Annotated in this window: 119 protein-coding genes and 3 pseudogenes; 68 read left to right on the forward strand and 54 right to left on the reverse strand. The window is 72.9% G+C overall.

What is annotated here, in order from left to right; genetic code table 11:
• Positions 1-114: 114 nt before the first annotated feature.
• Positions 115-807, forward strand: coding sequence for a GntR family transcriptional regulator (locus ACF09K_RS24150; RefSeq protein WP_392246583.1), 693 nt, complete (start codon positions 115-117; stop codon positions 805-807).
• A 334-nt stretch (positions 808-1,141) separates the two neighbouring features.
• Here ACF09K_RS24150 and ACF09K_RS24155 read toward each other — a convergent pair whose 3' ends face one another.
• Entirely contained in the window at positions 1,142-1,423 is a 282-nt protein-coding gene (locus ACF09K_RS24155) for an HPr family phosphocarrier protein (RefSeq protein ID WP_079659035.1), read from the reverse strand.
• Between the two features lie 179 nt (positions 1,424-1,602).
• On the opposite strand from ACF09K_RS24155, the gene ACF09K_RS24160 reads away from it, so the two are divergent.
• Genes ACF09K_RS24160 through ACF09K_RS24175 form a run of 4 tightly spaced genes read left to right on the forward strand, consistent with a single transcriptional unit; the run spans position 1,603 to position 7,093 of the window.
• On the forward strand, positions 1,603-4,560 hold the full coding sequence (locus ACF09K_RS24160) for a GNAT family N-acetyltransferase (protein ID WP_392246586.1): 2,958 nt from the start codon (positions 1,603-1,605) through the stop codon (positions 4,558-4,560).
• 52 nt (positions 4,561-4,612) lie between these two features.
• Entirely contained in the window at positions 4,613-5,200 is a 588-nt protein-coding gene (locus ACF09K_RS24165; protein ID WP_392246588.1) for a DUF5998 family protein, read from the forward strand.
• Positions 5,200-6,390 carry an alkaline phosphatase family protein gene (locus ACF09K_RS24170; RefSeq protein WP_392246590.1) on the forward strand — a complete coding sequence of 397 codons (1,191 nt, stop codon included), beginning with the start codon at positions 5,200-5,202 and terminating at the stop codon, positions 6,388-6,390. Before ACF09K_RS24165 ends, ACF09K_RS24170 begins: the two co-directional genes overlap by 1 nt.
• A gap of 55 nt (positions 6,391-6,445) precedes the next feature.
• The gene (locus ACF09K_RS24175) at positions 6,446-7,093 is read left to right on the forward strand and encodes a thymidine kinase (protein WP_392246592.1); all 648 of its coding nucleotides are present in this window, start codon (positions 6,446-6,448) and stop codon (positions 7,091-7,093) included.
• 44 nt (positions 7,094-7,137) lie between these two features.
• Here ACF09K_RS24175 and ACF09K_RS24180 read toward each other — a convergent pair whose 3' ends face one another.
• Both ACF09K_RS24180 and ACF09K_RS24185 read right to left on the reverse strand, forming a co-directional pair.
• Entirely contained in the window at positions 7,138-7,956 is an 819-nt protein-coding gene (locus ACF09K_RS24180; protein WP_392246594.1) for an SAM-dependent methyltransferase, read from the reverse strand.
• 129 nt (positions 7,957-8,085) lie between these two features.
• Positions 8,086-8,889, reverse strand: a complete 804-nt coding sequence (locus ACF09K_RS24185) for a VOC family protein (RefSeq protein WP_392246596.1) — start codon at positions 8,887-8,889, stop codon at positions 8,086-8,088.
• Positions 8,890-9,179: 290 nt separating this feature from the next.
• Here ACF09K_RS24185 and ACF09K_RS24190 point away from each other — a divergent pair, with 290 nt between their 5' ends.
• The gene (locus ACF09K_RS24190; protein WP_392246597.1) at positions 9,180-10,031 is read left to right on the forward strand and encodes a sulfurtransferase; all 852 of its coding nucleotides are present in this window, start codon (positions 9,180-9,182) and stop codon (positions 10,029-10,031) included.
• Positions 10,032-10,178: 147 nt separating this feature from the next.
• Here ACF09K_RS24190 and sepH read toward each other — a convergent pair whose 3' ends face one another.
• The 3 genes from sepH to ACF09K_RS24205 all read right to left on the reverse strand — a co-directional run bounded on the left by sepH (position 10,179) and on the right by ACF09K_RS24205 (position 14,236).
• Entirely contained in the window at positions 10,179-11,210 is a 1,032-nt protein-coding gene (gene sepH, locus ACF09K_RS24195; RefSeq protein ID WP_392246599.1) for a septation protein SepH, read from the reverse strand.
• Positions 11,211-11,718: 508 nt separating this feature from the next.
• On the reverse strand, positions 11,719-13,038 hold the full coding sequence (locus ACF09K_RS24200; RefSeq protein WP_392246601.1) for a D-arabinono-1,4-lactone oxidase: 1,320 nt from the start codon (positions 13,036-13,038) through the stop codon (positions 11,719-11,721).
• A complete protein-coding gene (locus ACF09K_RS24205) occupies positions 12,998-14,236 on the reverse strand; it encodes an MFS transporter (RefSeq protein ID WP_392246603.1) in 1,239 nt (412 codons plus the stop codon). The genes ACF09K_RS24200 and ACF09K_RS24205 overlap by 41 nt, the downstream gene beginning before the upstream one ends.
• 246 nt (positions 14,237-14,482) lie before the next feature.
• Here ACF09K_RS24205 and ACF09K_RS24210 point away from each other — a divergent pair, with 246 nt between their 5' ends.
• Positions 14,483-15,610, forward strand: coding sequence for a ferrochelatase (locus ACF09K_RS24210; RefSeq protein WP_392246604.1), 1,128 nt, complete (start codon positions 14,483-14,485; stop codon positions 15,608-15,610).
• An 8-nt stretch (positions 15,611-15,618) separates the two neighbouring features.
• The gene (locus ACF09K_RS24215; RefSeq protein ID WP_392246606.1) at positions 15,619-16,434 is read left to right on the forward strand and encodes an inositol monophosphatase family protein; all 816 of its coding nucleotides are present in this window, start codon (positions 15,619-15,621) and stop codon (positions 16,432-16,434) included.
• A 135-nt stretch (positions 16,435-16,569) separates the two neighbouring features.
• Here the strand turns inward: ACF09K_RS24215 and ACF09K_RS24220 are convergent, their stop codons facing one another.
• Positions 16,570-16,743, reverse strand: a complete 174-nt coding sequence (locus tag ACF09K_RS24220; RefSeq protein ID WP_392246608.1) for a hypothetical protein — start codon at positions 16,741-16,743, stop codon at positions 16,570-16,572.
• Between the two features lie 415 nt (positions 16,744-17,158).
• On the opposite strand from ACF09K_RS24220, the gene ACF09K_RS24225 reads away from it, so the two are divergent.
• The 4 genes from ACF09K_RS24225 to ACF09K_RS24240 all read left to right on the forward strand — a co-directional run bounded on the left by ACF09K_RS24225 (position 17,159) and on the right by ACF09K_RS24240 (position 20,692).
• Entirely contained in the window at positions 17,159-17,812 is a 654-nt protein-coding gene (locus ACF09K_RS24225) for a response regulator transcription factor (RefSeq protein WP_086734600.1), read from the forward strand.
• A gap of 4 nt (positions 17,813-17,816) precedes the next feature.
• Positions 17,817-19,049 (forward strand): sensor histidine kinase, encoded by a 1,233-nt coding sequence (locus ACF09K_RS24230; protein WP_392246610.1) that lies wholly within the window; start codon positions 17,817-17,819, stop codon positions 19,047-19,049.
• 394 nt (positions 19,050-19,443) lie between these two features.
• The gene (locus tag ACF09K_RS24235) at positions 19,444-19,740 is read left to right on the forward strand and encodes a DUF4193 domain-containing protein (RefSeq protein ID WP_003993510.1); all 297 of its coding nucleotides are present in this window, start codon (positions 19,444-19,446) and stop codon (positions 19,738-19,740) included.
• A gap of 13 nt (positions 19,741-19,753) precedes the next feature.
• Positions 19,754-20,692 (forward strand): hypothetical protein, encoded by a 939-nt coding sequence (locus ACF09K_RS24240; RefSeq protein ID WP_392246611.1) that lies wholly within the window; start codon positions 19,754-19,756, stop codon positions 20,690-20,692.
• A 78-nt stretch (positions 20,693-20,770) separates the two neighbouring features.
• Here ACF09K_RS24240 and ACF09K_RS24245 read toward each other — a convergent pair whose 3' ends face one another.
• Positions 20,771-21,235 carry a DUF3093 domain-containing protein gene (locus ACF09K_RS24245; protein ID WP_392246613.1) on the reverse strand — a complete coding sequence of 155 codons (465 nt, stop codon included), beginning with the start codon at positions 21,233-21,235 and terminating at the stop codon, positions 20,771-20,773.
• A gap of 192 nt (positions 21,236-21,427) precedes the next feature.
• On the opposite strand from ACF09K_RS24245, the gene ACF09K_RS24250 reads away from it, so the two are divergent.
• The 7 genes from ACF09K_RS24250 to ACF09K_RS24280 all read left to right on the forward strand — a co-directional run bounded on the left by ACF09K_RS24250 (position 21,428) and on the right by ACF09K_RS24280 (position 28,300).
• Positions 21,428-22,012, forward strand: coding sequence for a PaaI family thioesterase (locus tag ACF09K_RS24250; RefSeq protein ID WP_392246615.1), 585 nt, complete (start codon positions 21,428-21,430; stop codon positions 22,010-22,012).
• Positions 22,009-22,560, forward strand: coding sequence for a dUTP diphosphatase (dut, locus tag ACF09K_RS24255; protein ID WP_392246616.1), 552 nt, complete (start codon positions 22,009-22,011; stop codon positions 22,558-22,560). Before ACF09K_RS24250 ends, dut begins: the two co-directional genes overlap by 4 nt.
• Before the next feature lies 1 nt (position 22,561).
• A complete protein-coding gene (locus ACF09K_RS24260) occupies positions 22,562-23,326 on the forward strand; it encodes a DUF3710 domain-containing protein (RefSeq protein ID WP_392246618.1) in 765 nt (254 codons plus the stop codon).
• A 388-nt stretch (positions 23,327-23,714) separates the two neighbouring features.
• Positions 23,715-26,309, forward strand: coding sequence for an ATP-binding protein (locus tag ACF09K_RS24265; RefSeq protein WP_392246620.1), 2,595 nt, complete (start codon positions 23,715-23,717; stop codon positions 26,307-26,309).
• A complete protein-coding gene (locus ACF09K_RS24270) occupies positions 26,306-27,019 on the forward strand; it encodes a response regulator (protein WP_392246622.1) in 714 nt (237 codons plus the stop codon). Before ACF09K_RS24265 ends, ACF09K_RS24270 begins: the two co-directional genes overlap by 4 nt.
• Before the next feature lie 108 nt (positions 27,020-27,127).
• Positions 27,128-27,526 (forward strand): OB-fold nucleic acid binding domain-containing protein, encoded by a 399-nt coding sequence (locus tag ACF09K_RS24275; protein WP_392246624.1) that lies wholly within the window; start codon positions 27,128-27,130, stop codon positions 27,524-27,526.
• 3 nt (positions 27,527-27,529) lie between these two features.
• Positions 27,530-28,300: a DUF3159 domain-containing protein gene (locus ACF09K_RS24280; protein ID WP_392246626.1), complete on the forward strand. Its 771-nt coding sequence runs from the start codon at positions 27,530-27,532 to the stop codon at positions 28,298-28,300.
• Between the two features lie 143 nt (positions 28,301-28,443).
• Here the strand turns inward: ACF09K_RS24280 and ACF09K_RS24285 are convergent, their stop codons facing one another.
• Positions 28,444-29,121: a potassium channel family protein gene (locus tag ACF09K_RS24285; protein ID WP_392246628.1), complete on the reverse strand. Its 678-nt coding sequence runs from the start codon at positions 29,119-29,121 to the stop codon at positions 28,444-28,446.
• Positions 29,121-29,789 carry a potassium channel family protein gene (locus tag ACF09K_RS24290; protein WP_392246629.1) on the reverse strand — a complete coding sequence of 223 codons (669 nt, stop codon included), beginning with the start codon at positions 29,787-29,789 and terminating at the stop codon, positions 29,121-29,123. Before ACF09K_RS24290 ends, ACF09K_RS24285 begins: the two co-directional genes overlap by 1 nt.
• 415 nt (positions 29,790-30,204) lie before the next feature.
• Between ACF09K_RS24290 and ACF09K_RS24295 the strand changes: the two genes are divergently transcribed.
• Positions 30,205-32,307 carry an APC family permease gene (locus ACF09K_RS24295; protein ID WP_392246631.1) on the forward strand — a complete coding sequence of 701 codons (2,103 nt, stop codon included), beginning with the start codon at positions 30,205-30,207 and terminating at the stop codon, positions 32,305-32,307.
• A gap of 92 nt (positions 32,308-32,399) precedes the next feature.
• A complete protein-coding gene (locus ACF09K_RS24300; protein WP_392246634.1) occupies positions 32,400-33,764 on the forward strand; it encodes a class I SAM-dependent RNA methyltransferase in 1,365 nt (454 codons plus the stop codon).
• 650 nt (positions 33,765-34,414) lie between these two features.
• On the opposite strand, the gene ACF09K_RS24305 is transcribed toward ACF09K_RS24300, so the two are convergent.
• Together ACF09K_RS24305 and ACF09K_RS24310 are read right to left on the reverse strand one after the other, a co-directional pair.
• Positions 34,415-34,831: a type II toxin-antitoxin system VapC family toxin gene (locus tag ACF09K_RS24305; RefSeq protein WP_392246635.1), complete on the reverse strand. Its 417-nt coding sequence runs from the start codon at positions 34,829-34,831 to the stop codon at positions 34,415-34,417.
• Positions 34,828-35,091, reverse strand: a complete 264-nt coding sequence (locus ACF09K_RS24310) for a CopG family transcriptional regulator (protein ID WP_360988118.1) — start codon at positions 35,089-35,091, stop codon at positions 34,828-34,830. The genes ACF09K_RS24305 and ACF09K_RS24310 overlap by 4 nt, the downstream gene beginning before the upstream one ends.
• A gap of 107 nt (positions 35,092-35,198) precedes the next feature.
• Here ACF09K_RS24310 and ACF09K_RS24315 point away from each other — a divergent pair.
• Positions 35,199-35,593 (forward strand): annotated as a pseudogene (locus ACF09K_RS24315) (transposase); the annotation flags it as partial.
• A gap of 261 nt (positions 35,594-35,854) precedes the next feature.
• Here the strand turns inward: ACF09K_RS24315 and ACF09K_RS24320 are convergent.
• Positions 35,855-37,045: a helix-turn-helix domain-containing protein gene (locus ACF09K_RS24320; protein WP_392246637.1), complete on the reverse strand. Its 1,191-nt coding sequence runs from the start codon at positions 37,043-37,045 to the stop codon at positions 35,855-35,857.
• Between the two features lie 121 nt (positions 37,046-37,166).
• Here ACF09K_RS24320 and ACF09K_RS24325 point away from each other — a divergent pair, with 121 nt between their 5' ends.
• The 4 genes from ACF09K_RS24325 to ACF09K_RS24340 all read left to right on the forward strand — a co-directional run bounded on the left by ACF09K_RS24325 (position 37,167) and on the right by ACF09K_RS24340 (position 44,346).
• The gene (locus tag ACF09K_RS24325; RefSeq protein ID WP_392246638.1) at positions 37,167-37,775 is read left to right on the forward strand and encodes a toll/interleukin-1 receptor domain-containing protein; all 609 of its coding nucleotides are present in this window, start codon (positions 37,167-37,169) and stop codon (positions 37,773-37,775) included.
• A 241-nt stretch (positions 37,776-38,016) separates the two neighbouring features.
• Positions 38,017-39,999 carry a PQQ-binding-like beta-propeller repeat protein gene (locus ACF09K_RS24330; RefSeq protein ID WP_392246640.1) on the forward strand — a complete coding sequence of 661 codons (1,983 nt, stop codon included), beginning with the start codon at positions 38,017-38,019 and terminating at the stop codon, positions 39,997-39,999.
• Positions 40,000-40,015: 16 nt separating this feature from the next.
• Complete coding sequence (locus tag ACF09K_RS24335) at positions 40,016-40,456, forward strand: hypothetical protein (RefSeq protein WP_360988110.1); 441 nt, start codon at positions 40,016-40,018, stop codon at positions 40,454-40,456.
• A complete protein-coding gene (locus ACF09K_RS24340) occupies positions 40,453-44,346 on the forward strand; it encodes a hypothetical protein (protein WP_392246642.1) in 3,894 nt (1,297 codons plus the stop codon). Before ACF09K_RS24335 ends, ACF09K_RS24340 begins: the two co-directional genes overlap by 4 nt.
• A 478-nt stretch (positions 44,347-44,824) precedes the next feature.
• Here the strand turns inward: ACF09K_RS24340 and ACF09K_RS24345 are convergent, their stop codons facing one another.
• The 3 genes from ACF09K_RS24345 to ACF09K_RS24355 all read right to left on the reverse strand — a co-directional run bounded on the left by ACF09K_RS24345 (position 44,825) and on the right by ACF09K_RS24355 (position 47,162).
• Positions 44,825-46,036 carry an MAB_1171c family putative transporter gene (locus ACF09K_RS24345; RefSeq protein WP_392246643.1) on the reverse strand — a complete coding sequence of 404 codons (1,212 nt, stop codon included), beginning with the start codon at positions 46,034-46,036 and terminating at the stop codon, positions 44,825-44,827.
• Positions 46,033-46,557, reverse strand: coding sequence for a ParH-like protein (locus tag ACF09K_RS24350; RefSeq protein ID WP_392246645.1), 525 nt, complete (start codon positions 46,555-46,557; stop codon positions 46,033-46,035). The genes ACF09K_RS24345 and ACF09K_RS24350 overlap by 4 nt, the downstream gene beginning before the upstream one ends.
• Positions 46,558-46,670: 113 nt before the next feature.
• Positions 46,671-47,162 carry a response regulator transcription factor gene (locus tag ACF09K_RS24355; RefSeq protein WP_392246646.1) on the reverse strand — a complete coding sequence of 164 codons (492 nt, stop codon included), beginning with the start codon at positions 47,160-47,162 and terminating at the stop codon, positions 46,671-46,673.
• 371 nt (positions 47,163-47,533) lie between these two features.
• Between ACF09K_RS24355 and ACF09K_RS24360 the strand changes: the two genes are divergently transcribed.
• Entirely contained in the window at positions 47,534-47,983 is a 450-nt protein-coding gene (locus ACF09K_RS24360; protein WP_392246647.1) for a helix-turn-helix domain-containing protein, read from the forward strand.
• 168 nt (positions 47,984-48,151) lie between these two features.
• Here the strand turns inward: ACF09K_RS24360 and ACF09K_RS24365 are convergent, their stop codons facing one another.
• Complete coding sequence (locus tag ACF09K_RS24365; RefSeq protein ID WP_392246648.1) at positions 48,152-49,153, reverse strand: beta-ketoacyl-ACP synthase 3; 1,002 nt, start codon at positions 49,151-49,153, stop codon at positions 48,152-48,154.
• Positions 49,154-49,378: 225 nt separating this feature from the next.
• Here ACF09K_RS24365 and ACF09K_RS24370 point away from each other — a divergent pair, with 225 nt between their 5' ends.
• The gene (locus ACF09K_RS24370) at positions 49,379-49,969 is read left to right on the forward strand and encodes a PaaI family thioesterase (protein ID WP_392246649.1); all 591 of its coding nucleotides are present in this window, start codon (positions 49,379-49,381) and stop codon (positions 49,967-49,969) included.
• On the forward strand, positions 49,966-50,379 hold the full coding sequence (locus tag ACF09K_RS24375) for a hypothetical protein (RefSeq protein ID WP_392246650.1): 414 nt from the start codon (positions 49,966-49,968) through the stop codon (positions 50,377-50,379). Before ACF09K_RS24370 ends, ACF09K_RS24375 begins: the two co-directional genes overlap by 4 nt.
• Positions 50,380-50,751: 372 nt before the next feature.
• On the opposite strand, the pseudogene ACF09K_RS24380 reads toward ACF09K_RS24375, so the two are convergent.
• From ACF09K_RS24380 to ACF09K_RS24420, 9 genes and pseudogenes are all read right to left on the reverse strand, one after another.
• A pseudogene (locus ACF09K_RS24380) lies at positions 50,752-51,021 on the reverse strand (nicotinate-nucleotide diphosphorylase (carboxylating)); the annotation flags it as partial.
• Positions 51,022-51,344: 323 nt separating this feature from the next.
• On the reverse strand, positions 51,345-52,049 hold the full coding sequence (locus ACF09K_RS24385; RefSeq protein ID WP_392246651.1) for a 4'-phosphopantetheinyl transferase family protein: 705 nt from the start codon (positions 52,047-52,049) through the stop codon (positions 51,345-51,347).
• Positions 52,046-52,921, reverse strand: a complete 876-nt coding sequence (locus ACF09K_RS24390) for an acyl-ACP desaturase (RefSeq protein WP_392246652.1) — start codon at positions 52,919-52,921, stop codon at positions 52,046-52,048. Before ACF09K_RS24390 ends, ACF09K_RS24385 begins: the two co-directional genes overlap by 4 nt.
• Positions 52,918-53,841, reverse strand: a complete 924-nt coding sequence (locus tag ACF09K_RS24395) for an SAM-dependent methyltransferase (RefSeq protein WP_392246654.1) — start codon at positions 53,839-53,841, stop codon at positions 52,918-52,920. The genes ACF09K_RS24390 and ACF09K_RS24395 overlap by 4 nt, the downstream gene beginning before the upstream one ends.
• A 1-nt stretch (position 53,842) precedes the next feature.
• A complete protein-coding gene (locus ACF09K_RS24400; protein ID WP_392246656.1) occupies positions 53,843-54,133 on the reverse strand; it encodes an acyl carrier protein in 291 nt (96 codons plus the stop codon).
• Positions 54,130-54,642, reverse strand: coding sequence for a PaaI family thioesterase (locus ACF09K_RS24405; protein ID WP_392246657.1), 513 nt, complete (start codon positions 54,640-54,642; stop codon positions 54,130-54,132). The genes ACF09K_RS24400 and ACF09K_RS24405 overlap by 4 nt, the downstream gene beginning before the upstream one ends.
• The gene (locus ACF09K_RS24410) at positions 54,642-55,499 is read right to left on the reverse strand and encodes a ferritin-like domain-containing protein (protein WP_392246659.1); all 858 of its coding nucleotides are present in this window, start codon (positions 55,497-55,499) and stop codon (positions 54,642-54,644) included. Before ACF09K_RS24410 ends, ACF09K_RS24405 begins: the two co-directional genes overlap by 1 nt.
• Positions 55,500-55,530: 31 nt before the next feature.
• The gene (locus tag ACF09K_RS24415; protein WP_392246660.1) at positions 55,531-57,210 is read right to left on the reverse strand and encodes an AMP-binding protein; all 1,680 of its coding nucleotides are present in this window, start codon (positions 57,208-57,210) and stop codon (positions 55,531-55,533) included.
• A gap of 38 nt (positions 57,211-57,248) precedes the next feature.
• The gene (locus ACF09K_RS24420; protein ID WP_392246662.1) at positions 57,249-58,421 is read right to left on the reverse strand and encodes a cytochrome P450; all 1,173 of its coding nucleotides are present in this window, start codon (positions 58,419-58,421) and stop codon (positions 57,249-57,251) included.
• Positions 58,422-58,687: 266 nt separating this feature from the next.
• On the opposite strand from ACF09K_RS24420, the gene ACF09K_RS24425 reads away from it, so the two are divergent.
• From ACF09K_RS24425 to solA, 4 genes are all read left to right on the forward strand, one after another.
• Positions 58,688-59,191, forward strand: coding sequence for a GNAT family N-acetyltransferase (locus ACF09K_RS24425; protein WP_392246664.1), 504 nt, complete (start codon positions 58,688-58,690; stop codon positions 59,189-59,191).
• Positions 59,192-59,842: 651 nt separating this feature from the next.
• Entirely contained in the window at positions 59,843-61,177 is a 1,335-nt protein-coding gene (locus ACF09K_RS24430; protein WP_392246775.1) for a lysine N(6)-hydroxylase/L-ornithine N(5)-oxygenase family protein, read from the forward strand.
• A gap of 44 nt (positions 61,178-61,221) precedes the next feature.
• A complete protein-coding gene (locus tag ACF09K_RS24435) occupies positions 61,222-61,908 on the forward strand; it encodes an FMN-binding negative transcriptional regulator (protein ID WP_392246666.1) in 687 nt (228 codons plus the stop codon).
• Positions 61,905-63,050 carry an N-methyl-L-tryptophan oxidase gene (solA, locus tag ACF09K_RS24440; protein WP_392246667.1) on the forward strand — a complete coding sequence of 382 codons (1,146 nt, stop codon included), beginning with the start codon at positions 61,905-61,907 and terminating at the stop codon, positions 63,048-63,050. Before ACF09K_RS24435 ends, solA begins: the two co-directional genes overlap by 4 nt.
• Positions 63,051-63,468: 418 nt before the next feature.
• On the opposite strand, the gene ACF09K_RS24445 is transcribed toward solA, so the two are convergent.
• Both ACF09K_RS24445 and ACF09K_RS24450 read right to left on the reverse strand, forming a co-directional pair.
• Positions 63,469-64,404, reverse strand: coding sequence for an MBL fold metallo-hydrolase (locus ACF09K_RS24445; protein ID WP_392246669.1), 936 nt, complete (start codon positions 64,402-64,404; stop codon positions 63,469-63,471).
• An 11-nt stretch (positions 64,405-64,415) separates the two neighbouring features.
• Entirely contained in the window at positions 64,416-65,741 is a 1,326-nt protein-coding gene (locus ACF09K_RS24450; RefSeq protein ID WP_392246671.1) for an MFS transporter, read from the reverse strand.
• 148 nt (positions 65,742-65,889) lie between these two features.
• Here ACF09K_RS24450 and ACF09K_RS24455 point away from each other — a divergent pair, with 148 nt between their 5' ends.
• The 3 genes from ACF09K_RS24455 to ACF09K_RS24465 all read left to right on the forward strand — a co-directional run bounded on the left by ACF09K_RS24455 (position 65,890) and on the right by ACF09K_RS24465 (position 68,243).
• Positions 65,890-66,096 carry a hypothetical protein gene (locus ACF09K_RS24455; protein ID WP_392246673.1) on the forward strand — a complete coding sequence of 69 codons (207 nt, stop codon included), beginning with the start codon at positions 65,890-65,892 and terminating at the stop codon, positions 66,094-66,096.
• Positions 66,083-67,474, forward strand: coding sequence for an amidase (locus tag ACF09K_RS24460; protein ID WP_392246674.1), 1,392 nt, complete (start codon positions 66,083-66,085; stop codon positions 67,472-67,474). Before ACF09K_RS24455 ends, ACF09K_RS24460 begins: the two co-directional genes overlap by 14 nt.
• A 142-nt stretch (positions 67,475-67,616) precedes the next feature.
• A complete protein-coding gene (locus ACF09K_RS24465; RefSeq protein ID WP_392246676.1) occupies positions 67,617-68,243 on the forward strand; it encodes a TetR/AcrR family transcriptional regulator in 627 nt (208 codons plus the stop codon).
• Positions 68,244-68,762: 519 nt separating this feature from the next.
• Here ACF09K_RS24465 and ACF09K_RS24470 read toward each other — a convergent pair.
• Both ACF09K_RS24470 and ACF09K_RS24475 read right to left on the reverse strand, forming a co-directional pair.
• Positions 68,763-70,853, reverse strand: coding sequence for a M4 family metallopeptidase (locus ACF09K_RS24470; protein WP_392246678.1), 2,091 nt, complete (start codon positions 70,851-70,853; stop codon positions 68,763-68,765).
• A gap of 786 nt (positions 70,854-71,639) precedes the next feature.
• Entirely contained in the window at positions 71,640-72,644 is a 1,005-nt protein-coding gene (locus ACF09K_RS24475; RefSeq protein WP_392246680.1) for a helix-turn-helix domain-containing protein, read from the reverse strand.
• Between the two features lie 766 nt (positions 72,645-73,410).
• Between ACF09K_RS24475 and ACF09K_RS24480 the strand changes: the two genes are divergently transcribed.
• Positions 73,411-74,136, forward strand: a complete 726-nt coding sequence (locus ACF09K_RS24480) for a glycoside hydrolase family 11 protein (protein WP_392246682.1) — start codon at positions 73,411-73,413, stop codon at positions 74,134-74,136.
• A 419-nt stretch (positions 74,137-74,555) separates the two neighbouring features.
• Here ACF09K_RS24480 and ACF09K_RS24485 read toward each other — a convergent pair whose 3' ends face one another.
• The 3 genes from ACF09K_RS24485 to ACF09K_RS24495 are packed head-to-tail and all read right to left on the reverse strand — an operon-like array spanning position 74,556 to position 77,071.
• Entirely contained in the window at positions 74,556-75,170 is a 615-nt protein-coding gene (locus ACF09K_RS24485; protein ID WP_392246684.1) for a TetR/AcrR family transcriptional regulator, read from the reverse strand.
• Positions 75,171-75,230: 60 nt separating this feature from the next.
• Positions 75,231-75,947, reverse strand: coding sequence for an ABC transporter ATP-binding protein (locus ACF09K_RS24490; RefSeq protein ID WP_392246685.1), 717 nt, complete (start codon positions 75,945-75,947; stop codon positions 75,231-75,233).
• Positions 75,944-77,071, reverse strand: coding sequence for an ABC transporter permease (locus ACF09K_RS24495; RefSeq protein WP_392246687.1), 1,128 nt, complete (start codon positions 77,069-77,071; stop codon positions 75,944-75,946). The genes ACF09K_RS24490 and ACF09K_RS24495 overlap by 4 nt, the downstream gene beginning before the upstream one ends.
• Positions 77,072-77,641: 570 nt before the next feature.
• On the opposite strand from ACF09K_RS24495, the gene ACF09K_RS24500 reads away from it, so the two are divergent.
• Together ACF09K_RS24500 and ACF09K_RS24505 are read left to right on the forward strand one after the other, a co-directional pair.
• A complete protein-coding gene (locus ACF09K_RS24500; RefSeq protein ID WP_392246777.1) occupies positions 77,642-79,144 on the forward strand; it encodes an FAD-dependent monooxygenase in 1,503 nt (500 codons plus the stop codon).
• Positions 79,145-79,720: 576 nt separating this feature from the next.
• The gene (locus ACF09K_RS24505) at positions 79,721-80,905 is read left to right on the forward strand and encodes a serine hydrolase domain-containing protein (protein ID WP_392246689.1); all 1,185 of its coding nucleotides are present in this window, start codon (positions 79,721-79,723) and stop codon (positions 80,903-80,905) included.
• Positions 80,906-81,013: 108 nt separating this feature from the next.
• Here ACF09K_RS24505 and ACF09K_RS24510 read toward each other — a convergent pair whose 3' ends face one another.
• From ACF09K_RS24510 to ACF09K_RS24535, 6 genes are all read right to left on the reverse strand, one after another.
• Positions 81,014-82,147 carry a zinc-binding alcohol dehydrogenase family protein gene (locus tag ACF09K_RS24510; protein ID WP_392246691.1) on the reverse strand — a complete coding sequence of 378 codons (1,134 nt, stop codon included), beginning with the start codon at positions 82,145-82,147 and terminating at the stop codon, positions 81,014-81,016.
• 131 nt (positions 82,148-82,278) lie between these two features.
• Positions 82,279-83,217: a 3-oxoacyl-ACP synthase III family protein gene (locus ACF09K_RS24515; RefSeq protein ID WP_392246693.1), complete on the reverse strand. Its 939-nt coding sequence runs from the start codon at positions 83,215-83,217 to the stop codon at positions 82,279-82,281.
• A complete protein-coding gene (locus ACF09K_RS24520) occupies positions 83,214-83,462 on the reverse strand; it encodes a phosphopantetheine-binding protein (RefSeq protein WP_392246694.1) in 249 nt (82 codons plus the stop codon). Before ACF09K_RS24520 ends, ACF09K_RS24515 begins: the two co-directional genes overlap by 4 nt.
• A gap of 55 nt (positions 83,463-83,517) precedes the next feature.
• On the reverse strand, positions 83,518-83,766 hold the full coding sequence (locus tag ACF09K_RS24525) for a biotin/lipoyl-containing protein (RefSeq protein WP_392246696.1): 249 nt from the start codon (positions 83,764-83,766) through the stop codon (positions 83,518-83,520).
• Positions 83,763-84,746, reverse strand: coding sequence for an alpha-ketoacid dehydrogenase subunit beta (locus ACF09K_RS24530; RefSeq protein ID WP_392246698.1), 984 nt, complete (start codon positions 84,744-84,746; stop codon positions 83,763-83,765). Before ACF09K_RS24530 ends, ACF09K_RS24525 begins: the two co-directional genes overlap by 4 nt.
• Complete coding sequence (locus ACF09K_RS24535; protein ID WP_392246699.1) at positions 84,743-85,654, reverse strand: thiamine pyrophosphate-dependent dehydrogenase E1 component subunit alpha; 912 nt, start codon at positions 85,652-85,654, stop codon at positions 84,743-84,745. The genes ACF09K_RS24530 and ACF09K_RS24535 overlap by 4 nt, the downstream gene beginning before the upstream one ends.
• An 849-nt stretch (positions 85,655-86,503) precedes the next feature.
• Here ACF09K_RS24535 and ACF09K_RS24540 point away from each other — a divergent pair.
• From ACF09K_RS24540 to ACF09K_RS24600, 13 genes are all read left to right on the forward strand, one after another.
• Positions 86,504-86,719, forward strand: a complete 216-nt coding sequence (locus tag ACF09K_RS24540; protein WP_392246701.1) for an MbtH family protein — start codon at positions 86,504-86,506, stop codon at positions 86,717-86,719.
• Between the two features lie 143 nt (positions 86,720-86,862).
• Positions 86,863-87,573: an LmbU family transcriptional regulator gene (locus tag ACF09K_RS24545; RefSeq protein ID WP_392246702.1), complete on the forward strand. Its 711-nt coding sequence runs from the start codon at positions 86,863-86,865 to the stop codon at positions 87,571-87,573.
• Between the two features lie 287 nt (positions 87,574-87,860).
• Positions 87,861-89,447, forward strand: a complete 1,587-nt coding sequence (locus ACF09K_RS24550; RefSeq protein WP_392246703.1) for an amino acid adenylation domain-containing protein — start codon at positions 87,861-87,863, stop codon at positions 89,445-89,447.
• Between the two features lie 34 nt (positions 89,448-89,481).
• Entirely contained in the window at positions 89,482-89,712 is a 231-nt protein-coding gene (locus tag ACF09K_RS24555) for a phosphopantetheine-binding protein (protein WP_392246704.1), read from the forward strand.
• A 142-nt stretch (positions 89,713-89,854) separates the two neighbouring features.
• Positions 89,855-91,042 carry an NAD(P)/FAD-dependent oxidoreductase gene (locus ACF09K_RS24560; RefSeq protein WP_392246705.1) on the forward strand — a complete coding sequence of 396 codons (1,188 nt, stop codon included), beginning with the start codon at positions 89,855-89,857 and terminating at the stop codon, positions 91,040-91,042.
• A gap of 40 nt (positions 91,043-91,082) precedes the next feature.
• A complete protein-coding gene (locus ACF09K_RS24565) occupies positions 91,083-98,873 on the forward strand; it encodes an amino acid adenylation domain-containing protein (protein WP_392246707.1) in 7,791 nt (2,596 codons plus the stop codon).
• On the forward strand, positions 98,870-107,782 hold the full coding sequence (locus ACF09K_RS24570; RefSeq protein WP_392246708.1) for an amino acid adenylation domain-containing protein: 8,913 nt from the start codon (positions 98,870-98,872) through the stop codon (positions 107,780-107,782). The genes ACF09K_RS24565 and ACF09K_RS24570 overlap by 4 nt, the downstream gene beginning before the upstream one ends.
• Before the next feature lie 5 nt (positions 107,783-107,787).
• Positions 107,788-111,591, forward strand: coding sequence for an amino acid adenylation domain-containing protein (locus ACF09K_RS24575; protein WP_392246709.1), 3,804 nt, complete (start codon positions 107,788-107,790; stop codon positions 111,589-111,591).
• 78 nt (positions 111,592-111,669) lie between these two features.
• Positions 111,670-112,389, forward strand: coding sequence for a thioesterase II family protein (locus ACF09K_RS24580; RefSeq protein ID WP_392246710.1), 720 nt, complete (start codon positions 111,670-111,672; stop codon positions 112,387-112,389).
• Between the two features lie 398 nt (positions 112,390-112,787).
• Positions 112,788-113,798, forward strand: coding sequence for a threonine/serine dehydratase (locus tag ACF09K_RS24585; protein ID WP_392246712.1), 1,011 nt, complete (start codon positions 112,788-112,790; stop codon positions 113,796-113,798).
• Positions 113,799-113,942: 144 nt separating this feature from the next.
• Entirely contained in the window at positions 113,943-114,716 is a 774-nt protein-coding gene (locus ACF09K_RS24590; protein ID WP_392246714.1) for a thioesterase II family protein, read from the forward strand.
• 154 nt (positions 114,717-114,870) lie between these two features.
• Positions 114,871-115,809 (forward strand): ATP-binding cassette domain-containing protein, encoded by a 939-nt coding sequence (locus ACF09K_RS24595; protein WP_392246716.1) that lies wholly within the window; start codon positions 114,871-114,873, stop codon positions 115,807-115,809.
• Positions 115,806-116,567 (forward strand): ABC transporter permease, encoded by a 762-nt coding sequence (locus ACF09K_RS24600; protein ID WP_392246718.1) that lies wholly within the window; start codon positions 115,806-115,808, stop codon positions 116,565-116,567. Before ACF09K_RS24595 ends, ACF09K_RS24600 begins: the two co-directional genes overlap by 4 nt.
• Here the strand turns inward: ACF09K_RS24600 and ACF09K_RS24605 are convergent.
• The 3 genes from ACF09K_RS24605 to ddaH form a co-directional block, all read right to left on the reverse strand.
• Positions 116,551-119,715 (reverse strand): BTAD domain-containing putative transcriptional regulator, encoded by a 3,165-nt coding sequence (locus tag ACF09K_RS24605; protein WP_392246720.1) that lies wholly within the window; start codon positions 119,713-119,715, stop codon positions 116,551-116,553. The genes ACF09K_RS24600 and ACF09K_RS24605 overlap by 17 nt on opposite strands.
• Positions 119,716-119,973: 258 nt before the next feature.
• Complete coding sequence (locus ACF09K_RS24610) at positions 119,974-120,843, reverse strand: thioesterase II family protein (protein ID WP_392246722.1); 870 nt, start codon at positions 120,841-120,843, stop codon at positions 119,974-119,976.
• Between the two features lie 80 nt (positions 120,844-120,923).
• A complete protein-coding gene (ddaH, locus tag ACF09K_RS24615; RefSeq protein ID WP_392246724.1) occupies positions 120,924-121,766 on the reverse strand; it encodes a dimethylargininase in 843 nt (280 codons plus the stop codon).
• A gap of 941 nt (positions 121,767-122,707) precedes the next feature.
• On the opposite strand from ddaH, the gene ACF09K_RS24620 reads away from it, so the two are divergent.
• From ACF09K_RS24620 to ACF09K_RS24670, 11 genes are all read left to right on the forward strand, one after another.
• Positions 122,708-122,929, forward strand: coding sequence for a phosphopantetheine-binding protein (locus ACF09K_RS24620; protein ID WP_392246725.1), 222 nt, complete (start codon positions 122,708-122,710; stop codon positions 122,927-122,929).
• Positions 122,926-124,182 (forward strand): cytochrome P450, encoded by a 1,257-nt coding sequence (locus ACF09K_RS24625; protein WP_392246726.1) that lies wholly within the window; start codon positions 122,926-122,928, stop codon positions 124,180-124,182. Before ACF09K_RS24620 ends, ACF09K_RS24625 begins: the two co-directional genes overlap by 4 nt.
• Entirely contained in the window at positions 124,179-124,916 is a 738-nt protein-coding gene (locus tag ACF09K_RS24630) for a thioesterase II family protein (protein WP_392246728.1), read from the forward strand. The genes ACF09K_RS24625 and ACF09K_RS24630 overlap by 4 nt, the downstream gene beginning before the upstream one ends.
• 52 nt (positions 124,917-124,968) lie before the next feature.
• Positions 124,969-128,127, forward strand: coding sequence for a type I polyketide synthase (locus ACF09K_RS24635; RefSeq protein ID WP_392246730.1), 3,159 nt, complete (start codon positions 124,969-124,971; stop codon positions 128,125-128,127).
• A 28-nt stretch (positions 128,128-128,155) separates the two neighbouring features.
• Positions 128,156-133,099 (forward strand): SDR family NAD(P)-dependent oxidoreductase, encoded by a 4,944-nt coding sequence (locus ACF09K_RS24640; protein ID WP_392246732.1) that lies wholly within the window; start codon positions 128,156-128,158, stop codon positions 133,097-133,099.
• A 10-nt stretch (positions 133,100-133,109) separates the two neighbouring features.
• Positions 133,110-139,703: a type I polyketide synthase gene (locus ACF09K_RS24645; protein WP_392246733.1), complete on the forward strand. Its 6,594-nt coding sequence runs from the start codon at positions 133,110-133,112 to the stop codon at positions 139,701-139,703.
• A gap of 1 nt (position 139,704) precedes the next feature.
• The gene (locus ACF09K_RS24650) at positions 139,705-142,821 is read left to right on the forward strand and encodes a type I polyketide synthase (protein WP_392246734.1); all 3,117 of its coding nucleotides are present in this window, start codon (positions 139,705-139,707) and stop codon (positions 142,819-142,821) included.
• 187 nt (positions 142,822-143,008) lie between these two features.
• Entirely contained in the window at positions 143,009-146,350 is a 3,342-nt protein-coding gene (locus tag ACF09K_RS24655; RefSeq protein ID WP_392246736.1) for an AMP-binding protein, read from the forward strand.
• A gap of 486 nt (positions 146,351-146,836) precedes the next feature.
• Positions 146,837-148,183, forward strand: a complete 1,347-nt coding sequence (locus tag ACF09K_RS24660) for a lysine N(6)-hydroxylase/L-ornithine N(5)-oxygenase family protein (RefSeq protein ID WP_392246737.1) — start codon at positions 146,837-146,839, stop codon at positions 148,181-148,183.
• Between the two features lie 156 nt (positions 148,184-148,339).
• Complete coding sequence (locus ACF09K_RS24665; RefSeq protein WP_392246738.1) at positions 148,340-149,110, forward strand: thioesterase II family protein; 771 nt, start codon at positions 148,340-148,342, stop codon at positions 149,108-149,110.
• A gap of 783 nt (positions 149,111-149,893) precedes the next feature.
• Positions 149,894-150,733: a DUF4097 domain-containing protein gene (locus tag ACF09K_RS24670; protein WP_392246740.1), complete on the forward strand. Its 840-nt coding sequence runs from the start codon at positions 149,894-149,896 to the stop codon at positions 150,731-150,733.
• A 133-nt stretch (positions 150,734-150,866) separates the two neighbouring features.
• Here the strand turns inward: ACF09K_RS24670 and ACF09K_RS24675 are convergent, their stop codons facing one another.
• The 3 genes from ACF09K_RS24675 to ACF09K_RS24685 form a co-directional block, all read right to left on the reverse strand.
• On the reverse strand, positions 150,867-151,379 hold the full coding sequence (locus ACF09K_RS24675; protein WP_392246742.1) for a hypothetical protein: 513 nt from the start codon (positions 151,377-151,379) through the stop codon (positions 150,867-150,869).
• Positions 151,380-151,642: 263 nt separating this feature from the next.
• Complete coding sequence (locus ACF09K_RS24680) at positions 151,643-152,485, reverse strand: DUF4097 domain-containing protein (RefSeq protein ID WP_392246743.1); 843 nt, start codon at positions 152,483-152,485, stop codon at positions 151,643-151,645.
• Positions 152,486-154,088: 1,603 nt separating this feature from the next.
• Positions 154,089-155,282 carry an IS701 family transposase gene (locus ACF09K_RS24685; protein WP_392246744.1) on the reverse strand — a complete coding sequence of 398 codons (1,194 nt, stop codon included), beginning with the start codon at positions 155,280-155,282 and terminating at the stop codon, positions 154,089-154,091.
• 570 nt (positions 155,283-155,852) lie between these two features.
• On the opposite strand from ACF09K_RS24685, the gene ACF09K_RS24690 reads away from it, so the two are divergent.
• On the forward strand, positions 155,853-156,539 hold the full coding sequence (locus ACF09K_RS24690) for an LmbU family transcriptional regulator (RefSeq protein ID WP_392246745.1): 687 nt from the start codon (positions 155,853-155,855) through the stop codon (positions 156,537-156,539).
• 114 nt (positions 156,540-156,653) lie between these two features.
• On the opposite strand, the gene ACF09K_RS24695 is transcribed toward ACF09K_RS24690, so the two are convergent.
• Positions 156,654-157,298 (reverse strand): FMN-binding negative transcriptional regulator, encoded by a 645-nt coding sequence (locus ACF09K_RS24695; protein WP_392246746.1) that lies wholly within the window; start codon positions 157,296-157,298, stop codon positions 156,654-156,656.
• A gap of 517 nt (positions 157,299-157,815) precedes the next feature.
• Here ACF09K_RS24695 and ACF09K_RS24700 point away from each other — a divergent pair.
• Positions 157,816-158,196: a hypothetical protein gene (locus ACF09K_RS24700; protein WP_392246748.1), complete on the forward strand. Its 381-nt coding sequence runs from the start codon at positions 157,816-157,818 to the stop codon at positions 158,194-158,196.
• Positions 158,197-158,283: 87 nt separating this feature from the next.
• Positions 158,284-158,361, forward strand: a pseudogene (locus ACF09K_RS24705) (pentapeptide repeat-containing protein); the annotation flags it as partial.
• A 144-nt stretch (positions 158,362-158,505) separates the two neighbouring features.
• Here ACF09K_RS24705 and ACF09K_RS24710 read toward each other — a convergent pair.
• Entirely contained in the window at positions 158,506-160,527 is a 2,022-nt protein-coding gene (locus tag ACF09K_RS24710; protein WP_392246749.1) for a BTAD domain-containing putative transcriptional regulator, read from the reverse strand.
• Positions 160,528-160,569: 42 nt separating this feature from the next.
• On the reverse strand, positions 160,570-161,595 hold the full coding sequence (locus tag ACF09K_RS24715; protein ID WP_392246751.1) for a polyprenyl synthetase family protein: 1,026 nt from the start codon (positions 161,593-161,595) through the stop codon (positions 160,570-160,572).
• A gap of 466 nt (positions 161,596-162,061) precedes the next feature.
• Here ACF09K_RS24715 and ACF09K_RS24720 point away from each other — a divergent pair, with 466 nt between their 5' ends.
• Entirely contained in the window at positions 162,062-164,212 is a 2,151-nt protein-coding gene (locus tag ACF09K_RS24720) for an MMPL family transporter (protein WP_392246753.1), read from the forward strand.
• Between the two features lie 10 nt (positions 164,213-164,222).
• Positions 164,223-166,220 carry an ABC1 kinase family protein gene (locus ACF09K_RS24725; protein WP_392246754.1) on the forward strand — a complete coding sequence of 666 codons (1,998 nt, stop codon included), beginning with the start codon at positions 164,223-164,225 and terminating at the stop codon, positions 166,218-166,220.
• Positions 166,221-166,999: 779 nt separating this feature from the next.
• Here the strand turns inward: ACF09K_RS24725 and ACF09K_RS24730 are convergent.
• From ACF09K_RS24730 to ACF09K_RS24755, 6 genes are all read right to left on the reverse strand, one after another.
• Entirely contained in the window at positions 167,000-167,788 is a 789-nt protein-coding gene (locus ACF09K_RS24730) for an ABC transporter permease (protein WP_392246755.1), read from the reverse strand.
• Positions 167,785-168,741, reverse strand: a complete 957-nt coding sequence (locus tag ACF09K_RS24735; protein ID WP_392246756.1) for an ATP-binding cassette domain-containing protein — start codon at positions 168,739-168,741, stop codon at positions 167,785-167,787. Before ACF09K_RS24735 ends, ACF09K_RS24730 begins: the two co-directional genes overlap by 4 nt.
• Complete coding sequence (locus tag ACF09K_RS24740) at positions 168,738-169,319, reverse strand: DUF3995 domain-containing protein (RefSeq protein ID WP_392246757.1); 582 nt, start codon at positions 169,317-169,319, stop codon at positions 168,738-168,740. Before ACF09K_RS24740 ends, ACF09K_RS24735 begins: the two co-directional genes overlap by 4 nt.
• A 49-nt stretch (positions 169,320-169,368) precedes the next feature.
• Positions 169,369-170,637, reverse strand: coding sequence for a cytochrome P450 (locus ACF09K_RS24745; RefSeq protein ID WP_392246759.1), 1,269 nt, complete (start codon positions 170,635-170,637; stop codon positions 169,369-169,371).
• A gap of 61 nt (positions 170,638-170,698) precedes the next feature.
• Positions 170,699-174,670 (reverse strand): amino acid adenylation domain-containing protein, encoded by a 3,972-nt coding sequence (locus tag ACF09K_RS24750; protein WP_392246761.1) that lies wholly within the window; start codon positions 174,668-174,670, stop codon positions 170,699-170,701.
• The coding region (locus ACF09K_RS24755; protein ID WP_392246763.1) for an amino acid adenylation domain-containing protein at positions 174,667-180,002 on the reverse strand (5,336 nt) is incomplete at its 5' end. The genes ACF09K_RS24755 and ACF09K_RS24750, both read right to left, overlap by 4 nt.

Genomic DNA, 180,002 nt, shown 5'->3' on the forward strand with positions numbered 1-180,002 from the left:
CAAAAAATATCCCTGGATTCCGGCCCGCCATCGGAAATTCCCGCCGGTTGCAATAGAGTCACGGAACACACGTCAATCGTCGACGTTTCACGGGGATTAAGGCGGAGGTCGGTCATGCGTATTCCGGCGCACTCGGTGTGCACGGCCATCCGGGACGACATCGTCGCGGGTGTCTACGAGCGCGGCGGCCGCCTCACCGAGGAACTCCTCGCGCGTCGCTACGGCGTCTCGCGCGTCCCCGTCCGGGAGGCGCTGCGCACGCTGGAGGCGGAGGGCTTCGTCGTGACGCGGCGGCACGCGGGCGCGTGCGTCGCCGAACCGACCGAGCAGGAGGCCGCCGACCTGCTGGAGATGCGCGTGCTCCTCGAGCCGCTCGGCGCCGCCCGGGCCGCCCAGCGGCGCACCGAGGCCCACCTCAAGGTGCTGCGCGGCCTCGTCCGGCTGGGCCAGGAGCGTGCCAGGCGCGGCGGCAGCGACGATCTGCGCTCCCTGGGGGGCTGGTTCCACGAGACCCTCGCCCAGGCCTCCGGCAGTCACGCCCTCACCTCGACGCTCACCCAGCTGCGCCACAAGATCTCCTGGATGTACACGGTGGACGCGTCGGCCGCCCCGGCGGAGTCCTGGGCGGAACACGGCGCGATCGTGGACGCGGTGGCGCGCGGCGACGGGGAACGCGCGCGGGCGGTGACGGCGCTGCACGTCGAGCGCGCGCTCCCCGCGCACCGGCCGCGCTTCCCGGGCGGCGACCGCCAGGACCGTGTGAGGACTTCGCAACACGTCGTCAACATGTCCGGCCTCCGGAATTAACACGAGAGCCGTATACAAAGAAGGTAATTCGGCGGAGAGGTATTTCCTCCGCTCTTTTTCGCCGCGCCTCCGTGTTTACGGTGGTGCTCTCTTCGTGCGCCTTTCGCGCGCCCGTCGCACAGCTTTCGTGCGTCCTGCGCGCACCCGTCGCACGTTTTTCCGTCCGCCTTTTCGCCCGTTCTTCGTGAGGCCTTCGCGGGCCCTGCGGAACATCCGCGGCGCGCCTCCAACGGTTTCCGCCCGGCCCGCCGTGCCCCGGAAACGGCGGAGCCGCGCCGCCCGGACGGGGCGACGCGGCTCCGGTCCGCCCGCGCGTGTGCGCGTGGCGGCCGGCTCAGACGGTCTCGGGAAGCTCCTCGAGCCCCTCGGCGACCAGCTTCGCCAGGCGGTCGAGGGCGACGTCCGCGCCCTCGGCCTCCGAGGCGAGGACGATCTCCTCGCCGCCCTGGGCGCCCAGACCGAGGACGGCCAGCATGGAGGCCGCGTTGACGGGGTTGCCGTCGGCCTTGGCGATCGTCACCGGGATGCCTGCGGCCGTGGCGGCCCGGACGAAGATGGAAGCGGGACGGGCGTGAAGGCCCTCGGCCCAGCCGACGTTGACGCGGCGCTCAGCCATGTGATGCTGCCCTTCGGTGTTCAGGTTGTCTAGACCAGTGTTCCACACGTGAAGCGTGCGGAGGAGGGGGCCGTGCGGCCCCCTCCCGGCGTGGGCGTCGGATCGCGGCCTCGATCCGACATCCGTCCCCCACAGACTGCCTCGCGCCGTTGCCGTACGCGAGCCGTAGTCTGGGGCCCATGCAGAGCGCGTCGGACCGCCACGAGTACCCCGCCCACTGGGAAGCCGACGTGGTGCTGCGCGACGGCGGCACCGCACGCATCCGCCCCATCACCGTCGATGACGCCGAGCGCCTGGTCAGCTTCTACGAGCAGGTGTCGGACGAGTCGAAGTACTACCGCTTCTTCGCGCCCTACCCGCGACTGTCCGCCAAGGACGTCCACCGCTTCACGCACCACGACTTCGTGGACCGGGTGGGACTCGCGGCCACGGTCGGCGGCGAGTTCATCGCCACCGTACGCTACGACCGCATCGGTGCCGACGGGGCGGCCGCCCCGGCGCCGGCCGACGAGGCCGAGGTCGCGTTCCTCGTGCAGGACGCCCACCAGGGCCGCGGTGTCGCCTCCGCGCTCCTCGAACACATCGCGGCCGTCGCGCGCGAGCGCGGCATCCGGCGGTTCGCCGCCGAGGTGCTCCCGGCCAACACCAAGATGATCAAGGTGTTCACGGACGCCGGCTACACCCAGAAGCGCAGCTTCGAGGACGGCGTCGTGCACCTGGAGTTCGGCCTCGAACCCACCGAGCGCTCCCTCGCGGTGCAGCGCGCGCGGGAGCAGCGCGCCGAGGCCCGCTCCGTACGGCGGTTGCTGGCGCCCGGCTCGGTCGCCGTCATCGGCACCGGCCGCACCCCCGGCGGCATCGGCCGCAGCGTCCTCGGCAACCTCCGCGAGGCCGGCTTCACCGGTGACCTGTACGCCGTGAACAAGGCCTTCCCCGAGGACCTCGAGGAACTCGACGGCGTGCCCGCCCACCGCTCGGTCCGCGACATCGACGGGCACGTCGACCTCGCGGTCGTGGCCGTCCCCGCCGACCGCGTCCCCGAGGTCGTCGCCGAGTGCGGCGAGCACGGCGTGCAGGGACTCGTCGTCCTGACCGCCGGGTACGCCGAGAGCGGCCCCGAGGGGCTGGAGCGCCAGCGCGAACTCGTGCGGCACGCGCGCGCGTACGGGATGCGCCTCATCGGCCCCAACGCCTTCGGGATCATCAACACCTCCCCGGGGGTACGGCTGAACGCGTCACTGGCCCCGCAGATGCCGCGTCCCGGCCGGATCGGCCTGTTCGCCCAGTCCGGCGCGATCGGCGTCGCCCTGCTCTCCCGGCTGCACCGGCGCGGCGGGGGCGTCACCGGGATCACCGGGGTGTCGACGTTCGTCTCCTCCGGCAACCGCGCGGACGTGTCCGGCAACGACGTCCTCCAGTACTGGTACGACGACCCCGACACCGACGTCGCCCTGATGTACCTGGAGTCCATCGGCAACCCGCGCAAGTTCACCCGACTCGCGCGGCGCACGGCCGCGGCCAAGCCGCTGGTGGTGGTCCAGGGCGCGGGAACGGCCCCCCAGGGCCACGCCGTACGGGCCACGCGCCTGCCCCGCGCCACGGTGTCGGCCCTGCTCCGCCAGGCCGGGGTCATCCGCGTGGACACCATCACCGAACTGGTCGACGCGGGCCTGCTGCTGGCACGCCAGCCGCTGCCCCGGGGACCGCGCGTGGCCATCCTCGGCAACTCGGAGTCCCTGGGGCTGCTCACGTACGACGCGTGCCTCTCCGAGGGCCTGCGCCCCCAGCCGCCGCTGGACCTCACCACGGAGGCGTCGGCGGAGGACTTCCACGCGGCGCTGGCGCACGCCCTGGCCGACGAGACGTGCGACGCGGTCGTGGTGACCGCGATCCCCGCCATCGGCGAGGCATCCCCCGACGACGGGGAACTGGCGCAGGCCCTGCGCTCGGCCGCGGCCACCGGTCCCGCCAAGCCGGTGCTCGTGGTGCACGTGGAGCTGGGCGGCCTCGCGGAGGCACTGTCCGCCGCGACGAGCACCGCCCCCCGCGCGCGCACGGCACCCCCGGCCCCGGCGGCGGCCGAGGCCGAGGCGACGGGAACCGGGACGACCGGGGCGGTGACGGCACCGGCCGGAACGACGCCCGGGGCGTCGGGAACCGGGCCGACCGGCTCCGCCCCGGCGGCGACCGCGCCGACGACCCCGACCGGCACACCCCCCGCTCCCGCCGCCGCGCCCGGCGAACCCGCCGAGCGCTCCCGGACCTCCGGGGACGCCCACCTCATCCCCGCCTACCCCGCCGCGGAACGCGCGGTCCGCGCCCTCGCCGAGGCCGTGAAGTACGCGCAGTGGCGGCGCGAGGCCGCCGACCCCGGCAAGGTGCCCGAGCACGAGGACATCGACGAGAAGGGTGCCGCCGCGCTGATCGGCGGGCTCCTCGCGCGCGGACAGGGCCTCACCCTCGGCACCGAGGAGACCAGCGAACTGCTCGGCCGGTACGGCATCCCGGTCCGCCGGGCCGTCCCCGCGCCCACCCCCGACGAGGCCGTGCGGGCCGCCGGCGTCCTCGGCTACCCCGTCGCCCTCAAAGCCACCGCACCCCACCTGCGCCACCGCGCCGACCTGGGCGGCGTCCGCCTCGACCTCGCCGACGAGGAGCAACTGCGCCGGGCGTACGCCGAGTTGGCCGAGCTGTTCGGCGCTCCGCAGCAGCTGCGCCCGGTGGTCCAGGCGATGGCCCCGCGCGGGGTGGACACCGTCGTCCGGGCGGTCATCGACCCGGCGGCCGGAGCCGTGCTGTCGTTCGGGCTCGCCGGGGCCGCCTCGCAGCTGCTCGGCGACATGGCGCACCGTCTGATCCCGGTCACCGACCGGGACGCCACCTCCCTGGTCCGGTCGATCCGGACGGCACCCCTCCTGTTCGGCTGGCGCGGTTCGGCGCCCGTCGACACCCCCGCCCTGGAGGAGCTGCTGCTGAGGGTGTCCCGCCTGGTCGACGACCACCCGGAGGTCGTCGCGGTGACCCTGGAGCCGGTCGTCGTCGCCCCGCACGGCCTGAGCGTCCTCGGCGCCTCCGTCCGCCTCGCGCCCCCGCCCGCCCGCGACGATCTCGGCCCGCGGACGCTCCCCCTCTACTGAGACGGCCGTGACCGGTCCCTCGCAGTCAGTGGGTCCCCGTAGGATGGAGGACATGGCCAAGACCAGTACGACGACCCAGGGGCTGCGTGCGGCGATCGAGCGCAGCGGCTACTACCCGGCCCTCGTGGCCGAGGCGGTGGAGGCCGCCGTGGGCGGCGAGCCCATCCGGTCGTACCTGGTCCACCAGGAGACCACGTTCGACCAGAACGAAGTGCGCCGCCACGTGACGGTGCTGGTCCTCACCGGCAACCGTTTCATCGTCAGCCACACCGACGAGCAGGCCGCCGACTCCACCTCCCCGGCGCCGTACGCCACCACGTCCACCGAGTCCGTGAAGCTCGGCCGGATCTCGTCGGTCGTACTGAGCCGTGTGGTCGCCAACCCGGAGTCGTACACGCCGGGCAGCCTGCCGCGCGAGGTCGTGCTGACGATCGGCTGGGGCGCGGTCTCCCGCATCGACCTCGAGCCCGCCGCCTGCGGCGACCCGAACTGCGACGCCGATCACGGCTACACCGGAAGCTCGACGGCGGACGACCTCAGCCTGCGCGTCAGCGAGGCCGGGGACGGCCCGGAGACGGTGCGCCAGACCCTCGTCTTCGCGCAGTCCCTCTCCGAGGCGACCGCGGACCAGACCGCGTAATGGCCCAGCCCGCCGTCTGGGACGACCCGGAACCCCTCGCCGTCTCCTCCGCACCCGTCCCCCAGTACGGCTCCGGCTCCCTCGCCGACCTGCTGCCCACGCTGGCCGCCGGCATGGGCGTCCCGGGCACGACCGCGGCCATCGCCGAACTCACACCGGCCGACCGCAACTGCGTCTTCCTGATCGACGGCCTCGGCTGGGAGCAGCTCAAGGCCCACCGTGACGAGGCGCCCTACCTGCACGGCCTCCTCGCCGGCTCGCGCGGCGGCACCGGGCGTCCGCTCACCGCCGGCTACCCGGCGACCACCGCGACGTCGCTCGCCTCCGTCGGCACCGGCCTCCCGCCGGGCGCGCACGGCCTGCCCGGCTACACCGTCCGCGACCCCGCCACCGGCCAGCTGATGAACCAGCTCCGCTGGCAGCCGTGGACCGCGCCGCACGCCTGGCAGCCGTACCCCACGGTCTTCCAGCTGGCCGACGCGGCCGGCGTGCACGCCGCGCAGGTGTCCTCGCCCCACTTCCAGAACACCCCGCTCACCAAGGTCGCCCTCAGCGGCGGCACGTTCCACGGGCGCCTCACCGGCGAGGAGCGCATGGACCTCGCGGCCGAGCAGCTCGCGGCCGGAGACCGCTCCCTGGTCTACACGTACTACGCCGAACTCGACGGCGCGGGTCACCGCTACGGCGTCGCCTCCGACACCTGGCGCGGCCAGCTCATGTACGTCGACCGGCTCGTGCAGCGCCTCGCCGAGCAGCTCCCGCCCCGCAGCGCCCTCTACGTCACCGCGGACCACGGCATGATCGACGTGCCCTTCGACGAGGACCACCGCATCGACTTCGACGCGGACTGGGAACTGCGCGCCGGGGTCGCCCTGCTGGGCGGCGAGGGCCGCGCCCGCCACGTCTACGCCGTGCCGGGCGCCGAGGACGACGTCCTGGCCTGCTGGCGCGAGGTGCTCGGCGAGCAGTTCTGGGTGGCCTCGCGGGACGAGGCGATCGCCGCGGGCTGGTTCGGCCCGCACATCGACGAGCGGGTGTACGCCCGCCTCGGCGACGTGATCGCGGCCGCCCGGGACGACGTCCTGCTCATCGCCTCGGAGCGCGAACCGAAGGAGTCGGCCATGGTCGGCAACCACGGCTCCATGACTCCGGCCGAGCAGTTCGTCCCCCTGCTCGAAGTACGCTCCTGACGTCCCTCCCCCCTGCCACGCCACCGACATCCCACCGAAAGGTGCTCGACTTCCCATGCCCGAGCTGGTGTTCTTCTCCGGAACCATGGACTGCGGGAAGTCCACGCTGGCTCTCCAGATAGAGCACAACCGCTCCGCGCGCGGCCTCCAGGGCATCATCTTCACCCGCGACGACCGCGCGGGCGAGGGCAAACTGTCCTCCCGCCTCGGCCTGGTCACCGACGCGGTGGAGGTCGAGGACGGCCAGGACCTGTACGGCTACCTCGTCGACCACCTCTCGCAGGGCGGCCGCGCCGACTACGTGATCGCGGACGAGGCGCAGTTCCTCGCGGAGGAGCAGATAGACCAGCTCGCGCGCGTGGTCGACGACCTGGAGATCGACGTCTACGCCTTCGGCATCACGACCGACTTCCGGTCCAAGCTGTTCCCCGGCTCCCAGCGCCTCGTCGAGCTGGCCGACCGCGTGGAGGTCCTCCAGGTCGAGGCCCTGTGCTGGTGCGGCGCCCGCGCCACGCACAACGCCCGCACGGTCGGCGGCGTGATGGTCGTCGAGGGCGCGCAGGTCGTGATCGGCGACGTGGACCAGGAGGACACCGTCGGCTACGAGGTCCTGTGCCGGCGCCACCACCGCCGCCGCATGACGGCCGCGTCGGCCCGTGCGGCGGTCCTGTCCCCGGACGTGCTGCCGGTCAACTCCGGCTGACCGCGCGCCCCCGGCCCCGTGGCCGGACGGCGGGTGCCGCCGCCCTACGGCTTGCGGGCCAGCCCGGCGGCGATGAGCCGTTCCCAGACGGTGAGGTCCCGTTCGCCGTCGCTGCTCCAGGGACCGTCCACCACCTCGGGCCGCCAGCGGGACGCGGGCACTATGCCGGGGGCGAGGACCTCCAGGCCGTCCAGGAGGGATTCGATCTCCTCGTCGGTGCGCCACCGGCCGCGTCCGAACGTCTGCTGGAGGACCCGCTCGGCCTCCGCCGTCTCCGGGTTGTTGCCGGAACGGAAGTGGCTGACGAAGAAGTAGCTGCCGGAGGGCACCTGGTCGCGCCAGTAGCGGACGATCCCGGCCGGGTCCTCCTCGTCGTTGACGTGGTGGAGGATGGCGCTGAACATCACGGCGACGGGCCGGTCGAAGTCGATCAGTCCCACGGTCTCCGGGTGCGTGCGTATGGCCTCGGGGTCGCGCACGTCGGCCGGCACCACCCGGGTCCGCTCGTTCTCCTCCAGCAGGGCGCGCCCGTGGACCAGCACCTGGGGATCGATGTCGACGTACACGACCCGTGACTCCGGAGCGTGCCGCTGCGCGACCTGGTGGACGTTGTCCGCGGTCGGAAGGCCGCTCCCGAGATCGATGAACTGCCGTACGCCGGTGGTCGTCGCGATCTCCCGGACCGCCCGGGTCAGGGCCGCGCGGTTGGCGAAGGCGATCGCCAGCGAACCGGGGAGATCACGCTTGAACACGTCGCCGACCTGCCGGTCCACGGCGTAGTTGTCCTTGCCGCCGAGCAGGTAGTCGTAGACGCGCGCGATGCTCGGCCTGCTGGGGTCGATCGGGGAGCCCTCATCCTTCATACGGGCCATCTTCTCCCGTGACCCCGGCCGCCGACCACGGTTTCGGGAGCGTCGCCCCGGCGAACCGCACGGCTCGTCAAGCAGCTTGCCCGCCAGTCGCGTTGACCCCGGCCGGGTGGTGCGCCGGCCTCAGCGAGGCTCCCGGATCAGGGCGAAGCGGGCCCCCTCGGGGTCGGCGACCGTCGCCACGCGCCCGCGCGTGCCGTCCCGGGCCGGCGCGAGGGGCCGGCCGCCGAGGGAGACGACCCGGGCGACCGCCTCGTCCACGTCGTCCACCTGGAAGTACGTCATCCAGTGCGGTCCGCGGTCCCGGGGCAGGGCGTTGCCCAGGCCGTGGATTCCGGCGACCGGACGGTTCGCGACGTACAGGGTGACGTAGTCGAAGTCGTCGGCCCCCACGGCTTCCCGGCGGTAGCCGAACAGCGTCTCGTAGAACTTGGCGACGCTCGCCGACTCGACGGTCAGCAGTTCGTTCCAGACGGGGGTGCCGTGCACGCCCGTGATGCCGGTGCCGAGGTGGGCCGTCGCCTGCCAGATGCCGAAGACCGCGCCGGCCGGGTCGGAGCCGATGGCCAGGCGTCCGGCGTCGGCGGCGTCCAGCGGACCGACCCCGATCGTGCCGCCGCTCAGGCGTACCGTTTCGGCGGTGGTGTCCACGTCGTCGGAAGCCAGGTAGGGCGTCCAGGCCACGGGGAGGTGGCGGTCCGGGGGGAGCTGGCCGAGGCCGGCCACCTCACGGCCGTCGAGCAGGGCACGTACGTACGGGCCCAGCTGATGCGGTCCGGGTCGGAACGTCCAGCCGAACAGTTCGCCGTAGAACTCCTGCGTGGCCGTCAACCCGTGCACCATCAGGCTCACCCAGCAGGGTGTGCCGGGTGCGTACCGCGCGTGCGCTTCGCCGTTCGGGCCGGCCGGCCCACGTGCCTCGGGCATCGTCACTCTCTCCCCGGCCACTCGTGGTGGCCGCGTCGCTTCCGCACCCCGGGCCGATGTTCGCACCCCTCACCGTGCCGAGCGCTCCGGGCGCGCCGCCGTGGTGGGGCGGGCGTGTCGGGAGGGCGCCCGGCGTGCGGTTCCTCATCCGTCCTCGTGCGGTCGCCGAAGGACGTCGATCGGCTGTACGGCGTGTGCCCGATCCCGTACGCCGGGTGATCGGACCCGTCCGGCCGAGCAGAGTAGCCGGACCTGCACGGCGGGGCCACCCCGTGCGCGAGGATGGGGCCATGAACGCCATCATCTCCGCATCCGAACTCGCGAGCGCCCTGACGGGGGAGCACCCGCCGGTCGTGCTGGACGTCCGCTGGCAGCTCAGTGTGGCGAAGGCGGCCGGAGAGCCGCCGTTCGACGGCCGTGCCGCCTACGCGTCCGGGCACGTGCCGGGCGCCGTCTACGTCGACCTCGACCGGGAGTTGGCCGGGGCGTCCGGCGCGGGCGGCCGCCATCCGCTGCCGGACCTGGCGGAGTTCGGCGCCGCCATGCGCCGAGCGGGCGTGTCGGCGGCCCGGCCGGTGGTCGTGTACGACGGCGGGCAGGGCTGGGCGGCGGCCCGCGCGTGGTGGCTGCTGCGCTGGACGGGTCACCCGGACGTGCGAGTCCTCGACGGCGGGTTGACGGCGTGGCGGGGGGAGCTGTCGGTCGACGTCCCGGCGCCCGCCGGGGGCGACTTCGAGCCGCGGCCGGCCGCCGCGGGACTGCTCGACGCGGACGCGGCGGCGAAACTGGCCCGCTCCGGCGTGCTGTTCGACGCGCGCGCGGGTGAGCGGTACCGGGGCGAGGTGGAGCCGATCGACCGGGTCGGCGGACACATTCCGGGCGCCGTCTCCGCGCCGACCACGGACAACGTCGGCCCGGACGGCCGCTTCCTGCCCGCCGAGGACCTCAGGGCCCGCTTCACGTCGCTCGGGGCGGCCGACGGCGGCGAGGTGGGCGTGTACTGCGGCTCCGGCGTCTCCGGTGCCCACGAGGTGCTGGCGCTCGCGGTCGCGGGGATTCCGGCGGCGCTGTACGTCGGTTCCTGGTCGGAGTGGTCCTCGGACCCGTCCCGCCCGGTCGCCGTCGGACCCGACCCCCGGTAGATCCGTCGCACGCCACACACGACGGAGGGGCCGCATCGAACAGATGCGGCCCCTCCGTACGTATGAACCCGTGTGCGAACACGCTCCGGTGAAGCTCCGGACCTCCCCGCCGGGCCGCCGGACGACGGCCCGCTCCGGCACTCCCGCTTATTCCTGCTTCTTGCGCCGGGTGCCGAACACGATCTCGTCCCAGCTGGGCACCGCCGCGCGGCGGCCGGGGCGGACGCCGTCCGCCTCGGCCTGACGGTCCGTGGAACCGACGAGACGATCGCGGTGACTGCCCACGGAGCGGGGCATGAGGACGTCCGCGTAGGCGGAACCGGCGGACGCGGCGGGCGCCGGGGGCTCCTCGACGTCCGGTTCGTCCGCGGGCTCCTCCGGTTCCTCGGAGGGGATCTCCGGGACGACCATGTCGCCCCGGAAACTCGGTACCGCTTCCAACAGGCTGGTCAGCGAGTCCCGCTCGCGCTCGCCGGTGCTCTCCTCGGAGGGCTCGGAGGGCTGTGCGGGCAGGCTCGCCCGGTCGAGGGCGCGGTCCATCGTGCGGTCGCGGGGCAGCCGGGCGATGCGCGGGACGAACGGGAAGCTGGGCTCCGGCGCGGCGAGGTCGTCGGACTCGCCGATCAGCGAGCGCGCCTCGTCGTCGACGGCCTGGACGAGCCGCCTCGGCGGGTCGTACGTCCAGCTCGCCGAGTGCGGTTCGCCCGCGACCAGGTAGACGAGCAGGACCTCCCAGGTGCCGTCGTCGCGGCGCCAGGAGTCCCACTGGACGGTGTCCTTGTCGGCGCCGCGCAGCGTCAGCCGCTCCTGGACGGACTCGCCGAGCTGCGGTCCGGCGTTCTCGCCGGGCCGGCGGACCGGGGTCTTGCGGGCGCGTTCGGCCATGAACGCGCGCTCGGCCAGCACGGGGCCCTCGAAGCGGCGTACGCGGTCGACGGGGATCCCCGCCATCTGCGCGACTTCTTCCGCGGTCGCGCCGGCACGTATACGCGCCTGGATGTCACGGGGGCGGAGATGGCTCTCCACCTCGATCTCGATCTGGCCGAGGCGGGGACGGTCGCCGCGGACGGCGGCGCGCAGACGCTCGTCGATCGGAAGCGTGTACTCCGTGCTGTCCGCAGCCTTCAGCACCAGCCGTGTGCCGTCATTCGAGACGGCCACGACACGCAGTTCGGGCATGGGGACCTCCCGGGTGGTGCCTGCCGACGTCACGTGCGTCGCTGCTTCCGCTAGTCGAGTGTGGCCTGCCCGGGTGCAGCCTGCCACAACCTTGCCGAGTTGCCCGGCGTGTCGCGCGCGGACCCTTGACCGCCGTTATGGCACGGTGATCGATTCGCCACGCTGAGTGATCAACTCCGTAACCCTGTGCGACCTGCCCCCTCCTGGCTGTCCGTCAAGGCTCCGGACATCCTGGTGGGAGACCGGACCCAGGGCTCGCAACAGTACTCCATTCGGGCCACGCGCGTGGATCGGCGCGCCGCCCGAGTTCCGGCAGGAAACGCGACTCGTCGATTCGGCAAGCGCTTCCCGCGATCTTGTGCGTGGCGTACGTCACGTGGTCACCGGGGGCGAGAAGGCGGGAAGTGGCGTCCCGGACCGACCTGAACACCCCTCAGACCGCGGGCGCGGGGGCGGAACCGACGTCACCGCCCCGCGCCCGGCGGGTCCGCTGCCGCCCCTGCCGCCCCTACTGCCCCAGAACCCTCCGCAGGTGGTCGTTCTGGAAGCGACGGTCGGGATCCAGCCGGTCCCGCAGCGCCGTGAACTCGCCGAACCGCGGATAGACCCCGGCGAAGTACTCCGCGTCCCGCGTGTGGATCTTCCCCCAGTGCGGCCGGCCCTCGTGCGCGGTGAAGATGCGCTCGGCCGCGGTGAAGTACCCCCGGTACGGCGCGCCCTTGGCCGTGTGGACGGCGATGTACGCGCTGTCGCGGCCGGAGGCGGTGGACAGGGTGATGTCGTCGGCCGGCGCGGTGCGCACCTCCACGGGGAAGCCGATCCGCAGCGGAGAGCGCTCGATCATGGCCCGCAGCTCGCGCAGCACCCCGGTCACCGCCTCACGCGGCACGGCGTACTCCATCTCCACGAACCGGACCCGGCGCGGCGAGGTGAAGACCTTGTACGGGATGTCGGTGTAGCTGCGCGCGGAGAGCGCCCTGCTGGACACCCCGGCGATGGCCGGGAGGGCGGCCGGGACCGCCCGGCCCACCCACTGGGCCGCCTGGAAGACGCCGTTGGAGAGGAACTCGTCCTCGAACCAGCCGGCCAGTCGCCCCACCGGTCTGCGCGGGCCCGCGCTGCGGTTGTTGCGCTTGGTGTTGGTGTTGCCGGTGTGCGGGAACCAGTAGAACTCGAAGTGCTCGTTCTCGGCCCACAGTTCGTCGAAGTCGGCGAGGACCCTGTCGAGCGGCATCGGCTCCTCGCGCGCGGTGAGCAGGAAGACCGGCTCCACGGCGAAGGTGATCGCGGTGACGACGCCGAGGGCGCCGAGACCGATCCGGGCCGCCGCGAAGACGTCCGGGTTCTCCTTCTCCGAACAGGTCAGCACCGAGCCGTCGGCCGTGACCAGCTCCAGGCCCCTGATCTGCGCGGCGATGGACGCCGACTCGCGGCCCGTGCCGTGGGTGCCCGTGCTGGTGGCCCCCGAGACGGTCTGCTCCATGATGTCGCCCATGTTGGTGAGCGACAGCCCCTCGCGCGCCAGCGCCAGATTGAGTCTCCTGAGCGGGGTGCCCGCCTCGACCGTGACGGTCATCGCCTCGCGGTCGATGCCGCGGATGCCGGTCAACAGCTGAGGGCGGATCAGCACACCGTCCGTCGCGGCGATCGACGTGAAGGAATGGCCCGTGCCGACCGCCTTGACCGTCAGCCCGTCCTCGGCCGCCCGGCGCACGGCCGCGGCCAGCTCGTCGACGGAGGCGGGCGTGACCTCCCGCGCGGGGCGGGAGACGACGTTGCCGCCCCAGTTACGCCACGTGCCGTTCTTCCCGTTCGCTGTGCTGCTCAACGGTGCCTCCACGACCCGGCGCCGGCCTGCCGAGCCGACGGTACCCGAGGAAACCGACCGCGACCGCGACGGCCCCGGACACCGCCGGAACCCCGTACCCGGCCCGCGCGCCCGCGGTGTCGATGACCCAGCCGGCGATCGAGGAGCCGACCGCGACCCCGACCGCGAGCCCGGTGCTCACCCAGGTCATGCCCTCGGTCAGCTGCGCGCGTGGTACGTGCTCTTCGATGAGGGACATCGTCGTGATCATCGTGGGAGCGATGGCGAGGCCCGCGACGAAGAGCGCCACGGCCAGAAACGGCAGGTTCCCGACCAGTAGGAGGGGGATCATACTCACGCCCATCATGAACACGCCCAGCAACCAGCGCCGCTCCGGGGCTCCCTGGGGGCGCAGCAGGCCGAAGACCAGGCCCGCCACGCAGGAACCGGCCGCGTACAGCGCCAGGACCACGCTCGCGGCGGCCTTGTGCCCCTGCTCGTCGGCGAACGCGACGGTGACCACGTCGACCGCCCCGAAGATCGTCCCCGTCGCCACGAACGTCGTCACCAGCACCTGCAGGCCGGGCGAACGCATCGCCGTACCGCCGCCCTTGTGCTCGCGCGGGTGGGGCTCGGGCTCGGTGGCCCGTTGCGCGGTCAGCCAGAAGACGCCGACGGCGAGGAAGCAGGCCGCCAGCAGCGGGCCGGCCTCCGGGAACCAGGCCGTGGACAGACCGATGGAGATGATCGGGCCGAAGATGAAGCAGATCTCGTCCACCACGGACTCGAAGGAGTACGCGGTGTGCAGCTGCGGGGTGCCCCGGTACAGGGCCGCCCAGCGGGCCCGGATCATCGCGCCGAGCGAGGGCACCGCACCGATCGCGGCGGCGCACGCGAACAGCACCCAGTCCGGCCACGCGAAGTGCGCCGCCAGCAGCAGCCCCGCCGCCGCGGCGAGCGCGACCAGCGTGGCGGGCCGCAGCACCCTGCGCTGCCCGTGCCGGTCCACCAGGCGGGAGATCTGCGGACCGATCGCCGCCGCCGACAGCGCGATGGTCGCCGAGAGGGCGCCCGCGAGGCCGTAGCGCCCGGTGAGCTGGGAGACCATCGTGACCACGCCGATGCCCATCATCGACAGCGGCATCCGGCCGAGGAACCCCGCGGCGGAGAAACCCCTCGAGCCCGGGGCGGCGAACAGGGCGCGGTAGGAGCTGGGCACGGAGGTCTCCGTCGGGTCCGGTCACGCGTGCGTGGCGGCTCGGCACGGCGCGAGGAAGGTGGTGCTGCGTGGCTCGGCAGGACATGCGGAAGTGCGCTGCCGACCCGGTAAGGCGCGTACGCAGCTGATACAGCTTACGAGTTAGGCAACCCTAACGCACCCCCGCGGTCGTTCCCCGCCCGGGAGCCGCCCCGCCACGGCACCCGGGGTTTCCGGGCTGTCGGCGCCGGGTGGCAGGATCGAGACATGCCAGACGCGCTCGATGCCACCCCCTACGACGCCCTGCTCCTGCTCTCCTTCGGCGGACCTGAAGGCCCGGACGACGTGGTCCCGTTCCTGGAGAACGTGACACGCGGGCGCGGCATCCCCAAGGAACGCCTCAAGGAAGTCGGGCAGCACTACTTCCTGTTCGGCGGGGTCAGCCCCATCAACGACCAGAACCGCACGCTGCTGGACGCCCTGCGCCGGGACTTCGCGGACCACGGGCTCGACCTGCCGGTCTACTGGGGCAACCGCAACTGGGCCCCGTACCTCACGGACACCCTGCGTGAGATGGCCGCCGACGGCCGCCGCCGCGTCCTCGTCCTCGCCACCAGCGCCTACGCCTCGTACTCGGGCTGCCGCCAGTACCGCGAGAACCTCGCCGACTCGCTGGCCACGCTGGCGGCCGAGGGCCTGGAGCTCCCGAAGATCGACAAGCTGCGGCACTACTTCAACCACCCGGGCTTCGTGGAGCCCATGGTCGACGGCGTGCTCCGCTCCCTCGCCGACCTCCCCGAGGACGTCCGCGACGACGCCCACATCGCCTTCACGACCCACTCCATCCCGACGGCCGCCGCCGACACCTCCGGCCCCGAGGAGGGCCACGGCGACGGCGGGGCGTACGTCGCGCAGCACCTGGACGTGGCCCGGCTCGTCGCCGACGCCGTCCGCGAGCGCACCGGCGTCGACCACCCCTGGCAGCTCGTCTACCAGTCCCGGTCCGGCGCCCCCCACATCCCGTGGCTGGAGCCCGACATCTGCGACCACCTGGAGGAGCGGCACGCCGCCGGGGCGCCGGCCGTCGTGATGGCCCCCATCGGCTTCGTCTCCGACCACATGGAGGTCCTCTACGACCTCGACACGGAGGCCACGGCCAAGGCCGCGGAACTGGGCCTGCCGGTGCGCCGTTCGGCCACCGTCGGCGCGGACCCGCGGTTCGCCGCCGCCGTCCGCGACCTCGTCCTGGAGCGCGCCGCGGCCGAGAGCGGCCGGGACGTCACCCCGTGCGCCCTGGGCACCCTCGGCGCGAGCCACGACGTCTGCCCCGTCGGCTGCTGCCCGTCCCGCGCCCCCAAGCCCGCCGCGGCGGGCGCCGACAGCCCGTACGCGTGAGGAGCTCCGTGACCGACCCCCTGCACCGGGAACTGCTCGCACTCGCGGAGGAGGCCGCCCGCCGGGCCGGCGAGCTGCTGAGGGACGGCCGGCCGGCCGACCTCACGGTCGCCGCCACCAAGTCGAGCCCCATCGACGTCGTCACCGAGATGGACATCGCGGCCGAGAAGCTGATCACCGGCCTGATCTCCGACCACCGCCCCGACGACGGCTTCCTCGGCGAGGAGGGCGCCTCCAGGGAGGGCGGCAGCGGCATCCGCTGGGTGATCGACCCCCTCGACGGCACCGTGAACTACCTGTACGGCCTGCCCACCTGGGCCGTCTCCATCGCCGCCGAACAGGACGGCGAGACCGTCGCCGGCGTCGTGGCGATCCCGATGCGCGGCGAGACCTACCGTGCGGTGCGCGGAGGCGGCGCGTGGGCGACCGGCGCCTGGGAGGGCGAACGCCGCCTCACCTGCCGACCCCCGGCCCCGCTCGAACAGGCGCTGGTCTCCACCGGCTTCAACTACGTCACCGGGGTCCGCACCCACCAGGCCGACGTCGCCCGGCGGATGATCCCGCTGCTGCGCGACATCCGGCGCGGCGGCTCCGCGGCCGTCGACCTGTGCGACGTGGCCGCCGGCCGCCTCGACGGGTACTACGAGCGCGGTCTGCACCCGTGGGACCTCGCGGCGGGCGACCTGATCGCCCGGGAGGCGGGCGCCCTGACCGGTGGACGCCCCGGAGAGCGCCCCTCGCGGGAGTTGGCGATCGCCGCGACGCCGGGCGTCTTCGAGCCCCTCCAGCGGCTCCTGGAGGATTTCGGCGCCTGGCACGACTGAACGCACGACTGAACGCACGACGACGCGCCCGCGGGGCGCGCGGCCGACGTCCGGCCGCACGCCCCGCGGGCGCACGAAGGGGCCCCGGCGCTGGATTCGCCGGGGCCCCTCCGTCGTGCGCGCGAACTGCTCAGATCAGACGCTGGTCGCGCCGACCTGCACACCGTGCTCGGCGGCGAGCCGGCGCAGGTCGTCGAGCTCGCCCTGCTCGACCTCCACGAGGAAGTCGTCGCCCTCGCTCCGAGCCCGCGTCAGGTCGGACTCGGTCGCCTTTATGCGCTGCAGAAGTCCTGCGGTGAATGCGTCCATGCTGCGCCCCCTCGTCCTTGGTCGTGGGTCTGTGGCACGGGGGTGTGCCGATTGGGAAGGGGCGATCACGTCTCCCGTGGGTGCCCGGCGCTGCCCGGCCGGGCGGCGACGGTGCCGGACACCCACGCCCGCTCTGCGGAAAGCGGATCGCGGAGTGCCGCATGGTGCTGCGGCACATGCAGAGCGTGATCGCGGGGTGTAAAGCCGTCCTCCCCCCGCTCCCTCCCGCAGAAACCTCGATCCGGCGAGAAAATCCGGCATTCCCGGGGCTTCACACCCGCCTCTCGTGGCCCGCACCCGCCTTACCGCCGACTTATGGCCGAAAAGGGCAGGATGGAGGCCCACACCCACCGAACCCCCCGCCCGCGTGCGCCCACAGCGCGCTACGCGGGTGGACACAGGAAGGACAAGCGACGTGCGCGTACTCGTCGTCGAGGACGAGCAGCTGCTCGCCGATGCGGTGGCCACCGGACTGCGCCGGGAGGCCATGGCCGTCGACGTCGTGTACGACGGTGCGGCCGCCCTGGAGCGCATCGGCGTCAACGACTACGACGTGGTCGTCCTCGACCGCGACCTCCCGCTCGTGCACGGCGACGACGTCTGCCGCAAGATCGTCGAGCTGGGCATGCCCACCCGCGTGCTCATGCTCACGGCCTCCGGTGACGTCAGCGATCGCGTCGAGGGCCTGGAGATCGGCGCCGACGACTACCTCCCGAAGCCCTTCGCCTTCAGCGAGCTGATCGCACGCGTGCGGGCCCTGGGCCGGCGCACCAGCCTGCCGCTGCCGCCCGTGCTGGAGCGCGCCGGCATCAAGCTCGACCCGAACCGCCGCGAGGTCTTCCGGGAAGGCAAGGAGGTGCAGCTCGCCCCCAAGGAGTTCGCCGTCCTGGAGGTCCTGATGCGCAGCGAGGGCGCCGTCGTCTCCGCGGAACAGCTCCTGGAGAAGGCCTGGGACGAGAACACCGATCCCTTCACCAACGTCGTGCGCGTGACCGTCATGACCTTGCGTCGCAAGCTCGGTGAACCGCCGGTGATCGTCACCGTCCCCGGCTCCGGCTACCGGATCTGATCCCGTGGCCACGAGCCCGGCGCCTCCTCAGGCGCCCCCGAAGCCCACCTGGGACCCCAGGAGGCCGCAGGCCCCCTTCCCCTGGCTGCGCCCCACCATCCGGATACGGCTCACGCTGCTCTACGGCGGGATGTTCCTGATCGCCGGCATCCTGCTGCTGTCGATCATCTACCTGCTGGCGGCGCACGCGCTGAACGTGGGCAGTGAGCTGCCCTTCAAGATCCTCATCGGGCAGGTCGCCAGCGACATCTGCAACTTTCCCAACGAGCCGACCGCCAGCGAACTCAACCGCGCGATGAACGAGTGCGTCAACCAGCAGCGTCAGCACGCCCTGGACGACCTGCTCAGCCGCTCGCTGCTGGCCCTGCTCGGACTCGCCGTGATCGCCTTCGCGTTCGGCTACGCCATGGCCGGCCGGGTGCTGGCCCCGCTCGGCCGGATCCTGCGCACCGCGCGCTCCGTGGCGGGCTCGGACCTGTCCCGCCGCATCGAGCTGGACGGGCCGGACGACGAGCTGAAGGAGCTGGCCGACACCTTCGACGACATGCTGGAGCGGCTCCAGCGGGCCTTCACCGCCCAGCAGCGCTTCGTGGGCAACGCCTCGCACGAGCTGAGAACGCCGCTGGCCATCAACCGCACGCTCCTCGAGGTCCACCTCTCCGACCCGGACGCGCCGGTGGAACTCCAGCAGCTCGGCAAGACGCTGCTGGCCACCAACGAGCGCAGCGAGCAGCTCGTGGAGGGCCTGCTGCTGCTCGCCCGCAGCGACAACCAGATCGTCGAGCGCAAGCCGGTCGACCTCGCCGAGGTCGCCGGGCAGGCCATCGACCAGGTGCACGGCGAGGCGGAGACGAAGGGCGTACGGATCCGCGGGAAGCGGGATTCCGCGGTCGTCCAGGGCAATGGCGTACTGCTGGAGCGGATCGCGCTTAACCTGGTGCAGAACGCCGTGCGCTACAACGTCCCCGAGGACGGCTGGGTCGAGGTGACCACCGAGGTCCTGCACGGCCAGGCGGTGCTCGTCGTGTCCAACACGGGCCCGGTGGTCCCCGCCTACGAGATCGACAATCTTTTCGAGCCCTTCCGACGACTGAGAACGGAGCGGACGGGCAGTGACAAGGGTGTCGGGCTCGGCCTGTCGATCGCGCGTTCCGTGGCGCGGGCGCACGGCGGCCACATCGCGGCCCAGCCGCGCGAGGGAGGAGGACTCGTGATGCGAGTCAGCCTGCCGCTGTGAGACCGGCCGCGACACACATGGGCTTGTTCGCTTTGCGCGGAATTTTTGAGGCCTGGATCGGGCTTTCCCGTGTGTGATCGATCACAAGGACGATTTTCCGGTCATCTACTCTCCGTGATCATGGATGCTGTCGGAAAGCCCGGAAACTCCGGGTTTTCGGGGGTCCTCATCACGGGAAGTACACGGTGAGGCGCCTTTGTCGTGCGGCATTCGGACCGTGTACGGTCCCGATCGCCATCCCAGCCGATCACTCGTGAGGAGTCCGGTTGGGTGTCGATTGAGTAACAGACCTTGATGTGAGGCAAAATCTCCGCCTCGAGGCGGGCACAAGTCCGGCCTCTCACGCGTTACGTGCGCTGGAGACACCGCAGATACCCAGAGGGGGAGAGGCGAAATGGCAACCGATTACGACACCCCACGCAAGACCGACGACGACGTTGACTCCGACAGCCTTGAAGAACTGAAGGCCCGGCGGAACGACAAGTCCGCCTCCGCGGTCGACGTCGACGAGTTCGAGGCCGCGGAAGGCCTCGAACTGCCCGGTGCAGACCTCTCCAACGAGGAGCTGGCTGTCCGGGTTCTGCCCAAGCAGCAGGACGAGTTCACTTGTATGAGCTGCTTCCTGGTGCACCACCGCAGCCAGCTGGCCCGCGAGAAGAACGGCCAGCCGATCTGCCGCGACTGCGACTGAGGGCGGGTCGGCCGTGACTGGCTCGACCCCTCCCCGGAAGCGCCGCTTCCCCCTGTCGGGAGCGGACAAGGGGCCGTCCGACGGCCCTCACGGCGTGCGTGACGACGAGCGAGGCCCATCCGGCAAGGGAGTTTCCCCTGCGGGATCGGCCTCGCTCGATGCGACGGGCGACCGGGACGGTCTCCCGGCGCCGGTCCACGGCGTCGCGCCCGTCGCCCGACGGCGGGCCGCGGCGATCCGGCACAAGGCGGTGGACCTGGCCAGGGAGGGCGCCCGCAGGGGCGGCGACCGCGCCAGGGCGGGCATCGCCCACCTCGCCGACCGGATCATCGACATGGCTCCGCGGATCCCCGTACGGGATCTTCGGACGCTGCGCCGGCAGTTCCCCGGACTCGGGCCGGAGCAGATCGCCGACAAGCTCGTGGCGGGCGCGGCGAAGGCCTCGTCCACCGTGGGCGCGGGCGTCGGTGCGGCGGCCATGCTGCCCGTACCGCCGGCGATGCCGGCCGAGATCGCCGCGGAGATCAGCGGCGTGGCGGCGATCGAGCTGAAGCTGATCGCCGAACTGCACGAGGTCTACGGGGTCCGCCCCGCCGGGAACCTCGTGGAGCGCAGCACCGCGTATCTGCGCTCGTGGTCGGGGGAACGCGGCGTGGACGTACTGAAACCCGCCTCGTTCAACTCGGCGCTCGGCGGCCCCATGAAGCGCGAGCTGCGACAGCAGATCATGAAGCGCACGGTCCGCAACCTGCCGAACCTCATGCCCTTCCTGGTGGGTGCCGCGGTGGGCGCGCTCATGAACCGCCGGGACACCAGGAAACTCGCCGTCAAGGTCCGGGCCGACCTGCGCCGGATGCAGGTGCCGTGGGACGCGCTGCCCGACCTGCCGCCTCTCGAACAGCCGGAGAACCCGCTCCCGCTCGGGGACGGACCCGGAGGAACCGGCGGCTGAGCGAAGTCTTTGCGCCACGGAGGCGAAACCTTTGCCCGCGCCGCGTTCTCGCGCTTCCGCCGGGTCCGGGGCCTCTTTCTAGGCCGCCGGCTGCCGTGCCGCTCGCAGCGCCTCGGCCAGCCGCTGCGGGTCACGGGTCGACAGGTACAGGTAGGGGGTCGGGTCGGCCGGGTCGGTGACCTCCACGCGCAGGGCGGTGGGGATGTAGGCGCGCAGCAGCAGGAACGCCCGGGTGTCCGCCTTGTACGTGCGCCAGGCCCGCGCTTCCTCCGCGTCCAGCACCTCCGCCTCGCCCAGCGCCGCGACCGGGATCTTCGCCTCTCCCGCGATCAGGGAGTCGCCCACCACGCGGATGCGGAGCGAGCCGTACGAACTGGCGGCGACCGCGGCGACCGCGGTGCCGCCGACCAGGCCGCCGAGCAGTGGCAGCGTGCCGAAGGGCAGCAGGATCAGGGCGAGGGCGACGCCCACGAGGAACGAGACGGCCCACCAGGAGCGGGGGGCGGTGAGGCGTTCGTCGTACGGGGTGGCGGAGAGCTGCATGAAACAAGCTTGGCACGGTGTCCGGACCGGGCCCGGCCCAGGGTGGCGGCGGGTGACGGGGGGATGGAGGGGTCGGTGCGCAGCGCCGTCCGGCAGGGTGGTGGTGGGTGACGGGGGGATGGCGGGGTCGGTGCGCAGCGCCGTCCGGCAGGGTGGTGGTGGGTGACGGGAGGGCGGGTAAGGTCTGCGGCTGTGAGTGGTACTTCCGCAGCTCTTGAGCCTCCGGCCGACGCCGTGAAACCGGTCCGGCACCCCGACGCGCCCGCACCCGGCGAGCTTCTCGGCGCGCACTACGAACAGTGTTTCGGGTGCGGCGGCGGGCAGCCGCACGGGCTGCACCTGGAGGCGCGGGCCGGTGAGGGAGTGACCGTCACCGCGGAGTTCACCGTGCAGCCCGCTCATCAGGGGGCGCCGGGTCTGGCGCACGGCGGGGTGCTGGCCACCGCGCTCGACGAGACGCTCGGTTCGTTGAACTGGCTGCTGCGGACGATCGCCGTGACCGGACGGCTGGAGACCGACTTCGCGCGGCCCGTGCCCGTCGGTACGACGCTGTACCTGGAGGCCGAGGTGACGGCCGTCGCCGGACGGAAGATCTACTCCACGGCCACCGGTCGCATCGGCGGCCCCGAGGGGCCCGTCGCCGTCCGTGCCGACGCGCTCTTCGTCGAGGTCCAGGTGAAGCACTTCGTCGAGCACGGCCGCCGGGAGGAGATCGACGCGGCCATGAGCGACCCGGACCAGGTCCGGCGCGGCCGCGCCTTCGAGGTGAACCCGTGAGCCGTGAACCGGTGCCCGTGCTGATCCGGCGCGTCGATCCCGACGTACCGCTTCCGGCGTACGCGCACCCCGGTGACGCGGGGGCCGATCTGCGGACCACCGAGAGCCGTGAACTGGCGCCGGGGGAGCGGGTCGTACTGCCCACGGGGGTGTCCATCGCGCTGCCCGAGGGGTACGCGGCCTTCGTGCACCCCCGGTCGGGGCTGGCCGCCCGATGCGGCGTCGCTCTCGTGAATGCCCCGGGGACGGTTGATGCCGGGTACCGTGGGGAGATCAAGGTGATCGTGGTGAATCTCGACCCGCGCGAGTCCGTGCGGTTCGAGCGCTTCGACCGGATTGCCCAACTGGTTGTCCAGCAGGTCGAGAGGGTCCGCTTCCAGGAGGTCGCGGAACTTCCCGACTCGGCGCGGGCCGAGGGGGGCTTCGGGTCCACCGGCGGCCACGCCGCCGTGGACGGCGGAAGCGGCACGGACGGTCAAGCCGCCGCGGGCGGCGCGACGGGTGGGAATCGATACGCTTCGGTCGTATCCGACCGGGAAGGACAGTGACGTGTTCGGACGTCGCAAGAAGAAGGGTGCCGCCGAGGACGCGGCCGGCGAGGCCGAGCAGGTCGTCGACAGTGTCGACACTGAGGCGGACGAGGCGGAGGGCGGGCGCGAGCGCGTGAGGCTGGAGCCGGAGCCGAGGCCCGACGGTCCCTGGGACAGCTCGGAGGTGCGCGAGCCCGCCGAGGGTCGTGTGGACCTGGGCGGCCTCTTCGTGCCCGGAGTCGACGGCATGGAGCTGCGGGTGGAGGTCGCGGGCGACGCGATCGTCGCGGCGACCGTCGTCCTGCGTGACAGCGCCATCCAGCTCCAGGCCTTCGCCGCTCCCAAGCGCGAGGGCATCTGGGGCGAGGTGCGCGAGGAGATCGCCTCCGGCATCACCCAGCAGGGCGGCATCATCGACGAGGTCGAGGGCCCGCTGGGCTGGGAGCTGCGGGCGCAGGTGCCGGTGCAGCTGCCGGACGGCACGAGCGGTTTCCACGTCGTGCGGTTCGTCGGCGTGGACGGTCCCCGCTGGTTCCTGCGCGGTGTGATCTCCGGTCAGGGCGCGGTGCAGCCGCAGGCCGCCGGTCTGCTGGAGCAGATCTTCCGGGACACGGTCGTGGTCCGCGGCGAGGGCCCGATGGCGCCCCGCGACCCGATCGTCCTGAAGCTGCCCAACGACGCCCAGATGGTTCCGGAGAGCGTCCAGCAGGAGGACGCGGGGTCCCGCTTCTCCGGCGGCATGGGCCAGTTGCAGCGGGGGCCGGAGATCACCGAAGTCCGCTAGCAGACGCACCGCGTCACCGGCCGTATCGAACAGGGCCGCATCCTTCCCGGGGTGCGGCCCTGTTCCGTGTGCGCGCACCTTCGACGGCGCATCGGTCCGTACCGGCAGCTCGGCGCCCATGCCGGCCGTGGGAGGGCGCCCACGGCCGGTGCGGAGACCGGGGCCGTCGGCCGTGAACCGATCGGGGGGTCTCGTCCGATGTAGCGGTGAGGGGGGAACGACGAGGGAGCGAGAGGGAGGGCGTGTGGCCGGGTCGACCTGCGGAGAGTCCACCGCGTCAGGGTTGCGTCAAAGCGATCCCGCGCGCTCCTCCTCGCCCCCTTCGTCCGTTTCGCTGGCCGTAAGGTCGACGCTGCGCACGCAGGAGACAGCGGAAGACAATGAGGCCATGGCACGCGGGAAGCTTCGGATCTACCTGGGCGCGGCACCCGGCGTGGGCAAGACCTACGCGATGCTGTCCGAGGCCCATCGACGTGTGGAGCGGGGCACGGACTGCGTGGTGGCTTTCGTCGAGCACCACGGCAGGCCGCGCACCGAGGTGATGCTGCACGGCCTGGAGGAGGTCACCCGGCGGCGGCTGGAGTACCGGGGCGGCGCCTTCACCGAGATGGACGTGGACGCGGTGCTCGCCCGCGGCCCCCGGGTCGCCCTGGTGGACGAGCTGGCCCACACCAACGTCCCGGGTTCGCGCAACGCCAAGCGCTGGCAGGACGTGGAGGAACTGCTGGCCGCGGGCGTCGACGTGATCTCCACGGTCAACATCCAGCACCTGGAGTCCCTCGGCGACGTCGTGGAGTCGATCACGGGGGTGCGGCAGCAGGAGACGGTCCCGGACGAGTTCGTGCGCCGCGCCGACCAGATCGAGCTGGTCGACATGTCGCCGCAGGCCCTCCGCCGTCGCATGGCGCACGGCAACGTCTACTCACCGGACAAGGTCGACGCGGCCCTGTCGAACTACTTCCGGCCGGGTAATCTCACCGCCCTGCGCGAGTTGGCCCTGTTGTGGGTCGCCGACCGGGTCGACGAGTACCTGAAGCAGTACCGCAGCGAGCACCGGGTGTCGGCGATCTGGGGTTCGCGGGAGCGGATCGTGGTCGGGCTGACCGGCGGCCCGGAGGGGCGGACGCTGATCCGGCGCGCGGCCCGGCTCGCGGAGAAGGGCGCCGGCGGAGAGGTGCTGGCCGTCTACATCGCCGGCGGCGACGGCCTGACCTCCGCCTCGCCCAAGGAGTTGGCGGTCCAGCGCACGCTCGTGGAGGACCTCGGCGGCACCTTCCACCACGTCGTCGGCGACGACGTCCCGGCCGCGCTGCTCGACTTCGCCCGGGGTGCCAACGCCACCCAGGTCGTCCTGGGCTCCTCCCGCCGCAAGGCCTGGCAGTACGTGTTCGGACCAGGCGTCGGTGCCACCGTCGCCCGCGAGTCGGGACCGGACCTCGACGTGCACATCGTCACCCACGAGGAGGCGGCCAAGGGGCGAGGACTGCCGGTGGCCCGGGGCGCCCGGCTCGGGCGGGCCCGGGTCGGCTGGGGCTGGGCGGTCGGGCTCGCCGGTCCGCCGCTGACGACGGTGCTGCTCAGCGCGGTCCACCTCGGCCTCGCCAACGACATGCTGCTGTTCCTGACGGTGACGGTGGCGGCGGCGCTGCTCGGCGGCCTGCTGCCGGCCCTGGCCTCGGCGGCCCTGGGATCCCTGCTGCTGAACTACTTCTACACACCGCCCCTGCACCGCTGGACCATCGCCGACCCGAAGAACATCGTCGCCATAGTGATCTTCGTCGGGGTCGCGGTGTCCGTGGCCTCGGTGGTCGACCTGGCCGCCCGGCGCACCCACCAGGCGGCCCGGCTGCGGGCGGAGTCGGAGATCCTCTCCTATCTGGCGGGCAACGTGCTGCGGGGCGAGACGAGTCTGGAGGCGCTGCTCGAACGGGTCCGGGAGACCTTCGGCATGGAGTCGGCGGCCCTGCTGGAGCGCGGGGACGACACGGCGCCCTGGACCTGCGCGGGCCGGGCCGGTACGGGGCGGCCCGTGGGGCGGCCCGAGGACGCCGATGTGGACGTGCCCGTCGGGGACCGTCTGGCGCTGGCGCTCACCGGTCGGCTGCTGCCCGCGGAGGACCGGCGGGTGCTGGCCGCCTTCGCCGCGCAGGCGGTCGTCGTACTGGACCGGCGGCGCCTCCAGGAGGAGGCCGACCGGGCCCGCACGCTCGCCGAGGGCAACCGGATCCGTACGGCGCTGCTGGCCGCCGTCAGCCATGACCTGCGCACCCCGCTGGCCGGGATCAAGGCGTCGGTGTCCAGCCTCAGATCCGAGGACGTGGACTGGTCCGAGGAGGACCGGGCGGAACTGCTCGAGGGCATCGAGGACGGTGCCGACCGGCTCGACCACCTGGTCGGCAACCTCCTGGACATGTCCCGCCTCCAGACCGGCACGGTCACGCCGATCATCCGGGAGACCGACCTGGACGAAGTGGTGCCGATGGCGCTCGGCGGCGTTCCGGAGGACAGCGTGGCGCTGGACGTCCCGGAGACGCTGCCGATGGTCGCCGTGGACGCCGGGCTGCTGGAGCGGTCGGTCGCCAACCTTGTCGAGAACGCGGTGAAGTACAGCGCGGACGGGGCCCCCGTGCTGGTCGCCGCCAGCGCGCTCGCCGACCGGGTCGAGGTGCGGGTCGTGGACCGTGGGCCGGGTGTTCCGGACGAGGCCAAGGAGCGGATCTTCGAGCCCTTCCAGCGGTACGGTGACGCTCCGCGCGGAGCAGGGGTGGGCCTGGGCCTCGCGGTCGCGCGCGGCTTCGCCGAGGCGATGGGCGGGACACTCCACGCCGAGGACACACCAGGCGGGGGACTGACCATGGTGCTCACCGTGCGGGCGGCCGAGGACCGGAACAGGGCCGGGCCCGAGCGGTCCGCGAACCCCGCACTCCCCACCGTCGGCCCCTCCCCGGGCCGCCCCGCACCCACCGAGAGGCAGACGTCATGAGCTCGACCGGGGTCACCGCCCAGAGCCCCACGAGGGTGCTCGTGATCGATGACGAACCCCAGATCGTGCGCGCCCTCGTGATCAACCTCAAGGCCCGCGAGTACGAGGTCGACGCGGCTCACGACGGGGCCACCGCGCTCCGGCTCGCCGCCGCCCGTCACCCGGACGTGATCGTGCTCGACCTGGGGCTGCCCGACATGGACGGCGTCGAGGTGATCAGGGGCCTGCGCGGCTGGACCCGGGTGCCGATCCTCGTGCTGTCCGCCCGGCACTCCTCGGACGAGAAGGTCGAGGCGCTCGACGCGGGCGCCGACGACTACGTCACCAAGCCCTTCGGCATGGACGAGCTGCTGGCTCGGCTGCGGGCCGCCGTCCGCCGTGCCGAGCCCGCGGGCGCCGCGGAGTCGGAGGTCCTGGTCGAGACCGACGGGTTCACGGTCGACCTGGGGGCCAAGAAGGTCCACCGGGACGGCAGGGACGTACGGCTCACGCCCACGGAGTGGCATCTGCTGGAGGTGCTGGTGCGCAACACCGGCCGCCTGGTCGGCCAGAAGCAGCTGCTCCAGGAGGTGTGGGGCCCCTCGTACGGGACGGAGACGAACTACCTGCGGGTCTACATGGCGCAACTGCGCAGGAAGCTGGAGGCCGATCCGTCGCACCCCCGGCACTTCATCACGGAACCGGGGATGGGATACCGGTTCGAGAAGTGAGCCGCGGCGGGTCCGGGACGGGACGGGGGCGGGGCGGGGTGCGGGGGCGAAGGCGGGCGCCGGAACGCGGGTACGGGCCCGGTGGTGCCTCCCGGTACCCTTCAAGATATGAGTGCTGTTCCTCGTTCCGAGAAGCCGGTGGGCCGGTTCCGGCGCATGATCGATCGGCTCTCCTCCTCGCAGGAGGACCTGGAGTCCGAGGAGTTGCGGGAGGACGCCGAGACCGCCGGCTGCACGCGGATCGGAGACTGCCAGGACCGCCAGATAGTCACGGTTACTGGTACCTTGCGCACGGTCACCCTGCGACCGCGGGCCGGAGTCCCGGCCCTGGAGGCCGAGCTGTTCGACGGTTCCGCCGCGCTGGACGTGGTGTGGCTGGGCAGACGCTCCATCGTGGGCATAGAGCCGGGGCGCAGGCTCATAGCATCGGGCCGGATCTCGATGAGCCGGGGCCGCCGGGTGCTGTTCAACCCCAAGTACGAACTGAGACCCCTTGGTAGGGAGTAGCCGGTGACGTCGCTCGACAAGCCGACCGAAGACACTCAGCAGGACGACGCCCGGGCGGTGACGGAGGCCGCGCTGTTCGAGGCGTTCGGCGGGGTGCGGGGCATGGTCGAGACGGTGGTGCCCGGCCTGCTGTTCGTCACGATCTACACGATCAACAAAGACCTGCACATGTCGGCGATCGCCGCGCTGGCGGTCTCGTTGGTCCTGGTCGTGGTCCGCCTGGCCATGAAGGACACCGTGAAGCACGCCTTCAGCGGTGTCTTCGGCGTCGCCTTCGGTGTCGTGTTCGCGATGATGACGGGCAACGCGAAGGACTTCTACCTGCCCGGCATGCTCTACACGCTGGGGCTGTCGCTGGCGTACATCGTCTCGACCCTGTGCGGGATGCCGCTGCTCGGGCTGATCCTCGGACCGGTGTTCAAGGAGAACCTCTCCTGGCGCACCCGCAATCCCGGCCGCAAGAAGGCGTACGCGAAGGCCAGTTACGCCTGGGGGCTGATTCTTCTCGCCAAGTGCGCGATTCTCTTCCCGCTGTACTGGTGGGCCGACACCACGCAGCTGGGCTGGGTGCTGATCGCGCTGAAGATCCCGCCGTTCCTGCTGGCCGTCTGGCTGACGTGGGTCTTCCTGGCGAAGGCGCCCGCGCCGATCGATGTCTTCGCCGAGATGGAGGCGGAGGAGAAGGCGGCGGAGGAGAAGGCGGCCGGGGCGAGGGCGGCCGGTACGGCGCACGAGTCGGCGGAGGCCGGTCCCCGGCACCGGCGGGACGGGTAGTTCCGGCGGGGACCTCCTCGGCCCCGCAGCCCCTTCCCGTCCCCTTTCCGGGGGCTGGTGCCCCCGGACCCCGTCCCGCCCCCTGCGCTCGGGCGGGCCCGTGGGAGCGGTACCGCCTCCTCCCGGCCCGGGCCGGGAGGAGGTCAGCCGTTGACGTCCTCGCGGCGGACCGACAGCAGGTCTTCGAGCTGTTCCTCCCGTGCCTGGGCCGCGACGAACAGGAGTTCGTCGCCCGCTTCCAGGGAGTCCTCGCGGGACGGGGTGAGGACACGGGTGCCGCGGATGATCGTGACCAGGGAGGTGTCCTCGGGCCACTCCACGTCGCCGACCTGGGTGCCGGCCAGGGCCGACTCCTCGGGAAGGGTCAGTTCGACCAGGTTGGCGTCGCCGTGGCTGAAGCGGAGCAGGCGGACCAGGTCGCCGACGCTGACCGCCTCCTCCACCAGGGCGGACATCAGGCGCGGGGTGGAGACGGCGACGTCCACCCCCCAGGACTCGTTGAAGAGCCACTCGTTCTTCGGGTTGTTCACGCGGGCGACGACGCGCGGGACGCCGTACTCCGTCTTCGCGAGCAGGGAGACGACCAGGTTGACCTTGTCGTCGCCCGTCGCGGCGATCACGACGTTGCAGCGCTGGAGGGCCGCCTCGTCGAGGGAGGTGATCTCGCAGGCGTCGGCCAGCAGCCACTCCGCCTGCGGCACGCGCTCGACCGAGATGGCGGTCGGCGCCTTGTCGACCAGCAGGACCTCGTGGCCGTTCTCCAGCAGCTCGGCCGCGATCGAGCGGCCGACTGCGCCGGCTCCGGCAATGGCGACCCTCATCAGTGACCGTCCTCCTTCGGGCCCTCGGCGAACGCGGCTTCGACCTTCTCCACGTCGTCGGCGCGCATCATCACGTGCACCAGATCGCCCTCCTGCAGAACCGTCTGCGAGGTGGGCAGGATCGCTTCGCCGAGGCGGGTGAGGAACGCCACGCGCACGCCCGTCTCCTCCTGAAGCTTGCTGATCTTGTGTCCGACCCAGGCGGCGGAGGCGTGCACCTCGGCCAGCTGGACGCCGCCGGTGGGGTCGCGCCACAGCGGCTCGGAACCCGAGGGAAGCAGCCGTCGCAGCATCTGGTCGGCCGTCCAGCGGACCGTGGCCACCGTCGGGATGCCCAGGCGCTGGTAGACCTCGGCGCGGCGGGGGTCGTAGATGCGGGCGGCGACGTTCTCGATGCCGAACATCTCGCGGGCCACGCGGGCGGCGATGATGTTGGAGTTGTCGCCGCTGGACACGGCGGCGAAGGCCCCGGCCTCCTCGATGCCCGCTTCGCGCAGGGTGTCCTGGTCGAAGCCGACCCCGGTGACCCGGCGGCCGCCGAACGAGGAGCCAAGACGTCGGAAGGCGGTGGGGTCCTGGTCGATCACGGCGACCGTGTGCCCCTGCTGCTCCAGGGTCTGGGCGAGAGCGGAACCCACTCTGCCGCAGCCCATGATGACGATGTGCACGACCGTCCTTCCGAGGTCAAGTGTTGCCGACTTGGCTGTAACAGGGTCTCAGACCGCCGACCAAGCTACACACGTGCGGTCCGCGGAGGGCACCCCCGTGCACGGTTCCCGGCGTCAGCGACGGCTGATGCTCCAGAGGCTGAGCAGGGTGAGGATTCCGAGGCCGACGAGGGTGCCGACGGCGCCGATCAGCTCCGCGGTCGTGTGCATGGAACCTCCAGAGGGCGACAGGGAAAGGGAATTGTCATATAGGCATGGGGGTCGGCGCGGCCGCGGAATCCGCAGCCGCGCCGTGGCCGATTTCACCCGTGAGGCAGACGGAGGGTGTCCGTGAGGTGACCGGGACGAGGTATCACCCGGGTGCCCCCGGGGGAGGGTGGGCGGTCCCCTGTTCGAAGGCCTACGATGCTCAGTTGTGTCCAAACTGACCGACGTGCCCAAACGGATCCTGATCGGGCGCGCACTGCGCAGTGATCGGCTCGGAGAAACGCTCCTGCCGAAGCGCATCGCGCTGCCCGTCTTCGCTTCCGACCCGCTGTCCTCCGTGGCCTACGCGCCCGGGGAGGTCCTGCTGGTCCTGTCCATCGCGGGCGTGTCGGCGTACCACTTCAGCCCGTGGATCGCCGTCGCGGTCGTCGTGCTGATGTTCACGGTGGTCGCCTCCTACCGGCAGAACGTCCACGCCTACCCGAGCGGCGGCGGCGACTACGAGGTGGCCAACACCAACCTCGGCCCCAAGGCCGGTCTGACCGTCGCGAGCGCCCTGCTCGTCGACTACGTCCTGACCGTCGCCGTGTCCATCGCCTCGGGCATCGAGAACCTCGGCTCCGCGATCCCGTTCGTCGTCGAGCACAAGGTGGCCTGCGCGGTCGCCGTCGTCGTGCTGCTGACACTGATGAACCTGCGCGGCGTCAAGGAGTCCGGCAAGCTCTTCGCCATTCCGACGTACGTGTTCGTCGCGGGCGTCTTCATCATGATCGCGTGGGGCGCCTTCCGGGGACTGGTCCTGGACGACACCATGCGCGCGCCCACCGCCGACTACACGATCAAGCCCGAGCACCAGGGCCTGGCCGGCTTCGCCCTGTTCTTCCTCATGCTGCGGGCGTTCTCCTCCGGGTGCGCGGCGCTCACCGGCGTGGAGGCGATCTCCAACGGCGTGCCCGCCTTCCGCAAGCCCAAGTCGAGGAACGCGGCGACCACCCTCGCCGCGATGGGCCTGCTGGCCGTCACCATGTTCTGCGGGATCATCGTGCTGGCCCTGGTCACCGACGTCCGCATGGCCGAGCACCCGGCCGCCGACCTGCTGAACAACGGCGTCGCGGTCGGAGCCGACTACGTCCAGAACCCGGTGATCACCCAGGTCGCCGAGGCCGTCTTCGGCAAGGGCAGCTTCCTCTTCCTCGTGCTCGCCGCGGCGACCGCGCTGGTGCTCTTCCTCGCGGCCAACACCGCCTACAACGGCTTCCCGGTGCTCGGCTCGATCCTCGCCCAGGACCGCTACCTGCCCCGCCAGCTGCACACGCGCGGCGACCGCCTGGCGTTCTCCAACGGCATCGTGCTCCTCGCGAGCGCGGCGACCTTCCTGATCATCCTGTACGGCGCCGACTCCACGCGGCTGATCCAGCTGTACATCGTCGGTGTGTTCGTGTCCTTCACGCTCAGCCAGACCGGCATGGTCCGGCACTGGAACCGCCACCTGGCCACCGAGACGGACCCGGCCAAGCGCCGCCACATGGTCCGCTCCCGGGCGATCAACGCCTTCGGCGCGTTCTTCACCGGCCTCGTCCTGGTGGTCGTCCTCGTCACGAAGTTCTCGCACGGCGCCTGGGTCGCCCTGCTCGGCATGGTGATCTTCTACGGCACGATGACCGCGATCCGCCGCCACTACGACCGCGTGTCCGACGAACTCGCCGCACCCGAGGGACCCAGCGACGACAGCGTCCGCCCCTCGCGCGTGCACTCGGTGCTGCTGATCTCCAAGATCCACCGGCCGGCGCTGCGCGCCCTGGCCTACGCCAAGCTGATGCGCTCCGACACCCTGGAGGCGCTCACCGTCAACGTCGACCCGGCCGAGACGAAGGCGCTGCGCGCGGAGTGGGAACGGCGCGGCATCGACGTGCCGCTGAAGGTCCTCGACTCGCCCTACCGCGAGATCACGCGGCCGGTCATCGAGTACGTCAAGAGCCTGCGCCGGGAGTCTCCGCGGGACGCCGTGTCGGTGATCATCCCCGAGTACGTGGTCGGTCACTGGTACGAGCACCTGCTGCACAACCAGAGCGCGCTCCGGCTCAAGGGCCGGCTGCTGTTCACGCCCGGCGTGATGGTGACCTCGGTGCCCTACCAGCTCCAGTCCTCCGAGGTGGCCAAGAAGCGGGCCCGCAGGCGGCAGGAGTGGAACGCCCCCGGTTCCGTGCGGCGCGGTCCGGTCCAGGTGGGACGTGCGAAGGAGGCGTCGGGCACGGGTTCCGCCGGCTCCCGGGAGAAGCCGGGCGAAAGCTCCGCGGGTCCGCAGGCCTGACCTGCTCATGGTGAGCGGCCGGACGACAGCCACGTAGACTGGTGGGCTGTTGTCCGGCCGTACCTCGTTCGACGTAGTGGAGTCACCCCGCCATGCAGGCAGAAACGAAGAAGTCGCAGGCGGACGCCCCGGTGGACCCGCAGGCGAGGTCACTGGTCGGCGAGGAGTACGAGGTCGAGGTCGGCCCCGTCGCGCACGGCGGCCACTGCATCGCCCGTACCGACGGGGGACAGGTGCTGTTCGTCCGGCACACGCTCCCCGGCGAGCGGGTCGTGGCCCGGGTGACCGACGGCGAGGAGGGGGCCCGGTTCCTGCGTGCGGACGCGGTGCGGGTGCTGGAGGCGTCCAAGGACCGCGTCGAGGCGCCCTGCCCGTACGCCGGCCCCGGCCGCTGCGGCGGCTGCGACTGGCAGCACGCCAAGCCGGGCGCCCAGCGCCGCCTCAAGGGCGAGGTGATCGCCGAGCAGCTGAAGCGGCTCGCCGGCCTCACGCCCGAGGAGGCAGGCTGGGACGGCACCGTGATGCCGGCCGAGGGCGACAAGCTGCCCGCCGGCCAGGTGCCGCAGTGGCGCACGCGCGTGCAGTACGCGGTCGACGCCGACGGCAACGCCGGACTGCGGCGCCACCGCTCCCACGAGGTCGAGCCCGTCGAGCACTGCATGATCGCGGCGCCCGGCGTCAGCGAGCTGGGCATCGAGAGCCGCGACTGGTCCGGGATGGCGTCCGTCGAAGCCATCGCCGCGACCGGCTCCCAGGACCGCATGGTGATCCTCGAACCCCGGCCCGGCGCCCGCCTCCCCCTCGTCGAGCTCGACAGGCCCGTCTCCGTCATGCGCGTCGACGAGCACGACGGCGGCATCCACCGCGTCCACGGCCGCGCGTTCGTGCGCGAGCGCGCCGACGGCCGGACCCATCGCGTCGGCAGCGGCGGCTTCTGGCAGGTCCACCCGCAGGCCGCCGACACCCTCGTCAAGGCGGTCATGCAGGGTCTGCTGCCGCGCAAGGGCGACATGGCGCTCGACCTGTACTGCGGCGTCGGCCTCTTCGCGGGCGCCCTCGCCGACCGCATCGGCGACAAGGGCGCGGTCCTCGGCATCGAGTCCGGCAAGCGCGCCGTCGAGGACGCCCGGCACAACCTCGCCGACTTCGACCGCGTGCGGATCGAGCAGGGCAAGGTGGAGAGCGTGCTCCCGCGCACGGGCATCAGCGAGGTCGACCTCATCGTCCTCGACCCGCCGCGGGCGGGCGCCGGACGCAAGACGGTCCAGCACCTCTCCGCCCTGGGCGCACGGAAGATCGCCTACGTGGCCTGCGACCCGGCCGCACTGGCACGCGACCTGGCGTACTTCCGGGACGGGGGGTACCGGGTGCGGACCCTGCGGGCGTTCGACCTGTTCCCGATGACGCACCACGTGGAGTGCGTGGCGATTCTGGAGCCTGTAGCAAAGGGGAGCTGACCTGCGGCTTTCCTAGGCTGCTCCGGTGCGGTCGGGTGTGCTCGACCTGTTTTCCGAAGTGCAGGGCGTGGAGCGTGTCGTAGGTGAACGTCATGTGCCTCACCTGCGGTTTCGCGTAGCGGGCCGCGGGTGGGAGGTACTTCGCCACTGTTTCGCGGAGGCGGTTGAGAGACGTCTTGACACTCATCCGACGCTGGTTCTGGCGGAGAGTCATGACGTTTGCTCGGTCAACTGTCGAGCTCAAGGCGAAGAACCCTGCACCGCGAAGACGTCGGCGAGCGCCGGGAAGGGATTGAGTCAGCTCGTGATCACACGGAAAGTCGTTATCCGTCGCTCGTCGCTCGTCGCTCGTCGCTCGTCGCTCGTCGCCCGGCCAACCGGTCCAGGCGGCGCGACCTCCGGCGCGTCAGCTGAGGGCTGCCGGACGGTTGCAGATCGCCAGGTAGGTCCGGGCCCTCGCCACATTCGATGTGAGGTCAGCGACCGAATCGAGCACCAGTCGGTGATCGGTCCAGGGTTTGTATTCGCTCCTCCGCTGCTGGCTTGCCGCAGCCGGCGTCACCCTCGATCGGTAACTGGTCGCTTCCGTGCCAGTTGCGCTATTGGATTCGCGATGGCCGCGTTCCAGGAGGCAAGTGGAGCGGTTCCCGTCAGATCTTGATCACGGTGACCTGCGTCCCGCAGAGGGGGGTGAGGTCCTCCGGGTCGGAGGTGAGCACGGTGGTGGGGCCGGGGGCGGAGAGTGCGGTCGCGGCGAGTATGGCGTCGATGGCGTATTTGTGGCCATGAAGCGCGGCGTCGGCGAGGAGCGTGGCGGCGTGCCGGGCGAGCGGGTCGGTGACCGGTTCCACGACCAGCCGGGAGAGGGTCCACTCCAGGGCGGGACGGTTGATCCGGGGGTGGATGACCTCGACCAGGGTGGCTGCGGAGGTGATGACCCGGAGATCATCGGCGCGGGCGAGGGCGAGCCAGGCGGTGACTGTGCGGTCGCGCAGGACGGCCTTCGCCAGTCCTTCGCTGTCCAGGACGAGGGTGCCGCCCGGGACCGCGGGGGAGGTGCGGGTCACGCGGCGTCCGCCCGGCCCGAGCCCTGCTGCTGCCGGGCCCGGTGGAGCTCGTCGCGCAGGGCCTGGATCTCCTCGTCGGTGATGGGGCTGTGTTCCGCCTCCGCGACGGCGATGAGCTCGTTGAGATTGTCGCGCTCGACCTGACGGGCGACCGCTGCGGCGACGTAGGCGGAGAGGCCGGAGGGTCCGCTGCGGTCGCGGGCGGCCTCGGCGATGTCCTGCGGCATGGTGATGGAGTACTTGCGGGTGGCTTCACTCATGCTACCTATCCTACCGCTGGTGTTCTTCCTGGTTTCGGTGCCGTTCGGACTGCGCGATCAGGCAAGTCCCCGTGAGCTCTGGACGCCCTCGTCGTCCGGGCAGCCGGCAGTCCTTCCTGTGCAGACTCGACCTGGAACACACCTCCAGGATGTTCAAGCAGACGCTGGGCCGGACGACTCCCCAACTCCGCGAGCCGGCCGCCGCCGACCGCTGGACCTGGCTGGTCATCGCCGCCCACACCCGGCTCCGCTTGGCCTGGCCCCTTGCCGAGGACCTGCGCAGACCCTGGGGGCGGACCGCACGCCAAGGACGCCTCACCCCTGCAAGGGTCCGCCGAGGATTTCGCTGACTCCACGGCAAGGCCCCCCACCAGCCGGTGCACCGAAACCCAGCACAGCAGGCCCGGGCCGGCCAATCGGCATGAAGAACAAGCACCGTGCACGCGAACGCACCGTCGGGAAACAGGGCCAACCACACCGCACAAGCAGCAGAGCCGGATAAACGTCAAGCTTGGTTGCGTGCGCGACCGCCGCCCCGGGACGTCCACACCAACATCGCCACCGTCCCGCGTCAGGCAGCCCGCGACCGCCTGCGACCCCTGGCCGCCCTCGGCCTCATCGGATGAACCCGGGACAAGATCGCTTCACGCAAAGACGCTGGGGTGTGAGGTCGGACGTGTTTCGTTCGTCAGGATCGCGCGTTCCACGGTGACGCACCACGCGTCGAGCAAAGCCCGACTCCGGCAGGCGCCGTCGCCGGCTGTCAGCCGGTCGCGAGGGCGGCCGACGTGTTGATGAGGGAGAGTTGGCCCGGGTCGGCTTTCCGGGTCCGGGCCTGTGCCACGAAGCGGCTCAGCTCCGCCCGGGCGGTGGCCGAATCGATGCGCTTGAGCACGGGCAGCGTGGTCTCAATGATCTGACAGGCCTCGTCGAGGTGGCTGGCGCCGGCCAGGGATGTCGCCTGCCGGACCGCGAAGCGTGCCTGGGAGTTGCTGTCCGCCGGAACGGCCGACCGGTGCTCGGCGGCGAAGAGGTCGGCGGCCCGCTCGAAATGACGGAGGCTGAGCATGCAGGACGCCTCCAGGAGCCGATGGCCGCCGTTCTCGATGCGCGGGCCCCAGTGAGGGGCCCGGTCGCCGGTGACTTCGGCAGCGTGGCTCTTGAACCGCTGCAACGCGTCCCAACAGGCCGAAGCATCGCCACGGCTCGCGTGCCCCTGGGCCGCGCGTCGTGCGGCGTGCGCGCGGATCACCGAGTTGGCCGCCGGATGCCCGGCCGCCTGGTCGGCGAATCGGATCGCCGCGCAGGTGTCACCGCGGTGCTGGGCGATGAACGCTTTGCGGACCAAGGCGTACGCGGCCATCGTTTCGTCCCCGCCATGGGCGCCCCAGCGAACGGCGAGGTTCGTCCAGCGCAACGCCTCCGCGGGATTGCCCGCCTCCTGCGCCATCCACCCCGTGTACTCGGCGAACCTCGAGGCGAGCAGCCAGATTTCGGCACGTTGCTCGCCGACGGCGCGCGGAGCGGCGTCCGTCAGGATCCGCGTGATGGTTTTCATCGAAGAGGTGACGAACCCGGGTCCGGTGGACCTGCCGATGTCCTTCAGCTCCCCGAGGACCCGCTCGTACCCGGCGACCATCGGGCCGGCTTCGACGACGCTCCCGGCCCACGCGGCGCGCCGACGACCGGCCCCGGACAGGGCGACGAGTTCCCCCTCGGCGCCGAAGGCCGCGTCGAACGCCGCTGCCACCGTGGACGTCGGGTTGCGCAACCCGCTCTCCAGATTGCAGATCTGCCCCTCGGACACGTTCGCACGCCGGGAGAGCTCACGCACGCTCCACCCTCTGCGCGCCCGGAGCGTGGCCAGTACGACGCCGAAGTCGCCCGGCGGCAGACGTGCTCCGGTCGATCCCTCCGTCAAGGCCGTGCCCGCGCCGCTGTCCGCCGCATCCATGACCGTCAGCGTACGGAGCTCCGCGACCGCTATTCAATCTTTTGCGAATAACTACCGGGCGCGTACTCCGCCCCTAGGGTGAGCATCCCTGACGTCAAGACTTGCCAGAAAGGGGGCACTTGTGCCGCGCGTCTTCCTCAGCTTTCGTAAACCGGACTCCCGGTGGATGCGAGACCGTGTCCACCGTGCGCTGTCCGACCGCTTGGGCGCCCACGAGATCTTCAAGTCGGGCCAGTCGATCCCGCCCGGGGCCGACTTCGCCGAGATCCTGCGGCGGCAGGCCGCTCAGTGCGAGCTCATGTGCGTGCTGATCGGGCCAGGGTGGACCGACGCGCGGGACGAGGACGGCGTCCGGCTCCTGGACCGGGCCCACGACTGGGTCCGGATGGAGATCGCGACAGCGCTTCGGGCCGGAAACCGCGTCGTCCCGGTCCTCCTGGGCGACGCGACGATGCTGCCCGACGCTTCGGCGCTGCCGACCGAGATCGCGGAGCTGGCACGCCTGCAGTTCATCCGCGTTCCGGAGACCCATCTGCCGGAGGCGCTGCAGCACCTCGGGGACGCCGTGACCGCTCTCCTGCCTGATATCGCCACGGGGCCCGTTGCCGAACCCGGGGACCGCACGGCGTCGGCGGCCGATCCGGAGCCGTCAATGACCATGACGGCCCATGTGTCCGGCGGCGGCAGCGCCTATCAGGCGGCCCGTGATCAGACGATCAGGCTGGCGTGAGGGACTGACCATGAATCATCCCGGAGCAGACGGTGCCCGTCGAATCGGTCCGTACACGCTGCTCGGCAAACGCAGCAAGGTCGGCGATAGCGAAGTCTTCGCGGCACGGACGGACGAGGGGTTACTCGTCACGGTCACGGTCGTGGAGCCCGGACTCGCGGCACAGCCGGGGTTCCGGGACCGGTTCCGAGCGACCGTCGCGGAGGCTCGGACGCTGTCCGGTGCATTCCTCATCCCGGTCGTGGACGCAGACCCCGACGCGTCGGTTCCCTGGCTCGCGACCGAGTTCATCGCGGGACTCACGCTCCGGCAGGCGGTGGACCGGCACGGGCCGCTCGCCGAACCCGCCCTGCGGGTGCTCGCCGACGGCTTGGCCCGGGCGCTGGCCGCACTCCACGCAGCTGGAACGGTCCATGGTGAGGTGAGCCCGGACTCGGTGCTGCTGACCATGGACGGGCTCCGCATCACCGCCCTGGGGTTCGTGGGAGCAACCGGCAGGCCGGCCCCCTCACCGACGGACGACATGTTCGAGCTCGGGGCCGCCGTACTGTTCGCAGCCGGCGACGAGCCGGACGCGGGCACCCTCCCCGTGTCGCTGCGCGACGTGATCGGCGGCTGCTTGTACCCGGAATCGTCGGACCGCCCCACCGCGGAGCAACTCGTCGACTACCTGAGGCGACAGGACCTGCCCGTCCCGGAGGGCAGTTGGCTGCCGCCGGCGGTGACCGCCGACATGGCCGCCGCGGCCGCGGCGGTGGGACCGGTGACCTCCGGGGGCGGCGTCCAGGGTCCGCCACCTCCCGCGGAGGTGATCCCCGCCGGTACGGGGATCAGCCGCAGGAAGCTGATCACCGGTCTGGCCGGGGGCGCGGCCTTACTCGGGGGAACCGCGGCGGCACTCGCCCTCACCCGCGACGCGTCACCGGGACCCGGGGGCCGGGCCGGCGGGCCGGGATCCACTGCGCGGTCCGGCTCTCCGTCGGGCGGTCGGGCGAGCTCCTCCGCGTCGCCGTCCTCGTCGGACGGACCGGAGCGGATCGTCCTGGCCGGACCCGCCGCCACGAAGGCGTGGTCGGGCGCCGGGAAGCACGCCCCCACCTGTCTGGAAGCCTCCGACGACATGGTCATGGTGGTCACGAACACGGCCACGTCCTTCCTGGACGCCGCGAACGGAAAATCCGTGTTCCCCCAGCTGAACACGGTCAACGAACTTGGCACGTCCAGCCAGACGTACCCGACGGCGTACGCGGACGGAGTGTTCTACCTGCTCTGCGACACCCCCAGCCGGTCGGGCCTGCTGGCGGCGTTCGACGCCACCAGCGGGAAGGCGAAGTGGGCGACCGAGACGGCCGACGGCGAACGCGGCGGCGAGCACCTGGAGATGTATACGGACAACTACGTGGCAGTCGCGGGGAACACGGTCTACGTGTGCGGACACGTGCTCGTGGTGGACGGGGAGTTCTCGGCCGAGGATCCGACCACCGGCTACATCCGTGCGTTCAACGCCGAGACCGGCAAGAGGCTGTGGCAGGTCAGGGGCACGGACATCAACAACGTGCTCGTCCCGCCCTCCGGTTCCCACCTGCTGACCACCTCCGCCGTTCCGGGCGGCAAGCCCGGCCGTATCCAGATGATCGACGCGGGCAGGAAGGGCGCCCGTGGCTGGCACGTGTCCGTCCCGAACGCCGCGTTCTACTTCACCACCGGCTGGCCCTTGACGTGCCACGCCGCCGGGCTGTTCCTGTTCGCGGGCGGCAGGGGCGACACGTTGTTCGCCGTCGACGCGGCCACGGGCGACGAGAAGTGGCGTCAGAGCTTCCAGGCGAAGAACGGGGACCAGGTCCGCATCGGCGACCCGTTCTCCAGCCCCGACGGCGCGAACGTCTACGTACCGGTCGGCAGCGACCTGGCCTCTCTGGCCACCGCCGACGGCACGCTCCAGTGGGTCGCCACGCTGGACGGAGCCGGTGCCATGGGCATCTCCAACCTGTTCAACGCCGGCCTCAGGGGCTCCGGCAAGAACGCGCAGTGCTCGGCCGACACGGTCTTCGCCACCGACAGCGCGAAGACGCTGTGGGCCATCGACGCGGCCACCGGCAGGGCCCGTTGGAGATACAGCGACCCCGGGCAACCGGACGTGGGATTCCTGTGGACGGTGGGTGGCGACCGCGTGTTCGTCGCCTCTCACCTGACGTTGACCGCGATCGCGGTCCACGGACGGTAAGGCACAAGGAGGAGACATGGAGACGAGTGTGGAACTCGCCGGCCTGGCGTCGGTGGCCGCGGCGCGACTGATCGACTTGCTGGCGACGGACGGCTGGGCCGCGGCCAAGGCCTCGGTTCTGTCGCTGTGGCGGTCCGCACAACCGGAGCGCCTGGAAGAAGAACTCGACGATACACGCGGGGAGTTGTTGCAAGCACAGCAGACGAACGACGGCGAAGAACTCCAAAGACTCCTGGTCGCCGAGTGGCAGGCCCGCATGATTCGGCTGATGGCCGCGCGGCCGGACGCGGTCGACGAGCTGCGCGCGCTGTGGGGGGAGGAAGCGGGAGCTTCCTCAGCCCCGGCAGCCTCGGCACAGCAGATCAAGGGCTCGATGACGCTGGAGGCACACGTCTCCGGCGGCGACGCGTTCCTGGCCGGCCGGGACATGACCGTCACCCGGGGCGGACAGGCGTGACGGAACGCAACACCGGTGCTCCGGCCCCGGACGGGCCGCCCCTCTGGCAGCCGAAATGGCAGGAGGCGAGCGCGACCGGGGGCGGCAGCGTCTTCCAGGCCGGCCGCGACATCCACGTGCGGGTCGGCGACGAGGGACGCAGGACCCTGCCGGGCCCGGGCGCCGACCGCATGCTGTGCCCGTACCCGGGACTGGCGCCCTTCGACGCACGGCACAAGCAGTGGTTCCACGGTCGTGAGCGCATGGTCCATCTCGTCTGCGAGCGGATGGACGCCCGCATGAGCGAGGGCGGCCCGCTGGTACTCATCGGCCCCTCGGGGGCCGGGAAGTCGTCCCTGCTCGCGGCCGGGGTGCTGCCGGCCCTGGACGACGGCCGGCTCCCCGTGGCGGGATCGAGCACCTGGCCGCGGCTGCTGCTGACCCCGACGGCATCCCCGGCGCTGGCACTGGCCGCCGCCGCCGGGCTCGACGCCGAAGCCACCGAGCGTGCGGTACCGCGGTGGCGGGAAGACCCGGAACGGTGCCTCGCCGAGCTGCGCGACACCACCCGGGTCGCCGACCCGGCGTCCGCAGGGGAGCCTCCCGCCGGGGGCCTGGTCGTCGTGGTCGACCAGTTCGAGGAGATCTTCACGGCCTGCGGCGACGAGACCGAACGGGAGTGGTTCATCGACGTGCTCGACCGTCTGGCCCGCCCCGCGACCGGAGCGCTCGTGGTGCTGGGAGTACGCGCGGACTTCTATGCCGCGTGCGCGGCCCATCCGCAGCTCCGGGCCGCTCTCCGGGCCGGGCCGGTCCTGCTGGAGCCGATGACGGAGGACGAACTCAAGGACGCGATCCGTCGGCCGGCCCACCAGGTGGGGCTCGACGTCGAGGACGGCCTGGTCGAGGTGCTGCTGGCGGACCTGGGCGCGGTCGGAGGGCCGGCCGGCGCGAGCACCACGGGCCGGCTGCCGCTGCTCGCCCACGCGCTGCGGGCCACCTGGCAGCAGCGCCACGGCCACACGCTCACGGTGGACGGATACCGTGTCACCGGCGGCATCCAGGGCGCCATCGCCACCACGGCGAACCGCCTCTTCGACGCCCTGCCACAGCCCTACCACGAGGCCGCGCGGCTGGTCTTCCTGAGGCTCGTCATCGTGGGACGCGACGCCGACGACACCCGCCGGCGCGTCGGTCACGACGAGCTGCTGCGCTGCACGCCGGACCAAGAGGCGGCCCGCAGGGTCCTGGACGACTTCACCCGTGGCCGACTGCTGACCCGGGACCAGGACACGGTGGTGATGACGCACGAGGTGCTCATCCGCGCCTGGCCCCGACTGCGGGACTGGATCGAGCACGACCGCAACGGGAACCTCGTACGGCAGGATCTGGAGGAGGCGGCCGAGCTCTGGGAACGGGCCGGCCGGGAAGCGGCCGCCCTGTACCGCGGCAACCGCCTGGAGACCGCCCTCACCTGGGCCGAAACGCACAGGCCGGAACTCAGCGGCGCCGCCACGGCGTTTCTGGCGGCCGCCAGACACCACCAGCGGCGCGGGCAACGGCTCCGGCGTGCTGCGGTCGCCACCATCACCGCCCTGGCCGTGGTCGCCTCGACGGCCGCGGTCGTCGCCTTCCGGCAGGGGGACCACGCCCGGGAGTCCGCCGCCGAGGCCCTGCGCGCCCGCGACCGGGCCGTCAACGCCGCGGTCACGTCCGCCTCCGTGCAACTGGCGTCGACCGATCCCTCACTGTCCGCCCAACTCGCCCTGACCTCCTACCGCATGGACCCCACTCCGGAGGCGGCGTCCCGGCTCATCACGACCGAGAACACGTCGCTGGCCACCCGGCTTCCCGGCCCGCGCGACCCGGTGTCCACCGTGGCCTACAGCCCCGACGGGCACACGCTGGCGGCCGGCCACCTCCAGGAGAACCTCGTGCGGCTCTGGGACGTCTCCGATCCCAGCCGCCCGGTGGAGCTGGGCCGGCCCGTGCCCGTGGACGACTCCGTCAACTCGATCCAGTCGCTCGCCTTCAGCCCGGACGGCCGGGTCCTGGCCGTCGGCGGCCACACCATCGACAACAACGAGGGTGCTTCCGGTGGATTCGCCGAGCTGTGGAGCCTGACCAGCCCCAGCCGGCCGGTGCTGCTCGGGCGGCTGCGGAGCCCCACCGTCCAGGGATTCGACGCCGCATCCACCATCGAATCGCTGGCCTTCAGCCCCGACGGCCGTACCTTGGCCGCCGTGTGGTACGCCGGACTCGTCAGCCTGTGGGACGTCGCCCGCCCCGACGACGTCCCACGCGCGAAAGCGCCCCTGGTCCTCGACTGTCCCGGCGTCTTCTCCCACCGCATCGTGTTCAGCCCAGACGGGGACACACTGGCCACCGGCTGCGACGACGACGCCGGCACCGTCCGCCTGTGGAACACCGCCGACCCGGCCCGTCCGGCCCGAGGCCGGGCACTGAAGGCTGGGAGTTCCGTCCAGTCCCTGGCCTTCAGTCCTGACAGCCGCACGCTGGCCGCCGGGACCGAGAACGGCACGGTCCATTTGTGGAAGGGCGCCGACACCGGCCGGCCTACACCCCTGGGCGAACCGCTGGCCGGCCCCGCGAACCCCGTGATGTCGGTGGCGTTCAGCCCCGACGGCCACACTCTGGCGGCGGGCAGCGCCGACCGCGCGATCCATCTGTGGAACGTCACCCACCCCAAGACCATCGGCTCCCTGGGCCGTCCGCTGACCGGCCCCGGCGACGCGGTGACCGCCGTGGTGTTCAGCCCCGACAGCCGGACCCTTGCCGCCGGGAACACCGACGGCGGCGTCGATCTGTGGAGTCTGCCACCGACCCGGGTCGTCGGCGCCGGCGGCAATGTGGCGTCCGTGGCCTTCAGCCCCGACGGCCGCACGCTGGCCGCCGGGAACCAGAACAACACCGTCTCGCTGTCGAACACCGCCGACCCCGGCCATCCCGTTCCCCGGGGTGAGCCGCTCACCGGCCCGAAGGACCCGGTCAACGCGGTGGCGTTCAGCCCGGACGGGCGCACCCTGGCCGCAGGCGACAGCGGCGGCACCGTCACGCTGTGGAACACCGCCGACCCCGGCCGTCCCGTTCGCCTCGGTGAGCCCCTCACCGGTGCGGACGGACTCGTCCTCTCCGTGGCGTTCAGCCCCGACGGCCGCACACTTGCGGCGGCGGGAGACGACGACTACGGCAAGATCGTCCTGTGGGACGTCAGCGACCCCGCAGATCCCGTCTCCCGGCTCACCATCTCCAACTCGGACACGTCGTCCGTCCGGTCCCTGGCGTTCAGCCGCGACGGCGCGGTGCTGGCGGCCGGCGGCGACGGCAGCAACGGCACGGTGGGGCTGTGGAGTACGACGGAGGCCGGGGTCCGCGTCGGGGAGCAGATCGACCAGCCGACCGCCACCAGCGTCTGGGTGGCGTTCAGCCCGGACGGCCGTACTCTCGCCACCGGGAACAGCCGCGGCACCGTCACCCTGTGGGACGCCACCGACCCCCACCACCTTACGCGCAGGGGCAGTGACCTGACCGTACCCGGCGGCAGCCTGTGGTCGGTGGCGTTCAGCCCGGACGGTGACACCCTCGCGGCGGCCGGCGACACCGACGACGGCACCATCAGCCTGTGGGACGTCACCGATCCCGACCACCCCAGCCCCATCGGCGTGCCGCTGACCGTGGAGACCGGATTCGTCGCCGTGCTGGCGTTCAGCCCGGACGGTCACACCCTGGCCGCCACCACCGACGACGGAGTGGCGACGCTCTGGGATCTGAACGTCGAGTCCGCCATCAGCCGTATCTGCGAAGGGAGTTCCGGCGCCCTGAGCCGGCAGCAGTGGAAGCGGTATGTTCCCCAACTGCCGTACGACCCACCCTGCGGGACCGCCGGGTAGGGCCTCCTGCTCGAAATCGAGGCGCTCGTACAGCGCGATCGTGCCAGTGTTCGTCTCGGCCACATGCAGGAAGGGGCGTTCGCCGGCTCCGGACACCCAGGTAGGTGCCGAGTCCGCGGGTGCGCGGTCAGAAGCGTCCCGGCTCGGTCCGCCAGGGACACGTCCACCCGGGGCCCGGTCCGGTACCGGCCGACCGCCCGCCTCCGGGGTGGCGGCTAGTACCGGCACCGCCGCGTACCGCTGCGGCGCACGGGCGAATCCGGTGGATGGATGTTGGCCTCGACTGTCGGCCATGACGCTCGTTTGACGCTCTGGGCGCCCGCACGCGGGACAGTGAGCCGATAAACAAGCTCTGACCTGGGAGTTTCCGAGAATCGGTCAGCACGACACCTTTCCGATGACGCACCACGTGGAGTGCGTGGCGATTCTGGAAGCGGTCGCGAAGGGCGTTTGACCTGTGGACAAGGGAGATCGACCGTCATCTCCGGCCGACGTAAGGATCCGAATCGTTGTGAAGGCGCTGGAACTCCTCCGCCACGTCTTCCAACCACGTCAACTCGTCCCAGAAGTTCTCCCCTGTCTGCGCTGTACTGAGTTTGCTGCTGCCGGTGGTGCCCGCGCCGCGTCTTTTGCCGCGTATGGCCAATGCGAGGGCCGAGGCCTCGCGCAGGACCTCGGGGCGCGCCTCTCGCGCCGGCCCCGCGCGCAGTATCCTCTCCAAGGCGTCGACGCAGGGCACGCGCGTGTAGGGCTGCAAGGCCCGCTGCCCGTCCCGGATCTCGATGACGATTCGGTAGAGCCGGGTCTGGAGATCCCGGGTCCACACCCGAGGTCTGGTCGGCCTGGTCTCGAAGAGCACGATGCCCGGGTTGGCCTGGCAGAGCGCGAGCCACAAGGGATGCAGTCGGCGGCAGGAGCGGAATCGGCGCATTCTGTTGTCGACCCCCTTGCCCCAGCGCGGCAGGGTGTAGCCCACCCCGAGGGCCAGGGAGCCGACGCTCGCCATGAGCGGGCTCCAGAGGACGGCGGCCTGGTCGAACGCGGTCGTGCCGCACCAGCGGCCCACGAGGCCGAGCAGTTTGCCGATGATGAATCCCATGACGAACCAGCTGCCGACTGCCGTGATGCGGAGCACTTCGGACAGCCAGGGCCGGCTGATGACTTTCGACGAAGGCCATGCATGTCGAGCGGTGTTGACGAGGCTGAGGCCATAAGTGGTCAGGAACACGAGGGAGTATGCGCTCGCGGAGGCGACAGGCGCGAAGTGGATCTCGAAATCGAGGGGGTGCGGCTCGGGCAGCGGGGTGGCGAAGAACAGGGTGATCATCGCGAGAACGGCGAGCAGGTAGAAACAGACGATGAGCGACGCGCTGGACCTCACTGCACGCGGGTGCTTGAACCAGCCGTAGACCATGACATGTGTGAACAGCGCTGCCAGAATGATGCATATATAGGCGATCAAGGTGGCCAGATTGGGAATTCCGGAAAGCTTCCCGATGGCGATGTAACTGACCGGCGCAAGCATCAAGTAGGCGCTGCCATTCAGTAGGCGGCCTGCGCACAGCGCGATGAGCGACAGGTTTCTTCGGTCTCTTCTCAAGTCGTGCCATTTGTATCCGAAGGCAGTGAAGCAGACGGCTGCGGACAGCAAGTGCGTCACGCTGAACACGCGGAGAAGGACTTCGGTCATGCATGTTCCTCGGGCCCTGGGCGCAGTGAGCGTTCCAGGCGTTCCACCAGTTCTCGTTCATCTTCCGGAACGGATGATGCCTCGATGGTCCACTCACTGGTCCGACGCAGGACCTGGGTGGCGAAATATTCGGCCGCGAACTCTTCGGGATGGCTGTAGAGCGTGCGCCCGAGCATGTGTTTTATCAGGGTCGGATTGATGCTTTCCGGAACAGTCGGGGTCACTGCGTCGGTACTGGCGGCGGATGAGTGCCCCCACAATAGGTGCCCCAGTTCATGGGCGATTATATGAGTTTGGTGAGGAACTGAAGTATGCGTTTCGTAGAAGATGTAGTCGACCGACGCCGTGGAGACCAGAAGGCCGACGGGGCCGCCGTGCGGAAAAGCCAGTGGAGCCAGACGGATAGGGCGGTTGCGGCGTTCCGCTACTTGTCGGCACAGCTCTTCGGCCCGCAGGGGCGCTTTCAGGTCGAGACTTCTTATCAGTTCGGCACACCGTTTTCGCATTAAGCGCCGCATCATGGCCCACCCCTTCACCTCTGCTGCACACCGACCCTCCCATGATGTGACATGAAGTCACGCAGCGAAAGATCCGAGCGGAAGGCCAGGGGGTTGTGATTCAGCCAGTTATCGACTCAGGAAAGTCCGGTTCTCCGTGCGTAGAGCAGGGCTTGGGCGCGGTCGGTCACGTGGATCTTGGCATAGATGCCGCTGAGGTGGTTCTTCACCGTCTTCTCTGATATGTCCAGAGTCCGGGCAATGCGCCTGTTGCTCAGGCCGCGCGACAGTAACGCCAGCACCCCCTTCTCCCGGGGCGTCAGCGGCGTCGGACGGACCGTCGCGTCCCCGCAGCCGGCCTGGAGCGGGGTGCCGGGCACCGGGCGTGGATCGGCCACGCCTGTCCGGAGCGCGTAGAGCAGGGCTTGGGTGCGGTCGGTCACGTGGATCTTGGCGTAGATGCCGCTGAGGTGGTTCTTCACCGTCTTCTCTGATATGTCCAGAGTCCGGGCGATGCGCCTGTTGCTCAGGCCGCGCGATAACAGGCGTAGGACGATCACTTCGCGTTCGGTCAGGTCGGTAAGCCAGGCTTCGCGCCTGGCTATCTCCGCAATGCTCGACTCGCCCATCTGCTTTCCTCGTCTCCTCTGAGTGCCCGTGAAGCGGAACGTGCAGCGGGGAGAAGGGGGTTTTAAAGGGCTCACCCACTTCGGCGCACGTGCGTCTGGCAAAGGCAGTGCGAGTTACTGGGGGATCGACGGAAGTCGCCGCCCCGGAAAAAGTGGGAGGCGGGTGTAGAGGCATCCAGTGATATGCGGTAGCCTCTGCTGAACAGCTTGGAAAGTGTTTGGTCGACCTCTTATCGAGCGTACGGCGACTCATTGAAGGCGTCAACTCCCATGGTCGGGTGCCGACTTGATCTTTCTCCGAGTTGTCACATGGGAAGCCTTGAAAGGTGGGGCATATGGGGGCAAGTAGGCCCAATACGCTGGCGGAGAGATTGAATCACCTGTTCGAGACGGTCCATCCTCGCGGTCGTGGCCCCTATAGCAACGAGGAGGTGGCGCGCGCCGTCCGGGAGCAGGGTGGTGACATCTCGAAGCAGTACATCGCCTATCTCCGGAAGGGTGAGAGGGAGAACCCGCGAGTGCACCATTTGGAGGCACTTGCCCGATTCTTCGGTGTTCAGGTCTCCTACTTCATCGACAGTGAATCAGCGGAACGCACCAAAGAAATGCTCGCGGAGCTCGCGGTCTGGCGCGATACCGGACTCACCGGTGAAGATCTGCGCAAAATCGAGAAGGCGGGCATCACGCGAGTGGCCATGCGTGCGGTGGGATTGTCTCCGAAGGGGCTGGAATTCGCGGAAATCATGCTGGACCAACTGCGGGAAATGGAAGGGTTGCGTTCGCAGGAAATTTCCGAGAACGACTCGAACGATGAGGTGTGATGGGGCCGCGCATCACGGGGCCCACGACCTCCGCCCGGCACGGCCGGACGCGGACGTGCGGCGCGGCCTGCGCCGAGGGCGGGACGAGGTGTGCGACGTTCGTTCCTTGTTCCGACGCGCTCGGCCTGCCGGGCGGTGGCCGGACCGGGCGGCGGAGCTCCGGGTGGTTCAGGGGACCGTGATCACCTGGGCCGAGTAGCCGAGCCCCGAGCCGAACCCCACGGTCAGGGCGAGGCCACCGCGCCGGACCTGGCCGGTTGACACCAGATGATCCATCGCGAGCGGTACGGACGCGGCCGAGGTGTTGCCGTCCTCCCGGACCGTGCGCGCCACCGCCACCGAGGCGGGCAGCTTCATGTTCTTGACCACGGCGTCGATGATGCGGCCATTGGCCTGGTGGGGCACGAACGCCTCGATGTCTCCGCTGTCCACTCCTGCCGATTCCATGGCACGTGAGCACACCTCGCCGACGGCGTCTATCGCCCACCGGAAGACTTCGGGGCCGGCCATTTCCAGGTAGGGCCACGGCGTGGATGCTCCGCCTTTCAGGTCCGCGAACGACGCGGGCTGTTGAATGGCCCGTACATGGCCTGTCGCCGTGCCCCACGCGACCTGGCCGATGCCCGGTTCGGCGGAGCGTCCCACGAGCATGGCGCCCGCGCCGTCGCCGAAGATGAAGGCGGTCGACCGGTCCCGTGGATCGACGATGTCACTCATGCGCTCTGCGCCGATCACCATCACGTGCTCCGCCTGGCCCGTCACCACGAGGCTGCCGGCCAGGGCCAGTCCATGGGAGAAGCCGGCGCATGCCGCGCCGAGGTCGAAAGCTGCCGCACCGTCCGCGCCCAGCTCGGCGACACAGGCCGCGGCTGCGGGGGGAGCCTGATGGAGGTAGGACATCGTCGCGAGGATCACGCAGTCCACGTCGGCGGGGGGCAGGCCCGCCGCGCTGAGTGCTTTCTCCGCGGCCCTGGCTCCCATGAAGGGAATCGATTCCTCGGGAGTTGCGAAACGGCGAGCGGTAATTCCTGACCGTGTCTCGATCCAATCGGTGTCCGAATCGATGAGCCGACAGATTTCTGCGTTGTCCACGACGCGACCGGGCCGGTAGGCGCCCAATCCGAGAGGGCTGGCGAAGAATCGGTTTGCGGATTGCAGCCGTGCTGTCATCGGTCACATCATCCCCATCGCTGGATAGTTCGACCCTCAGCGCCTCTCGTGAGACATGTCGAGGATACCGACTGCATTGCATTCGACCACTGGGACGTTTGACCCATGTGCTGGTGCTGATTCTCCACAAGCGGAAGCGCCCGGGGGGCCGTCCGGGGTGTCCGTCGTGTGCAAAGCCTCCTGTGTGCGAAGGTCCATTGCGGCCCGGGCGAGGGTGCGGTAGGAATGGATCTGCATCGCCGTCCCGACCGAGGAGCCAAGGTGACAGAGGCCGTTACCCCTAAAATTCACACAGTCGAGCTCCAGTGGAAGGATCAAGGTGAATTATTTGCCGCCCAGTCCGGTGCGTCGGGACTCGATTATCTTCGCGGATTGATCACGGGCGAAGTCGTTGCCCCTCCCGTCGCCCAGGTGCTCGGCATCTCCGTCACCAAAGTGGATCCCGGTGCGGTGCAGTTCACCATGCCGGTCAAGAACTTCTTCACCAACCATCTGGGGTTTCTTGCCGGCGGTATCCTGTCCACTGTCATTGACTCCGCCCTGGGCTGCGCGATTCTCTCCGCGATTCCGGACGACAAAGACATCGTCACGCTCGACCTGAGCGTCGACTTCCTGAGGCCGGTCTCCGAAGCCTCCGGCCTGATCACCGTGGACGCCGAGGTCGTCCACCTGGGACGCTCGCGCGGTCTGGCCGCCTGCCGTGCCGTGGACTCGGCCGGCAAACTGTGTGCCGTCGGCAAGAGCAGCTGCATGGTGCGGGACAAGCCGAAGGCGCCGGCCAATGGCCACGCGCCTGCGGCGGGGGTCTCCCGGTGAGCCCGGAAGGGACCGGCGACCGCCCGGTCACCGCGGCGGCCGGCCTCACGGTCGGCCAGACCTTCCATGCCGAACGCGCCATCACGAAGGAGGACATCGCCGCCTTCGCCGAACTCGCCGGAGACCGGGGCCGTCACCATCTGCCGGCGGAGGGCGCGGCGATGGCCCACGGGCTGCTGACCGCCTCGCTGGCCACCAAGATCGGTGGTGAACTCGACTTCATCGCACGGCGCATGGGTTGGGAATTCCTCAAACCGGTGTGGGCGGGAGACACCATCTCCGCCACCGTGACCATCAGGGCACTGAGCGAGGTTCGCTCCGGCACGGGGGTGGAGTTCGACATCGAGATCGCCAACCAGAGCGGCGTGGTCGTACTGCGCGGCGACAGCTCCGGCGTGATCCGCGCCTGATCCTGGGGCCGGTGTCACCCCGCCTCCAGCTGCATGCTGAGGTCCAGCGCCGGGGCGCTGTGTGTCAGCCGCCCCGGCCGAAGCCGCATCGATTCCGGTCCCCGCGAGCTCCCCCGGTCGTCGGGGTGGGGGAGTGCCAGAGGCCTCAAGGCCGGTCTCCCGGGCCCCCGGGAGGGAGTCGCGCAGCCGGACGGCCGCCTCGGTCCCGTCGAGCGGCATGTCGTCGAGCATGATCCAGTCGACCCGGGCCCGCAGCCGTACCGGGAACTCCGCGACGGCCCGCGCGTACCGTGTCCTGGGCGTGGCGATTCCGGACATCCGCTGAAGGAAGTTCAGCGCGGCGCGCTCCCCGGTGACGATGCTCCTGGTGGGCCCTTCCACCGTGAGCAGCACGTCCCCCGTACCGACGCGCGTCCCGTCGCTGACCTGGGGCGTCGTCTCCACCTTGGGGCCGAGCGCGGTGAAGACCCCCAGGGCGACGGACAGCCCCGCGACGACTCCCGGTTTCCCGGTGAAGACGGTGGCTGTCGCACGGCCCTCCTCGGGCACGCTCCAGCGGGTGGTGACGTCGTCGGCCGCGGCCCGCTCGGTGAGCGCGGCCTCGACCGCGCGCCTCACCACGGCCGGATCGAGCATCGTCATGGCTTCCTCTCCGTGGCGTCAGACGGGTCAGCCGATGTCAGCACGGCCCGGAATCAGCCCCGGAAGGCCCGTCAGCGCCGTCCCTCCCGGTGCGGCACCCAGGCACGCGCTGCTGAACGCCATCACCGCGGACGACCAGGGCCGACCGCGCCGCTCACACGGATGACAGCGGACGGACACATCACGAACGCGGTGACCCCGAGGAACGTCGCTTCCGCGTCCAGTCCGGTGGTCCCCGCCGCGAGCCCGGCCGGCAGGAGCGGAATCCGACCGCGCCCAGCTGGTCCCCGGCCCGGCGAACTCCTCGTCCCACACGGTCTGTTTCACCGAACGGGGGCGCCCGGCCGCAGTTCCGCGAGCACCTCCCCGGGGGTGACACGCAGATATGCCGGAGTCCGGGGTCCGGACTGGCACAGCGCCGTCACCAGGCCCGCCCCGTACGACAGGAACATGCGCAGGTCGGGTGCTCCCGGGACGGCCGGGCGAACCCAGAGCCGTCCGTCCGGACAGCGCCACAACCGATGGTCGCGCAGCGAACGGGACGCCCCCCGGCAGGCCTTGAACGCGGCTTCCTTGCAGCTCACCAGCACGGTGGCCCGGACGCCCGGGGACAGACCGCCGACGACGTGCGGCTCTTCGTCGTGGCCCAGAAGCCGGGGCAGCAAGATCTCGTTGCGCGGATCGAAGGGTTCGACGTCGACGCCGAGCGTTCCGGCGTGGTCCCCCCGGGAGACCGCGCACACGGCGAGCGACCCGGTGTGCGCGAGGGAGACCGTCACCGAGGCGGGCCCCGCCACCAGGCACGGGGCTCCGTGCCGGTCCGGCAGGATCTCGCCACCGGACTCTCCCGACACTCGCCGCACCGCCAGTTTGGCGGTGAGCCGGGTGCGGACCCATTCCGTACGTCTCGGCCCGTGCAGCAAGGCGGCGTGCGCCCGCTCCCGGTCGCCGAGCAGATCCTCGGGCCCGGACAGCGCACCCCAGTCGCAGCTCACCACCAGGGACGCCGGCGGAACCGCTGGGGTCATCGCACGCGCCGGATGGCCTGCACGAACTCGCCGAGCTCGGCCACGGTGGGCTCGCCCGGTGTGTCGACGAAGCCCTTGACCAGCCGGACCACGGACTCGTACGCCTCCGTGTGGTCGTAGGCGGTGGAGTCCGCGACCCGCAGGGACCACCGCCAGTAGCCCTTCATGGTGTCCGCGAGCGGCATCCGGAACGTGGCGATGACATCCTTGAGACCGGGCACCGACGCAGCTCCGTCACGCGCCACGTAGGCACCGACGAGGTTGGTGTAGAAGGCGAAATGACGTGCCTCGTCCCGTGCCAGCCTGCCCAGCAGGTCCTTCAGGAACGGTTCGCTGACCGTTTCCCTGAACCGCTGGTAGAAGAGCTGTGTCGCCTTCTCCTGGATCAGCGTGTACGTGAAGGACTGCACCGGGTGCTGATAGGGCAGGGTGAACGTCTTGCGTCCCTCCTCGGCCAGGTCGGCCAGCAGTTCCTCGCGCGTGGCCATGCCCGTGTCGACCTGGTAGCGCGCGAGCGCCGAGGCGTGCCGTTCCTCGTCACCGGCCCAGGCGACCAGGAAGCGGAAGTATTCGCGGTTGAAGCCGAACCGTTCCAGCTCCTGCTCGGCGGCGGCCACCGGGAAGGCTTCGAGGAAGTGCGAGAGGTAACCGGGAATGTGGTCCTCGACGAAGGTGATGAAACGGACCGCGGACCGGTCGGCCTCGGTGAGCCGCTCGGGTCGCAGCGCGGACCAGTCCAGATCGTTGAGGGTCCAGGCGCGCTCGCCCGCCCGCGTCACCGCCTGGTCCACCAGCTCGAACATCTGGGTGACGGGCAGGAGGTCCGCGGACGTCGACGCGTCCGCCGTCCCGGTGTGCGCGGGGGCGCTCACCGGACGGTCCTGAGCCCGAGCCGGGACTTGACGGCGGTGAGGGCGTAGTGCTTCGAGGTGTACCCCCAGCCGGCGTTCGCCGTGCGCAGGTACTCCACCAGGGGAGCCGTCATGCCCGGGGCCGCCGCCTCGATGCGGTCGCTGTTGGCCAGTGCCCGCCGCTCCCACTCCTCGATGGTGCGGTGGTAGTGGGCGGTGAGGTCGTCCAGCGTCTCCAGGCTGAAGCCCGCGGACTCGGTGGCTCCGATCAGCTGGGAGAAGGGCACCATGTCGGCGAACCCGAAGATGCGCTCCGTGACGTGCTTGGTGCCGGGCCGATTGGCGAATTCCTGGTAGACCTCCTCGTTTCGGAAGCAGCTCTCGGAGAGGTAGAGCCGCCCTCCCCGGCGCAGCGCCTGGTAGGTCTTGCGCAGCGCGTCGATACGGTCGGGCATGTGGATGATGGAGCCCAGCATCGTCGCCGCGTCGTACCGGCCCTCTATCTCCATGTCCGAATAGGACCCGATCCGCACCATGACGCGGCCGGTCAGCCCGGCACGGGCCGCCTGCTCCCGGACGTACTCCGCCTGGGGGGCGGAGGGGGTGACGGCCGTCACCTCGCACCCGTACTCCTGGGCCATGAACAGGGTCAGGCTGCCCCAGCCGCAGCCGATGTCGAGGAGGCATTCGCCGCCCCGCAGGCCGAGCCGTTCGGCGACGAAGTGCAGCTTGGCGGTCTGTGCTTCTTCCAGGGTGTGGTGCGGGTCGCGGTACAGCGCGGAGCTGTACTTGACGCGTGCGTCGAGGAAGGCCGTGAAGACCTCGGGGGGCAGTTCGTAGTGCTGGTTGGTCGCGCGCCTGGCCTCCTCCGGCGGGACGGCGAGGTCTCCGTCCCGGCCGGTGTGCAGCAGGGCGGGCTCCGTGTGGACCCCGGTCGTCATCTCAGGCCACGTCCCGGTGCTGGGCGAGGATCAGGTCGGCGAGGTCCTGGGCGGTGCGCACCGCGAAGATGTCCTCGTCCTCCAGTTCGACGTCGTAGATGCGCTCGATCTGGGCGACGACCCGCAGCAGCCGTACGGAGTCGGAACCGGGCAGTTGCTTGAGGACGGTGTCCGGCTCGATCTCGCCGACGGCGATGCCGAGTTCCTTACTGGTCTGTCCTCGCACCTCGTCAAGCACCGCGGTGGCGTCGAGAGCGGAGAGCTGGTGGTCGGCCGACTGAGTCATGGTCATCCAATCGAGTGGTCGAAGTAGTGGGCGAGCCGGTCCCGGTCGGCGCCGGCCAGGCCCATGTGCCCCGTCGCCTGTTCCGAGCTGATCGGCTGGTAGGCGGAGCTCGCCATGACGTGGTGTTCGCCGTCCAATGAGAGGACGTCGGCCTCCGCGTGAACGACCCCGGCGCCCTCGCGCACGACACGGGCGACGGCCCGGTAGGGCGTGCCTGTGCGCAGGGGACGCAGGAATTTGGTGCGCAAGGTCACGGAGAACGCCAGCAGGCCGCGGTCCAGGGCGATCAGGTCACCCATCAGCTCGTCGACCAGCACGCTGACTATCCCGCCGTGCACCACTCCGGGATAGGACGCGTAGTCGTCGGCGAAGGTGACGTCGGTGGCGAGGCCGCCTTCGTCGGTCCGGTACATCTTCAGGGCGAGACCGATCTTGTTCCGCGGCGAGCAGCCGAAGCACTGGAAGCGGGGCTCGTCGATCCAGGGCAGCTCGACCGGGGTGGCCTCGGTCGTCATCAGGCGCCGGCCGGGGTGGGCGGCAGCGACGCCAGGGTCCTGCGGATGTCACGCAGCCTGGTGATCGACTCGCCGGTGAGTTCGGTGAGCGTGCTGAAGAGCTGACGGTGGATGCGGTCCCACTCGGTGCCGTCGTCGACCTCGCCGAAGTACCGGAACACCTCGTCGATGGTGACGTGGCCGTCGAGCTCGGGGAGGTTGTTCTTGAACTTGCTCACCGGGTGCTGGTAGCGCCCGTCGGGGTCGGCCATGTAGACGTAGAACGTCTCCAGTACCGAGGCCAGTTCGTGCGGGTGGGTGACCAGCCGCCGGGCCGTGTAGTGGATGAACTCCCGTGCGTGGCGGGCCTCGTCGCCGCTCGCCCGCTTCATCAGCTTGGCGATCACCGGTTCCTCGGCCACCCGGCTCACGCATTTGTACATGTGGTTGGTGGCTATCTCGGAGATGATGTTCGTGGCGAGGGTCGCCGAGGGCGTGATGCCCGGCGGGTAGGGCGCCCGCATCGCGTTGATCTGTTCGTATCCGACGTCCTCACCGGCCAGCCGCAGCCACTTCTTGAAGGCCAGGTGGTGCTGGAGCTCCTGGTAGCCCCACAGGCATACGAAGGCCGAGAAGTCGTAGTCGTCCTCGAACTCGTTGAAGAAGCCGTGCTGGGCCGCGATGGAATTGGACTCGCCCATGACGGCACCCATCGCGAAGGCGATGTACTCGGGGCGTACGAGGTCGGGCCTGAACTCGTCCCAGGGGATGTCCTTCAATTCCCAGGAGGCGTTCTGGTAGACGGGGAACACGTCGTAGCTGTGCAGCGGTTCCGTCCCGAGGTCTCGGGCCGCCTGGAGCTTGTGCGGAGTGGTCATGGGGGTGCCCTCTGTTCCTGTTCGGTCGGCTTCAGTCAGCGGACGGGGACGGTCCGGGGGAGGCCAGCCCGGAGAGCCGCTCGCGGGTCAGGGACCGCTGCCACTTGCCGCTGGTGGTACGGGTGATCCAGCGCGGTTTGACAAGATGCACGCGTACGTCCGAGAAGTCCATCTCTTGTTCGACGCGGGCGGCGATGTTCTCGGCCAGGTCGGTGGCGGCGTTCCTGGGGTCGGCCTCGACCACCACGCGCACCACTTCGCTGCCGTTCGGCTCCGTGTCGGAGAACGCCACGCAGCGCTTTCGGTAGACACCCGGCATCTCGCGGGCGATGGCCTCGATGTCGTCGGGGAAGAAGTTCTGGCCCCGGACGATGACCATCTCCTTGCGCCGGCCGGTGACGAACAGATTTTCCTCGTACTGGAAGCCGATGTCCCCGGTGCGCAGCCAGCGGCCGTCGAAGGCAGCCGCGGTGGCCTGCGGGTCGTTGTAGTACCCGGAGGTCACCGGGGGCCCGGCGATCTGGATCTCGCCCAGCTCACCCGGCACGCACACACGGCCGTCCTCGCCGACGAGCCGGATCTCGATGCCGTGCACGGCGCGGCCGAGGCCCACCACGTCCTTGGCGCCTCCGGTGCCGCGCGGTACGACCACCGCCTTGCGTCCCGAGGCCAGTTCGGCCCGGTCGACCGACAGGATGCGCACGGGGCTGCCCGGCTCGGGGAAGGTGATCCCCAAGGTGGCTTCCGCCATGCCGTAGACCGGGTACATCACGGTGTCGCGGAGTCCGGCGGGCGCCAGCGCGGTGGTGAACCGCTCCGTGCTCGCGGCGCTCACCGGTTCCGCGCCGTTGAAGGCCAGCCGCCAGGCGGAGAGGTCGAGTTCCCTGACGAACTCGGGTGGAGCCGCGTCGAGGATCTGGTCGTACGAGAAGTTCGGCCCCGTGATGACCGTGCCGCGGTGCTCGGCGAAGTACTTGAGCAGCGCGGCCGGTCTGCGCAGGAAAGCCGTGGGAGTGAAGACGTGGACGTCGGCGCCGTTGAGCAGGTGGGAGAAGAGGCCCACGAGCCCCATGTCGTGGAAGGTGGGCACCCACTGCATGAAGACGTCGTCGGGACTGAAGGCGCCGGACACCACGCAGGCGCGCAGACCGGCGGCCATGGACCGCTGGCTGAGCTGTACGCCCTTGGGAGCGCTGGTGCTGCCCGAGGTGAACTGCACGACGGACAGGGCGTCCGGGTCCACCGGGGGCAGGGCACGGGCGCTACCGGAACGGGACGTGCCCGGGTCGATCAGCATCAGTCCCGGGTTCTGCTCCATGAGGAGGGAACCCAGGTCGGCGTAGGCCGGGCCGAGCACCAGGTGGCGGATCCCCGCGACCTGGAGAATCCTGCTCAGCCTCCGTGCGGTGGCCCGCTCGTCGCCGAATCCCGCGGGCAGCGGGAGGACGCTGCACGCGGCTCCGGTGCGCTGCACGCCGAAGAAGAGGGTCAGGAACCTCGCGTCGGTGGGCACCAGGAGACCGACGATCGAGCCGGGGCCCACGCCGTGTTCCTGGAGCCCCAGTGCGCAGCTCAGAGTGGCCTCGGCCAGTTCGCCGGCGGTGATCCGCTCGTCGCTGCCGGGGAAAACCGCTGCCGCAGCCGGCGACGCCTGTGTGTGGTGCAGGAAGTTCTCGGTGAGCGTGTCACCGTACAACAGGGGACTGCGCACGGGAGATCTCCTTTCCTGGTTCACTCGTCGGCCTGTGCTCAGCTCCTGTGGACGAGATCCACCCGCAGTTCGCTCAGACCGCGGAAGTTGACGTGTGGCCGCCAGACGACGTCCTCGGTGGTGAGCGAGATCTGGCTGTACCGGTCGAGCAACTCGCGGAAGACCAGGCGCCCTTCGACCTTGCCGAGCATGGTGCCGATGCAGAAGTGCGGTCCGCCGCCGAACGACAGCGGCTTGATGTCCTCCCGGCGCACGTCCAGCCGGTCGGCGTGCGCGTACCGCCTCGGATCGCGGTTGGCGGCGCCGAGCAGGAGCATGAGCTTGGAACCCGCGGGGATGGTCCTGCCACCCACTTCCAGGTCGGCGGTGGCGATACGCGCGACCAGCTGCACGGGGGCGTCGTACCGGACGAACTCCTCGATGCCGTTGTCGATCAGTTGGGGGTGGTCCCGCAGGATCTGTAGCTGGTCGGGGTTCCTGAGCAGCGCCAGCATGCCGTTGCCGATCAGGTTGACCGTGGTCTCGTGCCCCGCGTTGAACAGGAGCAGGACGTTGGCGACGATCTCGTCGTCGGAGAGGCGTTCGCCGTCCACCTCGGCGAAGGCCAACCGGGACAGGATGTCGTCCCGGGGGTCGCCGCGCCGCTCGGCCAGGTGCTCGGTGATGTACGCGCGGAACTCCACCAGAGCGGTGTTCATGCGCTGCTGGGTCTCCTCGCTCAGCACGGGGTCGACCACGTGGCCTATCGCCTCGGTCCACCGGCGGCACTGGTCGCGGTCCTCGACCGGCAGTCCCACGAGGCCGCAGATGACGGTCACCGGGAGTGGCAGTGCGAGCGAGTCGATGAGGTCGATCCCCTCGCCCGAACCGAGGTCGGCCAGGATGCGTTCGAGGATCTCCTCGATCTTCGGGACCATCTGCTGGATCGACCGGGCACTGAATACCGGGTTGACGATTCCGCGAATACGGCGATGAGCGGCACCGTCCAGCATGAGCATCCACATTCGGGTGTCGTTGACCACCGGACTTTCCCAGCCACCACGGTGCTCGGCCCATTTCGGGTCGCGATGGAACTCGCTGGTCAGCCGGTTGTCACGGAGAAGAGCTGCGGTCTCCTTGTAGCCGGAAACTGCCCAGAAGCCGTACGGCGTCAGGTGCACCGGCTCGGTTTCCCTCAGCCGGGCGTAGAAAGGATAGGGGTCACTGCGCATCCCAGGATCACGGGGATTGTAGAGAATCTCCTGCTGCACTGCGTCCATGGCGGGCCAGCCTGACAGGATTCCCAGTTGCCGATCAATAGGACCAACGTCCCATGCGGCGAGAGGTGTTGCTCAGGAGATTCTGGGTTGTACTTGCAGTGGAGAATTGCTGGCCACAGGCACAGGGCTCGGTGCCGGCACGGGCACAGCCATGGGCGCCGTCTCGCAGGAGTGCGTCGCATGTGATCCGCTCGATCGAGAGAAACGGAGTCCGTGGCATGGCGGAGAGCCGGTTGGCCTTCCGGGCCGTGGTGCCGGGCGACAGGACAGCACTGGAACGCATGCACCGCAGATGCAGCGAGGCGACGCGGTACCACCGTTTCCAGACCAGGGGTCCCGGCCTGCCCGAGAGCTATCTGGACACCGTGTTGAGCGAATCCGCAGGCGCGACCAGCATCCTGGCGACCGACGGCCCGCCGGACCACCGCCGGGTCGTCGCGCTGGCCAGCATGGCCCCCGTCTCGCCCGGTGTGGCGGAGCTGGGCGTGCTCGTGGAGGACGGCTGGCAGCGCCGGGGTATCGGCCGGCTGCTCGTACGCCAACTGGTCGGTGTCGGCCGGGGCCAGGCTCTGCACGCGCTCACCGCGCAGACGCTCACCACTCGCCGATGGATTCTCGGTCTGCTCCGCGACGAGGTGGGAGGAGCCGTGTCGTACGGCCCCATGTCCGACACCGTCAGGATCACGGCGTTCCTGGAACCGGTCGGTGAGAGGTGCGGGTGAGCCACGGAAACAGCGCTTCCGGACGGCGATCGATGAGCCGTGACCGGCGGCTCCCCTGAAACCGAACAGCCTGCCGCCCGGAACCCTCGACGGTTTCGACGGGGCGACGGCAGCGGCAGGACCACCATTCGGCTCACCTTCCTCAGGGGCCCGGGAAGGACGGTGCGCGGCTTCAAGCGGCCCTCGCGCGAGCTGCGGAACAGTTCGTGGTCCAGGAAGTCCCCACGCAGTCCCGACGGCGCGGTTCACCCCGGTTCGGTCGGCCCGCTGCCGGCTCACTGCCCCCGGCCGGACCTCTCCGTCGTCACCAGGCCGGCGCCGTCGCGGGCCGGTACCCGCAGCCGGTCCGCCGAGAGTGACGACCCCTCCTGGCCCTGGACGTCCGCACCCGGTGGAACGACGCGCCCGGGGCTCGGCGGCAGAAAACGACGGACCGCTGCTCAACACCTCGCTGGGGCCGCACCGCGCCATCGGCCGACTGGCACCTCGTCCCGGAAGGACACCGTTCACACCGTCCCGGAACTGAATGCCGGCGGGTCTCCCGGGCCGTGGCGCAGGTGCGCACGGTCCGGGCCACCGGTCCTGTCCGAAAACAATACCTGTCACCGCAGTTCCCGAGGCCGACCACTGGAGTCCCCTTTGAACACAGGGATCGATGACCACCGTCCGACCTCATGGACAACCGCAGGATCAACCTGCGACGACACTGTATTCGACGTCATAGGCGTGGGTTTCGGCCCCTCCAACGTCGCCCTGGCGATAGCGCTCGGAGAGGGTTCCGGACGGGCACTCACCGCGCATTTCTTCGAGAAGCAGCCGCGATTCTCGTGGCACCCCGGGATGCTCCTGCCGGAGGCCACCATGCAGGTCCACTTCCTCAAGGACCTGGTCACTTTGCGTGATCCGTCCAGTAAGTTTTCGTTCCTCAATTATCTGCGTGAACAGGGCCGTCTCGTCGACTTCGTCAATCACAAGATGATCTTCCCGAGCAGGATGGAGTTCCACGACTATTTCCGATGGTGCGCCAGCGCATGCGCGGACAAGGTCACCTACGGGTGCGAAGTGCTGTCGGTCGAACCGGTCGGCGGGGTGGAGGGCGGCCGGCTCCTGGACGTGCACCTGCGCCAGACCGACGAGCTGGGCACCCGTACCCTGCGGCGTCGCACCCGGAACGTGGTGATCGCCCCCGGACTGCGCAGGCGGCTGCCGGACGGCGTGGCCGAATCCAGCAGGGTGTGGCACAGCAGCGGGCTGCTCCAGCGCCTCGACGGACTGCCGCCGGGGGGCGAGGGCCTGCGGTTCGTCGTGGTCGGAGCGGGCCAGAGCGCCGCCGAGGTGACCGCCCATCTGCACGGCCGCTTCGACGGCGCACGAGTGCGCGCGGTGTTCACACCCTACGGATACGCTCCGGCGGACGACTCGCCCTTTGCCAACCGCATCTTCGACCCGGCCGCCGTCGACGACTTCTTCGGGGCCCCGCCCGCAGCCCGCAAGATGCTCCTCGAGCGCCACAAGAACACCAACTACGCGGTTGTCGACCAGGAGTTGATCGAGGACCTGTACGCCACCTGGTACCAGGAGAAGGTCCGGGGCGAGCAACGGCTGCTCATCGACAACGCCACTCGGTTCCTGGAATGCGACGAGTCGCAGGGCACCGTGCGCCTCACGCTGGAATCCCTGATCACCGGTGAGAAGACGGAAGTGGAGTGCGACTACCTCGTCTGTGCCACGGGATACCACCCGGCCGCCCCGGACGAACTGCTCGGACCGGATCTGCGTCGGCTGTGCCGCAAGGGCTCCCTGGGGCAGCCACGGGTGGGACGCGACTACCGGCTGGAGATGCTCGACGGCGTCGAGTGCGGCATCTACGTCCAGGGCTCCACCGAGCACACGCACGGGCTCACCTCGACCCTGCTGTCCATGACCGCCGTCCGGGCGGGCGAGATCGCCGACGCGCTGCGCGACCGCCTGCATCGCGCCTCCTGACCTCGCGGGCGAACTGACTCTGTGCCAGGCAAGGAGGACCCACCGTGTACGTTCCACCGCAGTACCAAGGAAACCCGGAGTCGGCTCTGGCGGTGGTGCGGGCCCACCCGCTCGCCACACTGACCACGAACTCGGCCCCGGTGCCGCACGCCACGCACCTACCCCTCGTGATACCGCCCGACACCGACCTGCTGCTCTCGGACGGGCCACAGGACCTGCGAGGACACCGGCTGATCGGGCACCTGAACCGAGCGAATCCCCACTGGGCGGCCCTCGCCGAAGCCACGGACGGGACTCCCGCGTTGGCGATCTTCAGCGGGTCCGGCAGCTACCTGTCACCGACGGTCTACCGGCGTGTCCCGGCCGCACCCACCTGGAACTTCGTGTCCGTGCACGTACGAGGCACCCTGCGCGTGTTGCCGCAGGGACAGGAAACCCTTGACGTGGTTCGGCGGACCGTCGAGGAGCTCGAAGGGCGGTTCGGCCTCGGGTGGGACATGACGGACTCGCTCGACTACTTCCGGCGGATCGTGCCCGGTGTGGGGGCCTTCGAGCTGCACGTGGAACAGATGGACGGCATGTTCAAACTCAGCCAGGAACAGCCCGAAGAGGTGAGGGACAGAGTGGTCCAGCACCTCGCCCCCGGTTCGAAGGGCGCCCACCCGGAACTGTCCTGCTGGATGGCACGAGCCGCGGCAGGACACCTGCGCACACACGGAGGAGAGCGATGAGGACCGAGTCCTACGACGTCGTGGTGGTCGGCCTGGGAGGCGTCGGCAGCGCTGCCGCACGGTCGCTCGCCGTCTCGGGCAAGCGGGTTCTGGGACTCGAACGCTTCGGCCCCGTGCACAACCTCGGTGCCAGCCACGGGGAGTCCCGCGGGGTGTGGCAGGCGTACTTCATGGGGCCCGGGTACGTACCCCTGCTGCGCCGCGCGCGCACGCTGTGGAGCGAGCTGGAGGAGGAGAGCGGCGAACGGCTGTTCCACCAGACGGGCGGCATGTGCCTGGGCCCCGCCGAAGGCGAACTGATCCCGGCCGCGCGGGCCAGCGCCGAGCAGTGCGGACTGCCCCACGAGTACTGGACGGCGGACCAGGTCCACGCCCACTACCCGCAGTTCACCCCCGCCGACGACTGCGTGGCCGTCTACGACCCGCAGTCCGGATACGTCCAGCCGGAACAGACCGTACGGGTACAGCTGGACCTCGCCGGGAAACACGGTGCCGAGCTGCACTTCGACGAGCGGGTTCTGGAGATCACCGAGACCTCCGGCGGGGTCAGGATACGGACCGACCGGACGGCCTACCACGCCGAGCGCGTGGTGGTGTCGGCAGGCTGCTGGGCTCCCGGCCTGCTTCCTGGAAGGGCGATCCCCATCAGCGTATTGCGCAAGGTGATGCTCTGGTTCGAACCCGAGGGAGACATGGCGGACTTCCTGCCCGGCCGCTTCCCGTACTGGATCTGGGAGGGGGACGGAATGATCGGATACGGGCACCCGGCTGCCAACGGAACGCACGGCGGGGTGAAGGCGGGAGTGCACAGCGGCGGCACCCCGGCCGACCCCGACTCCGTCGAGCGGTTCGTCGACCAGCAGGAGGTTCAGGAGATCCAGTCCTTCCTGCGCGACCGCATCCCCGGACTCGGCAGGGGCCGCTACCGCCAGAGCGCCGTGTGCCTCTACGACAACACCCCGGACCAGGCCTTCCTGATCGGCCCGGCGTCCGACGAGAGCCGGATCCTGCTCGCGGCCGGCACGTCGGGACATGCGTTCAAGTTCCTGCCGGCCATCGGCGAGGCCCTCGCTGAGCTCGTCACGGACGGCAGGGCCCAGCAGGACCTGTCACTCTTCGCCCCCGGGCGATTCACCCCCTGAGGCCGGGACGGTGATGATCAGGCGTGCGACGTGTTCGCCCGGGGGCGCACCCATGCCGCGTACTTCCCGGTGAAGAGGTGCTGCTTCGGGTGACGCCCGGTTCGTGAGACGGGAGCAGGGTCGCGTTGCTCGGCCGGCGAGGGGCGAGTGGGGCCGGCAGGTTGCCCTCGTCCGTGACGCGTCGGCGTGACTGTCGCCCACGGGGGACAGCCGACAGCCGGCTTGCGCGAAGGGCGCAAGCCGATGCTCGGTCATCACGTCGTCCGGCCCCATCGGTGACGGCGGAGCGCATGCCCGAGGAGCCTCGTAGCCGCTCCCGGGCCGTCCGGTCGCGGACGGCCCGGGACGTCACCCGCACGGACTCGGTGCGACTCGGTGCGACTCGGTGCGCGGCACGTCCCGGGTGCTCCGATCCGCTTCAGCCCTCGATGGGCGTGACCCCCGAGGGCGCCGGGACCAGTCGGTACCCGCCGTCCTCGCGCAATACGTGTCCGGCGGTCGGCGGCGGGAAGTGGCTCCCGAGCAGGAGAGTCGACGTGCCGGCCAGTGAGGCGAGCACCCGGTTCCGGGTCCTGGCCGCGAGTTCGGGAGCGACGTCCACACAGCTGCAGAGCTCCGGATGCGCCATCTGGACCGGGTGGTGGATGCTGTCGCCGGTGACCAACGCGGTCTCGCCACGGCTGCTCAGTTCCACCGCCACCTGCCCCGGTGTGTGGCCGGGGGTGGGCAGCAGACGGACGCCCGGCGCGACCTCCGTGCCCTCGTCCGCGACATCGACGAGGTCGAGCAGACCTGCCTCCCGGACGGGATGGACCGAGTCCCGGAACATCTGCCGACGCGCCTCCTCCATGTCGACACTCGCCCAGTGGTCCCACTCGGTGCGTGAGGTGAGATAGCGCGCGTTCGGGAAGGTGGGCACCCAGTCGTCGCCCTCGGCACGCGTGTTCCACCCCACGTGGTCGGCGTGGAGGTGGGTCAGGACCACGACGTCGACGCTCTCCGGCGCGAAGCCCGCCGCCCGTAGCCGTGCCTCGTAGTCGCTGTTCAGTCTGTGCCAGGCGGGGTTGGCGCGCGGCTTCCCGTTTCCGATGCCGGTGTCCACCAGCACCCGCATGCCGTCCGCCTCGACGGCGAAGCTGTGACTCGCCAGGCGCAGGACGCCTTCTTCGTCGGCGAATTCGGGGCTCAGCCAGGGAGTCCGGCTCACGAGGCCGGGGGTTGCCCCGGGCAGCAGCCACGGACCGGTCCGGGCGGGCAGGGCCACTTCGTCGACGCGTCGTACGGTGTGGTCGCCCACCGTCCAGGAAGAGGCGGGGGGAGTGGTGGACTCGGGCGTTTGCGATGAGGTGAACACGGCGACTTTCCCTACCTGTCATGGGGCGCGAGGACGGAGATGTCCGGAGCGGGTGTGTCGGGTGAGGCGGATGTGTGGTTGCTCGTTGCCGGGCGGGAGCGGGCGTCCGGGGACGGTGTCCGGCGCCGGCTGCGCGGCGTCGCGGTCAGCGTCGCGACGGCGACGGTCGCCAGTACGGCCACGCAGCCGGCATGGGCCAGTGCTGCCGCACGCAGCCCGAAGCCGGCGGTGAGGGCGCCGGCGCCGATGGCGGGCAGACTCATCGCCAGGTAGCTGAGTACGTGATAGGAGGCGAGCGTGCCGCTCTTCTCCCGGGCCGGGACCGAGTCGACGACCGCGCGCAGCGCACCCTGGGAGACGGCTCCGAAGCCGAACCCGGCCAGCGCCGCCCCGGCGAAGAGAAGTACCGGGCAGGCGAGACGGAGGGCACCCAGGGTCAGGACGGCCGCCGGAATCACCGCGCAGCTCCCGAGGAGAGCGGAGACGTCGGCACGCATCCTGCGCGTGAAGTACACCGTCGGGGCGGCGACGGCCGTCAGCGTGAAGAAGACCATGCCGCCGGCGTATTCGGGTCCGCCGGGGGAGACGAGCCGTGTGAAGCCCGGTCCCAGGGACGAGTAGAAGCCGCCGAGTGCCCAGACGGCGACGACGCCGGCGCCGTTGAGCAGGAGAGCGTGGGCGGCCGCCGACGGCAGCGCCGGGCGGGGCCGCGTCGAGCGCAGGGCTCCGGGACGGCGGCGGACGGTCTCGGACGTCGGGACGAGGGCGATGGCCTGCGCGGCGAACACGGCGATCAGGGCCGCGTACACCGTGATCGTCGGAACGGGGGCGAAGCGCACCATGAGGGTGGCTGCCAGGACGCCGGCCGCCATGCCCGTCACCGGCGCGATGCTGTTGGCCAGAGCGGGGCGGCCCGGCCGGGCGGGATCTTCCAGGTCGAGGAGAGCCGCACCCGCCGCGCTGGTCGCCGCGCCGGTCGCGATGCCCTGCAGCACGCGGGCGCCGATCAGGGTGGTCAGGCCGCCGGCCGTCGCGAACAGTGCCATGGAGGCGACCTGGACCGCGAGCGCGCCCAGGAGCACGGGGCGGCGTCCGACATGGTCGGAAAGGGTTCCGGTCGTCAGCAGTGCGATCAGGAGCGCCAGAGCGTAGGCGCTGAAGACCACGGTGATGTCGAGGGACGACAACTGCCACTGAGCCTGGTAGCGGGGGTACAGCGGGGTCGGCGCGCTGGATGCGGCGAGCAGCGCGATCAGGATCGAGGCGTACAGCGCGAACGGCAGGCGTCCGGAGGGGGAGGTGCGGGGAGGCGCCAGGCCCGCGGGGACACTCTGCATGAGGGTCCTTCCCGTACTAAAAGCGATTGGTTTGCTTTAAGGCACCGTAGGTCCTACGCTCGACTAAAGCAAACGATTCGCTTTTGCGGTGGCCGGAGGTCCTGTACCAGCCCCGGCCCCTCGCGCCGCACGGATGCGGAAGGAAGCCATGAGCAGCGAACTCACTCCCCAAGAGGCAGCCCGAGGGGCGTTGCGGGCGGGTCTCCCCCTCGGGGACGGCCGACACGAAGCAGTGGCCATGACGGCCAACCACATCCACTCCGTGATCAGCACGTTGCGCGAGCTCGATTTCGGCGAGACCCCTCCCGCGTCCTCCTACCGAGCCGGACGGGGGAGCGCCGATGCAACCGTTTGAGCTGTCGCTGACCGAAGCCTCCCGTGCGGTGCGCGCACGGGAGCTGTCCCCCGTCGAACTCACCGAATCGGTGCTCGCCCGTATCGCCGCCGTCGAAGGACGGCTGGGCGCCTACGTCACCGTCACCGCCGACGCGGCCCTGGCCGCGGCGGTCCGTGCCGAACGGGAGATCTCCGGCAGCGGACCGCGCGGGCCGCTGCACGGGATCCCCATGGCGCTCAAGGACCTGATCGACGCGGAGGGGATACCCACCACGGCGAGCTCGCGCGTCCGGGCGGGGCACGTGGCGGAACGCGACAGCCGGGTGGCCGAACGGCTCGGCGCCGCCGGGGCCGTCCTCCTGGGCAAGACGCACACGCACGAGTTCGCCTACGGCCTGACCACTCCGCAGACGAACAACGCCTGGGACCACGGCCGGGTCGCGGGCGGGTCGAGCGGCGGCTCGGCGGTGGCCGTCGCCGCCGGCGGGGCGACGTTCGCCATGGGCACGGACACGGGCGGTTCCATCCGGGTCCCCGCGGCCCTGAACGGCGTGGTGGGCCTCAAGCCGACCTACGGCCTGGTCCCCCGCACGGGCGTGACCTCGCTGTCCTGGTCCCTGGACCACGTGGGCCCTCTCGCCCGCACCGTCCAGGACGTCGCGCTGGTGCTGTCGGCGACCGCCGGCCACGACCCGCGCGACCCGGCGAGCGTGTCCGGCCCGGTGCCGGACCGCTTCCCGGGAGGCGACCTGCGAGGACTGAAGGTCGGCGTACCGCGGAACCACTACTTCGACCGGGTCACGCCCGAGGTCGAGGAGTCCGTACGCGGCGCGATCGAGCGGCTGGCGGAGCTGGGGGCGGAACTCGTCGACGTCGAGATCCCGATGGCGCGTCACCTCCAGGCCGTTCAGTGGGGGCTGATGGTTCCCGAGGCCACCGCCTACCACGAGCGGTCGCTGCGGGCCACCCCCGACCTGTACGCGGCGGACGTTCGCATCCTGCTGGAGGCCGGCGAACTCATCTCCGCGGGCGACTACCTCCGCGCCCAGCGGGCCCGCACCATGATGCGAGACGCCTGGGCTCGCATGTTCGACGGAATCGACGTCCTCGCCGCGCCGACGGTGCCGACGACCGCCGCCGAGGCGGGGCAGGAAGCCGTCGAGTGGGCCGACGGCACGACCGAGGCCGTGTCGGACAGCTACGTCCGCCTCTGTGCCCCGGCCAACATCACCGGCGTCCCGGCCCTCACCCTGCCGGTCGGCCACGACCGCGCCGGACTGCCGATCGGCATGCAGTTGATGGCGCGCCCCTTCCGCGACGCGACGGTGCTCCGTGTGGGCCGGGTCTACGAGGAGTCGGTGGCCGGCGCGGGGCGGCTTGCTCCCCTCGCTGCCTGAGGGAAGGCGGACGTTCCGGCCGGCATGCGGTCGCGTCGCCGCAGGGGCGTCCGCCGTGCTCGGGCGCCCGGGCGCGCGGCCCCGCGGGTCGCCGACGCCGGCCACCGCCTAGAAGCAACAAAATCGCATTAAGGTGGACCGCATGAGTCCCAGGCCCATGGTTCGCCCCGGCGGGCGCAGCGCACGCGTACAGGAGTCCGTCCATGCGGCGGTACGTGAACTCGTAGGGGAGGTGGGCCGCGACGCGCTCACGGTCCCGATGGTGGCCGCTCGGGCGGGCGTGACCCCCTCCACGATCTACCGTCGCTGGGGCGACCTGCAGGAACTCCTGTCCGACGTGGCCGTCGAACGACTGCGCCCGGAAACGGATCCGGCCGATCTCGGAAGCCTGCGGGCCGATCTCGACGCGTGGGCGGAACAGTTCCTCGACGAGATGGCCTCGCCGCCCGGGCGCGCCTACATCCGGGACGCCCTGCTCGGCGACCCCGACGGAACCCACGCCGGCCGGTGTTCGGCGTATGCCGCAGAGCAGATCGACGTCGTGTTGGCCCGTGCGGTGCGGCGGGGGGAGGCGGTGCCCGAGACGGAACTGCTGATCGACCGTGTCGTGGCGCCGATCATGTACCGCATCCTCTTCCGCCCCGGCCGGCTGGACGCCGCGTACGCGCGCGAGCTCGTGACGAACGCCGTGTGCGCCCAGCAGACCGAGGCCGGCGCCCGCCCCACCCGGGCCGCCACCCCCTGGCACTCGAAGAAGCCCGACAACTGACCACTTCGCTCATCGGGCGGTCCGGCCACTGGACCGTGGAGGCCAAGCGGCCGGCCGCACTGGCAGGGGTCCTGGAATCCCCGCAGTCATCGACCAGGACGCAGCTCTTGGGCACGACGCCCGTTTGCTCCCCGTGCGCGCGAGGGGCCCTGCGGCGCGCGGTCAGCCGTCCCGGGCTCGTTCGGGTCGGGCCCCGGTGTGAGCGAGGCGGTGGGACGCGATGCCGCTCCGGAGGACGGCGCTCAGGGCCGGCCGGTCGGCGACGACCGGGCAGAACAGGTCCGGCAGTGCTTCGTCAGGGGCGTCCACGTGACCCGTTGCATGCGAAAGAAGGGGAACGGCTCCGGTCACGCGGACGTACCTGGCACCGGTCGTCCGCCCTGACCGCAGGAGAGGGACGCGGGCGCCCCCTGCTCGCGGACCGAGCGGGGGCGCCCGTCGGGCGGAGACGCGTGGCAGGCCCGGCCGGTTCTCGCCGGCCGAGCCCACCGGACGCGTCCGCGGAGCCTGTGAGGGGGCTCAGCCGGTGGTGACCGCGGTGTCGTCGATCAGGAACCCGGTGGCGAGGGAGGAGTCCTCGGTACCGGTGAACCTGATCGTGACCGTCTTGCCCGTGAACGCCGACAGATCGAGGGTCCGCTGGGTGTAGCCGCCGGGCGTGGCGTTGGAGTACGTCGCCAGGGTGGTGGTGCTCGTGCCGGAGACGACCTGGGCCTTCAGGGTGTCGTACGGAGTGGTGCCCGACTCCTTGGTGTCGATCGCCAGGAAGAAGCTGAGCTTGGGCGCCGTGGCGGTGGCCGGGATGGTCACCGACTGGGACAGGGTGTCGGTGTGCGTGGTGCCGTATCCGTCCAGCCAGGCGTAGTACGAGCCGGAGTGCGGGGCGGCGCCGGCGTCGTTGGTGATCACGCCGGAGCTGGCGGTCCAGTTGACCGCACCGGACTCGAAGCCCGGGTTGGAGAGCAGGTTGGAGCCGCTCGGCGGCGGGGTGGTGCCGCCGCCGCACGTGGTGGAGGTCGGGACGACGGCCACGCCGCTCCACGCCTTCTCGACGGCGGCGCACTGGCTGCTGCTCGCGCCGTACAGGTCGATCGCGGCCTTGATGCTCGCGGTACGGGCCTGGGGGTAGGTGGTGCCCGAGGTCATGTACGTGCTGAGCGCGCGGTACCAGATCCTGCCCGCGGCGTCGTTGCCGATGCCGGTGACGGTGCCGCCGTCACAGGTCGGGCTGTTGCCCCAGCTGGACGAGCCGGAACCGACCGCCAGCAGGTAGAAGAAGTGGTTGCCCACTCCGGAGGAGTAGTGCGGGTCGAGGTTCTTGGTGCCGGTGGTCCAGCAGCTCTGCGAGACGCCGTCCTTTTTCGGATCGTCCATGTACCGCAGCGGCGTGGAGCTGATCTTCTCGCCGATGAGGTAGTCGGGGGTGTCCGCCGGGCTCTTGGCGTTGAACTCCACCAGGGTGCCGAAGACGTCGCTGGTCGCCTCGTTCAGGCCGCCCGCGTCACCGAAGTAGTTCAGGCCGGCGGTGGCGGAGGTGACACCGTGGCTCATCTCGTGGCCCGCGACGTCCAGTTCGGTGAACGGCTTGTCGCCGGGCGCACCGTCACCGTAGATCATGCTGAAGCTGGTGTCGTCCCAGCCGGCGTTGGCGTAGTTGTTGCCGTAGTGCACGAACGAGCGGGCGCCGACGCCGTCGTTCTTGATGCCGTTGCGGCCGTGCACGTTCTTGTAGTAGTCCCAGGTCGCCTGGATGCCGAAGTGGGCGTCGGCGGCGACGGTGGCGCGGTCGCTGAGCGTGCCGTCGCCCCACACGTTGTCGGTGTCGGTGAACGCCTTGCCCCAGCCTGCCGGCGGGCTGTCGTTGGTGGCGGTCAGGTTCTGGGCGTCGCGGGTCTCGCCGTTGCCGCGGGTGGGATCCTTGAGCTGGTAGCCGCCGGAAACCGCCGTGGTGGTGAGCGGGACGTCACCCACCTGGTAGCCGTGGCCGGTGCCCTCGGCGGTGTGGAAGTCGTTCCACGTCTGCCCCACCTGGCCGGTCAGGGCGTCCACCAGCACGTTGAAGTGGCTCGGCGACTGGTCGGGGGCTGTGCCGTCGACAGTCACCTGCCACGCCAGCCGCGGTCTGCCGGACAGGGCGTTCACCACCAGCTTGCTGGCCGTCCCGGCGCGCTTGCCCTGGAACTTCTTCTGCGCCAAGGCCTCCGCGTGCTGGGCGGTGACCTTGGGGGTCACCGGCAGGGAGAGGCTGGACTCGAGGGTCAGGGTGCTCTCGCGGAACGCCCCGGTGGGCGAGGAGTGCACGATGACGTCACCGCCCAGCACGGGCAGGTCGCGGTAGGTGCGTGTCATGTGCACATGCCGGGTGCCGTCCTTGTCGATCAGCACCGAACCGGGCTCGAACGTGTCGTCCGAGCCGGCGCGAACCGCTGCGGGGTGTGCGGCGATCGAGAGGCGGGCGTCCTGGACGGCCTGGCTCTCGCCGGCCTTGGGCGGGTGGGGCCGGGCGGTACCGGCGGTGGGGGATCCCGCGGCGGCAGGGGATCCCGCGGCGGCTATGAGCAGTCCGCTGACGGCCATCGAGATCGATGCGGCGAGGAGGCTTCTCTTCATGAGCCGGGATCGTGGCCGTCGTTCGAAGGCAGGGTCAACGAACGTCAACTCTGTTTAATTGCGGACGCTGTGAAGAGGGCGGTGACCGGCTCCTCTCCCGCTTACGGCTCTGCCGCACCCCGTGCTTGGCCAAAACTGTTCACAGGGTGTCCAGCGTCTCGTCGATACGCGGCCGGGCCGCGGTCGGCTCGCGCGGCTGTCGGGGCCGAGAGCCGTGCGGCCGTCGCGGGTACTGTCCCCGGACTTTTTTGACGCACTCCGCAACGGTCCGTTCGAGACCGTCTTGGACTCCGCCCTGCGTGCCGGCGGGCTCTGTCCCGCTCCCGGCGATGCGTCACCGGCGCCTGAAGGCGTGGGTGAGGAGACGAGGAGAGCGATCGCCTCGCGGTCGCTCGGCGGCCGGGTGCGCGGCGTTCCTGCCTTACGGCCCCTCACCGCCTCTCCGGGGAGCGGGGGTTGCGGAGGGGCGCCCATCCGGACCGGTGAGGCGGTGCCCCGGGCGCGTCGGCGTCGTCACCGGCTCCCACGACCGCCGACCGCCGACCGCCGAAACATGCCCTGCCGGACACCCTCCCGCACGCCACCGTGACGGTGCTCGCCCGCGTCGGGCACCACTCCACCAACTGGCACACCCACCAGGCGTCTTCAGGCCGTCGCCGAGCGGATCGCCCCTCTCGGTCCGCGGGGCGACCATGGCGTCAGGACGGTGGGTGGCACTCGCGGGGACGCCGCGACGCGCGACCTGCGATCAGGGGACGTGCTGGTCGCGTGAGACGGAGATGCTGGTCAGTGCCATTCCCAGTGGAGCGACTGGAAGCCGGGGCCGGGGTTTTCGAAGACGGTGTGTGCCCGGCCGGCGGCGCTTATCCACACCGGTTCCGCGGACACCGACCGCCAGACGGCCGCGGCTCTGTGGGACCGCCAACAGCGCACGGGCACGGCGTCCGGGTGAAAGGCGACTTCCAGGGTGTAGAGGAGGGCGGGGGAGAGGAACCCCCGCCCGCACTCCTCCGCGCGGCGTCCGGTCTCCGGGAACCGCAGGGTGTACTCGATCAGCGTGGTACCGCCCTCGGACAGCGTGCGGTCCAAGAACAGTTCGGCGACCGTCAACGGCACGCTGTTGTCCGAACGCAGCCGCCCCAGGCGGGCGTTGCGCACGTCGGCGAACTCCGGGAGCGCCGTGTCCGGGTCCTCGCCGTGAAGCACCACCACACAGCGGTCCACCCCGTCCCGGGCGGCCTTCAGCGTCAGACGGGTGGTCAGCCGTGCCCCGGCTCCCCGTGCGTCGAGCTCGTAATGGTCGTGGGCGGCGACCCTGAGCAGGCCGTCGTCCGTACTGTCCAGCTCGGCCAGCAGGTCGGGAAGGCTTTCGAACTCCCGCCACAGCCGCTCGGTCTTCAGCACGGCGGCATCCCGGTTGACCCAGCGGCCACGGGGACGACGTGGACCGAGCAGCGAGACCAGCCCGTCGGTGGGGACGCCCAGCAGTTCCTCCAGAAGCCGGACCGCCTGCCGGGAGTGGGGCCGTTCGGGACGGCTGCGGCCGCGCCTCCAGTAGCTGAGCGTGGTGACGCTGATCTGGACGCCTCGCTCGGCGAGCCGGTGCCGGATCCGCTCGAGACTGAGCCCGCTGGCACGCAGGGCGGAGTCCAGGGCGGTCTCGAACGGGCCGTTGCGGAGTGCGTCGAGGAGGTCCGGGGGCAGTACCCGCGACGGCCGCACGGTCCTCGGCTCCGACAGCCGTGCTCCCTGGAGCGCCTGCCCCAACCGTGACGCGCCACTGACGTCCACCAGGTTCTCGCCTCCTGCACCGCACTCGCGCGCCGGGGCACGGGCGCTGCCTGTGACGGTGTTCTCGTGTGGGGGTAAGGAACGGGTCACAGGCTAGTGAGGATCAGGACAGTTTTAGACGGGACCTTAAACACTCTGTGAACAATCTTGACCAACGCCAAGGGGCGCGGAGACGTCCCCGGAGGCCTCACGCCCCGTGCTCGGCGGCGGCTTCGAGCTGTTCTCCGGTGCGGTCGTAGGTGGGCTGGGAGTCCTCGCCGCAGATGCCGCAGATGCTGCCGCCACCGCACCGCACCGCACCTCGACGCAGACGACGGTCGCGGATTCCGCCGCGTCGTACGCGGTGACCGGGGCGGGCCGTTCGCGTCCAGTCGTTCCCGGTGGGGCCGCGACGGGCACCTTCACTCGCGTTCGAAACTTTCGAGCATCGCGTCCGTTGTTGCGTTACGCCCCTTCTCCCTCTCCTTCCCTTCCTCGTGACGGTTCGTATGGGGGAGGGTCTTGAACAGCGAAGACGTACCCGCCAAGGCCTTTTCCGGTGACGGGGATGTTTCCGAAAGGCTGCCGAAAGTGTTGACAGGTTCATCGCGCTCTACGAAAACTGTGGCCACCGAACGACAGGAGGCCGTCGTTCCCCTCGTGTCAGGTGACCGGGGGCGGCGGTCGGTCGTTGCGGCACGACGACGGGCGACCCCCGCCGTGTTCCATGCAAGGCCGCGGGCGGCGGAAGCCGCCTGCCCCCCACCAGCCTTCATCGGGAGGACGCATGCAACAGGACGGCACGCAGCAGGACCAGATCCAGCAGAACCCCGCCCCCTTCAGCGGCTTGAGCCGACGAGGCTTCCTCGGCGGCGCCGGCACCGTCGCGCTCGCCACCGCGTCCGGACTGCTGCTGCCCGGCACCGCCCACGCCGCCACCACCATCACCACCAACCAGACCGGCTACGACGGCATGTACTACTCGTTCTGGACCGACGGCGGCGGCTCCGTCTCCATGACGCTCAACGGGGGCGGCAGCTACAGCACCCGGTGGACCAACTGCGGCAACTTCGTCGCCGGCAAGGGCTGGAACACCGGTGGGCGCAGGACGGTCCGCTACACCGGCTACTTCAACCCCTCGGGCAACGGCTACGGCTGCCTCTACGGCTGGACGTCGAACCCGCTGGTGGAGTACTACATCGTCGACAACTGGGGCAACTATCGGCCCACCGGCGAGTACAGGGGCACCGTCTACAGCGACGGCGGCACGTACGACATCTACAAGACGACGCGGTACAACGCCCCCTCCGTCGAGGGCACCCGCACCTTCGACCAGTACTGGAGCGTCCGGCAGTCGAAGGTCACCAGCGGCTCCGGCACCATCACCACCGGCAACCACTTCGACGCCTGGGCGCGCGCGGGCATGAACATGGGCCAGTTCAAGTACTACATGATCATGGCCACCGAGGGTTACCAGAGCAGCGGAAGCTCGAACATCACGGTCAGCGGCTGACCTCTGTCCGGCGAACGACCGGCTGCGGGCTCCGCCCTCGTGGCGGAGCCCGCAGCCGTGGCGAACTCGCCACCGCGGTGGGGCACCCCCGGCCGGGCGAGCCCGCGGGAACCACCACGTCGGCCGGCCGCCCGGGACGCTCCCCGGCCGTCGCCCCGGAAGGGGCCGCCTCCCCGGGTGCGCCCGGCGCTCGTGAACATCCGGTTGCCGAACCGTCCGCACCCGCGCGCCGAGGTCGTCGGCGGGATCCACGGCATCGGCGGCGGGTCCGTCCTCGCTCCGGTGCCCGCGCCGTGCCGTGTCGTCGCCGGTCGCCGTGGCTCCGTCCTGGCGCCCTCCTCCGCCCCGCGACGCACGGCACCGGCCTCCGCTGCCCGAACCGGCCCGCTCCACACGAGGGGCCCCGGGGCACGGCGTGCTCAGGCCGGTCCCGCGTCGTCCGCGTGGACCGTGCCGCCGGCCGGGGACAGGCAGCGGCGCACCAGTTCGAGGGTGCGTTCCGTGACGGTGTCGAGCGGGGTGCCGTGGTCGACGGCGGTCAGGGCGGTGTGCAGCATTCCGGCGATCAGGTCCGCCGTGAGCTCGGGAGCGGGGACGCCGGCGTCCCGTACGGCGGCACGGAACGGGGCGACCTGCTCCAGGTGGAGCGCCGTCAGCCATTCCTTGCACGCGGGATGGAGGTCGGCGGTCATCAGGGCGGCGGCGGGCCGGTGCGCCCCCTCGGCTCCCAGGCGCAGGCTCTCCGTGAAGAACGCCTCGACGCGTTCGACGGGGCCGTCGGCCGCGGCCATGGCCGCGGCGAGCGCCTCGTTCGACCGCCGGTACGCCTCCTGCATGATGACGACCAGCAGGTCGGCCGTGGAGTCGAAGTACTGGTAGACGCTGGAACGGGCCAGGCCCGCCCGGGCGCCGACCGCCGCCGGGGTGACGGCGGCGGCGCCCTCGTTCACCAGGATGTCGATCGCCGCCCCGACCAGCGCCTCACGCTGCCGGGCGCGGTGTTCGGCGACGGTGGAGGCGTTGATCTTCGGCATGCGGGGCGGGCTCCGGGTCGTGAAGGGGGCCGGGAGCGACGCCTCGGCCCGCGGCCCCGGTCAGGACAGGCGGCCGTCGACCATCTCGTGCACCCGGTCGGCAGCGTCCATTATCGCCGTGTCGTGGGTGACCATGACCGTGGCCGTCCCGTGCCGGTGGGTCTGCTCGGCGATCAGCCGTACGGCCTCGGCCGAACGCACCCGGTCCAGCGCCGAGGTGGGTTCGTCCACCAGCAGCACGGCGGGGGAGGTCATCAGCGCGCGGGCCAGGCCCGCGCGCTGGCGTTCGCCCCCCGACAACTGGTGCGGCCGGGAACCGGCGCGGTGCGAGAGCCCGACCGCCTCGACGAGTTCGTCCGCCCGGGTCCGGGCCGCCGCGTCGAGGCGCCCGTCGATGTGCAGGGGCAGGAGGAGCTGTTCCCTGACGGTCAGGGAGGCCAGCAGGTTGGACTGCTGGAAGACGAAGCCGATGTGGCGCCGACGGGCCGCGGTGCGTCCCCTGTCCGACAGTGCCGTCAGCTCGGTGCCGGCGATCCGGACCGTGCCCGAGGTGGGCTGCTGGAGGCCGCCGGCGACGGCGAGGAGGCTGGACTTGCCGGAACCCGAAGGGCCGACGACGGCGACGAACTCCCCGGGGGCGACGGTCAGACCGACGTGGTCGAGGGCGGTCACCGCGGTGTCACCGTCGCCCAGGGTGAGGGTGACGTCCAGCAGGCGCAGTCCCCCGGGGCCCGCGGCGTCCGGAGCGGCTCGGTGGTCGGTGGCGGACGTGGTCATCGGGTGGCTCCCAGAGCGGTCAGGGGGTCGACGGCGGTGATGCGGCGGACGGCGACGACGGCGCCCACGGCTCCGAACCCGACGAGGAGGCCGGAGGAGGTGGCGACGGCGGGGGCGGAGAGGGAGAACGGCGCCTTGCCGGTCATCGCGCTCCCCAGGGCCAGGCCGACGGCGGTGCCGACGGCCGTGGCGCCGACGAGTACGGCGACGACCTGGGCGAGCGCGTCGCGCAGGACGTACCCGGTGGGCGCGCCGAGCGCCTTCAGCAGGGCGATCTCGGGCTTGCGCTGCACGGTCCAGACGGTGAAGAAGGCACCCACGACGAGTGCGGAGATGGCGTACAGGAAGCCCTTGATCAGGGCCATGGTGCTCGACTCGGCCGTGTAGCCCGGGGACGCGCCGAAGGCCGCCTCCCTGGTGTCGGCGCGGGTGGCGGTCGCCCTCTCCACGGCGGAGACGTCGGCGCCGTCCTCCAGGGTCAGGGCGACGGCCGTGGCCTGCCGGCGGGCGGCCTCGGGGAGCTCGCCCGGCAGGCCGTACCGCAGGTGGCGCCACGTGTCGAGGTCGGTGTAGACGACGCCGATGTGGCCGTAGGAGACGGTGTCGTCGACCTCGCCGACGACCTTCAGGCGCACCTCGCTCTTGTCCGCGGTGAGGATGTCGCCGACCTCCACGCCCAGGTCGGCGATCTCCCGGGTGATGACGATGCCCGCGCCGCCGTCCTCCAGGCCCTCGCCCTCGGTGGGCTCGGGGGCCAGGGCGGAGTCCGGCGCCATGCCGAAGACGGCGAGGTCGACCTGCTCGCCCTCCTCGGCGCCCCGGGTCACCCGGGCGTTGGCCAGGGTGTTCCCGAACGGTTCCGCCCGCTCCACCCCCGGGGCCTCGGACCAGGCCCGCCAGTCCGCCTCCTCGACGGTCGAGCGGGAGAACTGCTCACCGGTGGCCTTCTCGTCGAAGGCCAGGTGGGTGACGGGCAGCGCGCGCAGGCCGGATATGCCGGCGTCGGCCAGGCCGGAGGCGAGTCCGGACAGGAGCACGCCGAGCACGGCCATGAGCGCGACCACCGCACCCATCAGGGCGAAGCGACCACGGGCGAAACGCAGATCGCGTAGGGCGAGGAACACAGGATCTCCGGGCGACGAGGGAGTGGGCACGGGGCGGGGCGCGCATGCGGCGCCCCTTTGCCGAAACTTGACGACTGTCGTGTCGGTATCCTAGGGGATGTTGCCGACACCCGTGTCGGCACCCTGTGTTTTCGCGCCCCGCGCCCGCGCTCCGGTCGGAGCCGGAGGAGGGCGAGGCGGCGACGGCGCGTCGGAGGGCTCGCCGGGGGCGGGTCCGGCGCGACAGCGGCCCTCCGGGCCACACGGGCCACACGGGCGGCACGGGCCGCACGGGCCGCACGGGCCGCACGGGCGGCACGGGCCGCACGGGAGCGGGACGCGCGGGCGTCCGGTTCCGGCCGGGGGCGCCCGGCGGTTCTCCCACGGCGTCGAGGACCCGCCCCGGCCCGTGGAACCGTCCCGCCGGCGGGACAGGGAGAGCTCGGCAACGGCTCATCCGTCCCGGCACCCGCGGCGCCCAGGTTGTCTTGACCGGCTGATCCGCATTCCGTGAATGTGGAGGCGATTCGGCGATTCGGCGATGCCAGAGGCGCAGGGGAACGAGGGGGAAACGGCGTGGGACACACCGGCATGGACGCGGACGTGGTCGTCGCTGGCGCCGGGCCGACGGGCCTGATGCTCGCCTGCGAGCTGCGGCTGGCGGGCGTCGACGTGGTGGTGGCCGAGCAACTCGCCGAGCGGACGGGTGAGTCGAGGGCCGGCGGGATGCACTCCCGCACCCTGGAGGTGCTGGACCAGCGCGGAGTCCTGGACCGCTTCCTCGCGGTCGGCGAACCGCAGCCGGTGGGCCACTTCTCCGGCCTCTACCTGGACTTCGACGAGTCCGAGTCCCGGCACCCCTACCCGCTGATGATCCTGCAGTCCGCCATCGAGCGGCTGCTGGAGGAGTGGGCCACCGAGCTCGGCGTGCGGGTGCGCAGGTCCTCCGAGGTCAGCGGGGTCCGCCAGGACGAGGCCGGCGTGACGGTCGAGCTGGGCGGTACGGCGCGGACGGCCCCCGCGACGCTGCGCGCCCGCTACCTCGTGGGCTGCGACGGCGGGCGCAGCACGGTGCGCAAGCTGGCGGGCATCGACTTCCCCGGCACCCCGGCGACGATGACCGCGATGATCGGCGACGTCGAACTCCCCGATCTGCCCGAGGACTACGTCTGGGTGCGGCGCTCCGCGGGCGGCGACTTCTCGGCGATCGCCTTCGAACCGGGCTGGTACCGGGTGATCACGTCCGAGTACGACCGCGTCGTGGACCGCGACGAACCCCCGACGTTCGAGCAGCTCCGGGAGTCCCTGGTCAGGCTCGCGGGCACGGACTACGGCATGCGCGGCCCGCGGTGGGTCTCCCGGTTCGGCGACGCCGCGCGGCAGGCCGCCCGGTACCGCGAGGGCCGGGTGCTGCTCGCGGGCGACGCGGCGCACATCCACTTCCCGGCCGGCGGGCAGGGGCTCAACATGGGGGTGCAGGACGCGGTCAACCTCGGCTGGAAGCTCGCCTCGGTGGTGCGCGGCCGGGCGCCGGAGAGCCTGCTGGACAGCTATCACGCCGAGCGCCACCCCGTCGCGGAACGCGTCCTCCACAACACCCGGGCGCAGGCGGCCCTGGCCCGCCCCGGCGCCCAGACGGACGCGCTGCGCGACGTGTTCGGCTCGCTGATCGTGTTCGACGACGTCAACCGGTACCTGCGCGGCATGCTCACCGGACTGGACATCCGGTACCCGGTCGGGGGCCGCCACCCGCTGGCGGGCCGCCGCGTCCCCGACGCCGACCTCAAGACGCCCGACGGTGCCACCCGCGTCCACGAACTGCTGCACGCCGCCCGCCCCGTGCTGCTCGACCTGCGCGGCAGTGCCGAGGTGGCGGCGGCCGCCGGGGACTGGGCCGATCGCGTCGACCTCGTCGAGGCGCGGAGCGAGGACGACCACTGGTCCGTCCCGGCCGTCGGCGAGATCCCCGCCCCCGCGGCGCTCCTCGTCCGCCCCGACGGCCATGTCGCCTGGGTGGCCGCCGGCGCCGCACCCGACACCACCGCGCTCCGGGCCGCCCTCGCCACCTGGTTCGGCCCGGCCCCGCGGGGGTGAGACACCGCCCGGGACGCCCCGCGGCCGACACCGGCGGGCCCGCGTCGGAGGATCGGTGCCGGCCACGCCACCACCCACGCCCCCGCCCCGCCTACGCCCCGCCCACGCCCCCGCCCCGCCTACGCCCCGCCCACGTCACCGCCCCCGCCCGCAGACCCTGCTGCCGGACGCCCCCGCGAAGCGGTGAGTGACGCTCTCCCCGCCGGGTCCGGTGTGTCGGGCTGAGACCGGGAAGCCCGTCCCGGACCCCGGACCCCGGACCCCGCCGCCACACCCCGGGGCCGCGGTCCGGGATGACACCCGGTTCGGTCCGGCCACTCCGGTCCGCACTCCCGGGCCGGCCCCTCCGGTCCGAGCACCCCGCGGCGCGTCGGCGTCGGCGCCCCGGTCCCGCACGCCCGGGCGCACCGCTCGACCACTCCCGTCGTCGTCCGCGGCCCGCCGCACGAGCGCCCCGCGCGCGGACACGGCGGACACGGCGGGCACGGGGGCCCACGCCACCGCCGACGGACCGCACGACGCACGAGCACGGCACGCAGCCGATCCCACATCCCACACGAATCCCAGGAGTACGCGATGACGGTGACGACGGTACGGAAGAGTTCGAGGACCGGAGTGGTCGTCCTGGCGGCGGCCGCGATGGCGGCCACCGCCTTCACGGCTCCCGCCCGGACGCCGCAGGACACGGCTCCCGCGGCGGCCGGCCACCGGGCGACGCAGCGCGCGATGGACGCGGCCGTGCGGGCCGGCGTCCCCGGCGTCACCGCCCAGGCGCGGGACGCCGACGGCGTCTGGAAGGCGGCGTCGGGCGTGGGCGACCGGGCGACGGGAGCACCGCGCGGCAAGAACGACCGGTTCCGCGTCGGCGGCATCACCAACACGTTCGTGGCGGTCGTCCTCCTCCAGATGGAGGCGGAGAGGAGACTCAGCCTCGACGACACCGTGGAGCGCCATCTGCCCGGCCTGGTGCGGGGCAACGGCAACGACGGCCGCGGGATCACCGTACGGCAGCTCCTCAACCACACCAGCGGCCTGTTCGACTACTACGCCGACCAGGACTACGCCGGGACGTACCTGACGGGCGACGGCTACCTCCGGCACCGGTACGACACCCTGACGCCCGAGAAGCGCGTGGCGGCGGCCCTGTCCCACGAGCCGCTGTTCGCGCCCGGTGCCCGGCACGCGTTCTCCGGCACCAACGACGTCCTGGCCGCGCTGATCGTCGAGAGGGCCGGCGGCAGGTCGTACGAGGACGAGGTGCGCGACCGCATCATCGAACCCCTGGGGCTCGGGGCGACGTCCCACCCCGGCACCGGCGTCCGGCTGCCCCGGCCGAGCAGCCGCGGCTACTCCCGGCTGTTCCCGTCGGCACCGGACCGGATCGACGACGTGACCGAGGTGAACGGGTCACAGGGCTGGGGCAACGCCGACATCATCTCCGGCGCGGGCGACCTGAACCGGTTCTACGGGGCCCTGATGCGCGGGAGGCTGCTGCCGCCGCGGCAGCTGAAGGCGATGAAGACCACCGTCGACAATCCCGACTTCCCGGGCTCGTCCTACGGGCTCGGCATCGAGCGGTACACGCTGGGCTGCGGCACCACCCTGTGGTACCACGACGGGGGCACGGTGGGGTGGATCTCCTTCGCCGCCACCACCGAGGACGGCCGCCACCAGCTCGCGTTCAACTACAACGGCGACTGGGGGGCGGAGACGATCCTCCCCGTCCTGAACGCCGAGTACTGCGACACGCCCTCCCGCTGAGGCCGGGGCGGGCCGCCCGCTCCCGGACCGGCCCGCCCCTCCCCGAACCGTTCGGCCCCGGTGTCCGCCTGGACACCGGGGCCGGTCCCGCCCGCCCGTGCGGGCCGGTCAGAGCGGGTTCACGCGGTACATCGGGAAGTACGACCCGATCCTGCCGTTCGCGTAGTCGTCGGCCAGCTCGGGCACCCGGTCGAAGTCGTAGACCACGTCCGACCCCTTCGGCGCCATCCAGCCCTCGGCCTCCTGGAAGTCCCGGATGCCCGGGGAGTCCTGCAGCCGCCACACGTGCGTGTTCACGTGGATGTGCCGGCTGATGCACTCGGCCCCCCGCAGGTGCGACAGGCGCATCCCCGCCTTCCAGCCGCACGTGGTGACGACGCCCTCGCGGGCCAGGGCCCTCAGGGTGACGTCGTACAGGGGCTCGCCGATGTTGTCCACGAAGACCGCGACCCCGTGGCCGTCGCTGAGTTCACCGACGACGTCCAGGAAGTCCCCGACCGACGTCCGGCGCCGCCGGTGCCGGTCCCGGTCCGTCCGTTCCTCCCGGGTGGGCAGCGAGAGGGCGGGGAACCGGCGGCGGTCCACCGCGGTGATGCCGTTCTCCCGCAGGAAGGCGACACGCTCGTCCGAGCCCGCCGTCATCGCCACCCGGAAGCCGGCCCGCTTGGCGAGCATCAGCTCGGCGAAGGCCACACCGCCGCCCCAGCCGAACACCAGGTGGTTCGCCGGATCGTCGTCGGGGACCTGGGACCGCCAGCACCCGTACGCCTTCTGCCAGTTGTCCCAGGCGGTGAAGTACCGGCCGTACGTGGCCCACTGGGGCAGCGAGTACGCCGTGCCGTCCGGGATCGGCAGCAGCAGCCGTGCGTCCATCTTCGACCGCTCGGTCAGCAGGCCGATGGTGTGGGGGGCGTCGTAGGCGTAGGCGAGTTCGGCGTAACCGAAGCGGTCGAGCCTGCCGAACGGCAGGAGCAGGCACAGGTCCCCCTCCCGGACCCGGACGTCCCGGCTCCCCGCGTTCACCCGGAGCACGCGCACCACGCCGAGGTTGCCGAGGACCACCGCGTCCTCGCCGCGGCTGCTGCACACGTCGATCGGCGAACGGGCCAGCGCGTGGTCGACGTTGGCCTCCCAGGAGCCGAGGATCGGCTCCACCAGCGCCTCACCCTCCTCCAGCGGGCCGAAGGTGAACCGGCCGCGTCGCAGCGCGCCGCCGGGTCCGCCGTCGTGTGGGCCGGCCACCGCACCGGAGTGCAGGACCCAGGCCTCTGGTGAGTAGATGACAACCTCCTGTGATCGAGTGTGTTCCCGGGGTCCCGGGAGCCCGGGGTCCCGGGAGCCCGGGGTCCCGGGAGCCCGGGGTCCCGGCGCGGTCAGGGGGCCGTGACGGCCGGCACCCGGTAGTCCACCGAGACACCGCCCCACGCCTCGCCGGCGCCGTAGGCCACGGCCCCGAGCCGGCCCGCGGCGGGCAGGGAACCGGCGTCCAGTTCCTCGGCGAACGCCAGCGGGATCGAGGCGGACGACGTGTTGCCGGAGTTCTCGATCCGGTTCACGAAGGGCACGCCGAGATGGGCGGTGAAGCCGCGGACCTGTTCCAGGATGCGGCCGTTCGCCTGGTGGCCGACCAGGACGGTCGGCGCGGGGCCGTGGTCGAAGAGGTACTGCGCCGACTCCGACATCCGGCGCACGGCGCGATCGTACACCTGCGTCCCGTCGAGGTGGATGCCGCCGGAGCCGGTCTCCCGCATGAGCGCCTCCCGGGACCCGTCGCAGCCGGCGACCTGGCGGAAGCCCGCGAACTCCGGGCGGTCCTCCAGCAGGACGGCCGCGGAGCCGTCGGCGAAGATGCAGGCCGTCTGCCGGTCCTCGCGGTCGACCAGCCGGGACATGGCCTCCACCGAGCACACCAGGACCGACCGCGCCTGTCCCGCGTCGCAGAGCGAGAGCCCGGTGACCAGTCCGTAGACGAAGCCGCAGCAGGCCGCGTTCATGTCGAAGGCCAGCACCGAGGGCCCCAGCCCGAGGAGGTGCGCCACCTTCTGCGCGACACCCGGCACGCGCTGCCGCACCGAGGTGCTGACGACGACCAGGGCACCGATCGAGGAGGGGGCGGCCAGCCTGGTCACGACCGGCGCGCAGGCCTCCGCCGCCACCTCGGCCAGCGGGGTCCCCTCCGGCAGCCAGGAGCGGGCCGCGATGCCGCTGCGGCGCCGGATCCACTCGTCCGTGAGACCGATCGACGCGAAGTGGTCGTTGCCGATCGTCCGGCCCGGCTTCGCGGTGGAGACGTCGACGATGCCCGCGCTCATCCCCGGCTCGCCAGCTTCACGAAATAGGTGCCGAAGTCGTCCAGGAAGGCGAAGCCCGCCGTCTCCCTCAGGTCGCCCTTGACCTGGAGCTCGGCCTCCAGCCGCTGGTGCAGCTCGACCAGGTCGAGGGAGTCGAGGTCGAGGTCGGCGACCGGCCGGGCGAGGTCGCCGGGACCCGACGACGGGTCGCGCTCGCGCAGTTTGGCCAGCATGACGTCCGCGATACGGCTTTCGATGTCGCTCATGTTCCTTCTCCGTCTCCGTCCAAGTGACTGGATCTGTGGGTCTCGGGACAGCCCGTCAGTCGACGGCCAGCCGGTACAGCGCCTCACCGGACCTGAGGATCGCGCCGGTCGCCGCGGAGTGGGCCGTGACCCGTCCGCCGCGCTCCGCCACGATCTCCGTGCTGGCCTTGTCGGTCTCGACGACCGCGATGACGTCGCCCCGCTCGACCCGGTCGCCGACACCGGCGACCCACTCGATCAGCAGGGCCTCACCGAGGCCGTGTCCGAAGGCGGGAACGCGCATGTCCACGGAGGAATCGCTCACTTCGTCATCACCAGCACCTCGTCCTTGATCTCCCGCACACCGATCAGGTAGTCCTTCTCGGAGTCCGCCGGGGGGTAGGCGCGGCGGTCGGGCGCCAGCCGGCGGACCGGGGCCCGGAGCGCGCCGAAGCCGTGCTCGGCCACCGACGCGGCGATCTCGGCACCGATGCCGACGTCCCTCGACCCCTCGTGCACGATCAGCAGCCGCCCGGTGCGGGCGACGGACTCCAGCACCGTGTCCATGTCGAGCGGAGCCACCCAGCGCAGGTCCACCACCTCGGCGTCGACCTCGGGGGCGAGCGCGTGCGCCGCCTCCAGCACCTCGTGGGTCACCGCGCCGAACGTGGCGATCGTCAGGTCCGTGCCGCGCCGCACGACCCGGGCCGCGGTCGGCGACCCCGCCGGCTCGGGGTCCCGGGCGGGCGTGCCGCGCCGCCAGTACAGGCGGATCGGCTCGTACACCACCACGGGCGAACCGAGCGTCACCGCGTACCGCAGGATCTGGTCGGCGTCCTCGCCCGTGGAGGGACACGCCACCGAGATCCCCGGGACGCGGGCGAAGAGCGCCTCGTTGGACTCGCTGTGGTGCTCGACGCCCCGCACGCCGCCGCCGGTGGGGATCCGCACCACCAGGCTCGGGCTCACCTGCCCGTTCCACCGGTCGCCGATCCGGGCCGCCTGGGTCACCAGCTGGTTCACCGCGGGATAGGTGAACCCGTCGAACTGGATCTCGCAGACCGGCACCAGTCCGCTCATCGTCATGCCGACGGCCTGGCCGACGATGGTGGACTCGGCCAGCAGCGAGTCGCGCACCCGGTCCGCGCCGAAGCGTTCCCGCAGGCCCCGGGTCACCCGGAACACGCCTCCCAGGCGTCCGATGTCCTCGCCGAGCAGCAGCAGCTTCTCGTTCTGTTCGAGCAGCTCGGCGAGGGTCGCGTTGATCGACTCCGCCAGGGCGGGGGACCGCACGGTGCTCGTCACGCGTACTCCTTCATCAGCCGCTCGCGCAGTTCGCGCACTTCGGCGTCGACGGCTTCGAACCACGCGGTGTCCACCAGGCCCAGGCCGCTCAGCCCGGCCGCGTAGGCGGTCACGGGGTCCGCGGCCCTGGCCCGCGCGATGTCGTCCTGGTCGCGGTACACCTCCTGGGCGTCGGAGGTCGAGTGGCCGTGGATGCGACTCACCTGGATCTCGACGAGACGGGGCGCGCGCTTCCCGCGGACGTCGGCGGCGGCCCGGGAACAGGCCGAGAAGACGGTCTCCGGGTCCTGCCCCGGGATCCGGACGGACTCGATCCCGAAACCCCGGGCGCGCTCGGCCAGCGAGGTGCGCATCTGCTCCCCGGCCGGTTTCGAGATGGCCCAGCCGTTGTTCTGGCAGACGAACAGCACGGACGCGGACTCGACGGCGGCGAGGTTCATCGCCTCCGACATGTCGCCCTCGCTGGTGGCGCCGTCGCCCACGTACACGACGACGAAGTCCTCGAGCCCCTGCAGCCGCTGCCCGATCGAGTAGCCGACGCCGTGCAGCGTCTGCGCGGCCAGGACCAGGGTGTAGGGGAAGAAGCGCAGCCGTCGCGGGTCCCATCCGCAGAACGTGCGGCCGGCCCACTGCGCGACCAGCTCCTCCGGCTCCACCCCCCGCAGCAGGGCGACCGCGTGCTCGCGGTAACTGGGGAAGACGGTCGGGGCCGGACCCACGGCGAGCGCGGAGCCCACCTGCGCGGCCTCCTGCCCCTGGCAGGACAGCCAGAGGTCGAGCGCACCCTGCTTCTGGAGCTGACGGGCCTCCTCGTCGACGCCTCTCGCCACCAGCATGTGGCGCAACAGCGACCGTCGTGTGTCGTCGTCGGGATCCGTCGCGTACTCAGGTTCTGACTTCGAGTCCATTGATCACCAGTCGTGGGTTCGTCGATGAGCTTTCTGTCGTCGTGCCGCACGGGGCACCCGGGTCCCTCCGCCGGAAGGGGAGCCGCACGCCGGCGGCCGGACGGGGGACACGGGCGGGAGGAAGGGGCCGGTGTTCACGCGCGCGGGGCCGCGGACCGCCGGCCGGCGGGCGGTGTCGCCGCACGCCCGTCCGGCACGTCCGCCCGTGCCCGCTCGCCGGGTGGAGCACCCGCGAGCACGGCTTCGGCCCATGCGTCGGTCACCTCGGGAATTCCTTTGCCCTCGTCGTGTCGTGAGCGCGGTCGCGCAGGTCCGCATTCGGCTGCGCGTTCTCGATCGCCCCGGCGGGAGGAGACGGGCTGAGCCCGAATTCGAGCAGGCCCGGCTACGGGCCACTGCCCGGTCATCGTGGCACAGGACCCCGGTGGGGTACAGGTACGGCCGGACTGCCGGCCGGTGACGACGGCCGGTGGAACTGCCGCCCTTGTGGCGTCAGTTGCCGGGTCTTAGCGTGGCGTCATCGTTCCGGGGCGGCCGCGGACGACGGGTGTCCCGTCGACGGGACGGCGCCGGACCCGTGACCGGCCCCGGCGAGGTGCGGTTCCGGGGGCGACGCGCAATTCCGGGTCGCCCCGTGAGGGGCGGGGACCGACCGGGCCCCGGTGAATCGCCGTCCCGAGTCGCCCCGTGACGGACAGGGGCCGTCCGGCCCTCGTGTTCTTCCCTCCGAGTGATTCCGATTCATCGCAAGCGTTCCGAGCCATTCCCATTCATTCGGAGTCCTTCCGATTCTTTCCGAGTGATTCCGAGTGATTCCGATTCATGTCGTGACGATTAAGGACGGTGCCCGTGAGCACGAACCCCTTCGACGATCAGGACGGCCGTTTCCTCGTCGTGGTCAACGACGAGGAGCAGCACTCCCTGTGGCCGGTGTTCGCCGAGGTGCCCGCGGGCTGGCGGGTGGTCTTCGGCGAGGCGGCCAGGGCCGAGTGCCTGGAGTACGTCGAGCGGAACTGGACCGACATGCGTCCCAGGAGCCTGCGGGAGGCCATGGCGGCGGACTGAACGCCGCCCGGACCCGCCGGGGGAGGGGAACACGATGTCCGTACCACGCACGTGCCGGGAGCCCCGCGCGCGGCGGATCGCCGGCTGCTCGGTGTACGCCCGGGCGAATGCTCCGGCGCGCGGATGAACGGGGGGAACGTCCTGTGAGAACCGCGAGCGGTCGCCGGGTGCGGCCGGGGGACACCGCTGGTGAGCCCGCGCAGCGCGAGGTGGTCCTGCCCCTCGTCGGCGACCAGGCGAGGATGCAGAAGTCGGGGATGACCTTCCCGCGGAACCTGTCGGAACGGTCCTGGGAGCGGATCGGGACCGGCCTGCGCGAGCTCACGAACTCCTCGGCGTGGTGGCTCGCCGACTGGCTGATCTTCGGGGAGGCCGCCTACGGGCTGCGGCGCTACCGGGAGGCGATCGAGCGGACCGGGCTCGACTACCAGACCCTGCGCAACTACGCCTGGGTGGCCCGGCGGTTCGAGCACCACCGCAGGTGGGACAGCCTCAGCTTCGCCCACCACGCCGAGGTGACCCGCCTGTCGCCGCCGGAGCAGGACCACTGGCTGCGCAGGGCCGAACAGCAGATGTGGTCGCGCAACGAACTCCGCCGGGCCCTCCGCGCCGGCCTGGCCGAGCAGTGCCACCGCGGCGACGTCCTCCCGGCCGGCGGGGACGGGAGGCAGGAGGCGCCTCGGCCGGCCGGGCCGGCGGGCGCCGACGGGCGCCGGCGGAAGGTCGCCACGCTCACCATCGAACTGCCCGTCGGCCAGCTGGACCGCTACGCGGAGGTGGCCGCCGCGCACGGGCTGCCCGTCGACAAGTGGGTGGCCCAGGTACTCGAAGCGGCCGACCGGCGCGGCGCCTAGAGGCGTACGGCCTGGAGGCGTACGGCCTGGAGGCGTACCACCTGACCGTGCGCCACCTGCCGGTGCACCGACCGACCGTGCGCCACCCGACGGTGCGCCAACCGACCGCGCACCACCTGACCGTGCACCGACCGACCGCGCACCACCTGACCGCGCACCGACCGACCGCGCACCACCTGACCGTGCACCGACCGACCGCGCGCCGCCCGAGCCGCCGGACGGGCCGCCTTCCCCGCGGTGCGCCGACGGCTCGCCCGACCGGACACCCGTCACATCGGAGTCAATTGATGATCCTTCAGGGAAAGCGGGTCGCCCTGCCCTCGGCACCCGTCGTCCACCGGCGGTTCGAGGAACACGCGAGGGCCACCCCCGACGCCGTCGCCGTCTTCTGCGCCGGACAGCAGGTGACGTACACCGAACTGGACGCGCGGGCCAACCGGTTCGCGCACCTCCTCCTCGCGCGCGGACACGGCCGGGGCGCCAAGGTCGGCATCTGCCTCGACTACTCGGTCGACATGGTCGTCGCCGTCCTCGGCACCCTGAAGGCCGGTGCGGCCTACGTGCCGTTCGACCCGTCCTACCCGGCGGCGCGACTCCGGCTGCTGCTGGGGCAGGTGCCCGGTCTCGCCCTGATCGTGGTCTCCGCGGCGACGGCCCCCCTGGTCGGGCCGGCGGCCGTCGAGACCGTCGGCGTCGAGGAACTGCCCGGCCGCCTCGAGGGTCTCCCGACGACCCGTCCCGACGTCCCGGTCACCGGGGACGACGTGTGCTACGCGGTCTTCACGTCCGGGTCGACCGGCACGCCGAAGGTGACCGCGGTGCGGCACGAGGGCTGGTTCAACCTGCTGAACTGGCTGACGCTCGAGTACGGCCTGCACTCCGGCTCCCACAACCTGGTCGTCAGCGCGTTCGGGTTCGACCTCTCCCAGCGCAGCCTGATGATGCCGCTGTTCTGCGGCGCCACCCAGCACCTGATGGCGAGCCGGAACTTCGACGCCGCGATGGCCTACCGGATGCTCGGCCGGCACGGGATACGCGTCGTGAACTGCGCCTCCAGCACGCTGTACCTGCTGGTGGACTGGGAGACCGCGCGCGGCGGCGACGCGCTCACCCGGCTCGACTACGTGCTGTTCGGCGGCGAGCCGCTGCACGTCGAACGGATCGCGGACTGGGCGCGGCGCGAGGGGAACGGCTGCACCCTCCTGCACCAGTACGGCGTGGCCGAGTGCACGGACGTCGCGACGTCGTTCGACCTCGCGGGCCACCTGCCGGGCGAGCACGACATCGCGCCCGTCGGCAGGCCGGCCCACAACACCGACATCCACATCCTCGACGAGCGCATGCGCGGGGTCGGGGTGGGGGAGTCCGGGGAGATCTGCATCTCCGGGGCCGGAGTCGGCGCGGGCTACCTGGGCGGCACCGGCCCCGAGTCCGGGCGGTTCACGACGGTCGAGGTCGACGGCGTACCGCGCCGGCTGTACCGCACCGGGGACCGCGGCCACGTGAACGAGGCCGGGGACCTGGTCGTCGCCGGCCGGATGGACGCGCAGGTGAAGGTGCGGGGCATGCGCATCGACCCCACCGACGTCGAACGCGCGCTCGGCAGACTGGCCGGGGTCCGGCAGGCCGCCGTCGTGGTCGGCCGCACCGGCTCCGGCGAGGCCGAGCTGATCGCCTTCGTCGTCCCGGCGGGCGACGACCTCGCCGAGAACGACGTGCGCGCCCGCCTCCTCGAGGCGCTGCCGCGGAACATGGTCCCGGCCAGGTTCCTCAACATCCCGCGGATTCCGCTGAGTCCGCACGGAAAAACGGACCGCGCGGCGCTGGCCGAAGAATTCCGGAAGCAGTACGCCGACCACGGCACGACGGCATGACCGACGGATCCCGAAGGCCGACGAAAGGACTGTGATGATCGCCGACAAGGTGCACGCCATCTGGTGCCGTGAACTCCAGCGGAACGACATATCGGCCGACGACGACTTCTTCGCCCTGGGCGGCCAGTCCGTGATCATGGCCAGAATCCAGGGGGCCTTCATCGAGGAACTCGACGTCGAGGTGCCGGTGGACCAGATGTTCCTCAACCCCACCGTGGCGTCGATTTCCGAATACATCGAATCCCTGGGTGCGACAACCCCGTAGCGGAACCGACGTCACGCGTCACCTCCGGGACCGGCAGCGGGTGCTCCGTCCCCTGCGTCGGCAGCGCGCTCACCCACGACGGCATTCTCGCCGCGGCCGCGGCCGCGGCGAGATCCGAAAACTATTTGGCAAGAGAGGCGCCATGTACGACGTGATGGTCATAGGTGCCCGTTGTGCGGGTTCGCCGACGGCGATGCTGTTCGCGCGGCAGGGTTATCGCGTCCTGCTCCTGGAGAAAGCACGGTTCCCGCAGGACACGCTGTCCTCCCACTACATCCACCAGCAGGGCGTGGCGCTGCTCGACCGGTGGGGGCTGCTCGACGGGCTCCGCGACGCGGGCTGCCGGCCGATCACCCACCAGAGCTACGAGGCACCCGGGGTCCGCATCGACGGCTTCTCCCTGCCGATCGACGGCCTGCGGACCACGTACGCGCCGAGGCGGTACGTGCTCGACCCGATCCTCGCGGACGGTGCCGTGGCGGCCGGTGTGGAGTTCCGGCAGTCCTGCGCGGTCAACGACCTGCTGTTCGAGGACGACCGGGTCGTCGGGGTGCGCTACACGACGCCCGGCGGTGCCGAGGCGACGGAGCGGGCCCGCCTCGTCGTCGGCGCGGACGGCATGCGGTCGCTGGTGGCCCGCAAGGCCGGCGCGCACAACGTCATCGAACACCCGAGGATGACCTGCACCTACTACAGCTACTGGTCCGGGGTCCCCGCGCACTTCGAGCTGTACGAGCGGCCGGGGCGCTGGATCGGCGTCATCCCCACCAACGACGACCTCACGCTGCTCATGGCCTACTTCCCGCAGGAGGACTTCTCCGAGGTCCGCAAGGCCGTGGAACCCGCCTACCTCGACGCCTTCCGCACGACGGCCCCCGAGGTGTACGAGCGGATGTCGGCGGGCCGGCGCGAGGAGCAGCTGTACGGCACGGGACACCAGGAGAACTACTTCCGCAAGGCCTTCGGGCCCGGGTGGGCGCTGGTCGGCGACGCGGTGAACCACAAGGACTCCATCACCGCCCGCGGCATCACCGAAGCCTTCGTCCAGGCCCAGTCGCTCACCGAGAACATCGGGGACCGGCTGTACGACGACGCCGCGCTCGAGGCGGCGCTGCGGCGCTACGAGGACGAGCTGGGCGACGAGGCCCTCGACCACTACCAGGGCGCGCTCAACGTGGCCGAGCTCAAGCCCGAGGGGCGGGTCGAGATGCTGCGGAAGCTGGCCGGCCACCAGGGGCTGATCGACCGGTACTTCTCGACGCTGTCGGGGGCGTGCTCCATCGACGACTTCTACAACGACGAACTCTTGACCCTGCTCGACCAGGGCTGAGCGACGACCTGCTCCCTGGTTCCGCCGATTTGGAGAAACAATGATCCCGTTGTCGTTCGCGCAGCGTCGACTGTGGTTCGTGGACAGGTTCGAGGGCCCTTCGGCGACCTACAACGGCGCCTTCGCCCTGCGGCTGACCGGTGACCTGGACGTGGGCGCGATGGAGGCGGCGCTCCGCGATGTCATCGACCGGCACGAGGTCCTCCGCACGGTGATCGTCGAGGGCGACGACGGCGTCCCGTACCAGCAGGTGCTGCCGTCCGGCCACAAGCCCTTCGGCCTGCCGGTCGTCGAGGCCGGAGAGGCCGACGAGGAGGCACGGGCGGCGGCGGTCGAGGAGGTGGCCACCGGGACCTTCGACCTGGCCGCCGACGTGCCGATCCGCGCCAGGCTGGTGCGGTGCGGACCGCGCGAGCACACCCTGGTGCTGGTGGCGCACCACACCGCCGTGGACGGGGAGTCCTTCGGACCGCTGTTCCGCGACCTCACCACGGCCTACGCGGCCCGCCGCCAGGGCAGGGCCCCGGGGTGGGAGCCGCTCCCGGTGCAGTACGCGGACTACACGCTGTGGCAGCGGGACCTGCTCGGCGACGAGTCCGACCCCCAGAGCCTCGCGGGCCGGCAACTGGAGTACTGGCGGCGGACCCTGGCCGACCTGGCGCAGCCGCTGGCCGTGCCCACCGACCGTCCGCGCCCGAAGACGATGAGCCAGCGCGGCGACGCGGTCCGGTTCTCGATCGACCCCGACCTGCTCCGGTCCGTGGAGAAGCTGGCCGCGCGGGCGGACACCACGGTCTCGATGGTCATGCACTCCGCGCTGGCGGTCCTCCTGCACCACCTCGGCTGCGGCGACGACGTGCCCATCGGCGCGCCGATCGCGGGCCGCACCGACGAGGAACTGCGCGACCTCGTCGGCTTCTTCGTCAACACGTGGGTGCTGCGCGTCGACCTCTCCGGGAACCCGACCTTCCACCGGCTGCTCCAGCGGGTGCGGGACCGGTCCCTCGCCGCGTACGACAACCAGGACATGCCGTTCGAGCGGCTGGTGGAGGTGCTCAACCCGGAGCGGTCCACCGCCTACCACCCGTTCTTCCAGGTGATGCTCTCCTGGCAGCCGCCCGTGCCGGACCTGGAACTCCCCGGCCTCGACGTCGAGGCGGAGCGGCTCGAGACCGGAACGGCCAAGTTCGACCTGTTCTTCGACATGCTCCCGAACGGCTCGGGCGGGGCGGAGTGCCGTCTGGAGTACGTCGCCGACCTGTTCGACAGGGACACGGCCGAGGCGCTCGCGCACCGGTTCGTCCGCGTGCTGGGCCGGCTCGCGGCCGACCCGGACCGCAGGATCGGCGGCGTCGACGTGCTCGACGCGGCCGAGCGGGAACGGTTGCTGACCCGGTTCGACGACACCGCCGCGGAGGAGTCAGGACTGACGCTCCCGGAGCTGTTCGAGGAGCAGGCGGCCAGGACCCCGGACGCCCCGGCGATCGTGTGCGACGACCGGACGCTGACCTACCGCGAGCTCGACGACCGGGCGAACGCCGTCGCGTGGGAGCTGATCCGGCGCGGTGCCGGGCCCGAGGACCTGGTGGTGCTGGCGCTGCCGCGCACGGAGGACCTGGTGGCCGGCCTGCTCGGCATCCTCAAGTCCGGTGCCGGCTACCTGCCGATGGACCCGCAGTACCTCGGCGGCCGCGCGGAGAGCGTGCTGTCCGAGGCGGCCCCGCGGTTCGCGGTCACCGACACCGCGACGTGGCGGGACCTGCCGCGCAACGGCGTCTCGGCCGTGAACCTCGACCACCGCGGGCAGTGGGAGCCGTCCGAGGGGGCGCCGGGCGACGCGGACCGGACCTCGCCGCTGGTTCCGGACAACCTGGCGTACGTCATGTACACCTCCGGCTCCACCGGCAAGCCGAAGGGCGCGGCGATCACCCACCGCAACGTCGTCAACGGGGTGCGCGAGCTGGTGCGCGTGCTGGACGCGCCGCCCGGCTGGCGGATGCTGGCCGGCACCTCGGTGAACTTCGACGTCTCCGTCTTCGAGCTGCTGTCCACCCTGTCCACCGGCGGCACGGCCGAGGTGGTGCCGAACGTGCTGGCGCTCGGCGAGCGGGACGGCTGGGACGGCCACGTGATCAGCGCGGTCCCCTCGGTGCTCGGGGAACTGGTGGGCCACCTGAAGAAGACGACCGACGTGCGCACGGTCGTGTTCGCGGGCGACGTGCTCCCGGCCGCCCTGGTGCGGCAGGTGCGCGAGGCCCTGCCCGGCGTGCAGGTCGTGAACTCCTACGGGCAGAGCGAGAGCTTCTACGCCACCACGTTCTCCCTCGCGGCGTCCGAGGAATGGCCGGAGGGCGACGTCGCGCCCATCGGCACCCCGCTGGGCAACATGCGCGCCTACGTCCTCGGTCCGGGCCTCGCCCCGGTGCCGCAGGGCGTGGTCGGCGAGCTGTACGTGGTGGGGACCTGCCTCGGCCGCGGCTACCACGACCGTCCGGGCCTGACCGCCGAGCGCTACGTGGCGAACCCGTTCGGCCCCGCCGGCGAGCGGATGTACCGCACGGGCGACCTGGCCCGCTGGGACGCGCGGGGCCGGCTGGAGTGCCTCGGCAGGGCCGACGGCCAGGTGAAGGTGCGCGGCTTCCGCATCGAGACCGCCGAGGTCGAGGCGGCGTGCCTGCAGCACCCCGGCATCAGCCAGGCGGTGGTGATCAGCCGCGAGACGTCCTCGGGCGGGCGGCGGCTCGTCGCGTACGTGGTGCACACCGGCGACGGCGCCGCCGGTGACGACGGCGCCGGCGGCATCGGCGACGTGGACGTGCTCGCCGGCGCCTCGGCCGCCGAGCTGCGCAGGTTCGTCGCCGCGCGGCTGCCCGACTACATGGTGCCGTCGGCCTTCGTGGCCCTCGGCAGGCTGCCGCTCGGACCGACCGGCAAGCTGGACCGCTCGGCGCTGCCCGAACCGGAGTTCCTGGGCGAGGTGTACCGGGAGCCGCGCACCGAGGCCGAGACGATCATCACCGCGGCGTACGCGGACGTGCTCGGTGTGGACCGGGTCGGCGCCGACGACGACTTCTTCGCGGTGGGCGGGGACAGCCTGCGGTCGATCCAGGTGGTCGCGCGGGCCCGGGCCCGCGGCCTCGACCTCACCACGCGGGAGATCTTCGAGTGCCGCACGGCGGCCCGGCTGGCCGAGGCGGCCGCCGGCCGCCGGGACCGGGCGCCCGCGCTCGCGGAGGACGAGGGCGGCGGCGTCGGCCCGATGCCGCTGCAGCCGGTGGCGCGGCAGGTGTTCGAGCACGGCGGCGGGACGAACCGGTTCGCCATGTCGATGGTGCTGGAGCTGCCCGACGGCATCGACGCGGGCGGCCTCACCGCGACGCTGGACGCCGTGCTCGACCGGCACGACCTCCTGCGCGCGCGGCTGGTGCGCGGCGACGACCCCTCCCTCGTCGTGCGTCCGGCGGGCACCGTGCGCGCGGCGGACCTGCTCCGCCGGGTCCCCTGCGACGGCCGGTGGGACGAACCGTCCTGGACGGAGGCGGCGAAGGCGGAGCTGGACGACGCGGTCGGACGCCTCGACCCGGGGGCCGGGACCATGGCGGACTTCGTCTGGTTCGGCGCGGGGACGGGCGCGGGCCGGCTCCTCGTGGTGCTGCACCACCTGGTGGTGGACGGCGTCTCCTGGCGGATCCTCATGTCGGACCTCGCCGAGGCGTGGCAGCGGGTCCGCTCCGGCCGGGTGCCCGAGCTGCCCGCGGTCGGGACGTCGGCCCGCCGCTGGGCGGCGGCGCTGGCGGACGAGGCGCTCTCCCCGGAGCGGGAAGCGGAAGCGGCGTACTGGCGGGACCTGCTGGAGGCGCCCGACCCCCCGCTGGGCACCCGGGCGTTCGACCCGGCGGTGGACGTGTGGTCCACGGTCGACACCGTGCGGGTGGAGCTGCCCGCGGAGGTCACCGAGGCGGTGCTGACCAGGCTCCCCGCGGCGTTCCGGGGCACCGGGACCGACGTGCTGCTCGCCGCGCTCGCCCTGGCGGTGAACCGGTGGCGCGGTGCGGACCGCTCGACCCTGGTCCGGCTGGAGGGCCACGGCCGTGAGGAGGACCTGGTCCCCGGGGCCGACCTCTCCCGGACCGTCGGGTGGTTCACCACCATGTACCCGGCCCGGGTCGACGTGGGCGCGGTGGACCCGGCCGACGTCCTGGCGGGCGGCCCCGCGGCCGGCGAGGCGGTCAAGCTGGTCAAGGAGCAGCTGCGCGGGGTCCCGGACAAGGGCGTGGGCTACGGACTGCTGCGCCACCTGAACCCGGAGACCGCCCCGCAGCTCGCCGACCACCCGGCACCGCAGATCGGCTTCAACTACCTCGGCCGGATCTCCGACGCCGACGTGCCCGAGCACCTGCGCGCGCACGGCTGGGGGCCGGCGCCCGGCTCCGCCGGGCTGGTCCCGGCGCCCGACCCCGACCTGCCGGCGCTGTCCGCGCTGGAGGTCAACTCGGTCGCCGTGGAAACCGCCGGCGGCAGCCGGCTGCAGACCGCCTTCATGTTCCCCACCGGGGTGCTGTCCCGGGAGCGGGTCACCGAACTGGCCGGGCTGTGGGTCGAGGTGCTGCACGGCATGGCCGCCTACGCCGCACGCCCGCACATCGGCGGGCTCACGCCCTCGGACGCCCCGCTGGTCACGGTGCGGCAGGACGAGATCGAGACCTGGGAGGCGCGCTACGGCCGGCTCGCCGAGGTGTGGCCGCAGGCTCCCGGGCAGTCCGGGATCCAGTTCCAGGCCGCGATGGCCGACGGCGCCTTCGACGTGTACCACATGCAGTTCGTGCTGCACCTGTCCGGGCACGTGGACCCGGCGCGCATGAGGTCGGCCGGGCAGGCGCTGCTCGACCGGTACCCGAACCTGCGCTCCGCGTTCCTCACCGGGGCCGGCGGCGACCCGGTGCAGGTCGTGCCGGAACACGTCCCCCTGCCGTGGCGGCACGTCGAGCTGCCCGGCCGGGGCGAGGCCGAGGAGGCCGCGGCGCTCGACGAGGTGCTCGCCGAGGACCGGGCCGACCGGCTCGACCCCGCCCGGCCGCCGCTGCTCCGCCTGGCCCTGATCACCTGCGGGCCGCGGCGGGCGAAGCTCGTCATCACGGCGCACCACACCCTGTTCGACGGCTGGTCGTCCACGATGGTGATCACGGACCTGATCCGGCTGTACTCCGGCACCCGTGAACTCGCCCCGGTCCGCGACTACGGCGACTACCTGACCTGGCTGTCCACGCGGAACCGGGAGGAGTCGGCCGCCCGGTGGGCCGCCGAACTCGCCGGTTTCGACCAGCCGACCCTCGTGGCCCCGAACGCCCCCCTCCAGGAGGAGGCGGTCGCCCTCGGGAGGGTCGAGGTACCGCTGTCCATCGACCAGGGGCGTGGACTCGCCCGGCGCGCCGCGGAACTCGGCGTCACGCAGAACACGCTCCTGCAGGGCGCGTGGGCGATCCTGCTCGCCAAGCTGACCGGGCAGCAGGACGTGGTGCTCGGCGCCGCCGTCAACGGCCGGCCGGCGGATCTCCCCGGCTCGGACGGCATGGTCGGCCTGTTCATCAACACCCTGCCCACCAGGGTCCTCTGCCGGCCGGACCACAGCGTGGGCGACGTCGTCACCGAGCTGCAGGCCCGGCAGACCGCGCTGATCGACCACCACTACTACGGGCTCGCCGACATCCAGCGCGGCGTCGGGCTGCCCGCCCTGTTCGACACGATCGTGGTGTTCGAGAACTACCCGGTCGACCGCGAGGGCATCGTCGACGCGAACCTCGAGGCGGGGCTCACGATCGACGCCATCCGGCCGTTCGCGGGCTCGCACTACGCCCTCACGCTCAACGCCTCCGACCCCTACCTGCGGCTCTCCCTCGACTACCGGAAGAACCTCTACGGACGCGACGAGGCCGAGGGGATCGCCGCCCGGCTCGTCCGGGTGCTGGAGCAGGTGCTCGAGGACCCGACGGTGCCGGTCGGCGCCGTCGACGTGCTGGGCGAGGAGGAGCGGGACCGGCTGGTGCGCGGCGTCAACGACACGGCGCACCCGGTGGCCGAGGCCACCCTGCCGGACGCGTTCGAGGCCCGGGTGGAGCGCGACCCCGACCGCGTCGCGCTGATCGGCGAGCGGGAGACGCTGACGTACGGGGAGTTCGACCGCCGTGCCAACCGGCTGGCGCACTGGCTGGCCGAACGGGGCGCCGGACCGGAGCGGCTGGTCGCGGTGCGTGTCCCGCGGTCCGTGGACCTGATGGTGGCGGTCTACGCGGTGGTCAAGACGGGCGCGGCGTACCTGCCGATCGACCCGGACCTGCCCGAGGACCGGGTGCGGCACGTGCTGGACGGCGCGAAGCCGCTGCTGGTGCTCGACGAGGTGCTCCCGGACGTCTCCCGCCACCCGGAGGGGAGCCCGGAGCGGTCGCTGTCCCCGGACAACGCCGCGTACGTCATCTACACCTCCGGTTCCACCGGCGGCCCCAAGGGCGTCCAGGTGTCCCACCGGTCGATCATGAACCGGCTGGCGTGGGGCCTGGCGCACTTCGGCGTCACGGCCGAGGACCGGGTGCTGCTCAGCACGTCGGCGAGTTTCGACGTGTCGGTGCCGGAGCTGTTCGCCCCCCTGCAGGCCGGTGCGGCCGTGGTGATCGCGCGCCCGGACGGGCGCCGGGATCCCGCCTACCTGGCCGAGCTGATCCGGCGCGAGGGGGTGACCGGCGCGGACTTCGTGCCCTCCCTGCTGGAGGCGTTCGTCGCCGAGCCCTCGGCGAAGGAGTGCACCGGCCTGCGCTGGATCGAGGTCGCGGGCGAGGCGTTCCCGGCCGCACTGGCCAACAGGGTCGCCGACCTGCTGCCCGGCTGCGGTGTGCACAACCTCTACGGGCCCACCGAGGCGGCGGTGGAGGTCACGGCGTGGCAGCACGTGCCGGGCGCCGACCGGGTGCCGATCGGCACGCCGGTGTGGAACACCCGTGTCTACGTGCTGGATCAGGCGCTGCGCCCGGTGGCGCCCGGGGTCGCCGGCGAGCTGTACCTGGCCGGCACCGGGCTCGCCAGGGGCTACCTGGGGCAGCCGGACCTGACCGCGAACCGGTTCGTCGCCTGCCCCTACGGCGAGCCGGGGACCCGGATGTACCGCACCGGGGACCTGGTGCGGTGGAACGCGGAGGGCCAGGTCGAGTACCTCGGCCGCACCGACTTCCAGGTCAAGATCCGCGGCTTCCGCATCGAGCTGAGCGAGGTGGAGTCGGCGCTGACCGCGCACCCGGACGTCGAGGGCGCGGTGGCCGTGGTGCGCGAGGAGCGCGCCGGCGACCAGCGGCTGGTCGCGTACGTGGTGCCGGCCGACGGCAGGACGGACCCGTCCGGCCTGGACCTCGCGGCCCTGACGGAACTGGCCCGGGAGACGCTGCCGGAGTACATGGTCCCGTCGGCGATCGTGCCGCTCGCCGAGTTCCCCCTGAACACGAGCGGGAAGCTCGACCGCAGGGCGCTGCCCGCGCCCGGCCGCACCGAGGCCGCGGCCGGACGGGGGCCGCGCGACCGCACCGAGGAAGTGCTCTGCCGGCTGTTCGCCGAACTGCTCGGCGTGGAGGAGGTCGGCATCGACGTCGACTTCTTCGAACACGGTGGGCACTCGCTGCTGGCCACCCGGCTGATCGGCCGCATCCGCAGCGAGTTCACCGTGGACGTGAAGGTCACGTCGGTGTTCCGCAATCCGACCGTCGCCCAGCTCGCGGAGCAGATCGGGAAGCTGGCCACGTCGAAACGCCCCCAGCTGCGACAGATGACCGTACAGGAGAAGCGTCGATGATCCCGTTGTCCTTTGCCCAGAGCCGGATGTGGTTCCTCCACCGGCTGGAAGGGCCGTCCGCGACCTACAACGTCCCGTTCGTGCTGCGCCTGGAAGGGGAGCTGGACACGGCGGCCCTGGCCGCGGCGGTGACGGACGTGGCGACGCGGCACGAGAGCCTGCGCACGCTGGTCGTCGAGAACGCGGACGGCTCGCTGGAACAGCGGATCCTGCCTCCCCACGAGGCGGTCCACCCCTTCCGGGTGGTCGACGTGGCCGCGGACGCGGTGGACACCGCGGTGCACGGGGCCGTGCGCGAGACGTTCGACCTGGGCACGGACCTCCCCCTGCGGACGACCGTGGTCCGGGCCGCTCCGCAGGACCACGTCCTGGTGTTCGTGTTCCACCACATCGCCGCGGACGGGGCGTCGATGGGGCCGTTCCTGCGGGACCTCATGGCGGCGTACGCGGCCCGCCACCGGGGGAGCGCGCCGCAGTGGGAGCCGCTCGCGGTGCAGTACAAGGACTACACGCTGTGGCAGCAGCAGGTGCTGGGCGACGAGGCCGACCCGGAAAGCGTCATCGCGCCGCAACTCGCCTACTGGAAGAAGGAGCTGGCCGCGATACCGCAGCCGCTGCAGCTGCCGCTGGACAGGCCGCGGCCGACGTCGGCCAGCTACCGCGGCGGCGAGGTCCCCTTCACGCTGTCCACCGAACTGCTGTCCCGGATGCAGAAGCTGGCCGTGGACCACGGCGGCACGGCGCCCATGGTGGCCCAGGCCGCGCTGGCGGTGCTGCTGAACAAGCTGGGGGTGGGCGAGGACGTGCCGATCGGCAGTCCGATGGAGGGGCGCGCCGACGAGCAGCTCGACGACCTGATCGGCTTCTTCGTCAACACCTGGGTGCTGCGCGCCGACCTGTCCGGGAACCCGTCGTTCGCCGGTCTGCTGGAGCAGGTGCGGGACAAGGCCCTCGCCGCGTACGACAACCAGGACATACCGTTCGAGCGGCTGGTGGAGGTGCTCAACCCGGAGCGTTCCACCGCCTACCAGCCGCTGTTCCAGACGGTGCTGGGCTGGCAGTTCGTGTGGCCGGAGATCGAGATGCCGGGGCTGCGGGTCACCCCGGTCCCGGCGGTCACCGGCACCGCGAAGTTCGACCTGTTCTTCAACGTCGTCCCGAAGGCGTCCGGGGGCGCGCACGGACTGCTGGAGTACGCGGCGGACCTGTTCGACCACGCCACGGCCGTCGGTTTCGTCGACCGGTTCCTGCGCGTCCTGGAGCAGGTCACCGAGGACCCGTCGATGCCGGTCGGCGCCGTCGAGGTGCTCGAGGAGGACGAGCGGGACCGGCTGGTGCGCCGGCTCAACGACACGGCGCACCCGGTGGCCGAGGACACCCTGCCCGGGGCGTTCGAGGCCCGGGTGGAGCGCGGCCCCGACCTGCTCGCGGTGATCGGCGAGCGGGAGAGGCTGACGTACGGGGAGTTCAACCGCCGCGCCAACCGGCTGGCGCACTGGCTGGCCGAACGGGGCGCGGGTCCCGAGCGGTTGGTCGCGGTCAGGATCCCCCGCTCGGTGGACCTGCTGGTGGCGGTCCACGCGGTGCTCAAGACGGGCGCGGCCTATCTGCCGGTGGGCACCGAGCTGCCCGAGGACCGGGTGCGGTACCTGCTGGACGACGCGAAGCCGCTGCTGGTGCTCGACGAGGTGCTCCCGGACGTGTCCGGGTACCCGGAGACCGACCCGGAGCGGTCGCTGTCCCCGGACAACGCCGCGTACGTCATCTACACCTCCGGTTCCACCGGCACCCCCAAGGGCGTCCAGGTGTCGCACCGGTCGGTCATGAACATGCTGGCCTGGCGGCGGGCGTACTTCGGGATCGGCGTCGAGGACCGGGTGCTGGTCAGCTCGTCGGCGAGCTTCGACGCGTCGGTGCCGGAGTCGTTCACGCCGCTGCAGGCCGGCGCGGCCGTGGTGATCGCGCGCCCGGACGGGCAGCGGGACCCGGCGTACCTGGCCGAGCTGATGCGGCGCGAGGGGGTGACCGGCGCCTTCTTCGTCCCCTCCCTGCTGGAGGTGTTCGTCGCCGAGCCCTCGGCGGCGGGGTGCACCGCCCTGCGCTGGGTGGAGGCGGGCGGTGAGGCGTTCCCGGCCGAGCTGGCCGACAGGGTCGCCGGCCTGCTGCCGGGCTGCGCGGTGCACAACCTCTACGGCCCCACCGAGGCGGCCGTCGAGGTCACCGCGTGCGAGCACACACCGGGCGCGGACCGGCTGCCGATCGGCGCGCCGGTGTGGAACACCCGTGTCTACGTGCTGGATCAGGCGCTGCGCCCGGTGGCGCCCGGGGTCGCCGGCGAGCTGTACCTGGCCGGCACCGGGCTCGCCAGGGGCTACCTGGGGCAGCCGGACCTGACCGCCGACCGGTTCGTCGCCTGCCCCTACGGCGAGCCGGGGACCCGGATGTACCGCACCGGGGACCTGGTGCGGTGGAACGCGGAGGGCCAGGTCGAGTACCTCGGCCGCACCGACTTCCAGGTCAAGATCCGCGGCTTCCGCATCGAGCTCGGTGAGATCGAGCACGCGCTGGCGACGCACCCCGGGGTGGCGCGGGCGGCCGTCGTGGTGCGGGAGAACCGGCAGGGCGACAAGCAGCTCGTCGGGTACGTGGTGCCCGAGCCGTACGCCGCGGTGGCCGAAGCCGACGCCCAGGTGGACGAGTGGCGCGAGATCTACGACGACAACTACGCCGACTTCGACGGCGGCCTGGGCGACGACTTCCGGGGCTGGAACTCCAGCTACACCGGTGAGCCCATCCCGCGCGAGCAGATGCTGGAGTGGCAGGACGCGGCGGTGTCCCAGGTGCTGCGGTACGCGCCGCGGCGGGTGCTGGAGATCGGCGTCGGTTCCGGTCTGCTCCTGGGGAAGATCGTCGGCGAGGTCGAGGAGTACTGGGGAACCGACCTCTCGGCCCCGGTGGTGGAGAGGGTCCGGGCCCAGGCCGAACAGGCCGGACACGGCGACCGGGTCCACCTGAGCGCCCGGCCGGCCGACGACGTCTCCGGGCTGCCCCGCGACCGCTTCGACACCGTGTTCCTCAACTCGGTGGTGCAGTACTTCCCGAGCATCGAGTACCTGGACCAGGTGCTGCGCCAGGCGATGGACCTCCTCGTGCCGGGCGGCCGCCTCATCGTCGGCGACGTCCGCAACGCCACGACGTGCCGCCTCTTCATGACCGCGGTGCAGCGCGCGGCGCACCCCCACGCCTCGCACGACGAGCTGCGGACGCTGGTGGAGAGGGAACTGCTCGCCGAACAGGAGCTGGTGATCGCGCCGGAGTGGTTCGCCGAGCTGGCGGAGGACCTCTCCGCCGCGGTCGACATCCGGCTGAAGCCCGGCCGGGCGCACAACGAGCTGACCCGGCACCGCTACGAGGTCGTCCTGCACAAGCAGCCGGCCGACGTGCTCGACCTGGCCGGCGTGCCGTCGGTGCCGTGGGGCCGGGAGGTGTACGACCTGGACGACCTGGGCGCCCTCACGGCCCGGACGGGCGGACCGCTGCGGGTGACCGGGGTGCCCAACGCGCGCCTGGCCGACGAGGCCGCCCTGACCGCCGCGACGGGTGTCCTCGCCCCGGTCTCCCGGCCCGGCAGACCGGTCGATCCGCAGGAACTGCTCCGGTGGGCGCGCGAGCACGGCCGGGACGCGGTCGTCACCTGGTCGGGCGAGGACCCGCGGTGCTACGACGCGGTGCTGCTGCCCGAGGGGCCGGCCGGACAGCGCAACGTCACGGGCTCGTTCGTCCCCGCCGGCGCGGGCGGGCGGATCCGGGCGAACACCCCCGCGCTGGCCAGGTCGCTCGGTCCGCTGCTCGTCGAGCTGCCCGAGTACCTGCGCGGACGGCTGCCCGACTACATGGTGCCCCCCGCGTTCGTGCCGCTCACGGAACTGCCGCTGACCCCGAGCGGGAAGCTGGACCAGCGGCTGCTGCCGCCCCCGGACGACGCGCAGGCGACGACCGGCCGTGCCCCGCGCAACCAGGTCGAGGAGACCCTCGGCGCGCTGTTCGCCGAAGTGCTCGGCGTGGACAGCGTCGGCATCGACAACGACTTCTTCGCCAGCGGCGGGGACAGCATCCGCTCCATCCAGATCGTCGCGCGGGCCAGGGCCCGCGGCATCGACATCAGCACGCGGGAGATCTTCGAGCACTCCACGGTCGCCCGGCTCGCGGAACTGGTCGCCGGGCGCCGGGAGGAACGCCTCACCCTGGCGGAACTGCCGGGCGGCGGCACGGGATGGGCCCCGCTGATGCCGACGGCGCGGCACGTGCTCGCGCTCGGCGGCGGTCTCGGCCGGTTCTGCATGTCCGGGATGCTGACCCTGCCCGAGGACGTCGACCGGGCGGGACTGACCGACACGCTGCAGGCCGTCCTCGACCGGCACGACGTCCTGCGGTCCCGGCTGGTCCGGGAGCGGCCCGGCCTGCGGATCGAGCCGGCCGGCGGCGTGCGCGCCGACGCGCTGCTGCGGGAGGTCCCCTTCGAGGACGCCGACGCGCACGCCGAGCTGGACGCGGCCGCGGACCGGCTGGACCCGGACGCGGGCGTGATGGCGCAGTTCGTGTGGTTCACCTCCGCCACGGGTGCCGGCCGGCTGCTGATCGTGCTGCACCACCTGGTCGTCGACGGGGTGTCCTGGCGGATCCTCGTACCGGACCTCGTCGCGGCCTGGCAGCGGGTCCGCGACGGCCGCACCCCGGCGGAGCCGGCGGAGTCGGCGGAGTCGGCCACCTCGGTGCGCCGGTGGGCGCACGCCCTGGCCGACGAGGCGGTCCGCCCGGAGCGGGTGGCGGAACTGCCCGTGTGGCAGCAGATCCTGGGCGAGGACGAGCCGGTGCTCGGAGCACGCGGGCTGGACCCCGCGCGGGACGTCGCCGCCACCGTGGACACGGTGCGCGTCCACGTGCCGGCGGACGTCACCGAGGCCGTGCTGAACACGCTGCCCGCGGTCTTCCGGGGCGGAGTCGACGACGGGCTGCTGGCCGCGCTGGCCCTGGCGCTGGCCAGCTGGCGCCGGACGCGGGGCGTGCCCGCCTCCTCGGCGCTGGTCCGCCTGGAGGGGCACGGCCGGGAGGAGCAGGCGGTGCCCGGCGCGGACCTGTCGCGCACGATCGGGTGGTTCACCGCGATGTACCCGGTGCGGCTGGACCTGGCCGGCGTCGACGTGGCGGACGCGTTCGCCGGCGGCCCGGCCGCCGGCCGGGCGGTCAAGGCGGTCAAGGAGCAGCTGCGGGCGGTTCCGGGCGACGGCATCGGCTTCGGCCTGCTGCGCCACCTCAACCCGGAGACCGCCGCCGGGCTGGCCGCGGCCCGGGAACCGCAGATCGGCTTCAACTACCTCGGCCGGACCTCCACCGCGGACATCCCCGAGGAACTGCGCGGCCTGGGCTGGGCACCCGACACCGCGCACCGCGACCTGATCGCCGCGCCCGACGCGGACATGCCGGTGCTGTCCGCGCTGGAGATCAACGCGGTGGCCAACCGGACCCCCGACGGCGACGAACTGCTGACCGCCTACTTCGGCTTCCCGACCGGCGTGCTCACCCACGAGGAGGTCACCGAGCTGGCCGGGCTGTGGGTCCGGGCCCTGACCGCCCTCGCCCGGCACGCCGCGACCCCCGAGGCCGGCGGCCTGACCCCGGCCGACGCGCCCCTGGTCGACGTGGGACAGGAGGAGATCGACGCCTGGGAGGCCAGGTTCGGGCACCTGGCCGAGATATGGCCGGTGACCCCGGCCCAGTCGGGGATCGTCTTCCACTCGATGCTGGCCGGGGCCTCCTTCGACGCCTACCACGTGCAGCTGGTGTTCCACCTCTCCGGTGAGGTCGACCCCGGGCGGATGCACGTCGCCGGGCAGGCGCTGCTGGAACGCCACGCCGGCCTCCGCGCGGCGTTCGTCGACCGGGCCGACGGCGATCTCGTCCAGGTGGTGCCGGCGGCCGGCGTCACCCTGCCGTGGCACCACCTGGACCTGACCGGGCACGGCGAGGCCGACCGGACCGAGGCGTTCGAGCGGTTCCTCACCCGGGACCGGGCCGCCCACTTCGACGTGGACACCCCCCCGCTGATCCGGCTGGCGCTCGTCGCCCTCGAACCCGGCCGCTCCGAACTCGTGGTGACCGTCCACCACGCGCTCGCCGACGGCTGGTCCACGCCCCTGCTGCTGCAGGACCTGCTCCTGCTCTACGCGTCCCACGGCGACGGGAGCGGGCTGCCCGCCACCCGCGGCTACGGCGAGTTCCTGGCCTGGTACGCACGGCAGGACCAGGACGAGGCGGCCCGGGCGTGGGCCGCCGAGCTCGACGGGGTCGAGGAACCGACCCTGCTCGCCCCCGGAGCCGCCACCGGCGACGGCCTCGACCAGATCGAGGTCACCCTCCCGCTCGACCTGTCCGGCGCGCTCGGGCGGCGCGCCTCCGAACTGGGGGTCACCGTCAACACCTTGGTCCAGGGGGCCTGGGGGCTGCTGCTCGGCCGGCTCACCAACCGGCAGGACCTGGTGTTCGGCACCACCGTCTCCGGACGCCCGGCCGCGGTGACGGGCGTCGAGTCGATGGTCGGGATGTTCATCAACACCCTGCCCGTACGCGTGCGGTACGCGCCCGGCGACACCCTCGCCGAGGTCCTCACCCGGCTCCAGGGCCGCCAGGCCGGCCTCCTGGAGCACCACCACCACGGCCTCACGCAGATCCAGCAGGCCGTCGGCCTGCAGACCCTCTTCGACACCCTGGTCGTCTTCGAGTCCTACCCGGTCGACCAGGAGGGCATCGGCGCCGCCGGCGAGGCCGCGGACGGGATCGCCGTCACCGGCCTGCGCCCGTCCAACGGCACGCACTACCCCCTGGCCCTGATGGCGGCGGTCGACACGCACCTCCACTTCCTCCTCCAGTACGCGCCCGGCGTCTTCGACCGGGACACGGCACAGGCGTACGCGGCCCGTTTCGTGCGCGTCCTGGAGCAGCTGGCGGCCACCCCCGACCTGAGGGTCGCGCAACTCGACGTCCTGGAACCGGCCGAACGCGACCGGCTCCTCGTCGAGTTCAACGACACGGCCGTCCCGGCCCCGGACGTCACGATCACCGCTCTCGTCGAGGCACAGGCGGAGCGGACCCCGGACGAGGTCGCCGTGGTCGCCGGGGGCGAGACGCTCACGTACCGCGAGACGGTCTCCCGGGCGGACCGCCTGGCGCGCGAACTGGCCGGCCGGGGCGTGGGCCCGGAGTCGGTGGTCGCGGTCTCGCTGCCGCGGTCGGCGGACCTGGTGGTCGCCCTGCTCGCGGTCCTGAAGGCGGGCGGAGCGTACCTGCCGGTCGACCCCAGGTACCCCGGCCACCGCCTCGCGGCCATCCTCGACGAGGCGCGGCCGCGCCTCGTCCTGACGGACTCCGCGACGGCCGGGGTGCTGCCGGCGCACGACGCCCCGGACGTCCTCCTCGACGCGCTCGACCCGTCCGGGCAGGACACCGGCCCCGGCATCGCGCCCCACCCCGGGCAGCTGGCGTACGTGATGTACACCTCCGGCTCCACGGGCAAGCCCAAGGGCGTCGCCATCACCCACGCCTGCGTGGTCAACGGCGTCCTGGGACTCGCCTCCCGCGTGGGCATGGGGCCGGGCAAGCGGCTCCTGGCGGGCACGTCGGTCAACTTCGACGTCTCGGCGTTCGAGATCTTCACGACCCTCGCCACCGGCGGCGTCGTCGAGGTCGTCCAGGACGTCCTGGCCCTGGGCGACCGCAGGGACTGGAGCGGCGCCGTCATCTCCACCGTGCCGTCCGTCTTCGCCGAACTCGTCGACGAGCTCTCCGGCCGCACCAGCGTGGAGACCGTCGTCTTCGCCGGCGAGGCCCTGCCCGCCTCGCTCGTCGAGAGGACCCGGGACGCCTTCCCGGGCGTACGGGTCGTCAACGCCTACGGGCAGAGCGAGTCGTTCTACGCCACCACCTTCACCGTCGACGGCGACGCGCGGGGCCGGACGGGCAGCACGCCCGTGGGCACCCCGCTCGGCAACATGCGGACCTACGTCCTCGGCCCCGGCCTGGATCCGGTGCCGCCGGGCGCGATCGGCGAACTGTACGTCGGCGGGACGGTGGGCCGCGGCTACCACGGCCGCCCCGCCCCGACCGCCGAGCGCTTCGTCGCCGACCCCTTCGGCCCGCCCGGCGTCCGCATGTACCGCACCGGCGACCTGGCCCGCCTCGACGACGAGGGCCGGCTGGAGTACGTGGGCCGCGGCGACGCGCAGGTCAAGGTGCGCGGCTTCCGCATCGAGCCCGCCGAGGTCGAGGCCGCGCTCACCGCGCACCCCGGCGTCGCCCGGGCCGTGGCCGTCGCCCGCGACGGGCGCGGCGGCACCGGCAGGCGCCTGGTCGCCTACGTCGTGCCCACCGCCGCCGGCGACGGCACGACGGCCGGCGGCACCACGGCCGAGGGCCCCTCCGGGCCGGACGCGGCGGAACTGCGCGCCTTCGTCTCGGAACGGCTGCCGGACTTCATGGTGCCGTCGGCCCTCGTGGTCCTCGACCGGCTGCCACTCGCCCCGAACGGCAAGCTGGACCGGGCCGCCCTGCCCGAGCCGGAGTACACCGGCGCCGCCCACCGGGCACCCCGCACCCCCCGCGAGAAGACCTTCGCCGACCTGTTCGCCGAGGTCCTCGGCGTGGACCGGGTCGGCATCGACGACGGCTTCTTCGAGCTCGGCGGGCACTCCCTGCTCGCCACCCGGCTGATCAGCCGCGCCCGCGCCGAGATGGGGATCGAGATCCCCATCCGCAAGATCTTCGACCTGCCGACGCCGGCCGCGCTCGCCGAGTGGTCGGAGGAGTCCGCCGCTCCCCGTCGCCCCGGCCTGCGCAAGATGTTCGTAGAGGAGTGAACGTCATGATTCCGCTGTCATTCGCCCAACGCCGGATGTGGGTCCTGCACCAGCTGGAGGGCGGGTCGGAGAACTGGAACATGGCCGCGGCCTTCCGGCTCACCGGATCCCTGGACGAGGCCGCCCTCGCCGCGGCGGTCCGCGACGTGGTCGGCCGGCACGAGATCCTGCGCACCGTCTACGTGACGGACGACGACGGGGAGCCCCACCAGCGGATCCTCCCGCCGGAGCGGGCCGCGCCGCGGGTGCCGGTGACCGAGGTGGCGCCCGAGGACGTGTCCGGCGCGATCGACGAGGCCATCGCGCACCGGTTCGACCTGGCGGCCGAGATCCCGCTGCGGGCCTCCCTGCTGCGCTGCTCGCCCCGGGAACACGTCCTCGTCCTGGTCGTCCACCACATCGCCACGGACGGCAGCTCGGGCGCGCCGCTGGTGCGGGACCTGACCGCGGCCTACACCGCCCGCCGGGACGGCCGGGCGCCGGAGTGGGAGCCGCTGCCCGTCCAGTACAAGGACTACACGATGTGGCAGCGCGAGGTGCTCGGCGACCCGGCGGACCCGGGCAGTCTCGCCGCGACGCAGATCGAGTACTGGCGCAAGGAACTGGCCGGGGTGCCGCAGCCGCTGAACCTGCCGCTGGACCGCCCGCGGCCCGCGGAAGCGGACTCGCGGGGCGACAGCGTCGGCTTCTTTGTGGAACCGCGGGTGGGGACCGGGCTGCAGAAGCTGGCCGACGAGCGCGGGGCGACCCTGTCGATGGTCCTGCACGCCGCGCTGGCGGTGCTGCTGCGCAAGCTCGGCGGCGGGGACGACGTGACGATCGGCAGCTCGATCGCCGGGCGCACCGACGAGGCGCTGGCCGACCTGATCGGGTTCTTCGTCAACACCCAGGTGCTGCGGGTGGACCTCTCCGGCGACCCGTCGTTCGCCGGTCTGCTCGCGCAGGTGCGGAACAAGGCGCTGGCGGCCTACGAGCACCAGGACGTGCAGTTCGACGCCCTGGTCGAGGCGATCAACCCCGAACGGTCCGCGGCGTACCAGCCGCTGTTCCAGGTGATGCTCGGCCTGCAGAACTACGAGCGGCCCGACTTCAGGCTCCCGGGGCTCGAGGTGGAGGCCGAGCGCAACGCCCTGTCGAGCGCCAAGGTCGACCTGTTCTTCAACGTGGTCGCGGACGACTCGGGCGCGCTGCGGGGCGACGTCTCCTACGCGACCCAGCTGTTCGACCGGGAGACGGTCGAGGCCGTCGCCGCCCGGTTCACGCGTGTCCTCGAGCAGGTGGTCGCCGATCCGGACGTGTGCGTCGGGGACGTCGACGTGCTGGGCGCGGACGAGCGCCGGCGGCTGCTGGTGGAGGTGAACGACACCGCCGAGCCGACCCTGGAACTGGTGGAGGCGGTGCGCGAGCGGGTACGGGCGACGCCGGAGGCACTCGCCGTCATCGGCGAGGAGGAGTCGCTCACCTACCGGGAACTGGAAGCGCGGTCGAACCGGCTGGCGCACTGGCTGGTCGGCCGCGGCGTGCGGGCGGAGTCACGGGTCGCCGTGTGCCTGCCCCGGACGGTGAACCTGGTGGTGACGCTGCTCGCGGTCCTCAAGGCCGGCGGGGCCTACGTCCCGATCGACCCGGACCACCCGCGCTCCCGGATCGACTACATCCTCGAGCACGCGGACCCGGTGCTGGTGCTCGACGCCGACGCGCTGGCCGGCGCGGACCTGGCGGGATGTCCGGACACGGCGCCCGAGGTGGTCGTCCGGCCCGAGAACACCCAGTACGTGATCTACACGTCGGGCTCGACAGGGAGGCCGAAGGGGGTGACGATCCCGCGCGGCGCGGTGGCGAACTACCTCGCCACGACGCAGCGGAGGTTCCCGCTGTCCCCCGGGGACCGGATGCTGTTCAGCACGACCGTGGCGTTCGACATGGCGAACACCGAGCTGTACCTGCCGTTCGTCACCGGCTCGACCATGGTGGTGGCGGGGAAGGACACCGTCACCGACCCGTCGGCCGTCCTGGCGCTGATACGCCGCCACGGGGTCACCGCGGTCCAGGCCACGCCCGCCTTCTGGCAGATGCTGCTGATGCACGACCCGCACGCCGCGAAGGACCTGCGGATCATCATCGGCGCGGAAGCCGTACCGGTGCGGCTGGCCGAGACGCTGGCGCGGCAGGCCGCCGAGGTGTTCAACATGTACGGCCCGACCGAGACGGTGACGTGGTGCACCGAGGCGCGCGTGGAGCCCGGGCGGGGCGCCCCGATCGGCAGGCCGGTCGGGAACACCCGGGTGTACGTGCTCGACTCGCGGCTGTGCCCGGTCCCGCGCGGCGTGCAGGGCGAGCTCTACATCGCCGGCGCCGGCATGGCCCGCGGCTACCAGGGCCGGCCGGAGCTGACCGCGGAGCGGTTCGTGGCGTGCCCGTTCGGGCCCGCCGGGGCGCGGATGTACCGCACCGGGGACCTGGTGCGCTGGAACGCGGACGGTCAGCTGGAGTACCTCGAGCGAACCGACTTCCAGGTGAAGATCCGCGGATTCCGGATCGAGCTGGGGGAGATCGAGCACGTGCTGACCGGGCACCCCGGCGTGGCGCAGGCGGCGGCCGTGGTGCGCGAGAACCAGGACGGCGACAAGCGCATCGTGGGCTACGTGATGCCCGGGCCCGGCGCCGCCGGGGACGAGGCCGGGGTCCGGGCCCTGCTCGCCGAGCTGCCCGGGTACCTGCGCGGGCGCCTGCCGGACTACATGGTGCCCTCCGCGCTGATCCCGCTCTCGGAGATCCCGCTGACCCCGAACGGGAAGCTCGACCGGGGAGCGCTGCCGGCCGAGGACACGCACGCCGAGGCGGGCCGCGAGCCGCGGGACTCCCGCGAGGAGAGGCTGTGCGCCCTCTTCGCCGAGTTGCTCGCCGTCGAGGGGGTCGGCATCGACGACGACTTCTTCGCGCTCGGCGGTCACTCGCTCCTGGCCACCCGGCTCAGCGCCCGCATCCGCAGCGAGTTCGGCCTCGACGTGCCCCTCAGGACGATCATCAAGTACCCCACGGTGGCCGAGCTGGCCTCGCTGATGCTCATCGGCGCCCCCTCGGAACTCTCCGACCCGTTCGCCGTCGTGCTGCCGCTGAACAGCGATCCCGGCACCGGGAAGCCGCCCCTGTGGTTCTTCCACGGGGGAGGCGGGCTGGGGTGGGCGTACTTCAGCTTCGTGCTGCACGTGCGGGACCGGCCGGCCTACGCCCTCCAGTCCCGCGGCTCCGACGGCGTGGCCCCGCTGGTGGGGTCCGTGGAGGAGATGGTCGAGGACTACGTCACCGAGATGCTGAGGATCCAGCCGGAAGGGCCCTTCCACCTCGTCGGCTGGTCCTACGGCGGCACGCTCGCGCCCGCCGTCGCGGCGGCGCTCGACCGGCGCGGCCACGAGGTCGCCCTCGTGGCCGTCCTGGACTCCCAGCCGGGCGGGCACGGGTTCACGGAGATCCACGCCGGCAAGACGATGTCGGACTACCGGGCCGAACTCGAGGAGTACTTCGGCCAGTACGTGGGCACCGACGACCGCCAGCACTTCCTGGATGCCATGGCGAGGGTCCTGACCAACAACACGACCCTCATGATGGATTTCGAGTCGCCGGTCTACCGCGGCGACGTGCTGTTCTTCAGCGCGACGCTCCAGGACCAGTCGTACGCGCACCTGTGGCGGCCGTACGTCCTCGGCTCCATCGAGGTGCACGACGTGCGCGCCACGCACCACGAGATGAACATGCCCGAACCCGTGGCCGAGGTCATGAAGGTCGTCAACAGCAAGCTCGCGACGTGACCGGCGGCGTGTTCTTCGCGCCGGTCCGGCGAATCGCCGAACGGATGAGGGGGGTTGGTCGGGGTGCGTGAACCCGGCATGTCCACGGAACACGAGGACCGGGCCGCGCTGCTGTGCGTGCCGTTCGCGGGGGCGGGGGCTTCGTTCTTCCACCCGTGGCGGGCGCCGGCCGCCGACCGGTGGCGCGTGGTGCCGGTCGAACTGCCCGGCAGGGAGCGGCGGATCATGGAGACGCCGTACCGCAACGTCGTCGAGGCGGCCAGGAGCGAGGCCGACGGCATCGTCGCGGCCCTCGGCGAGGGGGCGCGGACCGTGCTGTTCGGGCACAGCCTGGGCGCGGTGCTCGCGTACGAGCTGGTGCACCTGCTGAGCGCGCGCGGCGTGCACGTCGAACGGCTGGTCGTCAGTGGCTCGCCGGGGCCGTGGACCCAGCGGGAACGGAGGGCGACGGGGCTCCCGGACGAGGAGTTCTTCGCCCGGGTCGAGGAGTTCGCGGGGTTCCGGCACGAGGCGCTCGACCACCCGGAGATGCGTGAACTGCTCCTCCCCGTGCTGCGGGCCGACTGCGAGATGCACGAGAACTACGTCCCGAGCACCGACGAACCGGTGTCGGTGCCGATCTGCTCGCTGCGAGGCGACTCCGACGGCCTGGTCAGCGCCGAACAGGCCCAGGAGTGGCAGAAGGCGACCACGGGCGGATTCAGCTCCGCGGAGTTCCCGGGCGATCACATGTACCTGGTCGATCACGCCCGGGAGGTGCTGGACGTGATCGAGGCGGAATCCGCGCGCGACCGCTGAGGCCACCCGCCCGCGGGACGAGGACCCGGGCGGGGCCGCGGCCCTGCCCGGACCCACCGCCGCCGACCCGGCCGGATCCCCACGCCGTCGGCTCGGCTCGGCCTGGCCTGGTCAGGCTCGGCTCGGTCCGGCTCGGCACGACCTGGCGGGGCCCGGCTCGGTGAACCGTCCGCACACGGCGGCGGCGGCCGACGCGCGCCGACGCGGTGGCGGGCCCGTGCGGGCCGTCGCGTCCGGGGCGTCCGGGGCCCGACGGGACCCGGACGCCCGCGCGGGGCCCGCACCGCGAAAGACACCCCGAACCCGCGGAGAACCCGCGGGAGAACCGCACCCGCGGGAGACCCGCAGGGCACCCGCGGGGAACTCCCGGCGGACCCGCAGAGAAACGGAGACGCATCATGTCGACCGGCGTGAACGCCGTGGCCGTCGCCGGCCAGCCACCGCTCCTGAGCTACGAAGGGGTGCATGGCGCCCGGCGCCGTATCGCCGGACGTCTGGTGCGCACGCCCGTCGTGCGCAGCGAGGAACTGGAGCGGGTGGCCGGCGCCCGGCTGTGGCTGAAGGCGGAGAACCTCCAGCGCGGGGGCTCCTTCAAGATGCGCGGCGCGCTCCTCGCCGTGGAGCGGCTGAGGGGGGCCGGCAGCACCGGGGTGGTCGCGCAGTCCACCGGGAACCACGCCATAGCCGTGGCCCTGGCCGCCGCGCAGTACCGGCTCCCGGCGGTGCTGGTGCTGCCCACCGACGCCGCTCCGACCAAGGTGCGGCGCATCCGTGAGACCGGCGCCGAGGTGCTCCGGGCCGGAACCACGCTCGCCGAGCGGGTCGCGGTGGTCGAGGAGCTCAGGAACAGCCGCGGGTACGACGAGATCGACCCCTACCAGAACCCGGACGTGGTCGCCGGGCAGGGAACCGCCACCGCGGACCTGCTGCACCAGGTGGACGCGGCCGGCGGCCGTCTGGACGCGGTGGTGCTGCCCGTCGGGGGCGGCAGCGCGGTGGCCGGCGCCTGCCTGGCCACCGCGGGCCGGGGCATCGACGTCTACGGCGCCGAGCCCCGCGCCGTGCCGGCCCTGACCGCGGCGCTGCGCGCCGGGGGACCCGTCACCGTGGACCCGGAGCCCACGATCGCCGACGGGCTGCGCCCCGACCGCATCGGCCGGCTGCCCTACGACCTGGTCCACGACACGGTCGCGGAGGTCTTCACCGTCGACGAGGCCGCCATCGCCGAGGCCCTGTGCCTGGTGCTCGTCCACGCCCGGCTGCTGGTCGAGCCCGCCGCCGCCACCGCCGTGGCCGGCGCCCTGCGCCTCGCCGCCGACGGCCGCGCCCGGGACATCGGCGTGCTGCTCTCGGGCGGCAACGTCGAGACGAGCCTCGTGGCGTCCCTCCTGAGCCGCCGGGCCTCCTGAACCAGCCGTCGACGGGCCCCCGCACCGGCCGTCGACGGACGGGACCGGTGACCGGGGAGGCCCGGGACCGGACCGGAAGAACACCATCCTCCTCACCCGCGCCGCGGGGGAGACCGGTGCACACACGGAACAGAAGGGTCGGGCATGACAGGGGCGACGAGATCCGAGGGGCAGTGGACACACCGCTTCCATCCCCGCGACGACAGCGACTTCCGCCTCGTCTGCTTCCCGCACGCCGGAGGTTCGGCGAGCTACTACCACGCGCTGTCGGAAGCCCTCTCACCCCACCTGGACACGCTCGCCGTCCAGTACCCGGGACGGCAGGACCGGCGCGCCGAGGGCTGCGTCCACAACCTGGCCCACCTCGCCGACCTCACCTACGCGGCGCTGCGCCGCTGCGAGGACGGCCGGCCCACCGTCTTCTTCGGCCACAGCATGGGCTCGATCCTCGCCTTCGAGGTGGCCCGCCGCTACCAGGACGACACCGGCGCCCCGCCCGCCCGGCTGTTCGCCTCCGGCTACCCCGCACCCTCCCGGCTGCGCGGCGGCACGGTCCACCGCCGTGACGACGACGGCATCGTCGACGAACTGCGTTCCGTCAACGGCACCGACCCCGTCTGGCTGGAGAACAGGCACCTCAGAGCCGCCGTCCTCCACGCCGTGCGGGGCGACTACACGGCCATCGAGACCCACCCCCGCGTCACCGGCGTCCGGCTCGACTGCCCCATCACCGTGCTGATCGGCGACGACGACCCGCACACCACGGTCGCCGAGGCCGAGGCCTGGGGGGAGCACACCACCGGCGAGTTCTCCCTGCACGTCTTCCGGGGCGGCCACTTCTACCTCGACCAGTACGGCCGGGAGGTCACCGGCATCATCTCCGCCGCGGTCCGGGGCGAGCCGGCCCCGGAGCGGTGAGGCCCCCGAACCGGTTCCACGGCCCCGGCCCGGAGGAGGACCACGAGCGGTGCCGGCACCACCCGCCGGCGGGGGCGCCGCGTCAGCGCCCGTGTCAGCGCCCGTGTCAGGGGCGTGACCGGTCGGCGTCCGGCCCGGTGAGGAGAGTGGGAACATGACAAGTACGGCAATCGCAGTCACAGGACTGCGCAAGGCGTTCGGCGACAAGGCCGTGCTCGACGGCCTCGACTTCGATGTCGCCGCGGGCTCGGTCTTCTCCATGCTCGGCCCGAACGGCGCGGGCAAGACGACGACGGTGAACGTCCTGGCGACGTTGCTGAAGGCCGACGCCGGGACGGTGCGCGTGGCCGGGCACGACGTGGCCACCGAGACCCGGCAGGTCCGCGCGGCCATCGGGGTGACCGGTCAGTTCGCCGCGGTGGACGAGCTGCTGTCGGGCCGGGAGAACCTCCAGCTGATGGCGGACCTCAAGCGCGTGCGCTCCGGTGACCAGGTGGTCGCGCGGCTGCTGGAGCGGTTCGACCTGGTGGAGGCGGCGGACAAGATGTCGTCGACCTACTCCGGGGGCATGCGCCGCAAGCTGGACCTGGCGATGACGCTGGTCGGCAGCCCGCGGATCATCTTCCTGGACGAGCCGACGACGGGTCTCGACCCGCGCAGCCGGCGCACGATGTGGGGGATCGTCCGCGAGCTGGTGGCCGACGGCACCACCATCTTCCTCACCACCCAGTACCTCGAGGAGGCCGACCAGCTCGCCGACCAGGTCGTCGTCCTCGACCAGGGCCGGCTGGTCGCCCAGGGCACCCCCGAGGAGCTCAAGCGCCAGGTCCCCGGCACCCACGTCCGGCTCCGGTTCGCGGACCTCGACGAGCTCGACGCGGCGGCGCGGGTCCTGGCCGGGGCCACGAGGGACGACCAGGAACTGATCCTGCGGATGCCCAGCGACGGCCAGTCGAGGTCGCTGCGGGCCCTGCTCGACCGGCTCGACGAGCACGACATCAACGCCCAGGAGTTCTCCGTGCACACCCCGGACCTCGACGACGTCTTCCTCGCCCTGACCGGGCGCCCGAGCGCGGAGGCGGTCGCCCAGTGAGCAGTCTCTCGACGGCGATGGCCGACTCGGTGATCATGCTGCGCCGCAACCTGAAGCACACCCTGCGCAACCCGCTGGTGCTGTTCAACGCGGTCCTGTTCCCCATCGTGATCATGCTCATGTTCGTCAAGGTGCTCGGTGGCGCCTTCAGCGTCGGTGAGGAGTACATCGACTACGTGACGCCGGGGCTGCTCGTGATGGCCGTCAGCTACGGGCTGGGCTCCACCGCGGCGGCCGTGAACGACGACATGAGGAAGGGCGTCATCAACCGGTTCAAGGCCATGGACGTCTCCCGCGGCGCCGTGCTGACCGGGCAGGTCGTCGTCACCACGGTGCGCTGCCTGGTGGCCTGCACGGCCATCGTCGGGGTGGCCTTCGCGATGGGGTTCGACCCGGAGGCGAGCGCCCTGGACTGGCTCGGTGTGCTCGGTCTCGTCGTGCTGCTCACCTTCGCGACCAGCTGGCTCACCATCGCCCTGGGGCTGGCCGCGAAGACCGCGGAGTCGGCGGGCCTGGCCACCGTGCCGCTGATCATGCTGCCGTTCCTGAGCAGCGCGTTCGTGCCCGCGGACACCATGGGGGCCGGCGCGCGGCAGTTCGCGGAGTACCAGCCCTTCACCCCCATCATCGAGACGCTGCGCGGGCTGCTGGCGGGCGACCCGTCGAGCGGCGACGCGATCGCGGCCGTCGCCTGGTGCGTCGGGCTCACCCTCCTCGGGTACGTGTGGGCGGTGTCCACCTTCAAGAAGCGAGCGTGACCCCGACCAGCTGAGACCAGCCGGTCCGCGTCCCCTCCCGAGCCGCCTCGGCGAACCGCGCGTCGCCGAGGCGGCCGCGCGCGCTCCGCTCGATGCGGGCCGCGTCCGGGTGGGAACGGTCCTGCAGCCCGCGTACGTCCGTGCTCGCCGCGAGCAGCCGCGCGGCCTGCTCGTACTCGTCGCGGCGCAGTGCCAGGTCCGCGACCCCGACGAGGACCTGCGCGGTCAGCGGCGCGTACCGTGCCTCGGACGCCGCCTCGCAGGCCGCCGCGCGGTGCGCCCGGGACTCGTCGAGGTCGTCGGCGAGATAGCCGAGCAGGTCGTGCCGCACCGCGCGGATGTCCGCCCGCTCCGCCTCGTCGCCCAGTACGGCCGTCACGACACCGAGTTGCCGGTGCGCCTCCTCGGCGTCGCCGCCCCACCGGGCGAGCTCCGCCTTCGCGAGGGCCAGCTCGGCCAGCGCGTCCGGCCAGGTGACGCGCTCCGCGCGCCGCTGCGCCTCGGCGATGGCGGCGGCGGCGCCGGCCTCGTCGCCCAGCAGCCGGTACAGCTGCGCCTGCCGCGACCGCATCCGGATGACGTCCTCGGTGGTGCCGATCTCGGTGACGACCGCGATCGCCTCCTCGTAGTGCCCGCACGCACTCGCGAACTCGCCGCGCACGGCGATCCGGTCCGCCAGCTCGGTCAGGGCGAACGAGATCCCGAACCGCTCCCCGAGCGCCCGGAACTCGGTGAGCGCCCTCTCCAGGTGCGCGTCCGCGTCCCGCCCGTCCCGGCCGAGCATGATCCGCATCTTGCCCAGGTGCAGCCGGGCCAGGGCGCGCACCCAGGGGTCCTCGTTGTCGAGCAGCGGCTCGAACGCGGGCAGGAACGCGTCGGGCGCCTGCAGCATGCGTTCCAGCGCGGTGACGAGTCCCAGCAGCGGGGAGCGGTGCCCGCTGCGCCGGCTGAACCGGTACGCCTCGTGGATCCACCGCGCGGCCTGGCGCTCGTCGCCCCGCCCCGAGCTCACGAACAGGACGACCAGCGCGTACACCATGGCGCGGACCTCGTCGCTCACCTCGCCGGGCGTCCTGGTGGCCGTGGTGATCAGCTCGAAGCCCTCGGTCCGGTGCCCGCCGAGCCACCAGTACCAGCCCGCGCCCGCCGCGAGCCGCATCGCCGCCTGCGCCTCGCCCGCCGCGAGCGCGCCGCCCATCGCCGCGCCTATGTTGTCGTGCTCGGCCTCCAGCATGGCCAGCCACTCCAGCTGCTCGGCGCGGCGCAGGTGCGGCTCCGCGGTCTCGGCGAGCTCGGTGAAGTACGCCAGGTGGGCGCGGCGCGTCCGGTCCGATTCCCCCGCCTCCGCGAGCCGGTGCCGGGCGTACTCCCTGATCGTGCCGATCATGCGGTAGCGCGGGGCGCCGGCGCCCTCGGCGAGCAGCAGCGACTTCTCGGTCAGCGCGGTGAGCAGCTCCAGCACCTGCTCCTGCTCGACCACGCCGCCCGCGCAGACCCGTTCGGCCGCCTCCAGGCCCGCCCCGCCGGAGAACACCGAGAGCCTGCGCAGGACCACCCGCTCGGCGTGGGTGAGCAGCTCCCAGCTCCAGTCGACGGCCGCGCGCAGCGTCCTGTGCCGCGGCATCGCGGTCCGGCTGCCGCTGGTCAGCAGGCGGAACCGGTCGTCGAGCCGGTCGGCGAGCTGGTCGATGGACATGGTCCGCAACCGGGCCGCGGCCAGTTCGATCGCCAGCGGCATCCCGTCCAGCGTCCGGCAGACGCGCGCCATCGTCGCCAGGGTGCGGGCGTCGACCCAGAGATCCCGGCGCACCGCCCCGGTCCGGTCCCGCAGCAGCCGGACGGCCGGCGAGGCCTCGATCTCACCGGGTCCCGCGTCCCCCTCCGGAAGGGCCAGCGGCTCGACCAGCCACAGCGCCTCCCCGGTGATGCCGAGCGGTTCCCGGCTCGTCGCCAGGATCCGCAGCCGCCGGCACTCCCCGAGCACCCGGTGGGCGAACACCGCCGCGGCCTCGATCACGTGCTCGCAGTTGTCCAGGATCAGCAGCGCCTCCCGCTCGCGGACCGCGGCGACGAGCCGGTCCGTCAGCTCCGTGTTCGGGGCCCCGCCGAGCAGGGCGTCCCGGAGACCGAGCGCGGTGAGCGTCGACTGCGTCACGTCGGCCACGTCACCGTCCGCGCGGAGGCCGGCGAGCTCCACCAGCCAGACCCCGTCCGGCAGTCCGTCGAGCAGGGTGCGCGCGGTCTCCGTGGCCAGTCGGGACTTCCCCGAGCCGGCCGGCCCGATCACGGTGGTCAGCCGGTGCTCGGCGACGAGCCCGCGGACCGCGGCGACGTCGGCGTCCTTGCCGACGAAGGTGGTCAGCTCGGCGCGCAGGTTGGTCCTGCGGTCCGCCTCCCGCCGCCGCAGGCCCTGCCCCAGCTCGCCCCGCAGCAGCGCGACGTGCAGCGCGGCCAGCTCCGGCGAGGGGTCGACACCCAGCGCGTCGGCGAGGGCCTCCCTCGCCCGCTGGTACACCAGCAGCGCCTCGCTGTCGCGGCCGGCCGCGACGAGGGCGCGCATCAGCGCGGCGACGAGCCGTTCCCGCACCGGGTGCGCGGCCACCAGGTCGGTCAGCTCCGGGACCGCCTCCGCACCGCGCCCGAGGGCGACCTCCGCGTCGAACCGCTCCTCCGCGGCGGCCAGGCGCAACCCCTCGAGCCGGACGACCGCGGCGTCGAACGCGGCGCCGTCCTGCACACCGACGTCCTGCAGGGCCGCACCGCGCCACAGCCCGAGGGCCTCGCGCAGGAGCCGCACACGCCGGGAGACGTCCTCGCCGCCGGCCCGGCCGGCGGCGAGGAGGCGCTCGAACCGCACGGCGTCGACGGCGTCGGGCTCCACCGTCAGCCGGTAGCCGTCCGGCTGCCCCTCCACCACCCCGTCCGGAAGGGCCTTCCGCAGCCGGGAGACCAGGCGCTGCAGGGCGTTCGCCGCGTCGGCGGGCGGGTGTTCCCCCCAGATCCAGTCGACGAGCGACGCCTTCGGAACCACGTGCCCCGGTTTGAGCGCCAGGGCGATCAGCAGTCCGCGCAGTCGCGCGCCCGGCACGTCGACCAAGCCGCCGTCGTCCCCGCGCACCTCGAATGGACCCAGCACCTTGATCTGCACGCGCTGATTTTGCCACGGGCGTTCACGGCGGGCACCCAACCGTCCGCGCCCCGCGCGAGGTTGCCGTGGAGCCGCGGCCGGACCGGCGCCGACGGGAGGTGCGGACGGGGGCGCGGACGGGGGCGCGGGCGGAGGCGCGGGCGGGGGCGCGGGCGGTTCCCGGTCCCGCGGCGCGTCCCCGTCAGGGAGCGGGCGCGTACGGAGCGGCGGGGCGAGGACCGCGGAGGCGGTGCGGGCGCGGACCTGCCGGCGGCGGCGTCATCCGGCGAGGTCCCGAGCCGGGGCGGCCGGGGCGGCCGGGGCGGCGGTGGGGGCGGCCGGCGTACCGGCCGGCCGGCCGTCGGGCCCCGCCGTCCCCCGCGCGGTGAAGGCCGCCAGGTCCTGGAGGACGGCCCGGGCCACCTCGCGCTCCCGGGACTGCAGGTAGAAGTGGCCGCCGTCGAAGAGCCTGGCCGTCCACCGCCCGGTCGTGTAGCCGGCCCACTTCCCGAGGCCGTCGCGCGACACACCCGCGTCCTTCGTCCCGCGGTAACTGCTGATGGGACACCCGACCCGGTGGCCGGCATGGTCCCGGTAGGTCTCCACCGCCCTGAAGTCGGCACGCACCGAGGGGAGCACGGTGGCCAGGAGTTCCCTGTCGGCCAGCAACGCGGGCGGTGTGCCCGCGAGTTCGGCCAGGTGCCCGGTGAGGCGCTCGTCGTCCATGGTGTGCACCCCCCGGTCGGACGGGACGGACGGGGCGGCCCGGCCCGAGACGACCAGCCCCACGAGGGGGCGGCCCCGGCGCCGTTCGAGCCGCAGCGCCACCTCGTACGCCAGGAGGGAGCCCATGCTGTGCCCGAAGAGGGCCAGCGGCCGGTCCCGCCAGGGCAGCAGGGCGTGCGCGATCCGGTCCGCCAGCTGCCGGAGATCCCCCAGGGCGGGCTCGGCCAGCCGGTCCTGCCGGCCCGGGTACTGCACGATCAGCACCTCGGCCGCGGCGGACAGCTCCGCGGAGAGGGGAAGGTGGGCCGACGCCGAACCCCCGGCGTGGGGGAGGCAGACCAGGACGGGGCCGTCGCCTCCGGGATCGTGGAACTGCCGGATCCACGCGTTGTGCACGGTGGCGTGACGGCGTGTGACGGTCATCGTTCCTCCCTCGCGTTCCCGTGCGGTCGTCCCGCCGGGGCCGGCCCGCGGACCGCGCCGCCCTCACGCGGCCCCGCGGCTCATTCCCGGAGTTCGAGCGTGCAGCACTTGACGCTGCCCCCGGCCTTCAGCAGTTCGGTCAGATCGGCGCCGACGGGATGGTAGCCGCGCTCGCGCAGCTGTGCCGCGAGACCGGTGGCCGCCCGCGGCAGGACGACGTTGCGGCCGTCCGACAGCGCGTTGAGGCCGAACACGGCGGCGTCGGCCTCCCCGGCCAGGATCGCGTCCGGGAACCGCTCGGCCAGCACGGCCCGGCTCTGCGGGGAGAACGCCGCCGGGTTGTACATGATCTCGTCGTCCCCGAGCACGGCCAGGGCCGTGTCGAGGTGGTAGAACCGCGGATCGACGAGGGACAGGCTGATCACGGGGCGCCCGAAGAACTCGCGCACCTCGTCGTGGGCCCGCGGGTCGGAGCGGAAACCGGTGCCGGCCAGGATCTCCCCGCCGGTGCAGAGGAAGTCGCCCTCGCCCTCGTTGACGTACTCCGCCTGCCGGACCGTGGACCAGCCGCCGCGGCCGAACCACTCCAGGTAGGCCGCGGACTCGTCCCTGCGCTGGGGGTGCCGGAAGCGCGCGACGAGCACCTTGCCGTCCACCACGACGGCGCCGTTCGCGGCGAAGACCATGTCGGGAAGCCCCGGCACCGGCTCGATCAGCCGCACGTCGTGGCCCAGACCGACGAACGTCTCGAACAGCTGCTTCCACTGGGCCAGTCCCGTCTCCGCCGAGGTGGGGCGGTCCGGGTCCATCCACGGATTGATCGAGTACGTGACGTCGAAGTGCGTGGGGCGGCACATCAGATAACGCCGAGGCGCTGCCGTCCGCTGTTCCTGCGTCGTCCGTTCCGGCTGTACGTGAGGCACCTGGAGTCCCTTCTGTCGGCGGAACGCCGAGAATTCCTGAGTTGGTTCCGGCACGGTTCCGGGAGGGGAAGCGGAGTGCCGGACCGGCGCTTCTGGCGGCCGGCCCGGCATTTCGGGGGAAGGAGGATCGCCCTGCCCGTGCGCTGCGATTTCCAGCGGGAACCGGTCCCCGGTCCATGTGTCCGGGGACGGTGTCGGCCAGGAACATACACCCGGGAAATCGCCTCCCCGGTGAAAGCGGCCGCGGGAATCAGCCGCGGGACCAGTCGCGGGAATCGACCGCGGGAATCGACCGGAGCGTGCGGGCACCCCCTTGCTGTCCCGTCGACGGGACGGGTGCAGCCCGGCGGGGCGTCCGCACCGCCATCTCTTGCCCTGCGTTTCCCCGGCCACTTAGCTTGGCGTCAGGTTCCCGGGCGCACCGTCCGAAGCGGCGGCCCAACCGGCCGCCCGCCCCGGTTCCGGCCGGGACGGGACCGCTTCCCGCCCCGGGACCGATGACACCGCGTCACCGGCCGGCCGCCGGACGACAGGCACCGAACGCCTGTGGACGGCGCCGGCCCGCAAACCCGCCGCCCCGCTCCCGACCCCGTCCGGTCGACCCCGTCCGACCCCGTCCGGCCGGCACCGTCCGGCCGGCACCGGACATCACCGGCACGGCGTGATCCGAAGAGAAACGGCGTGATCCGAAGAGAACACGAGACGTCCGTCCGGCCGTTCGCGGAATCCATCCCGTCGGCGGGACGGCGGAAAAGGCCCGGGCGGCCGTCGCGGCGGTGACGGTCAGGCGACGGAGCCGATGACGACGCGGGCGGGAATTCCCGTCCGGCGGAGACAAGGAAAGGCTGGCGATGGAATCGTGGCCGCGGGTCCACCGGCGAGGTGGACAGGACGAGACACCGGAACCGCACACCGCGCCCCCGGGTGCGCCGGCGTCACTCGTGCGGGAGATATCGGCGCTGTGGGGGGAACACCTCGACGGCCAAGAGGTCGGTCCGGACGACGACTTCTTCGCGCTCGGCGGCAACTCGCTGATCGGCATCAAGATCATCGACCGGGTGTCCCGGGACTACGGCGTCGGACTGTCCGTGCGCGCCTTCTACCTGGCACAGACCCCGGCCCGGGTCGCCGAGCTGATCGAGCAGGGGAGGGCGCGGACGTGAGGTTGACGCCGGGTGCCGCACGCGACCTCGACCTCGACCTCGACCGCGTCGACCTGTTCGACCTGGACCTCTACACCTCGGGCGACCCGCACCCGGTCTGGGACGTGATGCGGGCGAAGGCGCCCCTGCACCACCAGGTCCTCCCGGACGGCCGGGAGTTCTGGTCGGTGACCCGCTACGACGACGTCTGCCGGGTGCTCGGCGACCACCGGGAGTTCACCTCGGAGCGCGGCACGGTGGTCACCCACCTCGGGGTGGACGACGTCGCGGCGGGCAGGCTGCTGACGTCCACCGACCCGCCGCGGCACACCCAGGTCCGCCGGGCCATCGGCGCCACGCTCACCGCGCGGGCGGTGGCGCCCTGGGAGGACCGGATCCGGCAGGCGATCGTGCGCTTCCTCGAGCCGGCGCTCGACGGCGGCACCTTCGACCTGGCCGAGCGGGCGCTGCTCCTGCCGGCCATCGTCACGGGCCCGTTGCTGGGGATCCCCGAGCGGGACTGGGCCGAACTCGTCCAGCTCACCGCGATGGTGACGGCCCCCTCGGACCCGCACTTCCGGCACGGCGGCGAGGCCGCGACGCTGGCCATCGCCCACCACGAGCTCGTCACCTACGTCACCGAGTGGGTGAAGCGGCGACGGTCGGCCGGGGGCGAGGACGGCAGCCTCCTCGACCACCTCATGACCGCCCGCGCGGGGGACGAGCCGCTGACCGACGAGGAGATCGCCCTCGACGGCTACAGCATCCTCCTGGGCGCCAACGTGACCACGCCGCACACCGTCTCGGGCACCGTGCACGCCCTCATCGAGCGGCCCGAGCAGTTCGCGAAGGCGCAGGCCGACCCGTCGCTGGTCCCGAACCTCGTCGAGGAGGGACTGCGCTGGACGTCGGCCGCGTGCAACTTCATGCGGTACGCGGTGGACGACGTCCGCATCGGCGGGGGCACGGTCCCGGCCCGCGGGGCGGTCGTCGCGTGGATCGGGTCGGCCAACCGGGACGCGTCCCGGTTCACCGACCCGCACGAGTTCGACATCACGCGGGAGGGCGCGAAGCGCCAGATCGCGTTCGGGTTCGGGCCGCACTTCTGCGTCGGGGCGCCGCTGGCCCGGCTGACCCTGCGCGTCTTCTTCGAAGAACTGCTCCGGCGGTTCGGATCGATCGAGCTCGACGGCGAACCGCAGCACCTGCGGTCGTACTTCATCGCCGGGATGACCCACCTCCCCGTCGTCGCCCAGAAACGAAAGACGCCATGACCTCCGGATCCACCGCCGCCGCGTCCCCGTGGTTCGTCCGGCCGCCGGCCGCCGGCCACCCGGCCCGGATCTTCTGCTTCCCCTTCTCCGGGTCCGGGGCCTCGGCCTTCAGCGCCTGGCCGGCCGCGATCGACGGCGTGGAGGTCTGCCCGGTGCAGTTCCCCGGCCGTGAGAACCGGCTGGCCGAGCCCCACTACGGCACCTACGAGCGCCTGGCCGCCGACCTGGTCGACCCCCTGGTGCCGCTGCTCGACCGGCCGTTCGCGTTCTTCGGGCACTGCGCGGGCGCGCTGCCCGCGTACGAGACCGCGGTCCGGCTCGCCGAACTCGGCCTGCCCGGCCCGGACCGCCTCTTCGTGTCGGGCCAGCCGGCACCGCACGACGCCGCACGCGACCGGATGCTCACCCTGACCGAGCCCGAACTGCGCGCCGAGGTCGAGTCGTTCCTGCGCGGCCGGGGCGTCGAGCCGCGGCCGGACATGGTCGACCTCGGCCTCATGGTGCTGCTCCGCGATCACGCCGCCGCGGGCGCGTACCGGCGGGAGGAGCCGGTCGCGCTGCCGTGCCCCGTCGTCGTCCTGCACTGGCGGGACGACCCCGACGTGAGCCTCGACGCGCTCCAGGGGTGGCGCCGGTACGCGGACTCCGTCGAGTTCCGGGTCGTCGACGGCGGCCACTACGACTTCATGGACGCGCCGGACGAGCTGCGGAAGCTGCTGACCCGTTGGCGGTGAGGGCGGTTCCGCCCGCGAGAGCCGTACCCCGAGGGAACCGGAAGGAAATCGTATGAGTGGTGCAGCCACCGGCATCGCCGTCATCGGGATGTCGTGCCGCTTCCCCGGCGTGCGCGACCCGGAGGAGTTCTGGCGCCTGCTGCTCGACGGGAGGTCGACCCTCGGCACGTTTCCCGGGCACCGGGCCGCCGACGCGAACCGCACGCCCCACCCCGACGCCGCCACCCTCGACGCGGGTTCGTTCCTCGATTCCGTCGACGGGTTCGACGCGGAGTTCTTCGGAACGTCCCCGGCGGAGGCGGCCGCCATGGACCCCGTGCAGCGGCTGGGGCTGGAACTCGCCTGGGAGGCCGTCGAGGACGCCGGTGTCCCGGCGGCCGCGCTCGCGGGCCGCGAGATCGACGTCGTGGTCGGCGCCGCGCCCTCGGGGTACGAGCTGCTGCGCAGGCTGTCCGGCAGCGACCGGGACGACCACTACGCCGCGCTCGGTTCGAGCGGCGCGCTGGTCGCGAACCGGATCTCGCGCCTGTTCGACGTCCGCGGAATGAGTTTCTGCGCGGACTCGGGCCAGTCCTCCTCCCTCGTGTCGCTGGCGCTGGTGTGCGAACGGATACGCGGCGGCGCGGTCGACATGGCGATCGCGGGCGGCGTGCACCTGATCGTCGATCCGGACGCGGGACTCGGCCTGGCGAACCTGGGCGCCCTCTCCCCCGACGGCCGCTGCTTCCCCTTCGACGAACGGGCCAACGGGTTCGTCCGGGGGGAGGGCGGAGCGTTCGTCCTGCTGAAGCGGCTCGACCTCGCGATCGCCGACGGCGACCACGTCTACGCGGTGGTCCGGGGCTGGGGCGTCGGCAACGGCGGCGCGTCCTCCCGGATGCCGGACCCCAGCCCCGGCGGGCAGGCGGCAGCCGTGCTGTCCGCCCTCGGGCGCGCGGCCGTCCCGTTCGACGGCGTCGACTACGTCGAGGCCCACGGCACCGGCACACGGCTCGGGGACCCGGCCGAGCTGGCCGGCCTGCGCGAGGTGTTCCGGGAGACCGGCCGGAGCCGCCCCCTGGTGATCGGCTCGGTGAAGGCGAACGTCGGGCACCTGGAGCCGGCCGCGGGGATCGTCGGCTTCGTGAAGGCGGCGCTCTGCGTGGACCGCGCCCACCTGGTCCCGAATCCGAACTTCCGGTCCCCGAACCCCGCCGTCCCGGACTTCCCGGAGCACTTCGAGGTGCTCCGGGCCGCGCGGCCCTGGCCCGGAGCCCCGGGCCGGCCGCGGCGCGCGGGGGTGTCGTCGGTCGGGATGGGGGGCACCACCGCGCACGTCGTCCTCGAACAGGCCCCCGGGCAGCGGGCGCACCCCCGTGCCGCGGAGCCGGCCTCCGCGGGCGTCTTCGGGGTGGTGCCGTGGGTGCTGTCGGCGCGCACGGAGCCGGCGCTGCGGGAACAGGCGACACGGCTGTGGGACCTCGTGGTCGCGGACGCGTCGCTGTCGACGGCCGACGTGGGACACGCGCTGGTGTCGGCGCGGTCGTCGTTCGAGCACCGGGCGGTGGTGCTCGGCGCCGGCCGCGAGGAGGCGCTGGCCGGTCTCGACCTGGTGGCGGCGGGCGGCGGTTCGGCGCGGACGGTCCGCGGGACGGCCGCGGAGCCGGCGGGCCCGGTCGTCTTCGTGTTCCCCGGCCAGGGATCGCAGTGGCCGGACATGGGAAGGCGGCTGTACGCGGAGTCGGAGGTGTTCGCGCGCGCGATCGACGCGTGCGCGCGTGCCCTGGAACCGTGGCTGGACTGGTCACTGGTGGACCTGGTGACCGGCGCGGAGTCGGCGCCGTCGCTGGAGCGCGGGGACGCCGTGGTCCAGCCGGCGCTGTTCGCGATGATGGTGTCCCTGGCACGGCTGTGGCGCTCGCTGGGAGTGGTCCCCGACGCGGTGGTGGGGCACTCGCAGGGAGAGATCGCCGCGGCGTGCGCGGCGGGCGCGATCTCCCTCGAGGACGCGGCGCGGATCGTCGCCCTGCGCAGCCGGGCGCTGACCGAGCTGGCCGGCCTGGGCGGCCTGAGCGCGGTGGCCGCGCCCCTCGCCTGGGTCGAGGACCGGCTGGGGCGGTGGGCCGGGCGGCTCTCCGTGGGGGCGGTCAACGGGCCGGCCTCCGTGGTGGTCTCCGGGGACCTCGAGGCACTGGACCAGTTCGCCGCGGCGGCCGCCGGTGACGGTGTCCGGATGCGCAGGGTCAGGATCGCGTACGCGTCGCACTCCCACCAGGTCGAACGCATCCGCGACCGGGTGCTCGAGGCCACCTCGGGCGTCTCGGCGCGCAGGTCGGAGGTGGAGTTCCACTCCACGGTCACCGGGGGGCCGCTCGACACGCGGCGGCTCGACGGCTCGTACTGGTACGACAACCTGCGTTCGACGGTGCGTTTCGGCGAGGTCGTCGAAGGCCTGATGCGGGACCGCGGCGGCGTGTTCGTGGAGGTCAGTCCGCACCCGGTGCTCGCGGTGGCGATGGAGGAGACCGCCGACGCGCTGGCGGTCTCGCCGGTGGTGGTGGGCACCCTGCACAGGGACGACGGGAGCGCGGGGAAGGTCCTGGCGTCGCTGGCCGAGCTGTACGTGCGCGGTGTGCCGGTGGACTGGGGGGCGGCGTTCGCCGCGGGCCGGCCGCGCCGGATCGGCCTGCCGGCCTACCCCTTCCAACGGCAGCGGTACTGGCTGACCGCGCCCGACGACGCCGGCGCCGTGGGCCCGGGCTCCTCCGGACCCGCGGGCGGGCGGGGCGCGCACACCCCCACGGCGGACCTGGGTTCGCAGCGGGCGGTCCGCGACCTGGTGTGCGCCGAGACGGCGGCGGTGCTGAGCGCGAAGGGCACGGACCTGACGGGCGCCGACCTCGCGGCGAGGTCGGCCGAGACCTTCAAGGACCTGGGTTTCGACTCGTCGATGGCCGTGCGGCTCCGCAACCGGCTCACCGCGGCGGCCGGTGTGCGGCTCCCGGCCACCGTCGCGTTCACCTACCCGACCCCGCGGGCGCTCGGTCACCACCTCTTCTCCCTCCTCGCGCCGCGGACGCCCGGAGCCCCGGAGACCCCGGCGGCCCCGGCGGCCCCGGCGGCCCCGGCCGCCCGGACGGCCCCGGAGACGGCGGAGGCGGCGGAGGAAAAGCCCCTGGAAAGTCGCAGTGACGACGATCTGTACGAACTGATCGACCGCGGCTACGTATGACCGCGCCTGTTCTTCTGAGCAACTTTTCTTGGGGGAGGCCCTGGTGGAGGACGTCGACAAGCTCCGGTCCTACTTGCGCCGCGCCGTCGGCGACGCGCAGGCCCTGCGCGAGCGGGTGCGCGAGCTGGAGGAGTCCGCTCGCGAGCCCGTCGCGGTCGTGGGCGTGGGATGCCGCTTCCCGGGCGGGGTGACGTCCCCCGAGGGGCTGTGGGAGGTCGTGTCCGACGGGGTGGACGCGATGGGCGACTTCCCGGCGGACCGCGGGTGGGACGTGGACGCGCTCTACGACCCGGATCCCGGGGCGCACGGGAAGACGTACACGCGCTCGGGAGGGTTCCTGGCCGGTCTCGCGGAGTTCGACCCGGCGTTCTTCGGGATCAGCCCGCGAGAGGCGCTGGCGATGGATCCGCAGCAGCGGCTGATGCTGGAGACGTCGTGGGAGGCGCTGGAACGGGCGGGCGTCGACCCGGCCGCGCTGCGGGGCTCGGCGACCGGGGTGTTCACCGGGATCTACGGGGTCGACTACGGCCCGCGGATGGGCGGCGGGGCGGCCGGCGAGGTGGAGGGCTTCGCGATCACGGGGACGTACACCAGCGTGGCCTCGGGCCGGGTGGCGTACGTGCTGGGTCTGGAGGGCCCGGCGGTGTCGACCGACACCGCGTGCTCGTCGTCGCTGGTCGCCGTCCACCAGGCGGTGCGGTCCCTGCGCTCCGGTGAGTGCACCCTGGCGCTGGCCGGCGGCGTGTCGGCCATGCCGACCCCGGGGATGTTCGTGGAGGTCGCCCGGCAGCGGGGGCTGTCGGCCGACGGCCGGTGCAAGTCGTTCGCGGAGGCGGCCGACGGGACCGGCTGGGGCGAGGGCGCGGGCGTGCTGGTGCTGGAGCGGCTGTCGGACGCGCTGCGCCACGGGCGCCGGATCTGGGCGGTGATCCGGGGTTCGGCGGTCAACCAGGACGGGGCGTCCAACGGACTGACCGCGCCGAGCGGACTGGCGCAGCAGCGGGTCGTCCGGGCGGCCGTGGCCGATGCCGGGCTGTCGCTCGGCGACGTGGACGCGGTGGAGGCGCACGGGACCGGCACGCGGCTGGGCGACCCCATCGAGGCGGAGGCGCTGCTGGCCACCTACGGGCAGGACCGGGATCCCGGCGACCCGCTGTGGCTGGGCTCGCTGAAGTCGAACATCGGACACACGCAGGCGGCCGCGGGCGTCGGCGGCATCATCAAGATGATCATGGCGATGCGGCACGGGGTGCTGCCCAGGACGCTGCACGTGGACCGGCCGACGACGCACGTGGACTGGTCGGCGGGGGCGGTGCGGCTGCTGACCGAGGCCAGGGCATGGCCCAGTGCACCGGGACGGCCCCGGCGCGCGGGCGTGTCGTCCTTCGGGGTCAGCGGCACGAACGCGCACCTCGTTCTCGAGCAGGCCCCGGAGGGGTCCGGCCAGGCCCCCGAGGGGTCCGGCCAGGCTCCCGAGGGGTCCGGCCGGGCGACCGGGGACGAGGACGCCCCGGCCCGTCCGGCCGGTGACGGGGACCCCGTCACCGGGCAGGCGCCCGCCGGTTCCCCCGGGGCGGTGCCGTGGGTGCTGTCGGCGCGGTCGGCGGACGCGCTGCGGGAGCAGGCGCTGCGACTGCGGGACGTCGTGGCCGCGGACCCGGACCTGCCGGTCGGGGAGGTGGGGCACGCGCTGGTGGCGACGCGGTCGCTGTTCGAGCACCGCCACGTGGTGATCGGTGCGGACCGGGACGGGCTGCTCGCCGGCCTGACCGCCGCGGCCGAGGGGGCCAGGAACCCCGCCGGCGTGGTCTCCGGCGTCGCGAAGCCGGTGGGCAGGACGGTGTTCGTGTTCCCGGGCCAGGGATGGCAGTGGGCGGGGATGGGGCGGGAGCTGTGGGAGTCGAGCCCGGTCTTCGCCGAGCAGATGCGCGCGTGCGCGCGGGCGCTGGAGCCGTGGGTGGACTGGTCGCTGGCCGACACCGTGCGCGGCGGCCCGCGGGCGGCGGACCTGGACCGGATCGACGTCGTCCAGCCGGTGCTGTTCGCGATGATGGTGTCGCTGGCGCGGGTGTGGCGTTCGCTGGGGGTGACACCGGACGCGGTGATCGGCCACTCCCAGGGCGAGATCGCCGCGGCCTGCGTCGCCGGGGCCCTGTCCCTGCCGGACGCGGCCAGGATCGTGGCCCTGCGCTCCCGGCTGCTGGCCACGTGCACCGACGACGGCGGCTTGGCCGGGATCGTGGCGCCCGAGCACCGGGTGCGGGAACTGCTGGAGCGGACGGGGTCCGGGGCCGTGATCGCCGCGGTCAACGGCCCGTACTCGACGACGGTCTCGGGCGGGGCCGCGGCGGTCCGGGAACTGATCGACACCTGCGAGTCCGAGGGCGTCCGCGCGCGGTGGATCCCGGCGAGCGTTCCCGGCCACTCGCCGCTGATGGACCGGTTCGAGGACCGGTTCCGGGACGAGCTGGGCGAGATCACCCCCGCGGCCTCGCCGGTGGAGTTCTGCTCGACGGTGACCGGCGATCTGCTCGACACCGCGGAGCTGGACGCGGCCTACTGGTTCCGCAACCTGCGGGAGCCGGTCCGGTTCGAAGCCGCCATGAGGTGCCTGCTCACCCCGGAGCGCAGCGCGTTCGTCGAGGTCAGCCCGCACCCGCTGCTCACGATCAACATCCAGGAGATGCTCGACGCCACCCCCGCCGCCGACGGGGTGGTGGTGGGTTCGCTGCGCCGCGGCGACGGCGGCCTCGCCCGGTTCCACCGGTCGGTGGCCGAGGCCTTCGTGGCGGGCGTCGCGGTGTCGTGGGAGGCGGCGCTCCCGCCCCGGGAGGGCCGGTGGGTCGAGTTGCCCACGTACGCCTTCCAGCGGCAGCGCTACTGGCTGGACACGCCCGCCGAGACCACCGCCGGGACCACCGCCGGGAGCACGTCGGCCGGGGAGCCGGCCGAGCCGGGCTTCGACCACCGGGACGCGCTGTTCCGGGTGGACTGGGTGCCCCTCCCGGTGCCGTACGGGCGGACCGCGGACCCGTACGCGGTGCTGGGCACGGACCCGTACGCGGTGCCGGGCGCGGACGCCTCCCACGCCCCTCGGGCGGCGGGGGAGCCCGACGCGGTCACCGCGTCCCCGGGACGGGGCGCGGCGGTCCTCGCCGGCCTCGGCGAACTCGCCGCCTCCGGCCGGGCGGTCCCCCCCGTCGTCATCGCCGAGGTCGACCCGGCGGACGCGGGCGCCGACGACACCCCCGCCGCCGTCGAGCGCACCCTCCACCGCGTGCTGCGGTGGACGCGGGACTGGCTCTCCGACGACCGGTTCTCCGGCTCGCGCCTGGTCGTCGTGACGCGGGGGGCGGTCCACGACGACCAGGTCCCCCGCACCGACCCCGTGGCGGCGGCGGTCTGGGGATTCGTCCGCACCGCGCAGACCGAGAACCCGGGCCGGTTCACGCTCGTGGACACGGACGGCCGGCCCGACTCGTGGGCGGCCGTCCCGGCGGCGGCCGCGACCGGGGAACCCCAGCTCAGGATCCGGGCCGGTGCCGTGTCCACCCCGCGACTGGCCCCCGTCCCCGACGCGTCCGCCGGCCGCGGCCCCCTCGGCGGCACGGCGGACCGGCCGGGCCTCGGCTCCGGAACGGTGCTGATCACGGGGGGCACCAGCGGCCTGGGGGCGCTGCTGGCCCGGCACCTCGTGGAGCGGCACGGGGTGCGCCGGCTGCTGCTGGCCGGCAGGCGGGGGCCGGCGGCTCCGGCGGTGGCGGGCCTGCGGGCGGAGCTGACCGCGGCGGGGGCGCACGTCGAGGTCGTGGCGTGCGACGTCACGCACCGCGAGTCCGTCGCCCGGCTGATCGCCGGGGTGCCGGACGAGCACCCGCTGACGGCGGTCGTCCACTGCGCGGCCGCGCTGGACGACGGGGTCGTCGAGGCGCTGACCGAGGACCGCGTGGACGCGGTGCTGGCGCCGAAGGCGCACGGCGCCTGGTACCTGCACGAGCTGACCAGGCACCTGGACCTGTCCGCGTTCGTGCTGTTCTCCTCGATCGCGAGCGTGCTCGGGACGGCGGGGCAGGCCAACTACGCGGCGGCCAACGCGTTCCTCAACGGACTGGCGGAGGCCCGCCGCGCCGAGGGACTGGCCGCCCGCTCGCTGTGCTGGGGCTACTGGGCGGAGCGCAGCGAGCTGGGCGCCGGCCTCGGTGAGGCGGACCTCGTGCGCCTGCGGCGGCAGGGCGTGCGGCCGATGGCCTCGCACGAGGGGCTCGCGCTCTTCGACGCGGCGCTCTCCCGCGACGAGCCGGTGCTGGTGCCGGCGCGCCTGGACCTGCCGGCACCGGGTGCGTCGCCCGCCGACCGGGCGGACTCGCCGCTCCTGCGCGCCCTGGCCGGGGCGCCCGCCGCCGGCGGCCCGGGGAACCGGGAGGCCGCCGCCGCCGGCATCGCGCAGCGGATCGGATCGCTGCCGAGGGCCGACGCGGAGGCGCTGCTGCTCGACGCCGTCCGGGCGCAGACCGCGATCGTCCTCGGCCACGCCGACACCGGCCTGGTCGGCCCCGGTACGGCGTTCAAGGACCTCGGGATCGACTCGCTCATGGCGCTGGAGCTGCGGAACCGGCTGACGGCCGTGACCGGCCTGAAGCTGCCCGCCACGCTCGCGTTCGACCACCCGAACCCGGGCGGCGTCGCGCACTTCCTGGCCGCGGGCCTCACCGCCGGATCCGGACCCGGCGGTGATCCGGAATCCCCGGCCGACCGCCTGACCAAGGAGATAGCGGGGCTGGGCGCCCGGCTGGAGGACGCGTTCCGCGACCTCGCGGACGAGGACAAGGCCACCGTCTCCACGCTGCTCGGCGAGTTGCAGGGCCGCGTCCGCTCGATGGCGGGCGACGGATCACCGGTCGGCATCGTCGACCGGATCAGTTCGGCATCAGCTGGAGAGCTTCTCTCGCTGCTGGACGAAGAGCTCGGCTAAGGGGAGAGCGATGACGAACGACGACAACGCCGATGTTCTCGACTACCTCAAGCGGACGTCGATCGAGCTGATCGAGACGCGCCGGCGCCTGCGCGAGCTGACGGAGGCCGCCGCCGAGCCCGTCGCGGTCGTGGGCGTCGCCTGCCGCTTCCCGGGCGGGGTGACGTCCCCGGAGTCGCTGTGGGAACTGGTGCGGACGGGCGGGGACGCGGTGTCGGACCTCCCGGACGACCGCAACTGGGACCTGGAGGCCCTGTACGACCCGGATCCGGACCGGCCGAACACCTGTTACGCGCGCGCCGGCGGCTTCCTGTACGACGCGGGCGACTTCGACGCCGAGTTCTTCGGCATCAACCCGCGCGAGGCGCTGGCCGCCGACCCGCAGCACCGGTTGCTCCTCGAGACCTCGTGGGAGTCCCTGGAACGGGCCGGCATCGACCCGCGGACCCTGCACGGCACCGACACCGGTGTCTTCGCCGGTCTGGCCTACTTCGGGTACGGCAACCACTTCTCCACCCCCGAGAGCGTCTCGGGCTACGGGCAGACCGGTTCCCTGCTGAGCATGGCGTCCGGGCGCGTGGCGTACGCGCTGGGCCTGGAGGGCCCGGCGGTGTCGACCGACACCGCGTGCTCGTCGTCGCTGGTGGCGGTGCACCAGGCGGTCCGGTCGCTGCGGCAGGGCGAGTGCGCGCTGGCCCTGGCCGGGGGCGTCACCGTCATGGGGACGACGCAGGTGCTGCGGGAGATGTCGCGGAACCGGGGCCTGGCGGCGGACGGCCGGTGCAAGGCGTTCGCCGACGCGGCGGACGGCACCGGATTCGCGGAGGGCGTCGGGGTCCTGGTGCTGGAGCGGCTGTCGGACGCGCGGCGCAACGGGCGCCGGATCTGGGCGCTGATCCGGGGCTCGGCGGTCAACCAGGACGGGGCGTCCAACGGACTGACCGCGCCGAACGGCCCGGCGCAGCAGCGGGTGATCCGGGCGGCGCTGGCGGACGCCCGGGTGCGGGCGGCCGACGTGGACGTGATGGAGGCCCACGGGACCGGTACGACGCTGGGCGATCCGATCGAGGCGCAGGCGGTGCTGGCCGCCTACGGGCAGGACCGGGATCCCGGCGACCCGCTGTGGCTGGGCTCGCTGAAGTCGAACATCGGCCATGCGCAGGCGGCCGCGGGCGTCGGCGGCATCATCAAGATGATCATGGCGATGCGGCACGGGGTGATGCCCAGGACGCTCCACGTGGACCGCCCGACGCGGCACGTGGACTGGTCGGCGGGGGCGGTGGAACTGCTGACCGAGGCCAGGGCGTGGCCCGGCGCACCGGGACGGCCCCGGCGGGCCGGCGTGTCCGCCTTCGGGGCCAGCGGCACCAACGCGCACCTGATCCTGGAGGAGGCACCCGCGCAGGAGGAGGCGTCCACGGAGGAGGCGGCGCCCGGCACCGCGGGCCTGGTGCCGTGGGTCGTGTCGGCGCGGTCGGAGGGGGCGCTGCGCGCGCAGGCGGAGAAGCTGCGCGACTTCGCCGCCGCCGACGCGGACCTGGACGTCGCCGACGCCGGCTGGTCGCTGGTGTCCGGCCGGGCGCGGTTCGAGCACCGTGCCGTGGTGCTGGGGCGGGACCGGGACGAACTGCTCGGCGGGCTGGCGTCGTTGAGCGAGGGCGTGGAGTCCGCCGGGGTGGTGCGCGGTGTCGCCGGCGACCTCGGCGGAACGGTCTTCCTGTTCCCGGGGCAGGGCTCGCGGTGGGTCGGTGCGGCGCGCCGGCTGTACGACGCCTTCCCCGTCTTCGCGCGGAGCCTCGACGAGGTCTGCGAACGCTTCGACGCCCACCTGCCCTTCGCCCTGAAGCCCCTGCTCCTCGCCGACGCGCCCGCCGGGGACCCGGCCCGGCGGACCGACGTCGCGCAGCCGGCGCTGTTCGCCCTGCAGGTCGCCCTGTACCGGCTCGTCGCGCGGTACTGCGGGCAGCCGGACCTGCTGATCGGCCACTCGGTCGGCGAGATCGCCGCCGCCCACGTGTCCGGCGCCCTCGGCCTGGACGGCGCGACCAGGCTCGTGGCCGCCCGCGGGCGGGTCATGCAGAAGGTCACCGAGCGCGGCGCGATGCTGGCGGTGCGCGCTTCCGAGGACGACGTGAGGGCCCTGCTCGGCCCGTACGGCCGCGTCGGCGTCGCCGCCGTCAACGGCCCGGAATCGGTGGTGGTCTCGGGCGACCGCGACGAGGTGCACGCCCTCCGGGACCGGCTCGTCGCCGGCGGCACGTCGGCGAAGCCGCTCGAGGTCGACCACGCGTTCCACTCCCCGCTCATGGAGCCGGTCCTGGAGGAGTTCGCCGCGTCGATCGGCGAACTGCCCGCGGGCCGCACGTCGGTCCCGGTCGTCTCGACCAGGCTGGGACGCGTGGCCACGCCCGAGGAGCTGACGTCCGTCGCGCACTGGGTGGACCACGTCCGCGCCCCCGTCCGCTTCTTCGACGCGGTGGAGTGCGCCCGCGAGGCGGGGGCGGGCGTCTTCCTCGAGGTGGGGCCGGGAGCGACCCTCACGGGCATCACCAAGGAGGCGTTCGCCGCCCGGGGCGTGGACGACGCGCTGGTCCTGTCGTCGTCGCGGCGGGACCGCGGGGCGGTGGAGGCGCTCGTCGATGCGCTGGCCCACCTGCACGTCCGGGGCGGGTCCGTGGACTGGGAGGCGCTGTTCGGGGCGCGCCGGCGGGTGGACCTCCCGACGTACGCGTTCCAGCGGCGGCGCTACTGGCTGGACTTCCTCGCCGGGACGCGCACGGCGGACGTGGCCTCGGCCGGTCTCTCGGCCCCGGAGCACCCGTTGCTGGGCGCCGTGGTGGACCACCCCGGCACCGGCGAGGTGGTGTTCACCGGCCTGTGGTCCCTGCGGACCCACGACTGGCTGGCCGACCACGGCGTGTTCGGCGCGGTCGTCGTACCGGCGACGGCCTACCTGGACCTGGCGCTGTGGGCGGGCGACTTCGCCGGGTGCGCGACGGTCGAGGACCTCTCCCTGGAGGTTCCCCTGGTCCTCCCCGCCTCGGACGACGTGCGGGTGCGGATCGCCGTCGGCGCGGCGGACGGGACGGGGCGCCGCTCCCTGGACGTGTACTCGCGTCCCGCCGGGGACGGGCGGACGGACGGCGGCTGGACCCGGCACGCGACGGGGAGCCTGGCACCGGGCACCGCGCCGGCGGCCCCGCGGGCCGATGACGCGCGCTCGCTCGCCGTGTGGCCGCCGGCCGGGGCGCGGCGGCTCGACATCGACGGTCTGTACGACTCGTTCGCGGACGCGGGTTTCGCCTACGGTCCGGCGTTCCGCGGGCTGCGCGAGGTGTGGCGGCGCGGTGACGACCTCTTCGCGACGGCCACGCTGCCGACGACCGCCGACGGTCCGGCCGCCGGCGGTCCGGCCGGGTTCGCCCTGCACCCGGCGCTGCTGGACTCCGTGCTGCACGCGGTGGTGGCCGGCGGCGTCCTCGAGGTCAGCGGCGACCAGGGGTGGATGCCCTTCTCGTGGTCCGGGGTGGAGCGGACCGGGGAGTGCGGCCCGACCGTGAGGATCCGGGTCGTGCGGGCCGGTGACGGGGCCGTGTCGGTGACGGTCGCCGACGGGCACGGCCGCGAGGTCGCCCGCATAGGGGCGCTGGCGTTCCGGCCCGCGAGCGCCGAGCAGGTGCGCGCGGCGCGCGGCGGGGACGAGCGGTCGCTGTACGAACTGCGGTGGCGACCGGTCCGGCGGGGCGAGCGGGAGACCCACCGCGGACCGTGGGGCGTGCTCGGCGCGAAGGACGGCCTGGCCGCCCGGCTCCTGGAGGCGGCCGGCGAGGGGGCCGGCGGGGGGGCCGTGTTCCACGCGTCCCTGGACGACGTCCTCTCCGCGCGGGTGCCCCGGCACGTCGTCCTCTGCCTGGACGACCTCGCCGCCGACGGCACCGGTCCGCTCGCCGCGGCCGGCGGCGCGGACGCGCACGTGCTGGGGCTGGTCCAGCGCTTCCTGGCCGAGGAGCCCCTCGCCGGATCCACCCTGGTGGTCCTCACCCGGCTGGCCTGCGACACCGGGGGAGGGGAGCGCGTCGAAAGCCTCCCCGGCGCGTCGGTGTGGGGCCTGATCCGGTCCGCCCAGACGGAGCACCCCGGCAGGTTCCGGCTGGTGGACATCGACGACGACGCGGCGTCCCGGGCGTGCTTCCCGGACGTGCTCGCCCTCGGTGAGGACCAACTCGCCCTGCGCGGAGGCGCGTACCTCGTGCCCCGCATGACGGCGGCCGCACGCCCGCACCACCGGATCGAACCGCCGGCGGCCGGCGCGCACCGGCTGGGCATCACGGACCGGGGGACCCTGGAGAACCTGACCTGGATCCCCTGCCCCGAGGTGGAGGAACCCCTCACGAGCGGTCAGGTGCGCCTCTCCGTCCACGCCGCGGGGCTCAACTTCCGGGACGTCACGATCGCCCTGGGCCTGGTGGAGCGGACGGCCATCGACGCCGGGCTCGGCAGCGAGGGCGCCGGCGTCGTGCTGGAGGTGGCGGACGACGTCACCGGTCTCGCACCGGGCGACCGGGTGATGGGCCTCTTCTCCGGCGCCTTCGGCCGCGTGGCCGTGGCGGACCACCGCATGCTCGTGCCCGTCCCGGACGGATGGAGCCACACCGAGGCGGCGTCCGTGCCGGGCGCCTTCCTCACCGCGTACCACGGCCTCTTCCGCGTGGGGAACCTGCGGAAGGGCCAGCGGGTCCTCGTCCACGCCGCGGCGGGCGGCGTGGGGACGGCCGCCGTCCAGCTGGCCCGGCACGCCGGTGCCGAGGTCTACGCGACCGCGAGCCCGGCCAAGTGGCCCGCCCTGCGCGCCCTGGGACTGGACGACGCGCACCTGGCGTCGTCGCGGGACCTGGAGTTCGCGGACAGGTTCCTGGACGCCACGGACGGCCGCGGGGTGGACGTCGTCCTGAACTCCCTCGCCCACGAGTTCGTCGACTCCTCGCTGAGGCTGCTCCCCGGGGGCGGCGCCTTCGTCGAGATGGGGAAGACGGACATCCGCGACCCCCGGCAGGTGGCGGCCGACCACCCCGGAGTCGACTACCGGGCCTTCGACCTCTACGAGGCGGGCCCGGACGCGATCCACGAGATGTTCCGCGCCGTCATGGAGCTGTTCGCCGACGGGCGGGCGCGCCTGGGCCCGGTCTCCGTCCACGGCATCCGTGACGCGCGCAAGGCGTTCCGCGAGATGAGCCGGGGCCGGCACGTCGGGAAGATCGTCTTCGACACGGGCAGCGGCTTCGGCGGCGGGACCGTGCTGGTCACCGGCGGGACCGGGGGAGTGGGCGCGCTGGTGGCGCGGCACCTCGTCGCCGAGCACGGCGTGCCGAGCCTGGTCCTGGCGAGCCGCCGGGGCACGGCGGCCGACGGGGTCGCGGAACTGGTCGCGGACCTGGAGGGGGCGGGCGCGCTCGTCCGGGTCGTGGAGTGCGACGTCGCGGACCGTGACGCCGTGGCGAAGGTCCTCGCGGACATGCCCACCGCCCACCCGCTGACGGCGGTCGTGCACGCGGCGGGCGTCCTGGCGGACGGCACCGTCGAGTCGCTGACCCCGGAGAGCTTCGACCGCGTGCTGCGCGCCAAGGCCGGCGGCGCGCTCCACCTGCACGAGCTGACCGCGGGACACCACCTCTCGGCGTTCGTCCTGTTCTCCGCCCTCGCGGGCACGCTCGGCACCGCGGGACAGGCCAACTACGCCGCGGCGAACGGGTTCCTGGACGGTCTGGCGGCGCGGCGCAGGGCGTCCGGCCTGGTCGGCACGTCGCTGTGCTGGGGCTGGTGGGGACAGAGCAGCGGCATGACCGCGGACCTCGACGAGGTCGACCTCTCGCGGGTCCGGCGCCTCGGCGTCGCCCCGATGCCCACGCCCGAGGCGCTGGCCCTGTTCGACGCGGCGTGCGCGCTCGACAAGCCCGTGCTGATCCCGGCCCGGCTGGACCTCTCCGCGCTGCGGGACAGGAGCGGTGACGAGTTGCCGCCCCTCCTGCGCGACCTCGTCCGGGGCGACGGCCCGCGCCGGAACCGCCCGGGCCGGGCCGGGGAGGGCGGTCCCCCCGCCCTGCCCGCCCGGCTGGCCGTCCTCGGGCGGGACGAGGGGGAGGCGCTCGTCCTCGACTGGGTCCGCGAGCAGGCCGCCGTCGTGCTCGGGCACCCGTCCGGCGCGGCCGTCGAGGCCGACCAGGCGTTCACCCACCTCGGGTTCGACTCGCTGACGTCGGTCGAACTGTGCAACCGCCTGGCGTCCTCGACCGGACTGCGCCTGCCGTCCACCCTCGTCTTCAGCTACCCGACCCCGCGCGAGCTGGGCGCCCACCTGTGCGGCCTGCTCCGCCCGCAGCCGCGGACGGGCCCGCACGAGGACGAGGAGATCCGGGAAGTGCTGCGGACCGTCTCGATCGACGGCCTGCGCCGCGCGGGCCTCCTGGAACCGGTCCTGGCGTGCGCCGGACCGGCCCGGCCGGACGCCGGCGGGCGGCCGGCGGACGCGGACACCGCCGCGGCCGGACTGGACGGCATGGACCTGGAAGCACTCGTCGGCCTGGTTCTTGATGAGAAGGGTGAGTGACATGAACAACTCCGCGGATCGCACGGCGGACGGCGCGGACCGGGTCCAGCGGGCGCTCCGCACGCTGCTGGAGGAGCGCGACCGCCTCCGGCAGGAGAACGAGGCCCTGCGGGCCGGCCGCGTCGAACCGATCGCCGTGGTGTCCATGGCCTGCCGCTACCCGGGAGGGGTGACGTCCCCCGAGGGCCTGTGGGAGATGGTCCGGGACGGCGTGGACGTCGTGTCCGGCTTCCCGGCGGACCGCGGGTGGCGGGACGTGTACGACCCGGATCCCGACACGGCCGGCAGCTCGTACGTGCGCCACGGAGGGTTCCTGACGGACGTCGCCGAGTTCGACGCGGACTTCTTCGGCATCAGCCCGCGCGAGGCGCTGGCGATCGACCCGCAGCAGCGCCTCCTGCTGCAGACGTCGTGGGAGGCCTTCGAGCGGGCGGGCATCGTCCCCGCCGCCGTGCGCGGCACCGACGTCGGGGTCTTCACCGGGGTGAGCTCGACCGAGTACGGCTGGCGCTTCCTGGAGGGCGGCGCCGGCGAACTCGAGGGCCACCTGATGCACGGGAGCGCGCTGAGCGTCGCGTCCGGCCGGGTGGCGTACGAGCTGGGGCTGACCGGGCCGACGCTGTCCGTGGACACGGCGTGCTCGTCCTCGCTGGTGGCCCTGCACCTGGCGGTGCAGTCGCTGCGCGCGGGGGAGTGCTCGCTCGCGCTGGCGGGCGGGGCGCTGGTGATGTCGACGCCCGCGATCTTCGTGGAGTTCTCCCGGCAGGGCGCCCTGTCGGCCGACGGCCGGTGCAAGTCCTTCGCGGACGGTGCGGACGGGACCGGCTGGGCCGAGGGGGCGGGCGTGCTGCTGCTGGAGCGGCTGTCCGACGCCCGCCGCAACGGCCACCCGGTCCTCGCCGTCGTCCGCGGCAGCGCGGTCAACCAGGACGGGGCCAGCAACGGGCTGACCGCTCCCAACGGCCGCGCCCAGGAGAAGGTGATCCGGCAGGCACTGGCGAACGCGGGGGTCGCGGCCCGCGAGGTGGACGCGGTCGAGGCCCACGGCACCGGCACCGTGCTGGGGGACCCCATCGAGGCGGGCGCCCTGATGGCGACCTACGGACAGGACCGGGACGGGGGCGAGCCGCTCCGGCTGGGGTCCATGAAGTCGAACATGGGCCACGCCCAGGCCGCCGCCGGGGTCGCCGGGGTCATCAAGATGGTGATGGCCATGCGGCACGGGTTCCTGCCGAAGACCCTGCACGCGGACACCCCCTCGCGGCACGTGGACTGGTCCTCGGGCGCCGTGGAACTGCTGCGGGACGGACGCGAGTGGACCCGGGCGGACGGTCCGCGGCGGGCCGGCGTGTCATCGTTCGGCGTCAGCGGCACCAACGCGCACGTGATCCTGGAGGAGGCGCCGCCGGAGCGGCCGGCCGGGCCCGGCCCGGGCCCGGCGGCCGCCGGCGGCCTGGTGCCCTGGGTGGTGTCGGGGAAGAACGCGGCGGCCCTGGAGCGGCAGGCGGAGAAGCTGCGCGACTTCGTCGCCGCCGATCCGGCCGCGGACGCCGCCGGCATCGGCCGGTCGCTGGTGACGGGCCGGTCGCGGTTCGACCACCGTGCGGTCGTGCTGGGCCGCGGCCGCGACGAGTTGCTCGGCGGTCTGGCGGCGCTGCGCGACGGCGCGGAGTCCGCCGCGGTGGTGCGCGGCGTCGCCCGGAACCTCGGCGGAACGGTCTTCATGTTCCCGGGGCAGGGCTCGCAGTGGGTCGGCATGGGCCGGCAGCTGTACGACGCCTTCCCGGTCTTCGCGCGGAGCCTGGACGCGTGCGGGGACGCCCTGGCCGAGTGGGTCGACTGGTCGCTGCTCGACGTGGTGCGCGGGGCGGAGGGGGCGCCGGCGCTGGAGCGGGTGGACGTGGTCCAGCCGGCCCTGTTCTCGGTGATGGTGTCCATGGCCGCCCTGTGGCGGTCCTGGGGCGTGGAGCCGGCCGCGGTGGTGGGGCACAGCCAGGGCGAGATAGCGGCCGCCCACGTGTGCGGCGCGTTGTCGTTGCGCGACGCCACCAAGGTCGTGGCGCTCCGCAGCAAGGCCCTGACCGCCCTGATCGGTCACGGCGGGATGGCGTCGGTCGTGGAGTCCGCGGATCTCGTCGAGGAGCGCCTGGCGCCGTGGAACGACCGGGTGAGCGTCGCCGTCGTCAACGGACCCCGCTCGGTGGTGGTGTCCGGGGAACCGGAGGCGCTGGACGAGTTCGTCGAGAAGATGAAGGCCGAGGGCGCCCAGGCCCGGAGGATATCGGTCGACTACGCCTCCCACTCCCCGCAGGTGGCCCGCGTCCGCGACGAGGTGACCGGACCGCTGTCCGACCTGAGCCCGAGGACGTCGGAGCTGCCCTTCTACTCGACCCTGCACGGCAGGACGACCGACACCGCGGAGCTGGACGGCGCGTACTGGTACGACAACCTGCGCGAGAAGGTCCTCTTCGCGTCCTCCGTCCGGCGGCTGGTCGCCGACGGTTTCCGGGTGTTCGTCGAGATGAGCCCGCACCCCGTTCTCACCGTCCCGGTGCAGGAGATGGTCGAGGACGTGGACGACGCGGTGGTCCTGTCGTCGTCGCGCCGGGACCGGGGGGAGGTGGAGGCGGTGGTGGGCTCGCTGGCCCACCTGCACGTCCGGGGCGGATCCGTGGACTGGGACGCCCTGTTCGGCGAGCGTCCGGCCGTGGACCTCCCGACGTACGCGTTCCAGCGGCAGCGGTACTGGCTGGACTCCGCGCGGACGGCGGTGGTGGCGCAGGTTCCCGCGACGGAGCGGCCCGCCGACGACGGCCACGACGTCCCCCTGTCGGAGCGGGTCGCCGCCCTCTCCCGCGGTGACGCGGAGGCACTCGTGCTGACCCACGTCCTGGAGAGGGTGGCCGTCGTCCTCGGACACCCCTCCAGTGAAGCCGTCGACGCCGACCAGGAGTTCAAGGAGGCCGGATTCGACTCGCTGCTGTCGGTGGAACTGAGCAAGCGCCTGACCGCGTCGACCGGAATCAGGCTGAGGGCGAACGCGGCACTGCGGTACCCGTCGCCGAGGCTGCTCGCCGCACACGTCATGTCCTCACTGGCCGGCCCCGATCCGCAGTAGTCTGCCGGTGCTCCGGGCGCTCTCCCGCCCCGTGGGGCCGTCCCGCCGACGGGACAGCACACGCCCCGGGACCTGCCTCGTCCCGGCACCGGCGTGGTCCCGGCCGGTCGATCCGCCTCCGTGGAGACGGAGGCGGTCCACGCGTTCCTCCCGCTTCCCGCGTTTGTCTGCTGAGGGGTTGATCCGTATGCGTTCGTTCGGTGCGTCGTCCGCGCACAAAGGACTCTGGCTGGCGCAGAGAATGTCCTCCGACACGCTGAACCACGCGCTGACCATGTGGGACGTGGACGGCGAGCTGGACGCGGCGGTCATGGAGTCCGCGTTCCTGCGCGTGATGGACGAGGCGGAGGTGCTGCGCGTCACCTTCGTCGACGAGGGCGGCGACCTGCGGCTGGTGCCCCGTGAACTGGGCGACTGGCGGCCGTTCTTCCTGGACCTCGCAGCCGAGGCCGATCCCGAGCGGGCGGCCCGCGAAGCGCTGGCCGACCTGGTGGGGCAGCCCTTCGACCTGGAACGCGACCTGCTGTTCCGGCTGGGCGTGGTCAGGCTCGCGCCGGCCCGCTCGCTCGTGGTGATCGCCTACCACCACCTCGTGTCGGACGGGTACGGCGCGGGCGGACTGCTCTCGCGCCGCCTCGCCGAGGTGTACACGGCACTGGTGCGGGGAGCGGAGGTGCCGGAGCCGCCGCACCGGTGGGACGCCGAGTCGTTCGCCGCCGCGGCGGCGGACTACGAGGCCTCCCCCCGGCACGCCGACGACACGGAGTTCTGGCGCGCGTACCTGGCGGACGCGCCCGCGCCCGCGCAGGTCCCGCGGATCGCCCTGTCCGACGCGGCGCGGTCCGCGCTCGACGAGCCGACCGGCGGTGCCGACCGCTGGGGCGAACTGGCCGCCGCCATCGGCATGGTGAGCCGCACGCTGACCGTTCCGCGCGCCGAGGCGGACGCGTGGACCGAGGCCGCGAAGTCCCTGGACGTGTGGATGTCGTCGATGCTGACCGCGGCCGCGGCGGTGTACTTCCGGCACCGCTGCGACCGCCCGGAGTTCCTCCTCTCGCTGGCCGTGGGCAACCGGGCCGGAGAGGCGGCCCGGACACCCGGCCTGGCGGTGAACGTGGTGCCGGTGCGGATGGAGGTTCCGCTCGGTGCGGCCTTCGCCGAGATCGCCGACGCGGTGGTGGACCAGACGTACGAGGTCTTCGGCCGGACCACCTGCCACTACTCGGAGATCCAGCGCGCGAGCGGAGCCGTCCTGAGCGGCCGCGGCAGCTTCGGTGCCGTCCTCAACGTCGTCGAGTTCGTGGAGCAGGTCCACTTCGCCGGCAGCCCGGGGCGCTACTTCTGCGGGACGACCGGGTCCTTCGACGAACTGGCGATCGGCGTCTACACCGACGGGAGCGCCGACAGCGACCTGTACCTCCGGCTCGACGCCCCCGCGGGCCTGTACTCCGGCGCGGAGCTGCGCTTCATCGGCGAGGAGCTGATCGCCTGCGTCCGTGCCGTGACGGCCGCCGGTCCGCGGCGGCCGGTCGGCGCACTGGACCTGGTGGGCGGTGCCGGACGGGACCGGGTACCGGCGGCCACGGATGCCACGGATGCCACGGATGCCACGGATGCCACGGATGCCACGGACGCCGCGGACGCGCCGGTGCCGGGACTGACGGTCCCGGAGCTGTTCGCCCACCGGGTGGAGCGGGCCCCCGACGACGTCGCGGTGGTGTCCGGGGACACGGCGGTCTCGTACCGGGAGCTGGACGAGCGGTCGACCCGCCTGGCCGAGGCGCTGCGACGGCGGGGCGTCGGACCCGAGGCGCTCGTGGCGGTGGCGATGCCCCGGTCGGTGGACCTGGCCGTCGCCCTGCTGGGGGTGGTGAAGGCGGGCGGAGCGTACCTGCCGGTCGACCCGGCGCTCCCGGTGGAGCGGATCGGAGAGGCGACCGGGAATTCCCCGGTGCGCGCGCTGCTCACCGACGCGGCCGCGGCCGAGGCGCTCTCCGCAGGCCTGGGCGTGCCGGCGCTCGTGTACGACGACCTCCGGTCGGACGCCGACGGTGGCGCTGCCGCTGCCGCTGCCGCTGCCGCTGCTGCCGCCGACGATGACGACGACGCCGGCGGTGGCGGTGGCGGTGGCGGTGCGCGGGAGGTTCCGGTCCCGCCGCACCGGGACAACCTGCTGGCCGTGACGTACGGCTCCGGACCGGCCGGTGCGGCCGCGGGAGTCGCCGTCACGCACCGGAACATGGAGCGGTTCGCCCTGGACCGCCACTGGCGGGAGGGCGGCCGCGGCGCCGTGCTGTGGCACTCGCCGCCCGCCTCCGACGCGCTCGCCCTGGAACTGTGGGTGCCCCTGCTGAACGGCGGCCGGGTGGTCGTGGCCCCTCCGGGGGACCTGGACACCGAGGTGCCGGCCGGGGTGTCGGCGGCGCACCGGGTCTCCGCGGTGTGGCTGCCCGCGGGTCTGTTCTCGGCGATCGCGGCGGAACGCCCCGGCTGCCTGGCCGGGTTGCGCGAGGTGTGGACCGGTGGTGACCGGGTGCCCGCGGCCGCGGTGCGGCGGGTTCGCGAGGCCTGCCCCGGGCTGACGGTCGTCCGGGGCCACGGTCCGGCGGAGACGACCGTGTTCGCCGCGTCCGACCGCCTGACGCCGGACGAACCGGCGCACCGCGAGGGCACGGTCGGCCGTCCGGTGGACGACACCGTCCTCCACGTGCTGGGACCGGGGCTGACGCCGGTCCCCGCCGGCGTGACCGGGGAGCTGTACGTGGCCGGGGCCGGCGTGACGCGTGGCTTCCCCGGACGGCCCGGGCGGACCGCGGAGCGGTTCGTGCCCTGTCCGTCCGGTCCGGCCGGCGGACGGATGTACCGGACGGGGGAGCGGGTGCGGTGGGGCACCGACGACCGGCTCGAGTACGTGGGCCGGGCCGATGCCCTGGCCGAGGTGCGCGGTGTCCGGGTCGAGCCGGCCGAGGTCGAGGAGGCGCTGGCCGAGCACCCCGGGCTGGCGCAGTCGGTGGTGACCGTCGGGGAGGACGGAGCCGGGCAGCGGCGGCTGGTGGCCCACGTGGTGCCGGCGCGCGGCCGGGACGACCTCTCGGGTGAGGAACTGCGCCGGTTCGCCGCCGGGCGGTTGCCGGAGTTCATGGTGCCGTCGGTGTTCGTGCTGCTGGAACGCCTGCCGGTGACGGCGGGCGGCAGGGTGGACCGGGCGTCGCTGCCGGAGCCCGAGTTCGACGACGGGTCCCAGCGGGCACCGCGCAACCGCACCGAGCGGATCCTGGCCGAGGCGTTCGCCGACGTGCTCGAACTGGACCGGGTGGGCATCGACGACGACTTCTTCGACCTCGGCGGCAACTCGCTGCGGGCGATCAGGCTGACCGGCCTGATCCGGGCGGAGCTGAACCTCGAGGTGTCCATCCGCAGGCTGTTCGCCACGCGCACCGTCGCCGCTCTGTCCGACGTCCTGGAGGACCTCACCCGGTCGAGCAGGCCGGCCCTGCGCAAGAGGACGAAGGAGGGCGAAGTCCTCTGAGCACCACCCACCACCCACCACCCGCCACCCGCCGCACGGCCGCGGAGCGGTCCGCCGGGGCGGGGTCGGAGGGCTCGCGGGTTCGGGGGCCCGGGAGTTCCCGGGCGGCCCGGCCCGGCCCGGGGTCCTGAGGGCCCCGGCCCCATGGAGACGCGAATACACCGAAGTGTTCTCACGGGCAGGGGGATCGGCGAAGGGCCCCGGAGAGACCGGTATTCCGTATTCCCTCCGCCCCGTCGTGCCGGGGGCGGGCGAACCGCGTGTCCCGCCGGCGGGACACGGGCCAACTCCCCCCGCGCGTAAGCCGATGGAGCGGTGCGCCGGCCGACCGCGGTGTACTTGAATGGTTCATCGTGCCGGTCTACGTTGGCGGCACGGCCGATGGAAATGCAAACTCGCCCGGACGTGGGTCCTTCTGGGGCGGAAGATTACCGATCGACGATGCGAGCGGCACATCGCGCATCCATGCCAGCGGGAGAATTCTCTATGAGTGATCGTGAAAACGAGACCTACGACGTGGTCGGAATCGGTTTCGGTCCGTCCAACCTGTCGCTCGCCATAGCCCTGGAAGAGTACCGGGCCAACGGCCGGGAGAACGGGGTCAGCAGCCTCTTCCTCGAGCGCCAGTCCTCCTTCGGATGGCACCGCAACATGCTGCTGCCGTCGGCGACCATGCAGATATCCTTTCTCAAGGATCTGGTCACCTTCCGCAATCCGACGTCGCATTTCAGCTTCATCGCGTATCTGCACGCGGCGGGAAGGCTCTCGCAGTTCGTCAACAACAAGGACTTCTTCCCCACCCGCCAGGAGTTCCACCAGTACCTCGAGTGGGCGCAGGCGCAGGTGGCCGACCGCATCGCGTACGGCTCCCGGGTGACGTCGATCCGGCTGCCTCAGGGCGTCGCTCCGGAACTGTCGGACCGTCTCCGCCTGGAGGTGACCGACGCCGCCGGCCGGGTCGACCGCGTGGTCGAGGCGCGGAACGTGGTGATCTCCACCGGCCTGGTCCCGAGCATGCCCGAGGGGGTCGAGCGTGACGAACGGGTGTGGCACAGCTCCGAGTTCCTGGAGAAGTTCCGCCGGATGAACCCCGCCGAACTGCGCCGGGTGGCGGTGGTCGGGGCGGGGCAGAGCGCCGCCGAGATCACCAGGTTCCTGCACGACGAGCTTCCGCACGCCCAGGTGTGGGCGATCATCCCGTCCTACGGCTACACCGTCGCGGACGACACCCCCTTCGCCAACCAGATCTTCGATCCCGGGGCCGTCGACGACTACTACTTCGGCACCGAGCAGACCCGCGAGGCGTTCTGGCGCTACCACCGCAACACGAACTACTCGGTCGTGGACGACGAGGTGATCCGGGACCTGTACCGCAGGGCGTACGACGAGGAGGTGCGGGACGCCAGGCGCCTCCAGTTCCTCAACCTGACGAGGGTCACCGACGTCAAGCGCGCCGGCGCCGAGACCCGCGTCTCCCTGGAGGCGGGCCCCAACGGCGAGGTGCGCGAGCTGGAGTTCGACGCACTCGTCTGCGCGACCGGCTACCGGACGATGGAGCCGACGGACCTGCTCGGCGACCTCGACCGCCACTGCCTGCGCGACGAGGCGGGCCGGTACCGGGTGGAGCGGGACTACCGCATCGTCACGGCCCCCCGGATGCGGTGCGGCATCTACCTCCAGGGCGGCACCGAACACACCCACGGCCTGACCTCCTCGCTGCTGTCGAACATCGCCGTGCGAAGCGGCGAGATCGCCGACTCGATCGTCGCCCGGCGCGCGGAGCACGGCGCCGCGCGGGCGGTGCCCGCCAACGTCGGCGGCGACATCCGCTGAACGTGCGCGCGACGACGGGCGGGACCGGCGCCGCGCCCGTGACGCCCGACCCCGCCCGCGATCGCCCGGGCGGTCCAGGGGCCGCCGGCCGGGCGGCCCGTGTTCCGGACACCGCCGGGCGCGGCACCGGATCACCGACGGAAAGGGGATGCCCGGATGGGGACCGCGAGGGGGGAGCGGTGGCTGCGCCGCTTCCGCGACGACGACGGGTGCGCGACGGCGCTCGTCTGCTTCCCCCATGCCGGTGGCTGGGCGAGCGCGTACCGCACCTGGCCTGCGGGGCTGCCGTCGGACATCGGCGTGCTCGCCGTCCGGTACCCGGGCCGGGAGGACCGGCTCGGCGACCCGTTCCCGTCCGGGCTGGAAGCCCTCGCGGACGACGTGGCCGACGCGCTCGGCGAACTGGCGGGGCACCGGCTGGTGCTGTTCGGCCACAGCATGGGGGCTTCGGTGGCGCACGAGGTGGCGCTGCGCCTCCAGGGACGGGGCCGTCCGCCGGCCGCCCTGTGCGTGTCCGGCAGACGTCCGCCGCACGCGCTGGAGGGGCAGCGGCGGCACTCCGGCACCGACGAGGAGATCGTCGCGGACGTCGTGCGCTTCGACGCGAGCCGTGCCCCGGTCTTCGCGGACCCCGGCCTGCGGGAGATGCTGCTCCCGGCGGTCCGCGCGGACTACCGGCTGGTGGACGACTATTCCGGTGGCCCCCGTCCTCCGCTCGCGTGCCCGGTGTACGGCTACACCGGCGAGGACGACACCGAGGTGACCCCGGAACAGATGGGCGGCTGGGCGGACATGACGCGCGACGCCTTCCGGCTCCGGGTGCTGCCCGGCGGGCACTTCTACCTCAGGGCCCAGGAGGCCGTCCTGCTGGCGGACCTGAGGGACGTGCTGGACCGCGCCGAACACCGTACGGGGGCCGCCTCGTGACGCGCGCGACCGCCACGCCGTCCTCCGCCGCACCCTCCTGCCCGCCGACGGGTTCCTCCTCGCCGACGAGGTGACGCCGGGGAGCGGCCGGGCCGGGTGACGGCCGGGCGGGGGAGCGGCCGACCGCGGACCGCCGGGCCGTCCCCCCCGGCCTCGCACGGGGCCCCGCGGTGACGGCCGGACCGCGGCGACCTGCGGTGGAGTATCTGACGTGCCATCATGACGTCATGTCGAGGGGCCTGTTCGTGGACGGCCTCGGCCGCGGGTTCGCGGCGCTCGCGCGGGGCGGCGGTGCGGACGCCGGTGCGCCGGCGGCGCGGCGTGAGCCGGCCGTCCGGCCCGCGTCGCGCGACGCGCCGACGACCGCCCGGCCGAAACCGGCCGCGTCCCCGCCCCGGGCTCCGTCGAACTGCCTTTCCACGGTGCCGGACCGGACTCCGCCGGGACACCGGTGTCGCCCGGGCCCCCGCCCCGCACCACGGCGGGCAGCGGACCGCAGGACGGGCGGGAAGGCGTCGCGGCGTACACCGGCCCGCACGTTTCCGGACAGTTGGGGGCGCCCGTCGGGCGAGCCGCCGACCGCGAAGGGCTTACGGTGGACGCGTGGTCGGGGCAGAGGGCCTCCGCCGCGGTGCGGCAGGGCCGCGCTCCCCGCACCGCCGATCGGCACGGCGGACGAAGGCGGCGGCGCCGCACCGCCCGGGTGCGCCGGACCGGCAGGCCTTCCTCCCGCCCGCCCCGGCGCGTGGGGACGCCTGCCGGACATCATGAGAAGGGACAGCGATGCCTGTTTTCGACACTCCTGAGCCGATCTCCGTCACGATCGACATCAGTGTCGGTGACGTGCGGATCACCGCGGAGGACCGGTCCGACACCGTCGTCGAGGTACGGCCGACCGACGAGACCGACGGCTCGGACGTGAAGGCCGCCGGGCAGACGAGCGTCGAGTACGCCGACGGCGTGCTGGTGATCAAGGGCCCGAAGCCCCGGGTGATGGACTTCTCCCGGAAGACCCGCTCGGTGGACGTGTCGGTCGTGCTCCCCGCCGGCTCGCACGTGCGCGGCGAGGCGGCGGTGGGGGACCTGAGCTGCTCCGGCCGTCTCGGGGAGTGCAGGTACAAGACGTCCACCGGGCACGCCCAGGTCGACCGGACCGGCCCGTTGAACCTGAGCGCGGTGGGCCACGTCACCGTGGGCCGGGTCGACGGCGACGCCGAGGTCCGCACCACCGTGGGGCGGATCAGCATCGGGGAGGTCGACGGAGCGGCCGTGGTCAAGGGCTCCAACGGCACTGTCGACATCGGCAAGGTCACCGGCGACCTCGATGTCCACTGCGCCAACGGCGACATCTCCGTCGACCACGCGTGGGGTCCCAGGACCGGCATCGAAACCGCCAACGGCAGCATCCGCGTCGGGGAGGTGACCGGCGGCGCGGTCGTGCTCAGGACCGCGTCCGGCGACCTGGAGATCGGCATCGGTGCGGGCCGCCCGGCGAAGCTGGACCTGACCACCGGGTTCGGGCGGGTGCACAACATGCTGGAGAGCACCGACGCGTCGTCCGAGGAGTCGGTGGACGTGCTGGCGCGGACCTCGTACGGGGACATCTCGGTCCACCGCGCCTGAGCCGCGCGGTCGGACGGGGGCCGACGACCCGGGTCCGACGACCGAAGGCCGGCGGCCGGGCACACGGGTGTCCGGCCGCCGGCCGTCCACGCGGCACCGCGGCCGGCACGGCCTCCGTGCGTCGCCGTGACGGCTACCGTACCCAGCCGTTGAACTGCTGCTTGCCGCGGGGGGACCGCTTGCCGGCGGCCAGCGCCGCGGCGGAGGCCCGGATCATCCACGCGTTGACCGAGATGCCCTGCCGGGACGCCGCCTCCTCGATCTGTTCCTTCATCGCCTGCGGAGGCCGGAAGTTGATCCGCGCCGTGGCGCCGCCGGTGGCGCCACCGGACGCGCCGGCCGACCAGTCGCCCGCCGTGTCGTCGGCCTCGTCCGCGGTCTCCTCGGCCGGACCCTCGTCGCCCGGGGGCGGAGTCACCACGAAGCTGGGCTCCATCCCCCTCAGGCGCAGGTCCACCGAGCCGGGTGCCAGGTCCCGGGTGATCTCGTCGGCCGCGGCCGACAGAACCTTGAGCAGCGTGAGCCGGACGGCCGACTCCAGCGGAGCGACGAGCCGCTCGGCGACCGCGCGGGTCTCGGCGTCCCCCGCGGCGGAGGCGGTGACCAGCTCGTGACGCAGCGCCTCGACGTACTCCCTCAGTTCCATGGAATTATCATGGCACATCGGTTGCGCCGCGCGGCGCCTGCTCGGCCCGGTACGCGTGCGACCCCTTTGCGCAGGTGAAACGCGTGCCGCCGCCATCGGTCGACCGGAGTTCTCCGCAAGGCACCGGGCCGTCGGACACGGGCGGGCCGAGGGATCCGTCGCCACCGAGGATCGACAAGGCGCCATGAAGGTGCCAGACCGTGCGCAGGCGCAGGCGCAGGTGCACACGCAGACGCAGACGCGATGCCGGGCCGCCACCGGGCTCACTCCGTGCCGGAACGTTCCACCACGACGTCGCCGATCACGGTCCGGGCCCGGACGCGCACGACGTCGTCGGTCGGCTCGTCCGCCCCGAGGAGCGAGAGGGACGTGTACACGGTGCCCGCGGCGGAGTCGAGGGACAGGCGGGCACCGCTGGTCCCGGCCACACCGACCCGGATGCTGCCGAACGTGGTGGTGGCGACCACGGATCCCTGCACCACCTCACCGACGTCGATGTCGCCGTGGGTCGTCCGGGCCTCCACGTCGGCGTGCGCCCGGTCGATCCTGATGGCCCCCTTCTCGGCGTGCAGGCGGGCGGCACCGTGGACCTCTCCCACGGTGGCGTCGCCCTCGCCCTTCGCGCTGATCGTGGTGCTGCCCTCGATCAGGCCCAGGTGGACGTCGCCGCAGTCCGCCGTGGCCTCGACGGTGCCGACCGCGCGGTCGACGGTGATGTCACCGAGGGCGGCGGCCAGGCGCAGGCTGCCGGTGCGGTGGAGCCTGATCCGGCCCAGGCCCGTGCTGAGCCGGCACTCGCCCAGCTCCCCCACTCCGAGGAAGTCCGCCGCCGTCCCCCGGCCGTGCAGGCTCGACCCGGTCGGAACGGCCATCACCAGGATGACCGCGCCGCCGCTCCCGCCCGGCTCCGGGACGTCCACGAGCAGCCGGCCGTCGGCGTAGTCGGTGCGCAGCCGCTCGGCGGCGTGCACGTCGTCCCGGTTGTCGCTGTCGCGCGGATACGCCTCGACCACCGTCTCGGTGAGGTCACTCGCGATGATCCGGACCTGGCCGAACACCAGGCTGAGCACCACCCGGACAGGTGAGGGGGTGTCGAACGTCGGCATGGCGGGCCGCCTTCGGGGTGTCTGCGGCTGCCGGTCCGGTACGGACGGCAGGCCGAACGACGCGGGTACGCGCTTCGTCGCGGGGGTTCGTCTCCGGTCCCGGGCCGCGGGCCGCCGGGGCGCGGGCCCGTACCACCGGGCGACGCGATGGGTTCTGGTCGGCCCCTGTCATGTCGGACACCTCGTCCTCGGTCCTCGCCGTGCGCGCGCCGGAGCGCGCGCGGGCTGTGTCTGTCGTCCGTCGTGTCGTCCGGCGCTCGTCGCGGGCTCTTTCCGGCACCGGCGGAGGAGGCCGGTGGGGGCGTCCACGCCCCGGGGCGCGACTTTCTGCTGACGCCATGTGACGCCATGTTAGTGCCATACCCGGATGCCTGGGCAGGGAGGGCCGGGAGCTCCCTGCGACAGGGAGCGGAACCGGTCACGCGCCGCCCCGGCGGGGCCGGGACGGAAGGGCCCGCCGGGACGGCCGGTTCGCGGACCCTCCCGGCGCCGGGGGCCGGCCGCGCATCCCCGCCGGGGGCGGCCCGGCGGCATCGTCCCCGGTGAGGGCCGACAGGGGCGGACCGGCGGCGGACCGGACGCGTGCCGGTGCCCCGGCGACCGCCGGGGCACCGGGTTGACGGGTTGACGCCAAATTCAGGTCGTCCGACGTGTGCCGTCCCCGGGCGTCGACGCCGGGTGCCGCCGTTCCGGTCCCTCCCGGAAACCCGCGACGCCGATCGCGCCCGACCCGGCGTCCGTCCCGCCGAGGCGTGCCCGCCCCGGTGCCGACGCCCCTGTCCGCAGCTCGTGCCCGCAGTTCATGCCCGGGGCGCGGGCCGCCGAGGTCTGCCGGCACGCGTCCGGGCCGCGGCCGTACTGTTCCCTCGGCCTCCCCCGGCCCCCGTCGCTTCCCACCGGGAAGGGCCGCCTGACGGGTTCCGGCGGCACCCTCCCCGTACGACGCGGCCCCGCGGCCCCCGCGCGGGTACGGGGGGAACGCCGATGCCTTCCGGCCGACGTACGGCCGGGGCCGATCCGCCGTGGCATTCGCCTGCTGGGGTGTCTTCGCAGGTCACGGTCATGGTGTCGAGCAGGGTCCGGGCGGCCTGCGGCCCCTTTCCGCACATCATGCGCCAAGATGGCGCAACGTGGCGGTGAAACTGTCGCCATGTGATGTCATCATGGCGCTATGGCGGCCGAGGAGGAATCGCGCGACGGCAGGTCCCCGTGCTGCGTCGCGGAGGCCGGCCCGCCACCCGGGCCGGCGCGCTGCCGGCGGTCCCGGCGGCGGGCCGCGCCGACGCCCGCCGCCGGGTGCCCCGGACGTGCCGCCCCGGCCCGGCCCCGGCGGTCCTCTTTGGTGCCCGCGTCGTCCGCACGGCTGTGGTTCCGGCGTCCTTCGCCGTCCTGGGCGACCGCGCGCGGCGGCTGCCGGAGCGGCCCGGCCGGGTGCTGCCGGACGCGGACGCCGAAGGCGGGGAGCCGTCGCCCCGGCCCGCGTCCCCGGGCGGCCGGCGCGCGGTGCGCGCACCCCGGTGCGGCCGCCGACGCGCGCCGTCGGGGGCCCGGCCGGCCGCGGAACCGGTCCCCGCGGACCGGGGGAGGCCCCCTGCCGCCGTCGCTACGGCACCCGCCGTGCCGCGTCGCGGGACGGCGCGGCGGTGAACTCGTGCAGGCGCCGGTAGGTGTACGCGGCCGAGACGAGGGCCATGTGGTGGTACCAGCCGGGGAACGAGCGCCCCTCGAAGTCCAGCAGCCCGAAGTTCCGCTCCATGGAGCCGATCGCGTCGGCCGTCCCGGTGTGCAGCTCGGCGATCGAGCCGACCTCCGCGAGGGTGTGGTGGGCGAGGCTGGTCAGCCACAGCGGCCCCGGGGTGCGAGCCGGCCCCAGTTCGGTGAAGAGCCGGTAGGGGGGACCGGGGGAGCGCCCGTGGAAGCCGCCCGGCAGACGGACGAGCGCGGTCTGGAAGTGCGCGACGCGCCGTCGCCCGCCGGGCAGGGGGACGACGGCCGTCTCCGGGTTCTGGGCGAAGACCAGGGTTCTCGCGCTCACGGGCGTCGGGGAGCCCTCCCCGGGGGGCAGCACCGTCAGGTGCGGCGGCACCGCGACGACGAAGTCACGGCGCCGCTTGGCGAGTCCGTGCAGCAGGCACCCCATGTCGGATTCGTCGCTCATGTCGACGAGGACGACGGAGGACGGGGAGTCCGTGCGGGCCGACAGCCGGTCGACGAGGCGGAGCGTGTGCGCCCACAGCGGCCGGTACCGCTCGACGTCCGGTATGCGCGCGTCCCTGCGCCGCTCGGGGTCCCGGGTCCAGCCCGCCGGCAGGTGCAGGCACCAGTCGACGGGGATCTGGGCGGTGTCCACGCACAGGAAGGAGCCCAGCCCCAGCTGGCAGTTGCGGGTGCGGCCCGAGGCCAGGTCGAAGTAGCGGTGGACGCCCACCGACCGGTCGCCGCGCTTGGGCAGCACGGCCCGGCCGATGGACCACACGGGCTCGGGCCGCCGGTCGGCCACCCAGCGGGTGAGTTCCTCCATGACCTCGTCGAAGTCCCACGGACTGAGGCTGACGAACTGGCGCAACGACTGCACGACGGACGGGTCGCAGGAGACCGCGGTGGCGAGCCGGCGCAGCGACTTCTTGCCCGACGTGACGAGCAGGCCTTTCAGATAGGCGTGTGCGCACTTGCGTTGGTCGGCCCGGCGCAGGCTCTTGAAAATGGTCCTGCTGTATCGGTCCAGAAGTAATTCCGAACCGACGGAGTACGCCGTGTCCCGTGAGGTCGACGAAATGTCCGGTCGGGTCACATCCATGCCGCAATAACTCCCCCGAGGTTACTGAGCGCTGCGGGAGAGTGTAGGGCGCGCCCCGGTACGGCGCTACCGTCCGGCGCCCGTCCGTCCCAGGGGGCGGGGCGCCGCGTGCCGGGCCGGTTCCGGCGGCCCGGCCGGGCCGCCGGGCGGTACGCGGAGGGCCGGCCCGGGGAGCGTCCCGGCGGCCGTGCCGGGCCGCCGGCCCCCGGCCCCGACCGGACGCGGCTATCAGGATTCACGCGGGGAATCCAGGTGCGGATCACGCCAAACAGCGGGCCCGGCCGGCGCTTCGGAGGGGGAACGTCCGAACTCCGCAAAGTAGTTCTCCATGGCCCCAAGATCCTTGAACTCGCCTTGATGGCCGGGATCTACTCGGAAGCGCGGCAGTTGACCATCTCGACCTCGACAAGGGGCCGCGCAATGCCCTGTTCCTTCAGGTCGGCAGTACTCGTCTGCGGGCGCTGGTCACTGTTTTTGGCATCCGTGTGAAAACGGGGTGACGCTTTCCGTATCCGGTGGAGAGCCGCCGCGGGCCCGCTCGGTCGGTACGCGCGTAGACATGGAGGCGTCATGACGAATCATGTCGAGGACTGCAAGGATTCCAGAACACTCATGTTCGACAGGGCGGCGGAGGAAGCGCCGAGAACACGAAGAGCCGCCGACGGGGCGGAGTCGCGGCGCGAACAGGTCCTCACCACCAAGGTGGGGCTGCACATCCCCAAGGGACTGGCCTTCGAGGAGTGGGAACGCGCCGGGCGTCAGCTCTCCGGTCTGCTCAACTCGTCGTCCTGGTGGCTCGGGGACTGGCTCGTCTACGGCAAGGACCACTACGCCGACCGCTACGAGCGCGGCATCCGCGCGGCCGGGCTCCAGTACCAGACGCTGCGCAACTACGCCTGGGTCTCCCGGCGGTTCGCGTTACCCAGGCGGCGGTCCGTGCTCAGCTTCCAGCACCACGCCGAGCTGGCGTCGTTGTGCGTCGACGAGCAGGAGACCTGGCTCGACCGTGCCGAGCGGATGAAGTGGAGCACCAAGCAACTGCGCAACGCCATCAGGGCCCAGCGCGAGGGCACCCCGCAGGAGGCGGACGCCGTGGCGGCGACGCGCCGGCTCGCCGTGCCGGACAACCGGCTCCAGTGGTGGCACAAGGCGGCGGCCCAGGCCGGCACCGAGTTGGGGGAGTGGGTGATGGCCACCCTGGACGCCGCCGCCGAGCAGGTGCTGAAGGAGGCCGGCCGGCAACCGCCCCTGGCGTGACCGGTTCACGGGCACCGGCCGCCGCGACGGCGGGCTGGTGTCCGTGCGGGGCGCCGAGGGGCGCGGGGTCCGCACGCCGAGGGGTGCGGACCCGGTGTCAGGAGGGGAGGACCGTCACGGCAGACGGTTCATGAGATCCGCCGTCTGCGCGTGCCGGGTGCATCCGCGCGAGGCGAAGGACCGCACGACCCGTTCGCGGATCTCGGGCTGCTGTTCCTGGCTGAGTTTGAACATCGACTCGGCCTTGGTCACCCGGACACGGAAAGCGCCCACGCCGGGCAGTATCTTGCGGAAATAGCCGACGGAATCGGCCATGTCCCAGCTGTAGCCGAATTCCTTCTCGAAGACCCGCACCGTCGCCCGCACGACCTCCAGCGTCTCCTCCGCCGACTCGATCCTCTCCACGACTCCGTGCACGTGCACCGAGGTGAAGTTCCACGTCGGGGCGGCCGGTGTGACGTCGTAGACGGTGGGCGAGACGTAGGCGTGCGGGCCGGTGAACGTCAGCAGGACCACCGTCCCGTTCTCCAGCGCCTCCCAGTGCGGATTGGCCCGGTTCATGTGCCCCAGCAGGGACCTGCCGGCCAGGTCCGCGGCGGTCGGCCCGTCCCACCGGGGGTCGGTGATGACCGGCAGGTGGGTGGCGAACGGTCCGTCGGCGGGAGCGCCGTTGCTGGCCATCAGGGCCAGCGGGTTGGCGCCCATCAGATCGACCATCCACGAGACGTCGGGTTCCCGGTACTGACTGGGGACGAACATGCGGCACTCACCTTTCGTGGTACGACGAGAAACGACGAGAAACGACGAGAACGACGAGAAACGACGAGAACGGTGACATCGCGGCATCCGGGCCGCGGGCGCGGCGATGACGCGGCGAATGGTCGGCGAAACCGCTCCGTTGTCCTGTCGGCAGGACAACGGGGAGCACCATCGTGGACCGTCCGTCGCCTTCGGCGCAACGAAAGGAGGGCCGGGAACGGAAGGGTGAATGCCGGGTGCATCGATTCGGGTCCGCGACGGGTTCCGGTACGGCGGTGAATGCTCGGGGAAAGGCCCCGATCGGCCCGCGGAAGGCATTCACGGAAAACGAGCGGGCGGCCGGGCCGTCCGCACCGCGCGCTCCGTCGCGCGGGCGCCCTCCCGGGCGGGGGTCACCGCCGCGGCCTTCCCCGGAGCCGGACGGCCGTTCGCCATAGGGGATTTATAGATCCTTCCCGGATGCTGTCCCCGTACCGAGTACCGACCGAGCGGAACCGTGGTGACGAGGGAGGCGGTGATGGGCGAGATGACGCCCCATGAGGACGGCCGCGACAGCGACGAGTTGCTGGCCGAGCTGGAGGAGGAGATCAGGTCCTGGCTGGAACAGGAGGAGACGAACCTGCTGACGGTCCTCAACGGCCAGAGCGTGTCCGACGAGACGACCGCGCGGGACACGATCTGGGACCTCGTGCAGCAGGGCGGCTTCGGCGTGACCGAGATCTTCGCCGGCTCCCCGGCGCTGCCCGGCGGCGCGGACGCCGGCTCCGACAGCCGGTGGAGCGATCTGGTGGCCACCTACATCGACTCCCTGAGTGCTTCGCTGCTGCCGCACACCGGCGACGGGGGGCGCAGCAGGTGGTTCGGCCTCGACGAGGGGCACGCGGGAGGGTGTGGCTGACCGCGTCCCGCCGGCGGACGACCGGCCGCCGGCCCGGGCCGTGTCCGACCGTTCCCGCCGGGCACGCGACGCCCGGCTCGGCTCCGCCACGCTCGGCTCCGCCACGCTCGGCTCCGCCACGCTCGGCTCCGCCACGCCCGGCTCCGCCACGCTCGGCTCCGCCACGCCCGGCTCCGCTCGCGCGGGAGGGACCCCCACCGCCGCGTCGTCGGACCACCCGGGTGCATCCGGTACGCGGGCGGTCCGCCGCCCTGCGACGTACCGCACCGGACGCCGCGCGCCGGTCCGGGGCGAAGGGCCGGACACGCCCTACCGGGGGGAGGCCGGTTCCCCGCGGTCGTGCTCGCGGGCGAAGAGGCGTACCAGCGGCATGAGGCGGTAGCGCGCCGGGACCGGACCGGACACCTCCAGCAGGCGGGCACCGGCCAGGCTCTCCAGGGCGTCCTCGGCCTCCTCCCGCGGGCAGCCGAGGACGTGCGCCGCCTCCCGCGCGCCGAACACGTCGGGGCAGCCGGACGCCAGGGCCCCCAGGGCCGCCCGCGCCGGTGCGGGTACCCGCCGGTGACCGCGGGACAGCGCCGCCCGGACGTCGAGGTCGCCCGCCCGCAGTTCGTCGAGCCTGCGTTCCTCCGGTTCGAGCCGGGCCGCCGCCGTCGCGAGCCGTCGGCGCGGGTGCGCGGCCAGCCGGGCCCCCACGATCCGCAGGGCGAGCGGCAGCCGGTCGCACAGTTCGACGATGCGGGCGGCCGCGTCGGGCTCGTCCCCGGTCCGTCCCTCTCCCACGATCGCGCTCAGCATCCGGCGGCCCTCCTCGGCGCTCATCGGACCGAGGGTGACCGGACGCGCGCCCGGCAGCGTGGTGAAGGGGCCCCGGCCGGTGATCAGCGCGCGGCAGCCGCCCGCGCCGGGCAGCAGCGGGCGGACCTGGCGGTCGTCGGCGGCGTCGTCCAGGAGCACCAGCATCCGGCGGTCGGCGAGCAGACTGCGGTAGAGCTGGCCGCGCTCCTCCGTGGAGGCCGGGAGCCGGTGTTCGGCGACGCCCATGGCCCGGAGGAACCAGCCGAGCACCTCGGCGGGGGAGCGGGGGCGTTCGGACTGCCCGGACAGGTCGGCGTAGAGCTGCCCGTCCGGGAAGCTCCGCCGCGCCCGGTGCGCGGCGTGCACGGCCAGGGCCGACGTGCCGGTGCCCGCGGCGCCCGTCACCACGGCGGGGGAGGACCCCGCCCGGCGCAGGGCGGCCGCGACGCCGTCCAGCTCCCGGCGGCGGCCGGAGAAGTCCGCGACGTCGGCGGGCAGCATCGCGGGCACGACACCGCTCCAGACGCCGCGGTCGCGCACCCGCACCACCGGGCGGCGGGACCCGTCGCCCGGCGGGACGGGCGCCGGGCCGGCGGCCCCCGGCCCCCGGCGCGCGGCGGTCCCCGGGAGGCTGTCCGTCAGCACCGCCTGCCGGACGTCGTGCAGGGCCCGGCCCGGGTCCACCCCCAGCTCGTCGCGGAGCATCCGCCGGCCGCGCTCGTACACCGCGAGGGCCTCTGCCTGCCGGCCGCAGTGGTGCAGAGCGGTCATGAGCTGGCCGAGCAGCCGCTCGCGCAGGGGGTTCTCCACCACGAGCCGCATCAGCCGCGGGACCACCGTCCCGTGGCGGCCCAGGGCCAGTTCGGCCTCGATCCGGTCTTCCCGCGCGGACAGGACCGCCTCCTCCAGCAGGGGCCGCTGGCGTTCTCCGAGGTGCACGGTGACATGGGAGAGAACCGGCCCGCGCCGCAGCGCGAGCGCCTGCCCGAGGTGGTCGGCGGCCGCGAGGTGGCGGCCCGCCGCCAGGTCCGCGCGGCCGCGGTCCACCAGGCTCTCGAAAGCCGTCCAGTCGAAGAAGGCGCCCCGTGTGTCCAGCCGGTAGGCGCGGGCGTACCGCTCCAGGCGGACGCCGCCGCCCAGGCACTTCCTGAGCTGGGAGATGTAGGTGTAGAGCTGGGCCGTCGCCGTGGCGGGCGGTTCGCACCCCCACAGCAGGGTCTTGAGCCGGTCGTCGGAGAGCGGCCGGCCCCCGGCGAGCAGCATCGCCGCGAGGACCGTGCGCTGCTTCGCCCCGCCGAGGTGGACCGTCCGTCCGCCGGACTCGGCCTCGACCGGCCCGAGCACGCGGAACACGAACGGGCCGCGGTCGTCCGCCTCCGCCGGCCCGCGTCCGCGTGGTCCGGCGGCCGGGCGCGGCTGCGGGACGGACGGCACGGCGGGCGGCCGGACGCGGCCCGCTCCCGCGGCTCCGGGCCCCGGCCCGGGCCCGGGCCGGGTGGTGCGGTCGTGCACGGTGTCGCTGTGCCCCGGCATGTTCGCTCTCCCGTGGTGCTCCCGTGATGCCCCCGTGGTGCTTCAGGCCCTGCGGTGGGCCATGAAGTCGCAGAGCGTGGCGAGGATCCCGCGGGCCGGGGTCCGGGGCAGGGCCGCGAGGGCGGCACGGGCCCGCGCCAGGCGCTCGTCCCTCATGGCGGCGGCCGTGGCGAGTGCGGCGGAGTCCCGCAGGAGTTCCAGCGCCCGGCGGTGCGGGCGCGTCCCGGCGGCCGGTCCGGCGGCGATCAGGGCACGCAGCTCCGCGTCGTCCGGGTCGTCGCCGGCCAGGGCGAGGAGCACGGGGAGGCTGAGCACCCCGGCTTTCACGTCCATGCCCTGTTCCTTGCCCGACGCGGAGGCGGGCGCGCTGACGTCGAGGAGGTCGTCGGACATCTGGAAGGCGACGCCCAGGTGCTCGCCGTACTCGGTCAGGACGTCGACGTCCGCCGCGGGCGCGCCCGCCTGCAGGGCGCCGAGCCGCAGCGACATGGCGATCAGGGACGCGGACTTGCCGGACGTCACCTGGAGGTAGTGGTCCAGGGGCTCGGTCCCCGGCCGGGGACCGAGCAGCTCCAGCGACTGGCCGCCCACCAGCCGGCCGGCGGTCAGCGCGTTCAACCGCACCGCCCGCGGCCCGAGTTCGCAGGCGACCTGGGCGGCCTGGGCGAGGAGCCAGTCCCCGGCGAACACCGCGCGGCGTTTCCCCCAGCGGGCGTTGGCGCTGTCCGCCCCGTGCCGGGTGCCGGCGTCGTCGATGACGTCGTCGTGGTAGAGGGAGGAGACGTGGACGAGTTCGGCCAGGACGGCCGCGTCGACGACGCCCTCGCTCTCCGGATCCCCGAACTCCGCGCCCAGCAGGACCAGGAGGGGCCGCATCCGCTTTCCGCCGGTGGCGACGAGATGCCCGACGAGCGGGGCGACACGGGGGTCGGGGGTACGGGCGACGCGCTCCCTCAGGCGCTGCTCGACGGTCCACAGGCGCTCGTCCAGCCGGTCCCGCAGCGCCGGGTCGCCGGCCGCGAGTCCGGACACCAGGGGACTGCGCTGCGGGGTGCTCGACACGTTCATCCGGGCTCCTGAGGGGGTGAGGCACGGGGCTCCCCGGCCGCCACGGGCGCCCGGGCGCGGGGGGTCCGCCGCGGGGGCCCGTTCCCGGCGACCGGCTGCCCGCCCGGCGCCGCGGCAGGGCCCGGACGGTACGTGCGGCGGACCGGGGAGCGGGGGCGTCCGCACCGGGTCGCGCCGCGGACGTCAGGGCTGTCGCACCGGGTCGCGCTGCGGACACCAGGACTGTCACACCGGGGCCGGAGCGCGGGCAACGGCCCTGGCAGGTTCTTGCCGCGTTGGCGGCTCGCCGTCGTCGCGGACGGAACCCGGCGGCCAGACTGCGGCCAGGGCCTGTCCGGCACGATCCGCCGGACCGGCCCGGGGCCCGTCGTCACATTCCCGCCTGCCCTGCGACGACGGGCTCCGCAACCGGCGGCCCCCACGCGTCGGCCCGGTTTCCCCCAGCCGAAAAGCACGAAGGAGCACCATGTTCGGACGGATAGGGCGGTTCGCCGTCGACCGGCCCTGGCTGACGATCGTCGCCTGGGTCATCGCGACCGTCGCCGCTGTCGCGCTCGCGCCGCAGCTGAAGAGCACCGACGACCAGGCGGACTTCCTGCCGTCCCACTACGAGTCGGTACGCGTCACGGAGCTGCAGCAGCGCGCGTTCCCGGCGGCGGAGCAGCCCTCGGCCATCGCGGTGTTCCAGCGGGAGGACCGGGGACGGCTCTCGCCGGCCGACCTGGCGCAGGTGACCCGGATCGCCGGGGCCCTGCAGGCCGAGCACTACGACAAGGTGAAGTCGGTCCTGGCGAGCCCCGAGGCGGTCTCCCCGAACGGCAAGGTGGCGCTGGCGAGCGTCTTCGCCACCACGAAGAACCACTACGACCGGGCACTCTTCGAGTCGGTGAAGCAGCTCCGGGCGGACGCCGGGCCACTGCTGGCGAAGACCGGACTGAGCATGGGGGTGACCGGGCCGACCGCCAGCGGGCTGGACAACCTCGAGTCCTCCGGCGACACCGACGCGATGATCATGATGGCGACCCTGGTGCTGATCGTGCTGCTGCTGCTCGTGATCTTCCGCAGCCCGCTCATCGCGCTGCTGCCGGTCCTGCTGATCCTCCTGGTGTTCGTCGTGGCCACCGGGCTGATCGCCACCGCCGCCGAACTCGGCGGGCTCCAGGCCGACAACTCGGTCTCCGCCATCCTCATCGTGGTGCTGTTCGGCGTCGGCACCGACTACATCCTGTTCCTGCTCTTCCGGTACCGCGAGCAGCTGCGGGAGGGGCAGGAGCCCCGGGCGGCCATGATCGGTGCGGTGGCCCGGGTCGGCGAGACCATCGCCTCCGCGGCCGGCGCGGTCGTCGTCGCCTTCCTCGCCCTGGCCCTCTCCACCATGGGCATGCTGCGCGCCATGGGCCCGTCGCTGGCCATCGCCGTGGCCGTCACCCTGCTGGCCTCCCTCACCCTCGTCCCCGCCGTCTTCTCGCTGCTGGGCACCAAGGCGTTCTGGCCCTCCAAGGCGTGGAGGAAGCAGCCCAGGAGCGTCGTCGCCGGCCGGCTCGGCAGCCTCGTCTCGCGCCGGCCCCGTCTCCTCGCGTGCGTCTCCGGCGGCCTGCTGGCCGTCATGAGCGTGGCCGCCCTCGGCTTCAGCGCCGAGTTCGACAGCGAGAGCTCGCTGCCGCGGAACCTGGAGTCCGTACGGGCGTCCGAGGACCTCAGGCGGGGCTTCGCCGCCGGGCAGACCGACCCCTCCCTGGTGCTCGTCACCTCCGAGGACGGCTCCCGGCTCGACGCCGCCGCCCTGGAGACGTTCCGCGGGAAGCTCTCCGGGATCGAGGGCGTCGGCGACGTCTCGCCGGCCGTGCTCGGCACCGCCGGGGACACGGCGCAGTTCAGCGTCGTCCTGGACCACCGCCCCGCCGAGGAGGCGGCCATCGACCTGGTCTCCACGGACCTGCGCGACACCGCGCACCGGGCGGCGCCCGAGGGCACCGAGGCGCTCGTCGGCGGCACCAGCGCGGTCCTCGCGGACATCCGCACCGCCGTCGAACACGACTACTCGCTGGTCTTCCCGATCGCCGGCATCGCCATCATGGTGATCCTCGGACTACTGCTGCGCAGCGCCGTCGCGCCCTGGTACCTGATCGTGGCCGTGGGCCTCGGCTTCGGCGCCACCCTCGGCTCGGCCGTCCTGGTCTTCCAGCACCTCAAGGGCGAGAACGGGCTGATGTTCGCGCTGCCCGTGTTCGTCTACCTCTTCGTGGTGGCGATCGGCACCGACTACAACATCCTCATGGTGGCCCGCCTCCGCGAGGAGATCGCCCGGGGCAGGACCCGGCAGGAGGCCGTCCGGCTCGCCGTGACCCACTCGGCGCCCACCATCGGGGCCGCCGCCGCCATCCTGGCCGGCACCTTCGGCGTCCTGATGCTGGCCGCCAACAGCATGCTCCAGCAGCTGGGCTTCGCGGTGTCGTTCGGCATCCTGATCACCGCCTTCGTGATGGCGCTCGTCCTGGTGCCGGCGGTCACCTCGCTGCTCGGCGAACGCGCCTGGTGGCCGGGCGACGGCGGCCGCGGGAACGCGGAGGACGACGACGCGGCGCCGGCGCCGGCACCCGAGCCGGCCACGACGTGACCACCTCGCGGTGACCGCGTTCGTCATCGCCCTGACCGCCGTGGGCACCATCGCCCTCGGCCTGGCGGTACTCGGTCTCGGGGCGCGCAGGCTGCTCGGTCTGCGGATCGGCGCACTGCGCTTCCTGCTCACCGGGTGCACCGGGCTGCTCACCACCGGACTGGTGAGTTCCGCGATGGGGCCCACCGCGGCGGGCACCGTGCTGGTGACCGTCCAGGTGGGGTCCGCCCTGCTGGCCGCCATGATCTTCCTGGCCCTGTCCGAGGCGGTGGTGCCCAGCGGGTCGGTCGGCGGCATCGTCCGCTGGCCCCGCTCCGTGCGGCGCCGGGTGGCGCGCACCCAGCGCTTCACGGAGCTCAGCAGGATCGCCCTCCGGCACGGGCTGGGCCGCCTCCCGCGGCTGTCCGGCCTGAGCGGCCCGGCGACGAGCGCCACCCGCGCGGAGCACGCCCGCGCCCTGCGGACGGCCTTCGAGGAGGCGGGCACCACCTTCGTCAAACTCGGCCAGGTGCTCTCCACCCGCTACGACCTGCTGCCCGCCGAGTTCATCGACGAACTGGGCCTGCTCCAGTGCGCCGCGGCCGCCGAGCCCTGGGACGCCGTCGAACAGGTGCTCACCGAGGACCTCGGAGCCCCGCCGGGCGAGGTGTTCGCCGAGTTCGACACCGTGCCGCTGGCGGCCGGCTCCGTCGCCCAGGTGCACCGGGCACGGCTGCGGGACGGCCGGGCGGTCGCCGTCAAGGTGCAGCGCCCCCGGGCCCGCCAGGTGGTGGAACGCGATCTGGACATCCTCCTGCGGATCGCCCGCAGGGCCGGCGAACGCACCGCGTGGGGCCGTTCCGTCGGAGTCACCGGACTGGTCCGGGGCTTCGCCGCCTCCCTCCGGGAGGAACTCGACTTCCGCACCGAGGCCCGCAACACCCGGGAGATCGCCGCGCGGGAGGCCGACGCGCGGGAGACCGACGCCGGCCGGCACCCGTCGGAAGGCCCGGCCCCGCGCCCGGCCGTGGGCATCCCCGCCGTCCACGACGGTCTGACCACCGCCCGCGTGCTGGTGGTGGAGTGGCTGGACGGGGTGACGCTCGACAGGGCCGCCGAGTCCGCCGACGCCCGCGGGGTCGACCGGACGGCGCTCGCCGGGGCGCTGCTGGACTGCGTCCTCGCGCAGATCATGACCGACGGCGTCTTCCACGCCGATCCGCACCCGGGCAACATCATGCTGCTGGACGACGGACGACCGGGCCTGCTGGACTTCGGCTGCGTCGGCCGCATCGACCGGGTGCTGCGGTCGGCGCTGCGCGACCTGCTGGTCGCGATCCACCGCAACGACCCGCAGGCCCTGTGCGACGCGCTGCTGGAACTGGTGGAGCACCGGCCGGAACCGGCCGACGAGAACCGGCTGGCCCGTGACCTGGGGCGGTTCATGGCCCGGCACCTGGTTCCGGGGACCCGGCCGGACCGCGACATGTTCGCGGCGCTGTTCGCGCTGGTGACCAGGTACGGGCTCGTCGTGCCCGGCGAGATCGCCGCGGTGTTCCGTTCCCTGTCGACGCTGGAGGTCTCCCTCGGCCTGCTGGTCCCCGACTACGACATCATCGCCGAGGCCCGCCGGTTCGCGGCTTCCCAGGTCCGGCGGAAGCTGACCCCGGGGAGCCTCGGACGGGCGGCCGCGGAGGAGATGCTCACGCTGCTGCCGGTGCTGCGCCGGCTGCCGCGCCGGGTGGACCGCATCACGGAGGCCCTGGAGCAGGGGCGGCTGAGCGTGAACGTCCGGGTGCTGGCCGACGAACGCGACCGCGACTTCGTCCGGGGCATCGTCCACGACATCCTGCTGGCCTTCAGCGGCGGTGCGGCCGGGGTGGTCGGGGTGATGCTGCTGCAGACGCCGGGCGGTCCGGAGATCACCTCGTCGGTCGGGCTGTTCGAGGCGCTCGGGTGCAACCTGCTGCTCGTCGCCTCGGTACTGACGCTGCGCGTGCTGTTCTCGCTCTCCCGCGGCCGCCGCTGACGGGGGCGGCCGGGCGGCCGGGTGGCCAGGTGGCCGGGCTCCGGCCCCGCATCGGCTCGGACCCGGTACGGCGGGACGTCGTACCGGCGACGCCGAACGGGCAACGGAGTCCGGGCGCCGGAGCCGCACATGGTTCGCGACGCCGTCCGCCGAGCACTCCGCGCCCCGGGCCGGGACCGGCAGGAGCCGGCCCGGGGCACGCACTCGGTGTCGCGCCGCCGAAGGCGAACGGCCACTCGCACAGAACGGCTGCCCCGCGCGGGGACCCCGCCGCACAGAACGGTCGTCCGTGCGGAGACCCCGCCCGCACAGAGCGCCCGCCCGCACAGAGCGCCCACCCGCACAGAGCGCCCGCCCGTGCGGGGCGCCTGCCCACGCGGGGCGCCTGCCCGCACAGAGCGCCTGCCCGCGCGGAGCGCCCGCCCGTGCAAGGTGGTCGCCCGCGCGGAGCGGTCACCTGTGTGGAGACCCCGCCGCACAGAGCCCCCCGCACGGGCGACCACCGCGCAGAGCAACCGCCTCACACGGAGCGCCCGCCCGCACGGAGCGTCCGCCCACACGGAGCCGTCCGCCCGCACGGAGCCGTCCGCCCGCACGGAGCCGTCCGCCCGCACGGAGCCGTCCGCCCGCGCAGAGCGCCCGCCCACGCGGACTGCCCGCTCACGCGGAGTGCCCGGCCGGGGAAACCCGGTCGGGCACTCTGGGGGAACCGCTCGCGCCCCGGTCCGACGGGACCGTCCGGCGCGCACGGGTTCTCCGGGGCGGGGAGGGGGCCGTCCTCAGCGGGCGGTCGCCGTGCTGTAGGCGCGGCCCGACATCGGGATGACCACGGCGAGGATGCCGCCGATCAGGAGCAGCGACATCGCGATGGGATGCTCGGCCGGCAGCCCCGTGCCGAGGCCCACCGTGGGGTTGCCGAAGAGCTGCCGGCAGGCGGTGACCACCATGCTGACCGGGTTCCACTCGGCGACGACCTTCAGCCAGGTCGGCAGCCCGTCCGGCGGGACGAACGCGTTGGACAGGAACACCAGCGGCATCATCGCCATGAACGCCAGGGCGTTGACCGACTCGGTGCTGCGCAGCGCCAGGCCGAGCAGCGCGCCGAGCCACGACATGGCGAAGCCGAGCAGGAGCAGCAGCCCGAAGGCCGCGAGGGCCTTGGGCAGCCCGTTGTGGATGCGCCAGCCGATGAGGTAGCCGACACCGGCCATCAGGACGCAGGACCAGGCGGCGAGCGCCATGTCCGCGGTGGTACGGCCGATCAGCACCGCGGACCGCGAGATCGGCAGCGAACGGAAGCGGTCCACCAGGCCGTTGCCCAGGTCCCCGACGACGCCCAGGGCCGTCTGGGAGATGTTGGCCATCATCACCTGGATGAAGATGCCCGCCATGATGTATTCCTGGTAGCTGCCGCCCTCCACCTTCATGGCGCTGCCGAACAGCATGCCGAAGATCAGCACGAAGGCGATCGGCATGATCGTGACGCTGATCAGCTGCTCGGGTATGCGGTAGATGTGCCGGAAGTGACGGCCCACCAGGGCCCGTACGTCACTCAGTGTCTCGGTCACGCCGAATCCTTCTCCCTGGCCGTCTGGCCGGTCAGCGTCATGAAGACGTCGTCGAGCGAAGGACGCCGGATGGCGAACTCCGCTACCCCGATGCCGAGTTCCTCCACCGCCGCGGCCGCGGCGGTGACACCGCCCATCCCGTCGGGCAGCGGTACCGACACGGTGCGGCCGTCCTCGGAGACCGACGGGGTGGCCGCGAGCCGGGCGCCGAGCGCGGCCACCACCCGGGGGGTGTCCTCGGCCGCGAGCGCGGCGACCTCGAGGCGCTCGGCGCCGACCTTCTGCTTGAGCTGGTCGGCGGTGCCGTCGGCGATCACCTTGCCGGAGTCGATAACCACGATGCGGTCGGCGAGCTGGTCGGCCTCTTCCAGGTACTGGGTGGTCAGCAGGACGGTGACGCCCTTGGCCACCTGCTCCCGGATCATCCCCCACAGGACGATCCGGCTGCTGGGGTCGAGTCCGGTGGTCGGCTCGTCGAGGAAGAGGACCGGCGGGTCGACCATCAGGCTGGCCGCCAGGTCCAGCCGCCTGCGCATGCCGCCGGAGTACGTCCGTACCACCCGGTCGGCGGCGTCGGAGAGTTCGAACCGCTCCAGCAGCTCGTCCGCCTTCCGGCGCGACGGGCCCTTGCCCAGGTGCAGCAGGGTGCCGATGAGCCGCAGGTTCTCGCGGCCGGTGAGCCGTTCGTCGAGTGCCGCGTACTGGCCGGTGAGGCCGATCCGGCGGCGCACCTCCTTGGGCTGGGCGAGGGCGTCGAACCCGGCGACCGTGGCCCGGCCCTCCTCGGGCCGGAGCAGGGTGGCCAGGATGCGGACGGTGGTGGTCTTGCCCGCGCCGTTGGGGCCGAGCAGTCCGAGGACCGTTCCCTCGGGCACGGAGAGGGACACCCCGCTCAGCGCCTCGTGCCCCTTGTAACTCTTGCGGAGGCCCTCGGCCTCGATGGCGTTGGTCACGAGTTCACCTCGATGGTTGACGGGGTCCGCCGGGTCCGCCCGCCCGGCTGCGGGACATCGCCGCCGGGGGCGGCCGGGCGGGGGCGGCGGCGCAGCTGGAGGCCGGCGAGCGCCAGCGACGCGCCCCAGACGAAGAAGACGGGGTACCAGTAGAAGTTCCAGGGGCCGAAGGAGGCGGCCACTTCCGCGCTCGGCTCGACCCTGCCCGCGGCGACGAAGAACCGCAGGTAGCCGTAGCCGAGTCCCCACAGGGCGAGCCCGGTGCCGGCGGTCACGGCCGCCCCGACGCGCAGCCACCGGGGGAAGAAGTCCCCCCAGGGCCGGAAGAGGGCGGTGGTGGCGAGGGCGGCGAGGGCGGCGACCGCTCCCATGCCCCAGAAGGCGATCATGCGCTGCCAGGCCACGTCCGGCACCGACTCGGGGGTGTCGGGGTAGGCGAACATGATCCCCAGCCCCCACCACAGGTGCGGCAGGGCGTAGGCGAGCCCGGCGGTCAGCGCGCAGTACCCGACGGTCCGCTCCCAGCGGGAGACCGGGACCGCGGACGCCGGCGTGCCGTCCCCTCGTGCCTTCGACATCGTCTTCCTCCTCCTTCTCATCGGGAGCCGCGGGCGCGGCGGGCGGCCCTCAGCTCCACCGGGCGAGCCCCTCGCGGTCCGCCTCGAAGCGGACCGGCATGCTCTCCAGGCCGCTGAGGAAGTTGGAGAAGACCGGCTCCACGGGGCCGTTGGGCTCGACGCGGGCGGCCACGGTCCGCAGCCCGTCGAGCATGGCGTTGATCTCGACGCGGCCGAGGAACGCACCGAGGCAGAAGTGCGGTCCGTACCCGAACGACACGTGCTTGTTGGGGGTGCGGGCCAGGTCGAACGTCCCGGGGTCGTCGAAGACGTCCTCGTCCCGGTTGGCGGAGGTGTTCCACAGGGTGACGATGTCGCCGGCGGCGATCCGCCGCCCCGCGATCTCGACGTCCCGCAGCGCCCGGCGGCCGAAGTGCATGCCCGGGGTCGTCCAGCGCAGCACCTCCTCCACGGCGCTCTCCACCGTCACCTCGCCCCGCCGCAACGCGTCCCACTGCTCCGGGTGGCGCATCAGCGCCTGCACCCCGCCGATCATCGACAGCCGGCTGGTCTCGTCGCCGCCGATGATCAGGCTGTAGCAGTTCAGGACGATCTCGTCCTCGTCGAGCGGCTTCCCGTCGATCCGGCCGGTGGCCAGCACGCTGATGACGTCGTCGACCGGGTTCCTCCTGCGCTCCTCGGCGAGGTCGCCGAAGTACAGGAGGATCTCGTTGCGGGCGAGCCAGGAGTCCTCGGCGCTGGTGTCGGCCGTACTGGAGCTGAGGGCCTGCTTGTTGAGGCCGAGCAGGAAGGCGCGGTCGGCCTCGGGGACGCCCAGCAGGTCGCAGATGGTGGCGATCGGGATGTGCTCGGCGACGTCCCGCGCGAAGTCCGCCTCGCCCCGCTCCACCGCGGCCCCGAGGAGCGTGCGGGTGCGCTGCACGACCTGCTCCGAGATGTGCCGCAGGGCGCGCGGCGAGAACGACTTGAGCATCAGCTTGCGGATCGCCGCGTGCCGGGGGCCGTCGGTGACCGCGAGCATCTTGCCCGCCGCGGAGTCACTGCCGTGCAACAGCGTGACCAGCAGGTTCCCCCGCTCGGAGGTGAAGTTGTCGTCGTCCTTGTACACCTTCATGATGTCGTCGTACTTGGACAGGACCCAGAACTCGGGCCCCGCCGCGGTCGCCGGATGGCGGTGCACCGGGCGCTCGGCGCGGAACCGGCGCCACATGGCGTGCACGTCGGTCGTCTGGTAGGTCCGGGGGTCGGTCAGGTCGAAGCCGTCGAGCTCGCGGTCCTCGACGTCGGCTCCGCCCAGTGCCGTGGTGGCGCTGGTCATAGGGGCTTGCTCCAAGTGGGTGCGCGGTGGCGGGTCGTCGGTACGGTGCTGCTCCGGCGGTTCACCGGAGCTCGCGCAACTGCGCGGCGAGCGCCCGGCCGATCTCACCGATGGGCCCCGGACGGGTCAGCTCGTTGTGCCCGCAGTCGACGACCTGGATGTCGACCCGCCCCTCCACGAAGGGCCGCCACGCCGCGGCCATCGCCTGCGGCGAGGCGTGGTCCCGGCCGGCGACGGTCAGCATGACATCGCCACGGACGACGCCCAGTAGAGCAGGGTCGTACGGGTGGATGATGCTCCTCGACATGTTGGTGCCAACACGGGCGAGCGCGCCGATATGACGCTTTTCCAGTCCGGCGAGCGCGCTGTCCCCGGCCCGCAGGACCTCCATCACCCGCTCGTACTCCAGCGGTTCGGCCGGGTCGCGGTCCCCGGCCCGGCCGCTGAGGTCCAGCAGCGTCGCCAGGACGTCCTGTTCGTCGTACGCGAGGTCCGCGTGCCCCTCGGAGGGGATGTCCGGGTCGGTGTCCAGCACGGCCAGCACCCCGATCTGCTCGCCCGCGTCCTGGAGCCGGGTGGCGATCATGTGCGCGAGGATGCCGCCGAGGGACCAGCCCACCAGGTGGTAGGGGCCGGACGGCTGGACCTCGCGGATCCGGGCGAGGTAGTCGTCGGCCATCTCCTCGATGGAGGAGGGCAGTTCCTCGTCGCGGGCGAGCCCCCGCGCCTGGAGCGCGTAGATCGGGTGGTCGGCCGGGACGTGCCGCAGCAGGCCCGAGTAGCCCCACCCGATGCCGGCCCCGGGGTGCAGGCAGAACACGCCCGGCTTCGAGCCGCCGGGCCGCAGGGGCAGCAGCACGTCGAACGGGTCGTGGTCGGAGCCGGCCGTCAGCTCGGCGGCCAGCGCGGCCACGGTCGGGTTCTCCAGCAGGCTGCGCACCGAGAGCCGCACGCCGAACGCGGCCCGCGCCCGGCTGATCACCCGGGTCGCGAGCAGCGAGTGCCCGCCGAGGTCGAAGAAGTTGTCGTCGACGCCGACCCTGGGCAGCGAGAGCACCTCGGCGAACAGACCGCAGAGCACCTCCTCCTCGGGGGTGCGGGGCGCCCCGCTGCCCGGCGCCGCGGTGAACTCGGGATCGGGCAGCGCCCTGCGGTCCAGCTTTCCGTTCGGCATCAGCGGGACCTCGTCCAGCCCCACGAACGCGGCGGGCACCATGTACGCGGGCAGCGTGCCGGCCAGAGCGGCCCGCAGCGCCTCGGGTTCCGGGAGGCCGGCCGGCCCGGCGGGGTCCGCCGCGACGACGTAGGCCACGATCATCCGGTCGCCCCCGGCGTCCTCCCGCACCACGGCCACCGCACGGCCGACACCGGGCAGCGCGGCGAGGGCCGACTCGATCTCGCCGAGTTCGACGCGGAAGCCGCGGATCTTCACCTGGTCGTCGGCGCGGCCGAGGTACTCCAGGGTGCCGCCGTCGGTCCACCGCACCAGGTCCCCGGTGCGGTACATCCGCTCGCCGGGTCCGCCGTACGGGCAGGCCGTGAACCGTTCGGCCGTCAGCGCCGCGCGCCCCAGGTAGCCGCGGGCCAGGCCGTCCCCGGCCACGTACAGCTCGCCCGGTACGCCGACGGGCACGGGGCGCAGCGTCTCGCCCAGCACGTAGACCCTGGTGCCGCGGACGGGCCGGCCGATGGGCGGAGTGCCGTCCCCCGCGGTCAGGGGCTCGCTGAGGGTGGCCGCGACGGTGGCCTCGGTCGGCCCGTAGGCGTTGACCATGCGGCGGCCCGGCGCCCAGCGGTCCACGAGTTCGGCGCCGGTGGCGTCGCCGCCGACGACCAGGGAGCGGAAGTCGGGCAGTCCCGCCACGGGCACGGTGGCGAGCGCCGCCGGCGGCACCAGGGCGTGGGTCACCCGCTGCTCCCGCAGCACGTCGGCGAGGGCCTCGTCACCGAGCGGTCCGGGCGGGGGCACGACGAGCGCGGCCCCGGCCGGCAGCGCGGAGCACAGTTCCAGCACCGAGGCGTCGAAGCTCGGCGAGGCGAACTGGAGCACCCGGGACGCGCCGTCCACGGCGAACCCCTCGGCCACCGCGGCGGAGAAGGCCGCCAGGCCGGTGTGCTGCACCAGCACGCCCTTGGGCCGGCCGGTGGAGCCGGAGGTGTGGATGACGTACGCGGGATGACCGGGCAGCAGCGCGGCGGTGCGGTCGGAGTCGGCCAGGTCGTGGGCCGGCAGCGCGGCGAGTTCCCCGGTGACGGCCGGGTCGTCCAGCCGCACGACCGGGAGCCCGGCCGGCGGCGTGCCCGGGGGCAGGGTGACGCCGGAGGCGGTGACGGCGAGCACCGGCGCCGCGTCGTCGAGCATGAACGCGATGCGCTCGGCCGGGTAGGACGGGTCCACCGGCAGGTAGGCGGCCCCGGACTTGAGCACCGCGAGCTGCGCCACCACGATGTCCACCGACCGGGGCAGCAGCAGGGCGACGATCTTCTCCGGCCCGGCCCCGCGCGCGGCCAGCAGCCGGGCGAGCCGGTTGGCCCGCTCGTTCAGCTCGGCGTACCGGAGCAGGACCCCCGGCGCGACGACGGCGTCGGCGTCCGGGGTGGCGCGGACCCGCTCCTCGAACAGGTCGGGGAAGGTCCGGGCCCGCGGCCCGGCGCCGCCGCCGCTCCACTCCCCGACGAGCCGCCGGTGCTCCTCGGGGGAGACGACGTCCAGCCGGCCGACGGCCTGCTCCGGGTCCTCGACCACGGAGCGCAGCAGTGCCTCCAGACGGCCGCCCATCAGCCGCACGGTCTCGTCGGAGAACAGGTCGGGCCGGTAGCTCAGCCGCAGGTGGAGCCGGGGGCCGGGGACGGCCGCGAGACTCATCGGGTAGTGGTTGGCGTCCTCGCCCACCAGCCCGGTGACCCGCAGCTCGTCGGGGTCGCCCGGGTCCTCGGCCGCCAGCGCGGACGGGTCGACGGGGTAGTTCTCCGTCACGGTGAGCGTGTCGAACAGCTCACCGACGCCCTCCTGCCAGCCGCCGAGGGACTGCACCTCGGTGAGGCTCAGCTGCTGGTGGCCCATCAGGCCGGACTGCTGCTTCTGCAGCCGGGCCAGGAGGCCGGCCAGCGATTCGGCGGGGTCGATGGTGACCCGGACCGGCAGCGTGTTGATGAACAGCCCGATCATGTGCTCCACGCCGGGCAGCTCCGGCGGCCGCCCGGAGACCGTACCGCCGAAGACGACGTCGTCCCGGCCGGTGAGGCGGCCCAGCAGCAGCCCCCACACGCCCTGCAGGACGGTGTTCAGCGTCAGGCCGCTCCCGCGGGTCCGCGCCGCCAGCGCCGAGGTGAACTCCTCGGACAGGTCCAGCGTGTGGTGGCGCGGCCGGACCGGCCGGCGGGACGGGTCCGCGGGGGCCAGCAGGGTGGGCTCGCAGACGTCCCCGAGCACCTCGCGCCAGGCCTGCTCGCTCTGCGTCCGGTCCTGCTTGGCCACCCACGCCAGGTAGTCGCGGTAGGGCGTGACGTGCGGCATCCCGGACGGGTCGCCGTGCTGCCGGTACAGCGTGAACAGCTCGCCGACCAGCAGCGGTGTGGACCAGCCGTCCAGCAGGATGTGGTGGTTGCTCACCACGAGCCGGTGCTCGCGCTCGCCGAGGCGCACCAGGGTGAAGCGCACCAGCGGCGGCCGGTTCAGGTCGAAGCGGCGCGCGCGGTCCTCGGCCAGGGCCCGTTCCAGCGCGGCGGGCCGCTCGTCCGGGGGCAGCCCGCCGAGGTCGACCTCCCGGTAGGGCGGCCGGACCCGGCTGCGGATCACCTGCACCGGGCGCTCCAGGCCCTCGTGCCGGAAGCCGGCGCGCAGGCTGGTGTGCCGGGCGACGAGCGCGGCGACGGCGGCCGTCATCCGCCCGGTGTCCACGACGCCGGTCAGCTCCAGCACCAGCTGCACCGTGTAGACGTCCATCTCCTGCTCGTCGAGCAGCGCGTGGAACAGCAGTCCCTCCTGCAACGGGGACAGAGGGAGTACGTCCTCGATCGCCGGCTTGGTCATCGGTTCCTCCAGTCGGTGCCGGCATCGGCGCCGTCGTGTCCGTTGTCGTGCGGGTTCCGCCGCGTCCCCGGGTCCCGGGGGCCGTCGGACGCGTCGGAACCGTCGAAGTCGTCCTCGAAGCCGTCGTCGAACTCGTCGAACTCGTCGAGGTCGTCGAGGTCGTCACCGAGGCCGTCGATGTCGTGCTGGCTCAGTGACACCAGGGGCAGGTCGGAAGGCGTCCAGCCGCCGGCCTCGGGAGCGGCCGCGTGCTCGGCGAGCACGCGGAGCATGCGGAACCAGCCCTCGGCCAGCCCGGTCACGTCCTCCTCGCGGAGGAGTTCCCCGGCCCAGGTCCAGGTGGCCACGAGCTGCGGGCCCCCGGGGCCGTCCTGGGTGAAGGCGTTGACCTCCAGCGGGTGCGCGAGCGGCATGGCGTCGTCGGAGCCGCCGCCGAGGCCGCCCGACTCGGGGGCCGGGCCCCAGTCCACGGCCTCGGCCGCCTCGCCGCCCCCGCCGAGCCGGCCCAGGTAGTTGAACCCGATCTGCGGCGGGGCGAGTTCGGCCAGGACGGTCCGGGTGTTCGGGTTGAGGTAGCGCAGCAGCCCGTAGCCGAGCCCGTTGTCGGGCACCGCCCGCAACTGCTCCTTGACCTGCTTGAGCACCCGGCCCGCGCCCGAACCGGTGGCGGTCAGCCGCTCCCAGTCCTGGTGGCCGGTCTCCAGCCGCACCGGGTGGATCCCGGTGAACCAGCCGACCGTGCGCGACAGGTCGCAGGCGGCGTCGCCGCCCGGCCCGGTCCTGCCGTGACCCTCGAGGTCCACCAGCACGCCCCGGGTGCCGCGGCCCCGGCCCTCCTGCCACTCGGCCACGGCCAGCGCGAACCCGGTCAGCAGCACGTCGTTCACCCCGGCGTGGAACGCGGAGACGACGGAGGTCAGCAGCGGTTCGGTGTGCTCGCGGGCGAGGGACAGGGTGAGGGTGCGCGCGGTCGCCTGGGTGTCGCGCGCCGGGTCGAGCGGACGCTCGCCGAGCAGCGGTTCACCGCCGGCCAGCATCGTCGTCCAGCGCTTCAGGTCGCCGACCCGTTCGGGCTTCAGGGCCTCCTCGTCCAGCAGGCGGGCCCAGGTGCGGAAGGACGTGGGCACCGGTTCGAGCACCGGCTTCCCGCCACCGGCCAGGGCCTGGTGGGCCGCGGCCAGATCGGGGGTGAGGATCCGCCAGGAGACGCCGTCGACCACGAGGTGGTGGGCGATCAGCAGCAGCCGCCCCGGGTGGTCCGGGCCGGCGTCGAACCAGACCGCCTGGACCATGACGCCGTCCTCGGGCGAGAGCCGGTCCCAGGCCGCGGTGGCGTGCTCGTCGAGCGCGGCCGCGAGCGTCTCGGCCCGGACCGGGCCCGACGGCAGCGGAACCCGGCGTAGCAGGCCGGCCGCGTCGGCCGCGCCCCGCTCCGGGACCTCCAGCGACCAGCCGCCGGCGCCGCGCGTCAGCCGCGCCCGCAGCATGTCGTGGTGGTCCAGCAGCGTCTGCAGCGCGGCCGTCAGGTGCTCGGCCGACGCGCCCGCCGGGACCTGGAGCAGCATCGACTGGTTGAAGCGGTCCACGGGCCCGCCGCGTTCCTCCAGCCAGCGGACGATCGGCGTCGCCCCCACGGTCCCGATGCCGGCGTCCGGGCCGTCCTCGGCCGCGCGGTCGACGACGGCGGCGACACCGGCCAGCGCCTCGACCGTCTTGTGCTCGAAGATGTCGCGCGGGGTCAGGAGCAGTCCGGCCCTGCGGGCGCGGGCGACGAGCTGGATGGAGACGATGGAGTCGCCGCCCAGGTCGAAGAAGCCGTCGTCGATGCCGACGGCGGGCAGCCCGAGGACCTCCGCGAACAGGCCGCAGAGCAGTTCCTCGCGCTCGGTCCGCGCCGCGCGGCCTCCCGCCGCCGCGGCGAGGTCGGGGGCGGGCAGCGCCTTGCGGTCGAGCTTGCCGTTGGCGGTCAGCGGCAGGGCGTCGAGCGTGACGAACGCCGACGGCACCATGTACTCGGGGAGCTGCGTACGCAGGTGCTTGCGCAGGCCCTCCGCCTCCGGGGCCCCGCCCTCCGCCCGCGGGACGACGTACCCGACGAGCTTGCGGTCGCCGGGCCGGTCCTCGCGGACGACGACGGCGACCTGGCCGGCCTGCGGGTGCGCGGCGAGGCAGGCCTCGATCTCGCCGAGTTCGATGCGGAAGCCGCGGATCTTGACCTGGTGGTCGGCGCGGCCGAGGTACTCCAGGTCACCGTCCGCGGTGCGGCGCGCCAGGTCGCCGGTGCGGTACATGCGGGTCCCGGGCGGGCCGTAGGGGTCGGCGACGAAGCGCTCGGCGGTCAGGGCGTGCCGGCCGAGGTAGCCGTCGGCCAGGCCCGCGCCCGCCACGTACATCTCACCGGTGACGCCGGTGGGAACCGGGGTGAGCCGGTCGTCGAGGACGTGCACCCGCAGGTCCGGGATGGGCCGGCCGATGAGGCTGCCCGTCGCCGAGGCGGCGTCCCCGGCGTCCAGGGCGCGGTGGGTGACGTGGACGGTGGTCTCGGTGATGCCGTACATGTTGACCAGGCGGGGAGCGTCCTCGCGGTGGCGGCCGTACCACTCCTGGAGCCGCCACAGGTCGAGCGCCTCGCCGCCGAAGACGACGTGGCGCAGCGACAGCCGCGCGCCCAGGTCCGGGTGTTCGCCCTCGACCCGCATCAGCTGGTAGAAGGCGGACGGGGTCTGGTTGAGGACCGTCACCTTCTCGGCGGCCAGCAGGGCCAGGAAGTCCTCCGGGGAGCGGGACACCTCGAAGGGCACGACGACGAGGCGCCCGCCGTGCAGCAGCGGCCCCCAGATCTCCCACACGGAGAAGTCGAAGGCGTAGCTGTGGAACAGGGTCCACACGTCGTCGGGTCCGAAGCCGAACCAGTGGTCGGTCGCGGAGAACAGCCGCACCACGTTGCGGTGGGGGACGACGACGCCCTTGGGGCGGCCGGTGGAGCCGGAGGTGTAGATGACGTAGGCGGCGGAGCCGGCGTGGAGCGGGCCGCCGCGCTCGGCGTCGGTGAGGTCGCCGCCGGGCAGGCCGTTCACGTCCGACCGCACGTGCGGGTCGTCCAGGACGAGGACGGCCGCGTCGCCGCAGTCCACGCCCGACAGGTCCACCCCGGAGGCGGTCGCCACCAGCACCGGCGAGGAGTCCGTCACCATGTGCGCCAGGCGGTCCGCCGGGTAGTCGGGGTCCATGGGCACGTAGGCGGCGCCGGACTTGACCACGGCCAGCAGGGCGGTGACCAGGTCGGCCGACCGGGGCAGGGCCAGGCCCACGAACCGGCCCGGTCCGGCGCCGGCGGCGACCAGGCGGCGGGCCAGCCGGTTCGCCGAGGTGTTCAGCTCGCGGTAGGAGAGCGCGTGGTCACCGCACACCACGGCGACCGCGTCCGGAGCGGCGGCCGCCCGTGCCTCGAACAGCTCCGCCAGCGACGGCCCGCCCGCACCGGCCCCGTCCGCCACCGCACCGGCACCGGTACCGGCGAGAGCGGCCTCCCACTCGGCCGCGTCCAGGACGTGCACGTCGCCGAGCGCGCGCCCGGGCTCCTCGGTCCACACGGACAGCAGCCGCACGAAGCGCTCGGCGAGGCGGCCGGCCGTGGACGCGTCGAAGAGGTCGGCGGCGAACTCCAGCGCACCCGTGATCCCGGCGGCCGAACCGTCGGGGGTCCGCTGCTCGGTGAGGCTCAGCGCCAGGTCGTACTTGGCGACGCCGTGCTCGACCGGGTGACCGCCGAACGCCAGCCCGGGCAGGTCCAGGCCGTCCGTGGCGGGGGCCTGGTTGTGGAAGGTCAGGTTGACCTGGAACAGCGGGTGCCGGGCCGCCGAACGCTCCGGGTTCATCACCTCCACGAGCCGCTCGAAGGGAACGTCCTGGTGGGCGTAGGCGGCGAGGTCGGTGTCGCGGACCCGGGCCAGCAGCTCCGGGAACGTCGGGTTGCCGGAGGTGTCGGTGCGCAGCACCAGCGTGTTGACGAAGAAGCCCACGAGGTCGTCGAGGGCGCTGTCGGTCCGTCCGGCGACCGGCGTGCCGATCGGGACGTCGGTGCCGGCCCCCATCTTGGTGAGCAGGGCGGCGGTGGCCGCCTGGAGGACCATGAACACGCTGGTGCCGGTACGGCGCGCCAGCGCCGCGATCCGGGTGTGCAGCCCGGCGTCGAGCTCCAGCGGGACCAGGCCGCCGCGGTGGGAGGAACGCTGGGGCCGCGGCCGGTCGGCCGGCAGCGTCAGCTCCTCGGGGAGGTCCGCGAGGGCGGTGCGCCAGTGCTCCAGCTGCGCCGAGACCTGGCTGTCCGGGTCGTCCTCGCTGCCGAGCACCTCGCGCTGCCACAGCGTGTAGTCCGCGTACTGCACCCGCAGGGGCTCCCAGTCGGGAGTCCGCGCCAGGCGGCGCGCCGCGTAGGCGGTGGACAGGTCCCTCGCCAGCGGGGCCAGCGAGGCGCCGTCGGCGGCGATGTGGTGCACCAGCAGGTGGAGCACGTGCCGGTCGGGGGCGAGCGCGAAGAGGTCCGCCTTCAGCGGCACGTCGGTCGTCAGGTCGAAGGCGTGGCAGGCCGCGGCGCTCAGCGCGTCGGGCAGCCCGTCCTCGGTGACCTCGGTGACCGGCAGTTCGAGGCCGAGGGCGGAGGCCTCCAGCACCAGCTGGCGCGGGCGCCCGTCGGTGTCGGGGAAGACGGTCCGCAGGCTCTCGTGCCGGTCGACCACGTCGCGCAGCGCGGCGGCGAGTGCCTCCCGGTCCAGGTCGCCGGTCAGGCTCAGCGCCAGCGGGATGTTGTACGTCGCGCTGGGCCCGTCGAAGTGACCGAGGAACCACAGCCTGCGCTGGGCGAAGGAGAGCGGAACCTCCGCGGGGCGTTCGACCGCGCGCACCGGGGGACGCACCTCGGACGCCGGGTCGAGCCGCCGGGCCAGCCCGGCCACGGTCGGGTGCTCGAAGACGCTGCGCACCGGCAGTTCCACGCCGAGCTCGTCCCGGACGCGGCTCGCGAGACGGGTGGCCAGCAGGGAGTGGCCCCCGAGGTCGAAGAAGCCGTCGTCGACGCCGACGCCCTCCACCCCGAGCACCTCGGCGAACAGGTCGCAGAGCAGCGCCTCCCGCACGGTCCGGGGGGCCCGGCCCGCTCCGGTGGCGGTGCCGCCGGGTGCGGGGAGGGCGGCGCGGTCGAGCTTGCCGTTGACGGTGAGGGGGAGGGTGTCGAGGGTGACGACCGCGGCCGGGACCATGTGCTCCGGCAGCGAGGCCCGCAGCGCTTCCCGCAGCGCCGCCGGGTCCGTGGCCGTGCCGTCGCCGTCCGCCA

The organism is Streptomyces sp. NPDC014882, assembly GCF_043081325.1.
Lineage (GTDB): Bacteria > Actinomycetota > Actinomycetes > Streptomycetales > Streptomycetaceae > Streptomyces.

Coding starts and splice junctions, on each gene's coding strand:
- ACF09K_RS24630 (WP_392246728.1), top strand. CDS start 124,179: ATGACCTCCGGATCCACCGCCGCCGCGTCCCCGTGGTTCGTCCGGCCG.
- ACF09K_RS24395 (WP_392246654.1), bottom strand. CDS start 53,841: ATGACGACCGGGGTCCACACGGAGCCCGCCCTGCTGCACACCGGCCGG.
- ACF09K_RS24285 (WP_392246628.1), bottom strand. CDS start 29,121: ATGAGGGTCGCCATTGCCGGAGCCGGCGCAGTCGGCCGCTCGATCGCG.
- ACF09K_RS24610 (WP_392246722.1), bottom strand. CDS start 120,843: ATGACCGTCACACGCCGTCACGCCACCGTGCACAACGCGTGGATCCGG.
- ACF09K_RS24580 (WP_392246710.1), top strand. CDS start 111,670: ATGTCCACGGAACACGAGGACCGGGCCGCGCTGCTGTGCGTGCCGTTC.
- ACF09K_RS24650 (WP_392246734.1), top strand. CDS start 139,705: ATGAACAACTCCGCGGATCGCACGGCGGACGGCGCGGACCGGGTCCAG.
- ACF09K_RS24740 (WP_392246757.1), bottom strand. CDS start 169,319: ATGTCGAAGGCACGAGGGGACGGCACGCCGGCGTCCGCGGTCCCGGTC.
- ACF09K_RS24570 (WP_392246708.1), top strand. CDS start 98,870: ATGATCCCGTTGTCCTTTGCCCAGAGCCGGATGTGGTTCCTCCACCGG.
- ACF09K_RS24590 (WP_392246714.1), top strand. CDS start 113,943: ATGACAGGGGCGACGAGATCCGAGGGGCAGTGGACACACCGCTTCCAT.
- ACF09K_RS24720 (WP_392246753.1), top strand. CDS start 162,062: ATGTTCGGACGGATAGGGCGGTTCGCCGTCGACCGGCCCTGGCTGACG.
- ACF09K_RS24585 (WP_392246712.1), top strand. CDS start 112,788: ATGTCGACCGGCGTGAACGCCGTGGCCGTCGCCGGCCAGCCACCGCTC.
- ACF09K_RS24300 (WP_392246634.1), top strand. CDS start 32,400: ATGCAGGCAGAAACGAAGAAGTCGCAGGCGGACGCCCCGGTGGACCCG.
- ACF09K_RS24685 (WP_392246744.1), bottom strand. CDS start 155,282: ATGGATGTGACCCGACCGGACATTTCGTCGACCTCACGGGACACGGCG.
- ACF09K_RS24220 (WP_392246608.1), bottom strand. CDS start 16,743: ATGGACGCATTCACCGCAGGACTTCTGCAGCGCATAAAGGCGACCGAG.
- ACF09K_RS24690 (WP_392246745.1), top strand. CDS start 155,853: ATGACGAATCATGTCGAGGACTGCAAGGATTCCAGAACACTCATGTTC.
- ACF09K_RS24710 (WP_392246749.1), bottom strand. CDS start 160,527: ATGCCGGGGCACAGCGACACCGTGCACGACCGCACCACCCGGCCCGGG.
- ACF09K_RS24190 (WP_392246597.1), top strand. CDS start 9,180: ATGAACGCCATCATCTCCGCATCCGAACTCGCGAGCGCCCTGACGGGG.
- ACF09K_RS24210 (WP_392246604.1), top strand. CDS start 14,483: ATGCCAGACGCGCTCGATGCCACCCCCTACGACGCCCTGCTCCTGCTC.
- ACF09K_RS24645 (WP_392246733.1), top strand. CDS start 133,110: ATGACGAACGACGACAACGCCGATGTTCTCGACTACCTCAAGCGGACG.
- sepH (WP_392246599.1), bottom strand. CDS start 11,210: ATGCCCGAACTGCGTGTCGTGGCCGTCTCGAATGACGGCACACGGCTG.
- ACF09K_RS24655 (WP_392246736.1), top strand. CDS start 143,009: ATGCGTTCGTTCGGTGCGTCGTCCGCGCACAAAGGACTCTGGCTGGCG.
- ACF09K_RS24175 (WP_392246592.1), top strand. CDS start 6,446: ATGCCCGAGCTGGTGTTCTTCTCCGGAACCATGGACTGCGGGAAGTCC.
- ACF09K_RS24660 (WP_392246737.1), top strand. CDS start 146,837: ATGAGTGATCGTGAAAACGAGACCTACGACGTGGTCGGAATCGGTTTC.
- ACF09K_RS24425 (WP_392246664.1), top strand. CDS start 58,688: ATGGCGGAGAGCCGGTTGGCCTTCCGGGCCGTGGTGCCGGGCGACAGG.
- ACF09K_RS24680 (WP_392246743.1), bottom strand. CDS start 152,485: ATGCCGACGTTCGACACCCCCTCACCTGTCCGGGTGGTGCTCAGCCTG.
- ACF09K_RS24400 (WP_392246656.1), bottom strand. CDS start 54,133: ATGACCATGACTCAGTCGGCCGACCACCAGCTCTCCGCTCTCGACGCC.
- ACF09K_RS24405 (WP_392246657.1), bottom strand. CDS start 54,642: ATGACGACCGAGGCCACCCCGGTCGAGCTGCCCTGGATCGACGAGCCC.
- ACF09K_RS24550 (WP_392246703.1), top strand. CDS start 87,861: ATGATCCTTCAGGGAAAGCGGGTCGCCCTGCCCTCGGCACCCGTCGTC.
- ACF09K_RS24245 (WP_392246613.1), bottom strand. CDS start 21,235: ATGCAGCTCTCCGCCACCCCGTACGACGAACGCCTCACCGCCCCCCGC.
- ACF09K_RS24565 (WP_392246707.1), top strand. CDS start 91,083: ATGATCCCGTTGTCGTTCGCGCAGCGTCGACTGTGGTTCGTGGACAGG.
- ACF09K_RS24470 (WP_392246678.1), bottom strand. CDS start 70,853: ATGAAGAGAAGCCTCCTCGCCGCATCGATCTCGATGGCCGTCAGCGGA.
- ACF09K_RS24420 (WP_392246662.1), bottom strand. CDS start 58,421: ATGCGCAGTGACCCCTATCCTTTCTACGCCCGGCTGAGGGAAACCGAG.
- ACF09K_RS24410 (WP_392246659.1), bottom strand. CDS start 55,499: ATGACCACTCCGCACAAGCTCCAGGCGGCCCGAGACCTCGGGACGGAA.
- ACF09K_RS24160 (WP_392246586.1), top strand. CDS start 1,603: ATGCAGAGCGCGTCGGACCGCCACGAGTACCCCGCCCACTGGGAAGCC.
- ACF09K_RS24595 (WP_392246716.1), top strand. CDS start 114,871: ATGACAAGTACGGCAATCGCAGTCACAGGACTGCGCAAGGCGTTCGGC.
- ACF09K_RS24575 (WP_392246709.1), top strand. CDS start 107,788: ATGATTCCGCTGTCATTCGCCCAACGCCGGATGTGGGTCCTGCACCAG.
- ACF09K_RS24155 (WP_079659035.1), bottom strand. CDS start 1,423: ATGGCTGAGCGCCGCGTCAACGTCGGCTGGGCCGAGGGCCTTCACGCC.
- ACF09K_RS24150 (WP_392246583.1), top strand. CDS start 115: ATGCGTATTCCGGCGCACTCGGTGTGCACGGCCATCCGGGACGACATC.
- ACF09K_RS24460 (WP_392246674.1), top strand. CDS start 66,083: ATGCAACCGTTTGAGCTGTCGCTGACCGAAGCCTCCCGTGCGGTGCGC.
- ACF09K_RS24365 (WP_392246648.1), bottom strand. CDS start 49,153: ATGACAGCACGGCTGCAATCCGCAAACCGATTCTTCGCCAGCCCTCTC.
- ACF09K_RS24185 (WP_392246596.1), bottom strand. CDS start 8,889: ATGCCCGAGGCACGTGGGCCGGCCGGCCCGAACGGCGAAGCGCACGCG.
- ACF09K_RS24450 (WP_392246671.1), bottom strand. CDS start 65,741: ATGCAGAGTGTCCCCGCGGGCCTGGCGCCTCCCCGCACCTCCCCCTCC.
- ACF09K_RS24560 (WP_392246705.1), top strand. CDS start 89,855: ATGTACGACGTGATGGTCATAGGTGCCCGTTGTGCGGGTTCGCCGACG.
- ACF09K_RS24520 (WP_392246694.1), bottom strand. CDS start 83,462: ATGAGCGACATCGAAAGCCGTATCGCGGACGTCATGCTGGCCAAACTG.
- ACF09K_RS24320 (WP_392246637.1), bottom strand. CDS start 37,045: ATGGATGCGGCGGACAGCGGCGCGGGCACGGCCTTGACGGAGGGATCG.
- ACF09K_RS24335 (WP_360988110.1), top strand. CDS start 40,016: ATGGAGACGAGTGTGGAACTCGCCGGCCTGGCGTCGGTGGCCGCGGCG.
- ACF09K_RS24355 (WP_392246646.1), bottom strand. CDS start 47,162: ATGGGCGAGTCGAGCATTGCGGAGATAGCCAGGCGCGAAGCCTGGCTT.
- ACF09K_RS24385 (WP_392246651.1), bottom strand. CDS start 52,049: ATGACCCCAGCGGTTCCGCCGGCGTCCCTGGTGGTGAGCTGCGACTGG.
- ACF09K_RS24500 (WP_392246777.1), top strand. CDS start 77,642: ATGGACGCGGACGTGGTCGTCGCTGGCGCCGGGCCGACGGGCCTGATG.
- ACF09K_RS24635 (WP_392246730.1), top strand. CDS start 124,969: ATGAGTGGTGCAGCCACCGGCATCGCCGTCATCGGGATGTCGTGCCGC.
- ACF09K_RS24535 (WP_392246699.1), bottom strand. CDS start 85,654: ATGGACTCGAAGTCAGAACCTGAGTACGCGACGGATCCCGACGACGAC.
- solA (WP_392246667.1), top strand. CDS start 61,905: ATGAGGACCGAGTCCTACGACGTCGTGGTGGTCGGCCTGGGAGGCGTC.
- ACF09K_RS24165 (WP_392246588.1), top strand. CDS start 4,613: ATGGCCAAGACCAGTACGACGACCCAGGGGCTGCGTGCGGCGATCGAG.
- ACF09K_RS24235 (WP_003993510.1), top strand. CDS start 19,444: ATGGCAACCGATTACGACACCCCACGCAAGACCGACGACGACGTTGAC.
- ACF09K_RS24180 (WP_392246594.1), bottom strand. CDS start 7,956: ATGAAGGATGAGGGCTCCCCGATCGACCCCAGCAGGCCGAGCATCGCG.
- ACF09K_RS24750 (WP_392246761.1), bottom strand. CDS start 174,670: ATGACCAAGCCGGCGATCGAGGACGTACTCCCTCTGTCCCCGTTGCAG.
- ACF09K_RS24485 (WP_392246684.1), bottom strand. CDS start 75,170: ATGCCGAAGATCAACGCCTCCACCGTCGCCGAACACCGCGCCCGGCAG.
- ACF09K_RS24665 (WP_392246738.1), top strand. CDS start 148,340: ATGGGGACCGCGAGGGGGGAGCGGTGGCTGCGCCGCTTCCGCGACGAC.
- ACF09K_RS24345 (WP_392246643.1), bottom strand. CDS start 46,036: ATGACCGAAGTCCTTCTCCGCGTGTTCAGCGTGACGCACTTGCTGTCC.
- ACF09K_RS24490 (WP_392246685.1), bottom strand. CDS start 75,947: ATGACCACGTCCGCCACCGACCACCGAGCCGCTCCGGACGCCGCGGGC.
- ACF09K_RS24715 (WP_392246751.1), bottom strand. CDS start 161,595: ATGAACGTGTCGAGCACCCCGCAGCGCAGTCCCCTGGTGTCCGGACTC.
- ACF09K_RS24700 (WP_392246748.1), top strand. CDS start 157,816: ATGGGCGAGATGACGCCCCATGAGGACGGCCGCGACAGCGACGAGTTG.
- ACF09K_RS24670 (WP_392246740.1), top strand. CDS start 149,894: ATGCCTGTTTTCGACACTCCTGAGCCGATCTCCGTCACGATCGACATC.
- ACF09K_RS24505 (WP_392246689.1), top strand. CDS start 79,721: ATGACGGTGACGACGGTACGGAAGAGTTCGAGGACCGGAGTGGTCGTC.
- ACF09K_RS24745 (WP_392246759.1), bottom strand. CDS start 170,637: ATGACCAGCGCCACCACGGCACTGGGCGGAGCCGACGTCGAGGACCGC.
- ACF09K_RS24370 (WP_392246649.1), top strand. CDS start 49,379: ATGGATCTGCATCGCCGTCCCGACCGAGGAGCCAAGGTGACAGAGGCC.
- ACF09K_RS24555 (WP_392246704.1), top strand. CDS start 89,482: ATGATCGCCGACAAGGTGCACGCCATCTGGTGCCGTGAACTCCAGCGG.
- ACF09K_RS24275 (WP_392246624.1), top strand. CDS start 27,128: ATGAGTGCTGTTCCTCGTTCCGAGAAGCCGGTGGGCCGGTTCCGGCGC.
- ACF09K_RS24695 (WP_392246746.1), bottom strand. CDS start 157,298: ATGTTCGTCCCCAGTCAGTACCGGGAACCCGACGTCTCGTGGATGGTC.
- ACF09K_RS24465 (WP_392246676.1), top strand. CDS start 67,617: ATGAGTCCCAGGCCCATGGTTCGCCCCGGCGGGCGCAGCGCACGCGTA.
- ACF09K_RS24270 (WP_392246622.1), top strand. CDS start 26,306: ATGAGCTCGACCGGGGTCACCGCCCAGAGCCCCACGAGGGTGCTCGTG.
- ACF09K_RS24170 (WP_392246590.1), top strand. CDS start 5,200: ATGGCCCAGCCCGCCGTCTGGGACGACCCGGAACCCCTCGCCGTCTCC.
- ACF09K_RS24350 (WP_392246645.1), bottom strand. CDS start 46,557: ATGATGCGGCGCTTAATGCGAAAACGGTGTGCCGAACTGATAAGAAGT.
- ACF09K_RS24455 (WP_392246673.1), top strand. CDS start 65,890: ATGAGCAGCGAACTCACTCCCCAAGAGGCAGCCCGAGGGGCGTTGCGG.
- ACF09K_RS24310 (WP_360988118.1), bottom strand. CDS start 35,091: ATGAGTGAAGCCACCCGCAAGTACTCCATCACCATGCCGCAGGACATC.
- ACF09K_RS24515 (WP_392246693.1), bottom strand. CDS start 83,217: ATGAGCGCGGGCATCGTCGACGTCTCCACCGCGAAGCCGGGCCGGACG.
- ACF09K_RS24265 (WP_392246620.1), top strand. CDS start 23,715: ATGGCACGCGGGAAGCTTCGGATCTACCTGGGCGCGGCACCCGGCGTG.
- ACF09K_RS24675 (WP_392246742.1), bottom strand. CDS start 151,379: ATGGAACTGAGGGAGTACGTCGAGGCGCTGCGTCACGAGCTGGTCACC.
- ACF09K_RS24480 (WP_392246682.1), top strand. CDS start 73,411: ATGCAACAGGACGGCACGCAGCAGGACCAGATCCAGCAGAACCCCGCC.